Below are 230155 nucleotides of genomic sequence, written 5' to 3' on the forward strand. Positions count from 1 at the left end.
CAGGCGCCCTGGAGCAGGAAGGGCAGCGACTCCAGGGCGACGCGCAGGCTTTCCTGGTTCATTGGGTGACGTCAGCGCCGAACCACTTCTGGGACAGCTGAGCCAGGGTGCCGTCCTGGCGCAGCTTGGCCAGGGCGTCGTCGATGGCCTTGAGCAGTTCCGGCTCGCCCTTGCGCACGGCCACGCCGGCTTCCTGGCGAGAGAAGGCTTCGCCGGCCACGGCCAGGCGGTCGTTGGTCTTTTTCACGGTATCCAGGGCGGCGAGGCGGTCCACCAGGATGGCATCGATACGCTTGTTCATCAGGTCCTGGAACTTGGTAGGGTCGTCCTCGTAGGTGCGCACATCAGCCTGAGGTACGTTTTGCTTTACCCACTGTTCGTAGTTGGTACCCAGGCCGACGCCGACTTTCTTGCCCGCCAGGTCTGCCGGCTTGGTGATGGTCGCCGCATTGGCCTTCAGGGTCAGGGCCTGGATGCCGGATACGGTATAAGGCACGGAAAAGTCGTACTTTTTCTTGCGCTCGTCAGAAATGGTCACCTGGTTGATGACCACGTCCAGGCGCTTGGATTCCAGCGCCGCCAGGATGCCGTCCCACTTGGTCGGCTGCAGTTCGGCCTTCACACCCAGCGCCTTGGCCAGGGCCTGGGCCAGCTCTACCTCGAAGCCGGTCAGCTTGCCGCTGTCATCCACATAGCTGAAGGGTGGGTAGGTGCCTTCCAGGCCTACCTTCAGGACCTTGCTGTCCTGGATCTGTTGCAACTGCTGGCCCGCCTGGGCCTGGCTGCCCATGGCGGTGGCCAGGGCGATGGCGGTGAAGGCGAAGTAGCGACGCAGAGCGTTCAAGCGCATGGCAATATCCTTTGGGCTAAGGTCAGGCAGACCAGGCATCGGTATAGGCAAAGAGGGCAGGCGCCCCGCCGGTATGGAGAAACAGCAGGGGGCCATCGTCGAAGCGTTGGCGACCCACGCCGTCGAGCAGCGCCGCCATGGCCTTGGCGGTATAGACAGGGTCGAGCAGGATTCCTTCCTGGGCGGCCAGCAGTTTGATAGCCGCCAGGCCTCCAGCGTTCGGTTCACCGTAACGAGGACCGTAGTACTCGTCCCACAGATGAATGCGCAGGCTTTCAGGCAGCGGGACGGCCAGCAAGGCAGCCGTGGCCTCGGCCAGGTGTTGCACCTTGGGGCGCTGCTGGTCTTCGTCGCGGGAAACGGTTACCCCGATCACCGGCAGTTCCGGCAGCTGATGGCTCAAGCCAAGGGCCAGCCCGGCATGGGTGCCGGCGCTGCCGCTGGCCAGCACCACGGCGGCGAAATCCACGCCGCTGGCCTGGATCTGCTCAGCCAGCTCCAGGCCGGCTCGCACGTAGCCAAGCGCGCCTACAGGGCTGGAACCGCCGACAGGCACGATGTAAGGCCGTTTGCCCGCCGTGCGCAACCGCGCCGCCAGGGCTTCGAGGGCAGCCGGGGCGTTGTCCAGGTTCTCGACCAGCTCCACCCGGGCATCGAACAGGTCCAGCAACAGGCGATTGCCATTGCCCAGGTAATCCGGCGCCGTGGTGCCAATGGGGTTTTCCAGCAAGGCGAAGCAGGAAAGGCCAAGCCGTGCCGCCAGGGCGGCGGTTTGCCGTACGTGGTTGCTCTGGATGGCGCCCGCGGTGATCAGGGTATCGGCCCCTTGCGCCAGGGCGTCGGCAGCCAGGTATTCAAGCTTGCGCAGCTTGTTGCCTCCCAGCGCCAAGGGTGTCAGGTCGTCCCGCTTGATGTGGATGTCCCGCCCCAGCCACGCGGAGAGCCGCTCTAGCCTTTCCAGCGGCGTTGCGGTTTGCATCAGGTTCAGGCGAGGAAAGCGGGCAAGCTGGGTGGAGATCATGGGATGTCCAGTAGGCGGTCGACCAGCGACTATAGGCATGCGTCGCGGCCCAGGCAATACGCTTGTCGGGCAAGTATAAGCACGCCGATACATATTCCCTGACGCCTGGACGGTCGGGAAAATGGTTATTTTTTCAATACTCTGATTTCCCGTACAGTAGGCGCCGGAACGGCGCGCACGCCGTTGCCCCAACGCAGGAGAAGGTACCGTGAGCGAGACTGGGCAAAGCCGCAGCCATAACGGCGGCCACTGGCAACTGAAAGGCATCGTGGACGAACTACGGAGCGCGCGCGAACAATGGCGCCGCCAGAATGGCCGCAGTTGTGGTTCCACCGGCGGGCGTGACCTGCCTTCTCGGGAGGCGGTGGCCACGGTGCTGGAGCAACTGTGTGGCGCGCTCTTCCCGATGCGCCTGGGCCCGGTGGACCTGCGCGAGGAGAGCGAAGACTTCTACGTCGGCCATACACTGGATGCAGCCCTGAACGGGCTGTTGGCCCAGGCGCGCCTCGAACTGCGCTACGCCGGCCGCCACGGCCCATGCAACATCGAGGAGCTGGACGCCACCGCGCTTCGCCTGATCCAAGGGTTCGCCACCGCCTTGCCAGGCATCCGGCGCCTGCTCGATACCGATGTGCTAGCGGCCTACCAGGGCGACCCGGCCGCCCGCAGCGTGGACGAGGTCTTGCTTTGCTATCCAGGCGTACTGGCGATCATCCATCACCGGCTGGCCCATCATCTGTACCGCGCGGGTCTTCCCTTGCTGGCGCGCATCGCTGCGGAGCTGGCCCATTCCAGTACCGGCATCGATATCCACCCCGGCGCCCAGATCGGCCCCAGCTTCTTCATCGACCACGGCACGGGCGTGGTCATCGGGGAAACCTGCATCATCGGCGAGCGGGTGCGGATCTACCAGGCCGTTACCCTTGGGGCCAAGCGGTTCCCGGCCACTGAGGACGGCTCGCTGCAGAAAGGCCTGCCGCGTCATCCCATCGTGGAAGACGACGTGGTGATCTACGCCGGGGCGACCATCCTGGGTCGTATCACCATCGGCAAGGGCTCCACCATCGGCGGTAATGTCTGGCTCACCCGCAGCGTGTCGCCGGGCAGCAACCTGACCCAGGCGAACCTGCAGCAGGATGAAAGTGGCGTTCGATAGAGGCCGCGAGGCGATGCAAGCCCTGGTGGGAGGCAGCGCAGCTGCCGAATAGATGTTGCCAACGTCTGTTCCCCAGCTGGCGCTGGGTCCCACGGGACACAGACAACCCCATGAGGAAGACCTGTGGCGGTGAGCCGGTTTGGCCTCGGGCGGGAATCATGTTTTAATTGAACGCTCGTTCAATTAAAACATGTTCGCACGCTGCGTTCATCTGGAGGCCCGTCCTGCCCGTGACCAGTCATTCCGCACCTGTCCGCATGAACCCGCCGGTGTTTGCCTTCGCCGCTGGCGCCATCCTTCTCTTCTCCGCCGTTGTGCTGGCTTTCCCTAGCGCCGCGGGGGCCTGGCTGCTCAAGGCTCAGGCCTGGGCCTCCAATACCGTCGGCTGGTATTACCTGCTGGCCATGAGTCTTTACCTGGTTTTCGTAGTGGTCACGGCGCTTTCCGGCTACGGCCGTATCAAGCTGGGCGCGGACCATGACGAGCCTGAGTTCAGTTATCTCTCCTGGGCGGGAATGCTCTTTGCCGCGGGCATCAGCATCACGCTGTTCTTCTTCTGTGTATCGGAGCCGCTGACCCATTTCACTCATCCGCCCCAGGGCGAAGCTGGCAACGAGGCCGCTGCTCGCCAGGCCATGCAGTTGCTGTTCCTGCATTGGGGCCTGCATGGTTGGGGTGTCTTCGCATTCGTGGGCATGGCACTGGGTTATTTCGCCTACCGGCATAACCTGCCGCTGGCGTTGCGCTCGGCCCTTTACCCGCTGATCGGCAAGCGGATCAACGGCCCTATCGGCTATGCCGTGGATGGTTTCGGCATCATCGCCACGGTGTTCGGGCTAGGGGCTGACATGGGTTTCGGGGTGCTGCACCTCAACGCCGGGCTTGATCAACTGTTCGGGATGCCCCATAACCAATGGGTGCAGTTGGGGCTGATCGCCCTCATGATGGGTGCCGCCATCCTGGTGGCCGTCTCCGGCGTGGACAAGGGCGTGCGGGTCATGTCGGACCTGAACATGCTTCTGGCCTGCGCCCTGCTGCTGTTCGTGCTCTTCGCCGGGCCTACCCAGCACCTGCTCAATACCCTGGTACAGAATGTGGGCGATTACCTTTCGGTGCTGCCGGCCAAGAGCTTCGACCTCTATGCCTATGGCAAGGTCGGCGGCTGGCTAGGCGACTGGACCGTGTTCTACTGGGCCTGGTGGATTGCCTGGGCACCCTTCGTCGGGTTGTTCATCGCACGGATTTCCCGCGGGCGAACCATCCGCGAATTCGTGTTCGGCGTGCTGTTCATTCCCCTGGGGTTCACCCTGGCCTGGATGTCCATATTCGCCAACAGTGCGCTGGATCTCCAGCTTCACGGCGTACTTGACCTCGCCGCTTCGGCCATCGCCGATCCGTCCCGTACGCTGTACCTGATGCTGCAGCAGTACCCTTGGAGCCGCACGGTCATCGCGGTCACGGTGTTCGTCAGCTTCGTCTTCTTCGTCACCTCCGCGGACTCGGGTACCGTGGTGCTGTCCACCTTGTCTGCCAAGGGCGGCGGGCCGGACGAAGACGGCCCCAAGTGGCTGCGTGTGTTCTGGGGTACCGCCACGGCCCTGGTCACTGGCGGCCTGTTGTTCGCCGGCAGTATCGATTCGCTCAAGTCGGCGGTGGTGCTGACCTCCCTGCCGTTCTCCCTGATCCTCTTGCTGATGATGTGGGGCCTGCACAAGGCGTTCTACATGGAGTCTCAGCGGCAGATCGCCCAGCTTTATTCCTTGGCGCCCAGCACGTCTGCGCGCCGTGGCAAGGGGCGTGGCGGCTGGCGTCAACGCCTGAGCCAAGCCGTGCATTTCCCCTCGCGGGATGAGGTGTACCGCTTCATGGAAGGCTCCATTCGCCCAGCGATGCAGGAGGTATGTGCCGAGTTCGTGGGCAAGGGCCTCACTGCGCGGGTCGAGGAAAACACCGGCCACGACGCTGAAAGCCTGATCGTGACCCACGGCGAGGAACGGCCCTTCATTTATCAGGTGCGCATGCGTGGGTACTTCACGCCGTCGTTCGCTCGCGGCGGGATGGGCAACAAGGAGCTCAAGAACCGCCGCTACTATCGAGCCGAGGTTCATCTAGCAGAAGGCAGCCAGGACTATGACCTGGTTGGCTACAACAAGGAGCAGATCATCACCGACATCCTGGATCAGTACGAACGGCACATGCAGTTCCTGCACCTGGTTCGCTGACAGGAGGCAGCGGAAGCCGCCGCGCAAAGGCGGTAGTCCGCTGCCGGGGCCCCGCTAGACGATCCCGCCGTTGGCACGCAGCACCTGGCCGTTGATCCAGCCGCCTTCGGGCCCTACCAGGAAAGCCACTATGCCGGCGATATCCTCCGGCTCACCCAGGCGCTCCAGAGGCGGGCGCTTGGCCAGTTGCTGGATCAGTTCCTCGGTCTTGCCTTCGAAGAACAGCTCAGTGGCGACCGGGCCTGGGGCAACGGCATTGACCGTAATGTCCCGGCCACGCAGTTCCTGGGCCAATACCTTGGTCAATGACTCCACCGCCGCCTTGCTGGCGATATACAGGGAGTAATTGGGCAGGTTCATGCCCACCGTGCTGCTGGAAAGATTCACGATGCGGCCGCCGTCGTTCAAGCGCCGAGCCGCCTCGCGCAGTGTATTGAAGGTACCGCGGGTGTTGATGTTGAAGGTATGGTCGAACAGCTCGTCGCTGCTGTCTGCCAAAGGCACCATCTTCAGGATGCCGGCGTTGTTGACCAGCACGTCGATCTTGCCGAACGCAGCTTCGGCCTCATCGAACAGGCGGCGTACATCGCTGCTGTCGGCCACGTTCGCCCTGATCGCCACGGCGCGTCCGCCTTCTTCTTTGATGCGTGCAACCAGTTCATCAGCGTCCTTGGCGCTATGGGCATAGTTGATGACCACAGCGAAGCCATCGTCCACCAGGCGCAACGCCAGGGCGGCACCAATGCCACGAGAGGCGCCCGTGATCAGGGCTGTTTTCTGGGTAGCGATAACCATGAAGAGCTCCTCGGATGAAAGTTACAAAACCCTAGCCCAGATACGTGCCTGTTTTCGTGAAACTACTACTTTTTGAGCAATCCCAGAGTTTCTTTAGCCTGGTAAAGGGCTTTGGCGCCATGGCCCACGCCAGGGATTTCTCCATGTTCCCGCGTCAGGGGTACCTGCCAATCGCGGCTGAGCTGGCGTTCATAGGCCAGGTAGTTGCGTTGGCGCTGCAGCCGATTGTCGCCCTGGGCCAAGGCGGCGCAGCTGCGGTCCAGCAGGGGATGGCCGGGGTCGTTATCCCGGGCGCCTACCAGATAGGTAATGTCGCGCCTGGCATAGCGCTGGAACAATTGGCGGCTGTCCAACCCTGAACCCAGATAGGCTGGTAGCGCCTGCAAACCGTAGCGGTAACGGTCGACACCCGGGCAGTCACCTTCCACGGTCTGGGCGAAGCCACCCTCGACCGGTCGGCGAGCATCGAAATACAGATAACTCGACGGGCTCGAAATGACATAGCGCACCTTGATGCCACGGTTGGCCAAGGCGAGGTCGGCGTGGCCTAGCACTGCATAGCGTTGCAGCAGCTGGCCGCCGGCGGAATGACCCATCAGTATGATGTGCCGCAGGTGGGGATAATGCTGGTTATCGCCCAACCAGGTGAGCAGTTCGTCCAGGGCCTGTACCGGAGTGATGCCCGTACGGCCAGCCACCGATGGGCTGGCCTGCATCCAGGTCTTGCTCCACAACGGGAGGTCTCTGCGGCCCGGCAGGTCGTGTGCTGTGAAAAAGCCGGGGGCCAGCACCAGGGTATGACTCACTGGCCAGGAAAGGTCTGACGATAGTCGCTGGGCGATCCTGAAATAATCCGCTGGGTTACGGCGAACGCCATGAAGAACGACGACCACGCGTTCTACTTCGGGGTCGCCACCTGGCATGTTCAACGGCCTGCTAGCGAAGGCCGCCAGGCCGTGATCGACGGCGATCGGCACCCTTTGCAAGGGCCCGCCCTTGCAGATGCAGGCATAGAGCAGGATCAGCAGGCTGATCGCAAGCTTCTGCAACATGGAAGGGCTCCGCTCAGGGCATTGCCCGAAAGCTAGCGCCGATTCCGGTTTCATTCAACGTGGCGCATCTCCCAGGATGGTCGCGCGATGCATCACACGACGCGTGGGCCGGTAATCATCCACGGCGTAGTGCTGGGTTACGCGGTTGTCCCAGAAGGCCACATCGTTGACCCGCCATTGCCAACGCACGGTGAATTCCGGGCGAGTGGAATGGTTGAACAAAAAGGCGAGCAGGGTGGTGCTTTCCGCCTCGCTCAGCTCGTTGATGCGGGTAGTGAAACCGTCATTGACGAACAGCGCCTTGCGCCCGCTGCGCGGGTGGATGCGTATTACCGGATGGCTGACCGGAGGATGACGGCGCCGGGTTTCTTCCCAGCGGGCCAACGCCTCAGGGCTGGTGCCAAAGCGCTCCAGGGGAAAGGATTTGCTGAACTCATGGCGCGCCGTCAGGCCTTCGAGCAACCGCTGGATGGGCGCGGACAAACCCTCGAAGGCGGCAATGCCGCTAGCCCAGAGGGTATCGCCACCCTGGGCCGGCACCTGTTTGGCCGCCAGCACGGCACCCATGGCCGGTGCCGGCAGGAAGGTTACGTCGGTATGCCAGATGGCATTGTCGCGGACATCCGTTACTGCGGTATCAAGTACCAATACTTCAGGCTGTTCGGGCACGTTGGGGTAGATAGGGTGGATATGCAGGTCGCCGAAGGTCATGGCGAGCCGGGCCTGCTGCTGGGGCGTCAAAGGCTGCTCCCGGAAGAACAACACCTGATGGTCGAGCAGGGCCTGCTCGAGCGCGTCGCGGTCGGCCTCGCCCAGTGGGCGAGTGAGGTCCAGGCCATCGATACGCGCACCGATGGCAGGGTTCAGCGGGGTGATGTTCAGTGTCATGGGATTCGCTCGGTTGACCAATACGAAAAGAGGGCGCGATCAATGGCCACGGCCATGCCAGGGCACCAGTCGACGCTGCAGCGCCCGCAGCCCCAGTTCCAGGGCGAAGGCGACCACGGCGATGACCAGAATGCCAAGAATGACCACGTCGGTGATCAGGAACTGCGCGGCGGACTGGACCATGAAGCCCAGGCCGCTGGTGGCGGCGATTAGCTCGGCGGCAACCAGCGTCGACCAGCCTACGCCCAGCCCGATGCGTACGCCGGTGAGAATATCCGGCAGGGCGCTGGGCAGAATCACATGGCGTACCAGCTGTGTCCGCGTAGCGCCCAGGCATTGGGCGGCGCGCAGGCGAGCCGGGTCTACGGTGCGCACGCCGGTTGCCGTGGCGATGGCGATGGGCGCGAAGATGGCCAGGTAGATCAGCAAAACCTTGGAGAACTCACCGATGCCGCACCAGATGACGATCAGTGGCAGGTAGGCCAAGGGGGGGATCGGCCGGTAGAACTCGATTAGCGGGTCCAGCACCCCTCGGGCGATGCGGTTGCGGCCAATGGCGATACCGACCGGAATGGCCGTGAGGATGGCCAGGCCCAGGGCCAGGCCGATGCGCTGCAGGCTGGCGCCCAGGTGCTGCCAGAGGGTCGCATCCATGTAACCGGTGGTTGCCAGCAGCCAGCCCTTCTCCAGTACGGCCGAGGGCGCCGGCAGGAAGAGTGGGTCGACCCAGCCGAAGCGGGTGGCGGCCCACCAGGCCAGGATCAGCGTGGCGGCAGTAAGGGCACTCAGCGCGCGGGTGCTCAGAGCGCGGCTCGACACGGGCGCGCGACCGGGCGCGTGCCCGGCCACGGTCAACTCAGCATGGTTCATGGCGCCTCCTGGGCAGCAGCGTGGCGTTGCGAGAAGACCTGGGCCAATACCCGCTCGCGAGTCTCGATGAAGCGAGGGTCCGACTTGATCGCCCGCGCCGATTCGCCGGCAGCGTAGCGGCGGCCGAAGTCCAGGCTGAGTCTTTGAACGATCCTGCCTGGATTGGGCGCCAGAAGAATCAGGTCGGTGGCCAGGAACACGGCCTCTTCGATGTCATGGGTAATGAGGAACACAGGCTTGGCCGTGCGCTTCCATACCGACAGCAACAGCTCCTGCATCTGCTCCCGGGTGAAAGCGTCCAGGGCGCCGAAGGGTTCATCCATCAGCAATATCCGCGGCTCCGCCGCCAGGGCCCGGGCCAGGCCGACCCGCTGGCGTTGGCCGCCAGACAGTTCCCAGACGCGACGCTGGCCAAAGCCCGCCAACCCCACCAGAGCCAACAGTTGTTCGGCCTTGGCTTCTCGCCTGGGGCGATCGATGCCGGCGAGCTCCAGGCCGAAGGCTACGTTCTGTAGCACATTCTGCCAGGGCAAGAGCACATCGTCCTGGAACACCACGGCGCGGTCCGCGCCGGGGCCCTTCACGTGGATACCGTCAAGGCGCAGGCTACCAGCACTGGGGGGGACGAAACCGGCGATCAGATTAAGCAATGAGGTTTTGCCACTGCCGGAGGGGCCAAGGGCGACCATCAGCTGTTCAGGGCCCAGGCGCAAGGACAGGTTTTCCAGTACCGGGGCGCTGGCGCCTGGGTAATGGGCGCTGACGCAGTCGAGTTCTAGCTGTGCCATGGTGACCCTCCTCTGAATGACGACCCAGCGGCTACTGGACGTACTTGGCGCTGACGAAGTCGCTGTAGTCCGGCAGTACGCTCTCGACTTTGCCTTGCTCCTTCAGGAAGGCGGCGGTATCCGCGATGGCCTTGGCCGTTCCACCTTGCAGAAGCGCCGGCGAGGTCTGCACCTGGGCCTGGGGGAAGGCCGAGCCGGCCAGCAGTTCAGGCACGTCGGCCGCGTTGGAGCCGGTGAGCCGCGCGATGTCCTTCACTGGCGCCGAATCCGCCGTCCATTCGTTTCTGTGTGCCGCGTAGTCGGCATAGGCATCGAGGGTGACACGAGCGAACTTGGCGATCACGTCCGGATGTTTCTCGGCATAGTCCTTGCGCGCCACCCAGACTTCGAAGGTAGGCGCGCCCCATTGACCCACTTGGGCGGCATCGGTCAGCACCGTGCCGGTCTTGCGGATTTCGCCCAGGGCCGGCGACCACACGAAGGCGCCGTCGATGTCGCCGCGTTTCCAGGCTGCGGCGATCTCCAAGGGTTGCAGGTTCACTACCTTCACCTTGCTGGTGTCCAGCCCCCAATGCTTGAGCGCCCCCAAGAGGCTGTAGTGAGAGGTGGACACGAAGGGTGTCGCAATGGTTTTGCCAACAAGGTCTTCAGGCTTGCTGATGCCGCTGCCATTGCGTACCACCAGCTGCTCCGAGCTGTTGATCTGAGCAGACACAATGAACGCCACTATGGGCAGCTTGCGCGAAGCCGCCGCGGCCAGCGGGCTGGAGCCGAGGTTGCCAATCTGAACATTGCCCGAGGCCAGGGCGGTCACTACTTCCGAGCCGCTATTGAAACGGCGCCAGTCGATCTTTTCTCCGATCGCCTTCTCATAGGCACCAGAAGCCTGGGGTACCTTGCTTGGGTCGATGCCGGTCTGGTAGGCCACGGTAAGATCTGCAGCCTGGGCGGACACCGTAGCGGCAGCCAGGGCAAGAGCGGTGATCAATGAGTGGAAGCTGAGGGTGCGGGCCATGGGAATGCCTGGGAAGTGAATAATGCGACGATAATATTGTTATAAGAAATGTTAAATAAATACTTTTTGGTTATTAGCTTATGGCGAATGTCCGAGCCCGCAAGACAGGAAACACAGGTTCAGCTAAACCTGTCAGGGCTGCCTACGCAGTTAGTACGCCTGGAAGTAAGGTTATAAGCAGAGAATCATTTATTCCTTCTGGTCTTCTTCTAACTGATGCAGCATGACCTGACAGACCCAAGGAGCTACCTCATGAGCCTTAAGCTGGGCGATATCGCCCCTGATTTCGAACAGGATTCCAGCCTCGGCCGTATCCGCTTCCACGAATGGCTTGGCAACAGTTGGGGTGTGCTGTTTTCTCACCCTGCCGACTTCACTCCGGTGTGCACCACTGAGCTGGGCTTTACCGCCAAGCTCAAAGAAGAATTCGACAAGCGCGGCGTCAAGGCCATCGCACTCTCGGTAGACCCGGTCGAGTCCCACGTGAAATGGATCGACGATATCAACGAAACCCAAAGTACCCAGGTGAACTTCCCTATCCTGGCCGATGCGGACCGCAAGGTCTCCGACCTGTACGACCTGATCCACCCCAACGCCAATGACACGCTGACGGTGCGCTCGTTGTTCATCATCGATCCGAACAAAAAGGTGCGTCTGACCATCACCTATCCCGCCAGCACGGGGCGAAATTTCAACGAGATACTGCGGGTGATCGATTCGCTGCAGCTGACCGACAACCACAAGGTGGCTACCCCCGCCAACTGGCAGGACGGTGAAGACGTGGTGATCGTGCCTTCTCTGAAAGACGAAGGCGAGATTGCGCAGCGGTTCCCCAAGGGCTATCGCGCGGTCAAGCCCTACCTGCGCCTGACACCGCAGCCCAACCGCTGAAACCTATGCCTAGCAGGGCTTTGGGGGCCACGAGGGTGGTCCCCCTTTTTTTGTTGGGCACTGGCACCGAGCCGGATATGTATAGCGGTTGGAGCCAGCGAAGCTGGGAATTCGCGCAAGCTATCAGCGCTCGTTCCCTAGCTTCGCTAGGTCCCACACAACCTGCCTCGGTGCTCTGCCTGACATCATTCCCTTAGACAAACTGCCGGAACAGCCAGTACAACCCCGCCGAGAGCGCAATGGCGGCGGGGAGGGTGAGTACCCAGGCCATCAGCAGATTGCGTATGGTGCGCATCTGCAGGCCTGAGCCATTGGCCGCCATGGTGCCGGCCACGCCTGACGAGAGTACGTGGGTGGTCGATACCGGCAGGCCGTACATGTCGGCCGCGGCGATAGTCAGCATGGCGACGGTTTCGGCGCTAGCACCCTGGGCGTAGGTCAAGTGCGTCTTGCCGATGCGCTCGCCTACGGTGATCACGATACGACGCCAGCCCACCAGGGTGCCCAGGCTCAAGGCGATGGCTACCGCTACCTTCACCCACGGCGGGATGAAGCGTGTCGCCTCGTTGGTATAGGCCTGGAAGGCTTTGAGCTTGTCCTTGGTATCGGCGTTGAAGCTCCCCAACTTTTCTTTGTCCATCAGCCGAATCGTTTCCGACGCCAGATACATGTCGTTGCGTACGTTGGAGCTGGCTTGCGGCGGTACCCGATCCAGGGAGCCGTAGCCCTTGACCTGGTCGCCGATGCTGCCGATCAGGCTTGCCAGCGCCGGGACCAGCCCGGGGCTGGCTTTCTTGTCGATGAGAAATTGTTCCAGCTGCTGCCGTGGCGCCTCGCTCGGGGTACCGGGTTCTGCCTGTAGCAAAGCTTGCTGCGTAACCTGGGCCAGGGCGGCGAACCTTTGGGTCTCGGGTTCGGGAATGGCACGGTTCAGGGCATACGCCATGGGCAAGGTGCCGATCAGGATGAGCATGATAAGTCCCATGCCCTTTTGCCCATCGTTCGAGCCATGAGCGAAGGACACCCCGGTACAGGTCATGATCAACAGCCCACGAATCCAGAACGGCGGCGGCGTGTTGCCCTCCGGGGCCTGGTACAGCGCGCGGTTCTTCACTAGATGGCGCAGAAGCAGCATCAACCCGGCCGCGCAGGCGAAGCCGATCAAGGGCGACAGCAGCAGGGCATAGCCGACCTTGGCCGCCTGGCTCCAGTCCACCCCGGACGTACCATCGCGGCCGCTCATCCAGGCATTGGCTACCCCTACGCCGATGATCGAGCCGATCAGCGTATGGGAAGAAGACGCCGGCAGGCCGAGCCACCAGGTGCCCAGGTTCCACAGGATCGCGGCGATCAGCAGGGCGAAGATCATTGCGAAGCCGGCCGAGGAGCCCACCTGGAGGATCAGGTCCACGGGTAGCAGCGCAATGATGCCAAAGGCCACCGCTCCGCTGGAACTGAGCACCCCGATGAAGTTGAAGGCACCTGACCACATCACCGCCACCTGCGCGGGGAGCGAATGGGTATAGATCACAGTCGCCACGGCATTGGCGGTGTCATGGAAGCCGTTGACGAATTCGAAACCCAGGGCGATTACCAGGGCGACACCTAGCAGGATGTAGGGTGTCCAGGTGGTGGCATCGACGTTGGACGTATCCAGATCTCGGTTCAGGCTCCAGAACATATAGCCCAGGCCAGCGGCCAACACGGCGTAGAAGAGCGCCTTGACCAAGGGATGGGAACGGCGATCCAGCTCGGGGCCGTTTCGCTTCGCGACTCCGGCGAGTGTGGTGGTAGTCATCGGGCAGCTCCAGGCTGGAAAGAGGCAACCCTGATCCTGCTCGTCAAATGTTACAAAAAAGTTCTCAAGTTTTCCCTCCGTCAGCCGGCAGACCAGCGGCTATAAAAAATGGAATAAGCAAAGAAATAAATATGATTTATGGATATATGAAAGCAGGAGTAGGCTCAGCGCTCTGGTTTCAGGGTTGGCGAGGAGCGTCGGATGCTTGTGGTATCGATAGGGGGTAGCCCCAGCGTGCGGTCACGCTCCACCATCATGCTTGAGCGAGCACGACAGAGCCTGCAGCAGCGGGGCATCGAAGTGGTGAGTTACCAAGTGCGGGAGTTTCCCGCCGAAGATCTGCTGCACGCCCGCTTCGATAGCCCGCAGGTCCAGGCATTTCGGGATGTGGTCGAGCAGGCTGACGGCTTGATTGTCGCGACCCCGGTGTACAAGGCCTCGTTCAGCGGCGCCTTGAAAACCTTGCTTGACCTGTTGCCCGAGCGGGCCTTGGCCAGCAAGGTGGTCCTGCCTATCGCCACGGGCGGCAGCATCGCCCATATGCTGGCTGTGGACTACGCCCTCAAGCCGGTGCTGGCCGCCTTGAAAGCTCAGGAAATGCTCCAGGGCATCTTTGCCGAAGATTCCCAGATCGCTTATGGCGAAGGCGCGGCGTCAGCCAGCCTCAGCCCGGCTTTGGAACAGCGCCTGGAGGGCGCGCTGGAAGAATTTCATCAAGCGCTTGCCCGGCGGCCTCGTCCGCTGTTGCACGGGCAGCTCGGCCGTAGCCTGATCGAGGCGCGCTGGAGCATCTGAACCGTCTGAACCGTCTTATCGCCTTCTGACCCGACCACGGGAAGCAGGTGCCAGTACCCGACACTCAACAAGGAGAGCGCCATGCGCACAATCACCTTGCGTCGAGGGCTGGTCGCCCTGTTTACCGCGACCGTTGCCCTCGGAGCACTTAGCCAGGCACAGGCTGAAACCTTACGCATCGGCTATCAGAAGTACGGCACCCTTGTGCTGCTCAAGGCGAAGGGCACATTGGAGAAACGCCTGGCTGACCAGGGCATCAGGGTCCAGTGGACGGAGTTTCCCGGTGGGCCACAGTTGCTCGAAGGGTTGAATGTGGGGTCGATCGATTTCGGCGTCACCGGTGAAACGCCGCCAGTGTTCGCCCAGGCCGCCGGTGCCGATCTTGTCTACGTGGCTCACGAACCGCCCGCACCGACCAGCGAAGCGATCCTGGTGCCCAAGGAGTCGGCCATTGCCAGTGTCAAAGATCTGAAAGGCAAGAAGGTAGTGCTGAACAAGGGCTCAAACGTGCACTACCTGCTGGTGCGCGCCCTGGAAGACGCCGGGCTCAAATACACTGACATCCAGACCGTATTCCTGCCCCCGGCCGATGCCCGCGCCGCGTTCGAGCGAGGCAGCGTGGACGCCTGGGTCATCTGGGACCCCTACCAGGCTGCCGCTGAGCAACAGCTCGGCGCCCGTACCCTGCGTGACGGCAGTGGTCTGGTAGACAACAACCAGTTTTACCTGGCCACCCGGCCTTATGCCCAAGCCCACCCCGCCGTGGTGGCGGCCCTGGTCGAAGAAGTTCGCAAAACAGGGGAGTGGTCCCAGGCGAACCCGCAAGAGGTTGCCGAGCAGGTCGTACCCCTGTTGGGACTGCCTGCCCCTATCGTGCTGACAACAGTGAAGCGTCAGGGCTTCGGGGCCGGCTACATCACCCCGGAGGTGACTGCCGCCCAGCAGAAGATCGCCGATGCCTTCTACCAGCTCAAGCTGATACCCAAGCCTTTGAACGTCAAGGATGTGGTCTGGACACCTCCGGCAAGCCTGGCCGTGCAATGAATTCCCTGGCCGGTCTGGCCGACGCTTCCCTCTGGAGACAACTCCCATGAGTCTGAACATTTTCTGGTTTCTGCCTACCCACGGTGACGGACACTACCTGGGCACTGCCCAGGGCGCCCGCACCGTCGATCATGGGTACCTGCAGCAGATCGCCCAAGCGGCTGACCGTCTCGGCTACGGCGGGGTACTGATTCCCACCGGGCGCTCTTGCGAAGATTCCTGGCTAGTGGCCGCCTCGTTGATTCCGGTCACACAGCGCTTGAAATTCCTCGTGGCCCTGCGCCCGGGAATCATCTCGCCAACTGTGGCCGCGCGCCAGGCTGCGACCCTGGATCGCCTTTCAGGCGGCCGCGCGCTGTTCAACCTGGTGACCGGCGGCGACCCGGATGAACTGGCGGGTGATGGCCTGTTCCTCAGTCATGAAGAACGCTACGAAGCCTCCGTGGAATTCACCCGCATCTGGCGCCGCGTGCTGGAAGGCCAGACCGTCGACTATGACGGCAAGCACATCAAGGTCAGGGGTGCCAGATTGCTCTACCCCCCACTGCAGCAGCCCCGTCCGCCACTCTATTTCGGTGGTTCCTCCGAGGCCGCGCAAGACCTTGCCGCGGAGCAAGTGGAGCTGTACCTGACCTGGGGCGAGCCACCGGCGGCCGTGGCGGAGAAGATCGCCCAGGTGCGAGCCAAGGCAGCGACGCAAGGGCGCAGCGTGCGTTTCGGCATTCGCTTGCATGTGATCGTGCGCGAAACCAATGAGCAGGCCTGGGCCGCGGCGGATCGGCTGATCGCCGAGCTGGACGATGACACCATCGCCAAGGCCCAGTCGGCCTTCGCACGCTTCGACTCGGTCGGCCAGCAGCGCATGGCGGCCTTGCATGGAGGCCGTCGCGACAAGCTCGAAGTCAGCCCGAACCTCTGGGCCGGCGTCGGCCTCGTGCGCGGCGGCGCTGGCACAGCGCTGGTGGGCGATGGCACTACAGTAGCCGCGCGGGTGAAGGAATACGCCGACCTGGGCATCGACACCTTCATTTTCTCGGGTTACCCACACCTGGAAGAGTCCTATCGCGTCGCTGAGCTGCTGTTCCCGCACCTTGACGTGGAACGTCCACAAGCACAGTGCGGCCAGGGTTACATCAGCCCCTTCGGTGAAATGGTCGCCAATGACATCCTGCCCAAAGCCGTTGCGCAGAGTTGAGGAGGGGCCATGAGCATTGCGCGTAGAACCACCGAACGCCTGGCCCCCTGGGCCTTGCCCGTGGTGCTGCTGGCGACGTGGCAACTGGCGGTCAGCGCGGGCTGGCTGTCTACCCGCATCCTGCCCGCGCCCAGTGCCGTGCTGGAGGCGGGAGTGGCCCTGGTACAGTCGGGCGACCTTTGGAAACACTTGGCCATCAGCAGCTGGCGCGCCGCCGTGGGCTTTGCCATAGGCGGCAGCATCGGGCTGGGCCTCGGGTTCCTGACCGGGCTGTCCCGCTGGGGTGAACGCTTGCTGGACAGCTCCGTCCAGATGATCCGCAACGTGCCGCACCTGGCGTTGATACCCTTGGTGATCCTCTGGTTCGGCATCGACGAGTCGGCAAAGATCTTCCTGGTAGCCTTGGGCACTCTGTTCCCTATCTATCTCAACACCTATCACGGTATCCGTAATGTCGACCCGGCCTTGCTGGAGATGGCGCGCAGTTACGGCCTATCAGGCCTGGCGCTGTTCTGGCAGGTGATACTGCCCGGCGCGCTGCCATCGATCCTGGTGGGTGTGCGTTTTGCCCTGGGCTTCATGTGGCTCACGCTGATCGTGGCCGAGACCATTTCCGCCAGCTCCGGCATCGGCTACCTGGCGATGAATGCACGCGAATTCCTGCAAACCGACGTAGTGGTCCTGGCCATCGTGCTCTATGCCGTGCTGGGCAAGCTGGCCGATCTGGCCGCCCGTGGCCTGGAGAGGGCCTGGTTGCGCTGGCATCCGGCCTACCAGGGCGCCAAGGAGGCCAGGGCATGAGCATCCTGAACGAGACACCTCATTTCTTGCGTGGCATCAGCGTGGATGTGCGGGGCCTGACCCGTACCTTCGACCGGCGTCAGGTACTCAAGGGCATCGACCTTCACATTCCGCTGGGCCAGTTCGTGGCCGTGGTAGGCCGCAGCGGTTGCGGCAAGAGTACGTTGTTGCGCTTGCTGGCTGGCCTGGACAAGCCCAGCGGCGGCAGCCTGGGCAGCGACGAGGGCAGCCTGGAAAGCGTGCGTGACGGTACTCGCCTGATGTTCCAGGAGCCGCGCCTGCTGCCTTGGAAAACGGTGATCGAAAACGTTGGGCTGGGCCTGAAGGGCAACTGGAAAGCCCAGGCGTTGGACGCGCTCAAGGCCGTAGGCCTGGCCGAGCGGGCCGGGGAGTGGCCGGCAGCGCTTTCGGGTGGGCAAAAGCAGCGTGTTGCCCTGGCCCGGGCGCTGATCTACCAGCCACGGCTGTTATTACTGGATGAACCCCTGGGCGCGCTCGATGCCCTCACCCGCATCGAAATGCAGCAGCTGCTGGAGCGCCTGTGGCAGCAGCATCGTTTCACCGTGGTGCTGGTGACCCATGACGTCGCCGAGGCGGTAGCCGTGGCCGATCGCGTGATCCTGATCGAAGAAGGCCAGATTGGCCTGGACCTGGCGGTCGATCTGCCACGCCCACGGCAGCGGGGTTCACACGCCCTGGCCGAGCTGGAAAGTCGCATTCTGGAGCGGGTGCTGTCGTTGCCTGGCCAGGATGCGCCGCAGGAACCTGTTCAACCCTTGCCTACGCAGTTGCGCTGGGCTTATTGAAAGTCAATCGAGGAAAACACCATGACCATCAAAGCCATCAACGTCCGCAACCAGTTCAAAGGCACCGTCAAGGAAATCATCGAAGGCCCCGTGCTTTCGGAGATCGATGTGCAGACGGCTTCGGGTATCGTTACCTCCGTGATCACCACGCGCTCGGTAAAGGAGCTGGAACTGGCGGTAGGCAGTGAGGTGATCGCCTTCGTGAAATCCACCGAGGTGTCCATCGCCAAGCTGTGACTCCCCCGCGGGCCTGCTTCACTCCCCCGTGTCCTGGCCCCGGCGGGCCAGGTACGGGGGCAGATAAAGCCCAAGGTAAGCATCGAATACCCGCATGCCTTCTTCGGCCAGGCGCGGCGTGATCACGCCATGCATCTGCACCGAGCGCGCGTACACCCGGTCGCCCAGCTCCATGGCCAGGGTGAAGACGTCTACATCGTCTGGTAATTGCGGCAGCACGAAATGACGGGCGAAGAGAGCTTGCATCAATGCGCCCAGTTCAATGTCATGCTGGCGGTCGGCCTGAGTCACCTCGCTCAAGCCATGCTGCGCCAGGATCAACTGGCGAGCCGCGGCATCTTCGTTGTACAGCCCAAGCATGCGCTCTTCCACCAGCCGGGACAGGTCGCGCCAGGTCGTCAGGCTATGGCTGTCGATCGGTGTCTGAAGGCAGGCGCGGAAGGCGGCGTGGATGTCTGCCGTCAGCCCTTCCAGCAAGGCGGGCACGCTGGGGAAGAAATGGTAGACAGAGGAAGGGGGAATGCCCGCCAGTTCCGCCACGGCGTAGATGGAAAGGCCTGCCACGCCAGCCTCGGCCAGGATGGAGCGCGCCGCGGCAAGGATGGCATCGATACGCGCCTGGCTGCGTTGGCGGGGTTTACGGGGGGTAACAGTGCGCGGCATGACGGGCTCCTGGAGGCAGCCCGCATTCTAAAGGCACAGCAAGCCTTCTGGTACCGGTTGGCACCAGCGCCAATTGGCGAACAGGCTTGGAAACCTCGGTGGGAGCCAGCACCAGCTGGCGAACAGGCATCGAATGCAGCCAGATTCGCCTACTGGCGCTGGTTGAACCTCCATTCACACCGTATGCAGGTACCAGTTGTATTCCAGGTCCGAGATGGAGTGTTCGAACTCCTCCAGTTCGCTTTCCTTGCAAGCCACGAAGATATCGATGTACTTGGGGTCGATGTACTTGGCCATGATTTCGCTGTCATCCAGGGCTCGCAAGGCATCGCGCAGGTTGTTCGGCAGGCTTGGTTCAGTCTGCTCGTACGCGTTGCCTTCCAGGGGCTCTCCCGGATCGCACTGGTTGGTAAGGCCATGGTGAATGCCCGCCAGCACCGCCGCCATCAGCAGGTAAGGGTTGGCATCGGCGCCCGCGACCCGGTGTTCGATACGGACCGAATCGGGTGCGCCCGTGGGTACTCGCAGCGCCACGGTGCGGTTGTCCAGGCCCCAGGTCGGGGAGTTGGGCACGTAGAACTGAGCACCGAAACGGCGGTAGGAGTTGACGTTGGGGCAAAGGAAGGCCATGGAGGCCGGCAGGGTCTCGAGCACACCGCCGATTGCGTGGCGCAATGCGGCGTTCTGCTCGGGATCCTCGCTGGTGAAGATGTTCTTGCCGTCCTTGTCCAGGATCGAGATATGCACATGCAGACCGTTGCCCGCCTGGCCCGGATAGGGCTTGGCCATGAAGGTCGTGTCCATCTCGTGGTCATAGGCGATGTTCTTGATCAATCGCTTGAGCAGCACTGCATAGTCGCAAGCCCGTAGCGGGTCTGCCACATGGTGCAGGTTGACCTCGAACTGAGCTGGGGCGCTCTCCTTGACGATGGCGTCGGCGGGGATGCGTTGCTCCTTGGCACCTTCGAGAATGTCCTGCAGGCAATCCACATACTCGTCGAGGTCGTCGATCAGGTACACCTGGGTGGACTGTGGACGTTTACCCGAGATCGGCGAGCGAGGAGGTTGCGGTCGGCCATTCACGTTCTCCTGGTCGATCAGGTAGAACTCCAGCTCGAAGGCTGCGCAGATGGTCAGGCCCAACTCATCGAATTTCTGCACCACCTGGCGCAGCACTTCTCGGGGATCGGCGAAGAAAGGCTCGCCCTCGAGCTCGTGCATGGTCATCAGCAATTGCGCCGTAGGGCGCTTTTGCCAGGGCTCGTTGCTCAAGGTATTGGGGATGGGATAACAGATACGGTCTGCGTCACCGATGTCGAGGCCCAGGCCCGTGCTTTCTACCGTAGACCCGTTGATGTCCAATGCGAACAAGGACGCCGGAAGATTGATGCCTTTCTCATACACCTTATGCAGGCTGGTGCGCTCGATGCGCTTGCCACGCACTACACCATTCATATCTGCAATCAGAAGGTCGACGTACAGAACCTCAGGATGATCCTTGAGGAATGCGTTTGCTTCGTTCAGCTGAACGGCACGCGGGGGTACCGACATGATGCAACACCTTTGTTGTTAAAAATATCAATCATTGGCTTGGAACCAGTTCAGTCAATCCGAAAGCCAATCCGAAGTCAAGCTGGCCCAGCTGCGCCTCAAGAAGGGGCCTGTTAGGCCACTTCTGCCTAATTATGGTGCGATTAACGTCTGAATTTTTCATCATTTTTGACGCGTAAACCAAGACGTGGTGAATTCTTTACGGGGTGTTGTATAAAAAATTGAACAGCGCTAAGCTCGGTCGTATCCCATAACAGCAACAATAACGGGGAATATCATGGCACGCCTGCTATGTATGGGCGCAACTGCCTGGTTGGCATCGCCGCGCTTGCGACGCTGCGCGCCGTCACATCTTGCCTTATGCTGCAAAGGGCTTGCCGGCCCCAGAGTGTTCCCGGTCGCAACAGCGTTACCGGATGCTTGGTCAGGCACACCCTATCACTACAATGCCTTCAGCTCGACTGGAGCGCGTCACGAACCGGCACAGGTTCGTATTAACATACTGCCAGAAGTCGCTCTCGTGCACCCGTTCGCCTCATCGGCCCAGGGCAGCGGCGCATCCCTGCGCGCGCTCGGCCCCGTCGAGGCAGCCCTTGCATGTTTGCGGCACAGCGCCTGGCCCCTTGCGGAAGGCCAGGAACATCCGCGCCACCTGCTGACGCTGCCGCGTCGGTCACCTTCGGCCATAGAGGCCGGGGGCCTTGCCTCCTGAGGTATTTATGAGTACCAACCTCGACCAGCTCACGGATTGGTTGAAGAAGCACAAGATCACCGAAGTCGAATGCCTGATCAGTGACCTGACCGGCATCACTCGCGGCAAGATTTCGCCTACCAACAAGTTCATCGCCGAAAAGGGCATGCGCTTGCCGGAAAGCGTACTGCTGCAAACCGTTACCGGTGACTACGTCGAAGACGATATCTATTACGAGTTGCTCGACCCGGCCGATATCGACATGCTCTGCCGCCCGGATGAAAACGCCGTATTCCTGGTGCCTTGGGCCATCGAGCCCACCGCCCAGGTGATTCATGATACCTACGATAAGCAGGGCAACCCGATCGAGCTGTCTCCGCGCAACGTATTGAAAAAGGTGCTCAAGCTCTACGCTGATCGTGGCTGGCAGCCAATCGTGGCGCCGGAAATGGAGTTCTACCTGACCAAGCGCTGCGACGATCCGGACTTCCCTCTGCAGCCCCCGATCGGTCGCTCCGGGCGCCCGGAAACCGGTCGCCAGTCGTTCTCCATCGAGGCCGCGAACGAATTCGACCCCCTGTTCGAAGACGTGTATGACTGGTGCGAGCTGCAGAACCTGGACCTGGACACCCTGATCCACGAAGACGGCACCGCCCAGATGGAAATCAACTTCCGTCATGGCAGCGCTCTGTCCCTGGCCGATCAGATCGTAGTGTTCAAGCGCACCATGCGCGAGGCGGCGCTCAAGCACAACGTGGCCGCTACTTTCATGGCCAAGCCCATGACCGGCGAGCCTGGCAGCGCCATGCATCTGCACCAGAGCGTGGTGAGCGTGGAAACAGGCAAAAGCATCTTTTCAAACGAAGATGGCTCCATGAGCCAGTTGTTCCTGCACCATGTGGGCGGCTTGCAGAAGTTCATTCCCGAGTTGCTGCCACTGTTCGCGCCCAATGTGAACTCATTCCGCCGCTTCCTGCCCGATACCTCGGCGCCGGTCAACGTCGAATGGGGCGAGGAAAACCGTACCGTGGGCCTGCGCGTGCCAGACGCCACGCCACAGAATCGCCGGGTGGAAAACCGTCTGCCGGGCGCGGATGCCAACCCTTACCTGGCCATCGCGGCCAGCCTGCTGTGTGGCTTCATTGGCATGGTCGAGGGCATTCCGCCCAGCGCGCCGGTGCATGGCCGTGGCTATGAGCGCCGCAACCTGCGCCTGCCGCTGACCATCGAGGATGCGCTCGAGCGCATGGAAAATTGCCGAACGGTGGAGAAATACCTCGGTCGCAAGTTCGTGACCGGTTATGTAGCGGTCAAGCGTGCCGAGCATGAGAATTTCAAGCGCGTGATCAGTTCGTGGGAACGGGAGTTCCTGTTGTTCGCGGTCTGATCGATGCGGACCGCCGCCCATCCCGGGCCGGCCCAGGAGAGGAATGATGAGCACTAAGAGTCCACAAACCCTGCAATGGCAGGCCCTCAGCGGGGATCACCACCTGGCGCCCTTCAGCGACTATAGGCAACTGAAGGAAAAAGGTCCGCGGATCATCACCGAGGCCCAGGGCGTTCACCTTTGGGACAGCGAAGGGCACAAGATCCTGGATGGCATGGCGGGCCTGTGGTGCGTGGCGGTGGGTTACGGCCGAGAAGAGCTGGTACAGGCCGCGGCCGCGCAGATGCGTGAGCTGCCTTACTACAACCTGTTCTTCCAGACGGCCCACCCGCCTGCCCTGGAACTGGCCCAGGCAGTGGTGCAGGTGGCGCCTGACGGCATGAGCCACGTGTTCTTCACCGGCTCTGGCTCGGAGGGCAACGATACCGTCCTGCGCCTGGTTCGCCATTACTGGGCACTGCAAGGCAAGCCTGGCAAGAAAACCATTATCGGTCGGGTCAATGGCTACCACGGCTCCACCGTGGCCGGCGCCAGCCTCGGCGGGATGTCCGGAATGCACGAGCAGGGCGACCTGCCGATCCCGGGCATCGCTCACATCCCGCAGCCGTACTGGTTCGGTGAAGGCGGCGACATGAGCCCGGATGAATTCGGCCTGTGGGCGGCGAACCAGCTGGAAGAAAAGATCCTGGAGCTGGGCGAGGACCAGGTAGCGGCCTTCATCGCCGAGCCGATCCAGGGCGCCGGCGGGGTCATCATTCCACCGGACAGCTACTGGCCGCGCATCAAGGAAATCCTGGCCAAGTACGACATCCTCTTCGTTGCCGACGAGGTCATCTGCGGATTCGGCCGTACGGGCGAGTGGTTCGGTAGCGATTATTACCAGCTCAAACCGGACCTGATGACCATCGCCAAGGGCCTCACCTCGGGTTACGTGCCCATGGGTGGCGTGATCGTGCGCGATCGTATCGCCAAGGTAATCAGCGAAGGCGGTGATTTCAATCATGGCTTCACCTACTCCGGGCATCCGGTGGCGGCCGCTGTCGGCCTGGCCAACCTGCGCCTGCTCCATGAAGAAAAGATCATTGAACGGGTGAGAAGCGAAACGGCACCATATTTGCAAAAGCGCTTGCGGGAACTCGAAGACCACCCGCTGGTGGGCGAGGTCCGTGGGTTGGGCATGCTGGGCGCCATCGAGCTGGTAAAGGACAAAGCCACGCGCGAGCGTTATGAAGGCCGTGGTGTAGGCATGGTCTGCCGGCAGTTCTGCTTCGACAATGGCCTGATCATGCGCGCCGTGGGCGACACCATGATCATTGCGCCTCCGCTGGTGATGACCGAGGCGGACGTGGATGAACTGGTAAGCAAGGCGCGGTTGTGCCTGGACCTGACCCTTAATGCGATAAATGGCTAAATGCTAGTCTGTACCCAGGTGCGTTAGCCTAGGCGCCGGATCACCCGCTGGCCAGGCGCTGGCGGTGAGCGGGTGGTTACTCAAAAAATTTGGAGCATTACGCATGAAGAAATTTGGCAAGACGCTGCTCGCCATGTCCCTCGTGGCCGCCGCGGCCGGGGCAGCCCACGCGGATGACAAGGTCCTGCACGTCTACAACTGGTCCGACTATATCGCGCCCGACACCGTCGCCGACTTCGAGAAGGCGTCCGGAATCAAGGTGGTATACGACGTCTACGACAGCAACGAAACCCTGGAAGCCAAGATGCTCGCCGGTAAATCCGGGTATGACATCGTAGTGCCGTCCAACAACTTCCTTGCCAAGCAAAACAAGGCCGGCGTTTACGAAGAACTGGACAAGGCCAAGCTACCGAACTGGAAGAACCTGGACGAGTCTTTGCTCAAGGCCGTGGGCGATGCCAGCGACCCGGGCAACAAGCATGCCTTCCCCTATATGTGGGGCACCATCGGCATCGGTTACAACCCTGCCAAGGTCAAGGCCGCGCTGGGGGTGGACAAGATCGATTCCTGGGATGTGCTGCTCAAGCCTGAGAACATTGCCAAGCTGAAATCCTGCGGGGTCAGCTTCCTGGATTCGCCTACCGAGATGCTGCCGGTCGCCTTGCACTACCTTGGCCTGCCGACCAATACCACCAAGAAGGAAGACTTGAAGAAAGCCGAAGACCTCTTCCTGAGCATCCGCCCGAACATCACCTATTTCCACTCTTCCAAGTACATCTCTGACCTGGCTACCGGCAATATCTGCGTAGCGGTCGGCTATTCGGGTGACGTGCAGCAGGCCAAGTCTCGTGCCGAGGAAGCCGGCGGCAAGGTGACGGTCAGCTACGCCATTCCGAAGGAAGGCGCCGGCACCTTCTACGACATGGTCGCGATTCCCAAGGATGCGGAAAACAAGGAGGCTGCCTATGCCTTCATGAATTTCCTCCTTGAGCCCAAGAACATGGCCCAGATCACCAACGCCGTTCAGTTCCCGAACGGTAACAAGGCCGCCACTGAATTCGTGGACGATGCCATCAAGTCGGACCCGAGCATCTACCCGTCCGACGAGGTGAAAGCCAAGTTCTACGCGATCGCCGATCTGCCCCAGCCTACGCTGCGTGACATGACCCGTAGCTGGACCAAGATCAAGTCGGGCAAATAAGCGCCCGCTCCAGGGCTTGCCAGGCGGCTGTGCCTGGCAAGCCGGGGCGAATGTTTACGAATTAATTTTGCCCAGCGGGCGTATCGAAGGTAAGTTGCGCGCCGGTTTTAGATTCCGGTCGGTTGGTTGCCGTCTGAAAGAATATTTCGAGAGGATATTTCACTTGTCTGACTCCTTAACAAGCAAGGCGATAATGCTCACCCTCGGGCTTGCCTTCACGGCTGGCGCCCACGCGGCAGGGACGGTAAAGATCTACAACTGGTCGGACTACATCGGTGAAACGACCCTGGCGGAATTTGAAAAGGCTACGGGCGTCACGCCTTCCTATGACGTCTTCGATTCCAACGAAACCCTCGAGGGCAAACTGCTCGCAGGCCATACCGGCTATGACGTGGTGGTACCGTCGAACCATTTCCTGGGCAAGCAGATCAAGGCTGGCGTGTTCCAGAAGCTGGACCGCAGCCAATTGCCCAACTGGAAAAACCTCGATCCGACCCTGATGAAACGCCTGGAAGCCAATGATCCCGGCAACCAGTATGCCGTGCCCTACCTGTGGGGTACCAACGGCATCGGCTACAACGTGGCCAAGGTCAAGGCTGCCTTGGGCGTGGAAAAGATCGACTCTTGGGCAACGATCTTCGAGCCCGAGAACATGAAGAAACTACAGAAGTGTGGCGTGGCCTTCCTCGACTCGCCTGACGAAATGATGCCTGCCGTGCTGCAGTACCTGGGGCTGGACCCCAACAGCACCAACCCGGACGACTACAAGAAGGCTGAAGCCAAGCTGCTCGCGGTGCGCCCGTACGTGCGCTATTTCCATTCTTCCAAATACATCACGGACCTTTCCTCCGGAAACATCTGCGTGGCCGCCGGGTTCTCCGGAGACGTGTTCCAGGCGCGCAACCGCGCCAGTGAAGCCAAGAACGGTGTGAACGTTGCCTACGCCGTACCCAAGGAAGGAGGCAACCTGTGGTTCGACATGCTGGCCATTCCCGCCGATGCGCCGGATCCGAAGCAGGCCCATGCCTTCATCAACTACCTGTTGGAGCCCAAAGTGATCGCTCAGGTGAGCGACTATGTGGGCTATGCCAACCCGAATCCGGAGGCCAAGTCTGACATGGACGAAGCCGTGAGCCAGGATCCTGCGGTGTATCCGCCACAGGACGTGCTCGACAAGGCGTACGTCAGCCACGAGCTGCCGCCTAACATTCAACGCTTGATGACCCGTTCCTGGACGCGCATCAAGACGGGCAAATAATTAACCTTTACCCGCCTCGCGGCGGGCCTGTGAAACGTTGGGAGTTCGTTGATGGCCGTTGCCTCCAGTGCCTATAAGAAAGCCCTCGAAGGCGGGCAACACCCTAAAGAGGTGTTGGTCAAGATCGATCGGGTCACCAAGAAGTTCGACGAGACGATCGCCGTGGACGATGTGTCCCTGCAGATCCACAAGGGTGAGATCTTCGCCCTGCTGGGGGGATCGGGCTCGGGTAAATCCACGCTGTTGCGCATGCTCGCCGGCTTCGAACGGCCGACCGAAGGGCGAATCTTCCTCGACGGAGTGGACATCACCGATATGCCGCCCTACAAGCGGCCCATCAACATGATGTTCCAGTCCTACGCCTTGTTCCCGCACATGACGGTGGCCCAGAACATCGCGTTCGGCCTCAAGCAGGACAAGATGCCCGCCGCGGAAATCGACGCGCGGGTCGCCGAAATGCTCAAGCTGGTGCACATGACCCAGTATGCCAAGCGCAAGCCGCACCAGTTGTCTGGCGGCCAGCGCCAGCGGGTGGCGCTGGCGCGCTCCCTGGCCAAGCGTCCCAAGCTCTTGCTGCTGGACGAGCCCATGGGGGCGCTGGACAAGAAACTGCGTTCGGAGATGCAGCTGGAACTGGTGGAAATCATCGAGCGCGTGGGTGTGACCTGCGTGATGGTGACCCACGACCAGGAAGAAGCCATGACCATGGCCCAGCGTATCGCCATCATGCACTTGGGCTGGATCGCCCAGATCGGCAGCCCCATCGACGTGTACGAAACCCCTACCAGCCGGCTGGTGTGCGAGTTCATCGGTAACGTCAACCTGTTCGACGGCGAAGTGGTCGAGGACATGGAGGGCTATGCCCTGATCAGCTCTCCTGAACTGGAACGCAGCATCTACGTGGGCCACGGTGTGAGTACCGCGGCCGAAGACAAGAGCGTGACCTACGCCATTCGCCCGGAAAAGCTGCTGGTCACCACCGAACAGCCGCCGACCGAGCACAACTGGTCTCGCGGCAAGGTCCATGACATTGCCTACCTGGGTGGGCATTCGGTGTTCCACGTACAGTTGCCCAGCGGCAAGATCGTACAGTCGTTCGTGGCTAACGCCGAGCGTCGCGGCGCCCGGCCGACCTGGGACGATGAAGTGTTCGTATGGTGGGAAGACGACAGCGGCGTGGTGCTTCGCTCATGAACAAGAAACTTAAGCGTATCTATAACCGGTGGGTGCCTGGCGGCCGCCAGGTCGTGATCGGTATCCCGTTCCTGTGGCTGTTCCTGTTCTTCATGCTGCCGTTCTTCATCGTATTGAAGATCAGTTTTGCCGAGGCGGATGTGGCCATTCCGCCCTATACGGAAATCTGGCAGTACGCCGAAGGCAAGATCGACATCGCCCTCAACCTGGCGAACTACCTGCTGCTGGGTGACGACGAGCTTTACTTCTCGGCCTACCTTGGTTCGCTGAAGATGGCGTTCTTCAGCACGCTCTTGTGCCTGCTGATCGGCTACCCCATGGCATACGCCATGTCCGTGGCCAAGAAAGAAACCCAGACAGTGCTCTTGCTGCTGATCATGATGCCGACCTGGACGGCGATTCTGATCCGGGTGTACGCCTGGATGGGCCTGCTGAGCAACAATGGTCTTTTGAACGGCCTGTTGATGTACCTGGGCCTGATCGATCAGCCACTGCAGATCCTCAACACCAACCTGGCGGTGTATATCGGCGTGGTCTATTCCTATCTGCCGTTCATGATCCTGCCGCTGTTCGCCAACCTGGTCAAGCACGATCACAGCCTCCTCGAAGCCGCGTCAGACCTGGGCTCGAGCCGCTTCAACAACTTCTGGAAGATCACCGTGCCGCTGTCGAAGAACGGCATCGTGGCCGGCTGCATGCTGGTGTTCATCCCGGTGGTGGGTGAGTTCGTGATTCCGGAACTGCTGGGCGGGCCGGAAACCCTGATGATCGGCAAGGTATTGTGGCAGGAGTTCTTCAACAACCGTGACTGGCCGGTGGCATCGGCCCTGGCAGTAGTGATGCTGGCCCTGTTGATCGTCCCCATTCTGCTCTTCAACCGTAGCCAGGCCAAAGAGATGGAGGGCAAGGTATGACTTCGCGCTGGCGTTTTTCCACCTTCATGCTGTGGGCGGGCTTGCTGTTCATCTACGCGCCCATGGTCATCCTGGTGATCTTCTCCTTCAACGCTTCCCGGCTGGTGACGGTCTGGGGAGGCTGGTCGGTGAAGTGGTACGTGGGGCTGATGCACAACGATCAGCTGATGAGCGCCGTGTTCCGCTCGCTGGAGATCGCCACCTACACCGCCCTTTCATCGGTGTTCCTCGGCACGCTGGCGGCCTTCGTGCTGACCCGCGTGCCTCGCTTCAAAGGGCGTACCCTGTTCGGTGGCTTGGTCACGGCACCCCTGGTGATGCCGGAAGTGATCACCGGTCTCTCGCTGCTGTTGCTGTTCGTCGCCATGGCGCAGGTGGTGGGCTGGCCGCAGGAACGCGGCGTGCCGACCATCTGGATTGCCCATACTACCTTCTGCGCGGCCTATGTGGCGGTGGTGGTGTCGGCGCGGCTGCGTGAGCTGGACCTGTCCATCGAAGAGGCAGCCATGGACCTGGGCGCGAGGCCCTGGAAGGTCTTCATGCTGATCACCATCCCCATGATCGCGCCTTCCCTGGCAGCCGGCGGCATGATGTCGTTCGCCTTGTCCCTGGATGACCTGGTATTGGCCAGCTTCGTGGCCGGGCCCGGCTCCACCACCTTGCCGATGGAGGTCTTCTCCCAGGTGCGCCTGGGGGTCAAGCCGGAGATCAACGCCATCGCCAGCCTCATCCTGTTGGTGGTGTCGATCTTCACCTTCTTCGTCTGGTTCTTCAGCCGCCGAGCCGAAGAGCGTCGCCGTCGGGCCATCCAGCAAGCGATCGAAGAAGCCGCTCAAGCCAACTCGGCACAGCCGGACCCCCGTCGGGCCAAGGTCGAAGCTGTCTCCGCCTGAGCCCTTGTGTCCAGGGAAACGTGGCGGTAGGGTTACCCGCATAACCGGGTAACCCTTATGTCCGCTACCTTCCATCCAGACCAGCTGCGCGCCAGCCTCGCCCTTCTCGCCGATGCCCGGCCGCCTTGCGAGCACGGGGCAGCCTACCAGCGTTTCTACGGGCTCGACCTGCCGGGCTGCGGAGTCCGTTTCACCAGCCTGCTGGGGCGTTTCGAGGTTGAAGGCTTCGATGTGGTAGCCCAGGCCTGGCTCCCGCCGCAACCTCGCGGCACCTTGCTGCTATTGCATGGTTTCTATGACCACATGGGGCTGTTCCGGCACCTGATAGACTGGGCGCTGGACTGCGGCCTGGCGGTGTTGTCATGCGACCTGCCGGGCCATGGGTTGTCCAGCGGCACGCGGGCAAGCATCCAGGATTTCGCCCACTACCAGTCAGTACTGGACAGCCTGCTGATCCAGGCCGGTAGCCTGACGCTTCCTCGGCCCTGGCACGCGCTGGGGCAGAGTACAGGCGGTGCGATACTCATCGACCATGCATTGCACCAGGCTCAGCGCAGCCCCATCGACGGGCAGCTGATGTTGTTGGCGCCTTTGGTACGGCCCCGGGCATGGGGGTGGTCCAGGCTCAGTTACCATGCGCTGCGCCCGTTCGTGGACGGGATCGCCCGGCGCTTCAGCGAGAACAGTAACGATCCGGCTTTCCTGGCGTTTCTCCAGGCCGATCCGCTACAGCCGCTGCGCCTGCCCACGGCCTGGGTAGGCGCGCTGGTGCAGTGGGTCAAGCGCATCGAGGCCGCTCCCGGCTGTGAGCGCAGCCCCTTGATCGTTCAGGGGGAGCAGGACATGACCGTGGACTGGCGCTATAACCTCAAGGTCCTAGAGCGCAAATTCAGGCAGCCCGAAATCCTGCGCCTGCCTCAGGGCCGGCATCATCTGGCCAACGAGACGACGCGGATTCGCGAACATTACCTTTCGCATCTGCGCGAGCGCCTGTAGTGCAGGCGCGGGCCGGTGCCAAGTCCAGGCGCCCTCAGCGCGTACCTACCGCCAGCCCCGCGCGCACCGCTGCCAAGGCTGCCTGGTAGTAGGCCTGGCCGTCCGCCGATTCGGCGAAGGCTACGAATTCTTCCAGCTCGGGATCGCTCAGTTCGCGATAGACGTAGAGGAGGGTGTTATCCAGGTCCGCGCCTATCTGCTGCTCGAGACGTTCACGTTGGCCTTCCAGCAGGCCTTGCGGAGAACCGCCTCCGAGCAGGCCGGGAATCATCGAGCTCAGGCTGTCGGCCGCTACGCCTGCAATGGCCAGGCTCACTTCAGCACCGGCTTCGCGAGCAGGCAGGGCGCGGGCCAGGTGGCCGATAAGCAGCTGCCGGGTATCGCTGGCCTGCATCTTGGGCAACCCTTGGGCATTGCGGGCCAGCTGGTCGGCGCGGGTAGCCAGCAGTTCGGCGGCGACGATCTTGCGCCCCAGGGGCGACTGGAAGAAGGCCAGGGCCGGCTGCGGTCGTGCCAGCGCCTGGCGCAGGCTGGCTTCGGCCCGCTGATCCATGGCCTGGGGGGCGAAGCGCTGGTTGCTATTGTTCACCAGCGCTTGGAACACCGCCGGGGGCAAGCTGTTCTGGTAGCGCTGTTGCGCGGCCCGCAAGGCTTCGGTGAAGTGTCCCCGCTGCTCCGGCCAGCCCGCTGCCTTGTAGAGTTCGTCGTGCATGTCCGCCCAGGCCGGGAAGGCGCAGAGCAGCAACACAACGGAAATAAAACGACGCATGGAGGACTCCTGTCGGCAGGGCGCTATTGTCTGTGTGGGCGGCCGCGTTTGTCGAGAGAGGCGAGGCGGCGAGCGATGAAAGCGCCTTTGGCAACGTTGTGAAGCCGCGGCACTGGCCGCTACCATGAGCACATGACTATTTCACTCGACCATCCGCTATTCCTGCGCATCGCTTCGGACCTGGCCGACCATGGCTGGTCCCAGCAAACCATCTTCCTGCCCGACACCCTGACCCAGGCGTTGGCCCAGGAATGCCAGGCGCGTGCCCTGGCGGGCGCGTTGACCCCGGCGGCCACGGGCCGAGGCGCCAACGCCCAGGTGCGCGAAGGTATACGTGGCGATGCCATCCAGTGGCTGGAGCCAGGCCAGAGCGAGCCCACCGACCGCTACCTGGGCATCATGGACAGCTTGCGGCGAAGCCTGAACCAGGCGCTGTACCTGGGCCTGGAGGACTTTGAGAGCCATTACGCCTGTTACCCGCCCGGCGCTTGCTACAAGCGCCACCTGGATCGCTTCAACGATGACGACCGCCGCAGCGTTTCCACGGTGCTTTACCTGAACCAGGCGTGGTCTGCGGAAGATGGCGGTCAACTGCGGCTCTATCTTCCCCATGAACGCCAGCATGAGGTGGTTCCCACGGGCGGTGCCCTGGTGGTTTTTCTTTCCGACCAGATACCCCACGAAGTACTTCCTGCGCGTCGAGAGCGCTTGTCCTTGACCGGCTGGTTCCGACGCCGGGGCGCCTCGCCCTTATGACAGCCAAGGTGCTGGTCAGCCGTTGTCTGCTAGGCGAACCCGTGCGTTATGACGGACAGGCCAGCGGGTACTGGGCACTGCTGATGGCCTGGCAGGCCGAAGGGCGCGTCGTGCCACTGTGCCCGGAAGTCGCCGGCGGCTTGCCAACACCGCGACCTCCCGCGGAAATCGACGGCGGCCAAGGCCGCGCGGTGCTTGCCGGCCAGGCGCGCATCATCGCCAGCACGGGCGAGGACGTGACCGCATCGTTTCTTGCAGGGGCCGAGGCTGCGCTGGCGCTGGTTCGTGCCCATGACATCCGCGTGGCCGTCCTCAAGGCCAACAGCCCGTCATGCGGCAACGAGCAGACCTACGACGGCAGCTTCAGCGGACGGCGAGTGACAGGGGAAGGCGTGACCGCGGCCTTGCTGGCGCAGGCAGGGGTGAAGGTATTCAACGAAGGGCAGTTGGAGCAGGTAGAGGCGTTGTTGGAGCGCCTGGAACCTTGAAGGCTGCGGCCACTTCCCCTCGGAGAAGTGGCCGCGATCATCAGAACAGCACGCGGCAGCGGATGGTGCCCTTGATCTGCTGCAGCTTGGCCTGGGCCAGGTCGGAGTACTCGGCATCCACGTCGATCACCACATAGCCGACCTTTTCGTTGGTTTGCAGGAACTGGCCGGAAATGTTGATGCCGTTCTCGGCGAACACCTTGTTGATCTCGCTCAGCACGCCAGGAATGTTTTCATGGATGTGCAGCAAACGGTGCTTGCCCGGGTGAGCCGGCAGGGCCACCTCCGGGAAGTTGACCGAGGAAACCGAGGTGCCGTTGTCGCTGTACTTGACCAGCTTTTCCGCCACTTCCAGCCCGATGTTGGCCTGTGCTTCAGCGGTCGAGCCGCCGATGTGCGGGGTAAGGATGACATTGTCCAGGCCACGCAGGGGGCTCTCGAATATATCGTCGTTGCTGCGCGGTTCCACCGGGAACACATCGATGGCGGCGCCGATCAGGTGCTTGTCCTTGATGGCGTCGGCCAGGGCTTCCAGGCGCACCACGGTGCCACGTGCCGCATTGATCAGGATCCCGCCCTTTTTCATGGCGCGAATTTCTTCCTCGCCGATCATCCACTTGGTCGAGGGCAGCTCGGGTACGTGCAGCGAAACGATGTCCGCCAGGCCCAGCAACTCCTTGAGGGTCGGTACCTGGGTAGCGTTGCCCAGGGGCAGCTTGGTCAGGGGATCATAGAAGAACACCTGCATGCCCAGGCTTTCGGCAAGCACCGACAATTGGGTACCGATGGAACCATAGCCGACGATGCCCAGCTTCTTGCCACGGATCTCGAAGGAGTTCGCCGCGCTCTTGATCCAGCCGCCACGATGGCAGGAAGCGTTCTTCTCGGGAATCCCGCGCAACAGCAGGATGGCTTCGGCCAGTACCAGTTCGGCCACCGAACGGGTATTGGAATAGGGAGCGTTGAAGACAGCGATACCGCGCTCACGGGCGGCATTGAGGTCCACCTGGTTCGTGCCAATGCAGAAGCAGCCTACCGCCACGAGCTTCTTGGCGCTGTCGAACAGTTCTTCCGTCAGATGAGTCCGCGAGCGAATGCCGAGAAAATGAGCTTCCGCGATCTTTTCCTTCAGCTCTGCTTCCGGCAGGGAACTGGAGTGGTACTCGATGTTGGTGTAACCGGCCGCCTTGAGCGTGTCCACGGCAGTCTGGTGTACGCCTTCGAGAAGAAGGAACTTGATCTTGCTCTTGTCGAGAGAAGTCTTGCTCATCTGCTTAAACCTGGGTTCCGGAAAAAAGGGCAGGAAAGGGGAAAAACCCGCTGCGCTCGCGCTGGGCGCCGCGTCTGGCAGCGCCAGGGCGGGGGCGTATGCTAGCATGTCCGCCTTCCCTGGCGCCCGCCCTGAGACGTGAATATGGCTCAGGCGCCCCATGAGTGGTTCGCGGGTTCGCTTGCAGGTTCTGCCCTCCAGGAGTCGACGATGAGCTATCAGCACCAGTATGCCGACGGTACCCACATCCATTTCCCCTTGGGGAAGGTAGTCTGCATTGGCCGCAACTACGCCGAGCACGCCCACGAGCTGAACAACCCGGTGCCTACCGAGCCCTTGCTGTTCATCAAGCCGGGCAGCTGCGTGGTGCCAGCCGCGGGCGGCTTCAAGATCCCCAGCGGGCGCGGCTCGGTTCATTACGAAACGGAAATCGCGGTGCTGCTGGGCAAGGCGCTGTCCACCCAGCCGAGCGAAGAGGAAGTGCTCGATGCCATTTCCGGTTTCGCCCCGGCGCTGGACCTCACCCTGCGGGATGTGCAGGCCAGGCTCAAGGAAAAGGGCCTGCCCTGGGAGTTGGCCAAGTCATTCGACGGTGCCTGCGTGCTTACCCCCTTCGTTGCCGCGTCCACTTTCGAAGACCTGGCAGCGATTCCCCTGCGCCTGACACTCAACGGCCAGGTGCGCCAGGACGACACCAGCGCCAAGATGCTCAACCCGATCGTCAAGACCATCCAGTACATGGCCGGGCACTTCTCGCTGCTGGCCGGGGACGTCATCATGACCGGCACGCCGGCCGGCGTCGGAGCGCTCGAGCCGGGCGATGAGCTGATACTGGCGCTTCCAGGGGCCATCCAGGTAGAAACCCGGGTGCTTTGAGAGTGTCGGCAGTCCCGACCTTCGCGGTTTTTTCACACCGCATGCAGATAATGGCGGCACCTCTTGCCAGCCGCAGGTGACTCGATGTCCGACACAGCCGCTTTACCCTCCATATCGGCCTCAGGTAGAGCCTCGGGCCGCAGGCGGCTGTACAGCGCCGGAGCCGCGATCCTGTTCGTCGCTTACTTGGTTGCCGCTCTGCTGCATTGGGATGACCGCGCGTTGCTCTGGTTCAGGGAGGCCATGACTTCGCCAGCGGCCCAGGCCAAGGCGGTGTGGCTGCCCGATTACCAAGTGACCATCGACGCCCGGCCGCTGCCGGGCCTGGAAAACGCGGAGGTTTCGGACCTGACCTACGATCCGCTGACCCGCACCCTTTATTCGGTCATGGGCAAGGAGCCGCTGCTCGTTCAGCTCAGCCTGCAAGGCGATGTGCTACGTCGCATTCCCCTGGTGGGCTGGAGCAACCCTGAAGGTATAAGTCGCCTGGCCGATGGCCGTCTGGCGATCACGGACGAGCGTCAGCATACCCTCACGGTGGTAACGGTGAACGCTGATACCACGGCATTGAATTTCGCCGACTTTCCTTCAATCGACCTTGGCGCCAGCCCGGACGGGAACAAGGGCTATGAAGGTGTAGCCTGGGATGCTCGTCACCAGCGGTTGCTGGTGGGCCAGGAACGCCCCTCCTTGCTGTTGAGCCTCAAGGACAACGGCAGCGGCTTTGGCCCGCAAAAGACGCCGGTAGCCAGTGATGCGCTGGATATGCGCAACCTCTCGGCCATGACATTCGATCCACGCACCGGCCATCTTCTGTTGCTTTCCGCCGACTCGCATCTGCTCATCGAAGCCGACGAAAACGGCCAGCCCGTGAGCTTCATGACCCTGCTCGGCCATTTCAACGGCCTGGCCCATACGGTGCCACGGGCAGAAGGGGTGGCCATGGATGACCAGGGCACGCTCTATATAGTGAGCGAACCCAACCTCTTCTATGCCTTCGAGAAAAAATGAAACCTGGCGGCAGTCTTAAGCCCTGTTTCAGCGAACTGATCAATAAAACGCCTGAGTTGGAGCTTTCACTCGAAGGCCAGGTGCTGCGGCGCATTCTGCTCAAACGCTTTGAAGATCCTGAACGGTCGAGTATGTAGCGCCCGACACCTATGTGATCAGCGACGAGCGGCGACAGCGGCTGGTACAGGTGGTAATGGACGCTACCACCAGCGAAATCGACGCGTCCAAGGTGCTCCAGGCTGAAGGCATCGCCATGGACAAGGCGGGCCGCCTGTACCTGGTCAGCGAGCCGAACCTGTTCTACCGGTTCGACCCCCGGCCGACGCTCTGAACCCTAGCGGACGTAGCGCTTGACGCCTTCGGCGGTGCCCAGCAGCAGCAAGTCAGCGGGCCGCGCCGCGAACAACCCATTGGTCACTACCCCGACGATCTGGTTGATAGCGTTTTCCAAAGCCACCGGGTCAGTGATGTGCATGTTATGCACATCCAAGATGATATTGCCGTTGTCGGTCACAACGCCGTCGCGGTAGACCGGGTCTCCGCCGAGCTTGACCAGTTCGCGTGCGACCTGGCTGCGGGCCATGGGGATAACCTCCACCGGCAACGGGAACTGACCCAGCACCGGTACCAGCTTGCTGGCATCGGCGATGCAGATGAACTGGCGGGCCACGGCCGCGACTATCTTCTCTCGCGTCAGCGCGGCACCGCCGCCCTTGATCAGATGCAGGCGTTCGTCGCTTTCATCGGTGCCGTCTACATAGAACTCGAGCTCGCCCACGGTATTGAGGTCGTATACAGGAATGCCATGGCCCTTGAGGCGTGCCGCGGTCGCTTCCGAGCTGGCGACCGCGCCATCGAAAGCCCCCTTGTGGCGGGCGAGGGCATCGATGAACAGGTTGGCCGTGGACCCGGTACCCACGCCCACGATGCTCTTGTCATTCAAGCCGGGCAAGATATGGTCGACGGCAGCCTGGGCAACGGCCTGTTTGAGTTGATCCTGGTTCATGCTGGCGCTCCGCAAGCGGCTGGTGTCGAAAAAGGGGCAACATTATAGTCATAGAGGGCCGGGAAACCTTGCCCTCAATATGGTGTCGGCCGATGACGCTGGGGTAGACTCCAAGACCTTGTTCCGCCAGCAGTGACCGCGCGCCCATGCTCGAACAGTACGTCAAGAAGATCCTTACCTCCCGCGTCTATGACGTTGCGGTCGAAACGCCCTTGCAGGCAGCCGAACAGCTGTCGCGCCGGCTGCACAACCGCGTGCTGCTCAAGCGTGAAGACCTGCAGCCGGTGTTTTCCTTCAAGGTACGCGGCGCCTACAACAAGCTGTCACAGCTCAGCGACAGCGAGCGCAGCCGCGGCGTGGTCACCGCCTCGGCGGGCAATCACGCCCAGGGACTGGCCCTGGCGGCAAGGGAGATGGGCGTGCAAGCGACCATCGTCATGCCCAAGACCACCCCCGAGATCAAGGTCGAAGGCGTACGCTCACGGGGCGGCAAGGTCGTGCTGCATGGAGACTCCTTCCCGGAGGCCCTCGCCTGGTCCCTCAAGCTGGTCGAGGAAAAGGGCTACGTCTACATCCATCCCTATGACGACCCGGATACCATCGCCGGCCAGGGCACGGTAGCCATGGAAATCCTGCGACAGCATCGCGGGCCGCTGGATGCCATTTTCGTTCCGGTGGGCGGCGGCGGGCTCATCTCCGGCATCGCGGCCTATGTCAAATACTTGCACCCGGATGTACGCATCATCGGCGTGGAACCCGACGATTCCAACTGTCTGCAGGCCGCGTTGGCGGCCGGTGAGCGGGTAGTGCTGCCTCAGGTGGGGCTGTTCGCGGACGGCGTGGCGGTGGCGCAGATTGGCCAGCATACCTTTGAAATCTGCCGCCGCTACGTGGACGATGTGATCACGGTCAGCAGCGATGAAATCTGCGCGGCCATCAAGGACATCTATGACGATACCCGTTCCATCACCGAGCCGGCCGGCGCGCTCGGAGTCGCGGGCATCAAGAAGTACGTGGAATCCACCGGTGCCAACGGGCAGACCCTCATCGCCATCGAGTCAGGGGCGAACGTCAATTTCGATCGCCTGCGCCATGTGGCTGAGCGCGCGGAGTTGGGCGAAGGGCGTGAAGCGGTGATCGCCGTGACCATTCCTGAGCGCCCGGGCAGCTTCAAGGCGTTCTGCGAGGCAGTGGGCAAGCGGCAGATCACCGAGTTCAACTATCGCTATCACAGCGGCGATGAGGCGCATATCTTCGTAGGTGTGCAAACCCACCCGGAAAACGACCCGCGCGCGGCCCTGATCGCCAGCCTTATCGCCCAGGGCTTCCCGGTGCAGGACCTGACCGACAACGAACTGGCCAAGTTGCATATCAGACACATGGTCGGCGGGCACGCCGATAAAGTGAGCAACGAAATGGTGCTGCGCTTCGAGTTCCCCGAGCGCCCGGGCGCGCTGTTCAACTTCCTGAACAAGCTGGGCGGGCGCTGGAACATCTCCATGTTTCACTACCGCAACCACGGCGCCGCCGATGGACGGGTGGTGGCCGGCCTGCAAGTCGCGCAAAGCGAGCGGTCCCAGGTGTACGCTGCGCTGGAAGAGATCGGCTACCCCTATTGGGACGAAACCGATAACCCGGCCTACCAACTCTTCCTCGGCTGAACCGCTGTGGGACGCAGCGAAGCTGCCGAGCTGGGCCCTGCAGCCCTTCGCCAGCTACGCGATTTCCGACGGTCAGCGGAATCAATCGCGTAGCGAGATTACCTTCCAGCCCCGGCGCATGGCTTCGCCATGCAGGACCGGGTCCGGGTCCACGGCTACCGGGTGTGCCACGCGCTCGAGCAATGGCAGATCGTTCATCGAGTCGCTATAGAAATAGCTCCCTTCCAGGCTCGAACCGGTTTCGCTCAGCCAGCGCTCCAGTCGAGTGACCTTTCCATCGCGGAAGCACGGCACGTCCGTACTACGGCCCGTATAGCGATCACCGTCCATTTCGCATTCGGTTGCCAATAGTGTCTCTACCCCCAGCCGCTGCGCGATGGGGCCGGTGACGAAACGATTGGTCGCGGTAATGATGACCAGCTTGTCGCCTGCGTTGCGATGCTGTTCCAACAGGGCCAAGGCTTTCGGCAGGATGATGGGCTCGATGCAGTCGCGCATGAAAGCGGCATGCCACTCCTTGAGCTGGGCAGGCTCGGTACTGGCAAGGATCTCCAGGCTGAAGTTCAGGTAGGCCTGAAGGTCCAGCCTGCCGGCAAGGTAATCCTGGTAGAAGGCATCGTTGCGTGCCTTGTAGGTGACCGGGTCCAGGATGCCCTTGGCGCACAGGTAATCACCCCAGGCATGGTCGCTGTCGCCGCCAAGCAGCGTGTTGTCGAGGTCGAAGAGGGCCAGACGCATGGATGGGCTCGCATTGCCAGTGAAATGGCCCACAGAATACGGCCTTTTAGTCAGGCTGCACATAAGGCTCGCAGCCTCGTTGCTGCTCTGCCGGGCTTTGTGGAACAATGCCTGAACATGCGTTTGCGAGGTTGCCACCGTGATCGATCCTGATGGATTCCGCCCCAATGTCGGCATCATTCTTACCAATGATGCTGGCCAGGTGCTATGGGCGCGTCGGATCAATCAGGACGCCTGGCAATTCCCCCAAGGGGGGATCAACCCTGAAGAAACCCCTGAACAGGCCCTGTACCGTGAGCTCAACGAAGAAGTTGGGCTCGAGCGGCAGGATGTGGAAATCCTGGCCTGCACCCGAGGCTGGTTGCGCTACCGTCTTCCTCAGCGGCTGGTAAGAACCCATAGTCAGCCACTGTGCATCGGCCAGAAACAGAAGTGGTTCCTGCTGCGTCTGGTATCCAGCGAGCAGCGGGTTCGCATGGACCTGACCGGCAAACCGGAATTCGACGGCTGGCGTTGGGTCAGCTATTGGTATCCGCTAGGGCAAGTCGTCACTTTCAAGCGCGAGGTGTACCGCCGGGCCTTGAAAGAATTGGCGCCACGCCTGTTATCGCGCGACTGACGACGGAGTCCGACCCCGAGCCATGCTCAATACGCTGCGCAAGATCGTCCAGGAAGTCAACTCCGCCAAGGATCTCAAGACGGCGTTGGGGATCATCGTCATCCGCGTCCAGGAGGCCATGAGCAGCCAGGTCTGTTCGGTGTACCTGCTGGACCCTGAAACCAACCGCTTCGTCCTCATGGCTACCGAGGGGCTGAACAAGCGCTCCATCGGTCGGGTGAGCATGGCGCCCAACGAAGGCCTGGTGGGCCTGGTAGGCACCCGGGAAGAACCGCTGAACCTGGAAAACGCCGCGGACCACCCTCGTTACCGGTATTTCGCTGAAACCGGCGAAGAGCGTTACGCCTCCTTCCTGGGCGCGCCCATCATCCACCACCGCCGAGTCGTAGGCGTGCTGGTGATCCAGCAGCGGGAGCGGCGTCAGTTCGACGAAGGCGAAGAAGCCTTCCTGGTCACCATGAGCGCGCAATTGGCAGGGGTCATTGCCCATGCTGAAGCCACCGGTTCCATCCGTGGTCTTGGTAGACAGGGCAAGGGCACCCAGGAAGCCCGCTTCGTAGGGGTGCCTGGTTCTCCAGGCGCCGCCGTGGGTACCGCCCTGGTGATGCTTCCACCGGCGGACCTGGATGTGGTGCCGGATCGCACCGTGACCGACATCGATGCCGAGCTGCAGCTGTTCGAGGCCGCGTTGGAAGGTGTTCGCAATGACATGCGGACGCTCTCGGCGAAACTGGCGACGCAATTGCGTCCCGAAGAACGCGCGCTGTTCGATGTTTACCTGATGATGTTGGACGACGCGTCGCTCGGTAGCGAGGTGCGTAACGTCATCAAGACCGGCCAATGGGCCCAGGGCGCCTTGCGCCAGGTGGTCACCGAGCATGTCAACCGTTTCGAGCTGATGGACGACGCCTACCTGCGCGAGCGTGCCTCGGATGTAAAGGACCTTGGCCGGCGACTGCTGGCCTACCTGCAACAGGCGCGGCAGCAGTCATTGGTGTATCCGGACAACACCATCCTAGTCAGCGAGGAGTTGTCCCCGGCCATGCTGGGGGAGGTGCCCGAAGGCAAGCTGGTAGGGCTGGTATCGGTAATGGGGTCGGGCAACTCCCACGTGGCCATCCTCGCTCGGGCCATGGGTATCCCGACGGTCATGGGCCTGGTGGACCTGCCTTATTCGAAGGTCGACGGCATCCAGATGATCGTCGATGGTTATCACGGCGAAGTCTTCACCAACCCCAGCGAGATTCTCAGCAAGCAATACGCGGCGGTTGTCGAGGAAGAGCGGCAACTGACCAAGGGCCTGGACGCCCTGCGCGAGCTGCCGTGCGTCACCCTCGACGGCCATCGCATGCCTTTGTGGGTCAATACCGGCCTGCTCGCCGATGTGGCCCGGGCCCAGCAGCGCGGCGCTGAAGGGGTAGGGCTGTACCGTACCGAAGTCCCCTTCATGATCAACCAGCGCTTCCCTTCCGAGAAGGAGCAGCTGGCGATCTACCGGGAACAACTGGCCGCCTTCCACCCCTTGCCGGTCACCATGCGTAGCCTGGACATCGGCGGCGACAAGTCGTTGTCATACTTCCCCATCAAGGAAGAGAACCCCTTCCTCGGCTGGCGCGGTATTCGTGTCACCCTCGACCATCCGGAAATCTTCCTGGTGCAGGCCAGGGCCATGCTCAAGGCCAGCGAGGGCCTGAACAACCTGCGTATCCTGCTGCCGATGATCTCCGGCATCCATGAGCTGGAAGAAGCCTTGCACCTGCTGCACCGGGCCTGGGGGGAGGTACGCGATGAAGGCACTGATGTGCCGATGCCGCCGATTGGCGTGATGGTGGAGATTCCCGCGGCGGTCTACCAGACCCGCGAGCTGGCTCGTCAGGTGGATTTCCTCTCGGTCGGCTCCAACGACCTCACCCAGTACCTGTTGGCCGTGGACCGCAACAATCCGCGGGTAGCCGACCTGTACGACTATCTTCACCCTGCCGTGTTGCAGGCCTTGCAGCACGTGGTCACCGAGGCCCATGCCGAAGGCAAGCCGGTGAGCATCTGTGGCGAAATGGCAGGCGACCCCGCCGCCGCGGTGCTGCTCATGGCAATGGGCTTCGACAGCTTGTCCATGAACGCCACCAACCTCCCCAAGGTGAAATGGATGTTGCGCCAGGTGAGCCACGAAAAATCCCGTGAATTGCTGGCCCAGCTGATGAAGATGGACAACCCGCAACTTATCCACAGCTCCCTGCAGTTGGCCCTCAAGAACCAGGGGCTTGCGCGTATGATCAACCCGGCCGCGCCCAAGAGCCTCTGATTGCGGGATGCGAGATACCCGAACGGTGCTCGCGTCGACAGGTACAGGAAAGCGAATGCGGGTGCCGAGGCTTACGGAGAAGAGTCAGGCTCGGCAGCTTCGCTGCCTCCTACGGCTGAACGGAAGTCAGTCCGGAATCTCGAAACTTACTTCTCCAAGCCGGCCACCGCTGGGGCCGAAGCTGCGCTCGACCAGGGTGCGCCGACCATCGGCCCAGGCCACTAGTACCGTGCTCGCACGGGTGCCATAGGTCGGACTGGCGATGAACACGCTGGACAATAACCGCTCGGTTGCCAGCCCTACGCCTGTCTCGGGCAAATCCGCGTCCTTGGCCAAGGTAGGGTCACTCAGCAATGCCATCAACTGCTCCGGCGACGCCTCCAACAAGGCCGCGAAGCCTTCCCGGGCCTTGAGCAGCTTGGGCCAGGGCGTATCGAGCGCGGCGTTGGACAGCCCATATACACCAGCGGCCAGGGCCTCGGGCACTCTGCTGTGACTGTTGAGGTAATACAGGTTGCTTCCATCTCCCAAGAGCAAATTGAAGCCGCCATACGCCTGCGCACGGTCGCACACCTGGCGCGCATAGTCGTCCAGCTTGAGTTCACCAGCTAGGTAAGCCGCGCATAATTCGCCTCGGGAACGCGGGGCAGGCCGGCTCGCTACCGCGCGGATATTGGTGACCGCGGCGAAGCGGCCTCGCGGGCCTATGCCCAGCCAGGTCCCTCCAGCCTCCAGGTCGCGTCCCGCATAGACGCCTGGCGCGTCCTCCCATTCAGCCGCGGCGGCGGTCGGGCGGGCATAGAATTCGTCACGATTGGCGGCCACTATCAAGGGGCGGTCATGGTCAGGGCGCCAGGCGAAGGTAATCAGGCACATGGGCTGGAGTGTCTCCTTGGCAGCTCTTTCGCAGGGCTGCGGTCATCGGGTTCCATCAGGGCGACTGGAGCCGGCGGTACCCTATCCGTTACCATGCGCCCTCGCTTGGGGAGTCTGACATGGAATACGCGCTCTATCTGGCCTTGGGAGCTTGCGCCGGTGTGCTGGCAGGCCTGTTCGGAGTGGGCGGCGGGATCATCATCGTTCCGGTGCTGGTTTTCAGCTTCGGCTTGCAAGGCTTCTCTCCCGATGTGCTGACACACCTGGCGGTAGGCACTTCGTTGGCCACCATCGTGTTCACGTCGCTCAATGCCATTCGCGAACATCATAAGCGCGGCGCGGTGCGCTGGCACGTCTTTGCCTGGATGACCCTGGGCATCCTGCTGGGAAGCGCATTGGGCGCCAAGACCGCCTCGCTCATCCAGGGGCCGCATTTGCAGAAGATCATCGGCGTGTTCGCCTTGCTAGTGAGTGTGCAGATGTTCCTCGACTTCAAGCCCAAGGGCAGTCGGGACACTCCCGGCAAGGGCGGGCTTACCCTGGCCGGCGTGATCATCGGCTGGGCGTCGGCGATCTTCGGCATCGGCGGTGGCTCGTTGACCGTGCCTTACCTTTCCTGGCGACGTGTCCCCATGCAACAGGCGGTGGCCACGTCTTCAGCCTGCGGGCTGCCTATCGCCCTCTCAGGTGCCATAAGTTTCATCATCCTGGGCTGGCAGGATCCGCTGCTGCCAGCGCATAGTTCCGGGTTCGTTTACTGGCCGGCGCTGGTGGGCATTGCCATTACCAGCATGTTGTGCGCCCGCTTCGGCGCGCGTCTGGCCCATCGCTTGTCGCCGCGGCTGCTCAAGCGTCTGTTCGCCATGCTGCTGTTCAGCGTTGGCCTTGGTTTTTTGCTTTGATCGAGGAAAAGAAATGCTGCCTTACCCGCAGATAGACCCCGTGGCAGTGAGCATCGGGCCGTTGCAGATCCATTGGTATGGCCTGATGTACCTGCTGGGCATCGGCAGTGCCTGGCTGCTGGCACCGCGACGCCTGCCGCGGTTCGACCCTACCTGGAACCGGGAAAAACTCTCCGACCTGGTGTTCTGGGTCGCCATGGGGGTGATCCTGGGCGGGCGTCTGGGCTATGTCCTGTTCTACGATTTGCCAGCCTACATTGCCCATCCGGCACTGATCTTCGAAGTATGGAAAGGCGGCATGTCGTTCCACGGCGGTCTTATCGGCGTGATGCTGTCTACCTGGTGGTTCGGCAAGCGCAACGACAAGACGTTCTTCCAACTGATGGACTTCATCGCGCCCTTCGTGCCCCTGGGCCTGGGTGCGGGGCGCATTGGCAATTTCATCAACGCCGAGTTGTGGGGCAAACCCACCGACCTGCCATGGGCGATGGTGTTTCCGCCCTTCAGCGACCCTGCCCAGTTGCCGCGTCATCCTTCCCAGCTTTATCAGTTTGCCCTGGAAGGCGTGGCGCTGTTCGTCATTCTCTGGCTGTATTCCAGCAAGCCACGGCCTACCATGGCGGTGTCGGGGATGTTCGCGCTCTGCTATGGCATTTTCCGCTTCCTGGTGGAGTTCGTGCGCGTGCCGGATGCCCAGTTGGGGTACCTGGCCTTCGGTTGGCTGACCATGGGCCAGGTACTTTGCCTGCCGATGATCCTCGGCGGCGCCGCGCTTATCTGGCTGGCGTACCACCGTGATCCGGCCCGCCGGCAAACCGCTTAAATTTTCGGGCGGGGCCAAGGCTCCGCTCCTTCAGGACTGTCATGAAGCACTATCTCGATCTCGTCGCCCAGGTTATCCAGCACGGCACCCGCCAGGCCAACCGCACCGGAGTGAATACCATCAGCCTGCCGGGCGCCATGCTGAAGTTCGACCTGCAGGAAGGCTTCCCTGCCATCACCACCCGCAAGCTGGCATTCAAATCCGCCATCGGCGAAATGGTCGGTTTCTTGCGCGGCGCCAACAGCGCCGCGGATTTCCGTGCCCTGGGCTGCAAGGTCTGGGACCAGAACGCCAATGAAAACAGCCAGTGGCTGAACAACCCCTTCCGCCAGGGCACTGACGATCTCGGTGAAATCTACGGGGTGCAATGGCGCAAGTGGCCTGCCTATAAGCGCGTGCCGTCGAGCAACCCGGCCGCCATCCAGGCCAGTCTGGCCCAGGGTTACCGGCAGATTGCCGAAGACGAGGAAAACGGCGAGCGATTCGTCGTGTTGTACAAAGCCATCGATCAGGTTCGCCAATGCCTGGACACCATCGTCAATGACCCCGGCAGCCGACGCATTCTGTTCCATGGTTGGAATTGCGCCCAACTCGACGAAATGGCCCTACCGCCCTGCCATCTGCTGTACCAGTTCCATCCCAACGCACAGACGCGCGAGCTTTCACTGACGCTGTACATCCGCTCCAATGACCTGGGCCTTGGCACGCCTTTCAATATCACCGAAGGCGCCGCCATGCTCTCTCTGTTCGGGCGCCTGACCGGCTACACACCCCGTTGGCTCACCTATTTCGTGGGCGACGCCCATGTGTATGTGAATCACCTGGACATGCTCAACGAGCAGATGCGCCGGGAACCCTTGCCCGCGCCGCGGCTGGTGATTTCCGACCGCGTGCCTGACTACGCCAAGACCGGTGTCTACGCGCCGCAGTGGCTGGAAAAGATCGAGCCCAGCGATTTCAGCCTTGAAGGCTACGAGCACCACCCGCCGTTGACGGCGCCGATGGCGGTCTGACCGCTCGTGTGCCACTGACGCGCCCTCGCTGAAGTCCCTAGCGCCTAGTGCCCATGACTACGTCCCACATGGCTGGCTTCAGCGGTAGGTAGCGTCACCGCGCCGCTGACCTCCAGCCGCTCCAGAATGCCGCACCCGGCCGTGGTGTCGCCTGCCTGGCAGCGATCGCGCAGGCCGACCAGCTGGGCTTCGAGTTCCAGCAAACCCTGGATGCGGGCACGCACATGTTCGATATGCTCGTCCACCAAGGCATTGACCCGGGCGCAGGGCGCGCGGACGTTGTCGCGCAGGGCGAGCAGCGAACGTATCTCGTCCAGGGTCATGTCCAGGGTGCGGCAGTTGCGAATGAAGGTCAGCCGCTCCACATGGGCCTGGGTGTAGTGTCGGTAATTGCCTTCGGTGCGTGCCGGCTCCGGTAGTAGCCGCTCACGTTCGTAATAGCGGATGGTTTCTACCTGGCAGTCGGTGGCCTTGGCCAGTTCGCCGATTTTCATGACGCCGATCCTCGGTATGCGGGCCATGAACGAATGCGCCCTTGACCCTATAGTGGCTACAGGGTGTTGACTAAGCAACAGTCAGCCGTCGGAGCCATCCATGCACCGCCACTCTCAGCCCGATTCCAGATCCGTGCACGCTTGCGCGTCGTCCTGCCAGCACAACGATGGCGATGGACATGCGCGCCAGGCCCATGCGCATCACCCTGAGCGCCACGACCACGACCACGACCACGACCACGACCACGACCACGACCACGACCATGACCATGACCATGACCACGATGGTCGTCCCACTGGCGTGGCCTTCGACGATCAAGTCGGTGGTCACTTCAGCCGTTTCCGCATAGAAGCCATGGATTGCCCTACCGAACAGGCGCTGTTGGAGAAACGTCTTGGCCAGATGCCGGGCATCCATGGCCTGGAATTCAACCTCATCAACCGGGTTCTCGGTGTCCGCCATTCGCTGAAAGCGACCACCGCCATCGAAGCCGCCATCGCCGAAGTCGGGATGACCGCCGTTCCCCTGAGCGAGGCGCAAGCCGATGCCGCCCAGGCGCCCACGCCTGCCCGGCACGGCCGTTGGGCACTGGGCCTCGGGTTGGTAGCAGCGGCCGCGGCGGAGCTGCTGCACCTGTTCCAGCGAGGGCCCGAGGCGCTGGTGGTGATCCTTGCCCTGATCGCCATAGGCGTGACCGGGGTTGGTACCTACCGCAAGGGTTGGATCGCCATACGTCAGCGCAACCTGAACATCAATGCCTTGATGAGCCTGGCGGTGACCGGGGCGGTGCTGATCGGCCAATGGCCCGAGGCCGCCATGGTCATGGTGCTCTTTGCCTTGGCCGAGCGAATCGAGGCAGGTTCCCTGGAGCGCGCGCGTAATGCCATTGGCGCGCTGATGCAGCTGGCGCCTGAGCAAGCGTTGGCACAGGACGCTCAGGGCCAATGGCAAATGCGACCGGTAGGCGATATCGCAGTGGGCAGCCTTGTACGGGCGCGACCCGGCGAACGTATCGCCTTGGACGGTACGGTTACCACGGGACGCTCGACCGTTGACCAGGCCCCCATCACGGGTGAAAGCCTGCCTGTGGATAAAACGCCTGGCGACTTGTTGTTCGCCGGCACGGTGAACCAGACCGGCGAGCTGGAATATCGCACCACCGCGCTGGCCAACGATTCCACCCTAGGGCAGATCCAGCGCGTGGTCGCCCAGGCCCAGGGTAGCCGGGCGCCAACCCAGCGCTTTGTCGAACGCTTTTCCCGGGTCTACACACCGGCTGTAATGGCCCTGGCCACAGCCGTTGCCTTGCTGCCACCATTGTTCGGCCTGGGCACCTGGCTGGAATGGATCTATCGCGGCTTGGTGTTATTGGTCGTGGCTTGCCCTTGCGCGTTGGTCATCTCGACGCCGGTTACCCTGGTTAGCGGCCTGGCGGCGGCGGCGCGTCGTGGGATCCTGATCAAAGGCGGCGCTTACCTGGAAAGCGGCTATCGCTTGCGCTGGCTTGCGCTGGACAAGACCGGCACCCTGACTCAGGGCACGCCTGTGTTGACTGATGTCATAGACTTGACGGATCAGGCGCTGCCTCTGGAGACCTGGGCGAAAAGCCTGGCGAGCCGGTCGGACCACCCTGTATCCAAAGCCCTGGCTGGTGGCTTGCAGGCAGAGGTGCTACCCGTCACAGGCTTCGAGGCACTGCCAGGCCGTGGTAGTCGTGGCCTGATCCAGGGCCAGCACTATGCCCTGGGCAATCATCGATTGGTCGAAGAGCTGGGCCTGTGCGGGCCTGAGCTGGAAGCGGCCCTTGCCAAGCTGGAGGGCGCCGGCAAGACCGGCGTTGTGCTGTGCGATGAGCAGCGAGCCTTGGCGCTGTTCGCGGTCGCTGACGCGCTGCGTGAATCGAGCGGCGAGGCTGTAGCCCGGTTGCACCGCCTGGGGGTGGCGACCCTGATGCTCAGTGGTGACAATCAGGCAGCCGCGACAGCAATGGCGGCTCAGGTGGGAATCGACCAGGCTCGAGGTAATCTGCTACCCGAAGACAAGCTGGCCGCGATCGAAGCCCTGGTTCAGCGTGGCGAGCCGGTAGGTATGGTAGGGGACGGTATCAACGATGCGCCGGCCCTGGCCCGTGCTGATATCGGCTTCGCCATGGGCGCGGCAGGTACGCACGCCGCGATCGAAACCGCGGATGTGGCTTTGATGGACGACGATCTACGCAAATTGCCTGAATTCATCGAGCTGTCCAGGCGTACCCGGCGAGTGCTCATGCAAAACATCGCGCTGGCCTTGGGTATCAAGGCAGTCTTCCTGGGGCTCAGCCTGGTTGGCCTGGCTACCTTGTGGATGGCCGTCTTTGCCGATATGGGGGTGAGTCTGTTGGTGGTGTTCAACGGGTTGCGCTTGCTGCGCGGTCCGGTTCAAAGTTCGGCGGCCACCTCGGCCATCGCCTGAGCGCGCTCGTCTCGGCCAGGGAAACCGCGGCCACGGCGCCAGCCTGGATTAAGGCTGGACCACTCCGGGTGGGCGCGGGCCCGCTTGAGCGCGGACGGCAGCCGCCCCTCGCGCCATTGTCCGGGGTCCTGCTCGGGTAGCTGCACGCTATCCTGAGCCGCATGCCCGCGGCGCACCAGCGCCTGCATCAAGGCATTCTGCCGCAAGGCCAACAGCCGCAGTACCGCGTCGTCGACACTCAACAGCTGCTCTCCGCGCCATTTGCCCAACAAACGCCCGCCGTAGCCGCGAGCGGTCTGCAAGGCACCGCCAGCCACAGCGCCCGCCAGGGTGGCCAAGCCCAGTGTGAGGCCGCCGGCAAGCAGGTCTATCCCGGCCCCCGCCGCGGCGCCAGCCGCCAGGCCACCGCCTACTTTCACACCCAACTGCCGAAGGGTTTCCGGGTTGAACAGGTCATCACCCCAGCGGCCGTCGAGCAAGGGCAGGCTCGCCGCTTCGGCGTCCCCTGGCCTGAAACCGAAGAGCGCCAACAGCTCGCTGACGCAGGCCTGTTCGCGCTGACGAACCTGCGCGCGCAAAGCCTCGACCTCCACCGCTCGGGCATCCGGCGCCACCGCGCGGCGGCAGGCGGCGCAGTCGATGAGCAATTCGGCGATCAGTGCTCGTCCCGCTGCCAAGCGCTGTTGGCGCTGTTGCTCAAGGTCTTCGATCAGTCGTTCCAGGCCTGGGCGGGCGCGCTCGATCAGCAGGGCCAGACTTTCATACAGGCGGCGCTCCCCATCCTGAGGCGGGGCGACGGTGTCGAAGGCGACCAGGGCATGCAAGCCCAAGCGCGCCAGGGCCGCTTGCCAGGCCTCGCGGCGCGCTGCCGGAGCACTGACGAAATTGAGCACCGGTAACAGGGGTTTTCCGCAACTGGCCAGGATCTGCAGCTCGTCCCGGTATTTGGCCAGGATCGGCTCACGGGCGTCGATCACGTAAAGCCCGGCGTCCGAAGCGCTGAGCTGGCGCACCACCTTGGCTTCCTGCTCGAAGCGCTGGCGCGCCTCGGCCGAGCCCAGGAAAGCTTCTATGCGCGCTGGCCCGTCGAGGCGTACATGGCCGTTGCCGAGCCGGTCCAGGTATTCAAGCAGTGCCACGGCATCCTCCAGGCCGGGGGTGTCGTAAAGCTCCAGCAAGGCCTGGCCGTCCACCGATAAACGAGCACCCTCTACATGGCGGGTGGTGCCGGGGCGGTGCGACACCTCGCCGAACCCAGGGTCGCGGGTAAGGGTACGCAACAATGACGTCTTGCCGACATTGGTATGGCCGACCACGGCCAGCCGCAGCGTGTCAGCCATGGGCCTGCTCCAGCCAATGTTGAGGAAACCCCACTTCAGCCTTCAGAGCCAACTGTTCCAGCGCGCCGCGCCAGGCTTCCAGGCGTGCCGGATCATCGGCGACCCCGGATGGCAAGGGTAGCAGCCATACCCGGGTTTCCCGCGCATTGCGCGAAAGCTCCGCCAACAGTGCCTGGGTACCTCGGTCTGGTGAGCGACGAGGGTCGCAGGCCAGCAACAGGCGTTCGGCGGGGTGGCTGGCCAGGGCTTCGAGCAAGCGGTGCCGGGAGGCCCGGTCATCCAGGATGCCGGCGTCACGAATGTGCGGGCTGGTCATGGGCGGCCAGGGTTGATCACTGTCCAGCTCTATGGCGGCCATGACAGCGCCATGCCCCTGGCTACCCTGAGCTGAGGCGACCATTCCCCAGGCGGGCTCCGCCGGGAGATCCTTGGCGCCCAGCGGCTCGGCCGAAGGTATGAGGCGCTCGCGCAGCCGTTGAGCCTGGGGCGTATCCAGCGCGGGCCGCAGGCGCCTCAGGCCCAGGCGCCAGCGCAGCCAGCAGCCGAGGGCCAGCAGCGCTCGCGGCAACAGGCCGTAGCACGCGACCACCCCTACCAGCCAGCCTGCCCAGGCCTGGCGAGCGCCCTCCAGCGCCGCAGGGCCATTGCCGCTGGCCTGTACCAGGGCGGCATCGGGCACCGGAAAGCCAAGCCATGCGGGGAGGGTGCCAAGGTGAACCGTCAAGGCAATGAAGGCTTGGCTGTGGAGCAGGGTGGTTTCCCAGGCGAAATCGTAGCGGCGAGCGGCGAACATCAGCAGCAGCGTGAGCAGCGTGGCCAGCATGCAAAGGGTCCAGAAGGCATGGACCGCCGCGCCCATCAGCCAGCGATTGAGCCCATGTCGGTGCAAAAGCGTGACCAGCGACGCGCCCAGGTGAGCGGATTTGGCATCCCGCGCCAGACGCTGGCTCAGACCCAGCCACAGCCGGCCCAGCCAGGCGCCGTGGCCGCCGCCAAGCAGAAGGCCCAGGAACCAGAGCGCGAGCATGATCAGGTTCAGGCCCAGCAGACTGCCCACCGCCCAGAATACATTGATTGGCCGTGGCGCGTCGGCAAAGGCAGTGGCCGCCATGCCCGCGCCGCTTAACAGCGCCAGAATCGCCAGGGCGATCGCACCCAGGCGGGCGCCCTGTTTCCAGTGCGTCAACGCGGTTACCAAGCCATCTCGGCGCGCCAGCCATAATGCGCGGGCCTGCCAGCGTTGAGCGAAGTCGCCGCCTTCCTGCCGCGCTACCCTATTAGCCTCGTTGTCATCCAACGGGCCGGTATCACGCTCGCGCAGGCTGATCGCCTCCGTCAACCAAAGGGTATCCAGCTTGTTCACGCGCACTCCCGTGGAAAATCCAGTCGCCAGCATATCGCACCCCGGCTGCTGGCAGCGCGGCCCTCTGTTATCCTCGCAACCATGAACAAGTCCTTTACGTTAAGCCTGATTGCCGCCGCCGCTGAAAATGGCGTTATCGGTATCGACAACCGCATGCCCTGGCACCTGCCGGGCGATTTCCGTTATTTCAAGTCCACCACTTTGGGCAAGCCCATCATCATGGGGCGCAAGACCTGGGATTCTCTCGGTCGGCCCCTGCCTGGTCGGCTGAATCTGGTCGTCAGCCGCCAGCCGGACCTGATCCTGGAGGGCGCGGAGGTCTACCCGTCGCTCGAGGCAGCCACCGTCCGCGCCCAGGCCTGGGCGACGGATCAAGGGGTAGATGAGATCATGCTGATCGGCGGGGCGCAGCTCTATGCCCTTGGCCTGCCGGATGCCGACCGTCTGTACCTGACCCGTGTGCATGCCGCGCCAGAAGGGGACGCCTACTTCCCGAGCTTCGATTGCCAGGCATGGGAGAAGGTTTCCAGCGTTTCCAACCCGGTTGAGGGCACAGCGCCGGGCTACACCTTCGAGGTTTGGGAGCGGCGAACCGCTTGAGAGGCAAAGTGCCGAGGCTGGCGCAGGTAGGCCAGCCTCGGCATCGGCTCAACCGTCCAGCAGCGCCTTGTTGCGCACGGCGCCCTTGTCGGCGCTGGTCGCCAGCAGGGCGTAGGCCTTGAGCGCGGTGGTCACCTTGCGTGGGCGCGCTTCGGCGGGCTTCCAGCCTTTTTCTTCCTGATCGTGACGACGCGCCGCCAGCTCACCATCGTCGACCAGCAGGTTGATGGCGCGGTTGGGGATGTCGATCAATACCTTGTCACCATCCTGCGCCAGGGCGATGGTGCCGCCCGCGGCGGCTTCCGGAGAGGCATGGCCGATGGACAGACCCGAGGTACCACCGGAGAAACGGCCGTCGGTCAGCAGTGCGCAGGCCTTACCCAGACCCTTGGATTTCAGATACGAGGTGGGGTAGAGCATTTCCTGCATCCCCGGCCCGCCCTTGGGGCCTTCGTAGCGAATGATCACCACGTCGCCGGCCTTCACTTCGTCGTTGAGGATGCCACGCACGGCGCTGTCCTGGCTTTCGAAGATCTTGGCGGTGCCCTCGAAGCGGTGGATGGATTCGTCCACGCCCGCGGTTTTCACCACACAGCCGTCCACGGCCAGGTTGCCGTAGAGCACCGCCAGGCCGCCTTCCAGGGAATAGGCGTGGGCCAGGCTACGGATGCAGCCTTCGGCGCGGTCGTCGTCCAGGGTTTCCCAACGCGTGCTCTGGCTGAAGGCGACCTGAGTCGGGATGCCAGCGGGCCCGGCGCGATAGAACTCGCGCACGGCTTCGTCGGTGGTCTGGGTGATGTCCCACTGGGCGATGGCTGCGGCCATGCTCGGGCTGTGGACCGTGGGTACGTCCGTATGCAGCAGGCCGGCCCGGGCCAGCTCGCCGAGGATGCCGAAGATTCCGCCGGCCCGGTGCACGTCCTCCATATGATACTTGGGTGTGTTCGGCGCCACCTTGCACAGCTGCGGCACCTTGCGCGATAGCCGGTCGATGTCGCGCAGGTCGAAATGCAGCTCAGCCTCCTGGGCCGCCGCCAAAAGGTGCAGGATGGTATTGGTCGAACCACCCATGGCGATGTCCAGGGTCATGGCGTTCTCGAACGCCTTGAAGGACGCAATGTTGCGCGGCAGCACCGACTCGTCGTTATCGTGGTAGTAGCGCTTGGCGATCTCCACGATGGTGCGGCCGGCGCGCAGGAACAACTGCTCACGGTCGGCGTGAGTGGCCACGATCGAACCGTTGCCGGGCAACGCCAGGCCCAGGGCCTCGGTGAGGCAGTTCATGGAGTTGGCGGTGAACATGCCGGAACAGGAACCGCAGGTAGGGCAGGCGCTGCGTTCGTATTCGGCGACTTTCTCATCCGACGCGCTGCTGTCCGCGGCGATCACCATGGCGTCGACCAGGTCCAGGCCGTGGCTGGCCAGCTTGGTCTTGCCCGCTTCCATCGGGCCGCCGGAGACGAAGACCACCGGGATGTTCAGGCGCAGCGCGGCCATGAGCATGCCAGGGGTGATCTTGTCGCAGTTGGAGATGCATACGATGGCGTCAGCGCAGTGGGCGTTGACCATGTATTCGACCGAGTCGGCGATGATCTCCCGGCTGGGGAGGGAGTACAGCATGCCGTCGTGGCCCATGGCGATGCCGTCGTCCACGGCGATGGTGTTGAACTCCTTGGCTACGCCCCCGGCGCGCTCGATTTCACGTGCTACCAGTTGACCCAGGTCTTTGAGGTGCACGTGGCCCGGCACGAACTGAGTGAAGGAGTTGGCGATGGCGATGATCGGCTTCTTGAAGTCGTCGTCTTTCATGCCGGTGGCGCGCCACAGCGCGCGGGCACCGGCCATGTTGCGGCCATGGGTGGACGTTTTCGAACGGTAATCAGGCATGAGGCGCTCCGGGCGGCAATCAGGTTCCAGGAAATGTGAGCCTTGTTCTGTTCCGGCCGGGAGGCCGTTGGGCTGCCCTTGCGGAAGTGGCCGATAGCTGCGCGGGATCTCCGCAAGCCTGGGCCTGGCTCATAAACCCGCCGGGGGATGTTGGCGATGAATGAACCGATTCTACACCCCTGACGCCTTGAGGGAATGGGCCCGGACATCCGGACGTGGGAAAAGGCGCAGGCAGCGATCAACTGTAGGACTTTTCAGAGAAACGTTTCAGCAAGGCCTTGCAAGCTTGCCCCGCCTCGTTCGGCTTCCTAGTATCCCCTCGCCGTATTTGCGGTGTTTAGAGACCTTCTGAATGGACCTTCCCAGTTCATCGAATCAACCCTGTAGTACGCGCGCGTACGGCCCGTAGTCTCGGCGGCCATTGCCTGCCCTGTTCTTCGGCCCGTTCGAGTGCCGGAGAATGCCATGACCCATGTCCACAATGCTGTTTTCACCTTGGCTGCTCCCGCTGTTGCCAAAGCCTCACTGGCCGCCGACATCGCCCGTTATCTTGCCCTCATGCCAGTCGATTCGGCTCTTGAAAACCTGGAACAGGTGGAGCTGAAAGAGCGTGCTGAAGTGTTCGGCTACCTGCCACTGACGCGGCAAGTCGAGCTCACCGAAAACATGCCTCGCACCCAACTGGCCCGATTGGTCAGCGCCATGTCCGCCGATGAGCGGGTGGACCTTTTCCAACGCCTGGGTTCCAGCGTCCGCCAGCAGTTGCTGTCCGCCCTGGCCCAGGCGGAACGTGACGATCTGCTCCGACTCAGTGCCCATCAAGAGGGCACCGCAGGCGCGATCATGACCAGTGAATACTGCACCGTTGACAGTGCGATGACCGTCAGCGAGGCCATTGCCGCGTTGCGCGAGGGCGCGCCTCGGGCCGAAACCATCTACCAGGCCTATGTGGTGGACGAGCAGCGCCGTCTCACTGGCGTGTTGTCCCTGCGAGACCTGGTGTTGGCCGCGCCCGAGATGACGGTCGCCAGCCTGGCCTCGGCCCAGGTGATAAGCGCACCTGTGGACTGCCCCCAGGAACGGGTTGCCCGGCTTATCAACGATTACGATCTGCTCGCGCTGCCCATCCTGGACCCGCACGGACGGCTGGTGGGCATCGTCACCTGTGACGACGCCATGGATGTGGTGGTGGATGAGGCTACCGAAGACTTCCACAAGGGCGCGTCCATCGCTACCCACATTGGCAACCTGCGCGACGCCACCGTGGGGTTGCTCTACCGCAAGCGCGTCTTCTGGCTGGTGCTGCTGGTATTCGGCAATCTGTTCTCAGGCGCGGGCATCGCGGCCTTCGAAGACGTGATCGCCGCCAATATCGCCTTGGTCTTCTTCCTGCCGCTGCTGGTGGACAGCGGCGGAAACGCGGGCTCCCAGTCCGCCACCCTGATGGTTCGCGCCCTGGCCACGGGGGAGGTTGTGCTGCGCGACTGGGTTCGCCTGCTGGGGCGCGAATGCCTGGTCGCCCTGGCCCTGGGCGCGACCATGGCGGTGGCCGTGGCAGGTCTGGGCATACTGCGTGGCGGCCCGGCGATCGCCGCCATCGTGGCGAGCAGCATGGTGATCATCGTGATCCTGGGCAGCGTGATCGGCATGAGCCTGCCCTTCCTGCTCAGCCGCCTGCGCATGGACCCGGCCACCGCCAGCGGGCCGCTGATCACCTCCATCGCGGATGCGGCCGGGGTGCTGGTGTATTTCGCTATCGCTTCGCAGGTGCTGGACCTGTAAGCGGGGCTTCCACTGGTCGGCGTATCCTGGGGTGCAAGATCAAGCAGCACCCCAGGGTCCCTAGTGCCAGCCATACGCCTGGGAGCAACCACAGGCTGTGTTTTGCAAACAGCCCCAATAGAGCACTCAACGCGCCGCCGCCAATGAGTGTTAATGCATTGAGTATTGCCGCCGCCAGGCCAGCCCTGCCTGGCAGGCTGTTCATTGCGACCGTGGTGGCGGCGGGGCGTCCCAAAGTCACGCCCACGACCATCAGGCAACCACCGCTGAGCAGGCTGAACAACGTCATGCCGATCAGGCCATGAAGCAAAGTCATCAATGTGCCACCGGCCATGACCAAGGCAAGGGCGAAGCCCATTTGGGCGATCTCCGTGTACCGACTCGCCACGCGGCCGGCAATCACGCCGCCTGCCAGGTAGGCGCTTCCATAGGCAAGCATGGCGAAGCCATAGGCTGTACTGCTCCTATTGAGTTGCTCGAGGAAAATCAGGGGGGAAAGCACGATGAAACTGAAGTGAGCAGTGAACAACAGCATGGCCAGCAAGGCGGCGCAGGCGAAGTTGACCTTGTGTGTCAGGGCTTCGCATGCACCGAGGCGTTCCCCCCTGGTTTCAGACACGCCGCCTGGCAGGATCTTCGCCGCAAGCAGGGCCGCCAGGGCGCAGAGCCCGGCGAATACCCAGAAGCTCCCGCGCCAGCCCAACTGCCCTTCCAGTACCACGCCTGCAAGAGGCGAGAGCGAGATGAAGACGCCACTGGCAGTGTTTAGCCCTATACGTTGGCGGGTACGCTGGCGGGCGGGGTACAAGTCCTGTACCAGCGCGTGTACAAGGACCAAGCCTCCGCAGCCAAGGGCTTGCATGGCGCGCCAGAAAGTAAATCCAGTGAAGCTGCTGGCAAACGCACTGCCTAGCCCACCGACGGCGGCCATGCCCAGGCATGCCATTAGCAGCGACTTGCGGCCGTATCGATCCGAGACAGCGCCCACAATCAGTTGCGCGAGCGCTGCGAACATAGGAAACAGCGCCACATTGGCTACGAGTCGCTGGGTGCTGCTTTCAAAATGCAGCGCCATGGATGGAATCGAGGCGAGCATCACATCCATGGGAAATACACCAAGAAGCACAACCAGCAGGAGGAGAGGCATAACGGCCGGCATTGCAGACTCCCTACAAGAGGAAGCGGCAGCCTAAAAGCAAACCCCAGCGCAACGTGAGCTGAAAAGACCGTAGGAAAATTCTTGGAGTGTGTTTCCGCGCTGAGTGGTCGTGCTGAAGCGCAAAAAAAGAATCAGCCAGGAACCCACCCATCTGGATGATTCTTCAGTCAGGAAAAGTAGGCCCCAACGGCAAAATCACACACGCGCGTAGGGCGACGAATCGCCATGCCCCAAAGGCGGGGTGTGATCGGTCAAGGGGCAGCTGAATTCCTGCTCAATACAGCGAAGGCGCCATCCGCTTAACTATTAGGCAACAAGCGACACGTAATGCTCTTGATATAGCGCGTCTCCGGAATGGCCGGGTGTACGGGGTGGTCCGGGCCTTGCCCGCCGCGCTCCAGCAGCTGGATATTGCGGTCCAGGTGGCGGGCGCTGGTCAGCAGGATGTTCTGCAGGTCATCTTCAGGCAGGTGCATGGAGCAGGAGGCGCTGACCAGGATGCCATCCTTGCTCAGCAGCCGCATGGCCTGTTCATTCAGGCGGCGATAGGCGCCTTCACCGTTTTTCAGGTCTTTCTTGCGCTTGATGAAGGCGGGCGGGTCGGCCACGATCACATCGAAACGCTCTTCGGCGGCCTTGAGCTCTTTCAATGCTTCGAACACATCGCCTTCAACGCAGGTGACTTTTTCGGCGAAGCCATTGAGCGCCGCGTTGCGCTCCACGCCATCGAGGGCGAAGCCGGACGCATCCACGCAGAAGACCTCACTGGCGCCAAAGGCACCGGCTTGCACGCCCCAGCCGCCGATATAGCTGAACAGGTCCAGTACCCGCTTGCCTTTGACATAGGGCGCCAGGCGGGCACGGTTCATGCGGTGATCATAGAACCAACCGGTCTTCTGGCCTTCCATCACGGGCGCTTCGAACTTCACGCCGTTTTCTTCCAGGCCCACCCACTCCGGCACCACGCCGAACGGCGTTTCGACGTAGCGCTGCAAGCCCTCGGCATCACGCGCGGAGGAGTCGTTCTTGAACAGCACGCCGCTGGGCTTGAGCACTTGAATCAAGGCCGCCAGTACGTCGTCCTTATGGGCCTCCATGGTGGCCGAAGCCAGTTGCACGACCAGGATGTCACCGAAACGGTCCACCACCAGCCCTGGCAGCAAGTCCGAGTCACCGTAGACAAGGCGGTAGAAAGGCTTGTCGAACAGCCGTTCCCGCAAGGAGAGCGCCACGTTCAGGCGGTGCACCAGCAGCGACTTGTCGAGCACGATTCGCGCATCGCGCGATACCAGGCGGGCGCAGATCAGGTTGTTCGGGCTCACGGCCACCACGCCCAAAGGCTTGCCATTGGCCGCCTCCAGGATCGCCTGGCCGCCTGGCTGCAAGCTCTGCAGCGGCGTGGCGGCGACGTCCACCTCATTGCTGAAGACCCACAGATGGCCCGCGCGCAACCGACGGTCGGCGTTGGCTTTAAGACGTAGGCTTGGCAAGGACATGAGGGTGCTCCGGACAAAAAGAGCGTGATTATACCCGCAGCCGCGCCACACGGGCTTATTGCCGATGAAACCTGTGACAGGCTGTGCCCTGAGGAACTGAGCAGAAGGTAGAATCAGCGCATTGCGGAGTACCCTTCTTATGGCGCATGCGCTGACCCCTGAACAACTTGAGCAAACCCTGCAAGGCATCAGCGTGCCTGCCCAGCCCCAGATCCTGGTCGACCTGCAAATGGAGCTGTATATGCCCGACCCGGACCTGCCCGCTATCGGCCGACTGATCGCGCAGGACCCTGGCCTGGCCGGCGCGGTACTCAAGGTGACCAATAGCTTGACCGAAGGCGAGCGGCTTACTTGTATAAGGCAGGCCGTGGATACCCTGGGCGCGCCACTGGTGGCGGCCTTGATCGATGCGCAGTCCATCAAGGGCGAGATGAGCGATGAAACCATCGTTACCCTCAACCGGTTCTGGGACAACGCCCAGGATGTGGCCACCGCCAGTGCCGCACTGGCCCGGGAGTTCGAGGTGCCCGGCGAGGACGAGGCCTATGCGCTTGGCCTGCTCCACGACTGTGGCGTGCCGCTGATGCTCGGGCGTTTCCCGCAATACATGGCCCAGCTGGAAGCTGCCTATGCTGCCAGCATGGACGACCGTGTGGTGGATGCGGAAAACCGTGCCTACAACACCAACCATGCCGTGGTCGGGTACTACACAGCCCGGGCATGGCGGCTACCGGACAGATTGTGCGCGGCCATTGGCAATCATCACAATGCCTTGGCGGTTCTGGAGGCGAATCCTGGTCAGCACACCCCCTTGAAGAATCTGCTGGCGGTACTGAAGATGGCTGAGCATATAGGCCGCTCCCATCAGGTGATGGGCGCCCAGGTGGAGGATCACGAATGGAACCGCGTCGCAGACCTGGTGCTCGATTATGTAGGGTGCTCGGAATACGATTTCGATAACCTGCGCCAAACCTTGCGTGAAATGAGTGCCCGCTAACGTCAGCCCGCTGAGTTTCCAATGCCTGAACTACCTGAAGTCGAAACGACCCGTCGTGGCATAGCGCCCCATGTCCAGGGACAGCGCGTGTCTCGTGTCGTGGTCCGCGACGGTCGCTTGCGCTGGCCTGTCCCCGAAGACCTGGATGCGCGTCTTTCCGGGCAGCGTTTCGTATCGGTGGAGCGCAGGGCCAAGTACCTTTTGCTCAATGCCGAAGTGGGTACGCTTATCGCGCACCTTGGGATGTCGGGTAACCTGCGCCTGGTGCCGGTCGGCCAGCCGCCCTTGAAGCACGAGCACGTAGATATCGAACTGGAGTCAGGGCTGGCGCTTCGTTACACGGACCCTAGGCGCTTCGGTGCGATGCTCTGGAGCAGTGACCCTCACGCTCACGAACTGCTACGCGGCCTGGGGCCGGAGCCTCTGACCGATGCCTTCGACGGCCATCGCCTGTTCACGCTTTCACGCGGGCGAAGCGCGGCGATCAAGCCGTTCATCATGGATAACCAGGTGGTCGTGGGCGTCGGGAACATCTATGCCAGCGAAGCACTGTTCGCCGCGGGCATAGATCCACGCCGGGCCGCGGGGAATGTCTCCAAAGGGCGCTACCTGCGCCTGGCCGAAGAAATCAAGCGAATCCTGGCCTATGCCATTGAGCGCGGCGGCACTACCTTGCGCGACTTCATCGGCGGTGACGGCCAGCCAGGATACTTTCAGCAAGAGCTGTTCGTTTATGGCCGAGCTGGCGAGTACTGCAAAGTATGCGGTCGGATACTAAGAGAAATACGTCTTGGGCAGCGTGCCAGCGTATATTGTCCAGGTTGTCAGAAATGATGTCCCTAGCCTGACAGCCAGCGTTGCGCTGATATAGTTAACCAGACTTGCAGTCGCTTTCCCCCATTGGGGAAAAGGAAGCCTCATGACGCCGTTCCGTTCCCTAACGTCCGCCCTGGCGCTGGCCATGGCAATGACCAGTGTCTCGGTCGTGGCCGAGGTGTCCCAGAGCAATACCAGCGGTGATCCCGTCTACGACGTACAGGCACCACCCGCTTACGCGATGATTGGCGACCTGCTGGTAGCCCGGCCATTACTGATCGCAGCTACCGTCATTGGCACCGGCGTGTTCGTGGTGTCGCTGCCTTTCACCGCGCTTGGCGGCAACGTCAAGGCTGCTGGCAAGGCCCTGGTGGTCGATCCGGGCAGGGCCGCGTTCGTTCGCTGCCTGGGCTGCACTGAAAGCGGCTATCACCACGGGGATTGATCCATCAGGCCTGGCCGGTGATTCGGCGGTACTTGTCCATGAGCTGGTCGTGGGTCTCCGGATTGGCTTCATCCAGGGGGATGCAGTCCACCGGGCACACCTGTTGGCACTGGGGTTCGTCATAGTGCCCCACGCACTGGGTGCACAGGTTCGGGTCGATCACGTAGATCTCCTCCCCTTGAGAGATGGCGGCGTTCGGGCACTCGGGTTCGCAGACGTCGCAGTTGATGCAATCGTCGGTGATGATCAAAGACATGAAAACTCCGGCCCGGGCCGGCGCCAGGGCATGCTGAGACAATGCGCGCATTTTGCCCCAATCACCGGCGCCTTGCACGCCGGTGTGTCGGTTTCAGCCCTTGAAGCGCTGTTGCAGGGCATCCGCCACGGCCGGATGCACGAACTTGCTGATGTCACCGCCCAAAGCGGCGATTTCCCTGACCAATGTGGAGGAAATGAACGAATAGCGCTCGGAAGGGGTCAGGAACAGGCTTTCGATATCGGGAGCCAGCTGGCGGTTCATGTTCGCCAACTGGAATTCATATTCGAAATCGGAAACCGCCCGCAGGCCGCGTAGCAGTACGTTGGCGCCTTGCTCCTTGGCAAAGGCCGCCAGCAGTGTCGAAAAGCCAACCACCTCCACATTGGGCAGGTGACTGGTGACTTCCTTGGCCAGGGCCACTCGTTGATCCAGCGCGAACAACGGGTTCTTCTTGGGGCTGGCGGCCACTGCGATCACCACAGTGTCAAACAGGCGCGACGCCCGTTCGACCAGATCGCCATGGCCCTTGGTAATAGGGTCGAAGGTGCCTGGATACAACACTCGATTCATCGCCAGATCCTGAAAAGGAAGCCGTTAGGGACTCGGATGGTAGCGCAGCCGGGCGCACAGGCGCCAGCAGGTGAGTACGCAGGGGCTGACAAGCCTCAGTGAGCAGCGGCCAGCAGGCCGGCCGGCGTAGGGTTGGCGAGAAAGGAGCGCACGTCCATGCCCGTGCTGTAGCGCAGGCTCAGTTCGTACACGATACGCAATACCTGGATGGAGTCCCCGCCAAGCTCGAAGAAGTTGTCCTGATCGTTGACCACATCCACGTGCAGGTATTTCTTCCACAATCCGATGACATCGTCCCGCGATACATTCATCACTGCCTCATTCGCGTGAAAGTCCGAGCTGAACGCACGCTAGTGCTGGCATTGCGCCACGTCAAGATCTGTTTGGGCTTCTATTCGCAAATCGCAAAAACAGTCAGGCTTGCTCGCCTGTGTCACTATGCTCATACCTCGAATAGCCGCGCCGAGACATGCCATGAGGGCCAGTCAGAAAACCCGCCAACTCATCGCCTTCACCGGCCTTGCGTTATTCAATGAGCACGGTGAGCGCAGCGTGAGCACCAATCACATCGCCGCAGCGGCAGACATGTCGCCTGGTAATCTCTATTACCATTTTAGTAACAAGCAAGAGATCGTGGCGCTGCTGTTTTCTGACTATCAGGCACAGGTCAAGCGAGCACTGAAGCTTGATCCGCTTTCGGATCAGGGCATGCCTGGATTGCGAAATTGTGTTGAAGGGGTCATCGCGGCCATCTGGGACTACCGTTTCATCTACCGGGACCTTGAGCATCTGCTTCAGGCTGATCAAGAGCTGGCGCTCCAACATAGAGCGTTTTCAGCCGCTTGCCTGCGTGAGGGGCGCAAGCTTCTTGAAGCGCTCTGCAACTGCCAGATCCTCATCATGACCGGGCAGGAGCAGCAAACCGTGGCGATCAATGCATGGTTGATCCTTACGTCCTGGGTTCGTTACCTGCAAACGACCTTGCCCGGACCCGCGCGGTTGACGGTGCCGGCAGTACGGCGGGGTGCCTGGCAAGCCTTGAGTCTGCTCCAGGGGTTCGTGACTCCGACGGCCAGGCCGGCCTTTGCCGAGCTGATGCTGAGCTTTCGGGGTGTCGACCAACCCGAGCGCCCAGGCCCTCCAGTCGCCCTGGCCGCTGGAACTTAGGCCTGAACCACGGATCAATCGAGCATTTCCTGGGAAACCTGCCATGCCTATCGCGCAACTCATTACGCCTACCGCCCTGTACCAGCGGCTCGAGGAACCTGGATTGGTGATTCTCGATTGCCGGGCTTCACTCGAGGACCTGGACTATGGCCGACGCAGCTATGCCCAAGGTCATATTGAAGGCGCGCGCCTGGCTGACCTTGAACGAGACCTGAGTGGCAAGGTGGTCAAGAACGTCACCGGACGCCATCCGTTGCCCAGCCCTGGGTATCTGCTGGAGCGCTTTCAGGATTGGGGCATCGATGCCGATTCCGACGTTGTGCTCTATGACGACGGCCCAGGCATCTATGCCGCGCGGGCATGGTGGCTACTGGTCTGGCTCGGTAAGCGTAACGGCCTTTACCTGCTCGATGGGGGCCTCAAGGCATGGCACCGGGCCTGCGGCGCGCTAAGTCTGAACCCCCCTTCCACCAAGCGCGGGCATCTGAGCGGCAAACCTGACCCAGACCTGGTTGCGACCGCCCAGCAGGTCCATGATCAGCTCGGACAGGACCGGCTTGTACTACTCGATGCTCGGGCCCAGGCGCGCTTCGACGGCGAAGTCGAACCCATCGATCCTGTGGCGGGACACATACCCGGCGCCCATTGCCTGGATTTCAACCGGAATCTGGGCCCGGACGGTACCTTCCTGCCGGCCGAGGAACTGCGCAAACGTTTCGAGCCCTACCTGTCCTTGAAAGGGGATACCGCACAGCTGGTAGCCTATTGCGGCTCTGGTGTCACCGCCTGCCACAACCTGTTCGCCATGTGTCTGGCAGGGCTGCCCCTGGCGCGCCTGTACGCCGGCTCCTGGAGCGAGTGGATCACCGACCCGCAGCGCCCGGTGGAAGTCACGACGGGCGATGTCAGGCCGGGTTGAGGGCGCGCTCGCCCAGCCACTGGGGAATCCGGCGTTCAAGGTAATAACCGGGACGCCGCAGGCTTCCCTCCACGAAGCCAACGTGGCCACCACGGCGGTGCCGCTCGAAGGTAGTAGTCGGTGACAGTTCGCTGGCTTCGGGCAGGCTGTGACGAAACACGAACGGGTCGTCTTCGGCCTGGATGAGCAGGCAAGGGCGTTCGATACCTGACAGGAAGTAGCGACTGGACGCTCGGCGGTAATAATCCTGCGCGTCCTTGAAGCCGTGCAGCGGCGCGGTGATGCGGCCGTCGAAATCCCAGAAAGTGCGTATGCCTTGGAGTGGGCCCAAGGCAGCCAAGGCTTCCACGTGGTGCGCATGGCCCTGCTGCTCGAAGCGCTGGCGCTTGTGCTGAAGGTAACCAAGCATTTCCTTCATGAAATGCGCCTGATAGATGCGTGAAAAGCCTAGGCCGATACGGTCCGCGCATTGGTCGAGACGGAAGGGTACCGACACGGCCGCCCCAGCCTGCAATGGGCAGCCTGCCCCGGTCTCGCCCATGTATTTGAGCAGGATATTCCCACCCAGGGAGTAGCCGACCGCGTAGAGCGGCGCCAGGGGGCGGCGCGCCTTGAACTGGGCGATGACATCGGCCAGGTCCTCGCTGGCCCCCGAGTGGTAGCTTCGCGGCAGAAGGTTGGGCTCGCCCGAACAGCCCCGCCAGTTGAGAGCCGCACTGGCCCAGCCTTGGCGCGCCAGGGCCTGTTGCAGCCCGACGACATAGGGTGAATTCGATGAGCCTGTAAGGCCATGCAACACCATTACCAGCGGGGCTTGGGTGTCATGAGGGCCGTGCCAGTCGATATCAAGGAAGTCGCCATCGGGCAGCCATAACCGCTCGCGGGTTCGCTCCAGCGCAGGCGCGTTGCGCCAGAGCGGCCCCCACAGGGTTTGCAGGTGCGGGTTCGCCAGGCCCCGGGCGGGGCGGAAGGGCTCGCCTGGCGCCGTGTCGAGGTTCATCGCGCCGGGCTCACTCAGCCGTGGCCCAGAGCGCGTAATACACCTGGCCGGCCTGTTTTTCCCGATGCAGGCGCCAGCGAGCGGGCAGGCCCAAGGAAGACGGAGGCGTTTCGCTCTCGGTATAGACCCAGGCGCGCTCGGCCAGCCAGCCCTTGCCATCGAGCAGGGCGCATACCGGGGCCAGCAGGTTCTGGTGGAACGGCGGATCGAGGAAAACCAGGTCGAAGGGATGCGCGGGCTGGTTTTCCAGATAGCGCACCGCATCGGCCTGCAATAGCTGCCCTACGGGGCATTTGAGCAGGGCAAGGTTATCGCGAAGGCTGGCAATGGCAACGGCGTTGTTGTCCAGCGCCAAGCCCATGGCAGCACCCCTGGAAAGTGCTTCAAGATACAGCGCGCCGCTCCCGGCGAAGGGGTCGAGCACCCGTGCGCCAGCCACATAGGGGGCCAGCCAGTTGAACAGGGTTTCCCGTACCCGATCAGGCGTAGGCCGCAGCCCCGGGCCGTCGGGGAAGCTGACCTTGCGGCTGCGCCACTCGCCGCCGATGATGCGGAGTTGACCCTGGCCGCCACGGGGGCCGGATTTGGCAGGTTGAATGGCCATTAGTGCTCCGGAATGCCGAGCGCAGGCTCGGTCGGGTTATCGGTTGGAGGGGGCAGAGCATCTTGCGCCACGGTCGGCCCTACGGTCACCACCGTCATCTTGTCTGCATCGAGATGACGATTCATGGCGCTCTTGACCTGTTCCACGGTCAGCTTCTGAGACTGGGCCATGAAATCCTCCAGGTAGGAAGCTGGCAGGTCGTAGAAGCCCATGCTGCCCAGTTGCCCGGCGATGCTCTCGTTGCTGGCATTGGACAATGGGAAGCTTCCGGCAAGTTCCTTCTTGGCGGCGGCCAGCTCCGCTTCGGAGGGGCCATCGCGGAGGTAGTCATGAAGCACCCGACGAACCAGCTCCAGGGTGCCTTCGCTAACCGATGCCCGGGTTTGCAGGCTGATCAGGAAGGGGCCCTGAACCTGCATCGGCGAGAAACCGGAAGACACGCCATAGGCCAGGCCCCGCTTTTCGCGGACCTCGTTCATCAGGCGTGTGCCGAAGCCGCCACCGCCGAGGATCTGATTGCCCAGGGTGAGCGCGACATGGTCCGGATTCTTGCGTTCAACGCCCAACTGGCCAATTAGCAGGTGGGTCTGCTTGGAAGGGAATTCGATATGGGTAGCGCCGGGCGCCTGCGAAACGGCCGCAGGCAGCGCTGGCAAGGCAGAGCCGGCCGGCAGCGCCTGGGATACCTGCTCGGCCAAGGCTTCGGCCTGGGCGCGGTCGAGGTCGCCCACCAGGGCTATAACGGCGTTGCCGGCAGCATAGGCCTGCTTGTGGAAGGCTTTCATCTGCGCCACGGTGATGGCCTGCACCGACGCAGCCGTCCCTTGGGTGTCGTGAGCATAGGGATGGGGGCCGTAGAGCTTGCTCATGAACGCCAGGCTGGCCAGGCGGCCTGGGCTCTGTTTCTGGTATTCGAAGCTGGCCAGCAGTTGGTTCTTGATGCGGGTGACCGAGGCAGCCGGGAAGGTGGGCTGCCCGATCACCTGGGTGAACAGCGCCATGGCCGGCACGCGCCTGGCTTCATCGACCAGGCTGCGCAAGCTCACCACGGCCATGTCACGGTATGAGCCATTGCCGAAGTCGGCGCCCAAGCCTTCGAAACCACGAGCGATGGCGTCAACGTCCTTGCCTGGCACGCCTTCATTGAGCATGGCGTTGGTCATCAGCGCCAGCCCGGGATGCTGCCCGTCACGGGCGCTACCAGCGGCGAAAGTCACGCGCAGGTCGAACATGGGCAACTCGTGGGCTTCGACGAAAAGAACCCGTGACCCAGCGCGGGTGACCCAGCGCTGCACATTCAATTGGCGGTAGGTCGGGGTGGCGGCCTCGGCGCTGGCCAGGGTCTCCAGCCGGGGCGCTGAGGTAGCAGGCGCCGCCTCTGCATGAGCGACGCCGTGGCCGGCCATGAGCAGTGCCAGCAGCCATGGGGTAACGGGGCGCTTACTCATGATCAGCCTCCGGAAGAACGTGGGCGACGGTGAGTCGGTCGCGGCTGAAGTAGGTTTGCGCGGCCTGGCGGATATCGGCCGGCGTGACCTGGCCGAGGGCCTGGACCTCGCTGTCGAGCAGGGTCCAGGGCAGCCCGGCGGTTTCCAACTGACCGATGGCCGTGGCCTGGGAGGTGATCGAGTCTTGGTCGTAGACCAGCCCGGCGATGTATTGCACGCGGACCCGTTCCAGTTCCTCGGCCGACGGCGCGGTGCGCTTGAGTTCGTCGAGCAGCCCCCAGAGCGCCTTCTCGGCAGCGGCCACTGTCTTGCCTTTCTCGGTGTTGGGGGTGGCCGAGAGGATGAACAGGCTATCGCCACGATTGTAAGCGTCGTAGCTGGCCGAGGCTCCGGTCACTACTTCGGCGCCGCGTTCGAGTCGCGCGGCCATGCGGGCGCTGTAGCCGCCATCGAGCAAGGCCACCAGCAAGCGCAGCGCGGAGACCGAGCGAGGGTCGGTGGCTGTTGCCGCGCCCGGGACGTTGAACGCCATCAGCACGCTTGGCAGTTGTGTGCGTACCCGCAGCGTCAGCCGCCGTTCGCCAGGTTGGGCCAGTTCGACCGGACGCTTGGCCGCCGGTACTGGCCGTTGCGGGATGGGGCCGAAGAAACGCTCGGCCAAAGCCTTGACCTCCTCTGGCTGCACGTCGCCCACGACCACCAGGGTGGCGTTATTGGGGGCGTACCAGGTGCGATACCAGGCGCGCAGGTCATCGATGGTCATGCGCTGCAGGTCGACCATCCAGCCGATGGTCGGCGTGCGGTATCCCGACGACGGATAGGCGGCCGCCTTGAACAGCTCGAAGGCTTTCTGCGCGGGCTTGTCCTCGGTGCGCAGGCGGCGCTCTTCCTTGATCACCTCGATCTCCCGGGTGAACTCCGCCGGGGGCAGGGCAAGGGTAGCCATGCGATCGGCTTCCATTTCCAAGGCCACGGCCAGCCGATCCTTTGCAAGGACCTGGTAATAAGCCGTGTAATCGTCGCTGGTGAAAGCGTTCTCGTCCGCGCCCAGGTCGCGCAGTACCCGCGAGGCCTCGCCGGGGCCGAGCTTGCTGCTGCCCTTGAACATCATATGTTCCAGGGCATGGGACAGGCCCGTGTGGCCCGGCCCCTCGTAGCTCGAGCCCACCTTGTACCAGAGCTGCGAAACCACCACCGGCGCGCGGTGATCCTCGCGCACGATGATCTTCAGGCCGTTGGCGAGCTGGTATTCATGGGTGGGTTGAGCGGCCAGCGCAACGGTGGCCATGGAACAGCAGGCCAGGCTGGCCAGCCAGCTGGCGAAGCGGCGGGTGTGAGCGGTCATTTTCACTACGGAACCTGTACGGATGCCCCCTGGCCTTAGCGTCGGCGGGCGAGGAGGTGCTAGGATACTGATCCGCCCGGTGGACGGCCACGCCTGTGGCCATGCTTTGCCAAGCGTCTCGGCGCAAAATGTTGCACGAACGCGCCGGGCGAAAAAAGGTCTGTTCTGCGACCTCCAGTTTCCCCGAAGCGCCCCGGCTGGCGCTTCGCTACCTTGAGATAGCCGCCCTTCATGTTTGGTTCCAGTGACGATAAGAAGACCCCGGCCCAGGCCGGTGAGAAAAGAGGCCTGTTCGGCTGGCTGCGCAAGAAGCCGCAGGAGCCTGCTCCACAGCCTGTGGCCGAGCCTGCCCTGGCGAACGCTCCTGACGCCGCCGAAGTGGACGTCGAGCGTGCCGTGGAACTTGCCCCCGAGCCAACGCTGACCACCGAGGCGTCGGATTCAGTCCCGGCGCAAGTGGCGCCTGAAACCACGGCGCCCGAGCCACGGCTGGAGTTGCCGGTACCGGAAGAGCCGGTTGGCATCGCTCCAGAGCCGGAGCCCGCGCCGCTGCCGCCGCCCACGCCGGTGCAGGCCGCCCAGGCGGCCCAGGCCCTGATCCCCGCGGCGCCTGAACCTGCCATGCCTGCGTTCGAGCCGCAGATCGCGCCCCCAGCGCCCGTGGCTGGCGAGGCTACCAAGGTAGGCTTCTTCGCCCGGCTCAAGCAGGGGTTGAGCAAGACCAGCGCCAGTATCGGCGAAGGCATGGCCAGCCTCTTCCTTGGCCGGAAGGCCATCGACGATGACCTGCTCGACGAAATCGAAACCCGTCTGCTGACCGCCGACGTGGGCGTCGAGGCCACCTCGGTGATCATTCGCAATCTTACCCAGAAGGTGGCGCGCAAGCAGTTGACCGATGCCCAGGCGCTCTACACCTCCCTGCAGGGCGAACTAGCGGACATGCTGCGCCCCGTGGAGCAGCCCTTGGTCGTACAGGCGCAGAACAAGCCGTTCGTGATCCTGGTGGTGGGTGTCAATGGCGCCGGCAAGACCACCACTATCGGCAAATTGGCCGCGCGCTTCCAACGCGAGGGGAAGAAAGTCATGCTGGCCGCCGGCGATACTTTCCGCGCCGCCGCCGTAGAGCAGTTGCAGGTCTGGGGTGAGCGCAATAATGTGCCGGTGATCGCCCAGCATACAGGTGCCGACTCCGCCTCGGTCATCTTCGATGCGCTGCAAGCCGCCCGCTCCCGGGGTATCGATGTGCTGATCGCCGATACGGCCGGCCGCCTGCACACCAAGGACAATCTCATGGAGGAGCTGAAGAAAGTACGCCGGGTCATGGGCAAGCTGGATGAAGCCGCGCCCCATGAGGTGCTGCTGGTGCTCGACGCGGGCACTGGCCAGAACGCGATCAACCAGGCCAAGCACTTCAACCAGTCGGTGGCCCTCACGGGCCTGGCCCTGACCAAGCTGGACGGCACCGCCAAGGGTGGGGTTATCTTCGCCCTGGCCAAGCAGTTCGGCCTGCCGATTCGTTACATCGGGGTAGGCGAGGGGATCGACGACCTGCGCACCTTCGAGGCCGAGCCCTTCGTCAAGGCCCTGTTCGCCGAGCGGGAGGGTGCATGATCCGCTTCGAGCAGGTGGGCAAGCGCTACGCCAATGGCCACGTGGGCCTGCATGAGCTGAGCTTCCGCGTGCGTCGAGGTGAATTCCTTTTTGTAACCGGTCATTCGGGCGCGGGCAAAAGCACCCTGCTGCGCCTGTTGCTGGCCATGGAGCGTCCCACCAGCGGCAAGTTGCTGCTGGCCGGTCAGGACCTGGGGCAGATCAGCAACGCACAGATCCCGTTCCTGCGTCGGCAGATCGGCGTGGTGTTTCAGAACCACCAGTTGCTGTTCGATCGTACCGTGTTCAACAACGTGGCCTTGCCGCTGCAGATCCTGGGCCTGTCCAAGGCCGAGATCGCCAAGCGGGTAGACGCGGCCCTGGAGCGAGTATCCCTTGGCGACAAGGGCGAACTTTTTCCGGGCGACCTTTCCACTGGTCAGCAACAACGGGTGGGCATTGCCCGGGCCATCGTGCACAAGCCGGCCTTGCTGCTGGCCGATGAGCCCACTGGCAACCTGGACCCGCGCCTGGCCGCGGAAATCATGGGCGTATTCGAAGATATCAACCGGTTGGGCACCAGCGTGCTGATCGCCAGCCATGATCTGGCACTGATCGCACGCATGCGCCATCGCATGCTCACCTTGCAGCGAGGTCGCCTGATCGGCGATGGGGAGGCAGGCCAATGAGCGCCACACGTAGCCCTAAGGTATCGGACCGGGTCGCGCCCAAGCCCGCTGATCCGGCGCCGAAGAAACCGCGTCGCCAGGACGAAGACGAGGGTCCGGATTTTGGCACCCTGTTTCACGCCTGGCTGGAAAGTCACAGGGCCAGCCTGGCCGACAGCCTCAAGCGTCTCGGAAGGCAGCCCATCGGCAGCTTCTTCACCTGCATGGTGATGGCGGTCGCCTTGAGCCTGCCCATGGGGTTGTCGTTGCTGCTCAAGAATGTGGAGCGCCTTGGGGGTTCCTGGCAGCGGGCCGCGCAGATTTCCCTTTATATGCGCATGGACGCTGGAACACGGGAAGGCGAGTCCCTTGTAGGGCAGGTGAAGGGGCTGGCGGGCGTCGCGGACGCCGAATTCATCAGCCGCGACAAGGCTCTGGAAAGCTTCCAGCAGCAGTCCGGTCTGGGCGAGGCGCTGAAGGAACTGCCAGACAATCCCTTGCCGGGCGTCGTGGTGGTAACCCCCCTGGAGGTCGACAAGCCCGCTCTTGAAGCCCTGCGTGAACAACTGGCGCAACTGCCGAACGTGGAGCAGGCCCAGCTGGACCTGGTCTGGGTGGAACGCCTGGCGGCTATCCTGAAGCTGGGGGACCGTTTCGTCTTCGGTCTGGCGGTACTGCTGATCTCCGCCTTGCTGCTGGTGATCGGTAATACCATTCGGCTGCATATCGAGAACCGCCGCAACGAGATCGAGGTCATTAAATTGGTGGGCGGCACGGATGCCTATGTAAGACGGCCGTTCCTCTACATGGGCGCGCTTTATGGGGTCGGTGCCGGCTTGCTCGCCTGGGCAGTGCTTGCCTTCGGACTGGACTGGCTCAATGGCGCCGTGACCAACCTGGCCGGGCTGTACGGTAGCGATTTTGCCCTGGCCGGAGTTCCCGGGGCAGACGGGGTATCGCTCTTGCTAGGGGCGGTATTGTTAGGGTATATCGGTGCATGGATTGCAGTGGCGAGGCACCTTCGGGAGCTGGCGCCACGCTGATCGAATTTTTGGCGCCAGTGGATCGTGCACCGGAACTCGTCTCCGGCAGCGTGGTCTATTGGGTCGGCGCTCACAAGGCGCACATCGGTTTCTCGGAGGTTTTTGAATGACCACGTCTTTGCAACCTGCTTATACGCTAGTCCCGGGTGCGAACCTGGAGGCCTACGTGCATGCGGTGAACAGCATTGCCTTGCTGACACCCGAGCGGGAGCGCGAACTGGCCGAAAAGCTCTACTACGACCAGGACCTCGACGCCGCTCGGGAGATGGTCCTTGCCCACCTGCGTTTCGTGGTGCATATCGCCCGTAGCTATTCCGGATACGGCCTGGCCCAGGCTGACCTCATCCAGGAAGGTAACGTCGGCCTGATGAAAGCGGTCAAGCGCTTCAACCCGGAAATGGGCGTGCGCCTGGTGTCTTTCGCCGTACACTGGATCAAGGCCGAGATCCATGAATTCATCCTGCGCAACTGGCGGATCGTGAAGGTGGCCACCACCAAGGCTCAGCGCAAGCTGTTCTTCAACCTGCGCAGCCAGAAAAAACGTCTGGCCTGGCTGAACAACGAAGAAGTGCATCGCGTGGCCGAAAGCCTGGGCGTGGAGCCTCGCGAAGTGCGTGAAATGGAAAGCCGCCTCACAGGCCAGGACATGGCTTTCGACCCGGCCGCGGAGGCCGATGACGACAGCGCGTTCCAGTCTCCGGCTCATTACCTGGAAGACCATCGCTACGACCCGGCTCGTCAGCTGGAAGATGCAGACTGGACCGACAGCTCCACCAGCAACCTGCACGAGGCGCTGGAAGTGCTGGACGAACGCAGCCGCGATATTCTCTACCAGCGCTGGCTGGCCGAGGAAAAGGCCACGCTTCATGAACTGGCCGCCAAGTACAACGTGTCTGCCGAGCGCATCCGTCAGTTGGAAAAGAACGCGATGAACAAGCTCAAGGGCACCATCGCTGCTTGATACGCCTCAAGCCTGCCGGCCTCCTTAGTGGAGGCTGGGCAGCTGGCCAATATTGGCCTGGGGCACGGGCCTGAATCAAATGCTCAAGCTAATCGTTGGACAGCGGGTGGGAGCCAGCGAAGCTGGCGAATCGACGCTTGTGAATCCACGCTCGTGTGGGTGCCATTCGGTAGCTTCGCTACCTCCTACTGGGCCCAGGGCGCGGACCTGGGCCTGTCCAGGTTCCCCAGATAATCGCTTCCTCCCAAGTGGCCCATCTGCTGGCGTATCCAGGCAGCCCGGCGTAGCACATAGGGGCTAGGCCGGGCTGCGTTCCATTTCAAGGGTGAGGGAAGTACCGCGGCGAGCAGGCTGGCCTGCTGGCGGCTCAAATTGGCGGCGGACGTATTGAAGTGATGTCGGGCCGCCGCTTCGGCGCCAAACACGCCGCTGTCCCATTCGGCACTGTTCAGATATACCTCCAGGATGCGCTGCTTGGGCCATAGCACTTCGATCAATACCGTAAACCAGGCTTCCAGTGCCTTGCGCAGGTAGCTTCGACCCGACCACAGGAACAGATTCTTGGCCACTTGCTGGGTCAGAGTGCTGGCGCCGCGTAGCGCGCCACCGCGTTCGTTATGGCTGAAGGCGGCGCGGATGGCGGGGAGGTCGAACCCCCAGTGGAAGGGGAATTTCTGATCTTCACCGGCAATGACGGCCACTTTCAGGTCGTCGGGCAGGTTGTCCCAGCTTCGCCATGTCCGTTGCAGGTCGATAGGCTGGCCATCGACCCAGGATTGCACCTTGCGCTCGATCATCAAGGCGGTGCCCGGCGGCGGAACCCAGCGAAACACAAGCACCAGGGTTACGCTGCCGATGGCGAACCACATCAGAAAGCGACGAGTGTGCTGAAGGAGCGTCCCTAGCATGGTGTCCTTGGCCCTGGCGAAAGAGCGGGCCATTATACAGGCCTCGATGTCGTTGATCCGGAAGGACACTCCATGTTGCGCACTTTACTTATGCTGGCTGCTTTCTTCGGCTTCACCGGAGTGGCCTTGGGCGCTTTCGCGGCCCATGGTCTCAAGGGCCGACTCAGCCAGGAATGCCTGGCCATTTTCCAGACCGGGGTGCAGTACCAGCTCATCCATGCCTTGGCCCTGCTTGGAGTGGCGGTGTTGGCCAATGCCCTTCCCGGACGCTTGATGGCATGGAGCGGTGGGCTCTTCGCCCTAGGCATCCTGTTGTTTTCCGGAAGCCTGTATGCGCTTACCCTGGGTGGGATACCGCGCCTGGGTATCATCACGCCATTCGGCGGGCTGGCGTTCCTGGCCGGCTGGGCCTGCCTGGGCCTGGCCGCCTGGCGGCTCGGCGCTGCCTGAACAGGCTGTGCCTTGGTCGCTACCCTGGATTTTCGCTAGAATGCACGCCCTCACATAGCATTGGCGCCGCACATGCGCATTCAGTTGAACGGAGACACCTTCGAGCTGCCGACCGGCGAAACCGTTGCCGACCTGCTGGCTCGCATGGAGCTGGCCGGGCGCCGAGTCGCGGTCGAGCTGAACCTGGATATCGTGCCGCGCAGCGAGCACGCCACCACACTGCTTAACGAAGGTGACCAGGTGGAAGTCGTGCAGGCGATCGGCGGCGGCTAGGGGCTGCGCCGAACATCGGTGAACCTGCCCACTGTCGCGGATAGCCAGGCCGGCGTACCGCACCTCATTCCCTACGAGAAGACCATGAGCACAATGAACGCAGACAAGCCATTCGTCCTGGCGGGGCGTACCTATCAGTCACGGTTGTTGGTGGGGACCGGTAAATACCGCGACCTGGAAGAAACCCGTCTGGCCATCGAGGCTTCGGGTGCTGAAATCGTCACGGTGGCAGTGCGCCGTACCAATATCGGGCAGAACCCCGGCGAGCCGAATCTGCTGGACGTACTACCGCCTGATCGTTACACCATCCTGCCGAACACGGCGGGCTGCTACGATGCAAACGAGGCCGTGCGCACCTGTCGCCTGGCCCGCGAGCTGCTCGATGGCCACAAGCTGGTCAAGCTGGAAGTACTGGCAGACCAGAAAACCCTGTTCCCCAATGTGATCGAAACCCTCAAGGCCGCGCAAGTACTGGTCAAGGAAGGCTTCGATGTTATGGTCTACACCAGCGATGACCCCATCATCGCCCGACAGCTGGCCGAGATCGGCTGCATAGCCGTCATGCCCCTGGCGGGTCTGATCGGTACGGGCCTCGGTATCTGCAACCCGTACAACCTGCGGATCATCCTCGAGGAGGCCAAGGTACCGGTACTGGTGGACGCTGGCGTAGGCACGGCATCCGATGCGACCATCGCCATGGAGCTGGGCTGCGAAGCGGTGCTGATGAATTCGGCCATCGCCCATGCCCAGTCACCCGTGCTGATGGCCGAAGCCATGAAACATGCGATCGTTGCCGGCCGTTTGGCCTGGCTCGCCGGCCGCATGCCGAAAAAACTCTATGCCAGCGCCTCTTCGCCGCTGGATGGCCTGATCAAGTAAAGAGCTCCCATGACCGATTCACAGCCAAACCCGGCAGCCGCCGAGGACACGCCTTCCCACCGGCGCACCATCAAGAGTTTCGTAATGCGCGCCGGCCGCATGACCGAAGGGCAGCAACGCGGTCTCGACCAGGGGGGGCCGCTGTTCATCCTGCCGCTGGCCGACGCCGCGATGGATTTCGATGAGGTGTTTGGACGCTCGGCGCCCCGCACCTTCGAGATCGGCTTCGGCATGGGCCACTCGTTGCTGGAAATGGCCGCCGCCGCCCCGGAGCAGGATTTCATCGGGGTAGAGGTGCACCGTCCCGGTGTCGGCGCCTTGCTCAACGGCGTGCTGGGCCAAGGGCTGAAGAATGTGCGGGTATTCGATTGCGATGCCATCGAGGTGCTAAAGCGCTGTGTGGCCGACGCCAGCCTGGACCGCCTGCTGCTGTTTTTCCCGGATCCCTGGCACAAGAGCCGCCACCACAAGCGGCGGATCGTTCAGCCGGCCTTCGCCGAGCTGGTTCGCAGCAAGCTCAAGCCTGGCGGCATCCTGCACATGGCCACCGATTGGGAGCCCTACGCCGAGCATATGCTGGAAGTCATGAGCGTGGCGCCTGGCTATCGCAACCTTGCCAGCGACGGGCGCTGGGTCGAGCGGCCCAGCGAGCGGCCTGTGACCAAGTTCGAGCGTCGTGGCGAACGCCTCGGCCACGGCGTTTGGGACCTGAAGTTCGAACGCGTCGAATGATCCCAGGTGGGCAGCGGATCACTTGCGGTCCGCGACCACCCCAACCAATACCAGCACTACCACCAACACTGGCGCCAGGCTGTAGTTGTTGAATTGCTGCAGGCCCTTCAGTACCCAGGGCGTGGCGTGGATCAGCACAGCGCCACTGCCCACCGCGCAGGCCAGGGCCATCAAGGGCACCCGCAAGGCCCCGCCCAGCCCGCCGACCTTCTGCTCGGCCCATGCCTTGATCTGCGCGCCGAAGAGCACCAGGGCGCAGCCCACCAACGCCAGGGCAATTTCGGAAAGCTGTCCGCGGCACCAGCGGGACATCGTCGAAAGCACATCCAGAAGCATGTCCATGCGTGAATCCTTAGCTTAAGAACAATTGCAGAAGGTCATTGAGAAACAGCTGGCCTCGCTCCGTGGCAACCAGGCGCGCCGGTTCGACCTGCAGAAGCCCCTTTTGTTCGGCCGCGCGCCGCCCCTCGGCCAAGGCTGTCAAACTGAGGCCGGTGCGCTCGGCGAACAGTTGCGTCGGTACACCGTCCGTCAGGCGCAGGGCGTTCATCAGGAATTCGAAGGGCAGCTCTTGCGGCTCAAGGTATTTCTCGCCGGCCAGGTACGGTTTGGCCAGGTTGAGGTAATCCTTTGGCAGGCGGGTCTTCCAGGTCCGTCGGATACCCCCGTTGGCGTCAGTGAGCTTTCCGTGCGCCCCAGCGCCAATGCCGATGAAATCGCCAAACTGCCAATAGTTGAGGTTATGGCGGGCGGCTCGGCCAGGCCTGGCATAGGCAGAGACTTCGTACTGGGCGAAGCCGGCCTGGGCCAACAATGCCTGGCCGGCTTCCTGGATGTCCCAGAGGATATCGTCTTCGGGCAATTGCGGCGGCTGGTTCCAGAACACCGTATTGGGCTCGAGCGTAAGCTGGTACCAGGACAGATGAGTCGGGGCCAGGGCAATGGCCTGGCGCAGGTCATCGAGGGCTTCTTCCTGGGTTTGCCCTGGCAAACCGTGCATAAGGTCCAGGTTGAAGTTGTCGAAGCCGGCCCGGCGAGCCATTTCCGCCGCGCGCAAGGCTTCATCTCCACTATGGATGCGACCTAGCGCTTCGAGCTTGTCGGCCTGGAAGCTCTGGACGCCGATAGACAAACGATTGATGCCGAGCTTGCGGTAGGCGATGAATTTTTCCTGCTCGAAGGTGCCAGGATTCGCCTCCAGGGTGATCTCTGTTTCTTCCGGTATGGCAACGCGTGCGCGCAAGCCGTCCAAGAGTCGGCCCAGCGCCTCGGCACTGAACAGGCTGGGCGTGCCGCCGCCGAAGAAGATCGATGACAGGGGGCGCCCCTGCACGCCGCCCAGCTCTCGCTCGAAGTCATCGAGCAGGGCACTGACGTAGGCGTCTTCAGGCAGGTCCGATCCCGCGGCGTGGGAGTTGAAGTCGCAGTAGGGGCACTTGCGCACGCACCAGGGGATATGAATGTATAGCGCCAGCGGTGGCAAGCCGGGCACGGGGCTCACGCCAGCCCCAGGCGTTGGCGCAGCAGAGTCATGGCCCGGGCGCGGTGGCTGAGCTGATTCTTCTCATCAGGACTGAGTTCGGCACTGGAACAGCCCCGCTCCGGTACCCAGAACAAGGGGTCATAGCCGAAGCCATGGGCGCCGCGTGCCGCCGGCAGGATCCGCCCGTGCCAGAGTCCCTCGCAGAGAATGGGCAAGGGGTCGTCAGCATGCCGCACCAGGGCCAGGACACAAACGAATTGGGCTCCGCGCTCGGCTTGCGGTACGCCTTCCAGCGTGGCCAATAGCTTGGCGTTGTTGGCCGCGTCGCCTTGGCCATCGGCATAGCGAGCCGAATAAATGCCCGGCGCCCCGCCAAGATAATCCACAGCCAGGCCGGAATCATCGGCCAGGGCAGGCAAGCCGGACAGGCGCGCCGCATTGCGCGCCTTGAGAATGGCGTTTTCCACGAAAGAAAGGCCGGTTTCCTCCGGCTCCACCTGGCTGAACTCGCCCACGGAGCGCAGCTGTACGCTGCCGCCCAGCATGGCCTGGAGTTCCTTGAGCTTGCCGGTGTTATGGCTGGCTAATACCAATTGGGTAAAAGTGGTCATGGGTTTCGATAAGGCTCGATAAGCGGGCGGCGCCAAGGCGCCGGAATAGCGCAGAGCATGCCCCTGGCCAGAGCCTGGGGCAAGCGTGGCGGCCGGGCGGTCAGACCGCCATGTTTTCAGGGCGCAACTGGGGGCTGCTCAGGCGATAGATGCCGATTTCGCCGAGCAGGTTGGGCCAGGCGCGGCTTGCCCAGCCGTGACGATGGAGGCGGTCCACGGCCAGGCGATCGATGACCTGCGCGCGGCGTTCGCGACACAGGTTTTCGAAGTCTTCGAAGGTACAGAAGTGGATGTTGGGCGTGTTGTACCAGGTATATGGCAAGAACTCGGAGACTGGCATGCGCCCCTTGGTGGCCAGGTACCAACGGCAGCGCCAATGGCCGAAGTTGGGGAAGGTAATGATGCATTGCCTGCCCACGCGCAGCATTTCTTCCAGGATGCGGTCAGGGTATTCCACGGCCTGCAAGGCCTGGGTCATGACCACCACGTCGAAGCTATCGCTGGCGAAGTTGCCCAGGCCCTTGTCGACGTTCTGCTCCACCACGTTGACACCCTTGCGGATGCATTCGTTGATGTTGTCCGGGTCGATTTCCAGGCCATAGCCGGTAACGCCCTTATGGTCGCGCAGCCAGGCGAGGAGTTCACCGTTGCCGCAGCCCAGGTCCAGTACCCGGCTGCCGGCGGGAATCCATTCCTGGATGATTTCCAGATCGGCTCTCATGGGCACCTCAGATGACAATACGGTTCATGTAACTGGCGAAGGCCTGCAGGTAGCGCGGAATCGGCATGAGGAAAGCGTCGTGACCCTGGGGGGCATCGATTTCCAGATAGGACACGTTCTTGCGCGCCGCCATGAGGGCGTCGACGATTTCTCGTGAGCGGGCCGGGGAGAAGCGCCAGTCCGTGGTGAACGACATGATGCAAAAGTCCGCGCCGGCGCCGGCCAGGGTCTTGGCCAGGTCATCCCCATGAGCCGCCGCCGGGTCGAAGTAGTCCAGGGCCTTGGTCATCAACAGGTAGGTATTGGCATCGAACCGGCCGGAAAACTCCTCACCCTGGTACCTCAGGTAACTCTCCACCTGGAAAGCCACGCTGTGGAAATCGTAGGCCAGCTGGTCGCTCTTGAGTTCGCGGCCGAATTTCTCACCCATGGAATCATCCGACAGGTAAGTGATGTGGCCTACCATCCGGGCCAGCATCAGGCCGCGCTTGGGAATCACCCCTTCGGCCTGGAAGTCGCCACCGTGGAATTCCGGGTCGGAGAGAATCGCCTGACGCGCCACTTCGTTGAAGGCGATATTCTGTGCCGACAGCTTCGGTGCCGACGCGATGGCGACACAGTGACGCAGGCGCTCGGGATAGCTGATGGACCATTGCAGGGCCTGCATGCCACCGAGGCTGCCCCCCACCACCGCTGCCCATTGGCCAATGCCCAGGCGATCCGCCAGGCGGGCCTGGCTGTTGACCCAGTCTTCTACGGTGAGCACAGGAAAGTTGGCGCCGAACGGCTTGCCTGTGACCGGGTCAAGGCTGCCGGGGCCGGTGGAGCCATTGCAGCCGCCCAGGTTGTTCAGCGCCACCACGAAGAAACGGCGCGTGTCGATGGGCTTGCCGGGGCCGATGGCGCTATCCCACCAGCCAGGCTTGCGATCGTTGGGTGTGTGGTAACCCGCCGCATGATGATGGCCGGAAAGGGCATGGCAGATGAGCACGGCATTGCTGGCGTCGCTGTTGAGCTGCCCATAGGTTTCGTACATCAGCTCGTAGCTGGCCAGGGAGCGGCCACAGGCCAGGGGCAAGGGATCGTTGAATTGCGCGACTTGTGGCGTGACTAAACCGACCGAATCTTCGGGGAAGACTGTGGACATCGACCCTGCTCTCACGTGAATGAGGCGTAAGGATAAGGAGGGGGGGCATTAGGGGCAAGCAGCGTTGCCCCCTAGGCTCCGTGTGAAAAACCTTGATACTCGGTGATGCTGCGTTGAAAACAGCCTCGGAATGCTCATTTACAACTCGTAAACTCCGCTTCCTCGGCTGTTTTCGCCTTGCCTGCGCGGCCCGGCCTGACCTTCGTCTCAAGATTTTTCGCAGGGACCCTAGGCTCCGGGTGAAAAACCTTGATACTCGGTGATGCTGCGTTGAAAACAGCCTCGGAATGCTCATTTACAACCCGTAAACTCCGCTTCCTCGGCTGTTTTCGCTTGCCTGCGCGGCCCGGCCTGACCTTCGTCTCAAGCCTTTTTCAACAGCTCCTGATGCAGTGCTGTTGCCCGGTCAGATCAGCGTGCGCAGGATTGGCGGCATTCCGGTCATGGCGGCCAGGTTGTTGATCACCAGCATGTCCAGCAGCTTGAGCACCATGAAGGCCAGGATAGGTGAGATGTCCAGGCCGCCCAGGTTGGGCAGGATGCGCCGGAAGGGCGCCAGTACCGGCTCGCAGATCTGGTTGACCAACTCCGCGCCTGGGTTGTGGCTGGCCGGCGCTACCCACGACAGGATGACGCTGATGATCATGGCGAAGAAGAAGATATTGAGGAACAGCGCGGTGACGCCAATGATCGCCCAGATCAGCAGCTGGACCGGGTTGCCAGTGGTCCCGTAAGCCAGTAGCAGGGTCAGGGCCATGATCGCCATCTGGATGACGATTGCCAGTATCAGGGAGGACATGTCCAGCCCGAACAGGCTGGGAATGATCCGCCGCAGCGGGCGCAGCAGTGGCTGGGTCGCGCGTACGGCGAACTGGCTCAGAGGGTTGTAGAAGTCGGCGCGCACAACCTGGAGCACGAAGCGAAGCAAGACGATCAGTAGGTAAAGGCTGCCAAGGGTTTGCAGCACGTAGATCAACGCAGTGTTCAGTCCAATCATCGAAAAGGCTCCTTAGCGGCCGAGCTGTTCGGCCAGTTCAGCCGAGCGATGCGCTGCCGCATCCAAGGCCGTTTTTACCAATGCTTCGAAGCCGCCAGCCTGGAAGGTCTTTATGGCCGCTTCGGTGGTGCCGGCGGGGGAGGTCACCCGGCGACGCAGCTCGGCGGCATCAACGTCGCTACCCATGGCCATCTCGGCGGCGCCGAGGGCCGTCTGGAGAGTGAGCCTGGCGGCGGTTTCCCGGGACAGGCCCAAGGCTTCGCCAGCCTGGGTCATGGCTTCGATCAACAGGAAGAAATAAGCCGGGCCGCTGCCGGATACCGCGGTTACCGCGTCCAGTTGCGCTTCGCTGTCCAGCCAGAGCGCCATCCCTACCGCATTGAGCAGTTGCTCGGCGGCTGCCTTTTGCTCAGCGGTGACCAGGGGGTTGGCATACAGACCGCTGGCACCACGACGGACCAGGGCCGGGGTGTTGGGCATGCAGCGTACCACCGGCCGGTCGCCCAACCATGCCTGCAGGCTGCCGCAAGTGATGCCGGCAGCGATCGAAACGATCAGTTGGTCCTCCCGCAACGCAGGCCGCAGCTCTTCGCAGACGGCCTTCATCGCCTGGGGCTTGACCGCCAGGACCACCACCTGGGCTTGTGCGACTGCCGCGGCATTGTCTTCGAAGGTAACGATGCCGTGTTCGGCGCTGACGCGTTCGCGAGTGGCCGCCCCAGGGTCGCTCGCGCTGATCCGGTCGGCTTCGACACCTTGGGCGCGCAAGCCGCCAATCAGGCTGGCGGCCATGTTGCCGGCGCCGATAAAGGCAATTCGTGGTGTGCTCATGCAGGGTTCCTGTTCTGGCAGCTTAAAGGGGAGGCTTGCTGTAGTCGCGGGCGCCGAACAGCGCGGTACCGATGCGTACCCAGGTAGCGCCTTGGGCAACGGCGGCCTCCAGGTCGTCGCTCATGCCCATGGAGAGAGTGTCCAGGTCCAGGCCCAGGCTGTCGCGTAGTGTCTTGACCTGGGCGAAGACCGCCTGCTGGCGCTGCGGATCCGCGCAAGGCTCGGGAATAGCCATCAAGCCGCGCAAGCGAAGGTTCGGCAACGCTGCGACGGCGGTCGCCAGCGCGGGCAGTTCGGCCGGGTCGCAGCCGGCCTTGCTGGCTTCGCCGCTGATATTCACCTGCAGGCAGATATTGAGCGGCGGTAGCTCAGCGGGGCGCTGCTCGGCCAGGCGCTGAGCGATCTTGAGCCGGTCCACCGAATGAACCCAGGCGAAGTGCTCGGCAATGGCGCGGGTCTTGTTGGACTGGATGGGGCCAATGAAGTGCCAGGTCAGCTCCAGGCCCGTGAGTTCGATCTGCTTGGCCAATGCCTCTTGCAGATAGTTTTCGCCGAAATGCCGCTGCCCGGCGGCATGGGCTTCGCGGATGGCGTCGGCCGGCTTGGTCTTGCTCACGGCCAGCAGGTTGACAGCGTTTTCCGGCCGGCCCGCGGCCAGGGTGGCGCTACGAATTCGGGCGCTCACCGAAGAAAGGTTGTCTGCTATGGTGGACATTACTTGGCGCCAGCGGCTTTAGGGGTCTGCGGCATTCTACCTGCTTGTCTGTATTTGGGGAGTCTCATGGACATTACCGAGCTGCTGGCCTTCAGCGCGAAACAGGGCGCGTCGGACCTTCACCTGTCCGCAGGCCTGCCACCGATGATCCGGGTCGACGGGGACGTGCGACGCATCAATCTGCCGGCGCTGGACCACAAGGCGGTGCAATCGCTGATCTACGACATCATGAATGACAAGCAGCGGCAGGACTTCGAGGAGTTCATGGAAACGGACTTTTCCTTCGAAGTGCCTGGCGTGGCGCGTTTCCGGGTCAACGCCTTCAACCAGAACCGAGGCGCAGGGGCGGTGTTCCGCACCATTCCTTCGAAGGTGCTGAGCATGGAAGACTTGGGCATGGGGGATGTGTTTCGGCGTATTACCGACGTGCCGCGAGGTCTCGTTCTGGTCACCGGTCCGACCGGCTCGGGCAAGTCCACTACCCTGGCGGCGATGATCGACTACCTGAACAACCACAAGCATCATCACATCCTTACCATCGAGGATCCGATCGAGTTCGTGCATGAGTCGAAAAAGTGCCTGGTGAACCAGCGTGAGGTACACCGCGATACCCTGGGCTTCGCCAATGCGCTGCGTTCAGCCCTGCGGGAAGACCCGGACGTGATCCTGGTGGGGGAGATGCGCGACCTTGAAACCATCCGCCTGGCACTTACCGCGGCGGAAACCGGTCACCTGGTGTTCGGTACCTTGCACACTACTTCCGCGGCCAAGACCATCGACCGGGTCGTGGACGTTTTCCCTGCCGAAGAGAAAGCCATGGTGCGCTCGATGCTGTCGGAGTCGTTGCAGGCGGTGATTTCCCAGACCCTGCTGCGCAAGATCGGCGGAGGGCGAGTGGCGGCCCATGAAATCATGATCGGCACACCGGCCATCCGTAACCTGATACGTGAAGACAAGGTGGCCCAGATGTACTCGGCCATTCAGACAGGCGGGGCCCTGGGGATGCAGACCCTGGACGCTTGCCTCAAGGAACTGCTGGGCAAGGGGCTAATCGCCAAGGACGCGGCCAGGGAGAAAGCCAAGAACCCTGACGCCCTTTAAGCCAGCCCGCGTCTGGCGCGGGGCTGGCGCCCGGCTTTCAGCGCTGGCTCAAGCGAAGCGTGGTAGCGGGTGGCTGCTTGGGCAGTACGCGCTTGGCTACTACGTAATGCTGCGTCCAGTAAGGCTTGCTCAAGGTGTCGATGGACACCGCCTTGCCGCGGCGCGGCGCATGGATGAACTTGTCATCGCCCAGGTAGATGGCGACGTGGTTCACACGGCGGCCCTTGATGTTGAAGAACAGCAGGTCACCGGGCTTGAGGTCTTCGCGGTCAACCTTGACCCCGTGACCATCGGCCATGGCATTGGAGGTGCGGGGCAGGTCTACGGCCTTGACGTCATTGAAGGCATACTTGACCAGGCCACTGCAATCGAAGCCTTTGCTGGGGCTGCTGCCGCCCCATTTGTAAGGCGTGCCCAATACCTTCACCGCGCGGCTGAGCACGGCATTGCTTTGCCGAGCCGCCATCTGGGCGCTGGCGGCCTGGGCCGAGTGAACCGGCGTCTTGTGATTGATGCCGCGCTGCGGCGCACGCGGGGCTCGCTCGGAGTGGTCGGCTCCGGCGGTATAACCCGAGAAGCTGGAAGGAAGGGTTTGCTCACGGTTGGAGGCGTAAGCGGCCAGTGGACATAAAAGGCAAACAGTCAGCCATGTCTTGATAATTGGATGCATTAGGCAGGGCTCAGTGATGTGGCGCGCAACTTTATAACAGCTTTTTTGCCTGTTTTTTGCCCACTGGTCGATCCAAAACCCGGCTGCAGCGAACCCTGAGCAGTTCTTTATGTCTATGGAAGCCAGCCAAACCCCGTATTAGCAGGGTTAAACCGTTTCCTGTCCTTGCCGACCGCTTGTCGGGTCGAGCCTTAAAAGTCACACTTTCTTCCAGAAAATTTAATGATCGACAGGATGGTCCCTGCCTATGAATATCTATCGTGCCGAGCGGCGCCTTCACGATACCCATAGTCTCGTTCTTGGCTATGCCTTGTGGATCTTCGGGTTCACCGGGGCGCACCGCTTCTACTATGGAAAGCCAGTTACAGGCACGCTCTGGTTCTTTACCTTTGGGCTATTCGGCATCGGTTGGCTGATCGACATCTTTCTGATACCCGCCATGGATCGCCAGGCAGACCTGCGCTTCCACAGTGGGCCTTTCGACTACAACGTTTCCTGGCTCCTGCTGACCTTCCTCGGCGTGTTCGGGATACACCGGCTGTACCAGCACAAATGGATTACCGGCATCCTGTATTTCTTCACGTGCGGGTTCTTTCTCGTCGGCGTGCTCTACGACTTCTGGACGCTCAATGATCAACTGTCCCTGCGCAATCGCCAGGGTGGCCAGGCCTGACGTGGCCCTGGCCTGGGTCAAGAGCGGCTGCGATAATCCCGCTTCGCGCCAATGGCGAGCAATTGAGGGCCTGACCCGGTGAAAGCGTTTTTTCTGGGCTGGACGGCTCAATATGAGCATCGTTTTATCGCAGCCCTGGCTGGCCATCGTCCGGTGCGGCACTTGCAGCCAGCCAGGGTGCTTCAGCGCGCCCAGCGTAAGCTTCAATCCTTGAACAAGCGTCTCATGGGCGCCCCCCTGAGCGATGCCTGGCTTGGGCGGCTGGCGTGTCGCCTGAGCGGAGCGGGCCCGCAGGACTTGCTGGTGTGCAATGAAGGGCAGGTTCGTCGGCACATCAACCCGGCAGTGGTGCGGGCTTTCCCGGGGCGCAAGGTATTACTGGTACGCGATCTGGTGGACTCGGCTTTCGTGGCCCAGGTTCGGCCATGGTTCAACGCGATCTACAGCTTCGACCAGCAGCAGTGCGCGGCCCTGGGCATGCTGCCGCTGGATCAGTTCTTTGCGCTGGGTTACGAAGAGGCCAGGGCCAGGCGAGGCCAAGGCACGGCCAGGAGGCCGCGAACATGTTTCTTCCTGGGCCGTGACAAGCACCGCGCATCGACATTGCAGGCGCTTGCCGAGGGTTTGATAGCCAATGGCTGCGAGCCTGACTTCCATATTGTTCGTGATGACAGCACGGAAAAGGCTTGCGCCTATCACGTAGACGACCTGCTGGATTACGAGGAAAACCTGGCCCGGGCACAGCGTGCAGATGTGCTGGTGGAAATCAACCAGCCAGGACAGTCTGGAGCCACCTTGCGCACCCTTGAGGCTGCCTACTTTGGCAAAAAGCTCATCACCAATAACGCGGCTGTCGCTCAGCTTCCCTTGTACCACCCCAACAACGTGTTCATATGGAAAGAGGGCTCGCCGAAGGGCTTGCCGAATGGCTCGCCGGACGGCTTCGAGGATGGCGACCAGGGCGGGTTGGCGGGCCTCGGGGCGTTTCTGGACGCCCCTCTGGTGCCGTTGCCTGATGCGGTGTTGTACCGTTATTCCCCGGAGGCCATGCTTGATCGTCTGGTTGCCGATGCTCAGGGATTGCCATGTCCTGTCAAGGAGCCGTAGAGCGCGCGGCGCAAGGTACCCAGGTCAGCCCTCGGAATCACCGAAGCCGGTAGCCGACTGCGTGCCGACAGGTTGAAGACCTGCCGGCCTGCGCGGCGGAACGCGCGTTGGAGCACTTCGAAGCTGGGCACTATCCGAGTGTCGAAGTGATCGTTCAACCCGCACGGGGAGAGCGTCCTGGTTTCCCGGTCATAGAACCGCTGGGCTGTGCCGTCGAGGTCCACGCCCACCAGGAAGACCTTCTCGAAACCCAGGTGGTAGGCCAGTTGCGCACAGACATAGGCGACGGTCCGCGCATCGAAGAATCCATAGCTCATGTCCTGGCTGAAACCGATACTCCGGCATCGTTTGCTCAATACATTGCGCGAACGCACTGCCTGTTCACGTTCCTTCCCGAAAATATGTCGCCAGCAAGTAGCGGGGGCACGCCGTAACGCATACGCCTGGAGACGCCTGGAAGGTGCCAGGCGGGCGATCTCGTCAGGCCACAGGGCCAGGTGCCTGGCCCTGGCCACGGCGGCTTCATACAGCTCCGGTTGCTGGAGTGGAAAGCCGCGATCCGTACAGACATAGAACAGTGGCTCGATGCTTGTAGGCAACAACCGTGAGATGGCACCGTTCATGGTGATGATCGGGATCGAAGCGAACTCCTCCAGAGGGAAATCCTGGGTGGACGGGCCCGAAGCGAGGATGATCACCGGCCCTTGCCGGGTATCGCGGCATGCACTGAAGCATGGCTGAGCGGTTGCGAGTGAGGACATGAGGGGCGGACCACGCTGAAGGCGATGGAGCATTGCCCGCGCATGGCCGCCAGGAGGCCGCACGGTGACCTGGTTGCGAGGCTGCTCGATCGCCGTATTTAACGCCACCCATATAAGCTGAATGAGTCGTCATGGTCGCGTCCCTGATACATCCCTGCGGTTATGTATCGGGAACGGTAGGGATCCGCCCCGCCCAAAGGAGCGAGGCGATTGGCCCAGGTGTCAGGCCTGATGGGCGATGCGCCCGTCGACCCAGGTATAGCGAACGGCGCCGGGCAGGCAATGGCCCAGGAAGGGGCAGTTTTGCCCGCGCGAATACCACTGTTCACCCGCCAGGGTCGATGCGGCCGGGTCGAACAGCACCAGATCGGCGGCGGCGCCCGGCGTGAGCCGACCCACTGGCAGGCGAAGCGCCTGGGCAGGGCCATGGGTGAGCCGCGCCAGGAGCTCCGGCAGGCTCAGCACGCCTTCGTCCACCAGGGTCAGGGCCAGCGGCAACAAGAGCTCCACGCTGCTGATGCCTGGCTCGGTGGCCCCGAATGGCGCTTGCTTGGCATCCCGCTCATGAGGCTGATGATGACTGGAAATGGCCTGGATGACGCCAGCCTTGAGCGCTTCGCGCAAGCCGTCACGGTCCCTGGCGGTACGCAGGGGTGGCTGTACGTGATAGAGGCTAGAGAAGCCGGTCAGGGCCTCGTCGGTCAGTATCAGCTGGTAGAGCGCGACGTCGGCTGTCACAGGCAAGCCGCGGGCCTGCGCCTGGGCAATCATCTCAGCGCCACGGGCGGTGGTGAGCTGACTGAAGTGGGCTCGCACGCCGCTCTGCTCCACCAGCAGCAACTGACGAGACAGGGCCACGGTTTCCGCCGTTTCCGGTATGCCGCTCAAGCCGAGGAAGCTGGCCACCGGACCTTCGTGGGCGAGCCCGCCGGCGGCCAGGTCTGCATCCTGGGAATGGAACACTACCGTCAGGTCGAAGGTGGCTGCGTACTCCAGCGCCCGGCACAGGGTTCGCGTGTTGTTGAAACTCTTCAAGCCGTTGCCGAAGGCGACGCAGCCCGCATCACGCAGGGCCACGAGTTCGGCCAGTTGCTCGCCGTCCAGGCCCTTGCTCAGCGCGCCTACAGGGAACACCTTGCTGTTGCCCGCGTCCCGTGCGCGGTCCAGAACCAGTTCGGCCACGGCGGAGCTGTCCAGCACGGGACGAGTCAGCGGTGGGCAGCACAGTGAGGTGACCCCGCCCGCCACGGCCGCCCGGGTTTCGCTGGCGATATTGCCCTTGCGGCTATAACCCGGTTCGCGCAATGCCACATTGAGGTCTACCAGGCCCGGCGCGGCCACCAGGCCGGCGGCTTCGATCCGCTGCTCAGCCTTGTAGCCCTCCGGTGCCGCCCCGATGGCAAGAACCTTGCCGTCGCGCAGGTGAAGGTCGGTGACCTGGTCCAGGCCCGAGGCTGGGTCGATCACTCGCGCGCCGATGATGCTTGCACTCACTGAAGGTTCTCCTGCTCGATCTGCCGCTGCGTCGCCTGGCCGCTCATCGCCATGGACAGCACCGCCATCCGCACGGCGATGCCGTAGGTCACTTGGTTGAGAATCACCGACTGCTCACCGTCGGCCACGGCCGATTCGATTTCCACGCCCCGGTTGATCGGGCCCGGGTGCATCACGATGGCGTCGGGTTTGGCCAGGGCCAGGCGTTGGGTGGTCAGGCCGAACAGCCGATAGAACTCGCCCTCGCTGGGCAGCAGCCCACCCTGCATGCGCTCGCGCTGCAGGCGCAACATGATCACCACATCCACGTCCTTGAGGCCCTCGGCCAGGTCCGTGTACACCTTCACCCCGTATTGCTCCACACCAACGGGAAGCAGGGTTTTCGGGCCGACCACCCGAATGTCCGGGCAGCCGAGGGTCTTGAGCGCGATCATGTTGGAGCGCGCCACCCGCGAGTGCAGGATGTCCCCGACGATGGCTACCGAGAGATTTTCGAAGCCCCCCTTGTGCCGACGGATGGTGAGCATGTCCAGCATGCCCTGGGTAGGGTGGGCATGACGGCCGTCGCCGCCGTTGATCACCGCCACCTGCGGGCTGACATGTTCGGCAATGTAGTGGGCGGCGCCGGAGTCGGCGTGGCGCACCACGAACATGTCTGCCGCCATGGCTTCCAGGTTGCGCAGGGTATCGAAGAGGGTTTCACCCTTGCTTGTGGATGACGTCGACACGTTCAGGGTGATCACGTCCGCCGAAAGCCTTTGCGCCGCCAGCTCGAAGGTGGTGCGCGTGCGGGTGGAGTTCTCGAAGAATACGTTGCAGACCGTCTTGCCGCGCAGCAGCGGGACTTTCTTTACTGCCCGGGCGCCAACCTCCAGGAAGGAGTCGGCGGTATCCAGGATTTCGGTGAGCAATGTGCGGGGCAGGCCGTCCAGGGAAAGAAAATGCCGCAGCTGGCCTTGGTCGTTGAGCTGCAAGGGGCGCTTGGCGTGGTTCGACGTCATCGGGTGGACTCTTGGAAGCTGGACGCGGATTCAAGAACCTGCGGTTCCAGGGTGAGCGGGGAGGGGCCGAGCAATTTTATACGTTCGTTCGGCGCCAGGGACAGCCTGGCTCCCACCACGTCCGGCCGGATCGGCAATTCGGCGGCGTCCAGGTCCAGCAGGGTGACCAGGGTCACGCTGGCAGGGCGGCCATAGTCGAACAGCTCGTTCAGCGCGGCCCGCACCGTGCGCCCGCTCATGAGTACATCGTCCACCAGCACCAGGTGCTGGCCTTCGATCTCGAAAGGCAGCTCCGACGGCCTTACTTGCGGGTGCAAGCCGTTCTGGCTGAAGTCATCCCGGTAGAAGGACACGTCCAGGGTGCCGAGCGTGTCGCTCACGCCGAGCTCGGCCAGCAAGGCCTGGGCTACCCAGACGCCACCTGTGCGAATGCCAATGAAGCGGGGGGTTTCGATACGTCGGACGCCGAGTCGCGCGCGCAGGTCGCTGGCCATCTGGCGAATCAGGTCGGTGGGGTTGGGCAGGGTCATGCAGGCTCCAGTCCGGTCAGTCAGAGGAAAGTTGCGCGCCGTTGGCCTCCAGCCAGCCTTCGAGCAACAGCCGGGCGGCGATGGCGTCGACCGGGTTGTCACGGTAGCTGTGGGTGCGCTGGCCTCGCGACATGCGTTCGCCTTTGGCTTCGAAGGTCGTCAGGCGCTCGTCGTGGGTATGGGCCGGCAGGTTGAAACGACCGCTGAGCTGGCGGGCGAAGCGCTCGGCCCGGGCGCTCATGTCGCTGGGGGTACCGTCCATGTTCAGCGGAAGCCCCACCACCAGCGCATCGGGCTTCCATTCCGTGATCAACGCTTGCACCTTGAGCCAGTCGGGCACGCCGTTCTGAGCCTTGAGCACACAAAGCTCGCGAGCCTGGCCGGTGATGACCTGGCCCACGGCAACGCCGATCTGCTTGCTGCCGTAGTCGAAGCCCAGTAGCAAACGCACGCTCATCAGGCGTGGCCCGCCTGGCTGGTAAGCAGCCCCAGAGTGACCCCCAGCCGACTGGCGGCGGCCTCCAGCCGCTGCTCGCTGGGCACGTTGAACAGGATCTCGGCATCGAAGGGGCAGGTCAGCCAGGCGTTCTCGGCCATTTCGCTTTCCAGTTGCCCCGCTTCCCAGCCGGCATAGCCCAGGGCGATCAGGCTATGGGCCGGCCCGCTACCATCGGCGATGGCGAACAGCACATCCTGGGACGTGGAGAGGGACACGCCGCCCAGGTCCACGGTGGCATCGAACACTGGCCCGCTGGTATGCAGGACGAAGCCGCGGTCCATCTGCACGGGGCCGCCCCCGTAGACCGGCACCAGTTGCGCGGACAGGGGCGGGGTGGCCTCCGGGCGAAGCTGCTCGAGGATGTCGGCCAGGTTCAGTTCCTGGGGGCGATTGACCACCAGGCCCATGGCGCCACGATCAGTATGCTCCACGATATAGGTAAGCGTGTGGGCGAAGTTCGGATCGGCCATGTGCGGCATGGCGATCAGGAACTGATGCTTGAGGTAGCTGGTTTCGAGAGTCTTCATAAAGGTAGTGTGGCGCCGCCTTGGTGTGCTTACAAGCCAGGAATGGCCCAGCCGGGGCTTTGGTACGAAAACCGCCGGCAAATGCCTGTGCCGCGAAAACCTAGTTGCTCGACAGCCTGTCCCCTTTCGAGAACCGCCAGGTTCGAATGATTTCGAGCCGATCAATGTCGGAAAGGTCCCCGGTGAAAGGCGCAAAGGGGGCCGCGAGCCGAACGATGCGCTGGGCGGCTTCGTCCAGCAGCGGCTGCCCCGAGGATTCCAGTACCAGGACTTCGTACAGCGACCCATCCCGGTTGATCGATACCAACATCCGCAGGCTGCCGTAGATCTGCTGCCGGCGTGCTTCGTCCGGGTAGTTGAGGTTGCCTACGCGTTCGACCTTCTTGCGCCAGTCTTCCTTGTACCAGGCACCCTTGTCGCGCATGGTCGAGGCGGCGCTGAGCCGGTAGATGCGCGGGCGCTTGGCATAGGCTTGTTGTTCATTGGAAAGCTCGGCCTCGAGGCTGGCGATCTCGCTGGAAAGCTGGGCGCTGTCGAAGTCTGGAGTGGCGGCCTTGGGGCGTTCGTCCACGGGCTGCTTCTGTGGCCGGGCTTCGGTCTTGGTAGGTTGGCTCGCTGTGGTGGCGACTGCCTTGGTCTTCTGCGGTGCCTGCTCACGAACGGGCCGTGGCGCTGGCGGTGGCGTGACCTTGTTGATCTGCTCGCTCTGGAACGGAGCCACTTCGGTGGTTTTCGGTACCGCCTTGTGTTCCAGGGTGCCGCTGCCTTGCTGGTTGTCCTGGGCAAGGTAATCAGCCTGCTCCGGGGCCTTGTCGCTCTTGAAGGTCGACAGGGTCACTTCCAGGGTCTTGCTGATCTGCGCCGGTGGCTGCAGATCGAAGCTCACTCCCAGGATCACCGCCAGATGCACCAGCGCGGCCACGAACAAGGCAAACCCCAAGCGGTCCGCCGGGCGGGCGGCCTTGGTGGTGAGCTTGGCGGAGATGTCGGTAAAGCTGGTCATCGGGTTCCCGGCAGGCGTGCCCTTGCGGCCAATGGCGCGGCATCATACCGCAAAAGCCTGATGAGGACGGCGCAGCCGATTGGCGGCCCGCCCCCTCTTGTCAGCGCTGTTCGAGCTTGCGCGCGATGGCGTCCATCAGCAGCCCGCCGATGTCCGTACCGAAGGCAGCGTCGATTTCCCGGGCGCAGGTCGGGCTGGTGACGTTGATCTCGGTAAGGTAATCGCCAATTACATCCAGGCCTACGAACATCAGGCCCTTTTCCCGCAGGGTAGGGCCTACCTGGGCGGCAATCCAGCGGTCCCGCTCGGTGAGCGGCCGCGCCTCGCCACGGCCGCCAGCGGCCAGGTTGCCTCGCGTTTCCCCAGCGGCGGGAATACGCGCCAGGCAGTAATCCACAGGCTCGCCATCGATCATCAGGATGCGCTTGTCGCCTTCCTTGATCGCCGGGATGTAGGCCTGTGCCATGGTCTGGTGGGTGCCGTGCGCGGTAAGGGTTTCCAGGATCACCGACAGGTTCGGATCGCCTTCGCGATGACGGAAGATGGACGCCCCGCCCATTTCGTCCAGAGGCTTGAGAATGACATCGCCATGCTCCGCCACGAAGGCACGGATGATGTCCTGGCGGCGGCTGACCAGGGTCGGCGGGTTGCACTGCGGGAACTGGGTAGCGAACAGCTTCTCGTTGCAGTCGCGCAGGCTCTGGGGCTTGTTGACCACCAGCACGCCGGCGCGCTCGGCCTGCTCGAGGAAGTAGGTGGCGTAGACGAACTCGATGTTGAAGGGCGGGTCCTTGCGCATCAGGATCACGTCAAGCTCGGCCAGGGCGATGTCCTGGGCCGCTTCCAGCGCGTACCAATGCTGCGGGTCGGCGAACACTTTCAAGGGGCTGGCCTTGGCCCGAGGTTGCCCATTGGCCTGGTAGAGGTCGGGCAGCTCCATGTAGGTCAGCTCCCAGCCGCGGGCCTGGGCGGCCAGGAGCAGCGCCAGGGACGTATCCTTCTTGTAGGCGATACGGGAAATGGGGTCCATGACGATTCCGACGCGGATAGGCATGGTGGCGGGTCTCCAGGCAAAAAAAGGGCAGGCTTCGATGGCCGTCAGGGTGGCCCGCGCGCGAGGCGCGGTCAAGGGCGGCTACCCGGTTGGTCGTGGAAGCCGCAATGGGAGTATGCTAAAAAGCTCCCAGGTCCGCGCCCGTCCGGCAGGCGTGCCGGGCCAGCCGAGGCAGACCGAACGAGCGATCATGGAACAGCATTCGCAGGGCCTGAAAGTCATGGTGGTGGATGATTCCAAGACCATCCGCCACACGGCCGAAACGCTATTGGAGCAGGTTGGCTGCGAAGTGGTGACCGCGGTGGACGGTCTCGACGCGCTGGCGCGCCTGGCCGACCGACAGCCCCGGGTCGTATTCATCGATGTGATGATGCCGCGTCTCGATGGTTACCAGGCGTGCCAGCTGATCAAGCAGAACCCCCGATTCGCGAGCGTTCGTGTGGTCATGCTGTCGTCGCGCGATGGCCTGTTCGACCGGGCCCGGGCCCGGGCGGTGGGGGCCGACCAGTTCCTCACCAAGCCCTTCGACCGTGCCTCGCTGGTGCAGGCCATCCACGCCCAGGTGCCGGACTTCCAGCCGTCGCCGCCGTGAGCGCTCCGCCCCGCGCCTTGTCGCGCACCCTTTATCGAATCCTACGAGGAACAGCATGGCTCGAATCCTGATCATCGATGACTCGGCCACCGAGCTGCAGAAACTCACCGGCATGCTCGAACGCCAGGGCCACCAGGTACTCAAGGCCGCCAACGGCGCCGACGGCGTGGCCCTGGCCCGGCAGGAGCGGCCGGACGCCGTGTTGATGGACATCGTGATGCCGGGCATGAATGGTTTTCAGGCAACTCGCCAACTGACCAAGGACGAGTCCACCGCGCAGATCCCGATCATCATCATCACCAGCAAGGACCAGGAAACCGACAAGGTCTGGGGCGCGCGCCAGGGGGCACGGGCTTACCTGACCAAGCCCTTCGAGGAAAGCGAGCTCACCGCCGCCCTCGCCGGCGTACTGGCCCGCTGAGCAGCGATGAATGCCTCTTCGACGGCCTTCGAGCTGCTGTTGGCCATGGACCAGCGCTGCCGTGCGCGGGCCGCGAGCCTGCCGGTGGAGCAGGATGGCGAAGCGCCGTGGAGCGGTATCAGCTTTCGCCTGGGCAATGGCTGGTATGTGGCGCCCATGAGCGAAGTGGCCGAAGTACTGCCTGAGCCACGCATGACTCGCATTCCGGGCACCAAGCCCTGGGTATTGGGCGTGGCGAACCTGCGTGGGCGCCTGCTGCCGGTGATGAACCTGTCAGGCTATTTCGGCGCGGCCCTGTCCAGCCACAGACGGCAGCGGCGGGTGCTGGTGATCGACCACGACGACCTGTTCACCGGCCTGCTGGTGGATGAGGCGCCCGGCCTTCAGCATTTTCCCCGGACCGACCTGGCCATGGTCCCACCCGAAAACCTCGACGAGGCCTTGGCGCCCTTCGTTCGCGGTTACTTCTTTCATGAGCGCGAATGGGCGGTGTTCAGTCCTTTCGCGCTGGTCACGGCGACGGAGTTTCTCGATGTGGCGGCTTGATGCGCTCAAAGGCGTCGCGCGATGAACATGCCTGGCCTGACTCGCAGCCTGCAGGGCTCACGCAGTACCGCCCAGATCGCCGGGCTGTTCGTGGCGCTGGTGATTCTTATCATGCTGCTGTTCGCCAACTTCGCCTACCTCAATACCCAGGCCAACCACGACAAGCAGTACATTGGCCATGCCGGTGAGCTGCGGGTGGTGTCCCAGCGTATCGCCAAGAGCGCGACCGAAGCGGCCACGGGGGAAGCCGAGGCGTTCCGCGAGCTGACCGCGGCGCGCAACGAATTCGATCGACGCTGGCGCTACCTGCTCGATGGCGATGCCCATACCGGCCTTCCTCCGGCTCCCCATGCCGTGCATGAACAAATGCTCGCGGTGCAGCGGGATTGGGATCGGCTGCGACAAGGTGCCGATACCATTCTGGCCAGCGAGCAAACCGTACTTTCCCTGCATCAGGTAGCTGCCACCCTGGCCGAGACCGTGCCCCAGTTGCAGCTGGAGTCCGAGAAGGTCGTCGACAGTCTGCTACGTCGCGGGGCGCCGGCAGATCAAGTGGCCGTGGCCCAGCGCCAGTCGCTTCTGGCCGAGCGGATCCTTGGCTCGGTGAATACCGTATTGGCTGGCGACGAGAACGCGCCTCGGGCTGCCGAAGCGTTCGGCCGGGACGCCAATCGCTTCGGCGTCGTGCTCGACGGCATGCTCAATGGCAGCGCTAGCCAAGGCATTCGTCAGGTAGCCGATCCGCTCGCCCGCGCCCGACTGCAGGAAATCGCCGAACTTTTTGCCTTCGTCTCGGGGTCGGTCGGAGAAATCCTTGAAACATCCCCTGAACTGTTCAAGGTTCGCGCTGCTGCCATTGATATCTTCAAGCTTTCCCAGACGTTGCTCGACGAGGCGTCACGCCTGGCCAGTGGTTTCGAATCCCTCGCCGCTGGCCGCCGCATGGATGTCGCAGGCGGCTACGTACTGGGTCTGCTGGCCTTGGCATCGATCATTCTGATGGCGGTGGTGATGGTCCGGGAAACCAACCGGCGACTGCGGGAAACCGCGCAGAAAAACGAGCGCAACCAGCATGCGATCATGCGCCTGCTCGATGAGATCGAGGGCTTGGCCGCCGGTGACCTGACCGTGACCGCGTCGGTGACCGAAGACTTCACCGGTGCCATCGCCGATTCCATCAACCACTCCATCGACCAGTTGCGTGGCCTGGTAGCCACCATCAATCGCGCCGCCGAGCGAGTGGCCACCGCGGTACAGGATACCCAGGGCACGGCCAGCCAGCTGGCCAAGGCGTCCGAACACCAGGCGCAGCAGATCAGCGAAGCGTCCAGAGCCATCGGCGACATGGCCGAATCGATCGACCATGTGTCGTTCAACGCCTACGAGTCAGCCAAGGTGGCCGAGCGTTCGGTGAACATTGCCAACAAAGGCAGCGAGACGGTGCATAACACCATCCAGGGCATGGACGTGATCCGCTTCCAGATCCAGGACACGTCCAAGCGTATCAAGCGGCTCGGTGAGTCTTCCCAGGAAATCGGCGATATCGTGGGCTTGATCGATGACATCGCCGAGCAGACCAACATCCTGGCCCTGAACGCGGCGATCCAGGCGTCCATGGCCGGAGAAGCAGGTCGGGGCTTCGCGGTGGTCGCCGATGAAGTACAGCGGCTGGCGGAACGGTCATCGGCCGCCACCCGACAGATCGAGATGCTGGTGCGAGCGATCCAGGCCGATACCAACGAGGCGGTGATGTCCATGGAACAGACGACCTACGAAGTGGTGCGTGGCGCCCGCCTGGCCCAGGACGCCGGTGTGGCGCTGGAAGAGATCGAAAGCGTGTCCCAGGACCTCGCGGCATTGATCCAGCGGATCTCCAACGCGGCCCAGCAGCAGACGTCCTCCTCGGGGCAGATCTCCCATACCATGGCGGTGATCCAGGAAATCACTACCCAGACTTCCGCCGACTCCACCGCCGCGGCCGAAAGCATGGGCAACCTGGCGCAGATGGCCAGCGAGATGCGGCGGTCAGTGTCGGGCTTCACCTTGCCCGCCAACGATGGGAACTGAACCCATGGGCGCCGATGGCGGTACCCCGGGCCGCGCCTGGCCCCGCCGACCGAGGGCAAGGGCATGAACCTGGACAGGCACGGGCGCCCCGACATCGTAGGCCTGCAGTGGCTGCGGCCTGAACTTGCCACAACCCTGGCGCAGGCTCGCCAGGCCCTGGACGGCTCAGCCGACGAAACAGCACGCAGGCAGTGCGCCGAAGCGCTGCATGAGGTCGTCGCCGCGCTGGGATTCGTCAATTTCCCCGGCGCGGCGCGCCTGGCCAGTGACCTGGAACGGCTGGCCCGCCTGACCCAACCTTCGCCGACGGCGCTGACGCTGTTGCGGCAGTTGATCGACCGGCTCCCGGCCTATCTGGAGCGAGTGGTCGAGGCCCGGCAGGACCTGCCTTCGCTGCTGCACCCTTGGTTGAACGAGATCAGCGCCGCCTTTGGCGAGCCTGCCTTGCCTGCCGAGGCGCTGACCGCCCTGGTCGGCCCTCAGCATGCGCTGGAGCCGCTGGCGAGCATGCCTAGAGTAACCCCGGACAGGGCAGGGCTTGGCCCCTTGGTCGGTGCCCTTTGCGAAGAATTGTCCTTGAACAAGGCTCGCCTGGATCGTTACCTCAACGACCCCCACCGCGACCGCGATGGCCTGGGGGTGATCGCCCCTTCGCTGCGCCGAATCGCCGATGCCCTGGCGGTGCTGGGTTTCCAGCAACCACGGCGAGCGATCCTTGACCAGATGAGTACGGTGCAAGCGTTGGCCCAGGAGGAGTCGGACCTGGACGACGCCAGCGTTCTGGATGCCGCGGGTGCCTTGCTCTACGTCGAAGGGACCCTGGCCGGCATGGTCGGGCCGCAAGAGCGCGCCGCCGATGCCACGCAGGTCGCGCCTACGGAACTGGAGCGCATCCACCATCTGGCGATCGAAGAAGCTCTGACCGCCCTCGAGCGGATCGAGCAATCCATCAGTGAATGTCTGGAAGGCGGCTGGGCAGTCTCGCGCCTTGCGCAGGTGCCTACCCAATTGCTCGAATTGCGCAGCGCCCTGGCCATGGTGCGCCCGGAAGCCCTGTTGCAGTTGCTTGGTGCCCTGGAACGTTATGCTCATGAGCGCCTGCTGCCGGCGACCGAGCGGCCCGCGGCGCGGGTGCTGGAAACCCTGGCCGATGCTCTGTGCGCGATCGAATGGATGCTGCGTCGCTGGATGGTCGACCCACGGGAAGCGGAGGAAGCGTTGTTGGCCAGCGCCCGCCATGCCTTGGCCGGGTTGAGCAGTGATGCGACCGCCATGGCCGCTTCCAGCATCGCGCCCGCGCCAGCAGGGGTCTCGAATCCGCCCTTGGCCGAGCCGCTGGATGCGCAGCTGCTCGACATCTTCCACCACGAAGCCCGTACCTATGTGGAGATCCTGCGCGGCTTCTTGCGCAAGGCCATGGCGCCAGCGGCAGTGACCGACGCCTTGCAGCGCGCGTTGCACACCCTCAAGGGTAGCGCCTTCATGGCCGGCGTTCCGGCGTTGGGCGAGCTGGCGGCGTCCATCTACCGGCTTTGCAAGGAGCGGCGGGCCCGAGAGCAAGCCTTGGACGCCGCTGACCTGGCGCTGTTGGGCACAGCGCTGGACATGCTCGAACAGGGCCTGGCCCAGGTCGCTCGGCATGCGCCCGAGGCTATTGAAAGGGCGGACCTGGCCACGCGTGTCGATGCCTTGCTTGGCACCGTTACAGGCGGCCGGGCTTGCGCTCAGGAGCAGGGCACACGCGAGGCGCGCCGGATATTGCTGCGCGAGGGCATCGACGAGCTTGACCAGGCCCAGGAGTTGCTGACCTGCTGGCAGCGGACACCTGGCGGCTTCGCTGAGTTGACTGCGCTGCTGGAAGCCATCGAGCGTCTAGGGGAACAGGCGCACCTGGCTGAGCTTCCTGCCATGGATGCGCTCTGCGAGGCCTTGCTCGATCTGTACGGCGCGGTCGAGGAAGGCAGCCTCAGTGCCGATGAGGCATTGCTCAGCGATGCCCGGCAGGCACAGGAGGCACTGTACGACCAGTTCGACGAATTGGCGGCGGGGCAATCGCTGACGCCTGGAGACGAGGCGCTGAAGCGACTCCGGCATTGGCTGGGCCTGGCCCTTGCGCCGAATGAGCTGGGCATCGTCCGCCCAAGTGGCGCGATGCCCTTGCCCAACAGAACCTGGCCCGAGGTCGGTCCCACTGACCAACCCAGCCTGGCCTGCCTTTTCCGCGCTGAAGCCAGCGACCTGCTCGACAATGCCGACGATGCGCTGCGCTCATGGCTCCAAGGGGTCGAGCGTGAGGCGGCCTTGGCCGCCTTAAAGCGTGACCTGGATACCCTGGCAGGCGGCGCCCGGCTGGCTGGGTTCCTGCCGTTGGCTGATTTTGCGGCCAGCCTGCGCGACCTCTACCCACGCCTGGACCATTCCGAAGAAGAGCGGGCCCGTGCCCGTCAGGCCCACGAGCGCCTGCGCTACTGGCTTGATCAACTCGAAGCCACCGCAAGCGAGATACCCGTGGAGCACTGGCTGGCTGAGCTCCATGCACCCTTCGAGGGTGAAGCGTCGGAAGCCCTGGCCAGTGACGAGCAGGAGTTGCTGCACGTTTTCCTCGAGGAAGGCGCGGACCTTATCGAGGCCGCGGGCGCCGCCCTGGCTCGCTGGCAAGCGGAGCCGGCCAATGCTCTGGAGGTGGAAAACCTGCTACGTGACCTGCACACCCTCAAAGGTGGCGCGCGCATGGCTGAAGTAGGCCCGGTGGGCGACCTGGCCCATGAGCTGGAAACGCTCTACGAGCGGATCTCTACCGGAGAGCTTCCCATCGCCCCTGCGTTGTTCAAGCTGTTGCACAAGGGGCACGATCGCCTCGCGCTGATGCTTGACGCTGCACGCTCGGGTGAGCCGGCCCCGGTGGACGATGCCCTGCTGCAAAGCATCCAGGGTTACGGAAGCCGTCTGCTGCCCCCTGCGCGGGAGCCCGCGCGCACGGCGGTGGGCGATCTTGCCCCGGCATCCGAGCGCGGTACCAGTGACCAGGTGAAGGTCGCGGCACTGATGCTCGAGGACCTGGCCAACCTTGCCGGTGAAGCGTCCATCATCCGGGGGCGGGTCGAGCAACAGGTGAACGACGGGCAAACCGCGTTGCTGGAAATGGAAACGACCTTGGCGCGCATGCGCGACCATCTGGTACATCTGGATAGCGAGACCTTGCAGCCCCTGCCAGGGCGTGGCGCAAGCGCGCCCGAAGACGGCTTCGACCCGCTGGAGCTGGAACGCCAGACTCACCTGCGTGAGCTGAGCCGAGCGTTGCTCGAAGCTGTATCGGACCTTTCCGACCTGCGTGACACCCTGGCCACGCAGACCCAGGATGCCCAGCGCTTGCTGGCCCAGCAGGGGCGCATCTGTTCGGGGCTGCAGGAAGGCCTGATGCGCACTCGCATGGTCCCCTTTGCCAGGGTGCTGCCACGCTTGCAGCGTATCGTGCGGCAAGTCGCTGAAGAACTGGGCAAGGAGGTGGAATTCGAAACCAGCGATACCGAAGTCGAGATGGACCGCACCGTGCTCGAGCGGATGATCGCGCCTCTGGAGCACATGCTGCGTAACGCGATCGACCATGGCCTGGAATCGGCCGAGGGCCGCCGCGCCGCCGGCAAGCCCGAGCGCGGACTGGTGACGCTGCGGGTAGCCCATGAGGGCGGTGAGATCGTGATCGAAATGATCGACGACGGCGCGGGCATTCCGCTGGACGCCGTGCGGGCGAAAGCGACCAAGCGAGGGTTGCTGGACCCGGCTAGCGACTTGCCCGATCACGACGTGCTTCAGTTCATTCTTCAGCCGGGTTTTTCGACTGCCCAGAAGATCACCCAGATTTCCGGGCGTGGCCTGGGCATGGACGTCGTCCATGAAGAGGTCAAGCAACTGGGTGGAACCATGATCATCGACAGCCGGGTGGGAAGCGGCGCGCGTTTCGTGATCCGGTTGCCGTTCAGCGTGTCGGTCAACCGGGCCCTGATGGTGCAATGCGGCGAGGAGTTGTTCGCGGTGCCGCTGAACAGCATTGAAGGCATCGTGCGAGTGGATGCCCAGGAGCTGGAAGCTGCCTATGCTGCCCAGCCACCACGTTACCGTTTCTCTGGCTTGTCCTACGACCTGCGCTACCTGGGCGAGGTCCTGGATGCCTCGGCGCGGCCAGAGACGATCAACCGTGACCTGCCGCAGCCGCTGATGCTGATTCGCGCACCGGATCATCAGGTTGCCGTGCATGTGGATGCCCTGGCCGGGGCCAGGGAGATCGTGGTGAAAAGCCTGGGGCCACAGTTCGCCGCTTTGCCAGGGGTGAGCGGCGCCACTTTGCTGGGTGACGGGCGAGTGGTGCTGATCCTGGACCTGCTCGCCCAGATTCGGGCGGCACACGTGCGTCCGGCGCCCAGGCTGAGTCCTGAAGTGCGTTACGACACGCCAGCCACCAGGCCGCCCTTGGCCATGGTGGTCGATGATTCAGTGACGGTGCGCAAGGTCACGGGGCGCTTGTTGGAGCGTCATGGGGTGCGGGTGATCACCGCTCGGGATGGAGTCGAAGCCTTGCATGCTCTGGCCGAACACCAGCCAGACGTGCTGTTGGTGGATATCGAGATGCCGCGCATGGACGGCTTCGAATTGGTGAGCCAGCTCAAGTCCGAGCCCAGGTTGGCGGCAATCCCGGTGATCATGATCACGTCCCGTACTGGCGAGAAGCACCGCCAGCGGGCAATGGCCCTGGGCGTCAGCGAATTCCTGGGCAAGCCTTATCAGGAATCCCAGCTGTTGCACCTGGTTCGCTTCTGGAGCAGCCAACATGCCTGACCGGATATTTTCACGGCGGGAAGCCCTGAACGTGCTGCTATTGCCCCTGGCTGGCCGGCAATTGATGGTGCCGGACGTAGCGGTAGCCGAACTCATTGGCTACCGGCCCAGGGACGCCGCAGGCCGGGCCGCGCCTTGGGACCTGGGGGATATCCCCTGGCGGGGACGCCAATTGCCCCTGGTCAGTTTCGAGGCTGCCTGCGGACAGCCCTTGCCCCGCGGCGAGCGGGTGCGCGTGGCAGTAATGCATGGGGTAGGCGAACGGCTGCCGTTCTTTGCCCTATTGATGCAGGGCATTCCACGCACGCTGAAGGTCGACAGCCAGCTGAGCTACGTTGACGTGCCACTGGCGCCCCTGGAGCTGGCGGCCGTTCTGGTCGGCCAGGATGCAGTGCGGGTGCCAGACCTGGATGGCCTGGCTACCCTGGTCCTCAATGGCCGTCCTGGCTGAAGTCGCCCCACAGCTGCTGAGCCACGGCCAGGGCGACCACGGGCGCGGTTTCCGTCCGTAATACCCGAGGCCCCAGACGCGCGGGTTGAAAGCCGGCCTGGCGCGCTTGCTGGACTTCCTTTTCGCTCAAGCCGCCCTCCGGGCCGATCAGGAACGCCAGGGAGCCTGGGGCCGGGTGACGGGTCAGCGGCTCGGCAACCGGGTGCAGTACCAGCTTCAGCTCGGCTTCGCACTGATCGAGCCAGTCCGTCAAGGGCAGGGGTGGATGAATCAGCGGCACTCGGGAACGACCGCTTTGTTCGCAGGCGCTGATCGCCACCTGGCGCCAGTGGGCCAGGCGTTTGTCTGCGCGCTCGTCCTTCAGGCGCACTTCGCACCGTTGGGTGAGGATCGGCGTGAGCTCCGCCACGCCCAGTTCGGTTGCCTTCTGGATGGCCCAGTCCATCCGTTCGCCGCGGGACAACCCTTGACCCAGGTGAATCGTCAGCGAAGATTCCGGCAGGCCGGGTAACACCTCATCGACGCGAACGCTCAAGGCTTTCTTGCCCACGTGCAGCAGCGTGGCCAGGTACTCCTGGCCGAGGCCATCGAACAGCTGGACGCGATCGCCTTCGGCCAGGCGCAGCACGCGGCCGATGTAATGAGCCTGGGCCTCGGGAAGCAGGTGCTCGCCCAGGGACAGGGGAAGGTCGACATGGAAGCGGGAAAGTCTCATGAGCCTGGTCGCTGATTAAAGGAAAATGCCAAGGGCCTAGCCCGGATCACGGAAATTCGCCGGCCCAGCCGCCGGCACGCTGACCGACGCGCCCTGCCGGGTAGCCATGTCGATGCCTTCGCTGGCCACCTCGGCCAGGAAGTCGATCTGTTCCGGGGTAATCACATAAGGCGGCAGGAAATACACTACGCTACCCAGCGGGCGCAGCAGGGCGCCACGGGTCAAGGCATGCTCGAATACCCGCAACCCGCGTCGCTCCTGCCAAGGGTAGGGCTGGCGGCTGGCCTTGTCCTGTACCATCTCGATGGCCAGGACCATCCCGGTCTGGCGCACCTCCGCCACATGAGGGTGATCAGCCAGGTGCGCGGTTGCCGTAGCCATGCGCCGGGCCAGCGCCTGGTTGCGCTCGATGACCTGGTCCTGTTCGAAGATGTCCAGTGTGGCCAGCGCGGCGGCGCAGGCCAACGGGTTGCCCGTGTAGCTGTGCGAATGCAGGAAGGCACGCAGGGTGGAATAGTCGTCGTAGAACGCCTGATACACCTCGTCGGTGGTCAGGCAGGCGGCCAGGGGCAGGTACCCCCCTGTCAGCGCCTTGGAAAGGCAAAGGAAATCCGGGCGAATGCCGGCCTGCTCGCAGGCGAACAGGGTTCCAGTGCGGCCGAAGCCTACCGCGATTTCGTCATGGATCAGGTGCACGCCGTAGCGGTCGCAGGCCTCGCGCAGCAGTCGCAGGTACACCGGATGGTACATGCGCATGCCGCCGGCACCCTGGATCAGCGGCTCGATGATGACCGCGGCCACGCTTTCGTGGTGCTCGGCCAGGGTTTGTTCCATGGCCGCGAACAGCGTGCGCGAATGGTCTTCCCAGCTCGTGCCTTCAGGGCGCAGATAGCAATCCGGGCTCGGTACCTTGAGCGTATCGAGCAGCAAGGCCTTGTAGGTTTCCGTGAACAGCGGCACGTCACCTACGGACATGGCCGCGATGGTTTCGCCGTGATAGCTGTTGGTGAGGGTGACGAAGCGCCTTTTCTTCGACTGGCCGCGGTTGAGCCAGTAGTGGTAGCTCATCTTGAGCGCCACTTCGATGCACGAGGAGCCATTGTCTGCGTAGAACACCCGGTCCAGGCCGGCCGGAGTGATCTTGACCAGGCGCTCGGACAGCTCGATGACCGGGGCGTGGCTGAACCCTGCCAGGATGACATGTTCCAGCTGGTCGACCTGATCCTTGATGCGCTGGTTTATCCGCGGGTTGGCGTGGCCGAACACGTTGACCCACCAGGAGCTGACCGCATCCAGATAGCGCTTGCCATCGAAGTCTTCCAGCCACACGCCATCACCACGCTTGATCGGGATGACAGGCAGCCGTTCGTGGTCTTTCATCTGGGTGCAGGGGTGCCATAGCACGTCCAGGTCCCGGTCCATCCAGTGTTGATTGAGACTCAAGGTCAAGCTCCGTGGCGCCTATGGTACAGGGCCGCTGAAAAATAAAGACGCAAGCCTATGCAATGCCGCCGCGGCGAACAACCCATAAACTCAGGGAGTGACTTGCGTCATGGCGCCGCGCTGGCAGGCGGCGTATCACAACTCTTGCCTGGATTAACCTTGCCTTAACGGCAGTAGAGCATTATTCCTATCGTTACTCTCGATAGTTTGAAGCGAAATTTTCCGCTTTTTTTCGATAGGTAAGCCGCTACTCTTCCGCCATCGACTTCAAGGAACGCTGTCATGCAGCTTCGCAATTCTCCCTCACGCTATGGTGCCGTCAGCCTCTTCCTGCATTGGGGTGTGGCACTCGCGGTATTCGGCATGTTCGCCCTGGGCCTCTGGATGGTCGGACTCGGCTATTACGACCCCTGGCGCAAGGCCGCGCCAGACCTGCACAAAAGCATTGGCCTGGTGCTGTTCTTCTTCATGCTGCTGCGGGCAATCTGGCGGGTCGTCAGCCCGCCGCCGCCACCAACGCCCAACCAGGGCAAGCCCACTCGGGTAGCTGCCGTGGCGGTGCATATGTTCCTGTACCTAGACCTGTTCCTGGTCATGATTACCGGCTACCTGATCTCCACCGCCGATGGCGTAGGCATTTCAGTGTTCGGCTGGTTCCAGATTCCAGCGGCCTTCAGCGGCATCGAGAACCAGGCGGAGCGGGCAGGCGATATTCACCTCTACCTGGCCTGGGCACTGGTCGTTTTCTCCGTACTGCATGGCCTGGCCGCGCTCAAACACCATTTCGTCGACCGGGATGCCACCTTGGTGCGCATGCTGGGCCGCCGCGCTTGACTGCAATGACCTACTCACGAAAAGGAAACCCTCTCATGTTGAAGCACACACTGGCCGCGCTGGCCCTGACCACTGCCGCATTGACCGCCGGCCAGACCATGGCCGCTGATTACCACATCGACAAGGAAGGCCAGCACGCCTTCGTCGACTTCAAGATCAGCCACCTGGGCTACAGCTTCATTACCGGTACCTTCAAGGACTTCGACGGCAACTTCAGCTTCGATGCCACCAAGCCCGAAGACGCCAAGATCGACGTCACCCTGAAAACCGCCAGCGTTTTCACCAACCATGCCGAGCGTGACAAGCACATCAGCGGCAAGGACTTCCTCAACGTCGCCCAATATCCGGACGCTACCTTCAAGTCCACCAGCGTCAAACCCACCGGCAAGAACGCCGATGGCAAGCTGACCGCGGACGTGACCGGTGATCTGACCCTGCAGGGCGTCACCAAGCCTGTGGTCATCAAGGCCACCTTCCTCGGCGAAGGCAAGGACCCATGGGGCGGCTACCGCGCCGGCTTCGAAGGCACCACCAGTATCAACCGCAAAGACTTCGCACCCAAGGCCATGGACCTGGGCCCACAGTCCGATACGGTAGAGCTGTACTTCTCCTTTGAGGGTGTGCAGAAGAAGTAAAAGGGGAAGCGCGGCGTGCTCCAAGCGTCGCGCTTGTTTAGCTATTGATTGCTGGTCCACTGCAGACACTGCATTGGATCGGTAGCTAGCATATTGGCAGGTCAAAACTCCCAACGTCGTTGCTAAGCTAGTACATAGACGGAGGGAAAGTAGATGAAACGAAAATTTTTCAAGACGAGCAGTCAAGGAAGCGTGCTCGGATTTTTTTATTCTGGCAGTATGTCTCGTATTAATTACATGCCTTTTGGCTATCAACCTGAAAACCATAAGCGTCTGTCCTTTGTGGGACAGTTGTTTGAGGCCCACGATGTTTATATCCTCGGCAATGGGGTCCGTGGGTATTTTCCGAAAATTCAACGTTTCATGAGCCCGGATAGCCTGAGTCCGTTCACCAAGGGTGAGTTGAATAGCTACGCGTACTGTCTGGCGGACCCTGTAAACAGAGTAGACCCATCCGGAAGACTCTCTCTGCCGTCAATAGCGAAATTTGCTGTAAAGACACGTAGATGGTTGGCGAAGGTACGACCGGTAACGGTAGGTAAACGCTACGCGCATTTTATTGAAGATGGGCAGCGTGCCTTGCTCGCTGAAGCAACAGGTATGAGGGCGCTAAAAAGAGTGGATAACCGCTATTCGCTTCCCGATAAGTTATTAAAGCGTCGACTTGATGAAGTAAGGGATTCACTGGGCGTCAGGTATGAGCTTTCGTATCAACTAAGCTCTCCAAGGCGTATGCAAATTTTCAAAGAAATATTCCCTGATGCTAATTCAGCTAGACATTTCGAAAGAGTAGTCCTGGAAATGACTCTTTCGAGTCGATCCGCCAGGGGCTTGGAGATAGGTAATTGGATTGGGTGGCCACCAAAGCCGTAGATATGCGCTAGCGGCGCCTATAAAGGTTTGACATGGCAATGCTGCGGGCTGTGCTTGACTGTCAGGGTTCAAGGAAGAGCCATGTTTGGATGTAATTATTGACCCCAATGAAAAATGCCATACCTCTTTCGGGGCACGGCGTTTTTCTTTTCCGGGTTCGCCTTAGTTCTTGCGTGTCAGCAATGCTGGCTTTTCCCCGGTCTTGGCGCGGCTCTGCAAATCATCGAGCTGCTCGGCGGTCAGCGAACGGTCCAGCTTGGACTCTTTCATGATGATCACCGGCTTCGGCGCTTCACGGCGGGCTTCGCTCGGCAGGGAAGCACCCAGCTCGTCACGGGGGCGACGATTGCGTGGGTTGTCCCGGCGTGGCTGGCCACTGCCCTGCTTGGGGTTGCGCGGGCCGGAGCGCTTGGCGCCAGCTTCATTGGTCGGGCGCGGTGTGCCGTTTGGCTGGTTGCGGCGCGGTGCCTGGCCAGTGCTCTTGCCGGCGGCGGGTGCCTGTCCGGCTGCCGCGCCTGGACGACGGTTGCGCCCTTGCCCTTTCTGATTCTGGTACGGGCTGACGTAGTCAGCCCGATTGCCGAAGTTATCGACCTCGTCGTCCAGGAAGACTTCCGGGTCACGATTGCCCAGCTCGGCTAAAGGCACCGGCGCGGCCTGGGCCGAACGCTGAGGCTGACGACCGGACTGAGCGCGGCCCCTGGGCTGGCGCGCTTCGCCACGGGGAGCGCTGCCTTCGGGGGTTTTTTCCCGAGGCTTGTCCTTGCCCTTGTCCTTGCCTTTGTCCTTGCGGCCGCCAGCTGGCTTGTCACTACGAGGTTCGCGGCCGCGTCCCTTGTTGGCAGGCGGGCGCTCACGGGTTTCCGGCTTCTCCGCTTCGATGGTGCTGGGGTCGAAGCCCATGAGTTCGCCATCCGGGATCTTCTGACGAGTCATGCGCTCGATGCTCTTGAGCAGCTTTACCTCGTCGGGGGCGACCAGGGAAATGGCTTCACCGTTGCGGCCTGCCCGGCCGGTACGGCCGATCCGGTGAACGTAGTCTTCTTCAACGTTGGGCAGCTCGAAGTTGACGACGTGGGGCAGTTGGTCGATGTCCAGCCCGCGCGCGGCAATATCGGTAGCCACCAGTACGCGCACGGTGTTGGCCTTGAAGTCGGCCAGCGCCTTGGTACGCGCGTTCTGGCTCTTGTTGCCATGGATGGCGGCTGCGGTCAGGCCGTGCTTTTCCAGGTATTCGGCCAGGCGGTTGGCGCCGTGCTTTGTGCGGGTGAACACCAGGACCTGCTCCCAGGCACCCTGGGTGATCAGGTGGGCCAGCAGGGCACGCTTGTGGCTGGCGGCGACGTGGTATACCCGTTGTTCGATGCGCTCGACGGTAGTGTTGGGCGGGGTGACTTCGATGCGCTCGGGATTGTGCAGCAGCTTGCCGGCCAGGTCGGTGATGTCCTTGGAGAAGGTAGCCGAGAACAGCAGGTTCTGACGCTTCTCCGGCAGGCGTGCCAGCACCTTCTTGACATCGTGGATGAAGCCCATGTCCAGCATGCGGTCGGCTTCGTCCAGCACCAGTATTTCCACATGGGCGAGGTCTACACTGCCCTGGCCAGCCAGGTCCAGCAGGCGCCCCGGGCAAGCCACCAGTACGTCTACACCCTTGGCCAGCGCCTGCACCTGCGGGTTGATGCCCACGCCGCCAAAGACGCAGGCGCTGACGAACTTCAGGTCCCGCGCATAGAGGCGGAAGCTGTCGTGAACCTGGGCCGCCAGTTCACGGGTAGGCGTCAGGACCAGCACACGCGGCTGGCGTGGGCCATGACGCTGGGATTTGTCGGGATGGCCCGCCGGGAACAGAAGCTCCAGGATGGGCAGGGCGAAACCGCCCGTCTTGCCGGTACCCGTCTGGGCCGCCACCATGAGGTCACGGCCTTGCAACACGGCGGGAATGGCCCGCTGTTGCACGGGGGTTGGCTGCGTATAGCCAGCAGCCTCGATAGCACGGACGAGAGCCTCGGAGAGACCGAGGGAAGCAAAGGACATGGGCAATCCTGTTCGTTGTAGGGGCTTGGGCCCGAGAAACGTTTGCCTGGCGCGGGGCGGATATCGACGCAACCGCGTCCGGTACTGCTGGTGCTCGCGGAGGGTCGCAGCGGGCTGCCGAGGCATGAGCCTGGCGCGGGCATACGAATATGGGAAGCGAGGACCGGCGTCCGGGCGTAAGCCTGGCGGGAACGCCGGAGTATAACAGAGCCTTGCGGTGCCGCTGATATTTCGCAGCCCGAAGGTCATGTTTTTATACCGGACGCTTACATTCCATAACGTTCGAGCAGTCGCCTGTAGCCGGGCTCGCGCTTGAAGGCGCGAAGAGCGTCGGCAAACCGCTCGGCCATTGACGCGCCATCGCCCTCGCGCCGCAAGGCCAGATAGAGGACGTCCCGGTGCACCAGCCTGGGAATTTCCTCAACCCTGTCGGTCAGGCCCAGATGCTCGAGGGCGGCATGGCCTTGGCGTCGGTCGCTGATGACCAGGTCCACGCGTCCCAGGAGCAGTTTGCCGAAGTTGGCTTCCAGTGTAGGTGCCGGCTCCTGGATGGCCAGGCTGGCGCTGAATTCCGGCCCGTAGAGAAAGCCGGGCGCAATGCCCACGCGCACGCCTTGCAATGTGCCGAGCCGTGCCAGGGGCAGCGGTCGCGCCTGCGCCTGGAAAAATACGAAGTTGACTGTAGACAACGGCTCCAGCGCATAGACCAGCAGCGCTTCCCTGGCCGATGTCCGGAAGATATCCAGCGCGCCATCGGCCTGCCCTCGGTCGAGCATCATCAGGCAGCGCTTCCACGGCAGCAGCTCCCATTCAACTTCGATACCCAGGCGACGAAAGACTTCGCTTGCGATCTCATAGTCAATGCCCTTGAGCGTTGCACCGTCCCGGTACACGTAAGGTTCCCAGGGGTCGGTAACCAGATGCAGGGAGCGCGCGCCGGCCATGGCCAGCATGGGGCAGAGAAGCAAGGCAAGCAGGGAAATGGCTAGGGCGCGCATGGGCGCAGAGTAAGGGCCGAGTAGACGCCTGGCTAGTCAGGCTTTCCCTTAATGGCAATGTGACGGCTGTCGTCCGTTGGCGCCAGCCAAGCCGTGAACGCGGAACCCGGTAGGGGCCAGCGCCAGCTGGCGAATTCGGCATGCACCAGCTGGCGCCAGTTCCTACAAGCGGGCCGGGCTGCCGCGCCTGCAGGCTGAAACGGCTCAGGCAGCCCCGCCCAGGTTCTTCCAGATGGCCAGGCTCGCCTGGGCCTGGTTGAGGGTGTAGAAGTGCAACCCTGGGGCGCCGCCGACGAGCAGTTGCTCGCACATCCGGGAAATCACCTCTTCGCCGAAGGCCTGGATGCTTGCGCTGTCGTCGTTATAGGCCTCCAACTGCTTACGGATCCAGCGTGGAATCTCCGCGCCACAGGCTTCAGAGAAACGTGCCAGCTTGCTGTAGTTGGTGATGGGCATGATGCCGGGCACAATTGGAATCTCCACGCCGAGCTTGCGAATCCGTTCCACGAAGTAGAAGTAGCTGTCGGCGTTGAAGAAGTATTGGGTGATCGCGCTATCGGCGCCAGCCTTGGCCTTGCGGGCGAAATGGGCCAGGTCGTCTTCCAGATTGCGAGCCTGGGGGTGCATTTCCGGGTAAGCCGCTACCTCGATATGGAAATGGTCACCGGTTTCGGCGCGGATGAATTCAACCAGGTCATTGGCATGGCGCAACTCGCTCGCGGCCATGCCCATCCCGGATGGCAGGTCGCCACGCAAGGCCACGATGCGCTTGATGCCGGCATCGCGATACTGGGCCAGCAGCTGGCGCAGTTCGGCCTTGCTGTCGCCCACGCAGGAAAGGTGAGGCGCGGCGGGCACCTGTACTTCCCGCTCCAGTTGCATGACGGTATCGAAGGTGCGATCGCGGGTGGAACCACCGGCACCATAGGTGCAGGAGAAGAATTCCGGCTGGTAGGCGGCCAGCTGGCGCGCCACGGCCATCAGCTTCTCATGCCCGGCCTCGGTCTTGGTCGGGAAAAATTCGAAGCTGAAGCTTTTATCGGCAAAGGACATAGTCAAGACAGCTCTTCGAAGCACCGCGGCCGCAAGCGGCGAGAGGCAAGCCACGTTTCAGGCTTGTCCCTGCCACTTGCCGCCGACAGCTGGTTAGTAACGGTAGGTGTCTGGCTTGAACGGACCTTCGACGGTCACGCCAATGTAGTCGGCCTGCTTGGGCGTGAGCTGGGTCACTACGCCGCCAAAGCCGCGGACCATCTCCAGGGCTACTTCTTCGTCCAGCTTCTTGGGCAGTACTTCCACGGTCAGGCGCTCAGCCTTGGCAGCGGGCGCCAGGTCGGCGAACTTCTGGGCGAACAGGTGAATCTGTGCCAGCACCTGGTTGGCGAAGGAACCGTCCATGATCCGGCTGGGGTGGCCAGTGGCGTTGCCCAGGTTGACCAGGCGGCCTTCGGCCAGCAGGATCAGGTAGTCATCGTTCTGTGCATCGAAGCTGCCGGCACCGGTGCGGTGAACCTTGTGAACCTGAGGCTTGACCTCTTCCCACGCCCAGTTCTGACGCATGAAGGCGGTGTCGATTTCGTTGTCGAAGTGCCCGATGTTGCAGACCACGGCGCGTTTTTTCAGGGCTCGCAGCATATTGGCATCGCAGACGTTCACGTTGCCGGTGGTGGTGACGATAAGGTCGATGCGTCCCAGCAGTTCACGGTTGACCGAAGCTTCGGTGCCGTCATTGATGCCATTCTGGTAGGGCGAAACCACTTCGAAGCCGTCCATGCAGGCCTGCATGGCACAGATCGGGTCCACTTCGCTGACCTTGACGATCATGCCTTCCTGGCGAAGGGACTGGGCCGAGCCCTTGCCCACGTCACCGTAGCCGATCACCAGCGCCTGCTTGCCGGAGAGCAGGTGGTCGGTGCCACGCTTGATGGCGTCGTTGAGGCTGTGACGGCAGCCGTACTTGTTGTCGTTCTTGCTCTTGGTCACCGAGTCATTGACGTTGATCGCCGGCACCTTGAGGGTACCTTTGGCGAGCATGTCGAGCAGGCGGTGCACGCCCGTGGTGGTTTCCTCGGTGATGCCGTGGATGCGGTCAAGCATCGCCGGGTATTTCTTGTGCAGGATCTCGGTCAGGTCGCCGCCGTCGTCCAGCACCATATTGGCATCCCATGGCTGGCCATCCTTGAGGATGGTCTGCTCGATGCACCATTCGTATTCGGCTTCGGTTTCACCTTTCCAGGCGAAAACGGGCACGCCAGCGGCGGCGATGGCGGCGGCGGCCTGGTCCTGAGTGGAGAAAATGTTGCACGAAGACCAGCGTACCTCGGCGCCCAGGGCAACCAGGGTCTCGATCAGCACGGCGGTCTGGATGGTCATGTGGATGCAACCCAGGATCCTGGCGCCCTTGAGCGGTTGCTCACCGGCATACTTGCGGCGCAGCCCCATCAAGGCAGGCATTTCCGATTCGGCGATGATGATTTCACGACGGCCCCAGGGAGCCAGGGAAATGTCGGCGACCTTGTAGTCGGAAAAATCGGCAGGCGTCAGTACAGCACTCATTCGAGAGTCTCCATTCGTAATATGCGAATGGGCGCCGTTGTGCGTCCGGGCCAGTTGACCCGAGGCCGGTCAGTGCCGACCCTGCAAACGCCCCAACCGAGCCTGACAGGTATGACCTGCTGCAGCGCCCCTCGGTTGGGTGGCGGGAGTGCCTACATGAACGTAGGCGGTGAACGTCCGTCAGTATATAGGCTGCCTGGGCAGAGTGTCGAATCCGCCGGGCGACCGGTCGCTCGCGACGAAACAGCCGTAGAGGCGCGGCCCGGGCTCTGCCATGCTGGTGCCCGGACATGACATGAGGGATGCACATGAACTTTCATACCCGCAAATGGGTGAAGCCTGAAGACCTGAACCCCAACGGCACCCTGTTCGGTGGCAGCCTGCTGCGCTGGATCGACGAGGAGGCGGCCATCTACGCCATCGTGCAGCTTGGCAACCAGCGTGTCGTTACCAAGTACATCTCGGAAATCAACTTCGTCAGTGCCTCGCGTCAGGGCGACATCATCGAACTGGGTATCACCGCTACCGAATTCGGCCGCACCTCGATCACGCTGACGTGCGAGGTTCGTAACAAGATCACGCGCAAGAGCATCCTGACGGTGGACAAGCTGGTATTTGTGAACCTGGGCGAAGATGGCTTGCCCGCTCCCCATGGGCGTACCGAGATCCGCTACATCAAGGATCAGTTCGCCGAGGATGCCCTGAGCAACTGATCGGATAGCCGTGCCACCCTTGCATGAGGCATGTGGCATGGCCTGCCTGTCTGGCAGGGCGCAGTGGTGAGCGTTTGCCTACTGTTGGGGATACAGTACTTGAAGGAACCCATGGGATGTCTCGGCTACTGGCTTGCGCCTGGGTGGCGGCCAGCATCATGGTCATGAAGCTTCATTGAAAACGGGAAGGAGTAAAAGATGACGACTGCCTACTGGTGCGTACTGGTAGCTATCCTGTTGCCTTATGTGTGTACCGTGGTCGCCAAGGCGGTCGGCGGCCGCTACGCGGGCGGTGCCAACCGCGACCCCAGGGCGTATCTGGACAAGCTTCAGGGGTTGCCTCGCCGGGCCCATGCCGCGCAGCTCAACGGCTTCGAGATCACCCCGGCCTTTGCGGCGGCCGTGATCATCGCGCACCTGGCCGGAGGCGCCGAACAAAGTACCCTGAACGGGCTCGCGCTACTGTTCGTGGTCAGCCGCCTGGCCTATATCCTCTGCTACCTGGCAGACCAGGCCACGCTTCGCTCGTTGTGCTGGTTGATCGGCCTGGGCTCCATCGTTGCGTTGTTCTGCGTAGCGGCGTGATCGCGCGCTTTCGGGCGTTTACTTGTCGAGCTCGTCCACGGCTTCCTGCAGTTGCTTGCGAGCTTCGGCGAGCTTGTCCTTGCGCTTGTTGATCTTGTCCGGGTCGCCTTTCTTCATGGCCTTGTCGAGATCAGCCTGACGCTCGCTGACCTCCTTCTTTGCCTCCAGCACCTTGGTTTCACGCTCTTTCTGCAAGCGCTCATCGGTGCAATTGGCCTGCAGTTCGCCCAAGGCAATCTGCAGGCCTTCCAGTTCATGCGTGTTGCCATCCTTGCGGGCGCGGTCGATCTGCGCCTGCACGCGCTGCTCCTTGGCGGCGCAACCCTTCAGGTCGTCGGTCTCGTCGGGGGTGGCGGCAAGGGACGGTTGAGCTACCACACCGAAAAGAAGGGCCAAGGTAAGCAAGACTTTCATGAATTCTCCGGGTTCGTTGCGCTCTGGTCAGGGCCATTGGAACGGATGTCCGAAGGAAGTTCAAACCCTTCGGTGAACCCGTCGACGCCCAGCCGGCCGAGCGCGGCCGCCATTCGCAGGGCTGGCGGGTGCTGGAAGAATGCCGCCAGTTGCCCCGCCCGAAGGGGGCCGGTCCCGGTTTCATTGGTCCAGGCCTCGAGGCTGCGGCCGGCCAGGGTTGCCCAGGTGGCGCCTTCCTCCGGACGATGCATGGGCGGTATGCTCATCGCTTTCAGCCAAAGCCTGAAGGGTTTTTTCCGAGCAAGGGCGAAGCTGGCGGCAATTCGTTCAGCCTGGCGAGGGCCGATGCCGTCTACCTTGGCCAGGGTGTTTTCATCCAGGCTCAACCAGCTGTGAAGCTCAGGTAGCAGGCCCGCATCCAGCAAACGTTCCCAGGTTCCCTTGCCGACCCCGGGCAGGGCGAGGGTGTCGCGATGGCTCATCCAGCGCAGCCTGGCCAGGTACTGGCTGCGGCAACCTTCACTGGGCGTCCAGCAGGTCAAGGGGCCATGGCGGGACGGCTCCGGCGGGTTGACCGCTTCGCGCACCGGGCTGCGCCAAACCACCTCGCCCAGCCGAGGGATGGTAAGGCCCGCCAATTCGAGGGAAACATGATCCCCAGGCTGAACGTCCAGGGCTTTCCAGCGCGCCAATGAGCCGAGACTCACCCGCCGCACGGTGCGATCGTCCAAACGCACAGGTTGCAACTCCAGCACGGGCGTGACGCGCCCGGTACGGCCGACCTCGAAGGTTACCGCACGCACTTCGGTCAGCGCGCTTCGCCAAGGGTACTTCCAGGCCATCACCCAGTGCGCGGGCCTGGCTTGCCAACGACTGGCAGGAGGTCGACGGCTTTCACGCAGGATGATCCCATCGCTGGCGAAAGGCAGCGGGCTGTTGTACCAATGCTTTCGCCAGCGGCTCACGTCATCCAGGGTCATGACCGGATGGCTGTAGCGTTGCGGATCCGGAAAGCCCAGCTCAGTCAGGCGCGAAAGGCGCTCGTCAAGAGCGGCGGGACCCTCCGGCCAGGCCCATGGGAAGAAGCCAAGGCGGTTCGCTTCGATCTCAGGCAGGTCGCGACGCGCCATCAACCCGGCGACTTCGCCGCGGGCATTGCGGCTTCCCATTTCCGATTGCACATGAGCGTCCAGACGAAGGTAGATCTCGCCCTGCAGGTTCAGGTCCAGCGGCTCGGGCAACCGGTCGGGCAGGGCAGCAATTTTCCGGGCGTGGCGGGTCCAGTCATGCCCCCGCACGCCATCGCCCCGGCTGAGCATCAGGGCAAGCCGACCCTGGCGGTACTTCACGCTTACCGCTACGCCATCGACCTTGGGTTGTACCCATACCTGCTCGCGAGCTGACAGCCAGGCCTGGACCTCGGCCTGGCTCTTGAGCTTGCCGACACCGGTGTGGGGAATAGGGTGAGGCATCGGGCCGGCGGCACTGGCCAAGGGGGCTTGATCGGGCAATGAGATGTGCGGAAAGCATCGTTGCCAGCGCTGCAAGCGATCCAGGGCCTGGTCGTAGGCCTCATCGGCCACCTTCGCCTTGCCGTCTCGATGGTACGCGACCTGCCATTGACGTATTTGAACATCCAGGGCGCGCAGGCGCTGTTCGGCTTCATGGTCATCCCAGCCGGGGCAGGCCAGGGCGAGAGTGCTGACAAGGCAGCACAGGGCAAGTAGTAACAAGCGTTGCATGGTCGGGCATCCTTGCTCCGGTTGATGCGACAGCCTAGAACGAAAAAAGCCTTCCCGAGGGAAGGCTTTCTTACGACATATTGCGAGCGGCGGCAGGCCGCGCCGGCCGACGGAGCTTAGAGCCCAGCCGCCGCCCGCAGGGCCTCGGCGCGATCGGTGCGCTCCCAGGTGAAGGCGGTGAAGGTGTCTTCGCCCACGGTCATTTCATAGGGGTTGCGTCCGAAGTGGCCGTAGGCGGCGGTCGCCTGATACATCGGGTGCAGCAGGTCGAGCATGCGGGTAATGGCGTAAGGCCGCAGGTCGAAGTGCTCGCGCACCAGCTGGATGATCTTCTCGTCCGACAGCTTGCCGGTGCCGAAGGTGTTGAGCGAAATGGACGTGGGCTGGGCCACGCCGATGGCGTAGGACACCTGGATCTCGCAGCGATCAGCCAGGCCCGCGGCGACGATGTTCTTGGCTACGTAGCGGCCAGCGTAGGCGGCGGAGCGGTCTACCTTGGACGGGTCCTTGCCGGAGAAGGCGCCGCCGCCATGACGCGCCATGCCGCCGTAGGTGTCGACGATGATCTTGCGGCCGGTCAGGCCACAGTCACCTACCGGGCCACCGATGATGAAGTTGCCGGTGGGGTTGATGTGGAACTGGGTATCCTTGTGCAGCAGTTCGGCCGGCAGGCTGTGCTTGACGATCAGCTCCATCACCGCTTCGCGCAGGTCGTTGTACTTAACCTCCGGGTTGTGCTGGGTGGACAGCACAACGGCGTCGATGCCGGTGACGCGGCCGTTCTCATAGCGGCAGGTCACCTGGGATTTGGCATCCGGGCGCAGCCATGGCAGCAGGCCGGACTTGCGCGCTTCGGCCTGGCGCTCCACCAGCGCGTGGGAGAAGCGAATGGGCGCGGGCATCAGCACATCGGTTTCGTTGCTGGCATAGCCGAACATCAGGCCCTGGTCGCCGGCACCCTGGTCTTCCGGTTTGCTGCGGTCCACGCCTTGGGCGATGTCCACCGATTGCTTGCCGATGATGTTCATCACGGCGCAGGTGGCGCCATCGAAGCCCACTTCGGAGCTGTTATAGCCGATGTCGATGATGACCTTGCGCACGATCTCCTCGAGATCGACCCAGGCGGAGGTGGTCACCTCGCCGGCGATGATGGCCACACCGGTCTTGACCAGGGTTTCGCAGGCCACGCGGGCGTGCTTGTCTTCGGCGATGATGGCATCCAGCACCGCATCGGAAATCTGGTCGGCGATCTTGTCCGGATGCCCTTCGGACACGGACTCAGAGGTAAAAATGGAGTATTCGCTCATCTCGACGGCTTCCTGAAAAAAATTACCGATGGTGAGTGTTGCCAGCCGGCCGCCGGAAGTGGCGCACCTGGATCTGGAAACCGTTACGCAGGCCCACATAGAGCCCATCCCCGGGGCATAGCCCCGCAGCGGTGGCCCAGCGGGCCAGTTCTTCCTGTTCAAAGCCCAGCCAAAGATCTCCGCAGGCCGTCCTGGCCCAATCCTGGTCGTGGCTGCACAACTCGGTTACAAGCAGGCTGCCGCCTGGGTTCACCCGGGCGGCCAGTTGTTTCATGGCGTGGGCAGGGTCGCTGAAATGATGCAATACCATGTTCACGATTACGCAGTCAGCGCTTTTGCCCCCGCTGTTCAAGGCGTCGCCCAGCTCGACCTCGACGTTTCCCAGCCCTTGGCGTTCACAGAGCTGCCGGGCCAGGTCGAGCATTTCCGGGCTGTTGTCCACTGCGGTCACCCGGGTGAAACGTTGCGCCAGGTCAGGCAGGAAACCGCCGTCGCCGGGGCCGACCTCCAGCGCCGTGGCAGTCGAGCCCAAGGCGAGAGTGTCCAACAGTGCCAGCAGGCTGTCGCGGTATTGCGGCAGGCCGGCGATCAGGTCCTGCTGGGCGCGGAACCGCTCGGCCATGCGCGAGAAGAACACTTGGCTGGCCGCGGCACGCTGGCGTTGGACTTCGGCCATGCGCTGCTGGGCTGACGTCGGCAGTGCGAGGGTGTCGGCTTCCTGCAGCAAGGCGCCGTGCAGGCGGCCGCCAAGGCGTTGGTCCGCCGGCAGGGTACGGCGGTAGAAAATGGCATTGCCTTCCCGCCGCGTCGCCACCAGCCCGGCCTGGGCGAGCACTTTCAAATGGTGGCTCATGCCCGACTGGCCGATGTCGAAGATCTGCGCCAGCTCCAGCACGCCGAAGGAGTCCCACGCCAGGGCGCGCAGCACGTTCAGGCGCAGCGGATCACCGCCGGCCTTGCACAGGCTGGCCAGGTCATCGGCGGGTTCGTGGCGAAGAGTAGGTACGCGCAGGCTCATGGGGCGGGAGTCTAGTGCCGCCACCGGGTGCTCGCAAGGCTAATATCAAAAACTTTTGATATTGAAGGGTGAACCGTTTAAGGGCGAAAAAAGCGCCGCGCCCTTTATCTTCGATTGCGAGCACCCCGGCCATGGGCGAAAATGCCGCCTTTGTCGTTTCATCATTTCAATGGAGATCAGCGATGCCCAGCCGTCGTGAGCGTGCCAACGCCATTCGTGCCCTCAGCATGGATGCCGTGCAGAAAGCCAACAGCGGTCACCCCGGGGCCCCCATGGGAATGGCCGATATCGCCGAGGTCCTGTGGCGCGACTTTCTCAAGCACAACCCGGCCAACCCGGCGTTCGTTGACCGGGACCGCTTCGTCATGTCCAACGGCCACGGTTCCATGCTGGTCTATTCGCTGTTGCACCTGACCGGCTACGACCTGTCCATCGACGATCTGAAGAACTTCCGCCAGTTGCACAGCCGCACGCCAGGCCATCCGGAATACGGCTATACCCCTGGCGTTGAAACCACCACTGGCCCGCTTGGCCAGGGCCTCGCCAACGCCGTTGGCTTCGCCATCGCCGAGAAGGCCCTGGCGGCGCAGTTCAACCGCCCAGGTCATAACATCATCGATCACCACACCTATGTGTTCCTGGGTGATGGCTGCATGATGGAAGGCATTTCCCATGAAGTCTGCTCACTGGCCGGTACCCTGGGCCTGGGCAAGCTCATCGCCTTCTACGATGACAACGGCATTTCCATCGACGGCGAGGTCGAGGGCTGGTTCAGCGACGATACGCCCAAGCGCTTCGAAGCCTATGGCTGGCAGGTGATCCGCAACGTCGACGGCCATGACGCCGACGAGATCAAGACCGCCATCGAAACCGCGCGCAAGAGCGCCCAGCCTACCTTGATCTGCTGCAAGACCACCATCGGCTTCGGCTCCCCGAACAAGCAAGGCAAGGAAGAGTGCCATGGCGCTCCGCTGGGCGCCGACGAAATCGCCCTGACCCGCGCCAACCTGAAGTGGAGCCATGGTCCCTTCGAAATCCCGGACGACATCTATAAAGAGTGGAACGGCCGCGAGAAGGGCGCCGCTTTCGAGGCTGACTGGGACCAGCGCTTCGCTGCCTATTCCGCTGCCCACCCGGACCTGGCCAACGAGCTGATCCGCCGCATGAGTGGCGAGCTCCCAGCCGATTTCGCCGCGCAGGCCGATGCCATCATCGCCGAAGTGGCCGCCAAGGGCGAAACCATCGCCAGCCGCAAGGCCAGCCAGAACACCCTCAATGCCTTCGGCCCGCTGCTGCCTGAACTGCTTGGCGGTTCGGCGGACCTGGCCGGTTCCAACCTCACCTTGTGGAAGGGCTGCAAGGGCATCAGCGCCGAGGACGCGGCCGGCAACTACCTGTACTACGGCGTTCGCGAGTTCGGCATGAGCGCCATCATGAACGGCATCGCCTTGCATGGCGGCTTCGTGCCCTACGGCGCGACCTTCCTGATCTTCATGGAATACGCCCGCAACGCGGTGCGCATGTCCGCGCTGATGAAGAAGCGGGTGCTCTATGTGTTCACCCATGACTCCATCGGCCTGGGTGAAGACGGTCCTACCCACCAGCCGATCGAGCAGTTGGCCAGCCTGCGCGGCACGCCAAACCTCGACACCTGGCGCCCCGCGGATGCGGTGGAGTCGGCCATTGCTTGGAAGCACGCCCTGGAGCGCAAGGACGGCCCTTCGGCACTGATCTTCAGCCGGCAGAACCTGACCCATCAGGCCCGCGATGCCGAACAGCTGGCCAACGTCAGCAAGGGCGGCTACGTACTCAAGGACTGCGCCGGCGAGCCGGAGTTGATCCTGATCGCCACCGGTTCCGAAGTCGGCCTGGCCGTACAGGCCGCCGACGCCTTGACCGCCGAAGGTCGGAAGGTGCGCGTGGTTTCCATGCCAAGCACCAGCGTGTTCGATGCCCAGGACGCGGCCTACAAGCAGGCGGTCCTGCCGCTGGAAGTCAGCGCGCGGATCGCCATCGAAGCTGCCCATGCGGACTTCTGGTACAAGTATGTGGGCCTGGAAGGTCGCATCGTCGGCATGACCACCTTCGGTGAGTCCGCGCCGGCCCCGGCGCTGTTCGAGGAGTTCGGCTTCACGGTGGCGAACATCGTGGGTATCGCCAACGAGCTGCTGGAAGACTGACCCCACCGCGCCGCCCCGCTTTCCCGGGCAGGGAGGGCGGGGCGGCGCTGGTTTACCCGGAAAATGAGCCGCGCCATGTCCCTGTCTCGCCCCTATCGGGTTGCCCTCAACGGTTATGGCCGCATTGGCCGCTGCGTGTTGCGCGCGCTCCACGAGCGTCGTGGGCGCGGCGGCCTGGAAGTGGTGGCGCTCAATGATCTGGCGGACCTGGCCAGCCTGGAATACCTGACCCGCTTCGACTCCACCCATGGCCGCTTCCCGGGTCAGGTGCACCAGGTCGACGGCGGCCTGAGCATCGATGGCCGCTGTCTGACCGTCATGCGCAGTGCCACCCCCGAGGGCGTGGATTGGGCCTCCCTGGAGCTGGACCTGGTCATGGAGTGTTCCGGCGCATGGCATACCCGGGCTGACGGTGAGCGCTTCCTGGCCGCCGGCGCCCCACGCGTGCTGTTCTCCCAGCCCATGGCTAGCGAGTCGGATGTGGACGCGACCGTGGTCTACGGCATCAACCAGCATCATCTGAGCGGCAGCGAACGGCTGGTGTCCAATGCTTCCTGCACCACCAACTGTGCGGTGCCATTGCTGCGCCTGCTGGATGCCGCCTTCGGCATCGAGTACGCCTCCATCACCACCATTCATTCGGCGATGAACGACCAGCCGGTCATCGACGCCTATCACCATGAAGACCTGCGACGCACCCGTTCGGCCTTCCAGTCGGTGATTCCGGTATCTACCGGGCTTGCGCGCGGAATAGAACGACTGCTTCCGGAACTTGCGGGCCGAATTCAGGCCAAAGCAGTGCGCGTACCCACCGTCAATGTGTCTTGCCTGGATATCACCTTGCAAACAGCCCGGGACACGGATGCTCGGGAGGTCAACCGCGTATTGTGCGAAGCGGCAGCCGGCGGGCCTCTGCAGGGGTTGCTGGCCTATACGGAGTTGCCGCACGCCAGTTGTGATTTCAACCATGACCCTCATTCAGCCATCGTCGATGCCAGCCAGACCCGGGTATCCGGCCCCCGGCTGGTGAACCTGCTTGCCTGGTTCGATAACGAATGGGGCTTTGCCAATCGAATGCTCGATGTCGCGAACCACTTTCTCGGCATCGCCACCACCAAGAACGAACACGCCTAAGGACTGACACATGACCGTGTTGAAAATGAGCGAGCTGGACCTGCAAGGCAAGCGCGTGCTGATTCGCGAAGACCTGAACGTCCCGATCAAGGATGGCGCCGTGGCAAGCGACGCGCGCATCCTTGCTTCGTTGCCTACCTTGAAGCTCGCCCTGGAGAAGGGCGCGGCGGTGATGGTCTGCTCCCACCTGGGGCGTCCCACTGAAGGGGAGTTCTCCGCCGAGAACAGCCTGCAGCCGGTGGCGGCCTACCTGAGCAAGGCCCTTGGCCGCGAGGTGCCTCTGGTCAAGGATTACCTGGGCGGCGTAGCCGTCGAGCCGGGGCAGGTGGTGTTGTTCGAGAACGTGCGCTTCAACACTGGCGAAAAGAAGAACGCCGATGACCTGGCCCAGAAGTACGCGGCGCTCTGCGATGTCTTCGTCATGGACGCCTTCGGCACTGCTCACCGCGCCGAGGCCTCGACTCACGGTGTGGCCAAGTTCGCCAAGGTAGCGGCGGCCGGCCCCCTCCTTGCGGCGGAACTGGACGCCCTGGGCAAGGCCCTGAAGGCGCCCGCAAAGCCGATGGCGGCCATTGTCGCGGGCTCGAAGGTGTCCACCAAGCTCGATGTGCTCAACAGCCTGAGCGCGGTGTGCGACCAGCTGATCGTTGGAGGCGGCATCGCCAACACCTTCCTGGCCGCGGCTGGCCACAAGGTGGGCAAGTCGTTGTACGAGCCTGACCTGATCGACACGGCAAAGGCCATTGCCGCCAAGGTCAGCGTGCCGCTGCCGGTAGACGTGGTGGTCGCCAAAGAGTTTGCCGAGAGCGCCGCCGCCACGGTCAAGTCCATCGCTGACGTGGCCGATGACGACATGATCCTGGACATTGGTCCGAAAACGGCTGAACAGTTCGCCGAATTGCTCAAGAGCGCCAAGACCATCCTCTGGAACGGCCCGGTGGGCGTCTTCGAATTCGACCAGTTCGGCAACGGTACCAAGGTATTGGCCAAAGGCATCGCGCAAAGCGACGCATTTTCCATTGCAGGTGGTGGCGATACCCTTGCCGCTATCGATAAATACCAAGTGGCCGAGCAGATTTCCTACATCTCTACGGGCGGCGGTGCCTTCCTCGAGTTCGTCGAAGGCAAGGTTTTGCCGGCTGTCGATATGCTGGAACAGCGAGCCAAGGGCTGATCCGCATGAGGCGTGGTGCTTGCTTGCTGTTCACGGTCGGTCTGCTCGCCGGTTGCAGTCACGCTGCGGATCCGGGACGGACGACGGCTGGTTCCGCCGCGCCCGCGCCAGATTGCAGCCAGCCGAACTGGCGGCTGCGCTGGCAGGCCGAGACCGCGCCCGTGATCACCAAACGCCAAGGGCAGGAGGCCCTGGAAACCTTCGATGCCGAGGGCGATGGCCAAGCGCCTTGCCCCTGAGCAACGAACGGCCACCGGAGCGGTCTTTTGAAGACCGTCCCGGTACGAGAAAGGAGTCCATCATGAAGTCAGTAACGGCTTTGGCTTGCGCCATGCTTGTGTTGTCAGGTTGTTCGATGTTCGGTGGCCAAGGCAGCCCCTGCGAGGTATTCAGCCCCGCGCCCGTGGAACTGCCAAGCAACCAGAACGACCAGCGAGTACAGACCAACGCAACGGGAGATCCGACAGTGGCTGGAAACAGCCAGCAGAATTGCGAGTCGGATTGACCTTGCCGCCAGGTGACGCGCATGCCGAGCCTGGCCGGATTACCGGAGCGCCGCGGCGGTCCGTGAACATGCCCGGGCCCCTTTGAGGCCCGTAATTAGCCTGTAGCGCGGTTGCCCTAGGGTAGCCGCACATGCAACTTCACCGACCCTGGACCGGGAGAGAGACAAACCATGGCACTGATTAGCATGCGCCAGTTGCTGGACCACGCCGCCGAATTCGGCTACGGCGTGCCGGCGTTCAACGTGAACAACCTTGAGCAGATGCGCGCGATCATGGAAGCGGCCGACAAGACCGACTCGCCGGTGATCGTGCAGGCTTCGGCAGGCGCTCGCAAATATGCTGGCGCGCCTTTCCTGCGTCATCTGATCTTGGCGGCTGTCGAAGAATTCCCGCACATCCCGGTGGTCATGCACCAGGACCACGGCACCAGCCCGGATGTATGCCAGCGTTCCATCCAGCTGGGCTTCAGCTCGGTGATGATGGACGGCTCGCTCAAGGAAGATGGCAAGACCCCATCGGACTACGAGTACAACGTACGGGTGACCCAGCAAACCGTCGCCTTCGCCCACGCCTGCGGCGTATCGGTGGAAGGTGAGCTCGGTTGCCTGGGCTCCCTGGAAACCGGCCAGGCGGGCGAAGAAGATGGCGTCGGTGCCGAAGGCATCCTGGACCATAGCCAGATGCTGACCGACCCCGAAGAGGCCGCTGACTTCGTCAAGAAGACCCAGGTGGACGCGCTGGCCATCGCCATTGGTACCAGCCACGGCGCCTACAAATTCACTAAGCCGCCTACCGGTGATGTGCTGGCGATCGACCGCATCAAGGAAATCCACAAGCGCATTCCCAATACCCACCTGGTGATGCACGGTTCGTCCTCTGTGCCTCAGGACTGGTTGGCGATCATCAACGAGCACGGTGGCGACATCAAGGAAACCTACGGCGTGCCTGTGGAGGAAATCGTCGAGGGCATCAAGTACGGCGTGCGCAAGGTCAATATCGATACCGATCTGCGTCTGGCGTCCACGGGTGCCATCCGCCGCTTCATGGTGCAGCATCCAAGCGAATTCGACCCGCGCAAATACCTGGCCGAAACGGTCAAGGCCATGCGCGACGTCTGCATTGCCCGTTATGAAGCCTTCGGCACGGCTGGGCATGCGTCCAGGATCAAGCCTGTTTCCCTGGAAGTGATGTTCCAGCGTTACGCGAAAGGCGAACTGGCGGCGAAAGTAAACTAAATAGCCTTGAAAAAAACGGCGGATGAGACCAAGGCCTCACCCGCCGTTTTTTTATGCGGCTAGCTTATCAGGAGCCGGTTACATGGCTGATGGACAGTTTGTCGAACACTGCCTGGCCGCCTTCGGTGGAATAACCGGCGTTGTCCTGCACGTAGACGCCTGCCTTGAAGTACAGGTTCTTGGTTTTCCAGCCTGAGCTCAGTTTGGTGCTCCACTGGTAGTTGGCTGCGTTTACCGTCAGGTTACCTTGCTTGTCCAGATGGATGGTGTAATCGAACTTGGTGTTCAATTTCACTCCGGTACCGATCTGGATCACGGTCGGGTCGTCCTGGGAAGGGGACGAGCGCAGCTTGGCAACGATATTGCCGGTCTTGCTGCTGGTCTTGTATTGGTACTCAAGCTTGATCAGGGGCTCACTGCTGTCGTGCTGGTGGATCTGCCCGATCACGATTTTGCCGGTGGAAGGGACTTTGTTCACGGTGAGGCTAGCCCGCAGGTAGTTATCCGCGGCGGTGTATTTCCAGTTGCGCAACGAACCGTCGGCATTGGTTTCACGCAGCTCACTACGTGGGTACTTGGCGCTCTTGGTAGTGGTGCCGGTTACTGGAGCCCAGAAGAACAAAGTGCCACTATCGGCATGGAAGTACTGGTCCTTATATCCTTTTGCCAGTACTGGCGTATCGATGGTTTTGGCAGGGCTACCAACGGGAATGCTGAGGTTCCAAGTGGACAGGTCGATCATGATGCTTTCACCTACACTACTAATACTGAAGAAAAGTTAATGGCCGAATTAAATGATCAAAAAAACCCGATGCAATCGGGCGTATAACAAGGGCGGCCCCCCTCTGTATGTCTAAAAAGATACATTGAATAATCGGTGGCGCCATCCCTTTGGCGCCAACCGTTTGTCGGGGTTGCGTAACTCCTTGATTCATGCGGTTTCAGCAAGATGCCGTTCGTCAGGTACGTCACAAAATGGGACTTTTCCCGTTGCGTTATGCGACAAAACCGCAGCTAGAGTGTCTTTAACCCAAGCCAGCGAGCGCTGGCTTGTGGCCACCCTGTTGATGAGAAGTAGCATGGATCGCGCGCACGCCAAACCGACCGAAGACCGGTCCACCATCCTTGTGGTGGACGACTATCCAGAGAACCTGCTGAGCATGCGGGCGCTGCTGGAGCGCCAGGATTGGCAAGTGATGACCGCCCCGTCAGGGGTAGAAGCGCTGGGCCTGCTGCTGCAGCATGAAGTGGACCTGGTCCTGCTCGACGTGCAGATGCCCGGCATGGATGGCTTTGAAGTGGCCAGGTTGATGAAAGGCAGCCAGCGTACGCGCCTGACGCCGATCATTTTCCTGACTGCCAACGAGCAGTCCGAAGCGGCAGTACTCAAAGGGTACGCCAACGGGGCAGTGGACTACCTGTTCAAACCCATCGACCCGGAAATCCTCAAGCCCAAAGTCCAGGCCATTCTCGAGCAGCAGCGCAGCCGGCGCGAGCTGCAACGTCTGACGCGTGACCTGGAGGCGGCACGCGCCTTCAACGCCTCGGTGCTGGAGAATGCCGCCGAAGGCATCATGGTCATCGATGAAATCGGCAACATCCGCTTCGCCAACCCGGCGATTTCTCGCTTGCTCGGGGCTACGGTGGATGAGCTGCAAAGCGCCAGGCTGCTGGACTTCATCGAGAAGCCCAGCGTCGCCAGCTGGCATGAGTCGGAATTCTTCCGCGCCTATACCCTGCGTGATATCCACCGCGTGCACGACGCCATTCTGCGGACCTATTCCGGGCAGTCCTTGCCGGTGTCATTGTCTTGCGCGCCGTTGGCCAGCGAAAAGGCCATGGTGCTGACAGTGCAGGACATGTCAGTGGTGCGTAACCTGCACCAGCAATTGGAATTCCAGGCGGTTACGGACCCACTCACCGGCTTGCTGAACCGGCGCGGCTTCTACCAGACCGTGGAAAGCGCCCTGGTGCGCAATGAACGCCCGGAGAAAAGCCAGGCCTTGCTGTACCTGGACATGGACGGCTTCAAGCGCATCAATGATACCCATGGTCACGACGCCGGTGACCGGGTGTTGCGCTGGGTGGCCATGCAGCTCAAGGAGCTGCTGCGACCTTATGACATCATCGGGCGAATTGGCGGAGATGAGTTCACGGTACTGCTGGACACCCTGGACTACCCCGAGCAAGCCGCCAAGGTGGCGGAGAAGATCCTCGAGCGGATGCGTAGCTGCCGTGAAATCGACGGTCTCGAAGTGACCCTGGGTATAAGCATCGGTATCGCGACCTATCCCGAATGCGGTGTAAACCTTGAGCACCTGCTCCGGGCCGCGGATATCGCCATGTATGCCGCCAAACAGGCCGGCAAGCAGCAGTACCGCTATTACGATCAGGATCTGAACGTGCGGGCCCGCTCGCGGCTGTTGCTGGAAGAGAGTGTGTCGGCAGCCATCGAGCATAAAGAGTTCTCGCTGGTGTACCAGCCACAGGTTCGCCTGGCCGATGGGCGCCTGCGTGGTTTCGAGGCATTGTTGCGTTGGCAACACCCCAGCGTGGGAGACGTACCGCCGGGGTTGTTCATCCCCCTGCTGGAGGAAGCCCGGCTGATCAGCCGGCTGACCTCATGGATCTATCAGGAAGGCGCCAGCCAGCGTAAGCACTGGCGCGAGCGTTTCGATGAAGACCTGGTGCTGGCGGTGAGCTTGAGTAACGCTCAATTCAGCATGCCTAACCTGATCACCGAGTTGCAGCATGCCATTTCCACTCATGGCTTGATGCCCCAGCAGCTTGAAATCGAAGTAATAGAGCCTTCGTTGCTGCATAACCTGGAAGAGAGCCGGCGCCAGCTTTCCCTGCTCCGCGGCCTGGGCGTCCGAGTGGCCCTGGATGACTTCGGCTGGGACCACTGCTCGCTGAAGATCCTCCGAGACTTGCCTATCGATACCCTCAAGCTGGATCGGCAGTTGGTAGCACGGCTTCCGAACTCGGAGCGCGATGCGGGTATAGCCCGGACGATCCTGGATCTGTGTCGCCAGTTCTCTATCACAGTCATCGCCGAGGGCGTGGAAACGGCTGAACAGTCCCGCTGGCTGCGTGGCAACGGATGTGAGTACATCCAAGGCTTCGTCATCGCGCACCCGTTGACAGCGAGCGATGCGAGTCAGTTTCCGGCGCGCTACCAGTGGGATTTCGCTTAGAGCCGGCCCCGGTAAAGGGTGGCAAGGCGTGGTAGGCACCAGCGGGCCTGACAGTTCGGCCTGGCCAATTGGCACTTTGCTGGCATCCATCGCCGGCAGCGCTTAGAAGCCTGGAGCAAATCTTCATTGAAGCGATGACGAACAGGGGTAGACACCCATGTGGCGATGGTTTCAGTGCATTGGCCTGGTGGCGGTGCTTGCCCTACCAACGGTCGGCTGGAGCGATACCCTGCGCTTGGTCGGCGATCCGTGGCCGCCTTTCGTCGGCACCAGCCTGAAAGACGGCGGCCTGGCCACGGCCATCGTGCGCGCGGCGCTGGAGCGGGCTCATTACCAGGTCACCTTCGAAGAGGCGCCATGGGCTCGCGCGCTCAAGGGCATCGAGGAAGGCCGTTACGATGTACTGGTCGATGCCTGGTACAGCGACGAGCGCGCCCGGATCGGGCGTTTCTCGGCCCCCTTCCTTACGAACCGGCTGCGGTTCGTCGCGCTTCGGGGCAGCAATATTTCCGTTGCCCGAGGGTTGTCTGCCTTATACCCCTATTCCATTGCCGTAGTGCGCGGTTACGCCTATACCCCTGAATTCGACAATGACCCGCAACTGAAGAGGGTCCCGGTTCAAAGCTTCCAGGCGGCGCTCTCCATGCTGGCGGCGGGTCGCGTTCAACTGGCCCTGGAAGATGAATATGTTGCCGACTACCTGCTGGCGTTGCAGCCTGCGACGGTGCGGGACAACCTCAAGCTCCTCGACCCGCCATTGGCGGAAAACGGTTTGAGGATTTTGATAAGCCTGAAGCGCCCCGACTATGGCGCCATCGCGGAGGCCTTCAACCAAGCCATCGCCGCGATGCGCGCTGACGGCTCCCTGCAAGCCTTGTTCAAAGCCTATGGCGTCACAAGCCCGGTGCCGGTGCCCTGACCGGGGCAGGCTGCGCCAGATGGGCCGCCATGGTGCGTAGTGGCGCCAGTTGTCGCGCGATCAGCGCAAGTTGGCTCTGCACCAGCCGCTGGCTCTCGTCGAGCTCCTCGGGCATTTGCTCCAGGTGTTCAGCCATCGCCTGTTCCGTTTCGTTTTCCACGGCCACGCTGGTGCGCTCGGCCAGGCCTTGGGCTATTTCGTCCAGGCTCACGGCCAGGCGCTCGCCCACCTTGCCGATCAACTCATCACGTACGTCTTCCGGCAAGGTGGTGCCGCGATGGGCACCCAGGCCGGAGAGGTAGCTGAGCAAGGTATGGGACAACACCAGGAAACGGAACCCGGCATCGGCCTCCTTCCGGAAGTGACCTGGCTCCAGCAGCATGTTGGAGAGTGTTGTGGACAGCGCCGCATCGGCGTTATGGGCATTGCGTCGGGCCAGGCGGTAAGCCAGGTCGTCGCGCTTGCCCTCGGCATACTGGCGCAGGATCTGCCGTAGGTATTCGCTGTTGCAGCTCAGGGTATTGGCCAGCACCTTGTTCAGTCTTCGACCTTGCCAGTCCGGCAAGAACAGGAACACTGCCAGGCCGGCGATCAGGCTGCCTAATAGCGTATCGAGCAGGCGTGGCAGGAACAGGCCATAGCCATTGCCCGTCTGGTTGAAGCAGAACAGTACCATCAGGGTGATCGCTGCCGTTGCCAGGGTATACCGGGTAGTGCGGTTGACGAAGAACACCAGGCCGGCGGCCACCGCAAAGAAGGACTGGATGATCGGGCTGGGGAACAGATCGAACAGCGCCCAGCCCGCGGTCAGACCGATGGCCGTGCCGATGATCCGCTGGCCAAGCTTGCGGCGGGTAGCGCCATAGCTGGGCTGGCAGACGAACAGAGTGGTCAGGATGATCCAGTAGCCCTGGCTGGGGTGAATGAGGTGCACCATGCCATAGCCGATCGTCAGCGCCAGGGGCAGGCGCAAGGCGTGGCGAAACAGCAGGGAGGTGGGGGTCAGGTGTTGCCGGATCCGTTTCCACACGTCACCAAGCGTGCGGGGCGAACGGTCCAGCAGGCTGCTGTCGGTGGCTTCGGCCAGCAGGTCCGGATTGCTCGCATCGCTGAGCAGGCGATCCAGGGTGCCCAGGTTAGTCGCCAGTGCCCTGAGCGAGCGTAGCAAGCCCTTCCAGGCCGGATTGCTCTGGATGCGCAAATGCTCCAGCGAGGCGTGCAGGTCGCTCAGCGCTTCGGCGAAGGAATCGTCATACACGAATGGCTGGCGCAGTTGCAGGGTTTCCGAGAGGCGCTGGCAGGCACTGCCCTGTTGGCGCAGCAGCCGTTGGCAGCGGAACAGGACGTCGCTGTGGAAGAAGGCTTCGGCCAGGGCGTTATAAGGGTAGTGAGTGGAACTAGCGCGCTCGTGAATATCCTGGGCGAGAAAATACAGTTTCAGGTAGCGACTGACCTTGGAGCCAGGCCGGGAATTGCCTACTCGGTTGAAGATGATTTCCTTGGACGTATTCAGCGCAGCCACCACGCGGCCGTTCTGGCGAGCCAGCTCCAGGCGGCGACCCTCCACGTCCAGGCCGCGGATGGGTTCGAACAGGGAAGACTTGATCTTCAGATATTGGCCGAGTTCGAAGAATACCCGCGCCAGGCTCTGCTGCACCGGCTGGTTGGAAAACAGGGCCTGCCACAATACGGACAGCAGGCCGTACCAGGCCGCCCCTGCCACCAGCAAGGCAGGTTCGCGCCAATAGCTGGCCAGCTCGCCGCCGCGCTGGTCTACCCCGATCATGGTGTACACCGCCAGGATGAGCGTGGCATAGGCAATAGCGCCATAACGCTCCCCCAATGCGCCCAGCATCGTCAAGGCAAAGGCGGCGACCGCCATGGCAGGTACGAAAACCAGCGGGTAGGGAAACAGCAGCTCTACCGAAAACGCGGCAATGCTGAAACACACCAGGGTGACCAGCAAGGCGGTCAGGCGCCCTTGCCAGTTGTCGTCGGTTTCGGCAAGGGCGCTGGCGATGATGCCCAGGAAAAGAGGGATCAGCATGTGCAAGTCATGCTGCGACCAGCACAGGGCCATGCTGCCCGTGAGGGCAATGAACACTCGCACGCTGTAGCTGAACTTGTCTCGCGCCCAGAGGCGCCGAAGCGTATTGCCGAGGGATTTGGAAGCCATGGAAAAAAGCCGTGGACAGTATGAGGCGATGATACAGGATCAAGGCAAGCTTCACCTCAGCGGCTCTCCCGGCCTGGCCGCTGGCGCTAAGTGCCAATTTGAATTAGATTTTTACAAATAGAATATTATTTAAATATTAAGAAACATAGTTGAACAATGCGTGTAGGAAAGAGGGAAGTTTTGCCCTTCGAACTTGCCTTGCATAAAACCCGCTTCCCATAATCGCCCAAGTTTCAAAAGTGCAAGGAGCACTGGGTGCAATATGGAGTAGGGGCAAGTTGGCTACGCCTGAGTGAGTGGCTGGAAACAAAAGGCTGGCATCTGCCGGGAAGCGCCATTCGTAGTAACTTGCCATCAAGCGCCTTGATCAGAAGACGGGTGCTCGCTATCCAGAGCGCCAGTGAAGAAGGCCGACGGATCACCGCCATCAGGCTTCGCCAACGTCTTGAAGACCTCGATATCGATGACGTTCTAGACAGCTTGATGGGAGAGGCTGAAACCCTCGCCATGTACATGGCTGCCGCGGCCCTGGGTGGCGGTACTATCGGGGCGATCGGCGGCAGTTTCGCCGGTGGCATGGGCGCGGGGCCGGGGTTCGTCAGTGGTGCCACGCTGGGCCTGCGCACCGCGGGTGCCGCCATTGGCGTCTTTGGGCTCGCTGAGCTGGCCGGTGACCTTGCGGAGAAACTTCCCCGTATCGCCGGCCTGTATGCCCAGGCGTCCTGGCAGGCCTACAACAGCGTCACCGAAAACCGGGATCCGCTGGGCCGGCACTACGCTACAAGGCTCACCGGCAATGGCAGCCTGAAGTTCGGGCTAGCGCATGAAGAAGCGGTGATGCTGCTATTGAGCGCCGTGGTCGCTTACCTGCTGAGGGAGCGGGGCAACCTGAACGGGCTGGCCAGCAAACTGCAAACGACCCAGCGCGGCAAACGGATCGCTCAATGGGTGGCCAAGCACCAGGAGGCCTTGCTGGCCCACCCCGCGCTGCAGCCACGCAGGCCATTGTTCGCAATGGCCGAGGCGCCGCATACCCAGGTGACGCCACTAAGGCATGCGCCCGGCGCGCAGCCGAATGACAAACATGCCCCGCATGGCCGCCAATATCGCCGCGCACCGCGCCACCAGGTGCCTTGCTTCAAGGCCTACAGGTTGCCGAAGAAAAAGATTCCTGAATTCGACCGACAGCTCAAAGGCCAAGAAGGGGGACTGAATGATTTGACGGTTCAGGAGTATTTGGATGGGAGGGCTTTGTTTGGGGCAGGGAATGTGCAGCGAAATAGGCGAGCGGCAATGGATGCCCGTACCAAGTATGCGAAAGGTCTTTATATGGCCATTTCAGATGAACTAGCGCAGCAGGGGGTATCTTGGGATCAGGCAGATCGTATGGCTCAAAAAATGACTGATGAGAAAATGAGAAATTTAGCAGCCTTGCATAATCCCGATATGATTGCTGGTGGAATGGACAGAATCGCTGGGTTTGGTGATCGGCAAGTCAATGCTACTATTGGTCCGCAATGGCGAAGTCGCCTTGGCGAGCTTGATAAAATCGCAAATGAAGTACCCTCGAATCTCAGGCAGCAAACTAAATTGAACGCAGTACTCGTTAGGTGCATGTAGGAGGGCAGCATGGACGATGGCTTTGAATATTTTCTGAAGAAATTCGGTAATGGATTTGATCGGCGCGAAGTTTCTCAAGGTTCTATAGAGCATTACAAAGGAAGGCTTCCTGCCAAACTTATGGAATATTGGCAGGCCTATGGCTGGTGTGGCTATGCAGACGGCTTGTTCTGGACAGTAAACCCTCAGGACTACAAGCCGGTGGTGGACGCTTTTCTTGACGGAACGGAGTTTGCAACCTCTGACACCTACCACGTTATTGCCAAGAATGGATTTGGAGAATTGTATCTTTGGGGAGAAGAGACAGCGCAGTCTCTTACGATATCTTCCTATTTCAATAAATACTTTTACCATGCCTGGGCGCCGAAACGTCATGGAGATCCCCGGGCTGTAACTTCATTCTTTGCGTTCCAGTCACCGGAGTACAACGATCTGGACGGCCTATTTTCACCCGCTCTAAAGACCCTTGGACGTCTAAAATACGACGAAATCTACGGCTTCGTTCCGGCTCTCGCCTTCGGCGGCGAGCCTTCCCTCAAGCGCTTGAAAAAGGTCAAGGACGTGGAGCATATGCTGCTGCTCGCTCAGCTGGAGCCCTTGCAGCACTGGGAGTTTCCGGGTTGGAACTTGGCCGAAGACGTCGATAGCTAAAATTGATACTCGGTGATGCTGCGTTGAAAACTCCCTCGGAATGCTCATTTACAACCCGTAACTCCGCTTCCTCGGCTGTTTTGGTCTTGCCTGCGCGGCCCGGCCTGACCTTCGTCTCAAGACTGTCACACAGACCCTGAAGGCTTGTCTTTATCGAGGGCTTGCCGTGGTGCCGTAGGTTAGTGCGGCTATTCCGAGCCCTATCGCAAGCACTCTTGCTATCGCGATGTTCGACCGGTGCTAGGACGAACAACTGATCTCCAGATGCTTGCCCCAATCCGGTGGCCGCTGCGCATAGGCTTCCATGCCCGCCTCGGCTTCGAAGGGGCGGCACAGTACTTGGTGCAAGCGGCGCACCTCGCTGTAGTCGCCGGCTTCGGCGGCTTCGATTGCGTTTTGCGCCAGGTAGTTGCGCAGGATATACAGCGGGTTTACCGCGTTCATCCGTGCCTGCCGTGCCGGTTGGGCCTCCTCAGGCTGGCGGCCGAGGCGAGCCAGCAGGGCTTCGCTCCAGTTGTCGAACCCGGCCAGGTCGACGAAATCATCCCGCAACTGCCTGAGCGCGAGCGCGGCGGGCTGCTCACCGAGGCGGCGGAAGAACAGGCTGTAGTCCACGGCGCTGCCCTGCATGAGTTGCAACAGGCGTTCGACCAGCTCTTGGTCGTCATCTTCGGCGGTCAGCAAGCCGAGACGACGGCGCATCAGGTCCAGGTAGTGAGCCTGGTAAAGCGGCAGGAACAGGCCAAGGGCTTCCCGCAAGGCCTCGACCTCGATCAGCGGTGTCAACGCTTGGGCCAGGGCACTGAGGTTCCAGTGAGCGATGGGTACCTGGTTGCTGTAGGCATAGCGCCCTTCATGGTCGGAATGGTTGCAGATGAAACGGGCGTCGAAGTCATCCAGGAAGGCGAAGGGGCCGAAGTCGAAGGTGAGCCCCAGGATCGACATATTGTCCGTGTTCATGACGCCATGGCAGAAGCCATAGGCTTGCCATTTGGCGATGAGTTCGGCGTTGCGCTCCACCACGGTACGGAACATCGCCAGGTAGGGCTGCTGCGCCTCGGCGCATTCAGGAAAGTGCGCGGCCAGCACATGATCGGCCAGTTGCTTTTGCAGTTCCGGTTGGCGGGTGTAGTAGAAGTATTCGAAGTGGCCGAAGCGCACATGGCTGGGCGACAGGCGCAGCAAGGTCGCGGCCCGTTCTTGCCGTTCCCGCCATACTGGCGTGTCGGAACCGATTACGCAGAGCGCCCGGGTAGTAGGAATGCCCAAGGCGTGCAGTGCCTCGGAAGCAAGGAACTCACGAATGGACGAGCGCAACACGGCCCGACCGTCGCCCATGCGAGACCAAGGAGTCTGCCCCGCCCCCTTGAGGTGAAGGTCCCAATGTTGTCCTGCCTCGTTGACCACTTCGCCCAGCAACAGTCCGCGGCCGTCGCCGAGTTGCGGGTTGTAATGGCCGAACTGGTGACCCGAATACACCATGGCCCGTGGGTCGGCCGCTTCCCAGAGCTTATGCCCGCTGAATACCTGAGCGAACAGGCTGCCTTCGGCCTCTGCGGGCGCCAGGTCGAGCAGCGCCAGGGCTGCTTCGCTGGCCACCACCAGCCGCGGCGCCTGGATCGGCTCCGGCAGCACATGGGTGGAAAAGGCGTCGCCTAGGCGGGCGAAACGATTATCGAACTGCAGTTCATCCAAGGCTTTCATGGCCACTCACCGAAAAGAGCATAGAGGATGGACCGTTCTCAGGCCGGATCGGTGCGATCGGAACCTGGGTTGCGTACCGCCAGCTGTCGCTCGACGCCCTCGAGGTTCTTCAGGTGCACCTCCAGCTGGCGAAACGATATGTTCACGCCATGCTTCTTGAACTCGGTATTGATGAAGCGGTTGATCTCGTCAAGCGCCGGGTTGCGGTCTCCGAGGTCTCGCACATGCATGCGCAGTTCATGGTCAAGGCTGCTTTCGCCGAAGGCCAGGAAATAGACGAGGGGGGCAGGGTCCTTCAACACCCTGGGGTTTTCGTCCGCGGCTTGCAACAAGAGCTGGCGTACCACGTCCAGGTCCGAACCGTAGTCCACACCGATTTTCAATGTGACCCGGGTAATGGTATCGGTCAGCGACCAGTTGATCAGTTGCCCGGTGATGAAGGTCTTGTTGGGGACAATGATGTCCTTGCGGTCGAAGTCGGTAATGGTGGTGGCGCGAATGCGGATCTTGCTCACCGTGCCGGACAGGTTGCCGATGGTGATGGTGTCACCGATGCGCACTGGGCGTTCGAACAGGATCATGATGCCGGAAATGAAGTTGGCGAAGATCTCCTGCATGCCGAAGCCCAAGCCCACGGACAAGGCCGCCACCAGCCACTGCAATTTGTCCCAGCTCACTCCCAGGGTGGAGAGGGTGGAGACGAAACCGATGCCGGCGATGGTGTACGACAACAAGGTGGTGGTGGCATAGGCGCTGCCCTGGGCCAGATTGAGCTTGGACAGCACGAACACTTCCAGCAGGCCCGGCAGGTTGCCCGCGAGCACGAAGGTGATGCCGATGATCACCAGCGCGCCGAGGAAGTCGCCCAGGCTGATGGGCACCATGCTCATGCTCGCGCCCGTGCCGCTGGTGTATTCGTAGAGGGTGATGTTGTCCAGGTAGGCGAAGACACTGATCAGGTCGGCCCATACCCAGTAAAGCGCGCCAAGGAAGCTGCCCAGCAGCACCAGGCGGATCAGCCTCAGCGACTGCTGGTTCACCTGCTCGATGTCCAGGGTAGGCTCCTCGATCAGGGTCTCCGGGTCACCGCCGGTTTCCCGCGCCGCCTGACGCTTGCTCAGGGCCCGGTTATAGGCCAGGCGCCGGGCCGCTACGCTCAGGCCGCGCACGAAGGCCGCCTCGATCACCAGCCAGAGCATCATCAGGTAAAGGGTGTCGATCAGCCGATCAGTCAGCTTGAGCGCGGTGTAGTAGTAGCCGAAGCAGACCGCCAGGAACAGGCCCACGGGCAGCAAGGTGAAGGCGACGCCGATCAGCTTGCGGAACAGCGAGGCATTGCGATGGGTGGGGCTGGACAGCAGCAGGCGGCTGAGCAGCCAGGCCATGAGGGCGAAGCAGGCCAGCACCACCAGGATGCCGAGGGTATCGTCGGCCAGCCCGGACGGTTGCAGTTCCGCCACCGCCACCACCGCCACCAGGGCCATGACCACGATGCCCAGGCGCCGCACCCAGCCCTGAAGGAAGGTGACCTGGGCCTTTTCCCAACGGAAGTGAAGCTCGGCGACCCCGCCCGGTGCCAGCACCCGGTAGGCCGTGTAGAACACCAGCCAGGCCTGTGCCATTTGCAGCAGGGCCGAGCCCAGGCTCAGGTTCTGCCCGCGCGCGTCGATCTGCAGGGCGATACCGCACACCGCCAGGGCCAGGGCGACCGGCATGGCCAGCAGTACGTTCACCAGGATGGCCAGCGGCGTGTGCCATTGGCTATCGCGGCGGAAATGCCCGACGTTTCGGTGGACCTGGCCGAGCTTGTCGTACAGGTACTTGCGGCGCCACAGCAAGGCGCCAATGGCCAGCAGCAACGGAAGGAACAACAGCGGGCGTTGCGCCAGGCCGTCGGCAAGTTCCTTGACGCTCGATACCCAAGGCAGGGTGGTCACCTGCTTGGCCATGCGCCGCGGCAGGTTGCTCAGCCACTCGGTGTCCAGGGGTTTGTTGCTGGGAATCCAGAACATCTGTTCGTCCAGGGTCGCGCGCAGCCCCTGGGCGGTGTCCAGCAATTGCTTCTGGTTGAGTTGCAGTGTGATGGATTCATTGAGCAGGGCGCTGAGTTCCCGGTTCAGGCGCTCGAGCAGGTCCGCTCGGGTCACGGCCATGTCCAGCAGCGACTTGCGCAGCGCCGGGGTGGCCTGCTCCGCGGGCTGGCTGGCGAGCAGGTTATCCACGTAGGTCGCCGGGTTGCTCAGGGCCTCGCGTTGCTGATTGACGTCGAACTGATACAGGCGGATGTCGGCGATGCGATCTGCCAGGTTCCGGTCCACCTTGAGGGTGGGCAGCGCCTGCTTCTGGGTATAGAGGATCTTGGACAGCAGCAGGCTGCCCTTGAGGACGTTGATCTGCTCATCCAGGGCCTGGTCAGCCTGGGTCAGGGTGTCCAGTTGCTGTTTGGTGTGCAGGTTGCGCTGGGTCAGCTCGTTGAGCTCGTCCGTGCTGCGCAGCAGGTAGTCCGAGAGCTTCACGTTGGTCGCGCTTTCGGTGGCCAGCAAGCTGCTGTTGCCCGCTTTCTGCGCCTCCAGCGACTGCTGTGTCACGGTTTCCTGGGATTGCGCCAGGCGCTTCTGGTTGATCAGTGACTGCAGGTCCTGGATTTCCTGCGCCAAGCGACCGATTTTCTCTATCAGCAGGTCGTGCTGGCTGTTGCCCAGGTCTTGCAGCAGGCTGTTGCCGGCCAGTTCCTGGCGGCGCAGGTTGATCAGCGCATTGAGCGAAGCCTGCTCGGCCAGGTATTGATTGCGCAGGTCTGAACTGAGCGGTTTACCCGCGTCCTTGCCGTTTTTCAGGATGGCGTTGATCTGGCCGATCCGGGTTTGCGCGTCGGCGATCTCGGTCTGGGCCCGCTCCGGACGGGTTTGCGCGGTGATGGCCAGGGTATTGGCTTCCCCCAAGGCCTTTTGCAGCTCAGTCTGCTGGTTGCCGCGATCGGCCAGCAATTGCTCCAGCTGAGGCACGCTGGCATTGGCATAGCGCTGTGCCACGGGCAGTGTCCGGGTTGCTTTCAGGCGGTCCAGCTCGCGCTGGTTCTCGCTGGTTTGCCGCGGCGCCTCGGCGATCTGTTGCTTCACTTGCGCCAGTTGTTGTTCTCGCTCGGCCTTGGTGCCGAGCAGCGCCAGGGTTTGCTCCAGTACCTGCTCCAGGGCTTTCTGGTCGGCGTCCGGCAGCTTGCGTTCAGCGATATGGTCGAGGCTTTGCTGGACGCTGGCCGGGGTGGGCGCGTCCGCGGCAATCGCCATGGGAGTGAGCAACCCAAGTAGGGCTGCCCAGAGAAAAGCACGAAGAATAGGCATGGCTAAGAAAGGTCAACTGACGAAACCTGGAAGTTTACCGGCTCCGGCCTTTCCTGTGGCAGCGTTATGCGGCTGGGTCGTGCATCCCGGCGCGCATTTTCAAACCAGTAGTTAGAGGAACAGCCCGGGCCCAGGTTTGCTACCTTCGGGGAAACGTACCCCCACCTTGGCGATGCGGTTGGCATCCATGAGCGCTACGGTCCACAGCGTGCCGTTCCATTCAACCTGGTCACCCACCACGGGCGCGCCACCCACGCGGTGACTGATGAACCTGCCAAGGGAGGTTTGCGGGTCCTCGCCTTCAAGCTGCAGGCCATAGAGCGCGGCGACCGCGCCCAGTTCGGCGTCGCCCTCGAGCACGAAGTCGCCGAAAAAGCGCAGGTCCAGCCCGCGTTCCGGGGCCTGGCTGAACAATTTGCCCAAGGCCGGCAGGTCATGCTCATGGCCGATCACGCAGAGAATATCGTCCGCTTCCAGCACCGTACTGCCGGACGGGTGCAACAACTGCTCGTTGCGGAAAAGCGCGGCGATGCGCGTGCCTTCCGGCATTTTCAGTTCCCGCAGCGCGGCGCCGATGCACCATTTTTCGGCGCCCAGTCGATAGACGAACAGCTCCCACTCGCTGGTGTGGTGCACCTCCAGGGCGGAGCGGGAGATCGGCGCCGGATCCGGCGGTACCGTAACCTTGAGCAGGCGCGCCATCCACGGCAGGCTGGTGCCCTGCACGAGCAGCGAAACCAGCACGATGAAAAAGGCCAGGTTGAAGTACAGCTGGGCCTGGGGCAGCCCGGCCATCAGCGGAAACACCGCCAGGATGATGGGGACCGCGCCGCGCAGGCCTACCCAACTGATGAAGCCTTTCTCACGCCCATGGAAGGCCTTGAAAGGCGCCAGGCCTACCAGTACCGAGAGCGGCCGCGCAAAGAGAATCATCCACAAGGCCAGTGCCAGGGCGGGCAGCGCGATCGGCAGCAGGTCATGAGGTGTGACCAGCAAGCCCAGCACCAGGAACATGCCGATCTGGGCGAGCCAGGCCATGCCGTCGAGCATGTGCAGGATGCCATGGCGGCTGCGCACCGGCCTGTTGCCGATGACCAGACCACAAAGGTACACGGCCAGGAAGCCGCTGCCATGCAAGGCATTGGTCAGTGCGAATACCGCCAGGCCGCCACTGATGACCAGCAGCGGATACAGCCCGTTGGCCAGGTTGATGCGGTTCACGAGGGTAAGCATCAGCCAGCCGCCCGCCAGCCCGACCAGCCCGCCGATGCCGAATTCACGAACCAGATGCATCAGCAGGCCCAGATGGAAACCCGTTTCGCCGCTGGCAAGCATGTCGATGAGGGTAACGGTCAGGAATACCGCCATGGGGTCATTACTGCCGGACTCGATCTCAAGGGTGGCGGTGACCCGCTCGTTCAAGCCCTTGCCGCCCAGCAAGGAGAACACCGCCGCAGCATCCGTTGAGCCGACGATGGCGCCGATCAGCAGCCCTTGCATGAGGTTGAGGTCGAATAGCCAGGCCGCCACGACGCCGGTGAGCCCGGTGGTGATCATCACGCCCACGGTGGCCATTGACAGCGCCGGCCACAAGGCTACCCGGAAGCTGGCGACCCGGGTGCGCAAGCCGCCGTCCAGCAAGATCACCGCCAGGGCGAGGTTGCCGACCAGATAGGCCGTAGGATAGTTGTCGAAGACGATGCCGGCACCATCCACGCCTGCGACCATGCCAACCGCCAGGATGATGACGAGAATCGGAATGCCGAGGCGAGACGAGAGCGAGCTCACCAGAATGCTCGCACCGACCAGCAACGCGCCGATGAGGAACAGGCTGTTGATGGTTGCGGCATCCAAGGGCAGTACTCCATTCAAATCAAGGGCAAGGCACGTGCAGAGAACGTGCCAACCGATTCTAACCCGTAGCTTTGGCATTCTGTCAAAGCACGTCTGATTCTGATGCCAAGGGTAGGCCGCGGAAATGAAACGGCCCGGCTATCAGCCGGGCCGCAGGGTGTCGCAACCAGGGTCAGCCGATGGTCATCAGGCTGGCGTTCCCTCCCGCGGCGGCCGTGTTGACGCTGACGGCCCGCTCGATGACCAGGCGTTCCAGGGCGATGCCGGTTTCACCATGGGACAGCCCCTGCACGCCGATGATCGCGCCGGCGCGGGCCGCGATGGCTTCGCACAGGCCACGCAACTGATCGGAATCACCGTGGTGGATGACCGCGTCGAAGTGCGCCTCGTCGCGCTTCCAGTCCGCGATGAGCTGGATTCGACCCTGTACTTCCTTGGGCAGACGGTTGACCAGGCCGCGAGCCGGCTCGCCATCGGCGAAGACAGCCCGACTGCCCACCGCCAGCACTGCGGCCAGTTGGGTCAGCAGGTCGGCTTCGTTATCGGCCAGGCAAAGCACTTGCTCGCGCGGCAGAATGGTATAGCTGTTGCGTTCGCCCGTCGGGCCTGGCAGCAGGCGAGTCACACCGCTCTGAGATTGTGCGGTGTACTGGTTGCAGGCCTCCACCAGGCTTGCTTCCTGCTTGCTTTCGCCCCAGGCCTTGAGCGCCTGCAGCGGCTTGAGCAGGGCCTCGCGGGCGCGGCTGTCCGGGGTGGCCAGGTCGCTGCGCTCGAAGGTACGGAGCACTGCATCGGCCGGCCGGGTAGACAGCAGACGGTACAGGTACAGCGGGCCGCCCGCCTTGGGCCCCGTCCCGGAAAGGCCTTCGCCACCGAAGGGCTGGACACCCACCACGGCGCCGACGATATTGCGGTTCACATACAGGTTGCCGGCGTTGACGTTCTCTACCACCTTGGCGATGGTTTCGTCGATCCGGGTGTGGACCCCAAGGGTCAGGCCATAACCAGAAGCGTTGATCTGGCCGATCAAGGCGTCCAGGTCCTTGCGCTTGTAGCGCACCACGTGGAGCACAGGGCCGAAGATTTCCCGCTTGAGCTCATCGAAGCTTTCCAGCTCGATCAGGGTCGGCATCACGAAGGTGCCCCGGCGGCATTCGGTGCTGTCGGCGATCGCCACCTGATAAATCGTGCGGCCTTTTTCGCGCATGCCCTGGATATGCTGCTCGATACCGGCCTTGGCTTCGGCATCGATCACTGGCCCGATATCCACCGCCAGACGCTCCGGATTACCCAGGCGAGCCTGGGCCATGGCGCCCTTGAGCATTTCGATCACGCGGTCGGCGCTGTCTTCCTGCAGGCACAGCACCCGCAGGGCGGAGCAACGCTGGCCAGCACTGTCGAACGCCGAGGACACCACGTCGATCACTACCTGTTCGGTGAGGGCGGAAGAATCCACGATCATTGCGTTCTGGCCGCCGGTTTCAGCGATCAGCGGAATCGGCCGGCCCTGGGCATCCAGGCGTCCGGCGATGTTGCGCTGGAGCAGCCGGGCCACCTCGGTGGAGCCGGTGAACATCACACCCTTGACGCGTTCGTCGCCTACCAGGCGAGCGCCCACGGTTTCACCGCGGCCTGGCAGCAATTGCACCACACCCTCGGGAATGCCGGCTTCCAGCAGGATTCGCACAGCCTGTGCCGCGACCAGAGGCGTCTGCTCGGCGGGCTTGGCCAGTACAGGGTTGCCCGCGGCCAGGGCGGCGGCGACCTGGCCGGTGAAGATGGCCAGAGGGAAGTTCCACGGGCTGATACACACCACCGGCCCGAGCGGGCGATGAGCTTCGTTGGTGAAATCGTGGCGAGCCTGCACGGCGTAATAGCGCAGGAAGTCCACGGCTTCGCGCACTTCAGCGATGGCGTTGGCGAAGGTCTTGCCAGCCTCGCGCACCAGCAGGCCCATCAAGGGCTGGATCTGCGCTTCCATGAGGTCCGCGGCGCGCTCGAGGATGGAGGCACGCTCCACTGGCGGGGTCGCTTGCCAGATAGGGCCGTTGATCAGGGCGCACTGGATGGCGGCGTCCACGTCGCTGATGTCCGCTTCCTGTACCTGGCCAACCACATCGCGGCGGTCCGCCGGGTTCAGCACCGGCTGCGCCTGGCCCTGTGAGGCTTCGCAACCGAGCAGCGGGCCGGCCGTCCAGTCGTTATGAGCGGTGGCCAGCAGGGCGCTGCTCAGGGAAGCCAGGCGGTGTTCGTTGGCCAGGTCGATGCCTGCCGAGTTCTGGCGGTCGCTGCCATAGAGGTCCCGCGGCAGCGGGATACGCGGATGCGGCAGGCCGAACGCGCCTTCCTGGGCGCCCAGGCGCTCGATGGTGGCCACCGGGTCGGCCACCAGTTCCTGGATGGAAATGGAGTGGTCGGCGATGCGGTTGACGAAGGACGTGTTCGCACCGTTTTCCAACAAGCGGCGCACCAGGTAGGCCAGCAGCGTTTCATGGGTACCCACGGGCGCGTACACACGGCAGGGGCGATTGAGCTTGCCATCGGCGATCTTGCCCACCACTTGCTCGTACAGCGGTTCGCCCATGCCGTGCAGGCACTGGAACTCGTACTGGCCGGGGTAGTAGTTCTGGCCGGCGATCTGGTAGATGGCCGCCAGGGTATGGGCGTTATGAGTGGCGAATTGGGGATAGATGGCTTCCGGTGCTGCCAGCAGCTTGCGGGCACAAGCGATGTAGGACACGTCCGTGTACACCTTGCGGGTATAGACCGGGTAGCCTTCCAGCCCTTCCATCTGGGCGCGCTTGATCTCGCTGTCCCAATAGGCACCTTTCACCAGGCGAATCATCAGGCGATGCCGGCTGCGCCGGGCCAGGTCGATCACGTAGTCGATCACGTAAGGGCAGCGCTTCTGGTAGGCCTGGATCACGAAGCCGATGCCGTTCCAGCCAGCCAGTTGCGGCTCGAAGCACAGGCGCTCGAGCAGGTCCAGGGACAGCTCGAGGCGGTCCGCTTCCTCGGCATCGATGTTCAAGCCGATATCGTATTGCTTGGCCAGCAGCGTCAGCGAGAGCAGACGAGGGTAGAGTTCGTCCATCACGCGCTCGTACTGGGCGCGGCTGTAGCGCGGGTGCAGCGCGGACAGCTTGATGGAGATGCCGGGGCCTTCGTAGATGCCACGGCCATGGGAGGCCTTGCCGATGGAATGAATGGCCTGCTCGTAGGACGCCAGGTACTTCTGGGCGTCGTGCTCGGTCAATGCCGCTTCGCCCAGCATGTCGTAGGAATAGCGGAAACCCTTGCTCTCGAACTTGCTGGCATTGGCCAGGGCTTCGGCAATGGTTTCACCTGTCACGAACTGTTCGCCCATCAGGCGCATGGCCATGTCCACGCCCTTGCGGATCATGGGCTCGCCGCTCTTGCCGATGATCCGGCTCAGGGAGGAGGTAAGACCGGCTTCATTGTGAGTGGACACTAGCTTCCCGGTGAGCAGAAGGCCCCAGGTGGCTGCATTGACGAACAGCGATGGGCTGTTGCCCAAGTGCGGTTGCCAGTTGCCATTGCTGATCTTGTCCCGGATGAGCGCGTCCCGGGTGCCCTTGTCGGGAATGCGCAGCAGGGCCTCGGCCAGGCACATCAGCGCAACGCCTTCCTGGGACGACAGCGAAAATTCCTGTAGCAGCCCTTGAACCAGGCCCGCCCGGCCCGTGGCGTTCTTCTGGTTGCGCAGTTTCTCGGCGATGCCGGCGGCCAGCTTGTTCGCAGCCTCGCCCATGGCGGCAGGCAGTCGCGCCTGCTCCAGCAGCATGGGAACCATTTCCTGTTCGGGCCGGCGATAGGCGCCAGTGATCGCTGCCCGTAAAACCGATTGCGGCAGGATGCTTTCAGCGAATTCCAGGAAGCATTGGTGCATGCCTTCCGCAGGTACTTCACCTGCATCCTCACCAAGGGTGGCGACGCTGCCGTTGAGTTCGGTCAGGGAGGCCCCACCCTCGAGCTTCTCCAGATAGTTGAAGATCGCTTGCTTGATGAGCCAGTGCGGCGTGCGGTCGATGGACTGAGCCGCCGCCTTCAAGCGCTCGCGGGTCGGGTCGTCAAGTTTGACCCCAAGGGTGGTCGTCGCCATTTTTGATTGTCCTCATCGGGTTGCCACTGTCGCGTGGCTTGTGCGTGGCGGAAGATTATCTGGGGGCTTGACGGGGTGCAACCGGGTGCAACCCAAAAAGGGGAACTATTTGTCCGGACGGCTGACTGGCCGAATATGATCAGAGGTTTCGCCCTAAAAAGGTGCGTTAGCCCGGAGTGAGGGTGTACTTAGGGACCTGTCTGATACTCCTGTAGGACTCTTCCTAAACTGCCCGTTCGCCCTTGTATCGATGTCGCTCGCCTCCCTAGGATGCCGCTCTCGGTGCAACCCTGGTGCACCTAATAAAAAGGGCAGGAGTACCCATGAGCCTGAGCAATCCGACACTGGTCGCTTTCACCATCTACATCGGTCTGATGCTGCTGATAGGCCTGCTGGCCTGGCGCGCCACCCGTAACCTCTCGGACTATATCCTTGGTGGTCGCCGCCTCGGGAGCTTCGTTACCGCCCTGTCTGCCGGGGCATCGGACATGAGCGGCTGGCTGCTGATGGGCCTGCCGGGGGCCATTTTCGTCAGTGGCCTGTCCGAGGTCTGGATCGCCATCGGCCTGGTCATCGGCGCCTACCTGAACTGGCGGCTGGTGGCGGGCCGCCTCCGGGTGCATACCGAGCATAATGGGGATGCCCTGACGCTGCCCGATTACTTCGCCGCTCGCTTCGAAGACCGGCACGGCCTGCTACGGGTGCTCTCGGCGGTTGTCATCCTGGTGTTCTTCACCATCTATTGTGCTTCCGGCATCGTGGCGGGGGCTCGCCTGTTCGAGAGCACCTTCGACCTTCCCTATGAAACCGCTCTGTGGGCAGGCGCGGCGGCCACCATCGCCTATACCTTCCTCGGTGGTTTCCTGGCGGTAAGCTGGACCGATACCGTGCAGGCTTCGCTCATGCTGTTCGCGCTCATTCTTACGCCCATTGTGGTAGTCCTGGCCAGTGGCGGCGTGGATACGGCGCTCTGGCACATCGAGGCCGCCAGGCCGGCCAGCTTCGATCTGTTCACCGGCACCACCTGGCTGGGCATCGCCTCGCTGCTGGCCTGGGGCCTGGGCTATTTCGGCCAGCCGCATATCCTGGCTCGCTTCATGGCCGCCGGCTCGGTGAAGGCGATCCATCATGCGCGGCGCATTTCCATGGCCTGGATGGTGCTGTGCCTGGCAGGCACCAGCGCGGTGGGCTTCTTCGGCATCGCCTATTTCGAGGCTTATCCTGATGCCGCGGTGGTGCTGAAGGACAACCCCGAGCGCATCTTCATCGAGATCACCCAGTTGCTGTTCAATCCGTGGATCGCAGGCGTACTGCTTTCCGCCATCCTGGCGGCGGTCATGAGCACTCTGAGCTGCCAATTGCTGGTGTGCTCCAGCTCCCTGACCGAGGACTTCTACCGGCATTTCCTGCGCAAGGACGCTTCCCAGCGTGAGCTGGTCTGGGTAGGGCGTGCCATGGTGCTGCTCGTGGCACTGGTCGCTATCTACCTGGCCGCGGACCCGGACAGCCGTGTACTTGACCTGGTCAGCTACGCCTGGGCTGGCTTCGGTGCCGCCTTCGGCCCGGTGGTCATCATTTCGGTGCTCTGGAAAGGCATGACGCGTAATGGCGCCCTGGCGGGCATCGTGACCGGGGCGGTTACCGTGGTGGCATGGAAACAGCTGATGAGCGGGACCGGCGTCTATGAAATCATCCCTGGGTTTGTCCTGGCCTGCCTGGCGATCATGGCAGTCAGTGCCGCTGGCCAGGCCGGTGATTCCGTAGCCAAGCGTTTCGAAGCCGCCAACCAGGCCTGGCGCGCCGCGCGTCGATAGGCGCCATCGGGCCCCTTGGCCTTTGGCTGGGGGGCCGCTGCGGGGTAAACTTGCCGCCCCTGCAGGAGTAACCATGAATTACCGCCACGCCTTCCATGCCGGCAACCATGCCGATGTCTTCAAGCACCTGGTGCTCAGCCGTCTTATCGCGCTGATGTCGCGCAAGGAGCAACCCTTCGCCTATCTCGACACCCATGCCGGGGTAGGCCTGTACGACCTGCATGGAGATCAGGCCAGCCGGACGGGCGAGTACCTGGAGGGTGTGTCGCGCCTGTGGGGCGCGCAAGAGGTGCCGGAGTTGGCGGCAGACTACCTGCGTATCCTGCGCAAGCTCAATCCCGACGGCACACTGCGTTACTACCCTGGCTCCCCTGAGCTGGCGCGCCGCCTGGCTCGCCAGCAGGACAGCCTGCAATTCAACGAAAAGCACCCCGACGACGGCCTGGCGCTCAAGGAAAACATGAAGCGTGACCCTCGCGTGGCGGTCCATCGCGGCGAAGGCTGGCACGTGCCCAGGGCCTTGCTTCCCACTCCGGAAAAGCGGGCGATCATCCTGGTGGACCCGCCTTTCGAGCAGCCTGATGAGCTTCAGCGTTGCGCCAAGGCCATGAAGGAAGCCATCGCTCGCATGCGTCAGGCGGTGGTAGTGCTCTGGTATCCGATCAAGGACGAAAGGGCGATGCGGCGTTTCTACCAGGAACTCACCAGCACAGGCGCGCCCAAGTTGCTCAAGGCGGAGCTTTTCGTCCATCCGGCAGACACCGACACTCGGCTCAATGGTTCCGGCCTGGCGATCAGCAATCCGCCGTGGGGGTTGGAAGAGGAGCTCCATGGCCTGCTGCCCTGGCTGGCGCAACTGCTAGGCCAGAGCCAGGGTAGCTGGCGGATGGACTGGCCCATTCCCGAATAACCCGCTACAGGGCCGGCCCCAACCCTGCTTATACGCGAAAGGCTGGCGCGCCGGCCGGCATGATCAGGCCGGCAGGCACACCCCGGTACCGCCAATGCCGCAATAGCCGCCTGGGTTCTTGGCCAGGTATTGCTGATGGTAAGCCTCCGCGTAATAGAACGCCGGGGCGTTCTGGATCTCGGTGGTGATTTCCGGGTGCCCGGCCTTGCGCAGTTCGCCCTGGAAGGCCTCCCGGCTGGCCAGCGCGGCGTGAAGCTGCGCTTCGCTGTTGACGAAAATCACCGAGCGGTACTGGGTGCCAATGTCATTGCCCTGGCGCATGCCCTGGGTAGGATTGTGGGACTCCCAGAATACTTTCAGCAGGGCTTCGTAGGAGGTTTCCTTCGGGTCGAAGACTACCATCACCACTTCGCTGTGCCCGGTCAGGCCCGAGCAGACTTCTTCATAGGTAGGATTGGGGGTATACCCGCCGGCATAGCCCACGGCTGTGGTATAGACGCCCGGCTGTTGCCACAAGCGGCGCTCAGCGCCCCAGAAGCAGCCCAGCCCGAAATAGGCCACTTCCAATCCGGCAGGGAAGGGCGCTTGCAGGGTGCGGCCGTTGACGAAATGTTCTTCAGGCACAGCCATGGGGGTTTCCCGCCCGGGCAGCGCTTGCTGCTGGGTCGGCAATTCGTTTTTGTTCACGAGGATCTCAGAGCGCAAGACCATGGCTTTCTCCGCAAAGGTTGGCGACAGACCCACAGTGTGCCCGAGCCGGGCGCGGCTGTCAGGCCATCGGGCCGCGGGGGTAGCGTTTCAAGGCGTCCACCAGTCGCGCCGAGGGGATAGGACGGTCGAACAAGTACCCCTGGCCCACGTCACAACGATGACGGCGCAGGAAGTTGAGCTGTTCGGCCGTCTCGATGCCCTCGGCCACGACCTTGAGCTTGAGGTTGTGCGCCATGGCGATCACGGCCGAGGTGATTTCCATATCGTCCTGGCTGGTGGGGATATCGTTGATGAAGCTGCGGTCGATCTTGATGATGTCGATCGGAAACTTCTTCAGATAACTGAGGGACGAATAACCCGTGCCGAAGTCGTCCATGGCCAGCGACAGCCCCAGGCCTTTGAGCTGCCCTAGCAGTTGGCGGGTATCTTCGGTCGCCTCCAGCAACAGGCCCTCGGTAAGCTCCAGCTCCAGCAGGCTTGGAGGCAGTCGCTCCTCGGTCAGGATCTGACTGATGGAAGCGACCAGGTCCGGGTCGGAGAACTGCTTGGGCGAGAGGTTGATCGCCACGTGCAGTGGACCATGGCCGGCGGCCGTCAACTGGCGGCTCATGCGACAGGCCTGGCGGACTACCCACTTGCCGATGGGAATGATCAGCCCGGTTTCCTCGGCCACACTGATGAACTGATCAGGGCGAATCATGCCTTTTTCAGGATGATTCCAGCGCAACAGGGCTTCCATGCCCAGCAGGCGGCCGGTGCGCAGGCAAAGCTTGGGCTGGTAGAACACTTCCAGCTCGTTCTGGGTCAGGGCCCGGCGCAGATTGTTTTCCACGAACAGCTTGTAGTTGGCCTCGGCATTGAGCACTTCGGTGAACACCTGCACCTGATGCTTGCCATTGGCCTTGGCCTTGTGCAGCGCCAGCCCTGCATTCTTCATCAGGGTCTGCGGGTCTCGCCCGTGCAGTGGCGCGCAGGCCAGCCCTACCGAGGCCGTGACGTTGATCAGCTGGTTATCCACGAACATGGGCTTGTCGAGGGTCTTGAGCACCTGCAGTGCCAGCTGCTGAGCGGCTTCGGGCACGGTGTCGTCCAGCAGTACCGCGAACTCGTTGCTGGCGAAACGCGCCAGGGTGCCGGACGGACTCAGGCTGTTGCGCAGGCGGCGGGCCAGGCTGATAAGCAGTTTGTCGCCAGTCTGATGACCAAGGCTGTCATTGATGCGCTTGAAGTTGTCGATGTCCACCAGCATCAGTGCCAGGGGCGTTTCTGCGTCGGAGGCGAAGCGCTCATCCAGAGAACGGATGAAGGCCGGTCGGTTGCCCAGATTGGTCAGATTGTCTGTATAGGCCAGGCGCTCGATGCGCTGCTGGGCCAGCTTGGTCTGGGTGATGTCCTCGTAAATGCCGATGTAATGGGTCAGTTCACGATGGTCATTGAAAACCTTGGATATGGAGAGCTGCCCCCAGTAGGGCTCAAGGTTCTTGCGTCGGCTTTTGAATTCGCCCTGCCAACTGTTGCTCTTGGCCAGGCTGGACGGTGCATCGAACAACAGTTCGCTTAGGTTCTCCAGCGCGGGAAGCTCGGACAGGCGGTGGCCATGGACCTCGTCCGACGTATATTGGGTGATTGCTGTAAAGCTTGGGTTTACGTACTCCACCACGCCGTCGCGGTTCACCAGCAGAAAGGCGTTGGCGCTTTGCTCGACCGCTCGCTGGAACAGGTGCAGGGCGCTGGTCGCCGCCCGGCGATCGTGATTGGAGATCACCTGGGCAAGCTGGTCGGCCAATTCATGCATGAAGGCGATATCGCTCGCCTGCCAGGCCCGTTTGCTCATGTGCTCCAGGCACAGCACGCCGACAGCCTGGCCATCCACGCGAATGCAGGCATCCAACACACTGGCCAGGCCACCTGGCAAGGCCTGCAAGGCAAGCTCGCTGGTAGCGGTTGGGCTTCCTGCCGGGCTGCGCCGCAGGCTTTGCAGGTAGGCTGAATAGCGTCCGGGTTCGACCTGCGTGGGCACATGGTGAGCCTGGGTCGCCGCGCGCCAGGCCATGACCGGGAGCAGCTTCTGCCCCTCTATCCGCCAGAGGCTGACGCTGTCGCTTTCACAGACTTCGCACGCGCCACGAGTAATAAGCTCTGCGGCTTCTCGCAAGGGATCATCGGTGGCATAGCGCAAGCGAGCCAGGCGCAGCATGAGGTCTTGCTGGGCCCGCATCCGTTCCAGCTGCCGGACAGGATCGGCTTGTAGCGCCAGTGCCGATTCCAGGTGCATATCCAGGCCTGCCAGGAGCGCCTGGGCGTCGGGCTTTCCCATGGCGAAGCTGTCCGCCACCGGTTCGTCGACCGCGAGCAGGTACCCGCGCAGCAATTGCCGGTTGTGCTGTTTGAAAGGTTCGCCCACCTCAAGAACATGGCGAGGACCATCGACGGCATGCAAGACGTAGCGGACCAGATAGTAGGCGCGCATGGCCAGCTGCGCCTGGATAGCATCGTGCAATCGATAGCGCGCCTCGGGCTCCATCAGGCTGGCATAAGGTGAGCCGATCAGTGCGCAAAGCTCAGAAGCCGGTAGGCCGAAGTCCTTCTCACAGGCTGGGTCCAGGTATAGGAGGGCCCAGTTCGCCTCGTTGAGCCGTTCGAAACGAAGCATACCCAGGCGCGACGGCACCGGAAGCTGCGTGACGACCTCGGCCGCCATGCGAGAGGCGGCATCCGGTTGGCTTTTCATCGAGAACTCGCTTGAGAAATACGGGTTACACAGATCCGTCTGATGATAATTGTCGCGTTCGGCAAGGTTGCATCATGCCGCTTCGGCTGACAAGCACAACAGTGGCTTAATGCCTTCATTGGTCGGCATTCACGTCAGTTATTTGCCACTTCAGTGTTCATCTATCGGCCAGGCGCAGTAAAACTGGAATTGCCGATATATTGGCGTCAACTCAGACAAGCCAGGACTGTCACTGGCAGGCTCAAAAAAAACCCCGCCAAGGCGGGGTCGAGGTTTCGAGCATAGCGGCTCAAGACAGATGCCATGCCCGCCTGGGCATGGCAGGGGCATTACAACAGCATCGCGCGGATATCGCCCAGCACGTCGCTCAAGCACTTGGTGAAGCGCGCGGCGGCGGCACCATTGATCACGCGGTGATCATACGACAGCGACAGCGGCAGCATCAGGCGTGGCTGGAAGGCCTTGCCATCCCATACCGGTTGCATGGCGGCCTTGGATACACCCAGGATGGCCACTTCAGGCGCATTGACGATCGGGGTGAAGCCAGTACCGCCGATATGCCCGAGGCTGGAGATGGTGAAGCAGGCGCCCTGCATGTCATCCGACGCAAGCTTCTTGGTGCGCGCCTTCTCCGCCAGGGCGGCGGCTTCGGCGGCCAGCTGAAGCAGGCTCTTCTGGTCCACGTTCTTGATCACGGGCACCAGCAGGCCATCTGGTGTGTCCACGGCGAAGCCGATGTGCACGTACTTCTTGCGGATGATCGCCTTGCCGCTCGGGGCCAGGGAGCTGTTGAAGTCCGGCAGCTCCTTGAGGAGGAAGGCGCAGGCCTTGAGCAGCAGCGGCAGCACAGTCAGCTTGACCCCGGCTTTCTCGGCCACCGCCTTCTGGGCCACCCGGAAGGCTTCCAGCTCGGTGATGTCGGCCTGGTCGAACTGGGTTACGTGAGGCACGTTGAGCCAGCTGCGGTGCAGGTTGGCGGCGCCGACCTGCATCAGGCGGGTCATCGGCACCTCTTCCACTTCGCCGAAGCGGCTGAAGTCCACGGTGGGGATAGGCGGAATACCCGCGCCCCCCGTAGTCGCGGCGGCGGCTGGCGCCTCCTTGGCCTTGGCCATCATGGTCTTGACGTACGCCTGCACGTCTTCTTTCAGGATACGACCATGTGGGCCGGTGGCACCTACCTGGGCCAGATCCACGCCAAACTCACGGGCCAACAGGCGTACCGCGGGACCTGCATGAACCTTGCCGCTGGGCGCGGTCACCGGAGCGGCAGCGGGGGCGCTGGCAGGCTTGGCGGCCGCCGGGGTCGTGGCCGCGGCCACCGGAGCCTGGGCCGCCTCTTTCGGCGTGGACGCCGCAGGCGCGGCGGCACCCGCGACTTTCAGCTTCAGGATAAGGTCGCCGGTACCGACTTCGCTTTCCAGCTGCGCGATCACGCTTTCCACCACGCCCGCTTCGGGGCAGGGGATTTCCATGCTCGCCTTGTCCGACTCAAGGGTAATCAGCGACTGGTCCTTCTCGACCTTGTCACCGGCCTTGACTAGCACTTCGATGACCTTGGCCTTGCCCGACGAGCCGATATCCGGCACGTGGATATCCTTGACGGTATCGCCGGCCGGCGCGCTGGCAGGTGCCGCCGCGGGTGCCGCCGCGGGTGCCGGAGCCGAAGCCGCTGGCGCGCTGGCCGCCGGCGCCGGGGTGGCAGCCGAAGCGCTGCCAGCGCCCTTGAGCACCAGGATAAGGTCACCGGTGCCGACTTCGTCGTTCAGCTTCACGCTGATGCTTTCGACCACGCCGGCAGCGGGAGAAGGGATCTCCATGCTGGCCTTGTCGGATTCCAGGGTGATCAAGGACTGATCAGCCTCGACGGTATCGCCGACCTTCACCTGGATCTCGATCACCTGGGCCTTGCCCGAAGAGCCGATGTCCGGTACGTGTACGTCCTGGCTGGCGCCACCGCCATTGGTGGCAGGAGCAGGCGCGGACGGCCGGGTTTCCTCGGCTTCGTCCGGAGCGCTGGCAGGCGCCGCCGCGGGGGCGGCCTGTTCGGCGGGCGCCGAGGCGCCCTCGACGTCCAGTTCCAGCAGTTCGTCGCCCTCCTTCAGGCGATCGCCCAGCTTGACCTTGATGGCCTTGACCACGCCGGCCTTGGGCGCGGGCACTTCCATGCTGGCCTTGTCCGACTCGAGGGTCACCAGGCTCTGTTCGGCTTCGATACGGTCGCCGACCTTGACCTGGATCTCGATTACTTCCCCTTCACCGCTGCCGATGTCAGGTACGCGAATAAGCTCGCTCACGAATGTTCTCCTCAGCAGTCCAGGGGGTTGCGCTTGTCAGGGTCGATGCCAAACCGGGCGATGGCTTCGGCCACGACCTTCGGTTCGATGTCGCCACGATCTGACAAGGCTTCCAGGGCGGCCAGCACGATGAAGTGACGATCCACTTCGAAGAAGTGGCGCAGCTTCTTGCGGCTGTCGCTGCGGCCGAAGCCGTCGGTGCCCAGGACCTTGAATTCCTTGCTTGGAACCCACTGGCGGATCTGCTCGGCGAACAGCTTCATGTAGTCGGTCGATGCGATGACCGGCCCCTTGCGGCCGCCCAGGCACTGCTCGACGTAGCTTTGCGCCGGTTTCTCGCCCGGGTGCAGGCGGTTGCTGCGCTCGACGGCCAGGCCGTCGCGGCGCAGCTCGTTGAAGCTGGTGACGCTCCATACATCGGCGCCCACGTTGAACTCTTCGCGCAGGATTTTCGCCGCCTCGCGCACTTCGCGCAGGATGGTGCCCGAGCCCAGCAGCTGCACATGGTGCGCCGCTTCGCGGGTATCGTTCTCCAGCAGGTACATACCCTTGATGATGCCTTCCTCGGCGCCGGCCGGCAGGGCAGGCTGGGCATAGGCTTCGTTCATCACGGTGATGTAGTAGAAGATGTCCTGCTGCTCTTCCATCATCTGGCGCATGCCTTCGCGGATGATCACCGCCAGTTCATAGCCATAGGTGGGGTCGTAGCTGCGGCAGTTCGGAATGGTCGCCGCCATCAGGTGGCTGTGGCCGTCTTCGTGCTGCAGGCCTTCACCGTTGAGGGTGGTACGTCCGGCGGTGCCGCCGATCAGGAAGCCCCGGGTGCGGCTGTCGCCAGCGGCCCAGGCCAGGTCGCCGATACGCTGGAAACCGAACATCGAATAGAAGATGTAGAACGGCAGCATCGGCTGGTTGTGGCAGCTGTAGGCGGTGCCGGCAGCGATGAAGGACGACATGGCGCCGGCCTCGTTGATGCCTTCCTCGAGGATCTGGCCCTTCTTGTCCTCGCGGTAGAACATCACCTGGTCTTTATCCACGGGTTCGTAGAGCTGGCCTACGGACGAGTAGATACCCAGCTGGCGGAACATGCCTTCCATGCCGAAGGTACGGGCTTCGTCCGGGATGATCGGAACGATGCGGTGACCCAGTTCCTTGTCCTTCACCAGTTGGGTCAGGATGCGCACGAATGCCATGGTGGTGGAGATTTCGCGATCACCGGAGCCATCGAGGATAGCCTTGAGGGTGTCGAGCGGCGGTACCGGAACATTGAAGCTCTTGCTGCGGCGCTGAGGCACGAAGCCGCCCAGGGCATTGCGGCGCTCGCTCAGGTACTTGGCCTCGGCGCTGCCAGGCTCGGGCTTGTAGAACGGCAGTTTTTCCAGGTCTTCGTCGCGTACCGGGATGTCGAAGCGGTCGCGGAATTTGCGCAGGCTGTCCACATCCACCTTCTTGGTGTTGTGGGCCGTGTTCTTGGCTTCGCCGGCACCGGTGCCATAACCCTTGATGGTCTTGGCCAATACAACGGTCGGCTGACCATTGTGGTTGTTCACGGCGTCATGGTAAGCCGCGTACACCTTGTACGGGTCGTGGCCGCCGCGGTTGAGCTTCCAGATCTCGTCGTCGGACAGGTCGGCGACCATCGCCTTAAGTTCCGGGGTGTTGAAGAAGTGCTCGCGGACGAACGCGCCGTCCTTGGCCTTGTAGTTCTGGTATTCGCCGTCGACGACTTCGTCCATGCGGCGTTGCAGGATGCCGTCGGTGTCCTTGGCCAGCAACGGGTCCCAGAAGCGACCCCAGACTACCTTGTTGACATTCCAGCCGCCGCCACGGAACACGCCTTCGAGTTCCTGGATGATCTTGCCGTTGCCGCGAACCGGGCCGTCGAGGCGCTGCAGGTTGCAGTTGATGACGAAGATCAGGTTGTCCAGCTTCTCGCGGCCGGCCAGGGCGATGGCGCCCAGGGATTCCGGCTCGTCGCATTCGCCGTCGCCCATGAAGCACCAGACCTTCTGCTTGCCGGCGGGAATGTAGCCGCGGGCTTCAAGGTACTTCATGAAGCGGGCCTGGTAGATCGCCTGGATCGGGCCCAGGCCCATGGAAACGGTGGGGAACTGCCAGAAATCAGGCATCAGCCAGGGGTGAGGGTAGGACGACAGGCCCTTGCCATCGACTTCCTGGCGGAAGTTGTCCATCTGCTCTTCACTGATGCGACCTTCCATGAAGGCGCGGGCATAGACGCCCGGCGAAGCGTGGCCCTGGAAGAAGATCAGGTCGCCGCCGTGCTCTTCGGTGGGTGCCTGGAAGAAGTAGTTGAAACCGATATCGTACAGCGTCGCGCTCGAGGCGAAGCTGGAGATGTGTCCGCCCAGGTCCGAGTCCCTGAGGTTGGTGCGAACGACCATGGCCAGCGCGTTCCAGCGAACCAGCGAGCGGATGCGGCGTTCCATGAACAGGTCGCCAGGCATGCGCGCTTCGTGGGTCACGGGAATGGTATTGCGGTATGGCGTGGTGATTGCGTAGGGGAGTTGCGAACCACTGCGGGTGGCCAACTCGCCCATGCGAGTCATCAGGTAGTGAGCGCGGTCTTCGCCTTCTTTGTCGAGAACCGACTCCAGGGCGTCCAGCCATTCCTGGGTTTCGACGGGATCGAGGTCTTGCATGGCTTGCTCCAGGGCGGAAAGGCCACCAGAATCGATGACCTGAGTTTGCGACTGGCCTTGTGGGCAGACGACATGAATTCTTGGATCACCGGTTGGTTGGCCCGGTGTCCTGTAGTTTTACTACAAATCCTTGTTCATTTCATGCACCGCAGCGACAGGGGGAAGAGGAATACCTCACATGCCGGGGTGTGTCTTGGGCATCCCTCGGTCGGCTAAAACCATCCGTGCATGTCGAAAATCGCCCGCGGAGGGATGCTTTTGAGGACTGCCACCAAAAATTATCCGTTTTCGGCTATTTTCAGCTTTTGTTGGACAGTCCGGCCAGCCGCTCGCTTCGCGGTTTCCCCCAGCCCCCTCGCCTGTAGGCGCCTTGAAGGATAGACCATGAGCCGTCCGCCCCTGATCCCATTACCCGACGTATTGCAGGCCCTGGCGGCCGATCGCCTGGCGCGCCTGGCGGAAGCCGGGGCCGTTCTCCAGGCTCAGGCGGATACAGAACCGTCGGGGCTACGCGAAGCCCTTGGACGCGTGTGTGCCTTGAGCGACTTCGTGTTCGAGCAGCTGCTGCGTGATCCTGGGCTCTGGCGGGAACTGGCCGACAGCGGTCAGCTGGCTCGGACCCTGGGCGAAGGGGAGTTGCGTGGGCAGGTGCGGGCTGCCCTGGCACGCTGCCAGGATGAAGACGCCCTCGGGATGGCCCTGCGTCGCCAGCGCAACCGTGAGCAGGTGCGCATCATCTGGCGCGACCTGCTTCGCGAGGCCGACCTGCAGGAAACCTGCAGAGACCTGTCCGAGCTGGCCGACACCTGCATCGATGAAGCCTACCAGTGGCTATACCCCCGCCATTGCCAGCAATTCGGCACGCCTATCGGACGGCGCTCCGGCCAGCCCCAGCACATGATCGTGCTGGGCATGGGCAAGCTGGGCGCGGGGGAGCTGAACCTCTCATCGGATATCGACCTGATCTTCGCCTACCCGGAGGGCGGCGAAACCGAAGGAGTCAAACGTGCGCAGGACAACCAGGCGTTTTTCATCCGCCTCGGTCAGCGGCTGATCAAGGCGCTGGACCCGGTGACCGCCGATGGTTTCGTGTTCCGAGTAGACATGCGCCTGCGCCCCTACGGGTCGGTCGGAGCCCTGGTACTCAGCTTCAACGCTCTGGAGCAGTACTACCAGGACCAGGGGCGGGACTGGGAGCGCTACGCCATGATCAAGGCCCGTGTAGTGGCTGGCGACCAAGCTGCTGGAGCCCAGTTGCTGCAGATGCTGCGTCCCTTCGTCTACCGTCGCTACCTGGACTTTTCCGCCATCGAAGCGTTGCGCACCATGAAGCAGTTGATCCAGCAGGAAGTGCGGCGCAAGGGCATGGCTGACAACATCAAGCTGGGCGCCGGTGGCATTCGCGAAGTGGAGTTCATTGCCCAGGCGTTCCAGCTGATTCATGGGGGCCGGGACCTGAGCCTGCAGCAGCGATCGCTCTTGAACGTGCTCGGCACTCTTGAGCGCCAGGGCTATCTGCCCGCGGAGGTAGTGACCGAGCTGCGCCAGGGCTACGAATTCCTGCGCTATACCGAGCATGCCCTGCAGGCCATCGCTGATCGCCAGACTCAAATGCTGCCTGACACCGAGCGGGATCAAATGCGCGTCGCCGCCATGCTGGGTTTTCGCGACTGGGCCGGTTTCCATGCCCAGCTCATGGCCTGGCGTGGACGCGTCGACTGGCATTTCAAAGGCGTGATCGCCGACCCGGACGAAGACGAAGGGCATGGCGAAGTGGTGGTCGGGGGCGAGTGGCTGCCCTTGTGGGAAGAACGACAAGACGACGAAGCGGCGATCAGGCAACTGGCCGAGAGCGGTTTCGCCGCCCCCGCCAAGGCCCTGGAGCGCCTGGCCAGCCTGCGCGCCAGCGGTCAGCTTCGGGCGATGCAGCGGATGGGCCGCGAGCGCCTGGATGCCTTCATTCCTCGCCTGCTGGCTCAGGCCAGCGAGCATGCCGAGCCTGATCTTGTGCTCGAACGCGTGCTGCCCTTGGTCGAGGCAGTGGCGCGAAGGTCGGCCTACCTGGTACTGCTGACCGAAAACCCCGGCGCGTTGCGCCAACTGCTCACCCTGTGCGCCGCCAGCCCCTGGATTGCCGAACAGATTACCCGCTTCCCGCTCTTGCTCGATGAGCTGCTCAACGAAGCGCGGCTGTTCCACCCACCCCAGGCCCCGGAGCTGGCGGCCGAATTGCGGGAGCGGCTGGCGCGGATCCCCGAAGACGACCTCGAGCAGCAAATGGAGGCCTTGCGGCACTTCAAGCTGGCCCATAGCCTGCGCGTGGCGGCTTCCGAGATCGCGGGCACCCTGCCGCTGATGAAAGTCAGCGATTACCTGACCTGGCTGGCCGAGGCCATCCTGGCCCAGGTGCTGGCCCTGGCCTGGCGCCAGACGGTCGCCCGCCACGGCACGCCGCGGCGCCCGGATGGCAGCCCCTGTGATCCGGGCTTCATCATCGTCGGCTACGGCAAGATGGGCGGGCTGGAGCTGGGGCACGGCTCGGACCTGGACCTGGTCTTCATCCATGACGCCGATAGCGTGGCGGAAACCGACGGGCCGCGAGCGATCGACGGCGCACAGTTCTTCACGCGGCTGGGCCAGCGCATCATTCACTTGCTCACAGCGCAGACCAACTCCGGGCAACTGTATGAGGTCGACATGCGCCTGCGGCCTTCGGGCGCGGCGGGGCTGCTGGTCAGCTCCCTGGGCGCCTTCGAGCGTTACCAGCAGCACGAAGCCTGGACCTGGGAGCATCAGGCGCTGGTGCGAGCGCGGGTACTAGTGGGGGGGCAGGATGTCGCCGTCGCGTTCGAAACCATCCGCGCGGCGGTGCTGGGTCGCGAGCGTGACCCCAAGGCTCTGGCCATCGAGGTGAGCGAGATGCGCGCCAAGATGCGCGACAACCTTGGCACGCGCCCGACGGCGGCCGGCCGAGCCGACAATGCCTTCGATGCTCACGCGGCCTTCGATATCAAGCAGGACGCCGGAGGTATCGTCGATATTGAATTTATGGTGCAATACGCGGCCCTGGCCTGGTCGCGCGAGCATCCCGCACTGCTGCGCTACACCGACAACATCCGTATCCTCGAGGGGCTCGAGCAGGCCGGGCTGCTGCCGGGAGGCGATGCCAGTCTCCTGCGCGAGGCGTACAAGGCCTACCGCGCCGTGGCGCATCGGAGGGCGCTGCAGAAGCAGGTCGCCGTGATCGCCGGCAACCAGTTCGTTGCCGAGCGTCGCGCGGTGATGCGGATCTGGGCCGAGCTGGGGCTAGGCTGATTGTGAGAATCCACCGGGGAGGCCGCCGCCTCCCTGATCGTTTGCGGAAAATCCATGAGAATTCTGATCATCGGGCCCAGCTGGGTCGGCGACATGGTGATGGCACAGACCCTGTTCCAGTGCTTGAAAAGCCGCCACCCCGACTGCCAGATCGACGTGCTCGCGCCCGAATGGAGCCGGCCGATACTCGAGCGCATGCCCCAGGTACGGCAGGCCTTGAGCTTTCCGCTCGGCCACGGGGCGCTCGAACTGGCCACGCGGCGCCGCATCGGCCGCTCGTTCCGGGGCCAGTATGACCAGGCCATCGTGCTGCCAAATTCGCTGAAGTCTGCCCTGGTGCCTTTCTTTGCGAGCATCGCGCGACGCACGGGCTGGAAAGGCGAGCTGCGCTACGGCCTGCTCAACGACCTGCGGGTGCTCGACAAGGCCCGTTACCCGCTCATGATCGAACGCTTCATGGCCTTGGCCTACGCGCCGGAAGAAGCCCTTCCCACGCCTTATCCCCAGCCTCGTCTGCGCATCGACCCGGCGAGCCGGAGCGCGGCGCTGGAGCGGTTCGGCCTGGAACTGGATCGCCCGGTGCTTGCCCTTTGCCCAGGCGCGGAATTCGGCGAATCCAAGCGCTGGCCCGCCGAACACTACGCCGAAGTGGCCGAGGCGCGAATCCGCCAGGGCTGGCAAGTATGGCTGTTCGGCTCCAAGAAGGACCAGCCCGTGGCCGAGGCGATACGCGAGCGGCTGATTCCCGGGTTGCGTGAGGAAGCTGTGAACCTGTGCGGCGACACCTCGCTGGCCGAGGCCATCGACCTGATGTCCTGCGCCGGGGCGGTAGTGTCCAACGACTCGGGTTTGATGCACGTGGCCGCGGCGCTCAACCGTCCTTTGGTGGCGGTGTATGGTTCCACCTCGCCAGGCTTTACGCCCCCGCTGGCTGACCAGGTGGAAGTGGTGCGCCTGGGGGTGGACTGCTCGCCCTGTTTCCAGCGCACCTGCCCGCTGGGCCATTACAATTGCTTGCGCCTGTTGGACTCACAGCGGGTGGTGGATGCGCTGGAGCGCATGGGTACCCCCGAGGCCCAGCAGATGGCGGAGGCTGACTAGTGCGGGTTCTGCTGATCAAGACGTCTTCCCTGGGGGACGTGATCCACGCCTTGCCCGCGTTGACCGACGCGGCCCGCGCCATCCCGGGCATTCGCTTCGACTGGGTGGTGGAGGAGGGCTTCCGTGAGATCCCCACCTGGCACCCGGCGGTGGACAAGGTGATTCCGGTCGCCATCCGGCGCTGGCGCAAGGCGCCCTGGGCGACGGTCAAGAGTGGGGAATGGCGGCGCTTCAAGGCGCAGTTGCGCGAGCGTACCTATGACCTGGTGATCGACGCCCAGGGCCTGCTCAAAAGCGCCTGGTTGACGCGCTACGTGAAGGCGCCGGTGGCGGGGTTGGACAAGCGCTCGGCCCGGGAGCCCCTGGCCAGCCGCTTCTATGATCGCAAGCTTGGCGTCGCCCGAGGCCAGCATGCGGTGGAGCGGGTTCGCCAGCTGTTCGCCCTGGCGTTGGGTTACGACCTGCCTGATACCCTGGGCCAGTACGGACTCAGCCGCTCGCGGCAATTGGCGGTGCCCCACCCGGTGCCCTTCGTGGTGTTCCTGCACGGTACCACCTGGGACAGCAAGCACTGGCCCGAGGCTTATTGGCGCGAAATGGCCGAGCGCCTGGGGCTGGCCAACATCGGTGTGCGCCTGCCATGGGGCAACGAGGCTGAGTTTCGCCGCGCTCACCGGATCGCGGCTGGCCTGCACAATGTCGCCGTGCTGCCGAAGTTGAACCTGGCGGGGGTGGCCGAGGTGATGATCCAGTCCCGGGCCTGCGTCGCCGTGGACACCGGGCTGGGGCACCTGGCCGCCGCGCTGGATGTGCCCACCGTGTCGATCTACGGGCCTACCAATCCCGGCCTGACCGGCGCCTATGGCCGGGCCCAGGTCCATCTGGGCAGTGACTGGCCGTGCGCGCCCTGCCTGCAGAAAACCTGCACCTACAAGCCGACGCCAGAAGACCTGCGTCGGCACGATATCAAGCGCGAGTGGCCGCTGTGCTTCACTCGCGTCAATCCCGAACGAGTGGCAGGACGCCTGAGCGCGCTGTTGTTGGCTGAGGACCTGCGTTGATGCATTTGGCTTTCGTGTTGTACAAATATTTTCCCTTCGGCGGCCTGCAGCGCGATTTCATGCGTATCGCTCTTGAATGCCAGGCCCGGGGCCATCAGATCAGGGTGTACACCCTGATCTGGGAGGGGGACGTGCCGCCAGGGTTCGAAGTGCTGGTCGCCCCGGTGAAAGCGCTGTTCAATCACCGCCGCAACGAAAAGCTCAGCGCCTGGATGGCTGCCGACCTGGCCCGGCGCCCGGTGGACCGGCTCATCGGCTTCAACAAGATGCCAGGGCTGGACCTGTACTACGCCGCTGACGGCTGTTTCGAGGACAAGGCGCAAACCCTGCGCAACGGGTTGTATCGCCGCTGGGGTCGCTACCGCCACTTCGCCGAGTATGAGCGCGCGGTCTTCGCGCCTGAAGCACGCACTGAAATCCTGATGATTTCCCAGGTTCAGCAGCCGCTGTTCGTGAAGCATTACGGCACGCCCGCGCAGCGCTTCCACTTGTTGCCGCCGGGTATCTCCCAGGATCGCCGCGCACCGGCCAACGCCGCGCAGGTCCGGGCCGCCTTCCGCGAGGAGTTCGGCCTGGGCGAAGACGAGCTGCTGCTGGTGCAGATCGGTTCAGGCTTCAAGACCAAAGGGGTGGATCGTTCCCTCAAGGCCTTGGCGGCGCTGCCAGCCGCCCTGCGCCAGCGCACGCGGCTGTTCGTGATAGGTCAGGACGACCCCAAGGTGTTCCAGCTGCAAAGCACTGCCCTGGGCCTGAATGATCAGGTCAGTTTCATGAAAGGGCGCAGCGATATACCGCGCTTCCTGCTCGGCGCTGATGTGCTGATCCACCCCGCTTACAACGAAAACACAGGCACCGTGCTGCTCGAAGCGGTGGTGGCCGGCCTGCCAGTGCTGGTGACCGAAGTGTGTGGCTATGCCCATTACATTGGCGAAGCCCAGGCTGGCATCGTGATACCCGAGCCGTTCGACCAGGCAGACCTCAACCGCCAGTTGCAGCGGATGCTCGAAGACAAGGCCGCGCGCGCTCAGTGGGGGCGCAATGGCCTGGCCTTTGCCGACAGCGCGGATTTGTACAGCATGCCCCAGCACGCCGCCGACCTGATCCTGGCGGAGCGCCCCCAATGAAGGTGATGCTGCAGCCGCCGTTCGAGGCCCTCTGGGCCGGGGCCGACCCCTTCGTCGCGGTCGAGGCCTTGCAAGGCCAGGTCTACCGTGAGCTGGAGGGGCGTCGCACCCTGCGCACGGAAGTGGACGGCCGCGGCTATTTCGTCAAGATTCACCGCGGCATCGGCTGGGGGGAGATCTTCAAGAACCTGTTCAGCGCCAAGCTGCCGGTGCTGGGTGCGGGCCAGGAGTGGGCGGCCATCGAGCGCCTGCACCAGGCAGGGGTGCCTACCATGACCGCCGTGGCCTACGGCGAGCGCGGCGCCAATCCTGCTGCCCAGCATTCGTTCATCGTCACCGAGGAACTGGCCCCCACCATCAGCCTCGAGGACTACAGCCTCGATTGGCGTGCCCAGCCGCCAGCACCGGCGGTGAAATGGGCGCTGATCCAGCGGGTGGCCGAGATGACGGGCGGCATGCATCGCGCTGGCGTCAATCACCGGGATTGTTACATCTGCCACTTCCTGCTGCACACGGACCGCCCCTTCGACCCGGCTAGCTTCAAGCTGTCGGTGATCGACCTGCACCGGGCCCAGACCCGCTCCCGGATCAGCCGCCGTTGGCGAGATAAGGACCTGGCCGCCCTCTATTTTTCCGCCTTGGACATCGGTCTGACGTCACGGGACAAGCTGCGCTTTCTTCGCGCGTACTTCCGGCGGCCGCTGCGCCAGGTGCTGGGTGACGAGGCGGCGTTGCTCGTCTGGCTGGAAGGCAAGGCGGCCAAGCTCTATGCGCGCAAGCAACGCTACGGAGACGCGCTCTGATGGCCGGCTGGAACCTGGACCCGGCCTTCGCGGGGCTGGATGGGATATTCGGCAGCCTGGACGCGGTTTTCGCCGCCCAGGGTGAACGCCTGACCCAGGACGCGCTGTCCGAATTGATCAAGGTCGACCATCAGGGCGCGGCCTATTACGTCAAGCGCTATACCAGCGCCGGCAGGGGTTTGCGCCGCTACCTGGGCAAGCCCAGGGTCAAGGCCGAATGGCAGAACCTCAAGCGCTTCGCCAAGTGGGGCATCCCCACCGCCGAAGTGGTGGGCTTCGGCCTCGAGCGCGACGGGGGCTCCTTCGAGCGAGGCGCGATGATCACCCTGGGGCTGCCCGCCAGCGAAGATCTGCTCGCCCTGGTCAGGCAGCACGACCCACGGCTACGAGACCGGGCCTGGGTGAATCATGTGAGCCATCAACTGGCGCGGCATACGCGTACCCTGCATGACCATCATTTCACCCACAACGACCTCAAGTGGCGCAACCTGCTGGTGGACGACGCCGGAACGCTTTACCTGATCGATTGCCCCAACGGTGCGTTCTGGTGGGGATTCATGCTGCGCTATCGGATCACCAAGGACCTGGCCTGCCTGGACAAGGTTGCCAAATACCAGCTCTCGGCCACCCAGAGGCTGCGCTTCTACCTCCAGTACCGGCGTCGCGACCGGCTCAATGCGGCGGACAAGAAGCGTATCCGCCATATCCTGAGTTTCTTCGAGGGGCGAGAATGAAGCCTTTTATCGCGGCAGATGCCCAGTCGCTCCTGGCCGCCCATGGCCTGGCCGACTTCGACACACTCTGGGCTCTGCCTTTGACCGCGGTGGACGAAGCCAACACCGGGCGCGGCGGATGGAGCCAGGTATTTCGCCTGGACCTGGCCGGGCATGGTTTTTACCTCAAGCGCCAGGCCAACTACCTGACCCGCAGCCTGCGCCATCCCCTGGGTGAACCTACCGTGACCCGGGAGTTTCGCAATATTCGCCTCTACCAGCAGCTGGGCATCCCCGCGCTGCAGGCCAGTTATTTCGCCGAACGGCGACAGGGCGGAGAATGGCAAGGGATGCTGTTGACCCGAGGCCTGGATGACTGGAGCGAGCTTGGCGCCTGGTTGGCGCAATGGCCAGTGCTGACGCCTCCGCGTCGCGGCGCGCTGGTCGCGGCTTGTGGCCAGCTCGCGCGTCGCTTGCATGACGCGGGCCTGGTCCACGGCTGCTTCTATCCCAAGCATATCTTCTTGCGGGCCGCTGGCGAGGGCTTCGAAGCCTGCCTGATCGACCTGGAGAAAACCCGCCGCGCCTGGTTTGGCCAGCGGGACCGCGTGCGTGATCTGGAGCCTCTGCTGCGCCGGGCCGCTGCCTGGGGCGAGGCGGATATCCGGGGCTTCCTGACAGCCTACCTAGGCGTGCCGGGTACCGACGCCCGGGTCACGACCTGGATGGAGCGATTGGTGGCGCGTCGGCGCCATAAGGAAACCCGCTGATGGATTTGCAAAACCTGGCGCGCGCCGGTCGCGCCCCGACGCTGCCGATGAGCATTGAACTGGAAGACGCCGCCGGCCCGGCGCAGCTGCAATTGCTCAGCCTGCTGCGGGTCTTGCCCGGGCAGCGCTATGTGGGCGCCGGAGTGTGGCGCGGCCGTGCCGTGCTTGCCAAATTGTTGGTAGGTCCTCGTGCCCCCCGTCAGTTCCAGCGTGAACGCGAGGGCGCCCGCTTGTTGGCGGCCCAGGGGCTGGCCACGCCGACCCTGCTGGCTGATGGCCTACGGCCAGGTCAGGGTGGCTGGTTGCTGTTCGAATTTCTCGAGCAAGGGCAAAGCCTGGCTGATGCCTGGGCGCAAGTGGAAAGCCTGCCGCCCTTGGCCGATGCCCAGACAGAAGTGATCGCCGAGGCGTTGCAGGCCATCGCCGGCATGCATGCCAAAGGGTTGTGGCAGGAGGATCTGCACCTGGACAACCTGCTGCGCAGCGGCGGTAGGGTCTATGTGGTCGATGGTGGCGGCGTGCGCGCCGAGCAGCCAGGCCAGCCCCTCTCGCGTCAACGCGTGCTGGAAAACCTGGGGGTGTTTTTCGCCCAGCTTCCCCAGGCGCTGGCGCCTTGCCTGGAAGAGCTGCTGGTGTACTACCTCTTGGCCAACAGCGAGCATGCGCTGCCCCTGGAGGCGTTGCAAAAGCAGATCGACAAGGTGCGAGCCTGGCGGCTACGAGACCTGCTGGCCAAGGCCGGTCGGGATTGCACCCTGTTCAGCGTGAAGCAAGGCCCGTCGTTGCTGCAAGCGACGCCCCGCGATCAGGAAGCGGCCATGGCGCCCGTGCTGGCCGACCCTGACCGGCTCATCGACCAGGGCCACCTCTACAAGACCGGCGGCGCTGCCACGGTCGCCCGGGTCAATGCCAATGGTCGAGTATTGCTCATCAAGCGCTACAACATCAAAGGGGTCGCCCACTGGTTCAAGCGCTTCTGGCGCCCCAGTCGGGCCTGGCATTCCTGGATCGAGGCGCAACGGCTGATGTTTCTGGGATTCGCCACGCCGCGCCCCCTGGCTGTGCAGGAGCGTCGTACCCTTGGGCTGCGGGGCAAGGCTTACCTGGTGACGGAGCACTTGCAAGGGCCCGACCTGATGCACTGCTTCAGTGGCCATGTGCAAGACGGGCAGGTGCCCGAAGCGCAACTGGCAGCCTTGGACGAACTGTTCGCCGGGCTGATCCGTGAGCGCATCAGCCATGGCGACCTTAAGGCCCATAACCTGTTCTGGGAGAACGGCCGCTGGGCCCTGATCGACCTGGACGCCATGCAGCAGCATGGCACTGCTGGCAGCTTCGCGCAGGCCTATGCCCGTGACCGAGCCCGTTTCCTGCGCAACTGGCCGGCAACCAGCGCACTGCACCGGGTGCTGGACGAGCGCTTGCCACGCTTGGGCTGAGTCGCCAAGGGGGCGGATGAAAGGGCGGCAAAGCCGGATCGCTATCACCTGCCCACCGATGCTCAGGTAGCGCTGGCCGCTGACTTCCCTAGCTGTCCATAGGTATTGGCCCGGCGGCGGTTGGGTTATACTCCCGCGTTTTCGATCAACAGCAATACCTGCGCCTTGCTGGGCGCGTATTGAGTACACAGAGGCTCTGACCCTTGGCATTGACGATTCTCGGGCTGTCCGGCGCCCTCAGCCACGACCCCTCCGCTGCGTTGTATATCGACGGCAAGCTGATCGCGGCCGCCGAAGAAGAGCGCTTCGTGCGAGACAAGCATGCCAAGAACCGCATGCCCTACGAGTCGGCAAAGTTCTGCCTGGAGCAGGCCGGCATCACTCCGGCCGACGTCGATGTGGTCGCCATTCCGTTCGCGCCCATCAGCCTGTTCGGCGAGGCCCGCTGGCATTATGCGAAACGCTACTGGTACGCGCCGGACCGGGCCCTGGACGCGTTGCTCATGGGCAACCGTCGCTACAAGCGCTACCGCAGGAAGATCGTCTGGTGCCTGGAGCAGCTTGGCTTCGACCCGAAGAAGGTCAAGATCGAGCCGGTCGAGCACCACCTCGCCCACGCCTCAAGCGCCTATCATTGCTCCGGCTTCACCGAGAAAACCGCCATTCTCGGGATCGACGGCAAGGGTGAGTACGCCACCACCTTCTTCGGCTATGGCGAGAACGGGAAGATCCACAAGCTCAAGGAATTCTACGACCCGGACTCCCTGGGCGGCCTCTATGGCGCGATCACCGAATTCCTCGGTTTCGAGATGCTCGACGGTGAGTTCAAGGTCATGGGCATGGCGCCCTTTGGTGACGCCAGCAAGTATGACTTCTCCCGCCTGGCCAGCTTCGAGAACGGCGAGCTGGTGATCAACACCGAATACGCCAACGTGATCGGCCTGCGGCGCTACAAGGAGAAAGGCAAGGGCTTCTACTTCTCGCCCAAGCTGATCGAGTGGCTGGGGCCCAAGCGCGAAGGTGACATCGCCGACGAGCCGTACATCCACTACGCCGCCAGCATGCAGGCGCTGTTCGAAAAGCTTGCCCTGCAGATGATCGACCACTACCTGGGCGACATCCTCAAGGAAACCGGCAAGCTGGCGTTCGCGGGCGGTTGCGCCCTGAACGTGAAGCTGAACCAGAAGATCATCGCCCGGCCAGACGTGAAGGAGCTGTTCGTGCAGCCGGCCTCCGGCGACGCCGGAACCGCCGTGGGCGCAGCCGCCTACGTGTCCCATGCGCGTGGCGTGCCGGTGGAGAAGATGGAGCACGTCTACCTCGGCCCTTCCTATTCCAACGAAGACGTGATCGCCGCCTGTGCTCGTCATCCGAGCAAGCCGGCCTGGCGCCAGATCGACGACATGCCCCAGCGCATCGCCAGGATCATGGTCGACGGCAACCCTGTAGCCTGGTTCCAAGGGCGAATGGAGTTCGGCCCGCGGGCCCTTGGCGGCCGCTCGATCATCGGTTGCCCGAGCGTGCCGGGCGTGGCCGACCGCATCAACGAGCAGATCAAGTTCCGCGAGCGCTGGCGCCCCTTCTGTCCATCGATGCTGGACACGGTGGCCCCGCAGATGATCAAGGTGGATCATCCGGCGCCCTTCATGACCTTCACCTTCGAAGTGGCCGAGGAGTGGAAAACCCGCGTACCGGAAGTCGTGCACGAAGACGGCACCTCCCGCGCCCAGGTGCTCAAGCGCGAATACAACCCACGCTACTACGACATGATGAAAGCCCTGGAAGAGCTGACAGGTAACGGCGTGTCGCTGAATACGTCGCTCAATCGCCGTGGCGAGCCGATGATCTGTTCGCCTACGGATGCCCTGAACATGTTCTTTGGCTCCGACCTGCAATACCTGATCATGGAAGACATTCTGGTGGTGAAGGAAGGCGCGAACGCCTATGACACAGGCGCCTGAGCGGCGGGTACTGCAGTTCTGCCACGGCTATGACGGCCCGTTCCTGGACTGTGCCCGGCAGTACGCGAGCCTTTTCACTGGAAGCGGCCATGCGGTCACCACGGTGTTTCTGACCGGCCGTGCCAGCGATGAGGTGGCCGCGGCCTGCGCGTCGGCCGAGGTGCTGTTCCTCGAGCTGTCCTCCAAGGATGTGCGTGGCCTGAAGCTGGGCGCCATCGCCCGGCTTCGCCGCATCGTCGCCGAGCGCGATTTCGCGTTCTGCATCGCTCACCGTTTCAAGCCCATCTACGTCGCCCTGCTGGCGACCCAACTGCCGGTGCTGGGCGTGCATCACGCTTTCGGCGATTACCAGCGCCGTGGGCGGCGGCTGTTTGCGAACCTGTTCCGGCGGCGACTGAGCCTGCTGGGCGTATCCGATGCGGTACGCGACGACATTCGTCGATGCCTGTCCGACTGGCCGGCCGAGCGTATCCAGACCCTCTACAACCGGGTGGACGTGACTGCCCGGCAGCAGGCTCTGTTGAGCCCAGCGCAGGCGCGAGAGGCCTTGGGGCTGCCGGCCGATGCCTGGGTGGTAGGCAACGTAGGGCGGCTTCATCCCGACAAGGACCAGGCCACCCTGCTGCGGGGCTTCGCCCAGGCCTTGCCTGGCCTGCCCCAAGGAGCCTGTCTGGTGATCATGGGCGAAGGTCGGCTCGAGGGTGCGCTCAAGCGTCTGGCTGAAGAGCTGGGCATCATGGCCCAGGTTCGCTTCACCGGGCAGGTGCCGAGCGCTACCCGCTATTTCCGCGCCTTCGATGTATTTGCCTTGAGTTCAGACCACGAGCCCTTCGGCATGGTATTGCTTGAGGCCATGGTCGCTGGCGTGCCTATTCTTGCCACCGCTTGTGGTGGCGCCCGGGAAGTAGTCGAAGGCGCCGGCCTGCTATTTCCCCTGGGCGACGCCACCGCCTTGGCGCAAGCGCTGCTGGAAGTGGCCAACTACGGGCCGGGTTGCCGTGACGCCTTGGCGGCCAGCATGGCCGAGCGACTGCAGGCACGCTTCAGCGATCAGGCGGTCCGTGAAGCCTTCTGGCGCCTGCCGGCGCTGGCAGGGCTGGACGCGACCGTATGATCCTCAACCGCTTTCGATTCTGGCGCGAGCGTGGCTGGACCCCCATAGACGCGGCCAGCTATGCCGAGCTCTGGTCCCGCCACGGCGGCAGCGTGGCGACCCATCCTCAGGTCGTCGAGCGTCTGGCGGGCCTGGCACGACTGCCGGTGCGCTACCTGGGCTGGGAGCAGGAAGGCCGCTTGCGCGCCGCCATCCCGGTATGGGGGCGGCATCTGGCACTGTCCAAGGACGTGCTCAAACGGGCTGGCAAGAAGGGCCTGTTCGACCTGGGCAATGCCGAGATCATCCTTCCGGGCGAGGCCGATGCGCAGGCCCCGCTACGCCATCTGGGCCGGTACCTGGGCGAGCCGAACATTGGGCGCTTTTCCGGCCTGGCTACCCAGGCGGAAGCCCTGGCGCTGGCCCGCGCGCCCGAGGACCTTTCCAAGAAGTTTCGCTATAACCAGCGCCGTGAATTGCGCCTGCTGGAGGAAGCCGGCGGCCAAGTGCGGCCGGTAAGCGACTTTTCCAGCGCCGAGTTCGCGGCCCTGTACTGCGATCTGTTCCAGCGCCGGTGGAATTTTCCCGCCACTGGGGCGGCGCATATGGCCGAGGTGCTCGAGCTGCTGCGCGAGTTCATGGTCGGTTCGGTGCTCTTGCTCAACGGCGCGGCGATCGCGATCCAGCTGTTGTATCGGGTGGAGGCGCCTGGCTGGGTGAGCGTCGAGTATGTCAACGGTGGTGTCGACCCGCTTACCCGGGATTTCAGCCCGGGCAGCGTGCTCAGCTACCTCAATACCCAGGCGGCCTGGGAGGATGCGCGCGAGCGAGGCAAGGCGCTGCGCTTTTCCTTTGGCCGAGCGGACCGTGAATACAAGGCCCGCTGGTGCAACCCCGCCCAGGTGTTCAAGGTATGAGCCGCAAGCAGGCGCTGTTGCGGCGTCATCGACGCAACAAAAGGCTCGCCTTGCTGGGCGCTGGCGTACTGTTGCTGCTGGCTGGGGTGCTGCTGGCCTGGTGGTTGCCACTACTGCTGGCCGTTTTGGCCTGGGCGGCCCACGAAGCCTGGTTTGCCGACCACCTCTTCTATTCCCCCAGGCAGGACTATCGCTACCGTTTCGGTGAAGGAGGCCGGCTGTTGGCCAGCCGCTGGGACGGGCGCCGCCTGGTGCTTGAAGAGCCTCTGCCCAATGACCAGGCGTATACCCTGGTCGCACAGGTGCGACTGACATCCACCTGGCTGGGGCATCTGTTAGACCCTGCTGTGCTCATCGGCGAGGGCAAGGACCAGGACGCCCAGGCCTTCGAGCGGGGCTGCAGCGGGCTGCGTTACCTCAACCTGTCTGGCCAGGAAAGCATTCTGCCCTCGGGGTTGGACTTGATCGGGCGTCACTGCCGCCTGCGCGAAGCACCCCAGGTATATGCGTTCGCTCAGCCTGATTACCGGCAGCGGCGGGTAATGGTGATCGCGCCCCACGCTGACGACGCGGAGCTGGCGGCGTACGGCCTATACAGCCAGGCTGCCGAAAGCTGGGTCGTTACCCTCACCGCCGGGGAAATCGAGGCCGAGCACTACCGCGCCATGGGGCTGGAGGCACAGGCCGCCGCTCGCCTCAAAGGCCGGCTCCGCGCCTGGGACAGCCTCGCCGTGCCGCGCTGGGCTGGAGTACCTGAGGAGCGCTGCGTCCAGCTGGGGTATTTCTGCCTGCAACTGGACGCCATGCATCAGGCGCCCAGCGAACCGGTTTCCTCGCGTGAAGCCGGCCTGCAGGATACCCGGCTGTTTCGCCAGTACAATCGCCTGGCCCTGCCCGGCGATGATGGCCTGCCGACCTGGAACAACCTGATCGCGGACCTGCGTGCGCTGCTTACCCTGGCCAGGCCAGAGGTGATCGTGCTGCCGGATCCGGCGCTCGATCCTCATCCGGATCATATCCAGGCCCACCTGGCCGTGCGCGAAGCGCTGGAGGGGTTGGCCTGGCAGCCATCGTACCTGCTCGGCTACGCCAATCATCTTCATGACAACGACCGCTGGCCCATGGGCAATGCCCACCAGGGTGTCGCCTTGCCGCCCCGGTTCGACCCGTCCGGTGCCTGCTGGCCAGTGAGCCTGCCACTGACCGCTCAGGCACGGCTGGACAAAGCCATGGCCCTGGGCATGATGCACGACCTGCAACCTCCGTTGCCCTTCAAACGTCGGCTGCGCCGTGGGCTGCAACGCCTGCTCGCTGGGCGTCGCTGGCCCGTGGAAGGGGAAAACGAATTCTTCCGCAAGGCGGTACGGCGCCACGAACTGCTATGGCGCCTGGACCCTTGATTCGCCCCGCCAGCGGCCTTGAGAGATATCGATGAAAGTTCTGTTCCTGGTGCAGAAAGACCAGCGCGCCATTCTCGATGAGTTGTATCGAGGCGTGGCGGCACATTGCGAGTGTGACCTGCGCTGGCTGGACAGCGATGATCAGCGGCATCTGCGCCGCTATTTCAAGCGTGAGGTAGATGCCTCCCGCTACGATCGCATCCTCTTCTTTTTGCGTTTCAAGCAAGAGATCCGGCAGGTGGGCTTTATCCGCAGCTTGCCTAACCTAGTGATCCTCGAGCACGATGCATACCAGAACTACATTCCCTGCAAATACACCGGCAAGTTCAGCCGGCATTACCGGCAACTTCCGTGGGCCCGGGTCATCAGTTCCGGCGCCCAGGTGGCGCGGCGCTTGCGCGAGGAAGGCGTGGACGCTCACTTCGTGCCCAAAGGCTATGACCAGACCCTGGTTGGCGAACTGGGGCTGCAACGGGACATCGAGCTAGGGTTTGTCGGCAGTCTCAAGAGCGTGGCCTATGCCCAGCGCAAGGCATTTCTGGAAGCGCTGGCGCAAGAGGAAAACCTGCTGATCACCCGGACCGAGTCCGGTGCCGACTACAATCGCATGCTCAACCGTATCCGGTTCTTCGTCAGCGCGGACGTGGGAATGGGGGAGTACATGATCAAGAACTTCGAGGCCATGGCCGCCGGATGCGTACTTCTGGCCTACGACCAGGGAGAAGAAGAAAATCGCGCCCTGGGCTTCGAGGACGGCGTCAACCTGGTGCTGTACCGGGACCTTGCCGAGCTCCGCCGCAAGCTGGCGCAACTGCGCGAACAGCCGGCGCTGGCCGCTGGCATCGCCGCCCGCGGGCAAGCCCTGGTGCACGAGCGTTACGGTTTCCATAGCATAGGGAGCCAGATCGTGAATTGCCTGCGCGCACCCTTGCGGCCATCGCCAGCGCCCGGTTGGGTCGCCCGCCTGCGCAATCGCCTGGGAGTCTGAGCACAGCTTCATGGCGGCCAGTCGTTTGAAAATGGTATTCACCACATCCTGCACAAACTCCTTTTCGTAAACAGCCCAAGAGGTCGTTTTGGCAAGCCAGTCCGTTTCCCGTTATTTCACCACGCTGCTGGTGGCGTTCATCATCAGCTTCCTCGTGCAGGGCTCGGCGAAGTGGACCAACAATCTGTACTACGCCTTGATTGCATTGCCGGGGCTGGTAGCGCTGGTTCGCTATAGAGGTGCTGGGCTGACGCGCGAACCCTTGGCCCTGGGCTGGCTCTTGCTGTTGTTATGGTGTCTGGTGCCAGCAGCGCGAGAGGAGGGCACGCAGTTCTATAAGCACATCGTTTACACCGGCTTGTTCGTGGCCATAGTGGCAAGCCTCACCGAGCATCGTTTTTTTCACCTCGGCCGCACGGCCAGGGCGCTGTTCTGGATCATCAGCCTGTATATCTATGCCTGTTCGGCCTATATGTACCTGACAGGCCGGATACCCTTCGGCGCGCGGGTAGACATACTCCCGGCGCGCATGGAAAACGTCATCTACACCAGCATCTGGCTGGTCTGCGCCATGGCCTTGGCATTGCCAGCGTGGGCGCGCGAACGGCGCTACGTCGAAATGGCGCTGGGCGTCGTGCTGGCGTTCGTGGCAGTGGCTTTCGTACTGCAAACCCGTACCGGCATTGTAGGTGGCGTGTTCGTGATGGCCGCCTGGGGCCTTTGCAACGTCTACCGTCACCCTCGCGTAGCGGCGCCCATAGCCGCGGCGATCCTGGTCGGGCTTGGCCTGATCCTTTGGTGTGTCTGGCATGAAAGCTGGCTGGTATCGCTGATAGGCCGTGGCGACTCCTACCGCACCGACCTGTTCCGTATCATGACCGGCGAGTGGTTCAACTGTGGCTGGGCGCTGGGTTGCGGCGTGAACTTCCATACCAGCCAGACCCTGCCAGGCGGCATCCCGATCCCGCATCCTCATAACATCTTCGTGGCGTTTGGCCTTTACACCGGCGGCATCTCGCTGTTGATCTTCGTGCCGCTGATGGCGGCTACCTTGTGGCAAGCCTGGCGGGCACGAGACCCGTGGGGTCTCTACCTGGTCGCGGCCTTGCTGATGCTCAACTTCGACGGCAGCAAGCTGGTGGGCAACCCGGATGAGCTCTGGATGCTTGTGCTGTTGCCAGCGGCGGTGATCCTGGGTGGCGCCGTTGCCCGTAGGCGCGTATCCATCGGCGAGGCTCGGGGTTAAAGCGCGGCAAGTGCCTGACTGACAGCCTCGGCGGGGCAGCGCGTCTGGCTGGCCATGTAGCCCTGGATGAACGCATCGGTATCTTCGGTGAGCCAGTGGCGATCCGTGGCGTAGCGCAGCATATGGCGGAAGTTGCGCAAGCGCAGGGAGCGGCTGAGCGGCCTGCGGTACAGGCGCAGGTCGGCGATATCGATCAGGCCGAGCCTGTACTCGGGCGTGAGCACCACATTGCCCAGGTGTACGGAGCGGAAGTACACCCCGCTTTCATGCAGGCGCCCGAGGAAGGCGCCGAGGTCTGTGCGCAGTTGGGCTGTGGCATTGCCGCTGGCAATGAGCTGGCGCAGGGTGTCACCTGGCAAGGGGGCGTAGTGCACGGCATCACGCTCGATTTCAGCGATGCGGTAGACGGCCATGACCCCGGGGCAGGGGATGGACCGGCCCTGCAGGTGACGGCAATTGTCCGCAAAGCGCCTGGCATAGGGATACCAGGCCGCAGACGTGAACAGCCGCTTGCGTCGGAAGAGCTTGAACATGCTCCCATCGGCCAGGCGCAATACCTTGTCGCCGGAGCCGTCCGCCTCCAGTACCTGGGCGCCTTCCCTCAAGGCCAGGTAGTCGCGGTGGTCGAGCGGTTGCATGCCTTCTCTCATATAAAAACGCTATCTCGGGTGGTGTCGGCGAATGCCTGCAGGGCGCTAGCACCAGCTAGCGAAGGGTTGCGCCTATGGTAGCGCACCGGACAGCGTGATGGCTCCCTGTGCTACAATGCCGGGCTATTTCAATACGATGATCGCTCATGAGCCACCCCGATTCCTCCGCGCCTTCGAGCCTGAAGATCTACCTCCGGCTGCTGTCTTACATGCGCCCCTACATCGGGCTGTTCAGCCTCAGCATCGTAGGCTTCGTGGTATTCGCGTCCACCCAGCCGATGCTCGCCGGCATCCTCAAGTATTTCGTCGACGGCCTCAACAATCCCGAGGCGGTACTGTTTCCGACGGTGCCTTACCTGCGTGACCTGAAACTGCTGCAGGCGGTGCCCCTGTTGATCGTGCTCATCGCCGCCTGGCAGGGGGTGGGCTCGTACCTGGGCAACTATTTCCTGGCCAAGGTCTCCCTGGGGTTGATCCACGATCTGCGCCTGGCGCTGTTCGACAAACTGCTGGTGTTGCCGAACCGTTATTACGATACGCACAACTCGGGCCATCTGATCTCTCGCATCACCTTCAACGTGACCATGGTCACCGGGGCCGCGACGGACGCGATCAAGGTGGTGATCCGCGAAGGCCTGACCGTGGTCTTCCTGTTCGGCTACCTGCTGGTGATGAACTGGCGCCTGACCCTTGTCATGCTGGCCATCCTGCCGCTGATCGCGATCATGGTCAGCAGCACCAGCAAGAAATTCCGCAAGCAGAGCAAGAAGATCCAGGTCGCCATGGGCGACGTGACCCATGTGGCATCGGAAACCATCCAGGGCTATCGGGTGGTGCGCAGTTTCGGCGGCGAAAGCTACGAGGCCGAGCGCTTCCGCAAGGCCAGCCAGAGCAATACCGACAAGCAGTTGCGCATGACCAAGACCGGGGCGGTCTATACCCCGATGCTGCAACTGGTCATCTATACCGCCATGGCGGTGCTGATGTTCCTGGTACTCTGGTTGCGCGGCGATGCCAGTGCCGGAGACCTGGTGGCCTATATCACCGCGGCTGGCCTGCTGCCCAAGCCGATTCGCCAGCTGTCCGAAGTGAGCTCCACCATCCAGCGCGGCGTCGCCGGCGCGGAAAGCATCTTCGAGCAACTGGATGTCACGCCGGAACAGGACACCGGCACTGTGGAACGAGACCAGGTCAGCGGCCGCCTCGAGGTTCACCACCTGAATTTCGTCTATCCCGGTACCGACCGCCCAGTGCTCAAGGACATCAGCTTCACGGCGGAGCCGGGACAGATGATCGCCCTCGTGGGGCGGTCAGGCAGTGGCAAGTCCACCCTGGCCAACCTGATCCCGCGTTTCTATCAACACAGCGAAGGTGAAATCCTCCTCGATGGCGTGGAGGTGCAGGATTACAGGCTGCGTAACCTGCGTCGGCACATTGCTCAGGTGAACCAGCAGGTGACGCTGTTCAACGACACCGTGGCCAACAACATCGCCTACGGTGACCTGGCGGGCGCGCCGCGGGAGCAGATAGAGGCGGCCGCTCGCGATGCCTTCGCCAAGGACTTCATCGATCAACTGCCGCAGGGCTTCGACACTGATGTGGGCGAGAACGGCGTGCTGCTTTCCGGCGGCCAGCGCCAGCGCCTGGCCATCGCCCGGGCACTGTTGAAAAATGCTCCGCTGCTCATTCTCGACGAGGCCACTTCTGCTCTGGATACCGAGTCTGAGCGGCATATCCAGGCGGCCCTGGATCATGTCATGCAGGGCCGTACCACCTTGGTGATCGCGCACCGCTTGTCCACCATCGAAAAGGCGGACCTGATCCTGGTGATGGACCAGGGCGAAATCGTGGAGCGAGGTACCCACCAGCACCTGCTGAGCCTCAATGGCTTCTATGCGCGCCTCCATGCGATGGGTCTCGAAGAGCCTGGGCACCTGGACATGGCGTAACCCACCCGGACTGCGCATGAAGGCGCGCCTCCCTGGGAGCGCCTTTGTTTTTGTAGCCGGATGGTTACCTGATCGGACGAAACGATGATGTAGCGTCGCTGGCGATTTGCTACTGTCGAGATGGCCGCAGGGTCGGCTCGGGAGGGGATACAGTCCAGCGTCAACGTGAAGCCATTATCGTCTTCGACTATCCAGGGGCGTCTCGCTCGGCAAGGTGGCGCTCCGGCCGCCTTCATGCGTGGTCCGCAGCGCTTTCCCGATGCATTCCGTGCTCACCGCTGTCTGTTCGTCAACGTGCCAGGATGCGAGAGCGAGGCCGTGTATACGGCGCTTTTCGGCGCCAATAGCCCTGGGCCCGTTCCCCTGCGCTGGTACGAAGAACGCTTCGCTCCGGAATTCGCCACCAGCTTCAAGTTCGCTTTCGTGCGCGACCCCCTGGAGCGTGCCTATGTGGCCTGGGCTCGCTGGCGTGAAGCGCGGCTGTTCCAGGCCGCGGAAAGCAGCGCCAGCCTGGACGAGGAAGAAGACTTCGATGCCTTCGTTGAAGGCCTCGCACCGCCGGACTTGCAGGACCGCCTGGACTTCCGACCGCAAACCGACTTCCTCGAGGACAGCCAAGGGCGGGTGCGCCTGGATTTCATCGGCCATTACGAAAGCCTGATGCGCGACTTCCAATCCATGGCCGATTTCCTGTGCCTTCCCGCCGTGCTGCCCTGGTCGGCGCCAGCTTATGAACGCACGCCCCGTAGCTCGCGCTATGCCGTCGGGCCATTGGCGCGCAAGCGGCTGCGGCAGTTGTACCAGCGCGATTATGAGGTGCTGGGCTACGCCTAGGCTAAGGGCCGTCGCCCCGCGGGCATGGCATGCCGGACCTTGTGGTACTATCGCCGCCTTTGTTCATAGGTAGATGGGTTGGGCCATGAAGTTGTCGATGCCACGTTTCGATCAAGCACCTGTCCTGGTGGTCGGTGATGTGATGCTCGACCGCTATTGGCACGGCGGCACCTCGCGGATTTCACCCGAGGCGCCGGTGCCGGTGGTGCGGGTGGACCAGATCGAGGACCGTCCCGGTGGGGCTGCCAACGTGGCGCTGAATATCGCCGCCCTGGGCGCGCCTGCCTCCCTGGTAGGTGTGACCGGCGAAGACGAAGCCGCCGAAAGCCTGGCCGCCAGCCTGAATGCCGCTGGAGTGAAGGCGCATTTCCAGCGCATTGCGCACCAGCCCACCATTGTCAAACTGCGGGTGATGAGCCGTCACCAGCAATTGCTGCGCATCGATTTCGAAGAGCCCTTCGCCACGGACGCAGTGCGTTTGGGCAGCGACGTGGAGGCCCTGCTGACGGGGGTGAAGGTGCTGGTCTTGTCGGACTACGGCAAAGGCGCGCTGCAGAACCACCAAGCGCTGATCCAGGCCGCGCGGGCCCGTGGCATTCCCGTACTGGCGGACCCCAAGGGCAAGGATTTCACCCGCTATCGCGGCGCCAGCCTGATTACGCCCAACCTTAGTGAGTTCGAAGCCATTGTCGGCGGCTGCGTCGACGAAGCGGACCTGGTCGCCAAGGGCGCGGCCCTGATGGCTGACCTTGAGCTGGGTGCGCTGCTGGTGACTCGCGGCGAACATGGCATGACCCTGTTGCGTCCGGAGCAACCGGCCCTGCACCTGCCCGCCCGCGCGCGGGAAGTGTTCGACGTGACCGGCGCCGGCGACACGGTGATTTCTACCCTGGCAGCCGCCATCGCGGCGGGCGAAGAACTGCCCCACGCCGTCGCCCTGGCCAACCTGGCCGCGGGAATCGTCGTGGGCAAGCTAGGCACCGCAGCCATCAGCGCGCCGGAATTGCGTCGGGCCATCTCCCGTGAGCAGGGTTCGGAGCGCGGTGTGCTGAGCCTCGAACAACTGCTGCTGGCGGTAGACGATGCCCGCGCCCACCAGGAGAAGATCGTCTTTACCAACGGCTGCTTCGACATTCTGCATGCCGGTCACGTGACCTACCTGGAGCAGGCCCGCGCCCAAGGGGACCGCCTGGTCGTAGCGATCAACGACGACGCCTCGGTGGCCAACCTGAAAGGCCCGGGGCGTCCGATCAACAGCGTGGACCGTCGCATGGCCGTGCTCGCCGGCCTGGGCGCCGTGGACTGGGTAGTCAGCTTCGCTGAAAGCACGCCGGAAAACCTGCTGCGCGAGGTCAAGCCAGACGTGCTGGTCAAAGGCGGCGACTACAGCGTGGACCAAGTGGTAGGTGCGGACATCGTCAAAGCCTATGGCGGCATGGTGAAGGTGCTGGGGCTGGTGGAAAACAGCTCTACCACGGCGATCGTGGATAAGATCCGCAACCGCTAGGCGCAGAACGTCATGCCTGGGGACGCTTCCGGGCTTAGCCTTTCCCCTTTCGCCCTTGCCGTGCCAGGCGTATCAACGCCTTGGCCCGGGTAGTGATGCGGCCGAGCCGAGACTTGCGCTTCACCGGTGCGTTCACGCCCTGCCGGGCCAGCCATTCCCGCCAGCGCACCCGCTCTTCGCGCACCACCCAGCCTTCCTGGCGGCCAAAGTTTTCCGCCAGGTACAGCCCACGCGTGGACGCGGGAAACAGCTTTCCCTTGCGCAGGGTATACAACTGCGCAAGGGGCACCCCGTTCTTCAATGGAATCAGATACAGGTCAGGCCGGCCGCGGCTGAGCTGTGTGACCAGCTCCCCTTTGTCCAGTCGCTCGTCCACATGATAGAGGCTCAGCTCGCGGGCTTCCTTGGGCGCCTCCAGGCGCATGTCATAGACCAGCTGCAAAGAGGCCGTGGGTAAATGCACATAGGCACGAGGGCGCTCGATCAGCGTCAGGCTGCCGCTACGCACTGGGGGGGCGTCTCCGGTCACCGGGCGCAGTGCAAAGGGCGTGTTGTCCGTATAGCGCAGGGCTGCGCTGTAGGGGGCCGGTAGCCAAGTCTCCTTGAAGCGACCGTTGAGCCAGCCGTCGGCGGTTTCGAGCAGGCATTCCTCGGCGATTTCCTGCACGGCGGTATGCAACGGCAGGTTGAGTTCATGGGCCGGTACATAGCCGGAAATCATCTTGAGCACCACATCGCGCCGGTCCAGGCGGTGTTGTCGTACCAGCACCCAATACTCGTTGCCTTCCCAGGCCAGCGTCAGTCGTACCGACACGCCAAGGTTGGCCAGTTCCAGCTCGAACGCATGCGGGTCTTCAACCTCCATGAGGCGGCGTTTATCCAGCATCTGGCTGAAGTTGATGGGCATGCCGGTGCCCTGGTAGGCGAGGCCGTCCGCGGAGGCCTGGACCGAGATGCGCAGGGTCTTGAAGTTGGCCGGATTGCTTCGGCGAAGGATGCGCGGCATAAGGTTTCCTTTTCAGCGACCGCCGCGCCTTCCCCTCAAGGGGCTCGCAGAACCGCGGCGGCGGTGGCCACGTTGTGGGCCAGGTGAACAGGGTTGATGGTGCCGACGATGGCCGCGGTCACGCCCGGCTGACCGAACAGGGCCTCGAAACTGGCCCGTACCGGGTCTATGCCTGGCTGCAAGCAGACATGGCCGCTGGCCAAGGCCTTTTTTATCAGGATGCCTTTGCCATGTGACGCTGCGTATTCAATGACCGGGCGTTCCGCCTGTTCGTTCAGATTGTAAGTGACCATCGCGCAGTCGCCATGCTCCAGCGCCTTGAGCCCCCCGGCAACGGTTTTACCGGAAAAACCGTAGGCAAGGATTTTGCCCTCCTGTTTCAGCCGGGCCAGGGTAGGGTACACGTCGGTTCGCTCGAGTATGTCCAGGTCGTTGCCATCCGAATGGACCAGAACCAGATCGAGGCGATCGGTCTCCAGCCTTTTCAGGCTGCGCTCCACTGAAAACCGGGTGTGCTCGGCACTGAAGTCGAAACGGGACTGGTTGTTCTCGAACTCCTCGCCCACCTTGCTCACGATCACCCACTGGTCGCGCTGGCCGCGCAACAAAGGCCCCAGGCGGGTTTCGCTGTGGCCATAGGCCGGCGCGGTGTCCAGCAGGTTGATGCCCAGGGCTTGGGCCTGGCGCAATAGCGCCGCGGCCTGCTGGTCGTCAGGAATGGTGAAACCGTTGGGGTATTTCACCCCCTGGTCGCGCCCGAGCTTCACCGTGCCGAGGCCCAGGGGTGATACCTTCGCGCCCGTGGCGCCCAGCTGGCGCCACAGGCCGTGCAGGCTAGGCAGGCTCATGGCAGCGCCGCCCAGGCAGGCACGCCCAGGGGCGGTGCCGGTAACGCTGGCAATGGCTCGGCGGGCCCAGGGCGAACGCCGTCGCGCTCCAGTGCGGCGATTACCCGGTCGGTGAAATCCGGTGCCAGGGCCAGTTTGGTGGGCCAGCCCACCAGCAGGGGGGCATCGGTGGCCAGGAAGGCATTATCCGGGCGAACCAGGCCTGACTGGGCAGGCTCGGCGCGATCCACCCGCAAGGTGGACCAGTGCAGGCCGCGCTGGTCCAGCCAGGGCAGCAATTGGCCAAGCTCACGTTGGGCCGCTTCGATCTGCTGGGCTTCACTGCGGGCTACGCCGTCCGCCTCGGCCAGTTCACCGCCCAGGTACCAGACCCACTGGCCATCGCTGCCAGGGTGGGTGGTCACTGTAAGCCGCGGCTTGGGACCGCCGCCCAGGCAGTGGGCATACAAAGGCTTGAGCGCCGCGCCCTTGACCAGCACCATGTGCAGGGGACGCCGCTGCATGGCCGGCTGCGCTACCCCGAGTTCGCTGAGCAGCGCTTCGTTGCCCGCGCCGGCGCTGAGCACGATGCGTTGCGCCCGGATGTCGCGACCGTCGACGCGCAGGCCCACCAAGCGGCCGTCTTCACGCAGAGGCTGCAGGCACTCACCGGCCAGCAGGCTGCCAGCAGCCAGTTCGGCCAGACGAGCCACCAGGCTCGGTACGTCCACCACCAACTCGGCCAGGCGGTAGACCTTGCCCCTGAAGGCCGGGTTTTGCAGCGCTGGCGGAAGCTGGTCACCCTTGACCGTATCCACCCGGCCACGAACGGCCTTGCTGGCGAAAAAGCTGGTCAGGTTGCCCGCCAGGGTGCCGGGTGACCACAGGTAATGAGCGTCGGATAGCAAACGTACGCCGCGCAGGTCCAGCTCACCCGTGCCTGCCAAGGCCTCGCGCCAGCGCCTGGGCATGTCGGCAATGGCTTCGGAAGCGCCGGTAAGCGCGCCATGCAGGGCGTATTTCGCCCCCCCGTGAATGATCCCCTGGGCCTTGAGGGTCTGGCCGCCCCCCAAGGGGCCTCGCTCGACCAGCAGGGTAGACCAGCCAGCCCGGCGCAAGCGCGCGTTCAGCCACAGGCCAGCGACGCCTGCGCCGACGATGAGCACATCAGTGGAAATGGGGGTGGGCATGAGCGACCTCGTGTACAAACCGGCCCGCAGTATACCTTTACTCGGCAAGCTCGGCGTCGCTCTGCCTGGCTCAGTGGCCCGCGGTTTTCGAGAACAGCTGTATCACCACTACCCCGGCCACGATCAACCCCATGCCCGCCATGGCCGGCACATCCAGGCGCTGCCCATAAACAAAGAGCGCGGCGATGCTCACCATCACAATGCCCATCCCCGCCCAGATCGCATAGGCAATGCCTACCGGGATGCTGCGCACCACCAGAGTGAGCATGAAGAAGGCGATGCCGTACCCCAGGATGACCAGCGCCAGGGGCAAAGGCGTGCTCAGGCCCTTCACCGCCTTCATGGAAACGGTAGCGATCACTTCGGCGCAGATGGCAATGGCGAGGTAGTAGTAGGCAGTCATTGAAGCGGTCCGTCGGCTGTTTTCGGTCATTCTAGGGAAGCGGAGGGGGAGGCGACAGCGGCGCGGGAATATTAGATTTGAATGTCAGGCAGGGCGGGGCTTTATTAATCTGGCAACGCCTATCCATTCGAATGTATCAATCTCTATATAACGCGCAATGTGTTTGCGGATGTTATTGAGATTGATTACCATCCGGGCGGCCCGGGTGAAGGGTGTTCCTTGCACCCGAATGACGCGGTGGCAAGTACAGCCTGTTTCCTCGCGCTTGCGCCGCTTCAATAACATTCGCTGACCGGCTTATAGACGGGGGCGCTGTATCGCAGCCCACAAGCCCGCAAGGCCGGCCTGCTTACCGCAACGTGGCATACAAAGGACATAAGATGAACGTTCACCGGGGAATCACGCAGCTGTTTACAAGCCGTCGCGCCCAGCGCTCATTGCTGGCAGGGGTTTCAGCCAGCCTTCTGGCGCCGTTTCCGCTCAGCGCGCTGGCCGAGACGGTCGCCTTGCAGGAGCCGGCCGTGGAGCTGGACACTCTGACTGTCGAGGGCAATCGGCTGTACGACATGCCACCCTCCGAGCAGACCGGTGGCTATACCGTCGACTCGGCCACGGTAGGCAGCAAGACCCCGGCCGCCCTGCGTGACATTCCCCAGTCCACCACCAGCTACACCAACGAGTACATCCGCGACCGCCAGTTCGTGCACCTCGATGACCTGGCCAAGTACACCGCTGGCCTGCGTACCCTGAGCAACGACAGCGGCCGCTCGTCCATCTATGCCCGCGGCTATGAGTACGACGAATTCAACATCGACGGCCTGCCCGCGCCCATGGCCAGTATCTTCGGCACCGTGCCGTCGCTGGTTGCCTTCGACCGGGTGGAAGTGATGCGCGGCCCGTCCGGGCTGTTCAACAGCACCAGCGAGCTGGGCGGCGTGGTGAACATGGTGCGCAAGCGCCCGACCTCCGAGTTCCAGGGCCATGTGGAAGGCCGCTACGGCACCTGGGACCAGAATTACCAGGAAGTGGACGTCTCCGGCCCGCTGGATGAAGCCGGCCGCGTGCGTGGGCGTTTCATCGCCTCCCGCGCCGACAGCAATGGCGAGGCGGACTACAACGACAACACCAGCAACACCTACTACGGCGCGCTGGACGTCGACCTGAACGACAGCACGCAGCTGTCCTTCGGTCTGCTGCACGAAGTCAAGAACCTGAGCCCCAACAATGGCTATCCCACTGACAGCAAGGGCAACCTGCTGAACTTCAGCCACTCGAAGTTCTTCGGCGCGGACTGGAACTCCTTCGACGGCAAGACCACCGACCTTACCGCCGAGCTGACCCACCGCTTCGAAAACGGCGGCTATGGCCGTATCGCCCTGCGCGGCTCCCAGCGCGACACCCAGTACATGTATGCCTTCACCGGCGGCGCGGTCCAGGCCAATGGCAATACCACCCTGCGTGCCACGGCTCGTGACTTCGAGCAAGACACCTTCTCGATGGACGCCAGCTACAGCCAGCCCTTCGCGGCCCTGGGCCAGGTGAGCGAGTTCGTGGTGGGGACCGACTACAAGCACTACAACACCAGCTACAAAGATGGCAGCAAGTCCCTGGGCACTATCAACATCTACAGCTACGACCCGACGGATATCGCCAAGCCGGCCAAGTTCTATACCAGCCAGGTGGATACCGACGAACAGGAGCTGGGCCTGTATTCGAAGGTCACCTTCCGCCCGGTCGAGCGGTTGGCGCTGATCGGCGGCGCGCGCTTGAGCAGTTACCGTGGCGAGGGCTACACCACTACGCTGTCCAGCGGCGCCAAGACCGGCAGCGACCGCGACGTCAACGGCCATGTGACCCCATACGGTGGCGTGGTCTTCGACCTGGACGAGCATCACTCGCTCTACGCCAGCTACTCCCAGGTGTTCAAGCCGCAATCCCAGGTTGGCCAGGACGGCAAGCTGATCAAGCCTCATGAAGGCGAGCAGTTCGAGGTAGGCATCAAGGGCAGCTACCTGGACGGCAACCTCAACGCCCGGGTGTCGGCCTTCCAGCTGAACGACAAGAACCGGGCGGTCAACCCGGTAGATGCCAATGGCAACAGCATCACCAGCTACTACGTGGCCCAGGGCAAATCGCGCATTCGCGGCGCCGAGTTCGAAGTCAGCGGTAACCTCACTCCCAACTGGGACGTGATTGCCGGGTACACCTATATGAAAACCGAAACCCTGGAAGGCGCGGCCAACACTACCTTCATGACCATGCCACGCCACCAGGCTTCGGTATGGAGCAAGTACACCCTCGACGGCGGTCTGCTGTCCGGCCTCAGTGTGGGCGCTGGTATCACCGGCATGAGCGACTTCTACATGGAAAGCAACAACATCAAGGTCAGCGCGCCGGGCTATGCCACCGTGGATGCCAAACTGGCCTACCCGGTCACCAAGCAGCTGACCGCCACCCTGGACGTGAACAACCTGTTCGACCGCGACTACTACTCCCGCGTCGGCTCGGTGTCCACCTTCAACATGTACGGTCCATCGCGTAGCCTCACCGTGGGCGCGCGCTACGACTTCTGACCCTCAAGCGTCGCGGCCGGCTCACCCCGGCCCGTGGCCGCACCTGGAACGCGCTGATGCCTGACACCGCCCGCAGCGCCTGGCTGCAGCGTAGCGACATCGCTACCGAACACTGGTGGCAGGCAGTGGCCGTCGAAGGCACGCCGCTGATCGAAGCGGCGGGGCCTGGCCACTGCCTGCTGACTTTCCTATGGCGAGACCCTCAAGGGCACGCCGAACACTCCGATACCCAGCGGGTATGGATCAACATCACCGGCGTCACTGATCACCATCAACCTGGCGGGCCTCGTAGCCTGACGCGCTGGGGTGATACGGACCTGTGGTACTTCCAGCTCGAACTGCCCGCTACCTGGCGAGGCACCTACAGCCTGATTCCCAGCGAGCAAGCGGCAGGGCCGGAAGGCGGCCGCGAGGCGCTGCGAGCCTGGTGGCGTGCGCGCTTCCAGGCCGCGCGCCCGGACCCGCTCAATCGCGCACGGGGATGGACGGGGCAACGTGGCATCCAGGTTTCCACGGCGCAGCTGCCCGAGGCCCCGGCACAAGCCGCCTGGGCAGGTTTCGATCGCGGTGAGCCCTGGCCCGCCCCAGGCTTTCCCCGCTGGCAGGCCTTGGAGTGGGACAGCCCGACGCTGGGCAACAAGCGCCGGGTGTGGCTGGGCGTCACGGGCGAAGGCAGCGACGAGCGGCGTCCCCTGGCCTTGTTGCTCGATGGCAGGTTCTGGGCCGAAACCGTACCGGTAGGCCCGGCCATCACCCAGTTGACGGCGGCAGGCGTACTGCCCGGCGCCGTCTACCTGCTGATCGACAATATCGACAGCCAGCATCGCGCTCGCGAACTTACCTGTAATCCTGATTTCTGGCACGCCGTGCAACAGGAGCTGCTGCCCTTGGCGCGCCACCATGCCCGCTTCAGCGAGGCCGCCGCTACCACCGTAGTGGCCGGGCAAAGCTTCGGCGGCCTCTCGGCGCTCTATGCCGGCTTGCATTGGCCAGAGCGTTTCGGCTGCGTACTGAGCCAATCCGGCTCCTATTGGTGGCCCAGGCGCGAAGCGACGGACGCGGCCAGCGATGGCTGGCTGATTCAGCAGCTCGAACAGGGACTGGGGCAGGGGACTGACCTGAAGCTCTATCTGGAAGCGGGGCAGCGCGAACCGCTGATCGATCGGGCCAACCTGCGCCTGGTTGACCTGCTGACCGAGCGAGGTTGGGCTTTCGATTGGCGCCGCGTGGACGGCGGCCACGATGCTCTCTGTTGGCGCGGCGGCCTGCTCGATGGCCTGGCCTCGCTCTGGGCGGATGTCGCCCGTTAGCCGTTTTTCGTTTTTGGATTGAAAAGGATACGCCCGTGGAACAGCTCAACCCCTTCGATGATCCCGATCAACTGTGCTACGTCCTGGCCAATGGGCAAGGCCAGCATAGCCTGTGGCCTGCCTTCGCGGTCATTCCGGCTGGCTGGCGTCAGGTCCATGGCCCCGCCAGCCGGGAGGCATGTGGCCAGTGGGTGGAGCTAGCCTGGACGAGCCTGACCGCGGCCGAGGGGAGCGAACAATGACCGAACTCAACGCAAGCGTGGCAGCCGAGCGCGAGCTGCCGCTGGTAGCGGCGCAACCAGGCATCTGGGTGGCAGACCAACTCACCCCTCACTCCAACGCTTACGCCGTTGCCCATTATGTAGAGCTGGACGGTGAGCTGAACCTGGGTGTCCTGCGCCAGGCCATCGCTGAGGGGCTGTCGGAGGTGGATACTCTGCGCATGGTGTTCGAGGAACGCGACGGCGTGCCCACCCAGCGCTTCGACCCGCGGGCGCCTTTGCCTGAAGCGGTGGTTCTGGACATGCGCGGCCAGCCAGACCCGCATGCTGCCGCCCTGGCCTGGATGCAGGCGGATTTGCGCCAGGACCTGCGCGCCACGGCCAAGGGTTTGCAGTGGAGCAATGTGCTGCTGCGCACAGGCGAACAGCGTTGGTGCTGGTACCAGCGTTACCACCACCTGGCGCTGGACGGCTACAGCTTCGCTGGCCTTACCCGACGTATCGCTCAACGCTACAGTGCCGCGATGCGCGGCGAAGCGCCCGGGCCGTCGCCCTGGACGCCTTTCGAGCGAGTGGTGGCGGAATACCAGGCCTACGAGGCATCGGACAAATACCAGCAGGACCGCGCCTTCTGGCAGGAAAAAGCCAGCCGGCTGCCTCCGGCGGTCAGCCTCTCCCCCGCCCCGCTTGGCGGACAGGTACCTACGACCCAACTGCTGCGCGAACGCTGCGTCGTCGCGCCTGATACGCTGCGTCCCCTGATCGCTGCCGCCGAGGCACAGCGCCTGAGCGCGGCGGACGTGGCCGTGGCGCTGGTTGGGCTTTGGCTGTCGCGCCTGGGTGGGCTGGACGATTTCACCGCGGGCTTCATTTTCATGCGCCGCCTGGGCTCGGCAGCTGCCACCGCGGCGGGCGCGGTCATCAACGTATTGCCGATGCAAGTGCATGTCGGGGCCGAAGACCGCCTCATGGACCTGGCGGCGACCGTGGCCAAGGAACTCAGGACGCTGCGCCGCCGCCAGCGTTATGAAGCTGAGCAGATTCAGCGGGACCTGGGCCGCGTCGGTGATGCCCAGCCGTTGTATGGCGCGGTGATCAACCTCAAGCTGTTCGACTTCCAGCTGGACCTGGCGGGTGTGCCAGGTACCACCCACGCCTTGGCTGCGGGGCCGGTGCGTGACCTGGAAATCACACTTTATCTGGATCAGGCCCAGCAGTTGACCCTCGAGGTACTGGCCAACGCCGAGCGCTATGAACCCCAGGCCTTGGCGCGGCATGTCCAGCGCTTCGGCTGGCTGGCCCGGCAGTTCGCCGCGGACCCACAACAGCCTTGCCAGGCGGTCGACGTGCTGGACGCCACGGACCATGCGCTGCTGACCAAAGTGAACGACACGGCACGCTTGCTGAGTGAAGACACGCTGGCCAGCCTGCTGCGCCGGCAGGCCGAACTCACTCCAGGGGCGCCAGCGCTGTCCGACGCGGACCATCAGCTGGATTATCGGCAGGTGCGCGAACAGGTAGTGGCTTTGGCTCAGCGCCTGGTTCAGCAGGGTGTGCGCCCTGGCGATACCGTTGCCGTCGCGATGCCGCGCTCGGTGTTCCTGTCGTTGGCCCTGATGGCCATTCTGGAAGTAGGGGCGGCCTATCTGCCGCTGGACAGCGGCTATCCGGATGAGCGTCTGGCGCTGATGCTGGAGGACGCCAGCCCGCGCCTGGTGCTGGCCTCGGCGGACCAGGCCGAGCGCCTGGGCAACGCCTGCGCCAGCCCGATGTTGCGCTATGACGCCCTGCTACAGGCCGACCCGGCACTGCCCCGCGGCTTCCGTGGCCCAAGCCCTGCCAGCGCGGCCTATATCATCTATACGTCCGGCTCCACCGGTCGCCCAAAGGGGGTTGTGGTAGGGCACCAGGCCATCGTCAACCGCTTGCAGTGGATGCAGCACCAATACCCCATCGGCCTGGCCGACGTGGTGTTGCAGAAAACCCCGAGCAGCTTCGACGTTTCGGTATGGGAGTTCTTCTGGCCCTTGATGGTAGGCGCGCGGCTGCATATGGCCCCGCCGGAGGCGCACCGGGATCCGGAAGCCTTGCAGCGGCTGATCGAGCAGGAGCGCGTCACCACCATGCACTTCGTGCCGTCGATGCTGGCTGCCTTCGTCGCGACCCTTGACGACCCCGAAGCGGTGGTGCGTTGCAGGCCGCTTCGCCAGGTGTTCTGCAGCGGCGAAGCCCTGCCCACCGAACTGTGCCGCCGCTGGGAGCGGCGTACCGGCGTGGCTCTGCATAACCTCTACGGTCCGACCGAGGCGGCGGTGGATGTCAGCTGGTACCCGGCCCATGGCCCGGTCCTGGCCGAGGTCAGCGGCGCCAGCGTGCCCATCGGCTTCCCGGTCTGGAACACCGGCCTGCGCATTCTCGACCGTCGCCTGCGTCAGGTGCCGCCTGGCGTAGCGGGCGACCTGTACCTGACAGGCGTCCAACTGGCCCACGGTTACCTGGGGCGAGCGGAACTGACGGCCAGCCGGTTCGTGGCCGACCCCTACGCGGACGGCCAGCGTATGTACCGTACCGGTGATGTGGCCCGCTGGCTGGACAACGGCGCAGTGGAGTACCTGGGCCGCAGCGATGACCAGTTGAAGATTCGAGGGCAGCGCATCGAGCTCAGCGAGATCGACCATGCCTTGCTGGCGCTTCCAGGTGTGGCTCAGGCAGTCACCCATGCCCGTGTGCTGAGCGACACTGCCCCGGCAGACGGTGGCGATGCCCGGCAACTGGTGGGCTATGTAATTGCCCAGCCAGGCGTCGAGCTGGACCTGGAGGCCTTGCGCGGCACCCTTGCGGACCGCCTGCCGGCTCATATGGTGCCGGTGGCCTTGGTGCCCCTGGACGCCTTCCCCCTGGGCGCCACCGGCAAGCTGGACCGCAAGGCCTTGCCGCTGCCGAAAGTGCAGGACAAGGCCGCCGGCCGCGCCCCGGCGCCTGGCCTGGAACAGCGCATTGCCGAAGCCTTCGGGCAGATCCTGGGCCGCGATGACGTTCACGCCGAAGACGACTTCTTCGCGTTGGGCGGGCATTCGTTGCTGGCCATGACCCTGGCCGCGACCTTGCGCCGAACCCTGGAGCGACCAGTGGCCGTAGGCCAGGTGATGATCGCGTCCTCGGTCGAACGCCTGGCGCGCTTGCTCGAAACCCAGCGCAGCGAAGCCGAGGCCCAGGCCGCCGGTACCGACGCGTTGCTGCCGTTGCGCCCGGGCAAGGGGCCGACCCTGTTCTGCTTCCATCCTGCCTCCGGCTTCGCCTGGCAGTTCAGTGTATTGCAGCGCTATATCGACCCGCACTGGGCGCTGGTGGGCATCCAGTCGCCGCGCGGCCAGGATTCCTCGTCGCCAGGCCCCTTGCAGCGTGGCCAGCACCTGGACGACGTCTGCGAAGCTCACCTGGCCCTGGTTCGCAGCGTGCAGCCTCACGGGCCCTATCACTTCCTGGGGTATTCCCTGGGCGGCACCCTGGCCCACGGTATTGCCGCGCGCCTGCGCGACGCTGGGGAGGAAGTGGCTTTCCTGGGCCTGCTCGATACCTATCCGCCGGAAACCCAGAACTGGGACGAACGCGCCGGCCAGCACCAGTTGGACCCGGAAGTGCTGGCGGAAGTGAACCGGGAGCGGGAACAGTTCCTGGCGGCTCAGCGCGGCGTGCTGGGCGAAGCGGGGGGCGAAGGCGGAACCCGGTTGTTCGAGCAGATCGAGGCCAACTACGGCGACGCCGTGCGCCTGCTGGCGACCGCACGCAGTGTTCACTTCGCGGGTACTGCCACCTTGTACGTGGCGGAGAAGACCCTGCCCCTGGGTATGGACGTGAACCAGACCTGGGGCCGCTTCGTCGACAAGCTGGCCGTGCAACGCCTGGATTGCGCCCACGTGGACATTATCTCGCCAGCGATGCTGGCCCAGGTGGGGCCGATGATCAACCGTGCCTTGAAGGCGTTGTAAAAGCGGGGCGCGTACCCTGTGGGAACCAGCACTAGCTGGTGAATGGGTGACACGGCTATGCACCCATTCGCCGGCTAGCGCTGGCGCCTACAGGGTTCGCTGGATCAGGCGCGTCGGCCAGGGCGGCTACCCAACGGAATGATCAGCGGGGTATGGGCAACCGGATCTTCGATGATGGTGCAGGGCAGATCGTACACCTGCTGGATCAGCTCCACCGTGACGATGTCCTTGGGACGCCCGCCGGCGACGATCTTGCCGTCGCGCATGGCGATCAGGTGGGTGGCGTAGCGGCAGGCCTGGTTGAGGTCGTGCAAGACCACCGCCAGGGTATGGCCGTGGTCCTGGTTCAGGTGTTCGAGCAGCTCGAGCAGTTCGATCTGATGGGTGATGTCCAGCCAGGTGGTGGGTTCGTCCATCAATACCAGTGGGGTTTGCTGGGCCAGTACCATGGCGATCCATACCCGCTGACGCTGGCCGCCAGACAAGGTATCCACAGGCTCGGCCCAGAGGCCGTCGACGCCGGTGGCCGCCATGGCCTTTTGCACGGCGCGTTCGTCCTCGGCCCGCCAGCGGCTGAGCAGGCCTTGATGAGGATAGCGGCCCCGGGCGACCAGGTCCTTGACGGTAATATCCCCTGGGGCGCTGGCGCTTTGCGGTAGCAGGCTCAGGCGCCGCGCCACTTCCTTGGTGGGGTAGGCATGAATCGCCTGACCGTCTAGCCACACCTGCCCGCCCGCCGGCTGCAGCAGACGGCTAAGGCTGCGCAGCAGGGTCGACTTGCCACAGGCGTTCGGGCCGATGATCACGGTCAGCTCGCCTTCCGGGATAGCCACCGAAAGGTCACGCACCACCACCTTGCCATCGTAGGCGAGGGTCAGGTCCGTGGCGCTGAGCCGACTGGCAACAGGGGGGCGTAGGGTCATCGACGAGCCTCGCGAATCAGCAGAGCGATCAGGTACAGCCCGCCCACACTCACAGTGATCAGGCCAACAGGCACTTGATAGGGGCTGAGCAGGTGTTGTGCGGTGAAGTCCGCGCTTAGCAGCAGAAACGCTCCGCTCAGCGCGGCCATGGGCAACGCCAGGGCTTGGCCGCCGCTAAGGCGACGGGCGATCTGAGGCGCGGCCAGGGCCACGAAGGCAATGGGCCCTGCCACCGCGGTCGCCGCCGCGGCCAAGGCGATACCTGCCAGCAACAGCCACAGCCGCGAGCGCTCCACGGGTACGCCCAGGGCACAGGCCAGGTCATCGCCCATTTCGAGCAGGCGCATGCGCCGGCTCAACAGCAAGGCGGCGATCAGCGCCAGCCCGATGATCGCCAGCGCTGGCGCGGCCTTGGCCCAGGTCACTCCATTGAGCGAGCCGGCATTCCACAAGCCCGCCGAGACTGCCGTGTCCAGGGTGGTATTGGTGACCAGCCAGTTGTTCACGGCCAGCAGAAACGCACGTACTCCCAGGCCGATGACGATCAGGCGCAACGCGCTCAGGCTGCCGTTCCAGGCCAGGCGGTAGACCAGCCCGGCGGTAAGCAGGCCGCCGAGCATGGCGGCGCCGGTGCTGGCCAGTACGCTGCCTTTGAAAAGCACCACCAGCACCAGTACGCCGGTATAGGCTCCGAGGTTGAAGCCAAGAATGTCCGGGCTCCCCAGCGGGTTGCGCAGCAATGATTGGAAAATGGCCCCGCTTACCCCCAGGGCCGCGCCCAGGCACAGGGCTGCCACGACCCGAGGCAGGCGCCACTCCATCACGACCAGGCGCATGGCGTTCGGCCCACGTCCGAGCAGGGCATCGAGAAGCTGCTCGGGCGCGAGCGCCAGGGTGCCTTTGCCCAAGGCATGGAACCCCAGACAAACGCAGGCCACGGCCAGGCCCAGGGCGCAGCCCAGGACGCGTGGGCGCAGCCCGCTGCCGCTGGCAACGCCGCTCATAGCGCTACCAGGCGGCTGCGCCGCGCCAGCAGCACCAGCATGGGGGCCCCCAGCAAGGCGGTGACAATGGATACCCGCAACTCCGTGGCGGTGAGCACTCGGCCAAGGGTGTCCGCCAGCAGGAGCAACAAGGGTGTGATCAGCAACACGGCCGGCAGCGCACGGCCATGAGCCGGGCCGGCGACGCGCCGCGCCATGTGCGGCACCATCAGCCCAACGAAGGCGACCGGCCCCACCAGCGCCGTGGTAGCGCCACATAGCACGGTGATGCAGAGCAACCCCAGTACCTGTGTACGCAGCACACCGGTTCCGAGGGCCGCGGCCAGGTCATCGCCCAGTCCCAGGCTGTCCAGCGAGCGAGCCAGGCCCAGGGCAAGCAGCACGCCGCCGATGATGGCGGGCGCCGCCCAGTGCAGCAGGGCGAAGTCACGAATATCCAGGGAGCCTGCCTGCCAGTAGCGAACGTGGTCGTACACCAGCGGGTGCAGCAGTGAAATACCGGAGCCGAGGCCTTCCAGCGCGGCGCCCAGGGCTACCCCGACCAACAGCAGGCGTACCGGGCTGAAGCGGCGCCCACTGACCATGCCCGTGAGCGTAACCAGCAGCGCGGCGGCCAAGGCCCCGGCACAGGCCCAGGCCAGATAGGCAAAGGGACTCTGGGCGGAGAAGAAGGCGATGCCGACAGTGATGGCGAAGCTGGCGCCGGCATTGACCCCGAGCACCCCAGGATCAGCCAGCGGGTTGCGCGTCAGGGTTTGCATCAGCACTCCAGCGGTGCCCAGGGCGATGCCTGCCACCAGGCCGGCCAGGGTTCGCGGCAGGCGTGCATCGGTGACCAGGGTGCAGACAGGGGTGGCGCACTGGCCGGCCAGGGCATGGGCGACCTCGGCCAAGGGAACGTAGCTGGCGCCGACCTGAAGGCTGAGCGCAATGGCCAACGACAAGGCAAGGCCCAGCCCAAGGAGGGTAAAGGCAAAACGCATGGGGAGCGGTTACTCGAGCGGCTGCATGTATCTGCGGTAATACGAAGCATTGTCCAATGCCACTGAGTATCGGATGCTACCATGCCCGGCGACTCCGATGTAGAAACCTTTCCCGCCGTGGTGAGCATGAGTAAACCTTCATTGTTGATCGACCTGAGCCTGCTCAGAACCCATCCCGCCTTTCGTGCCGTATTCATTGCCCGGCTGATTTCCATCCTTTCCCTGGGCCTGCTGGCCATGGCCGTGGCGGTACAGGTGCAGGCCATGACCGGCTCGCCCGCTCAGGTAGGCCTATGCGTAACCCTTACCGGCATAGGGATGTTCGTTGGGCTGGTATTCGGCGGGGTGCTGGCTGACCGCTTCGAGCGGCGGCGGCTGATTCTGCTGGCACGCTCGACCTGCGGGCTCGGTTTCCTCGGCCTGGCGCTCAATGCAGCGCTACCCACGCCCTCGCTCTTGGCCATCTACGTGCTGGGCTGCTGGGATGGCTTTTTCGGTGCCATTGGCGTGACCGCCTTGCTGGCGGCTACGCCGGCATTGGTCGGGCGGGAAAACATGGTGCGCGCCGGGGCGATCAGCCAGCTCACCGTACGCCTGGGCACTGTAGCCTCGCCCTTGCTAGGTGGCCTGTTGATCGCGCAAGGCGGCGTGCTCTGGAATTACCTGGCGACGGCTTTCGGGACGCTGCTGACTGTGCTCTTGCTGCTGCGGCTGCCGGCCTTGCCGGCGCCCCAGGCGCAACGGGAACATCCGCTGCGCGCGCTGGCCACAGGCTTCAGATTTCTGTTCACCAACAAGGTGGTGGGCGCGGTGGCCCTGGTCGGGGCCTTGGTGACCATGGCCAGCGCCGTGCGTGTGCTGTATCCGGCGCTGGCCTCTGATTGGCATCTGCAAGGGGGCCAGCTTGGCCTGCTCTTCGCCGCGACCCCTTTCGGCGCGGCGCTTGGCACCCTGACCAGCGGACGGGTGGGCGCGCACGCCAAGCCGGGGCAACTGATGCTGTTCACGGCCATGGGCGCCTTCGCCTGCATTCTGCTGTTCGGCCTGGCGCCCGGGTTCAGCCTGGCCTGGCTCTGCCTGGCCGCGTTCGGCTACCTCAGCGCGATCAACGCCCTGTTGCAATACGCGATCATCCAGGCGCAGACACCGGATGCCTTGCTCGGGCGAGTCAATGGCCTATGGACCGCCCAGAACATCTGTGGCGACGCCGTGGGCGCGGCCTTGCTAGGTGGGCTTGGCGCCTGGGTCAGCCCCGCCGCCGCGGCTACCGGCTTCGGCATTGCCGCCGTCCTGGCGGGGTTGATGATTGCGTTGGGCCTGACCGGGCTGCGGCGGCTTGGGCCGGCGACAGCCCCTTGAGACGGGCCGGAAGTCGCTCAGTGGACAAAGGCCGCTTCGAGGCGATCCAGCAAATGCCCCGCGCTGTAGTAGTCCAGCCGGAAGGTATCGTTACCAAGGGCGTACAGCTGCTGTGACTTCACCGCTGGCAGGTGGGCCAGCAAGGTATTGCCCTTGAGCGCGTCCGCGTCGCTGGCTTCGGCGGCGAACATCAGCCAGCTCTGCCCGTTCAGCCCCGCCGCCAGGTGCTCGCCGCCCACCTGCACGATGTCCTTGCGTTTGCCCTGACTGACGAAGGTGGGAAGGTCCGACGGCGGCGTTGCGAGTTCGAAGCCCAGGGAAGTCAGCAAGCGGCCCTGGGCGGACTCGCCAGTCCACAGGTTGGCCTGGCGAGCGGAGGCGTTGTACACGAATGCGGTTATAGGCTGCGGAGGCAGTTGCAACCGCCCCTTGAGCGCAGTGACCCGCTGGGAAAATTCATCGATGCGCGCCTCGGCTTGAGCTTCATGGCCCGAAGCGCGGCCCAGCAGGCGCATCACGTCTTGCCAGCTCTGGTCGTCGTAGTCCACCACCAGCGTAGGGGCAATGGACGAGAACTGGCTGTACAGGGCGGCGGCGGAGTCGGCGCCCGAAGCGCTGACAATGATCAGGTCTGGCGCTTCGGCCGCCACGGCTTCGGCGTTGGCCTCTCCAATGTATAGCCGTTTTACCTGACGCTGCGCGGCCACCTCGCCCCATTGCCGGAAGAACCCTTGGCCATCGGCGAAGCGGTTGTTCGGTGCCGTGGCGCCACTGGCGATGACTGGCGCGTCCAAGGCCAGCAGCGAACCGGTAAGGGTAACGCTGGTGGAAACGATGCGCTGCGGCGGCTTATCCAAAGTCACTTCGCCCATGCGGCTAGGCAGGGTACGTGGCCAGCCTTCATCGGCCTGGGCCACTAGGGCAAGGCCCAGGGTGAATGCTAGTGCCAGGCATTGGGCGAGGCGGTGAAAGCCGAGCAGGGGGCGAGACGACATAAGTGACTCCGAGGGAGACGAGAAAGACTCGCATTTTCGGCGGCCTACAGTGAGTTCGCAACCCGGACGTTTTTTCAGGCTTTTAAGCCTTCGTATTCAGACGGTTACCTATTGATAAAAACACTGGCAGGGGGATGCCAGCATTGACATAGGATAGTCGGCTACCTACCCTGAAATAGTTTGATAACAATTCTCGTTACGCTTTTGGTGAAAAAATATGACCGCAGCTTCTGTGACTAGCCTTGCGCTGGACAGCGGGTCCGGGATGGCCGTCCCTACAGCCGATACCGCCGAATTTCTTTTCCGCTCAGGTACCCGGTGCCTTCGAGGGGAGGGGGTTTTCAGTTCCATCACCACGCCGGCGGCCACATCCGAGGGTCAAGCCCTGATGGCCGCGGTAGAGCAGGCCTTCGAAAGGGCGCGAGCCGCCGGCATCGAGCAGCCCGTGCTGATGGGGGCCATCCCCTTCGACACCACCGAGCCATCCTGTTTGTACGTGCCTGCCAGATACCGTTGGGTGGAAGGCGAACCTGCTCGCCCGCAGCCAGGCGCGGCGGGCTCGGCGCCCACCGTACTGAGCCAGCGCAGCGTGCCGGACGAAGCGGGCTTCAAGGCGGCTGTCAGCCAGGCGATCGCCAACTTCCGTAGCAGTACCATTCGCAAGGCAGTGCTCTCACGCATGCTTGAGGTTCAGCTGGACGGGCCCGTGCAGGTGGAAAATATCCTGGCGCGCCTGGCGCAACAGAATGCCCAGGGTTACCACTTCCGCATTCCCTTGCCTGGAGAGGGCGAGTTGATCGGGGTGAGCCCGGAGCTGCTGGTGCGCAAGCGCGGCAACCGCCTGTACAGCAATCCCTTGGCCGGTTCGGCTAAACGCCGCGTCGATGCCCAGGAAGACCGGAGCGTGGCCGACGCCTTGCTGAACTCGGAGAAGGACCACTACGAGCACCGCCTGGTAGTCGAGGATATTCGCCGTGTCCTGACCCCCCATTGCACACAGTTGCATATCCCGGAGCAGCCTTCGCTGCTGAGTACCGCGGCCATGTGGCACCTGTCCACTGCGCTGGAAGGCGAGCTGCGCGACCCTCGGCATTCCTCCTTGCAATTGGCCTGCAAGCTGCACCCCACCCCGGCGGTTTGCGGCGCTCCAACGGATTTGGCGCGCAAGCTGATCAATCTGGTCGAGCCCTTCGAGCGCGGGCTGTTCACCGGCATGGTGGGCTGGTGCGACGCGGCGGGCAATGGCGAATGGGTGGTGACCATCCGCTGCGGCACCGTGGTTGGGGATCGGCTGCGTCTGTTCGCGGGGGCAGGTATCGTCGAGGCGTCCGACCCGGCGGCGGAATGGGCCGAAACTCAGGCCAAACTGGGTACCATGCTGGCGGCCTGCGGGTTGGCGGAGGGCCAGGTATGAGCATCGCTTTCAGCGCCTGGCCGGCCGAGCTGGCCGCGCGTTATCGGGCCAAGGGTTACTGGCTCGACCTGCCCATGACCCATATTCTGCAAGAGCAGATGCGTCAGCGGCCCGAGGCACCGGCCATTCTGTGCGGGGAGCGCAGCTTCAGCTACGCCCAGCTCGATACCCTGTCAGACAGTCTGGCCGCGGCCCTTCATCAGCAGGGGCTGCGTACCCATGACACCGCCCTGGTGCAACTGCCGAACCAGGCCGAGTTCTTCATCACCTACCTGGCGTTGCTCAAGCTGGGTGTCGCCCCGGTCAACGCCCTGTTCAGCCATCAACGTCTGGAACTGCTTGCCTATGCCAGGCAAATCCAGCCGCGGCTGGTCATTGGCTCGACCCAGCACTCGCTGTTCGCCAACGGCGACTTCCTCAACGAGCTCCGGGACGTGGCGCCGAGCCTGCATGCCGTTATGCTGGAAGCCAGCGAAGGCGCGCAGCTGCCGGCCAGTTGCCTGCGTCTGGCCGATTGCCTCGCCGCGCCCGCTGAAGGCTATACGCCAACGCCAACCTCGGCGGACCAGGTAGCGTTCTTCCAGCTATCAGGCGGTAGCACGGGTACACCCAAGCTGATTCCACGCACGCACAACGACTATTACTACAGCGTCCGCCGTAGCGTAGAGATCTGCCAGCTGAGCCCGGAAACCCGCTTCCTCTGCGCGCTGCCAGCGGGACACAACTACACCATGAGTTCGCCTGGGGTGCTGGGCGTGTTCGTGGCCGGCGGTACCGTGATCATGGCCCGGGACCCTGAGCCTCTGAACTGTTTCGCCCTGATCGAGCGGCATCAGGTCAACTGGGTGCCCCTGGTACCGCCCGCGGTTGCCCTGTGGCTCAAGGAAGCCCCCAGTCATCGCGCGCGCCTGTCTTCGCTCAAAGTGATACAGGTGGGCGGGGCCAACTTCGCCGAGGCCTTGGCCCGCCGGGTTCCCGCTGAGTTGGGCTGCCAGTTGCAGCAAGTGTTCGGCATGGCCGAGGGTCTGGTGAACTACACCCGCCTGGACGACGAGCCGGAGCGCATCTTCACCACCCAGGGCTGCCCGATGAGCCCGGACGATGAGATCCGTGTAATGGATGTAGACGGCCAGCCTGTGCCCCAGGGACAGCCCGGCATGTTGGCGACGCGAGGCCCCTACACCTTCAGGGGTTATTACCAGAGCCCGGAGCACAATGCCCAGGTATTCGACGCCGAAGGCTTTTATTACTCCGGAGACCTGGTCGAGCAAGACGCCCAAGGCTACCTGCGCGTGGTTGGTCGCGTGAAAGACCAGATCAACCGGGGCGGAGAGAAGATCGCCGCGGCCGAGGTGGAAAACCTGCTGCTTCAGCATCCCGGCATCACCCATGCGGCGGTGGTCGCCATGCCGGATGAGCTCATGGGCGAGAAGAGCTGCGCCTGTGTGGTGGCCAGCGACAGCGCCCTCAAGCCGGCGGCCTTGCGTAAATACCTGCGCGCCCAGGGCGTGGCCGAATTCAAGCTGCCGGATCGCTTCCAGTTCCTGGAGCAGCTTCCCCTCACCGCGGTCGGCAAGATCGACAAGCAGCGCCTGCGCAATGCCCTGCAGGCGTCTTCAAGCGAACAGCGATAAGGCTTTCAGACATGGCTATTCCAAGACTTCCCTCCTATGCACTGCCCACACCTGACAGCTTCCCGGCCAACAAGGTGAGCTGGACGCTGGACCCGTCACGGGCGGTGTTGCTCATTCACGACATGCAGGCGTACTTCACTGCCTTCTGGGGTGACGATAGCCCGCTGGTGGAGGCGCTGGTGGCGCGCATCGCCAAGGTGCGCCAGTGGTGCGATGCCCAAGGCATTCCGGTGGTCTACACCGCCCAGCCCACCGAACAGAGCCCGGAAGACCGCGCTCTGCTCAACGATATGTGGGGGCCGGGCCTGACCACGGCCGACCCTGCCCTGCAGGCCGTGGTGGCTCCGCTGGCGCCGGCCAGCCATGACACCGTATTGACCAAATGGCGCTACAGCGCCTTCCTGCGCTCCCCGTTGCAGGACCTGATGAAAGAGTGGCGCCGTGATCAGTTGCTGATCTGCGGCGTCTACGCCCACATCGGCTGCATGGTTACCGCTACCGATGCCTTCATGCGCGACATCCAGCCATTCTTCATTGGCGATGCAGTGGGTGACTTCTCCGAAGAAGAACACCGCATGGCCCTGCGCTACGTGGCTACCCGCTGCGGCAGCGTGATTGGCTACGAGGCGCTGACCGGCCAGGCCGCGCCACGCTTCGACCAGGCCTGGTTGTTGGCCGAGCTGGCGCCTTACCTGGATCAGGACGACGACCTGCCCGAAGGCTCGGACAACCTGATGGACTATGGGCTGGATTCCGTGCAAGTGATGACCCTGGTGTCCGCCTGGCAGCGCCTTGGGCTTGAAGTCAGCTTCGCCGAGCTGGCCGCGCAACCTACCCTGGATGGCTGGCTGAAGATCATTCGCAGCAAGGCGCCGTCCGCGGCCTGATTTCCACTTTCATGGGCCGACCGACGGTCGGCTCTCGGAGCCTTTTCATGAATACGTTGGACTTCACCGGCAAACGCGTCTGGGTCACTGGCGCGGGTCAAGGCATCGGCCTGCACACGGCCATGCGCTTCCAGGCCGCCGGAGCGGAGGTTGTGGGCCTGGACAAGGCGTTCGCCGAATCCGATTACCCGTTCCGCACGGTCACGCTGGATGTGACCAACCCCCAGCAAGTGGAGCAAGTGTGTCAGCAACTGCTCAACGAGCGCCGTCGCGTGGACGTGCTGGTCAACGGTGCCGGCATCCTGCGCCTGGGCAACAGCGACAGCTTGAGCCTGGAAGACTGGAACGCCTGCATGGCGGTGAACGTAACCGGGCCATTCTTGCTATTCCGCCAGCTGGTGCCCGTATTCAAGGCCCAGCGCAGCGGCGCGATCGTCAGCATCGCCTCCAATGCTGCTCATGTGCCCCGCCTGAACATGGCCGGCTACTGCGCTTCCAAGGCCGCCCTGGTCGCGCTCAACCATTGCGCCGGGCTGGAACTGGCAGCTCATGGCGTGCGCTGCAACCTGGTTTCGCCGGGCTCGACCGATACGCCCATGCTGCGTGACATGGTCGGCGACGAGGCGGGACTGCAACGCTTGGTGGACGGCCTGCCCGAGCAGTACAAGCTGAGCATCCCCCTGGGCAAGATCGCCCGCCCGGACGAAATCGCCAACACGGTATTGTTCCTGGCATCGGACCTGGCCAGCCATATCACCTTGCAGGACATCGTCGTCGACGGCGGAGCTACCCTGGCGGCGTGAAGCGATGCCAGGGGACGGCCCTTGGGGTACACTGCGCCGCCATGAACAGACCCCTCTATACCGCCCTGTTTCACCTGGCCCTGCCGTTGATTGCCCTGCGCCTGTGGTGGCGCGCGCGCCGGGCGCCGGCCTACGCCGAGCGCCTCGGTGAGCGCTTCGCTCGCGGCTTGCCACCCATGGCCCAGGGCGGGCTTTGGGTGCATGCCGTTTCGGTAGGTGAAAGCATCGCCGCGGCGCCCTTGGTCAAGGCCTTGCTGGCGCGTTATCCGCAGCTGCCGGTCACCCTGACCTGCATGACCCCCACGGGTTCAGAACGAATCAAGGCCTTGTTCGGCCATGAGCCGCGGGTCCAACACTGCTACCTCCCTTATGACCTGTCTTGGGCCATGGGGCGTTTTCTCGACCATGTGCGCCCGTGCCTAGCCATTGTCATGGAAACCGAACTCTGGCCCAACCTGGTGGATCAGTGCGCCCGCCGCAAGGTGCCAGTTGCCTTGGCCAATGGCCGGCTCTCGGCCCGATCGGCCCGGGGCTACGCTCGCTTTGCCGGCCTCACCGCGCCCATGCTGGCGCGGATGAACCTGCTGGCGGTGCAGACTGAAACCGAAGCCCAGCGTTTCCGCGAACTCGGGGCCCGGCCCGAGCGTGTGGTAGTGACCGGCTCGATCAAATACGACCTGCGCCCCGACCCGGCCTTGCCCGAGCGGGCAACGGCGCTGCGGCAATCCTGGGACGCGAGCCGGCGGCCGGTATGGATAGCCGCAAGCACCCATCAGGGCGAGGATGAAATCATCCTGGCCGCCCACCGCGAGCTGCTGCGGCATCATGCTGATGCCCTGCTCATCCTGGTGCCGCGTCATCCGGAGCGCTTCGGTCGGGTGGCTACCCTTATCACCGATGCCGGCATGACGCTGTCGCGCCGCTCCACCGGCGAGGCCGTCGGCGCTGATACTCAGGTGATGCTCGGCGACACCATGGGGGAGCTGCTTTTCCTGTACGCGCTGGCCGACATTGCCTTCGTTGGCGGCAGTCTGGTACCCAACGGCGGTCACAACCTGCTGGAGCCGGCGGCGTTGAGCAAGCCAGTACTGAGCGGCCCTCATCTGTTCAACTTCCAGGATATTGCCGAACGGATGGCCCAGGCTGAGGCCTTGCAGGTGGTCGAGGATGCCAGCGGGCTGGCCGATGCGGTGCGCCACCTGGTGGAGCTGCCCCAGGCCGCCCGGCGCCAGGGCGAAGCGGGCCTGACCGTGATGCGCGCCAACCAGGGCGCCTTGGAGCGGTTGCTGAAGGCTGTGGCCCTTCTCATACCTGGTGGGCGGTAGCGCAGCTGACCGTGGTGGAACCCAGCGCCAGCTGGGGTGGGTTCTTGGGCATATCTCGCCTTTGGTGGCTTCGCTACGTTCAACAGCTGGCACGAAGGGCCAGGAAGCCATGCCCAATTCGCCAGCTTCGCTGGCTCCTACCCTTCATCGATTCGGCTTCAACAGGGCCTTGGCCTGAGCTTGCAGGTCCGGCGGAAGGAAATCCTTGTCGGGGTTGTAATCGGGCTTGAGGTAGCGACCGAGGTCTTGCAGGTCCTGCGGGCTGAGGGTGCCCGCGGCCTGTTTCAGGCGCAGGTTGTCGAGGATGTAGTCGTATCGGCTGTTGTTGTAGTCCCTCACGGACGCATACAGCTGGCGCTGCGCGTCGAGCACGTCCACCACATTGCGTGTGCCCACCTGATAGCCGATCTCGGTGGCCTCTACCGCGCTCTGGTTGGAAATGATCGATTGCTTGCGCGCCTGCACCAGTTCCACGTCGGTATTCACCGCCCGGTGCAGGTTGCGGGTGTTTTCCACTACCTGGCGGCGCAGCCCCTCGCGGCGGTATTCACTCTGACTGAAGCGCTGGTAGGCCTCGCGTACCTGGGAGCTGGTCAGGCCGCCGCTGTACAAGGGGATCTCCAGACGCAGGCCCACCGTGCGACGTTCCACATCGCTGCCGTACACCAGCCCATCCCGGGCCGAAGGGTTGCTTAGCTCGAAGTTGTCGTTGTCGCCCTTTTCGTATTGAGCCACCGCATCCAGGGTAGGAGCATGGCCGGCCTTGCGCTGGCGCAGGGTCTGCTCGGCTGCGTCCACGGCGAAGTTGCTGGCCAGCAGTTGCAGGTTCTGCTGCGTGGCCGTGTCTACCCAGGCCCGCGCGTCGTTGGGCAGGGGCGGCAATACCGGCAGGGTATGCACCACGCCTTGCAGCGCGTTGTAATCGCGGTTGGTGAGGGTGACCAAGGCCTGGAAGGCATCGGCCACCTGGCGTTCGGCCGTGCTGCGGTTGGCCCGGGCGGTATCGTAGCTGGCCTGAGACTGAAGCATGTCGGTCTTGTCTGTCAGGCCAACGTTGAAACGTTCCTTGGACTGGTCCAGCTGGCGCAGGAAAGCATTTTCCTCGGCCCGCGCCGTGGCCAGGCTGTCCTGGGCGCGCAATACCGCGAAGTAGCGTTCGGCGGTTTGCAGGATCAGGTTCTGCTCCGTGGCGGAGAGCTCTAGCCCAGCCTGTTCATCGCTGGCCTGCGCGGCCTTGAGCTGGAACCAACGATCGGCCCTGAAAATCGGTTGGCTCAAGGTCGCCCGGTAGGAGGTGCCACTGCGGTTGGCGGTCATGGCCGGCTTGTCCAGGGCCTGGCGGGTATCGTTGACGTCGGCGCCAGCCGACAGGTTGGGTAGCAGGCCGGCCCGCGCCTGGGGCACGGCTTCCTGGCGGGCGGCAAAATCGGCGCGGGAAGCGGCCAGGTCAGCATTGTTCTCCACGGCCTGCTGGTAAACGCTCATCAGGTCGGTCTGGCTGGCCAGCGGAGTGGTGGCGGCCTGTGCCAGTCCGCCGAGCAAACTCATCATGCCTACCGCCAGCGGTATCGCGCGAAACATAGTCAGTCCTTGTCATGAAATCAGCCGCTGCGTGGTCGGTCAGACCGCCCGTGGGCAAGTATTATCCAGGGAAGTTGGCGTTACCACTGCTATGTGGCTAGACTCTGCTCCGTTCTTGTCGGGGTGCCCCACGCGAGGGGCTGAGATCGGATATGTCCGGATCCCGTTGAACCTGATCAGGTTGATGCCTGCGTAGGGAACAAGATTTCTCGCTTTCCCGGCGAGTCCTCTTGTGCTCGGTCCGGGATGTCGTGTTCATGCACGCGCTCCGCTCCAGCACAACTCCACGGGCCCAATCCGGCCACAGGTTCGCTCCGACGCCCCCTAGCCTGGCTGGAGAACCTGTATGAGCGAACAACAACACAGCGCCACCCACCTCAGCGAATCGGCCCGGGTCGACCAGCAATCGGTGCAACCCTTCCCGCGCTCGCGGAAAATCTATGTAGAGGGCTCGCGCCCGGACATCCGCGTACCCATGCGGGAGATCAGCCTGGATGTGACACCGACGGATTTCGGTGGGGAGATCAACCCGCCGGTGCTGGTGTATGACACTTCCGGCCCCTATACCGACCCGGACGCACGGATCGACGTCCGCCAGGGCCTGGGTGATGTGCGCTCAGGCTGGATCGACGCCCGCGGCGATACCGAGCGCTTGCCAGGCCTCAGTTCCCGCTTCGGTCAGGAGCGGCTGGCCGACCCGGCCCTGGCCCGGCTGCGCTTCGCCCATGTGCGCAATCCGCGCCGGGCCAAGGCCGGGGCCAACGTGAGCCAGATGCATTACGCCCGCCAAGGCATCATCACCGCAGAAATGGAATATGTGGCCATTCGCGAGAACATGAAGCTGCAGGAGGCCCGGGCGGCGGGCCTGCTGACCCAGCAGCATGGCGGGCACAGCTTCGGCGCCAGTATTCCCAAGGAAATCACGCCGGAATTCGTGCGCCAGGAAATTGCCCGGGGCCGGGCGATCATTCCTGCCAACATCAACCACCCTGAGCTGGAGCCCATGATCATCGGGCGTAACTTCCTGGTGAAAATCAACGGCAACATTGGCAACAGTGCCCTGGGTTCCTCCATCGAGGAGGAAGTGGCCAAGCTGACCTGGGGCATCCGCTGGGGCTCGGACACGGTGATGGACCTGTCCACCGGCAAGCATATCCATGAAACCCGCGAGTGGATCATCCGTAACTCGCCCGTGCCCATCGGCACGGTGCCTATCTACCAAGCCCTGGAAAAGGTCGGCGGTATCGCCGAGGACCTGACCTGGGCGCTGTTCCGCGACACCCTGATCGAGCAGGCCGAGCAGGGGGTGGACTACTTCACCATCCATGCCGGTGTGCTGCTGCGCTATGTGCCGCTCACCGCCAAGCGAGTGACCGGCATCGTCAGCCGCGGCGGCTCCATCATGGCCAAGTGGTGCCTGGCTCATCACCAGGAGAACTTCCTGTACACCCATTTCGAAGACATCTGCGAAATCATGAAGGCCTACGACGTGAGCTTCTCCCTCGGAGATGGCTTGCGCCCGGGCTCGATCGCCGACGCCAACGACCAGGCCCAGTTCGGCGAACTGGAAACCCTGGGCGAGCTGACCAAGATCGCCTGGAAGCATGACGTGCAGTGCATGATCGAAGGGCCCGGCCATGTGCCCATGCAGCTGATCAAGGAGAACATGGACAAGCAGCTCGAGTGCTGCGACGAAGCCCCGTTCTACACCCTCGGCCCGCTTACCACGGACATCGCCCCCGGTTACGACCACATCACCTCGGGTATAGGCGCGGCCATGATCGGCTGGTTCGGCTGCGCCATGCTCTGCTATGTCACACCCAAGGAACACCTTGGCTTGCCCAACAAGGATGATGTAAAGACCGGGATCATCACCTACAAGATCGCGGCACACGCCGCGGACCTTGCCAAGGGCCATCCGGGGGCGCAGATCCGGGACAACGCGCTGTCCAAGGCGCGTTTCGAGTTCCGCTGGGAAGACCAGTTCAACCTTGGCCTCGACCCGGATACCGCCCGTGCCTATCACGACGAAACCCTGCCAAAGGAGTCGGCCAAGGTGGCGCACTTCTGTTCCATGTGCGGGCCGAAGTTCTGCTCCATGAAGATCACCCAGGAAGTGCGCGAATACGCGGCCAGCCAGATTCCCAGCGTGGACCTGGACGCGGAAACCGGAATGAAGGCGCAGGCCGAGCGCTTCCGCGCCGAAGGCAGTCAGCTGTACCAGAAAGTGTGATCGTCACGCGCCTGGCCCCGCCGGGCGCGTCTTTCTTTTCATTCGAGATTCGACCCTTGACCCAGTATTCCCCTGACCTTCCCGTGAGCGCGGACCGCCGTGTATTCGGCGCCCGGGACCTTTTCACCCTATGGTTCTCCCTTGGCGTGGGGCTGATGGTGCTGCAAACGGGCGCTCTGCTGGCGCCCGGGCTTGGCTTGGCCCAAGGCGTCCTGGCCATTGCACTCGGCACTTTGGTGGGTGTGCTACTGCTGGCCGCGGCCGCGGTGATCGGCAGCGACACCGGGCTCTCGGCCATGGCTTCCCTGAAAACCAGCCTGGGCCGCCGAGGCGCTGCGCTCCCGGCAGTGTTGAATCTCTGCCAGTTGGTCGGTTGGGGGGCTTTCGAACTGATCGTCATGCGCGATGCCGCCAGTCTGCTGGCCGCCAACCGCTGGGGGGAGGGCAGTGCCTGGGCCAACCCCTTGTCCTGGACCCTGGCCTTCGGCGCGCTGGCCACGGCCCTGGCTGCTACCGGGCCCTTGACCTTCGTGCGGCGGGTGCTGCGCAAGTGGGGGATCTGGCTACTGCTGGGTGCCTGCGTCTGGCTGACCTGGAACCTGCTCAGCGAGGCGGACTTGGCCGCGCTCTGGGTACGTGCCGGAGATGGCAGTCTGGCGTTCGCCGCCGGCTTCGATATCGCCATCGCCATGCCGCTCTCCTGGCTGCCCCTGATCGCCGACTATTCCCGCTTTGGCCGGGCCGCGCGCCCGGTATTCACCGGCACGGCCCTGGGCTTCATGTTGGGCAACCTGTGGCTGATGAGCCTGGGCGTGGCCTATACCCTGGCATTTGCGCCCAGTGGGGAAGCCAATGCGCTACTGCTCGCGTTGGCGGGCGCCGGCATGGGCGTTCCCTTGCTGCTGATCCTGCTGGATGAATCCGAAAACGCCTTCGCCGATATCCACTCGGCCGCTGTGTCCAGCGGGCTATTGGTTCGCTTGAAGGTGGAGCACCTGGCCGTTGCGGTGGGCGTCGTTTGCACCCTGATCGCCGCCTTTGCGCCCCTGGCCCAGTACCAGAACTTCCTGTTGCTGATCGGTTCGGTATTCGCGCCGCTGTTCGGTGTGGTACTGGTGGATCACTATCTGCTGCGCCAGCGCCGAACCCTTGATGAGGGAGCGGCCTGGCGTGGCGGCGCATTGCTGGCTTGGGTGGCCGGCATTGCGCTGTACCAGGCCTTGGCGCGCTATTGCCCCGACCTGGGCGCCACCTTGCCGTCGTTGATCGCCGCCGGCGCGCTTCACCTGGGGCTTTCGCGGGTGCTCAGCGGCCCGGGCGCAGCTCTGGCCGAATCACCCCGTTGAGCCGGGCATACGGAATCTTCAGCTCGATATGCCCCATGGCGTACGGCGCGATGCTATAAACATTGTATTTGAGCACCACCGCGTCGGACGCCAGGGCGATGTTTTCCGTGCGCTGGAAAGGCCACTGCTTCACGAACTCCGGGTCCTTGTACAGGTTGGAGGCGATCATCCAGCCCCGGTGGGCTTCCTGGGCCGCCATCCAGAAAGCTGTTTCCTGGCCTGGCGCGAGCATGTCGGCCAGGGCCAGCGCCTTGTGCTGCTGTCGTGACCAGGTGATGAACCCCCGACCCGGCATGCCGTGGGCGCCGCCGGTGTCCAGGTAACTGGAAAGCTCCACGATCACCAGCCCGTCATGCTGCTCTCTTACCTTGGCTTGCAGGTAGGTGGAGTTGCCCGATTCGGCCGTGCTGAAGAATTGCTGTTCATAAGCGGGCAGGGAGGTCGCCTGGGGTATGTCCGGGTTGTTGTCCGTCATGCGCAACAGGCGCTGCTGGGTCAGGGTATCCAACGCCGGTTCGTCGGGAAAGTGCACGGTATCGAGGTTGACCAGCGGGCATTCTGCGGTGGCGCAGCCGGGCTTGATATGCTCCCAGGCCTCGCGTTCGGTTTTCAGCGGTTTGTCGTAATCCGGTTGAAAAAGGCTTTGGCAGGCACCAAGACTCAAGACTGCAAGCGCCAGCGCCGACATTTTCAAGGGTGACATGGTATTCCTTCGCGGGTATAGGATCGTGCTTGGACTATAAACGCAGCGATCGGTTCTCCATAGGGCCGAACACTCAAGATCAGGCACAAGGGTTGCAACGATGCGGCCCTGACGATGGAAAAAGAGGATTCGTATGACAGACGCTAACCATTCAGTGCCAACGAAGGTCGAGATCACCAAGCGGGAAAATTGCTTCAAGGGCTTCTACAAGGTCGACAAGCTATTCCTGCGCCATGAACTGTTCGCCGGTGGCCTGGGCAAGGAAATCAGCCGTGAGCTGTTCGTGCGCCACGACGCGGTGTGCGTGCTGCCCTACGACCCGCAACGTGACGAAGTGGTGCTGATCGAGCAGTTCCGTGTCGGTGCCATGGGCAAGGTCGCCAACCCCTGGCTGATCGAGATGGTTGCCGGGCTGATCGACAAGGACGAAACCCCCGAAGCGGTTGCGCATCGGGAAGCGGAAGAGGAAGCTGGGCTGAAGTTTCAGGCCCTGTGGCCGATCACCAAGTATTTCCCTTCGCCGGGCGGTAGTGATGAATACGTTCATCTCTACCTGGGGCGCTGCAACAGCGAAGGGGCCGGTGGCCTGCATGGCCTGGAGGAAGAGGGGGAGGACATTCGCGTGCGGGTCTGGGCATTCGAGGATGCGCTGCAGGCTGTACGCGATGGCCGGATCATTAACGCGGCCGCGCTGATCGCCATTCAATGGCTGGCGCTGAACCGCGATGAAGTCAGGGGGTTGTGGAAGTGAATCTGTTGCGCGAGCGCTATCGGGTCGACCTGGCCGCGTTGCAAGCGGCCTGCGAGGCCAACTACGCACGCCTGATGCGGCTATTGCCGGGCATGCGTGGCGAGCAGCGCTTTCGCCAGATCGGCATGACTCAGGGCGACCAGGCCCTTGGCGTGTTGAGCCTGGAGGTGATCCAGGCCAGCCCCTATACCACCACCCTGAGCGTGAGCCAGAAGCACAGCCTGCCCTGGCTGCCGGTACCACGCATGGAGGTGCAGGTGTACCACGACGCGCGCATGGCCGAGGTTATCGGCGCCCAGCATGCTCGCCGCTTCCAAGGCATCTACCCCTATCCCAACGCGGCCATGCACCAGCCGGATGAAAAGGCGCAGTTGAACCTTTTCCTCGGGGAATGGCTCAGCCATTGCCTGGCGTGTGGGCATGAGTATGAGTATGTGAGGTAGAAGGGCCACGGCACCGGAAAGCTCTAACGGGCCCATCCTTGCCTTGCATTTCGGCGTCCCATTGCGCGATACTGTGCGCAACAACTAACCCTCACGACCGGCGTGGCTTGACCATCTGGTTTGAGGGGGAAAAAGCCGGCGCTAGCCGGTTTTTTCGTTTCTGGAGTAAGGAAATGTCCAGGAAGCTTGAACTAGAGCATCTGCGCACTCGCATCTACATTGACGGGTATAATTTCTATTACGGCTGTTTGCGAGGCACCCCGCATAAGTGGCTCGACCTTCTTCCTTTGTTTGAGAGGTACATCCTGCCGTCCGCAATGCTCAGGGACGCCGATGGCCATATTCGCCAGTCGACTCTGTTGCCATCGCCTTCGATCAAGTTTTTCACTGCCAAGATCATCGAATCCGTAGCCAAGGCTGTCGATTCTGTGTCATCCCAGGCACGCTACCATACTGCGTTGCGTAAGCTTCATGATGGACGAATCGAGTTGATCGAAGGCTATTACGCTGTCAACAAGATGAAGGTGAAGATCGTTGACGCGGAGAATCCCGGTAAGCCTCCCCGTGAATGTCAAGAAATCCAGGCGTGGAAGGTCGAAGAAAAACAAAGCGACGTAAACCTGGCCCTGCAGGCTTACCATGACGCGATTACCGGTCAGATCGATCACGCTGTGATCGTGACAAACGATACGGACATCGCGCCAGCGCTAAAGATGATCAGAGCGCACACTCAGGTATTGATTGGCGTGGTAGTGCCGACTATCGACCATACCCGAATGCCCAACGCCGACCTGGTAAAGCTGGCCCACTGGAAGCGAGCGCACATTCATGCCAGCGAACTTGCAGCCTGCCAGCTGCCTCGGGTGATCCCAGGGCGTAAGCCGACAACCAAACCCGAGTCTTGGTACGGTCAGCCTGAATTGCTACGGGAAATTCTAGAGTTGGCTATCCCGGTGCGTCGCAGTAAGGCAGCTGCATACAAATGGTTGGAGCAGCCGAACCCGCATTTTGGAGGGGCGCGCCCGATCGAACTCGCCGAGACTGTTGATGGCGCTCGCCGCGTCTTGGCGTACATTCGGAGCTGGATCATAGAACACGCACAAATACCTGCCTCCGAGGATTAGGCCGGAGGCAGGCCGATGGCGTTTATCGAATCAGAACGACCGCATAAGCACGACCACCGGGGCGGCCTTTACCCTCCATCTAGGCGCAACCGCCGAAACTGCACCATAATGCTCGACGTGTCTTCCCAGGAGCCGGGCCTTGCCGAACCATCATATCTCGCGAGAATCCTCGGTCTTGCTGTTGCAGATCACCGACAGCCATCTGTTCGCCGAACAAGAGGGCACGCTGCTGGGCATGAATACCGCGGCAAGCCTGGCCCAGGTGATGGAGCGGGTGATGGCCGAGCAGCCGCATGTGGATCTGATGCTGGCCACTGGAGATCTGTCCCAGGATGGCACGCTGGAGTCCTACCAGCGCTTCCAGGCCATGACCGCTGCCATCGAGGCCCCCCACCGTTGGCTGGCTGGGAATCATGATGAGGCGGCGGTAATGGCCGAGCATTTCGGCCATACGGATGTGATGCAGCCAGTGATCGATATCGGCAACTGGCGCATCGTGCTGCTGGATTCCTCGGTCAGCGGCTCGGTGCCGGGCTGGTTGGCCGATAGCCAGCTGGAACTGCTGGAGCGGGCGCTGAACGAAGCGCCGGATCGTCATGCCCTGGTGTGTCTGCACCATCACCCGATTTCCATCGACTGCAAATGGATGGAGCCCATCGGCCTGCGCAATGCCGACGCCTTCCTGGAGATCATCGACCGTTACCCACAGGTACGAGTATTGCTCTGGGGGCACATCCACCAACATCTGGACCGTGAACGCAACGGAGTGCGCCTGTTGGCCACCCCGTCTACCTGCGTACAGTTCGAGCCACTGAGCGAAGACTTTTCCCTGGACCGTGTCGCGCCTGGGTATCGATGGCTGCGCTTGCATCCGGACGGTAGCCTGGACACAGGGGTATCGCGTGTAGCAGGGTTCGAGTTCGCGGCGGACTTTGGCGGCAGCGGTTATTGATTACGCCGGGGGTGGGATACACTCGGCTGTCTTGACCGTACCCAGGAGGCTTCGTGGCCCCTTCGCTGTTGTATATCCATGGGCTCAATAGCTCGCCCGCCTCGCGCAAGGCACAGCAATTGATCAAGGCGGCGCGCCAGCTTGGCCTGGCCGAGCGGGTAAGTGTGCCCGCGTTGCATCATCACCCGCGCCAGGCACTGGCTCAATTGGAAGAGGCGATTGTAACCCTGGGTAAACCCCTGCTGGTCGGTAGCTCCCTTGGGGGCTACTATGCCACCTACTTGGCGCAGCGGCACGGCCTGACGGCCGTATTGATCAACCCGGCGGTGAACCCGCATCGGCTGTTCGATGGCTACCTGGGCGTGCAGCGGAACCTGTACACCGGAGAAGAATGGCAACTGACAGAGGACCATGTGCAGGCACTGGCCGAGCTGGAGGTGCCGCCGCCCCAGGCCGGTGAACGGTTCCAGGTATGGCTGCAAACCGCGGACGAAACCCTGGACTACCGCCATGCCGAAGCCTTCTACCAAGGCTGCGCCCTCGATGTGCGACAGGGCGGGGACCACAGCTACCAGGGCTTCGCCGACCGCCTGCCTGAACTGCTGCGCCTGGCCGGCGTGCCGCCTGAGCGCTGCGCGGCCCTGGACCTTGCCACCTTGTGACCCTAATTTACGATTGACGAAGAGACCCCATGGCCACTCCCAGCGCTAGCTCTTATAACGCCGACGCCATCGAAGTCCTCTCGGGCCTCGACCCGGTGCGCAAACGCCCGGGCATGTACACCGACACCCAGCGGCCCAACCACCTGGCCCAGGAAGTCATCGACAACAGCGTGGACGAAGCCCTGGCGGGGCATGCCACCGCTATCCAGGTCATCCTGCATGCCGACCACTCCCTGGAAGTGATCGACAACGGTCGCGGCATGCCGGTGGACATCCACCCGGAAGAAGGCGTGCCGGGCGTGGAGCTTATCCTGACCAAGCTGCATGCCGGCGGCAAGTTCTCCAACAAGAACTACCAGTTTTCCGGTGGCCTCCATGGCGTCGGCATTTCCGTGGTCAACGCGCTCTCCACCCTGGTGCGGGTACGGGTCAAGCGCGACGGCCAGGAATACGAAATGACCTTCGCCGACGGCTTCAAGGCCAGCGACCTGCAGGTCATAGGTACGGTGGGCAAGCGCAATACCGGCACCAGCGTGTATTTCGCGCCGGACCCGAAATACTTCGATTCGCCCAGGTTTTCCATCAGCCGTCTCAAGCACGTGCTCAAGGCCAAGGCGGTTCTGTGCCCTGGCCTGTCGGTCACCTTCGAAGACAAGGCCAGCGGCGAGAAAACTGAGTGGCACTATGAAGATGGCTTGCGCTCGTATCTGGCCGACGCCGTCAGCGAGTTCGCCCGGCTGCCGACCGAGCCCTTCTGCGGCAGCCTGGCCGGCAACAAGGAAGCCGTTGACTGGGCTCTGCTCTGGCTGCCGGAGGGCGGGGACGCGGTGCAGGAAAGCTACGTCAACCTGATCCCCACGGCCCAGGGGGGTACTCACGTCAATGGCCTGCGCCAGGGCCTGCTCGACGCCATGCGCGAGTTCTGCGAGTTCCGCAACCTGCTGCCCCGTGGCCTGAAGCTGGCACCGGAGGACGTCTGGGAGCGCATCGCCTTCGTGCTGTCCATGAAGATGCAGGACGCCCAGTTCTCCGGCCAGACGAAAGAGCGCCTGTCGTCCCGCGAGGCGGCCGCATTCGTGTCCGGCGTGGTCAAGGATGCCTTCAGCCTGTGGCTAAATGCCCATCCTGAACTGGGTCTGCAACTGGCGGAGCTGGCCATCAGCAATGCCGGCCGGCGCCTGAAGGCCAGCAAGAAGGTCGAGCGCAAGCGCATCACCCAAGGGCCCGCGCTGCCAGGCAAACTGGCCGACTGCGCCGGCCAGGACCCGGCCCGGGCCGAGCTGTTCCTGGTCGAGGGAGACTCGGCCGGTGGCTCCGCCAAGCAGGCCCGGGACAAGGAATATCAGGCCATCCTGCCGCTGCGCGGGAAGATCCTCAATACCTGGGAAGTGGACGGCAACGAAGTGCTGGCCAGCCAGGAAGTGCACAATATCGCGGTGGCCATCGGGGTAGATCCTGGTGCCACGGACATGAGCCAGCTGCGCTACGGCAAGATCTGCATCCTGGCCGACGCCGACTCGGACGGCCTGCACATCGCGACCCTGCTGTGCGCACTCTTCGTCCAGCATTTCCGCCCGTTGGTGGATGCCGGCCACGTCTATGTCGCCATGCCGCCGCTGTACCGCATCGACCTGGGCAAGGAAATCTACTACGCCCTGGACGAAGCCGAGCGCGATGGCATCCTCGACCGGCTGGTGGCGGAAAAGAAACGCGGCAAGCCTCAGGTCACGCGCTTCAAGGGCCTGGGTGAGATGAACCCGCCGCAATTGCGCGAAACCACCATGGACCCAAACACTCGTCGCCTGGTGCAACTGACCCTGGAAGACGTGGACGGCACTCGCGAGGTCATGGACATGCTGCTGGCCAAGAAGCGCGCGGGGGACCGCAAGTCCTGGCTGGAGGCCAAGGGTAACCTGGCCGAGGTGCTCAGTTGATCAGGGCCGCGTTCGCGGCTTGGCTATTGATGGCATCCCTGGGTTCGGCCCAGGCCGCCGATGAAGTGCCGGAGTTGAGCCTGCTTGGCGAATACCCCGTCGAAGGCATGCGGGGCGGCAACCTTTCGGGCCTGACGTCCTGCGATGGCGAGTTGTGGACGGTGTCGGACCGCGACGACGACCAGGTGTATCGCCTGGATCGTGCCAATGCAGTATGGGAGGGCGAGCCACTGACTTTCACCGCGCCAGCGGCGCCGGACATGGGGCTGCCCTGGAGTATCGCCGCGCGGGCGACGGCGGCCGGATTGATCCGAGGCGGAAGCCTGGATTTCGAAGGCATCGCCTGTGATGCCCGGCACCAGCTTTATCTGGTGAGCGAAGCCAAGGCCGCTGTGCTGCGCCTGAGCCGCGGCGGTAAGGCCCGATGGCTGCCCTTGCCCGGTGGCCTGGTGGCCGAAGCCCGGCAGCAGGGCCTGTTGCACCACTTCAACGCCATCTTCGAAGGCCTTGCCATTGACTCGAGCGGCCAGCGGCTGTGGCTGGCCGCAGAGCGGGAGCGGCGCGGCCTGCTGGGCCTGCGCCTGGAGGCCGAAGGCTGGCATTGCGGCCCGCCCTGCGTGCTGCTCAGCGAAGGCGGCTCTGAAGAAGTGCCGCCAGTCATGCGCATCGGGCTCAGCTACGCCAAGGATTTTTCGGACCTGGCCTATTTCAAGGGCAAGCTGTTCACCCTGGAGCGCAACGCCTACAAGGTCTGTCGGCGCGACCCCGATACCGCTGCGGTGGAGCGCTGCTGGTCGTTCGCCGAGACCGGCCTGACACCCTCGCGGCGCTATGACAAGCCCTATGGACTGACCGAAGCGCTTGCCCTGGACGATACTGGGGCCTGGATAGGCACTGACAATAACGACTGGGTACGCGCCGACGGCGAGGGCCGCCCGGTCGTATGGCGGTTCGCCGCGCCTGCTGGCGGCTGGGAGGCACCATGAGCGCGGTACCTGGACGCTCGGCCGGTCGCTGGCTGCTGGTCCTGGCCTGGGTTGCCGGACTCTACCTGGCCTCGCGGTTCTTTGGCGATTGGGAGCAGAAACAGGAGAACCCCAATCGTGCGCCAGTTGCCAGTCACGGCGCGGGTTTCGTCGAGGTTGCCCTGCGCGCCAACCGGCAAGGGCATTTCGTGGCCGACGGCCGGATCAACGAGCAGGTCGTGACCTTCATGGTCGACACGGGTGCCACCGAGGTCGCGATTCCCGCCGAACTGGCGAGCCGGCTCGGCCTGGAGAAGGGCGCACCGGTCATGCTGCATACCGCCAACGGCAACACCGCGGGCTATCGCACCCGTCTGGATGCTCTAACACTGAGCGAGATCCGGCTGCCCCAGGTCAGCGCCGTCGTGGTGCCCGGGCTGCCAGGCGAGCAAGTACTGCTCGGCATGAGCGCCCTGAAACGTCTTGAATTCACCTTGCGTGACGGCACCATGCTGTTACGCCAGAACACCCATCGATGAGGCTTGCATGAGCGAATCAACCGATCTCAGCCTGGATGGCGTGGAGCGCCGGTCCCTGGCTGACTTCACCGAACAGGCCTACCTCAATTACTCCATGTACGTGATCATGGACCGTGCGCTGCCGCATATTGGCGACGGTCTCAAGCCGGTACAGCGGCGTATCGTCTACGCCATGAGCGAGCTGGGCCTGGACGCCGACGCCAAGCACAAGAAATCCGCGCGTACCGTGGGCGATGTGCTGGGCAAGTTCCACCCCCATGGCGACTCGGCCTGCTATGAGGCCATGGTACTGATGGCCCAGCCCTTCAGCTATCGCTACACCTTGATCGACGGGCAGGGCAACTGGGGCGCCCCGGACGATCCGAAGTCCTTCGCCGCCATGCGTTATACCGAGGCGCGCCTGTCCCGTTATTCCGAGGTGCTGCTCAGCGAGCTAGGTCAGGGCACGGCGGATTGGGTACCCAACTTCGACGGCACGCTGGACGAGCCCGCGGTGTTGCCCGCACGGCTGCCCAATATCCTGCTCAACGGCACCACCGGCATTGCGGTGGGCATGGCAACCGATGTGCCGCCGCACAACCTGCGTGAAGTCGCTACCGCATGCGTGCGTCTGCTCGATGAGCCGAGCGCCAGCGTGGAGCAGCTTTGCGAGCATCTGCCGGGCCCGGACTACCCGACCGAAGCGGAAATCGTCACGCCGCGTCACGAATTGCTGAAGATGTACGAGAACGGTCGCGGCTCGGTTCGGATGCGCGCGGTATACCGGGTTGAAGACGGAGATGTGGTGGTGACCGCGTTGCCGCACCAGGTTTCCGGAGCCAAGGTGCTGGAGCAGATCGCCGCCCAGATGCAGGCCAAGAAGCTCCCCATGGTGGCGGACCTGCGCGACGAGTCGGACCACGAGAACCCCTGCCGGATCGTCATCATCCCTCGCTCCAACCGCGTGGACGCGGCCGAGCTGATGCAGCACCTGTTTGCCACCACCGACCTGGAAACCACCTACCGGGTCAATATGAACATCATCGGCCTGGATGGCCGTCCGCAGTTGAAAAACCTGCGGGCATTGCTGCAGGAGTGGCTGGAGTTCCGGGTGCGGACGGTTCGCCGACGCCTGCAGTTCCGGCTGGACAAGGTCGAGCGCCGCCTCCACCTGCTCGAAGGCCTGCTGGTGGCCTTCCTCAACCTCGATGAAGTCATCCATATCATCCGCACCGAGGACCATCCGAAGGCGCGACTGATCGAGCGCTTCGGCCTGTCCGAAACCCAGGCCGACTACATTCTCGACACGCGCCTGCGTCAGCTCGCGCGCCTGGAAGAAATGAAGATTCGCGACGAACAGGAAGCCTTGGCCAAGGAGCGGGAAAAGTTGCTGGCATTACTGGCCAGCGAAGCGAAGCTGAAAAAGCTGGTACGCAGCGAGCTGCTGGCCGATGCCAAGACCTATGGCGACGACCGCCGCTCGCCCATCGTGGAGCGTGCCGAAGCCAGGGCCCTGTCGGAAAACGAACTGATGCCCACCGAGCCGGTGACAGTAGTGTTGTCGGAAAAGGGCTGGGTACGCTGCGCCAAGGGTCATGACATCGACGCAACGGCGCTTTCCTACAAGGCGGGGGATGGCTTCAAGGCCGCCGCGCCAGGTCGCTCCAACCAGTACGCGGTATTCATCGATTCCACCGGCCGCAGTTATTCGCTGCCGGCCCACAGCCTGCCTTCGGCCCGTGGCCAGGGCGAGCCATTGACCGGCCGCCTGGCCCCGCCCCCAGGCGCGCAGTTCGAATGCCTGTTGCTGCCCGATGATGACGCGCTCTATGTGGTCGCCTCCGATGCCGGTTACGGCTTCGTGGTCAAGGGCGAAGACCTGCAAGTCAAGAACAAGGCCGGCAAGGCGTTGATCAGCCTGCCCACCGGAGCCAAGGTCATGGCGCCGCGGCCGCTCAAGGATCGCGAGCACGAGTGGGTGGCGGCAGTGACTACCGAAGGGCGGCTACTGGTATTCAAGGTGGCGGACCTGCCACAGCTGGGCAAGGGTAAGGGCAACAAGATCATCGGCGTACCGGGGGAGCGGGTCGCCAGCCGAGATGAATACGTCACCGACCTGGCCGTCCTTGGCGATGGCGCGACCCTGGTATTGCAAGCGGGCAAGCGTACGCTGTCGCTCAAGGCCGATGACCTGGAACACTACAAGGGCGAACGCGGCCGGCGGGGTAACAAGCTGCCGCGAGGTTTCCAGCGCGTCGATGCCTTGGTGGTAGAACCGGGCGCATAAGCTGGCGTCGACCGGCTGTCGGATTCCGGTAGCCGGTCACTAGACGCTGGAGTCCGGCGCAGTATTCACGGATGATATGGGCCCTGTGGCGCGGACCTTATGGCGCCCATTGGCATCGGTATCACTGTGGCCCGGTCGAAGCGGGCCGCCTGGACGGAATCATGAATTTTCTGCGCCTTCCTTTCGCTGTATTGCTTACCGGTATGCTCGGCCTGGCCGGTTGCAGCATGCATCAACCCGTGGCCTTGTATCAGCTCGATAGCGGCCACCCCGGCCAGCCCAAGCAGGGCAGCGGCATGTCCGTTTTGCTGGGGCCAGTCTCCATCGCCGACTACCTGCAGCGTGAAACGCTGCTACAACGGCAGAAGGACGGTAGCCTCACCGCCGCCACCGATGGGCGCTGGGCAGGCAGCCTGAGCGCGGACATCGACCAGCTGTTGTTGCGGCAAATGGCCTGGCGTCTGGATACCCAACGGGTGGTCCTGGCACCGACCACGGCCAACTTCAATCCAGACGCCCAAGTGCTGTTGTCCATCACTCGCCTGGACTCCGGCCATGCTCAACCCGCGGTGCTGGACGCTCAATGGCGCGTGCTGGACCGCCGTGGGCAGGTTCGTGACAGCAAGCTGGTCCACCTGGAAGAGAAGCATAACGGGAGTACCACGGCTCAGGTCCAGGCCCAGGGCATGCTGCTGCAACGGCTGGCCGCGCAGATCAGCGCAGCGGTCAAGCCCCTGGCCAACCAGCCTGCCCTGGCCGACGAATCGCGCAAGCCCAGCGCCAGCCAAGTGAAGAAGGACGAGCCGGAAAAGCCGAAGATCCCTCTGGCTACGCCGGTGCGCAACAACACGGAAGTATTTCGGTTCTGACGGTTGGCCGCATTTCAGGGGATAGGGCGAGCTCGTAGACCGGCTTGCCGTCTGCTACGGCAAATACCGGATACACCCCTCGTAGCAGCCCGGCTTGCCGGCGACCGGGCATAGCGCGGTGTCAGGCCTAGTCGCGGCCAAGGCCGGCTGCTACGGCAAATACCGGATACACCCCTCGTAGCAGCCCGGCTTGCCGGCGACTGGGCATAGCGCGGTGCCCGACCTGATCGCGGCCAAGGCCGGCTGCTACGAGATGCTCCTGGAAACCCCGTTCGTTTTTCTTTTAACGGGGGCGCCGATCGGCAATGCGTGCCAGCTGCTTCTCCAGAAGCGACGGGTAGGGCTCCAGCAGGCGTTCCACACAAGAGGCGCCTTCCGGGCTGGCGATGGAGCGGATGCGTGCCCGTTGGCGGATCAGCGGGTCTTCATTGACCTTGCGCTCCACCAGCAGCAGGTTGCGGCTGTGCTGGGACAGGGCCACGGCGGCGCGGGCGGCGTCAGTGGCCACCAGGGCGGTTTGATCCAGACCTTGCAGTGAGTCGGCCAGGGCCAGGCCCAGTTGCAGCTGCAGAGTGATGCCACTGTCGGCGACTTCGATCTGCAACTCGTGACCCAACGCCCGCAGCAGTTCGCCACAGCAGATGGCGTTGGTGAGGTAATCGTCACCCCCGTCGAGGGTGTGGAACAGCACCAGGCTGCTACCGTCGACCAAGTGGTTCACATGCCCTTGGTAGAGGGACGCTGCCTGGGCCAGGAAGCCGCGATAACGGTCGAACAGTTCCTGCAAGCGCGCGCGCGGCAGGCGCTTGAGTTGTTCCTGTGAGCCGAGCTGCACTGCCAGGACCACGCTGTACTGGGGCTCGGCTGGGGCTTGCGGGGCTGCCGACATGGCCGAGGGGCCTGGCACGCTGAGGTCGCCAAGGTCGGCGAAGGCGGCGTCGTCTTCCTCGTCTTCCTCGGCCAGTACGCGACGTGGCGCGGGCTTGGGCGCGGCCCCGGTGAAGGGCGCGAAAGCAGGGGCGGCGGGCGCTTCTTCCTCGGCTTCCGGCTCTGGCTCCGGCTCTGGAGGTGGCTCGGGGGCGTACTTGGCGTGAAGGTCCCGGGCCACGTCGCCGATCTCATCCTGACGGTCGATGGCGGGCGTGTAGGGGTCGACATGGCGCAGCCACACCCGCAGTTGCAGCAGGGGGGTGGTCAGGTTGCGGCCGATGCGCAGGCTCAGGGCCAAGGCCAGGGCCAGCAGGATGGCGCTCAGAATGCCCATGCTCTGCAGGCTGATGGTCATCGGCTGCTGGAACTGGTCCATGTTCAGGCTTACCCGCAGCGTACCGGTGTTCACATCCTGGAAGGAAAGCCGCGTTTCATAGACCCCGCCGGACATGGTCATCAAGCCCGGCTTGGGCTTCTGCCCGGCTTCGGCGATCACGCGGTTGTCTCCGCTGAAGATAGCGGCATGGGCCACCAGCGGGTTCTTCACCAGATTGTTGAGCAGCACGTTCAAGCTGAGGATGTCGTTGGAAACGAGCAGCTCGGTGGCGGACACCGCTGTCTGGGTGGTCAGGCTCTGGCCCACCGCGTCGGCCTGGTCATGCATGGCCTGCTTGAATTGCAGGCCCATCACGCAGGCGTAGATCAGCAGCGCCACCGCGACCAGAATCACGTTGTGGGTAGCAATGCGCAGTGCTATCGGTACGCGGCGGTGACGCAGGGCACGGAAGATCAGCAGGAAGAAATTATCGTTTTTGACTGGCGTGGGCCGGTTCACTGCGCTCGGCTCTTGAGGCTGTAAGGTGCTGCGCAGTATAGCGAGCGACCCCTGGGGTTCAAAGCGCCCGTGGGCACCGAAACTGGGTAGAATGCGCTTTTTTTGCCAATATCGAGGTGGGCTTTGCGCGAATTCGTCCTCATCACCGTCAGTGGCCAGGATCGGCCGGGGCTGAGCGCCGAGCTCACCGGCGTGCTTGCCGACGCGGATCTCAAGCTGCTGGATGTCGCCCAGGCGGTACTGCATGGCAACCTGAGCCTGGCGGTCATGGCGCAAGCCAGTAGCGCACCGGCCCTGGAAGCACTGGTCGACCGTTTGCGTGGCCTCGGCACCGATTCGGCCCTGAGCGTACAGGCCCAACGGCTGGACCTGGCCGGCTACGAGCACTGGGCCCAGGCACAGGACCGGCCGCGCTACGTGTTGAGCCTGCTCAGCCATGGCCTGAACGCCGCCCAGCTACGTCAGGTAAGCGACATCATCGAGCGGCATGGCCTGGCCATCGAGCGTATCGACCGTCTTTCCCGCCCCTTGGCGGTGTCTTCGCAAACGCCTGCCATTGGCCACGGCTGTATCGAGCTACGCCTGCAGGGCACCCCCCTGGACGCCGAGGCCCTGCGTGCCGAGCTATTGAGCGCTGCCCAGGACCTGGACGTGGACCTGGGCCTGCAGCTGGATGACCTCAATCGCCGCCATCGCCGCCTGGCTGTGTTCGACATGGACTCTACCTTGATCCAGGCCGAAGTGATCGACGAGCTGGCCAAGGCTGCCGGTGTCGGTGATCGGGTAGCGGCCATCACCGAGCGCGCGATGCGTGGTGAAATCGATTTCCGCGCCAGCTTCACCGAGCGCATGGCCCTGCTCAAGGGGCTGGACGTCTGCGTATTGGACGAGATCGGTGCCTCCCTGCGCCTGACCGATGGCGCCGAGGCGCTGTTCGCCGGGCTCAAGCGCCTGGGCTACAAGACAGCGATTCTGTCGGGCGGCTTTACCTACTTTGCCCAGCAGGTACAAGCCCGGCTTGGCATCGACTACGTCTACGCCAACGAGCTGCAGGTCGAGGACGGCAAATGTACCGGGGTGGCGGTGGAGCCTATCGTCGATGCCCAGCGCAAGGCCGAACTGCTGCGCGAGCTGGCCGCCCGGGAAGGCCTGACCCTGGAACAAACCATCGCCGTGGGCGATGGCGCCAATGACTTGCCCATGCTGGGCCTGGCCGGGTTGGGCGTGGCCTTTCGCGCCAAGCCGCTGGTCAAGGCTTCGGCCAGGCAGGCCATCTCTACCCTGGGGCTTGAGGGTGTACTGTACCTGCTGGGGGTGGAAGAGCGCTTGCTGCAAGGTTGAACCCCGAGGCAACGAAGCTGGCGAATCGAGTAGGCTTTCCCAGCCCTATTCGCCAGCTCGCATTGACTCTACGGGCTTCAGGCCGTTGCGGTTTCGGCGACCGGCCGCATCGGCGCTTCGCGTACCGGCGCATCCCCGGCCACGTAGTAACTGGCGGTGCTACGTGCCAAGGGCTGGCGGCCACGGATGCGGTCGGCAATCTTCTCGGCGATCATGATGGTCGGCGCGTTCAGGTTGCCGGTGGTGATGATCGGCATGATCGAAGCATCAACCACGCGCAGGCCCTGCAGGCCGTGAACGCGGCCCTGGTCGTCCACCACCGCCATGTCGTCCGTGCCCATCTTGCAAGAACAGGAGGGGTGGAAGGCGGTCTCGGCATGTTCACGCACGAACGCATCCAGCTCCTCATCGCTCTGCACATCGATACCTGGGGATATCTCGCGACCACGGTACGGGTCCAGCGCCGGCTGCGCCATGATCTCGCGGGTAATGCGGATCGCGTCGCGAAACTCCTGCCAGTCCTGCTCGGTGGACATGTAGTTGAACAGGATGCTCGGGTGTTTGCGTGGGTCGCGGGAGGTAATGCGCACGCGGCCCCGGCTAGGGGAGCGCATGGAGCCGACATGGGCCTGGAAGCCATGCTCCTTCACCCCATTGCTGCCGTTGTAGTTAATGGCGACCGGCAGGAAGTGATACTGGATGTTAGGCCAGGCGAACTCCGGCCGGCTGCGAATGAATCCCCCGGCCTCGAACTGGTTGCTGGCACCGATGCCGGTGCCGTTGAACATCCATTCGGCACCGATGGCCGGCTGGTTCCACCATAGCAGCGAAGGGTAGAGCGAGACCGGTTGCTTGCAGGCGTACTGCAAGTACATTTCCAGATGGTCCTGCAGGTTCTCGCCCACGCCCGGCAGATCATGCACCAGGGGAACGCCTTGCTCCTTGAGCAACGGTGCCGCGCCTACCCCGGAGCGCTGAAGAATCTGCGGCGAGGCGATGGCGCCCGCGCACAAAAGCACTTCGCGACGTGCCCGTACCTCGGTGGGGCTGGTGGCGTCGCCCTCGAGGTAGGCTACGCCCACGGCGCGCTTGCCCTCGAACAGGATGCGATCGGTCAGGGCGTGGGTGACGATGGTCAGGCTGTCACGGCGCTTGGCCTGATCCAGGTAGCCACGGGCCGTGCTGGCGCGACGGCCCTTGGGGGTCACGGTGCGGTCCATGGGGCCGAAGCCTTCCTGCTGGTAGCCATTGAGGTCATCGGTGCGCGGATAGCCCGCTTGCACCCCAGCCTCGACCATGGCGGCGAACAATGGGTTGTTGCCGGGTTTGGGTGTGGTCACGCTAACGGGGCCGTCTCCACCGTGATAATCGTTGGGGCCGATATCCCGGGTTTCCGCCTTGCGGAAATAGGGCAGGCAATCCAGGTACGTCCAGTTGTCCAGACCCGGTAGCGCCGCCCAGCCGTCATAGTCCAGGGCATTGCCGCGGATATAGCACATGCCGTTGATCAGCGATGAGCCGCCCAGCCCCTTGCCCCGTCCACACTCCATTCGACGGTTGTTCATATGGGGCTCAGGGTCGGTTTCATAGGCCCAGTTGTAGCGGCGGCCCTGCAATGGGAAGGCGAGGGCGGCCGGCATCTGGGTACGGAAGTCCATGCGGTAGTCCGGGCCACCGGCTTCGAGCAGTAGCACGCTTACCCCAGGATCTTCGGTCAGCCGCGTGGCCAGAACGTTACCGGCCGAGCCGGCACCGATGATGATGTAGTCGTATTCTTTGGTCATAGGGCACCTTTTGGATGCAGGCGGCCTGCTCGGCAGGCCGCGGACAAATAGCGGCCTCAGAACACCGAGGCGTAGTCACCCAGTTCCACTTGCACGGACTTGACGCGCGTGTACTGGGCCAGGGCAGCGATGCCGTTCTCGCGGCCGACACCGGACTGCTTGTAGCCACCGACCGGCATCTGCGCTGGCGATTCACCCCAGGCGTTGATCCAGCAGATGCCGGCTTCGAGCTGGTGGATCAGGCGATGGGCGCGGTTGAGGTCCGGCGTGACCACGCCAGCGGCCAGGCCGAAGTCCGTATCATTGGCGCGGCGAACCACTTCGTCTTCACTGTCGTAGGCCAGGATGCTCATCACCGGCCCGAAGATCTCCTCGCGAACGATGGTCATCTGGTCCGTGCAGTCGGTGAACACCGTGGGCGCCACGTATGCGCCCCGGGCCAGCGGGCCTTCGCTCAGGCGCTCGCCGCCGCAGAGCAGACGTGCCCCTTCAGCCTTGCCCTTGGCGATATAGCCCAGCACGCTCTCCATGTGCTGGAAGCTCACCAGCGGGCCGAAGTTGGTGGTTTCAGCCTGCGGGTCGCCTACCCGGATACGCCGCACCCGCTCGAGCACCTTGGCCTCGAAGGCCGCTTTCAGCGAAGTGGGGATGAACACCCGGGTACCGTTGGTGCACACCTGGCCCGAGCTGTAGAAGTTGGCCATCATGGCGATGTCGGCAGCCTTGTCCAGGTCGGCATCGGCGCAGATGATCAGCGGCGATTTCCCGCCCAGCTCCATGGTCACTTCCTTGAGCGAAGAGCTCGAAGCGCTGGCCATGACCTTCTTGCCGGTGTCGGTGCCGCCGGTGAACGACACTTTCTCGATGCGCGGGTGCTCGGTCAGCCAAGTGCCCACTTCGCGGCCGCTGCCGGTCAGTACGTTGAACACGCCAGCGGGCAGGCCGGCTTCGGTGTAGATCTCCGCGAGCTTGAGCGTGGTCAGGGAGGTGACTTCACTGGGTTTGAAGATCATGGCGTTACCCGCCGCCAATGCCGGCGCGGATTTCCACAATGCGATCTGGATGGGGTAGTTCCACGCTCCGATGCCAGCAGTAACGCCCAGGGGTTCGCGGCGGGTGTAGACGAAGGAAGTCTCGCGCAGGGGAATCTGCTCGCCCTCGATGGCGGGTACCAGGCCGGCGTAGTATTCCAGCACGTCGGCGCCAGTGACGATGTCCACATAGCGGGTTTCCGAATAGGCTTTGCCAGTGTCCAGGGTTTCCAGCATCGCCAGCTCATCGTTACGCTCGCGTAGCAGGTCGACCGCACGGCGCAGGATGCGCGAGCGCTCCATGGCGGTCATCCCCGCCCAGATCTTCTGGCCTTTCTCCGCACTGGCCACGGCTTTCTCGACATCGGCGGCGGTAGCGCGCTGTACCTGTGCCAGCACTTCACCGGTGGCCGGGTTGATGGCATCGAAGACGCGATCGTCGCTGGCGTCCACGTAGCCGCCATCGATATAGAGTTTTTGCAATCCGAAACGGGCCATGTCGTTCCTCGCTTGAGTTCTGGGGCGCCAGCAGACGTCGGCGCCGGTTAAAGGCGATAGGCCACCGGTTCAGGCGGTGGGCGCTTGCTTCGCCAGTTGCAGGTCCAGGTATTCGTAGGCGATGCGCAGTGCCTGGTCGGTGTCGAAGGCATCGCCGGACAGCGCGCCACGCAGCCAGAGGCCATCGATCAGGGCCGCCAACCCGCGGGCGGCCGCGCGGGCCTGGTCCACTGGAAGTACCCGCCGGAATTGGCAGCACAGGTTGGAATACAGGCGGTGGTCATTGATGCGCTGCAGACGATGCAGCGAAGGCTGGTGCATGCTCGCTGCCCAGAACGCCAGCCAGGTCTTCATGGCGGCGCCGTTGACCTGGCTGGCGTCGAAGTTGCCCTCGATGATCACCCTCAGGTGAGCCCGAGGTCTCTCTTCCCGCAACGCCTGGCGCCGGGCGGCCACGCTGGTGGCCAGGGCACGCATCAGGTAACCCATGGTGGCCTCTATCAGGCCGTTCTTGTCCTGGAAATAATGGCTGATGATGCCGTTGGAGACGCCAGCGGTCTTGGCGATCACTCCGATGCTGGCGTCGGCCATGCCTACCTGGTCGACGGCCTGCAGCGTGGCCTCGATCAACTGCTGGCGACGTATGGGCTGCATTCCGACCTTGGGCACGGGCTGATCTCCTGGCTGGACACTTCAATGGCATCGACCAGGGCAGTCTATTTTATTTTGATTGATCGTTCAAATAAGAATAGATGGCTGCTTTTCATCAGCGGCGGCCGCCCAGTCTGTCTGGCGACCGTCTCGGTTTCAGTTGGCTTTGCGCAAGGGAACGACCGCATCGTTGCGCGCAGCGGGTTGCGCCGGCTGGCCCAGGCTTTTGCCAAGCAGCGCGTGGTACAGCTCGGTATCGCCAAGAATGCCGATGATCTGGTTATGTTCATGCAACACCAGCTTGTTGCCGGTGTGATAGCGGATCTCCAGCGCTTCGCGCATGCCGATGTCCGAACTGACTAGCGTGGGATGCCGCCCCAGGTTCTCCACCGGTTGCCCGGGATGCCAGCTCTGTACGTTCAAGGGCAGGTCACCCATGCGGGCGCTCTTGAGGGCGTTCTGTTCGCCAAGGCTCAGCCAGATATTGCTGCCTGGGTCCAGGCACACGTCATTGTCCAGGTGCTTGCAGGCTGCCAGGGGCCGCATCAGGCTGCGGCCACAGAGCACATTCAATGGGTTGGTATGGGCCACGAAGGTACGCACGTAGTCGTCGGCCGGGTTGAGCACGATTTCTTCCGGGCGTGAATACTGGATGATCTTGCCGTCTTTCATGATGGCGATACGGCTACCCAGCTTGAGAGCCTCGTCCAGGTCGTGGCTCACGAACACGATGGTTTTCTGCAACTTGCGCTGCAGGTCCAGTAGTTCATCCTGCAAGCCCTGGCGAATGAGCGGGTCGAGGGCGGAGAAGGGTTCGTCCATCAACAGGATGTCCGCGTCCATGGCCAGCGCGCGTGCGAGGCCCACCCGCTGTTGCATGCCACCCGAGAGCTCGTCGGGCTTTTTGTTGCGCCATTGGGTCAGGCCCACCAGCTCCAGTTTCTCGTCCACCAGGCGGCGACGCTCCTCTGCGGGCCGGCCCTGCATCTCCAGGCCGAAGCTGATGTTTTCCCGCACGGTCAGCCACGGCATGAGCGCGAATTTCTGGAACACCATGGCGATACGCTTGGTGCGCATCATTTTCAGTTCCGCGGCGGTACAGGAGGCAATATCGATCTGAGTGCCTTCGTGCTCGACGAACAGTTTGCCACGGCTGACTCTGTTCAACCCGTTGATGCAGCGCAGCAGGCTGGACTTGCCTGAGCCGGACAGCCCCATCAGCACACAGATCTCGCCCTTGTTCACTTCCAGGTTGGCTTTTTCCACACCCACCACATGCCCGGTGCGCTTGAGAATTTCCGGCCGGCTAAGGCCTTCGTCCAGCAACTTGAGGGCCTCCTTGGGGTGCTTGCTGAATACGACGTCCACGTCTTCGAAGCGAATGATGCTCATGCGTCACCTCCGATCTTTACATCGGGCTGTTTGCAGATCCGGTCGAGCATGATGGCCAGTAGCACAATGGCCAGGCCCGCTTCGAACCCCAGGGCGATATCGGCGGTATTGAGTGCGTTGACTACCGGCTTGCCCAGGCCATCGGCGCCCACCAGGGCAGCGATCACCACCATGGACAGCGACAGCATGATGCATTGGGTTACCCCGGCGGCGATGCTGGGCATGGCATGGGGTAATTCGATCCGCGTGAGCAGTTGGCGGCGCGAACAACCGAAGGCTTTGCCAGCGTCCATGAGCTCATGAGGCACGTCGCAGATACCCAGGTAAGTCAGGCGAATAGGCGCGGCAATGGCGAATACCACCGTGGAGATGAGCCCGGGCACCACGCCCAGGCCGAACAGTGTCAGGGTCGGGATCAGGTATACGAAGGTGGGCACGGTTTGCATCAGGTCCAGCACCGGCCGCATGAGGGTGTAGAACAACGGATGGTGGGCCGCGACTATGCCCAGCGGCACGCCGATGGCCACGCACACCACAGTGGCGAAGGTCACCTGGGCGAGGGTTTCCATGGTCTCCTGCCAGTAGCCCAGGTTGAGAATCAGCAGGAACGACAAGGCCACGAACACGGCCAGACTGATCTTGCGCTGGATCAGATAAGCCAGCCCGGCGAAGATCGCCACCAGGGCCAGTGGGGGGAACCAGGTAAGCATTGCCGTAAGGCCGTGGATCATGGCTTCGAGGCTGGAGGCGATCCAGTCGAACACACTGGCGCCGTGTTGGGTCAGCCAGTCGACGAAGGCGGCTATATGCTCGCCAAGCGGGAGTTTATGGTCTGTCAGCATGGTATGAGCACCTACCTGCGCAGTGATGGGAAGATCCGGCAGGTTGGCCTGCCGGGTATCGGCAGTTACTGGGTCAATCTGGCCCGGGCGGCTTCCAGGCCCGGCTGGCCATCTCGCGTGGTCACGCCGGCCAGCCAGGTATCGAGCACCTCCGGGTTTTTCTTCAGCCAGGCCTTGGCGGCGGCGTCCGGCTTCATCTTGTCATCCAGCACGTTGCCCATCAGCCCGCTTTCCATGCTCAGGCTGAACGACAGGTTCTTCAGCAACTGGCCCACGTTGGGGCATTCCTGCACGTAGCCCTTGCGGGTATTGGTATAGATGGTGGCCTGGCCGAAGTTCGGGCCGAAGAAGTCATCCCCACCGGTAAGGTATTTGATCTTGAAGCGCGTGTTCATGGGGTGGGGTTCCCAGCCCAGGAAGACGATGCCGCCGTGGCGCTTCTGGGCGCGGTCCACCTGGGCGAGCATGCCGGCCTCGCTGGACTCTACCAGCTTGAAGCCTGCGTCCTTGAGGCCGAAGGCATTCTTGTCGATCATCGACTCAATCAAGCGGTTGCCATCGTTGCCTGGCTCGATGCCGTAGATCTTGCCATCGAGCTGGTCCTTGAACTTGGGCAGATCGGCAAAATCCTTGAGCCCCTGGCTCCACAGCTCTTCGGGCACGGCCAGGGTATACTTGGCGTTCTCCAGGTTGGCGCGCACGGTTTCCACCGTACCGGCTTCACGGTAGGGCTTGATGTCGTTTTCCATGGTGGGCATCCAGTTGCCCAGGAAAACGTCCATGTTCTTGCCATCGGCCAGCGATTTGTAGGTCACCGGCACCGAGATCATCGTGGTTCTGGTCTTGTAGCCCAGCGATTGCAACACCGCGCTGGTGACGGCCGTGGTCACGGTGATGTCGGTCCAGCCTACGTCCGAGAAATTGACGGTGCCGCATTGCTCCGGCTCGGCGGCCTGGGCCGCCAACGGCAAACACAACGCGGCGGCCAGCAATAGCGATGGTACGGATCTCATCGGGTGGACTCCTTGGTGTTTTCTATGCGGCTGACGCCGTTCTCGTGTGCGTTGCAAGCGCCAGGGTGGCGCGGCCAGGCAGAGGTTCTGCCATCAGGCCAGGCTCGCGGCACGGGCGGGGCGCTTTCGATCATCCAACAGCGCCGGGCAAACGCCTACTGGGTGAGTCGTATCCAGTACAGGCAGAGTCGTATCCAGTGCCGATGAGGTCGTATCCGGTGCGCCAGGGCATGCCCCAGCCTTTTGAGCGGCTATGGCCTGATAAAAACGACCTTTCTCGGCCAGGGCGTTGTTGGGCAAGGCTGGGTCGGTTGCAGACGCCCTGGGGCTCGGCAAAAGCCCAATGATGCCGCCAACGCGCGGCGGTCGAGCCTTTAACCGTCGTCTTCACCGGGCCTTCGCGCCCATGCAGGAGGTTCGCCGGTCATGGCTATCAGCGTGTTCGACCTGTTCAAGATTGGCATTGGGCCGTCCAGTTCCCACACGGTGGGGCCCATGCGGGCCGCGGCGTTGTTCACCCAGGCGTTGCGCGAGCGCAAGGTGCTGGCCCGGGTCCGGCGGGTAGAAGCGAGGCTGTACGGGTCGCTTTCCGCCACAGGGGTGGGGCACGGCACCGATAACGCCGTGATCATGGGGCTCAATGGCGCCTGGCCCGACAGCGTGGACCCGCGCGCCATCCTGCCAACCGTGAACCAGGTGAAGAACGCTGGGCAACTGATGCTGGATGGCCGCTACCCAGTGGCTTTCGACTGGATGCGAGACATGCGGCTGCTGGAGGAGAGCCTGCCGTACCATCCGAACGCGATGACCTTGCTGGCCGAAGGTGAAAACCAAGTGTTGCTGGAAGAAACCTATTACTCGGTAGGTGGCGGTTTCGTGGTCGATGCAGCTCAGGCCGCGGCGGGTGGCTCAGGCAGCGATACCACGGAACTGCCCTATGACTTTCATAGCGCCGCCGAGTTGTTGCGCCTTTGCCAGCTCCATGGGTTGAGCGTATCGGCCCTGATGCTGGAAAACGAAAAGGTGTGGCGCAGCGAGGCGGATATCCGCGCAGGGTTGCTGCGGCTGTGGCAGGCCATGCAAGACTGCGTTCACCAAGGACTGGCCGAGGAGGGCATATTGCCCGGCGGGCTGGCGGTACGCCGGCGGGCAGCGCGCCTGCATCGCAGCCTCCAGGACCTGGGCAAGCCGAACGTGATCGGCTCGACCCTGACCGCCATGGAATGGGTGAACCTGTTCGCTTTGGCGGTGAACGAAGAAAATGCCGCTGGTGGCCGCATGGTTACCGCACCCACCAACGGGGCGGCGGGCATCATTCCCGCTGTGCTGCATTACTACATGAAGTTCAGCGAGCAGCCCAGCGAGGACGATATCGTCAGGTTCTTCCTGGCCGCTGCCGCGGTGGGCATCCTGTGCAAGAAGAATGCGTCCATCTCTGGCGCCGAAGTGGGCTGCCAAGGCGAAGTGGGCTCTGCCTGCGCCATGGCCGCCGCCGGCCTGGCCGAAGTGCTGGGGGCAACCCCGGAACAACTTGAGAACGCCGCCGAGATTGGCCTGGAGCACAATCTTGGCCTGACCTGCGACCCGGTAGGCGGCCTGGTGCAGGTACCCTGTATCGAGCGCAATGCCATTGCCGCGGTGAAGGCCATCAACGCCGCGCAGATGGCCCTGCGCGGCGATGGCAATCATTTCATTTCCCTGGATCGGGTAATCCGCACCATGCGCGACACCGGGGCCGACATGCATGACAAGTACAAGGAAACGTCTCGCGGCGGCCTGGCCGTCAGTACCGTGGAGTGCTAGCCGACGCCCTGCGCATCGCTGGCCCTTTCCATCAGCGCCTCGGATGCATCGCTTGGTGACACCCGCTGCGCTATCAGCCCCGTTTTAGCGCGCTTGCTGCTACGGAATTGCCCATAGCGGCAATGGCACTTTGAGGTCAACGCGTCCAGGGCCTGGCCTCCCTCTCCTTGCCAGACTGTTTGCGACGTCGTTTTCAGGCGTCGTTGAACGGCTGTTCAAAGTTCGGCATGGCAATTGCTCCATGCCAAAGGAAGAAAACAAGAGCCAGTGCTTCTGGCCACCTTTGCCTGAACGAGAGGAGATACCGCGATGACGTTGTCCAACGCCGGGGCTCAACCCCAGAACCGCGCGCCCCAGTCCATCGGCTTCCTGCTACTGGATAACTTCACGCTCATCTCCCTCGCTTCGGCCGTCGAGCCTTTGCGCATGGCTAACCAGCTTTCAGGGCGCGAGCTGTATCGTTGGACGACCTTGAGCGTGGATGGTGGCCAGGTCTGGGCCAGCGATGGCTTGCAGATCACCCCCGACGCGGCCATGCACCAGGCGCCGGCCATCGACACGGTGATCGTCTGTGGCGGGGTGGGGATTCAACGCGCGGTCAAGCGCGAGCATGTCACTTGGCTGCAGAGCCAGGCGCGACAATCGCGCCGCCTGGGTGCCGTTTGCACCGGCAGCTGGGCTCTGGCCTGTGCCGGCTTGCTCGACGGCTTCGATTGCAGCGTGCATTGGGAGTGCCTGGCAGCGATGCAGGAGGCGTTCCCCAAGGCAAACGTGAGCACCCGGTTGTTCACCCTGGACCGTAACCGTTTCACCAGTTCCGGCGGCACCGCGCCCCTCGACATGATGCTGCACCTGATCAGCCGCGACCATGGTCGAGAACTCTCCGCCGCCATTTCCGAGATGTTCGTCTACGAGCGTATCCGCAATGAACAGGATCATCAGCGCATCCCGCTCAAGCATATGCTGGGTACCAACCAGCCCAAGCTGCAGGAGATCGTGGCCCTGATGGAGGCCAACCTGGAGGAGCCCATCGATCTGGACGAACTGGCGGTATACGTCTCGGTGTCGCGGCGCCAGTTGGAGCGGTTGTTCCAGAAGTACCTGCATTGCTCGCCGTCACGCTATTACCTGAAGCTGCGATTGATCCGGGCGCGGCAGTTGCTCAAGCAAACGCCCATGTCGATCATCGAGGTGGCCTCGGTATGCGGGTTCGTGTCTACCCCACACTTCTCCAAATGCTATCGGGAATACTTCGGCATTCCACCGCGCGACGAGCGGGTCGGTTCCAACACCAGCCAGCCCGTGGCCCTATTGCCCATTCCCCAGGCCGCGGTGCTGGCGCCGCTGTCCGGCCCGTTGGCCGCCCTCAGCCAGGCGCGAAACGAGTCGACCTTCGCCAGCGTTCGTTTATGACCGCCCGCAATGATTTTCGTAACCGAGCTAGCCACCCTGGCTTGCCCGCGACAGGGTTCAACGGGGATGGGGCCCGGTATCGGCGGTAGCGGCCGAACTTGCTCGCGACAGGGTTTGACCTTCATTACCCCGGGTCGCCGCCAAGGCGGGCTGCTACAGGGAGGGGGCGCCGGCCTTGGCAGCAGCAGGCCTGCCCCCCACCATATCCAGCCAACGCAGCTAATGTGTTATCGGGCGAAAGAAGCCAGCGCCGGCAGCAGGTTGCGGTCAATGGCCTGGCGTACCGCGGGCAGCAAGGTCGCGCGGCCGCCGAGCAGTTGCTCCACCATACCGCGTAGCGCCTTGGCGCGGTGGGCATCCAGGCCACGTACCGCACACTCGCAGGCTTGCTCGGCAGTGGCTCCGGCCGGCATCTCGAAACCCAGGGCGCGCAACTGCCCCAGCAGGTCTTCCTGGTCTATCAAGTCGGTGTGCATCATGGCTCGGCTTCCTTCGTCGAGTGGATTGGCCGATTGTGTTCAGGCCCAGGCCGCCGGGCAATAGGCGTTCGCTGTGAATGGCAGCCGTGGGCACGAAGGAGTCGTTTTCAGCCAAGCCCCACGCGTTCCGGCAACGTGATGACTCGGCCGACCCAGGCTGGGCGATGTATCGGTAACGGCCACTGGGCCAGCCGCGCCAGGATGTGGTCCGAGAAGGGCGTGGCCTTGGGGCCCGCCAGGCTGACATGGAGCAACATCTGCTCGCTGGCCGCCAAGGCA

198 protein-coding genes, 2 pseudogenes and 2 riboswitches (2 of these 202 only partly in view) are annotated in these 230155 nt (G+C 63.2%); of the genes and pseudogenes, 112 read left to right on the forward strand and 88 right to left on the reverse strand.

Features of this window, described 5'->3' with window-relative positions:
- The 3 genes in view from tcyL to BN1188_RS01690 are tightly spaced (at most 22 nt apart) and all read right to left on the reverse strand, a layout consistent with a single transcriptional unit that may run on beyond the window.
- Positions 1-62: the 5' portion of a cystine ABC transporter permease gene (gene tcyL / locus BN1188_RS01680; RefSeq protein ID WP_040259455.1), read on the reverse strand. The gene continues 607 nt to the left of window position 1, outside the view; the window shows 62 of its 669 coding nt (coding positions 1-62); its start codon is at positions 60-62; its stop codon lies off the left edge, out of view.
- Entirely contained in the window at positions 59-850 is a 792-nt protein-coding gene (gene tcyJ, locus BN1188_RS01685; protein ID WP_040259457.1) for a cystine ABC transporter substrate-binding protein, read from the reverse strand. Before tcyJ ends, tcyL begins: the two co-directional genes overlap by 4 nt.
- A gap of 22 nt (positions 851-872) precedes the next feature.
- A complete protein-coding gene (locus BN1188_RS01690; RefSeq protein ID WP_040259458.1) occupies positions 873-1871 on the reverse strand; it encodes a D-cysteine desulfhydrase in 999 nt (332 codons plus the stop codon).
- Between the two features lie 208 nt (positions 1872-2079).
- Here BN1188_RS01690 and epsC point away from each other — a divergent pair, with 208 nt between their 5' ends.
- Positions 2080-3027: a serine O-acetyltransferase EpsC gene (gene epsC, locus BN1188_RS01695; RefSeq protein ID WP_052469112.1), complete on the forward strand. Its 948-nt coding sequence runs from the start codon at positions 2080-2082 to the stop codon at positions 3025-3027.
- A gap of 257 nt (positions 3028-3284) precedes the next feature.
- The gene (betT, locus tag BN1188_RS01700; protein ID WP_052469139.1) at positions 3285-5249 is read left to right on the forward strand and encodes a choline transporter BetT; all 1965 of its coding nucleotides are present in this window, start codon (positions 3285-3287) and stop codon (positions 5247-5249) included.
- A 54-nt stretch (positions 5250-5303) separates the two neighbouring features.
- Here betT and BN1188_RS01705 read toward each other — a convergent pair whose 3' ends face one another.
- The 6 genes from BN1188_RS01705 to tauA all read right to left on the reverse strand — a co-directional run bounded on the left by BN1188_RS01705 (position 5304) and on the right by tauA (position 10657).
- Positions 5304-6044 carry an SDR family oxidoreductase gene (locus tag BN1188_RS01705; RefSeq protein WP_040259462.1) on the reverse strand — a complete coding sequence of 247 codons (741 nt, stop codon included), beginning with the start codon at positions 6042-6044 and terminating at the stop codon, positions 5304-5306.
- A gap of 65 nt (positions 6045-6109) precedes the next feature.
- Positions 6110-7096, reverse strand: a complete 987-nt coding sequence (locus BN1188_RS01710) for an alpha/beta fold hydrolase (RefSeq protein ID WP_052469113.1) — start codon at positions 7094-7096, stop codon at positions 6110-6112.
- Between the two features lie 54 nt (positions 7097-7150).
- Positions 7151-7984 (reverse strand): taurine dioxygenase, encoded by an 834-nt coding sequence (tauD, locus tag BN1188_RS01715; RefSeq protein ID WP_040259463.1) that lies wholly within the window; start codon positions 7982-7984, stop codon positions 7151-7153.
- Positions 7985-8023: 39 nt separating this feature from the next.
- Positions 8024-8854, reverse strand: a complete 831-nt coding sequence (tauC, locus tag BN1188_RS01720; RefSeq protein ID WP_040259465.1) for a taurine ABC transporter permease TauC — start codon at positions 8852-8854, stop codon at positions 8024-8026.
- Positions 8851-9642: a taurine ABC transporter ATP-binding subunit gene (gene tauB / locus BN1188_RS01725; protein WP_040259467.1), complete on the reverse strand. Its 792-nt coding sequence runs from the start codon at positions 9640-9642 to the stop codon at positions 8851-8853. Before tauB ends, tauC begins: the two co-directional genes overlap by 4 nt.
- 31 nt (positions 9643-9673) lie before the next feature.
- Positions 9674-10657, reverse strand: a complete 984-nt coding sequence (gene tauA / locus BN1188_RS01730) for a taurine ABC transporter substrate-binding protein (RefSeq protein ID WP_040259468.1) — start codon at positions 10655-10657, stop codon at positions 9674-9676.
- Positions 10658-10909: 252 nt separating this feature from the next.
- On the opposite strand from tauA, the gene BN1188_RS01735 reads away from it, so the two are divergent.
- Positions 10910-11548 carry a peroxiredoxin gene (locus BN1188_RS01735; RefSeq protein ID WP_040259470.1) on the forward strand — a complete coding sequence of 213 codons (639 nt, stop codon included), beginning with the start codon at positions 10910-10912 and terminating at the stop codon, positions 11546-11548.
- Between the two features lie 193 nt (positions 11549-11741).
- Here the strand turns inward: BN1188_RS01735 and BN1188_RS01740 are convergent, their stop codons facing one another.
- Positions 11742-13346 (reverse strand): inorganic phosphate transporter, encoded by a 1605-nt coding sequence (locus tag BN1188_RS01740; RefSeq protein ID WP_040259471.1) that lies wholly within the window; start codon positions 13344-13346, stop codon positions 11742-11744.
- A 201-nt stretch (positions 13347-13547) separates the two neighbouring features.
- Here BN1188_RS01740 and ssuE point away from each other — a divergent pair, with 201 nt between their 5' ends.
- The 6 genes from ssuE (at position 13548) to BN1188_RS01770 (ending at position 18224) form a co-directional block, all read left to right on the forward strand.
- Positions 13548-14141 (forward strand): NADPH-dependent FMN reductase, encoded by a 594-nt coding sequence (ssuE, locus tag BN1188_RS01745; protein ID WP_040259472.1) that lies wholly within the window; start codon positions 13548-13550, stop codon positions 14139-14141.
- Between the two features lie 81 nt (positions 14142-14222).
- A complete protein-coding gene (locus BN1188_RS01750; protein WP_040259474.1) occupies positions 14223-15185 on the forward strand; it encodes a sulfonate ABC transporter substrate-binding protein in 963 nt (320 codons plus the stop codon).
- A 46-nt stretch (positions 15186-15231) separates the two neighbouring features.
- Positions 15232-16380 carry an FMNH2-dependent alkanesulfonate monooxygenase gene (ssuD, locus tag BN1188_RS01755; RefSeq protein ID WP_040259475.1) on the forward strand — a complete coding sequence of 383 codons (1149 nt, stop codon included), beginning with the start codon at positions 15232-15234 and terminating at the stop codon, positions 16378-16380.
- Between the two features lie 9 nt (positions 16381-16389).
- Positions 16390-17181, forward strand: coding sequence for an aliphatic sulfonate ABC transporter permease SsuC (ssuC, locus tag BN1188_RS01760; protein WP_040259476.1), 792 nt, complete (start codon positions 16390-16392; stop codon positions 17179-17181).
- Positions 17178-17987 (forward strand): aliphatic sulfonates ABC transporter ATP-binding protein, encoded by an 810-nt coding sequence (ssuB, locus tag BN1188_RS01765; protein WP_040259478.1) that lies wholly within the window; start codon positions 17178-17180, stop codon positions 17985-17987. The genes ssuC and ssuB overlap by 4 nt, the downstream gene beginning before the upstream one ends.
- 21 nt (positions 17988-18008) lie before the next feature.
- Positions 18009-18224, forward strand: a complete 216-nt coding sequence (locus BN1188_RS01770) for a TOBE domain-containing protein (protein WP_040259480.1) — start codon at positions 18009-18011, stop codon at positions 18222-18224.
- Between the two features lie 18 nt (positions 18225-18242).
- On the opposite strand, the gene BN1188_RS01775 is transcribed toward BN1188_RS01770, so the two are convergent.
- Complete coding sequence (locus tag BN1188_RS01775; RefSeq protein WP_040259482.1) at positions 18243-18887, reverse strand: TetR/AcrR family transcriptional regulator; 645 nt, start codon at positions 18885-18887, stop codon at positions 18243-18245.
- Between the two features lie 174 nt (positions 18888-19061).
- Positions 19062-20438 (reverse strand): glutamine synthetase family protein, encoded by a 1377-nt coding sequence (locus BN1188_RS01780; RefSeq protein WP_040259484.1) that lies wholly within the window; start codon positions 20436-20438, stop codon positions 19062-19064.
- A 719-nt stretch (positions 20439-21157) separates the two neighbouring features.
- Between BN1188_RS01780 and BN1188_RS01785 the strand changes: the two genes are divergently transcribed.
- From BN1188_RS01785 to BN1188_RS01820, 8 genes are all read left to right on the forward strand, one after another.
- A complete protein-coding gene (locus tag BN1188_RS01785; RefSeq protein ID WP_040259485.1) occupies positions 21158-22516 on the forward strand; it encodes a glutamine synthetase family protein in 1359 nt (452 codons plus the stop codon).
- Between the two features lie 46 nt (positions 22517-22562).
- Positions 22563-23927 (forward strand): aspartate aminotransferase family protein, encoded by a 1365-nt coding sequence (locus BN1188_RS01790; RefSeq protein ID WP_040259486.1) that lies wholly within the window; start codon positions 22563-22565, stop codon positions 23925-23927.
- A gap of 103 nt (positions 23928-24030) precedes the next feature.
- Positions 24031-25128, forward strand: a complete 1098-nt coding sequence (locus BN1188_RS01795; protein WP_040259488.1) for a polyamine ABC transporter substrate-binding protein — start codon at positions 24031-24033, stop codon at positions 25126-25128.
- Between the two features lie 193 nt (positions 25129-25321).
- Entirely contained in the window at positions 25322-26386 is a 1065-nt protein-coding gene (locus BN1188_RS01800) for a polyamine ABC transporter substrate-binding protein (protein WP_088776178.1), read from the forward strand.
- Between the two features lie 51 nt (positions 26387-26437).
- On the forward strand, positions 26438-27580 hold the full coding sequence (gene potA / locus BN1188_RS01805; protein ID WP_040259490.1) for a polyamine ABC transporter ATP-binding protein: 1143 nt from the start codon (positions 26438-26440) through the stop codon (positions 27578-27580).
- 32 nt (positions 27581-27612) lie between these two features.
- A complete protein-coding gene (locus tag BN1188_RS01810) occupies positions 27613-28494 on the forward strand; it encodes an ABC transporter permease subunit (RefSeq protein ID WP_187375306.1) in 882 nt (293 codons plus the stop codon).
- Entirely contained in the window at positions 28491-29387 is an 897-nt protein-coding gene (locus BN1188_RS01815) for an ABC transporter permease subunit (RefSeq protein WP_040259493.1), read from the forward strand. The genes BN1188_RS01810 and BN1188_RS01815 overlap by 4 nt, the downstream gene beginning before the upstream one ends.
- A gap of 57 nt (positions 29388-29444) precedes the next feature.
- Positions 29445-30383, forward strand: a complete 939-nt coding sequence (locus tag BN1188_RS01820) for a phospholipase BipL (RefSeq protein WP_040259495.1) — start codon at positions 29445-29447, stop codon at positions 30381-30383.
- Positions 30384-30417: 34 nt separating this feature from the next.
- On the opposite strand, the gene BN1188_RS01825 is transcribed toward BN1188_RS01820, so the two are convergent.
- On the reverse strand, positions 30418-31152 hold the full coding sequence (locus tag BN1188_RS01825; RefSeq protein WP_040259496.1) for a DUF2059 domain-containing protein: 735 nt from the start codon (positions 31150-31152) through the stop codon (positions 30418-30420).
- A 132-nt stretch (positions 31153-31284) separates the two neighbouring features.
- On the opposite strand from BN1188_RS01825, the gene BN1188_RS01830 reads away from it, so the two are divergent.
- Together BN1188_RS01830 and BN1188_RS01835 are read left to right on the forward strand one after the other, a co-directional pair.
- A complete protein-coding gene (locus BN1188_RS01830) occupies positions 31285-31908 on the forward strand; it encodes a 2OG-Fe(II) oxygenase (RefSeq protein WP_040259498.1) in 624 nt (207 codons plus the stop codon).
- The gene (locus BN1188_RS01835) at positions 31905-32396 is read left to right on the forward strand and encodes a 2-thiouracil desulfurase family protein (protein ID WP_040259499.1); all 492 of its coding nucleotides are present in this window, start codon (positions 31905-31907) and stop codon (positions 32394-32396) included. The genes BN1188_RS01830 and BN1188_RS01835 overlap by 4 nt, the downstream gene beginning before the upstream one ends.
- 40 nt (positions 32397-32436) lie before the next feature.
- Here the strand turns inward: BN1188_RS01835 and serA are convergent, their stop codons facing one another.
- On the reverse strand, positions 32437-33666 hold the full coding sequence (gene serA, locus BN1188_RS01840; RefSeq protein WP_040259500.1) for a phosphoglycerate dehydrogenase: 1230 nt from the start codon (positions 33664-33666) through the stop codon (positions 32437-32439).
- A gap of 210 nt (positions 33667-33876) precedes the next feature.
- Between serA and BN1188_RS01845 the strand changes: the two genes are divergently transcribed.
- The 3 genes from BN1188_RS01845 (at position 33877) to BN1188_RS21845 (ending at position 35884) form a co-directional block, all read left to right on the forward strand.
- Complete coding sequence (locus BN1188_RS01845; protein WP_040259501.1) at positions 33877-34542, forward strand: fumarylacetoacetate hydrolase family protein; 666 nt, start codon at positions 33877-33879, stop codon at positions 34540-34542.
- Between the two features lie 84 nt (positions 34543-34626).
- A complete protein-coding gene (locus tag BN1188_RS01850; RefSeq protein ID WP_040259503.1) occupies positions 34627-35553 on the forward strand; it encodes an SdiA-regulated domain-containing protein in 927 nt (308 codons plus the stop codon).
- A 151-nt stretch (positions 35554-35704) separates the two neighbouring features.
- A complete protein-coding gene (locus BN1188_RS21845; RefSeq protein WP_040259504.1) occupies positions 35705-35884 on the forward strand; it encodes an SdiA-regulated domain-containing protein in 180 nt (59 codons plus the stop codon).
- A gap of 3 nt (positions 35885-35887) precedes the next feature.
- On the opposite strand, the gene rpiA is transcribed toward BN1188_RS21845, so the two are convergent.
- Positions 35888-36559: a ribose-5-phosphate isomerase RpiA gene (gene rpiA, locus BN1188_RS01860; protein WP_040259505.1), complete on the reverse strand. Its 672-nt coding sequence runs from the start codon at positions 36557-36559 to the stop codon at positions 35888-35890.
- Between the two features lie 146 nt (positions 36560-36705).
- Between rpiA and ilvA the strand changes: the two genes are divergently transcribed.
- On the forward strand, positions 36706-38220 hold the full coding sequence (ilvA, locus tag BN1188_RS01865) for a threonine ammonia-lyase, biosynthetic (protein ID WP_040259507.1): 1515 nt from the start codon (positions 36706-36708) through the stop codon (positions 38218-38220).
- 81 nt (positions 38221-38301) lie between these two features.
- Here the strand turns inward: ilvA and BN1188_RS01870 are convergent, their stop codons facing one another.
- A complete protein-coding gene (locus tag BN1188_RS01870; RefSeq protein ID WP_040259508.1) occupies positions 38302-38958 on the reverse strand; it encodes a histidinol-phosphatase in 657 nt (218 codons plus the stop codon).
- Between the two features lie 139 nt (positions 38959-39097).
- Between BN1188_RS01870 and BN1188_RS01875 the strand changes: the two genes are divergently transcribed.
- Both BN1188_RS01875 and ptsP read left to right on the forward strand, forming a co-directional pair.
- Positions 39098-39577, forward strand: coding sequence for an RNA pyrophosphohydrolase (locus tag BN1188_RS01875; RefSeq protein ID WP_040259509.1), 480 nt, complete (start codon positions 39098-39100; stop codon positions 39575-39577).
- Between the two features lie 22 nt (positions 39578-39599).
- The gene (gene ptsP / locus BN1188_RS01880; RefSeq protein ID WP_040259510.1) at positions 39600-41879 is read left to right on the forward strand and encodes a phosphoenolpyruvate--protein phosphotransferase; all 2280 of its coding nucleotides are present in this window, start codon (positions 39600-39602) and stop codon (positions 41877-41879) included.
- A gap of 126 nt (positions 41880-42005) precedes the next feature.
- Here the strand turns inward: ptsP and BN1188_RS01885 are convergent, their stop codons facing one another.
- Complete coding sequence (locus tag BN1188_RS01885) at positions 42006-42755, reverse strand: NRDE family protein (RefSeq protein WP_040259511.1); 750 nt, start codon at positions 42753-42755, stop codon at positions 42006-42008.
- A 119-nt stretch (positions 42756-42874) separates the two neighbouring features.
- Here BN1188_RS01885 and BN1188_RS01890 point away from each other — a divergent pair, with 119 nt between their 5' ends.
- From BN1188_RS01890 to BN1188_RS01900, 3 genes are read left to right on the forward strand one after another with little or no spacing between them, the layout of a single operon-like run.
- On the forward strand, positions 42875-43657 hold the full coding sequence (locus tag BN1188_RS01890; protein WP_040259512.1) for a sulfite exporter TauE/SafE family protein: 783 nt from the start codon (positions 42875-42877) through the stop codon (positions 43655-43657).
- A 13-nt stretch (positions 43658-43670) separates the two neighbouring features.
- The gene (gene lgt / locus BN1188_RS01895) at positions 43671-44480 is read left to right on the forward strand and encodes a prolipoprotein diacylglyceryl transferase (RefSeq protein WP_040259513.1); all 810 of its coding nucleotides are present in this window, start codon (positions 43671-43673) and stop codon (positions 44478-44480) included.
- A gap of 41 nt (positions 44481-44521) precedes the next feature.
- Positions 44522-45493, forward strand: a complete 972-nt coding sequence (locus tag BN1188_RS01900) for a thymidylate synthase (RefSeq protein ID WP_040259514.1) — start codon at positions 44522-44524, stop codon at positions 45491-45493.
- A gap of 44 nt (positions 45494-45537) precedes the next feature.
- Here BN1188_RS01900 and cadR read toward each other — a convergent pair whose 3' ends face one another.
- The gene (cadR, locus tag BN1188_RS01905) at positions 45538-45987 is read right to left on the reverse strand and encodes a Cd(II)/Pb(II)-responsive transcriptional regulator (protein WP_040259515.1); all 450 of its coding nucleotides are present in this window, start codon (positions 45985-45987) and stop codon (positions 45538-45540) included.
- Between the two features lie 100 nt (positions 45988-46087).
- Between cadR and BN1188_RS01910 the strand changes: the two genes are divergently transcribed.
- Positions 46088-48439, forward strand: a complete 2352-nt coding sequence (locus tag BN1188_RS01910) for a heavy metal translocating P-type ATPase (protein ID WP_084596127.1) — start codon at positions 46088-46090, stop codon at positions 48437-48439.
- On the opposite strand, the gene BN1188_RS01915 is transcribed toward BN1188_RS01910, so the two are convergent.
- On the reverse strand, positions 48406-49779 hold the full coding sequence (locus BN1188_RS01915) for a DUF3482 domain-containing protein (RefSeq protein WP_040259516.1): 1374 nt from the start codon (positions 49777-49779) through the stop codon (positions 48406-48408). The genes BN1188_RS01910 and BN1188_RS01915 overlap by 34 nt on opposite strands.
- Complete coding sequence (locus BN1188_RS01920; protein ID WP_052469116.1) at positions 49772-51175, reverse strand: DUF2868 domain-containing protein; 1404 nt, start codon at positions 51173-51175, stop codon at positions 49772-49774. The genes BN1188_RS01915 and BN1188_RS01920 overlap by 8 nt, the downstream gene beginning before the upstream one ends.
- Before the next feature lie 48 nt (positions 51176-51223).
- Here BN1188_RS01920 and BN1188_RS01925 point away from each other — a divergent pair, with 48 nt between their 5' ends.
- Positions 51224-51742 carry a dihydrofolate reductase gene (locus tag BN1188_RS01925; RefSeq protein WP_040259518.1) on the forward strand — a complete coding sequence of 173 codons (519 nt, stop codon included), beginning with the start codon at positions 51224-51226 and terminating at the stop codon, positions 51740-51742.
- 48 nt (positions 51743-51790) lie between these two features.
- Here BN1188_RS01925 and ilvD read toward each other — a convergent pair whose 3' ends face one another.
- The gene (ilvD, locus tag BN1188_RS01930; protein WP_040259519.1) at positions 51791-53629 is read right to left on the reverse strand and encodes a dihydroxy-acid dehydratase; all 1839 of its coding nucleotides are present in this window, start codon (positions 53627-53629) and stop codon (positions 51791-51793) included.
- A 465-nt stretch (positions 53630-54094) separates the two neighbouring features.
- Here ilvD and mgtE point away from each other — a divergent pair, with 465 nt between their 5' ends.
- Complete coding sequence (gene mgtE / locus BN1188_RS01935) at positions 54095-55411, forward strand: magnesium transporter (protein WP_084596128.1); 1317 nt, start codon at positions 54095-54097, stop codon at positions 55409-55411.
- Here mgtE and BN1188_RS01940 read toward each other — a convergent pair.
- Positions 55383-56570 carry an MFS transporter gene (locus BN1188_RS01940; RefSeq protein ID WP_052469117.1) on the reverse strand — a complete coding sequence of 396 codons (1188 nt, stop codon included), beginning with the start codon at positions 56568-56570 and terminating at the stop codon, positions 55383-55385. The two genes, mgtE and BN1188_RS01940, sit on opposite strands and share 29 nt — an antisense overlap.
- A 299-nt stretch (positions 56571-56869) precedes the next feature.
- A complete protein-coding gene (locus BN1188_RS01945; protein ID WP_040259520.1) occupies positions 56870-58066 on the reverse strand; it encodes a class I SAM-dependent rRNA methyltransferase in 1197 nt (398 codons plus the stop codon).
- Between the two features lie 139 nt (positions 58067-58205).
- Between BN1188_RS01945 and BN1188_RS01950 the strand changes: the two genes are divergently transcribed.
- The 3 genes from BN1188_RS01950 to BN1188_RS01960 all read left to right on the forward strand — a co-directional run bounded on the left by BN1188_RS01950 (position 58206) and on the right by BN1188_RS01960 (position 60324).
- On the forward strand, positions 58206-59063 hold the full coding sequence (locus BN1188_RS01950; protein WP_040259522.1) for an HDOD domain-containing protein: 858 nt from the start codon (positions 58206-58208) through the stop codon (positions 59061-59063).
- Positions 59064-59084: 21 nt separating this feature from the next.
- A complete protein-coding gene (gene mutM, locus BN1188_RS01955) occupies positions 59085-59897 on the forward strand; it encodes a bifunctional DNA-formamidopyrimidine glycosylase/DNA-(apurinic or apyrimidinic site) lyase (RefSeq protein WP_040259523.1) in 813 nt (270 codons plus the stop codon).
- Between the two features lie 85 nt (positions 59898-59982).
- A complete protein-coding gene (locus tag BN1188_RS01960; protein ID WP_040259524.1) occupies positions 59983-60324 on the forward strand; it encodes a hypothetical protein in 342 nt (113 codons plus the stop codon).
- Between the two features lie 4 nt (positions 60325-60328).
- On the opposite strand, the gene BN1188_RS01965 is transcribed toward BN1188_RS01960, so the two are convergent.
- The 3 genes from BN1188_RS01965 to BN1188_RS01975 form a co-directional block, all read right to left on the reverse strand.
- Positions 60329-60580 (reverse strand): YfhL family 4Fe-4S dicluster ferredoxin, encoded by a 252-nt coding sequence (locus BN1188_RS01965; protein WP_040259525.1) that lies wholly within the window; start codon positions 60578-60580, stop codon positions 60329-60331.
- A gap of 93 nt (positions 60581-60673) precedes the next feature.
- The gene (gene coaD, locus BN1188_RS01970; protein ID WP_040259526.1) at positions 60674-61153 is read right to left on the reverse strand and encodes a pantetheine-phosphate adenylyltransferase; all 480 of its coding nucleotides are present in this window, start codon (positions 61151-61153) and stop codon (positions 60674-60676) included.
- Positions 61154-61248: 95 nt separating this feature from the next.
- Positions 61249-61464, reverse strand: a complete 216-nt coding sequence (locus tag BN1188_RS01975; protein ID WP_040259528.1) for an acyl carrier protein — start codon at positions 61462-61464, stop codon at positions 61249-61251.
- Positions 61465-61627: 163 nt separating this feature from the next.
- Between BN1188_RS01975 and BN1188_RS01980 the strand changes: the two genes are divergently transcribed.
- Both BN1188_RS01980 and BN1188_RS01985 read left to right on the forward strand, forming a co-directional pair.
- Positions 61628-62320, forward strand: a complete 693-nt coding sequence (locus tag BN1188_RS01980) for a TetR/AcrR family transcriptional regulator (RefSeq protein ID WP_084596129.1) — start codon at positions 61628-61630, stop codon at positions 62318-62320.
- Between the two features lie 43 nt (positions 62321-62363).
- Positions 62364-63239, forward strand: coding sequence for a sulfurtransferase (locus BN1188_RS01985; RefSeq protein WP_040259529.1), 876 nt, complete (start codon positions 62364-62366; stop codon positions 63237-63239).
- Here BN1188_RS01985 and BN1188_RS01990 read toward each other — a convergent pair.
- From BN1188_RS01990 to BN1188_RS02005, 4 genes are read right to left on the reverse strand one after another with little or no spacing between them, the layout of a single operon-like run.
- Complete coding sequence (locus tag BN1188_RS01990) at positions 63226-64239, reverse strand: hydrolase (RefSeq protein ID WP_040259530.1); 1014 nt, start codon at positions 64237-64239, stop codon at positions 63226-63228. The two genes, BN1188_RS01985 and BN1188_RS01990, sit on opposite strands and share 14 nt — an antisense overlap.
- Positions 64240-64249: 10 nt before the next feature.
- Positions 64250-64843, reverse strand: a complete 594-nt coding sequence (gene rsmD / locus BN1188_RS01995; protein ID WP_040259531.1) for a 16S rRNA (guanine(966)-N(2))-methyltransferase RsmD — start codon at positions 64841-64843, stop codon at positions 64250-64252.
- A complete protein-coding gene (locus BN1188_RS02000; protein ID WP_040259532.1) occupies positions 64843-66291 on the reverse strand; it encodes a M16 family metallopeptidase in 1449 nt (482 codons plus the stop codon). Before BN1188_RS02000 ends, rsmD begins: the two co-directional genes overlap by 1 nt.
- Positions 66284-67636, reverse strand: coding sequence for a M16 family metallopeptidase (locus tag BN1188_RS02005; protein WP_040259534.1), 1353 nt, complete (start codon positions 67634-67636; stop codon positions 66284-66286). Before BN1188_RS02005 ends, BN1188_RS02000 begins: the two co-directional genes overlap by 8 nt.
- Before the next feature lie 231 nt (positions 67637-67867).
- On the opposite strand from BN1188_RS02005, the gene ftsY reads away from it, so the two are divergent.
- The 4 genes from ftsY (at position 67868) to rpoH (ending at position 71898) form a co-directional block, all read left to right on the forward strand.
- Positions 67868-69247 (forward strand): signal recognition particle-docking protein FtsY, encoded by a 1380-nt coding sequence (gene ftsY, locus BN1188_RS02010; RefSeq protein ID WP_040259536.1) that lies wholly within the window; start codon positions 67868-67870, stop codon positions 69245-69247.
- Entirely contained in the window at positions 69244-69915 is a 672-nt protein-coding gene (gene ftsE, locus BN1188_RS02015; protein ID WP_040259538.1) for a cell division ATP-binding protein FtsE, read from the forward strand. The genes ftsY and ftsE overlap by 4 nt, the downstream gene beginning before the upstream one ends.
- Positions 69912-70937, forward strand: a complete 1026-nt coding sequence (gene ftsX / locus BN1188_RS02020) for a permease-like cell division protein FtsX (RefSeq protein ID WP_040259539.1) — start codon at positions 69912-69914, stop codon at positions 70935-70937. The genes ftsE and ftsX overlap by 4 nt, the downstream gene beginning before the upstream one ends.
- A gap of 106 nt (positions 70938-71043) precedes the next feature.
- Complete coding sequence (gene rpoH / locus BN1188_RS02025; protein ID WP_040259541.1) at positions 71044-71898, forward strand: RNA polymerase sigma factor RpoH; 855 nt, start codon at positions 71044-71046, stop codon at positions 71896-71898.
- Between the two features lie 185 nt (positions 71899-72083).
- Here the strand turns inward: rpoH and mtgA are convergent, their stop codons facing one another.
- Positions 72084-72839: a monofunctional biosynthetic peptidoglycan transglycosylase gene (gene mtgA, locus BN1188_RS02030; protein ID WP_040259542.1), complete on the reverse strand. Its 756-nt coding sequence runs from the start codon at positions 72837-72839 to the stop codon at positions 72084-72086.
- A 39-nt stretch (positions 72840-72878) separates the two neighbouring features.
- On the opposite strand from mtgA, the gene BN1188_RS02035 reads away from it, so the two are divergent.
- The 4 genes from BN1188_RS02035 (at position 72879) to trmB (ending at position 75140) form a co-directional block, all read left to right on the forward strand.
- Positions 72879-73256, forward strand: coding sequence for a DUF423 domain-containing protein (locus BN1188_RS02035; RefSeq protein WP_040259544.1), 378 nt, complete (start codon positions 72879-72881; stop codon positions 73254-73256).
- Positions 73257-73328: 72 nt separating this feature from the next.
- Complete coding sequence (gene thiS / locus BN1188_RS02040; RefSeq protein WP_040259545.1) at positions 73329-73529, forward strand: sulfur carrier protein ThiS; 201 nt, start codon at positions 73329-73331, stop codon at positions 73527-73529.
- Positions 73530-73613: 84 nt separating this feature from the next.
- Positions 73614-74408 carry a thiazole synthase gene (locus tag BN1188_RS02045; protein ID WP_040259851.1) on the forward strand — a complete coding sequence of 265 codons (795 nt, stop codon included), beginning with the start codon at positions 73614-73616 and terminating at the stop codon, positions 74406-74408.
- A gap of 9 nt (positions 74409-74417) precedes the next feature.
- The gene (trmB, locus tag BN1188_RS02050) at positions 74418-75140 is read left to right on the forward strand and encodes a tRNA (guanosine(46)-N7)-methyltransferase TrmB (protein ID WP_040259546.1); all 723 of its coding nucleotides are present in this window, start codon (positions 74418-74420) and stop codon (positions 75138-75140) included.
- Positions 75141-75158: 18 nt separating this feature from the next.
- On the opposite strand, the gene BN1188_RS02055 is transcribed toward trmB, so the two are convergent.
- The 8 genes from BN1188_RS02055 to BN1188_RS02090 form a co-directional block, all read right to left on the reverse strand.
- Positions 75159-75482, reverse strand: coding sequence for a DUF3392 family protein (locus BN1188_RS02055; RefSeq protein ID WP_040259547.1), 324 nt, complete (start codon positions 75480-75482; stop codon positions 75159-75161).
- Positions 75483-75492: 10 nt separating this feature from the next.
- Positions 75493-76641, reverse strand: a complete 1149-nt coding sequence (gene hemW / locus BN1188_RS02060) for a radical SAM family heme chaperone HemW (protein ID WP_040259548.1) — start codon at positions 76639-76641, stop codon at positions 75493-75495.
- The gene (gene rdgB, locus BN1188_RS02065; RefSeq protein WP_040259549.1) at positions 76638-77234 is read right to left on the reverse strand and encodes an RdgB/HAM1 family non-canonical purine NTP pyrophosphatase; all 597 of its coding nucleotides are present in this window, start codon (positions 77232-77234) and stop codon (positions 76638-76640) included. Before rdgB ends, hemW begins: the two co-directional genes overlap by 4 nt.
- Before the next feature lie 100 nt (positions 77235-77334).
- The gene (gene metW, locus BN1188_RS02070) at positions 77335-77955 is read right to left on the reverse strand and encodes a methionine biosynthesis protein MetW (RefSeq protein WP_040259551.1); all 621 of its coding nucleotides are present in this window, start codon (positions 77953-77955) and stop codon (positions 77335-77337) included.
- 7 nt (positions 77956-77962) lie between these two features.
- The gene (gene metX / locus BN1188_RS02075; protein WP_040259552.1) at positions 77963-79102 is read right to left on the reverse strand and encodes a homoserine O-succinyltransferase MetX; all 1140 of its coding nucleotides are present in this window, start codon (positions 79100-79102) and stop codon (positions 77963-77965) included.
- A 406-nt stretch (positions 79103-79508) separates the two neighbouring features.
- A complete protein-coding gene (locus BN1188_RS02080) occupies positions 79509-80099 on the reverse strand; it encodes a YggT family protein (RefSeq protein WP_040259553.1) in 591 nt (196 codons plus the stop codon).
- Positions 80100-80111: 12 nt separating this feature from the next.
- Positions 80112-80930 (reverse strand): pyrroline-5-carboxylate reductase, encoded by an 819-nt coding sequence (gene proC / locus BN1188_RS02085; protein WP_040259554.1) that lies wholly within the window; start codon positions 80928-80930, stop codon positions 80112-80114.
- Between the two features lie 22 nt (positions 80931-80952).
- On the reverse strand, positions 80953-81645 hold the full coding sequence (locus BN1188_RS02090; protein ID WP_040259555.1) for a YggS family pyridoxal phosphate-dependent enzyme: 693 nt from the start codon (positions 81643-81645) through the stop codon (positions 80953-80955).
- Positions 81646-81711: 66 nt separating this feature from the next.
- Here BN1188_RS02090 and BN1188_RS02095 point away from each other — a divergent pair, with 66 nt between their 5' ends.
- On the forward strand, positions 81712-82746 hold the full coding sequence (locus BN1188_RS02095; RefSeq protein WP_040259557.1) for a type IV pilus twitching motility protein PilT: 1035 nt from the start codon (positions 81712-81714) through the stop codon (positions 82744-82746).
- Positions 82747-82783: 37 nt separating this feature from the next.
- On the opposite strand, the gene BN1188_RS02100 is transcribed toward BN1188_RS02095, so the two are convergent.
- Complete coding sequence (locus BN1188_RS02100) at positions 82784-83416, reverse strand: C40 family peptidase (RefSeq protein WP_040259558.1); 633 nt, start codon at positions 83414-83416, stop codon at positions 82784-82786.
- 247 nt (positions 83417-83663) lie between these two features.
- Here BN1188_RS02100 and BN1188_RS02105 point away from each other — a divergent pair, with 247 nt between their 5' ends.
- The gene (locus BN1188_RS02105) at positions 83664-84089 is read left to right on the forward strand and encodes an NINE protein (protein WP_040259559.1); all 426 of its coding nucleotides are present in this window, start codon (positions 83664-83666) and stop codon (positions 84087-84089) included.
- 78 nt (positions 84090-84167) lie between these two features.
- Positions 84168-85196 (forward strand): WaaS/CpsH family glycosyltransferase, encoded by a 1029-nt coding sequence (locus tag BN1188_RS02110; RefSeq protein WP_040259560.1) that lies wholly within the window; start codon positions 84168-84170, stop codon positions 85194-85196.
- Here BN1188_RS02110 and BN1188_RS02115 read toward each other — a convergent pair.
- The 8 genes from BN1188_RS02115 to gshB form a co-directional block, all read right to left on the reverse strand.
- The gene (locus BN1188_RS02115; protein ID WP_040259852.1) at positions 85163-85957 is read right to left on the reverse strand and encodes an LPS biosynthesis protein; all 795 of its coding nucleotides are present in this window, start codon (positions 85955-85957) and stop codon (positions 85163-85165) included. The two genes, BN1188_RS02110 and BN1188_RS02115, sit on opposite strands and share 34 nt — an antisense overlap.
- Before the next feature lie 222 nt (positions 85958-86179).
- Positions 86180-87451, reverse strand: a complete 1272-nt coding sequence (locus BN1188_RS02120; protein ID WP_040259561.1) for a dihydroorotase — start codon at positions 87449-87451, stop codon at positions 86180-86182.
- A complete protein-coding gene (locus BN1188_RS02125; RefSeq protein WP_040259562.1) occupies positions 87448-88452 on the reverse strand; it encodes an aspartate carbamoyltransferase catalytic subunit in 1005 nt (334 codons plus the stop codon). Before BN1188_RS02125 ends, BN1188_RS02120 begins: the two co-directional genes overlap by 4 nt.
- Complete coding sequence (gene pyrR, locus BN1188_RS02130) at positions 88449-88982, reverse strand: bifunctional pyr operon transcriptional regulator/uracil phosphoribosyltransferase PyrR (RefSeq protein WP_040259563.1); 534 nt, start codon at positions 88980-88982, stop codon at positions 88449-88451. The genes BN1188_RS02125 and pyrR overlap by 4 nt, the downstream gene beginning before the upstream one ends.
- A 16-nt stretch (positions 88983-88998) precedes the next feature.
- Positions 88999-89439 (reverse strand): Holliday junction resolvase RuvX, encoded by a 441-nt coding sequence (gene ruvX, locus BN1188_RS02135; RefSeq protein WP_040259564.1) that lies wholly within the window; start codon positions 89437-89439, stop codon positions 88999-89001.
- The gene (locus BN1188_RS02140) at positions 89439-90008 is read right to left on the reverse strand and encodes a YqgE/AlgH family protein (protein WP_040259566.1); all 570 of its coding nucleotides are present in this window, start codon (positions 90006-90008) and stop codon (positions 89439-89441) included. Before BN1188_RS02140 ends, ruvX begins: the two co-directional genes overlap by 1 nt.
- Before the next feature lie 100 nt (positions 90009-90108).
- Positions 90109-91011 carry an energy transducer TonB gene (locus BN1188_RS02145; RefSeq protein ID WP_040259567.1) on the reverse strand — a complete coding sequence of 301 codons (903 nt, stop codon included), beginning with the start codon at positions 91009-91011 and terminating at the stop codon, positions 90109-90111.
- A 100-nt stretch (positions 91012-91111) separates the two neighbouring features.
- Complete coding sequence (gene gshB, locus BN1188_RS02150) at positions 91112-92065, reverse strand: glutathione synthase (RefSeq protein WP_040259568.1); 954 nt, start codon at positions 92063-92065, stop codon at positions 91112-91114.
- A gap of 190 nt (positions 92066-92255) precedes the next feature.
- Here gshB and BN1188_RS02155 point away from each other — a divergent pair, with 190 nt between their 5' ends.
- From BN1188_RS02155 to BN1188_RS02180, 6 genes are all read left to right on the forward strand, one after another.
- A complete protein-coding gene (locus tag BN1188_RS02155) occupies positions 92256-92657 on the forward strand; it encodes a response regulator (protein ID WP_040259569.1) in 402 nt (133 codons plus the stop codon).
- A 55-nt stretch (positions 92658-92712) separates the two neighbouring features.
- Positions 92713-93078, forward strand: coding sequence for a twitching motility response regulator PilH (gene pilH, locus BN1188_RS02160; protein WP_040259571.1), 366 nt, complete (start codon positions 92713-92715; stop codon positions 93076-93078).
- Between the two features lie 6 nt (positions 93079-93084).
- Positions 93085-93624 carry a chemotaxis protein CheW gene (locus BN1188_RS02165; protein ID WP_040259572.1) on the forward strand — a complete coding sequence of 180 codons (540 nt, stop codon included), beginning with the start codon at positions 93085-93087 and terminating at the stop codon, positions 93622-93624.
- Between the two features lie 21 nt (positions 93625-93645).
- The gene (locus BN1188_RS02170; RefSeq protein ID WP_040259573.1) at positions 93646-95691 is read left to right on the forward strand and encodes a methyl-accepting chemotaxis protein; all 2046 of its coding nucleotides are present in this window, start codon (positions 93646-93648) and stop codon (positions 95689-95691) included.
- A 63-nt stretch (positions 95692-95754) separates the two neighbouring features.
- Positions 95755-100524 carry an Hpt domain-containing protein gene (locus tag BN1188_RS02175; protein ID WP_040259574.1) on the forward strand — a complete coding sequence of 1590 codons (4770 nt, stop codon included), beginning with the start codon at positions 95755-95757 and terminating at the stop codon, positions 100522-100524.
- Complete coding sequence (locus tag BN1188_RS02180) at positions 100517-100975, forward strand: chemotaxis protein CheW (protein WP_052469118.1); 459 nt, start codon at positions 100517-100519, stop codon at positions 100973-100975. Before BN1188_RS02175 ends, BN1188_RS02180 begins: the two co-directional genes overlap by 8 nt.
- On the opposite strand, the gene BN1188_RS02185 is transcribed toward BN1188_RS02180, so the two are convergent.
- Together BN1188_RS02185 and BN1188_RS02190 are read right to left on the reverse strand one after the other, a co-directional pair.
- Positions 100956-101690, reverse strand: a complete 735-nt coding sequence (locus BN1188_RS02185; protein WP_040259575.1) for a 16S rRNA (uracil(1498)-N(3))-methyltransferase — start codon at positions 101688-101690, stop codon at positions 100956-100958. The two genes, BN1188_RS02180 and BN1188_RS02185, sit on opposite strands and share 20 nt — an antisense overlap.
- A 36-nt stretch (positions 101691-101726) precedes the next feature.
- Positions 101727-103133, reverse strand: coding sequence for an adenosylmethionine--8-amino-7-oxononanoate transaminase (locus BN1188_RS02190; RefSeq protein ID WP_040259577.1), 1407 nt, complete (start codon positions 103131-103133; stop codon positions 101727-101729).
- A 282-nt stretch (positions 103134-103415) separates the two neighbouring features.
- On the opposite strand from BN1188_RS02190, the gene BN1188_RS02195 reads away from it, so the two are divergent.
- The 3 genes from BN1188_RS02195 (at position 103416) to BN1188_RS02205 (ending at position 105475) form a co-directional block, all read left to right on the forward strand.
- Entirely contained in the window at positions 103416-103967 is a 552-nt protein-coding gene (locus BN1188_RS02195; RefSeq protein ID WP_040259578.1) for a cytochrome b, read from the forward strand.
- A 35-nt stretch (positions 103968-104002) separates the two neighbouring features.
- On the forward strand, positions 104003-104602 hold the full coding sequence (locus BN1188_RS02200; protein ID WP_040259579.1) for a YceI family protein: 600 nt from the start codon (positions 104003-104005) through the stop codon (positions 104600-104602).
- Positions 104603-104755: 153 nt separating this feature from the next.
- Positions 104756-105475, forward strand: a complete 720-nt coding sequence (locus BN1188_RS02205) for an RHS repeat-associated core domain-containing protein (protein WP_084596130.1) — start codon at positions 104756-104758, stop codon at positions 105473-105475.
- A 162-nt stretch (positions 105476-105637) separates the two neighbouring features.
- On the opposite strand, the gene BN1188_RS02210 is transcribed toward BN1188_RS02205, so the two are convergent.
- From BN1188_RS02210 to ahcY, 4 genes are all read right to left on the reverse strand, one after another.
- The gene (locus tag BN1188_RS02210) at positions 105638-107509 is read right to left on the reverse strand and encodes an RNA helicase RhlE2 (RefSeq protein WP_040259580.1); all 1872 of its coding nucleotides are present in this window, start codon (positions 107507-107509) and stop codon (positions 105638-105640) included.
- Positions 107510-107775: 266 nt separating this feature from the next.
- Positions 107776-108507: a substrate-binding periplasmic protein gene (locus tag BN1188_RS02215; protein WP_052469119.1), complete on the reverse strand. Its 732-nt coding sequence runs from the start codon at positions 108505-108507 to the stop codon at positions 107776-107778.
- 204 nt (positions 108508-108711) lie between these two features.
- Positions 108712-109560, reverse strand: a complete 849-nt coding sequence (metF, locus tag BN1188_RS02220; protein WP_040259581.1) for a methylenetetrahydrofolate reductase [NAD(P)H] — start codon at positions 109558-109560, stop codon at positions 108712-108714.
- Positions 109561-109653: 93 nt separating this feature from the next.
- Positions 109654-111063: an adenosylhomocysteinase gene (gene ahcY / locus BN1188_RS02225; RefSeq protein ID WP_040259582.1), complete on the reverse strand. Its 1410-nt coding sequence runs from the start codon at positions 111061-111063 to the stop codon at positions 109654-109656.
- Positions 111064-111085: 22 nt separating this feature from the next.
- A riboswitch (S-adenosyl-L-homocysteine riboswitch) is annotated at positions 111086-111202 on the reverse strand.
- Positions 111203-111371: 169 nt separating this feature from the next.
- On the opposite strand from ahcY, the gene BN1188_RS02230 reads away from it, so the two are divergent.
- Both BN1188_RS02230 and BN1188_RS02235 read left to right on the forward strand, forming a co-directional pair.
- Positions 111372-111776 carry an acyl-CoA thioesterase gene (locus BN1188_RS02230; protein WP_040259583.1) on the forward strand — a complete coding sequence of 135 codons (405 nt, stop codon included), beginning with the start codon at positions 111372-111374 and terminating at the stop codon, positions 111774-111776.
- 198 nt (positions 111777-111974) lie between these two features.
- On the forward strand, positions 111975-112361 hold the full coding sequence (locus tag BN1188_RS02235; protein WP_040259585.1) for an MAPEG family protein: 387 nt from the start codon (positions 111975-111977) through the stop codon (positions 112359-112361).
- Positions 112362-112379: 18 nt separating this feature from the next.
- Here the strand turns inward: BN1188_RS02235 and BN1188_RS02240 are convergent, their stop codons facing one another.
- The 4 genes from BN1188_RS02240 to BN1188_RS02255 all read right to left on the reverse strand — a co-directional run bounded on the left by BN1188_RS02240 (position 112380) and on the right by BN1188_RS02255 (position 116842).
- Entirely contained in the window at positions 112380-112775 is a 396-nt protein-coding gene (locus BN1188_RS02240; protein ID WP_040259586.1) for a DUF1090 domain-containing protein, read from the reverse strand.
- The gene (gene ligB, locus BN1188_RS02245) at positions 112772-114517 is read right to left on the reverse strand and encodes an NAD-dependent DNA ligase LigB (protein ID WP_084596131.1); all 1746 of its coding nucleotides are present in this window, start codon (positions 114515-114517) and stop codon (positions 112772-112774) included. The genes BN1188_RS02240 and ligB overlap by 4 nt, the downstream gene beginning before the upstream one ends.
- A gap of 116 nt (positions 114518-114633) precedes the next feature.
- Entirely contained in the window at positions 114634-115824 is a 1191-nt protein-coding gene (gene metK, locus BN1188_RS02250; protein WP_040259587.1) for a methionine adenosyltransferase, read from the reverse strand.
- 22 nt (positions 115825-115846) lie between these two features.
- Positions 115847-116842 (reverse strand): ArsR/SmtB family transcription factor, encoded by a 996-nt coding sequence (locus BN1188_RS02255; protein ID WP_040259589.1) that lies wholly within the window; start codon positions 116840-116842, stop codon positions 115847-115849.
- A gap of 182 nt (positions 116843-117024) precedes the next feature.
- Between BN1188_RS02255 and tkt the strand changes: the two genes are divergently transcribed.
- The 6 genes and pseudogenes from tkt (at position 117025) to fba (ending at position 123071) form a co-directional block, all read left to right on the forward strand.
- Entirely contained in the window at positions 117025-119022 is a 1998-nt protein-coding gene (tkt, locus tag BN1188_RS02260; RefSeq protein WP_040259590.1) for a transketolase, read from the forward strand.
- 75 nt (positions 119023-119097) lie between these two features.
- Positions 119098-120163, forward strand: a pseudogene (gene epd / locus BN1188_RS02265) (erythrose-4-phosphate dehydrogenase).
- A gap of 3 nt (positions 120164-120166) precedes the next feature.
- Positions 120167-121330, forward strand: coding sequence for a phosphoglycerate kinase (locus BN1188_RS02270; RefSeq protein WP_040259593.1), 1164 nt, complete (start codon positions 120167-120169; stop codon positions 121328-121330).
- A gap of 5 nt (positions 121331-121335) precedes the next feature.
- On the forward strand, positions 121336-121569 hold the full coding sequence (locus tag BN1188_RS02275; RefSeq protein ID WP_040259595.1) for a hypothetical protein: 234 nt from the start codon (positions 121336-121338) through the stop codon (positions 121567-121569).
- A 62-nt stretch (positions 121570-121631) separates the two neighbouring features.
- Positions 121632-121835, forward strand: a complete 204-nt coding sequence (locus BN1188_RS02280) for a hypothetical protein (protein ID WP_040259596.1) — start codon at positions 121632-121634, stop codon at positions 121833-121835.
- 171 nt (positions 121836-122006) lie between these two features.
- On the forward strand, positions 122007-123071 hold the full coding sequence (fba, locus tag BN1188_RS02285; protein WP_040259598.1) for a class II fructose-bisphosphate aldolase: 1065 nt from the start codon (positions 122007-122009) through the stop codon (positions 123069-123071).
- Between the two features lie 67 nt (positions 123072-123138).
- Here the strand turns inward: fba and BN1188_RS02290 are convergent, their stop codons facing one another.
- Entirely contained in the window at positions 123139-123813 is a 675-nt protein-coding gene (locus BN1188_RS02290) for a polysaccharide lyase family 7 protein (protein WP_040259600.1), read from the reverse strand.
- Positions 123814-124150: 337 nt separating this feature from the next.
- Here BN1188_RS02290 and BN1188_RS02295 point away from each other — a divergent pair, with 337 nt between their 5' ends.
- A complete protein-coding gene (locus BN1188_RS02295; RefSeq protein ID WP_040259601.1) occupies positions 124151-126268 on the forward strand; it encodes a putative bifunctional diguanylate cyclase/phosphodiesterase in 2118 nt (705 codons plus the stop codon).
- A 157-nt stretch (positions 126269-126425) separates the two neighbouring features.
- Complete coding sequence (locus BN1188_RS02300; protein ID WP_040259602.1) at positions 126426-127187, forward strand: substrate-binding periplasmic protein; 762 nt, start codon at positions 126426-126428, stop codon at positions 127185-127187.
- On the opposite strand, the gene yccS is transcribed toward BN1188_RS02300, so the two are convergent.
- A complete protein-coding gene (yccS, locus tag BN1188_RS02305; RefSeq protein ID WP_040259604.1) occupies positions 127162-129363 on the reverse strand; it encodes a YccS family putative transporter in 2202 nt (733 codons plus the stop codon). The genes BN1188_RS02300 and yccS overlap by 26 nt on opposite strands.
- A 255-nt stretch (positions 129364-129618) precedes the next feature.
- Between yccS and BN1188_RS02310 the strand changes: the two genes are divergently transcribed.
- Entirely contained in the window at positions 129619-130983 is a 1365-nt protein-coding gene (locus BN1188_RS02310; RefSeq protein WP_148485236.1) for a DUF6861 domain-containing protein, read from the forward strand.
- A gap of 9 nt (positions 130984-130992) precedes the next feature.
- Positions 130993-131634: a GAD-like domain-containing protein gene (locus BN1188_RS02315; protein WP_040259606.1), complete on the forward strand. Its 642-nt coding sequence runs from the start codon at positions 130993-130995 to the stop codon at positions 131632-131634.
- Between the two features lie 240 nt (positions 131635-131874).
- On the opposite strand, the gene selO is transcribed toward BN1188_RS02315, so the two are convergent.
- From selO to putA, 4 genes are all read right to left on the reverse strand, one after another.
- Positions 131875-133338: a protein adenylyltransferase SelO gene (gene selO, locus BN1188_RS02320; protein ID WP_040259608.1), complete on the reverse strand. Its 1464-nt coding sequence runs from the start codon at positions 133336-133338 to the stop codon at positions 131875-131877.
- 38 nt (positions 133339-133376) lie between these two features.
- On the reverse strand, positions 133377-136679 hold the full coding sequence (gene mscK, locus BN1188_RS02325; protein ID WP_052469121.1) for a mechanosensitive channel MscK: 3303 nt from the start codon (positions 136677-136679) through the stop codon (positions 133377-133379).
- 111 nt (positions 136680-136790) lie between these two features.
- A complete protein-coding gene (locus BN1188_RS02330; RefSeq protein WP_040259609.1) occupies positions 136791-138533 on the reverse strand; it encodes a potassium/proton antiporter in 1743 nt (580 codons plus the stop codon).
- A 172-nt stretch (positions 138534-138705) separates the two neighbouring features.
- A complete protein-coding gene (gene putA / locus BN1188_RS02335) occupies positions 138706-142656 on the reverse strand; it encodes a trifunctional transcriptional regulator/proline dehydrogenase/L-glutamate gamma-semialdehyde dehydrogenase (RefSeq protein ID WP_040259610.1) in 3951 nt (1316 codons plus the stop codon).
- A 323-nt stretch (positions 142657-142979) separates the two neighbouring features.
- On the opposite strand from putA, the gene putP reads away from it, so the two are divergent.
- Together putP and BN1188_RS02345 are read left to right on the forward strand one after the other, a co-directional pair.
- Positions 142980-144470 carry a sodium/proline symporter PutP gene (gene putP / locus BN1188_RS02340; RefSeq protein ID WP_040259612.1) on the forward strand — a complete coding sequence of 497 codons (1491 nt, stop codon included), beginning with the start codon at positions 142980-142982 and terminating at the stop codon, positions 144468-144470.
- Between the two features lie 73 nt (positions 144471-144543).
- On the forward strand, positions 144544-145380 hold the full coding sequence (locus BN1188_RS02345; RefSeq protein WP_040259613.1) for a 23S rRNA (adenine(2030)-N(6))-methyltransferase RlmJ: 837 nt from the start codon (positions 144544-144546) through the stop codon (positions 145378-145380).
- A 63-nt stretch (positions 145381-145443) separates the two neighbouring features.
- On the opposite strand, the gene msrA is transcribed toward BN1188_RS02345, so the two are convergent.
- The 4 genes from msrA to aceE all read right to left on the reverse strand — a co-directional run bounded on the left by msrA (position 145444) and on the right by aceE (position 153779).
- A complete protein-coding gene (gene msrA / locus BN1188_RS02350) occupies positions 145444-146091 on the reverse strand; it encodes a peptide-methionine (S)-S-oxide reductase MsrA (protein ID WP_040259615.1) in 648 nt (215 codons plus the stop codon).
- A 58-nt stretch (positions 146092-146149) separates the two neighbouring features.
- Positions 146150-148822: a putative bifunctional diguanylate cyclase/phosphodiesterase gene (locus BN1188_RS02355; protein WP_040259617.1), complete on the reverse strand. Its 2673-nt coding sequence runs from the start codon at positions 148820-148822 to the stop codon at positions 146150-146152.
- Positions 148823-149151: 329 nt separating this feature from the next.
- Positions 149152-151119 carry a dihydrolipoyllysine-residue acetyltransferase gene (gene aceF, locus BN1188_RS02360; RefSeq protein WP_040259618.1) on the reverse strand — a complete coding sequence of 656 codons (1968 nt, stop codon included), beginning with the start codon at positions 151117-151119 and terminating at the stop codon, positions 149152-149154.
- Positions 151120-151130: 11 nt separating this feature from the next.
- On the reverse strand, positions 151131-153779 hold the full coding sequence (gene aceE / locus BN1188_RS02365; RefSeq protein ID WP_040259619.1) for a pyruvate dehydrogenase (acetyl-transferring), homodimeric type: 2649 nt from the start codon (positions 153777-153779) through the stop codon (positions 151131-151133).
- A gap of 504 nt (positions 153780-154283) precedes the next feature.
- On the opposite strand from aceE, the pseudogene glnE reads away from it, so the two are divergent.
- The 14 genes and pseudogenes from glnE to BN1188_RS02440 form a co-directional block, all read left to right on the forward strand.
- Positions 154284-157094, forward strand: a pseudogene (gene glnE, locus BN1188_RS02375) (bifunctional [glutamate--ammonia ligase]-adenylyl-L-tyrosine phosphorylase/[glutamate--ammonia-ligase] adenylyltransferase); the annotation flags it as partial.
- 54 nt (positions 157095-157148) lie between these two features.
- A complete protein-coding gene (gene waaF / locus BN1188_RS02380; RefSeq protein ID WP_040259623.1) occupies positions 157149-158195 on the forward strand; it encodes a lipopolysaccharide heptosyltransferase II in 1047 nt (348 codons plus the stop codon).
- On the forward strand, positions 158195-159256 hold the full coding sequence (waaC, locus tag BN1188_RS02385) for a lipopolysaccharide heptosyltransferase I (protein ID WP_040259624.1): 1062 nt from the start codon (positions 158195-158197) through the stop codon (positions 159254-159256). The genes waaF and waaC overlap by 1 nt, the downstream gene beginning before the upstream one ends.
- Positions 159256-160380, forward strand: coding sequence for a glycosyltransferase family 4 protein (locus BN1188_RS02390; RefSeq protein ID WP_040259626.1), 1125 nt, complete (start codon positions 159256-159258; stop codon positions 160378-160380). The genes waaC and BN1188_RS02390 overlap by 1 nt, the downstream gene beginning before the upstream one ends.
- Entirely contained in the window at positions 160377-161183 is an 807-nt protein-coding gene (gene rfaP, locus BN1188_RS02395; protein WP_040259627.1) for a lipopolysaccharide core heptose(I) kinase RfaP, read from the forward strand. Before BN1188_RS02390 ends, rfaP begins: the two co-directional genes overlap by 4 nt.
- On the forward strand, positions 161183-161917 hold the full coding sequence (locus BN1188_RS02400) for a lipopolysaccharide kinase InaA family protein (protein ID WP_040259628.1): 735 nt from the start codon (positions 161183-161185) through the stop codon (positions 161915-161917). Before rfaP ends, BN1188_RS02400 begins: the two co-directional genes overlap by 1 nt.
- Entirely contained in the window at positions 161914-162666 is a 753-nt protein-coding gene (locus tag BN1188_RS02405; protein WP_040259631.1) for a lipopolysaccharide kinase InaA family protein, read from the forward strand. The genes BN1188_RS02400 and BN1188_RS02405 overlap by 4 nt, the downstream gene beginning before the upstream one ends.
- Positions 162666-164105 (forward strand): lipopolysaccharide kinase InaA family protein, encoded by a 1440-nt coding sequence (locus BN1188_RS02410; protein ID WP_040259632.1) that lies wholly within the window; start codon positions 162666-162668, stop codon positions 164103-164105. The genes BN1188_RS02405 and BN1188_RS02410 overlap by 1 nt, the downstream gene beginning before the upstream one ends.
- Before the next feature lie 203 nt (positions 164106-164308).
- The gene (locus tag BN1188_RS02415) at positions 164309-166066 is read left to right on the forward strand and encodes a carbamoyltransferase family protein (RefSeq protein ID WP_040259633.1); all 1758 of its coding nucleotides are present in this window, start codon (positions 164309-164311) and stop codon (positions 166064-166066) included.
- The gene (locus BN1188_RS02420) at positions 166050-167180 is read left to right on the forward strand and encodes a glycosyltransferase (protein WP_040259635.1); all 1131 of its coding nucleotides are present in this window, start codon (positions 166050-166052) and stop codon (positions 167178-167180) included. Before BN1188_RS02415 ends, BN1188_RS02420 begins: the two co-directional genes overlap by 17 nt.
- Positions 167180-168076, forward strand: coding sequence for a GNAT family N-acetyltransferase (locus BN1188_RS02425; RefSeq protein ID WP_040259859.1), 897 nt, complete (start codon positions 167180-167182; stop codon positions 168074-168076). The genes BN1188_RS02420 and BN1188_RS02425 overlap by 1 nt, the downstream gene beginning before the upstream one ends.
- Entirely contained in the window at positions 168073-169476 is a 1404-nt protein-coding gene (locus BN1188_RS02430) for a PIG-L deacetylase family protein (protein ID WP_040259636.1), read from the forward strand. The genes BN1188_RS02425 and BN1188_RS02430 overlap by 4 nt, the downstream gene beginning before the upstream one ends.
- A gap of 31 nt (positions 169477-169507) precedes the next feature.
- On the forward strand, positions 169508-170464 hold the full coding sequence (locus BN1188_RS02435; RefSeq protein ID WP_040259638.1) for a glycosyltransferase family protein: 957 nt from the start codon (positions 169508-169510) through the stop codon (positions 170462-170464).
- Between the two features lie 88 nt (positions 170465-170552).
- The gene (locus BN1188_RS02440) at positions 170553-171710 is read left to right on the forward strand and encodes a hypothetical protein (protein ID WP_040259639.1); all 1158 of its coding nucleotides are present in this window, start codon (positions 170553-170555) and stop codon (positions 171708-171710) included.
- Here the strand turns inward: BN1188_RS02440 and BN1188_RS02445 are convergent.
- Positions 171707-172348 (reverse strand): phosphotransferase, encoded by a 642-nt coding sequence (locus BN1188_RS02445; RefSeq protein ID WP_040259640.1) that lies wholly within the window; start codon positions 172346-172348, stop codon positions 171707-171709. The genes BN1188_RS02440 and BN1188_RS02445 overlap by 4 nt on opposite strands.
- A 158-nt stretch (positions 172349-172506) precedes the next feature.
- Between BN1188_RS02445 and msbA the strand changes: the two genes are divergently transcribed.
- From msbA to hldE, 3 genes are all read left to right on the forward strand, one after another.
- A complete protein-coding gene (gene msbA, locus BN1188_RS02450; RefSeq protein WP_040259641.1) occupies positions 172507-174309 on the forward strand; it encodes a lipid A export permease/ATP-binding protein MsbA in 1803 nt (600 codons plus the stop codon).
- Positions 174310-174543: 234 nt separating this feature from the next.
- A complete protein-coding gene (locus tag BN1188_RS02455) occupies positions 174544-175143 on the forward strand; it encodes a sulfotransferase family 2 domain-containing protein (RefSeq protein WP_052469122.1) in 600 nt (199 codons plus the stop codon).
- Between the two features lie 85 nt (positions 175144-175228).
- Entirely contained in the window at positions 175229-176650 is a 1422-nt protein-coding gene (hldE, locus tag BN1188_RS02460; protein WP_040259643.1) for a bifunctional D-glycero-beta-D-manno-heptose-7-phosphate kinase/D-glycero-beta-D-manno-heptose 1-phosphate adenylyltransferase HldE, read from the forward strand.
- Positions 176651-176684: 34 nt separating this feature from the next.
- Here the strand turns inward: hldE and BN1188_RS02465 are convergent, their stop codons facing one another.
- The 4 genes from BN1188_RS02465 to BN1188_RS02480 all read right to left on the reverse strand — a co-directional run bounded on the left by BN1188_RS02465 (position 176685) and on the right by BN1188_RS02480 (position 180076).
- The gene (locus tag BN1188_RS02465; protein ID WP_040259644.1) at positions 176685-177656 is read right to left on the reverse strand and encodes a hypothetical protein; all 972 of its coding nucleotides are present in this window, start codon (positions 177654-177656) and stop codon (positions 176685-176687) included.
- 35 nt (positions 177657-177691) lie between these two features.
- On the reverse strand, positions 177692-178504 hold the full coding sequence (locus BN1188_RS02470) for an aldo/keto reductase (protein WP_040259645.1): 813 nt from the start codon (positions 178502-178504) through the stop codon (positions 177692-177694).
- Positions 178501-179673, reverse strand: coding sequence for an NAD(P)/FAD-dependent oxidoreductase (locus BN1188_RS02475; RefSeq protein ID WP_040259646.1), 1173 nt, complete (start codon positions 179671-179673; stop codon positions 178501-178503). The genes BN1188_RS02470 and BN1188_RS02475 overlap by 4 nt, the downstream gene beginning before the upstream one ends.
- Positions 179674-179743: 70 nt before the next feature.
- Positions 179744-180076, reverse strand: coding sequence for a DMT family transporter (locus tag BN1188_RS02480; protein ID WP_040259647.1), 333 nt, complete (start codon positions 180074-180076; stop codon positions 179744-179746).
- A 380-nt stretch (positions 180077-180456) separates the two neighbouring features.
- Here BN1188_RS02480 and BN1188_RS02485 point away from each other — a divergent pair, with 380 nt between their 5' ends.
- The 4 genes from BN1188_RS02485 to BN1188_RS02500 are packed head-to-tail and all read left to right on the forward strand — an operon-like array spanning position 180457 to position 188169.
- Positions 180457-182649 (forward strand): TonB-dependent siderophore receptor, encoded by a 2193-nt coding sequence (locus tag BN1188_RS02485; protein ID WP_040259648.1) that lies wholly within the window; start codon positions 180457-180459, stop codon positions 182647-182649.
- A gap of 56 nt (positions 182650-182705) precedes the next feature.
- The gene (fes, locus tag BN1188_RS02490) at positions 182706-183959 is read left to right on the forward strand and encodes an enterochelin esterase (protein ID WP_084596134.1); all 1254 of its coding nucleotides are present in this window, start codon (positions 182706-182708) and stop codon (positions 183957-183959) included.
- Between the two features lie 35 nt (positions 183960-183994).
- The gene (locus BN1188_RS02495) at positions 183995-184201 is read left to right on the forward strand and encodes an MbtH family protein (RefSeq protein ID WP_040259649.1); all 207 of its coding nucleotides are present in this window, start codon (positions 183995-183997) and stop codon (positions 184199-184201) included.
- On the forward strand, positions 184198-188169 hold the full coding sequence (locus BN1188_RS02500) for an enterobactin synthase subunit F (protein ID WP_052469123.1): 3972 nt from the start codon (positions 184198-184200) through the stop codon (positions 188167-188169). Before BN1188_RS02495 ends, BN1188_RS02500 begins: the two co-directional genes overlap by 4 nt.
- 104 nt (positions 188170-188273) lie before the next feature.
- On the opposite strand, the gene BN1188_RS02505 is transcribed toward BN1188_RS02500, so the two are convergent.
- Genes BN1188_RS02505 through BN1188_RS02515 form a run of 3 tightly spaced genes read right to left on the reverse strand, consistent with a single transcriptional unit; the run spans position 188274 to position 191079 of the window.
- Complete coding sequence (locus tag BN1188_RS02505; RefSeq protein ID WP_040259651.1) at positions 188274-189092, reverse strand: ATP-binding cassette domain-containing protein; 819 nt, start codon at positions 189090-189092, stop codon at positions 188274-188276.
- A complete protein-coding gene (gene fepG, locus BN1188_RS02510; protein WP_052469124.1) occupies positions 189089-190096 on the reverse strand; it encodes an iron-enterobactin ABC transporter permease in 1008 nt (335 codons plus the stop codon). Before fepG ends, BN1188_RS02505 begins: the two co-directional genes overlap by 4 nt.
- A complete protein-coding gene (locus BN1188_RS02515) occupies positions 190093-191079 on the reverse strand; it encodes an iron chelate uptake ABC transporter family permease subunit (RefSeq protein WP_040259652.1) in 987 nt (328 codons plus the stop codon). The genes fepG and BN1188_RS02515 overlap by 4 nt, the downstream gene beginning before the upstream one ends.
- Positions 191080-191160: 81 nt before the next feature.
- On the opposite strand from BN1188_RS02515, the gene entS reads away from it, so the two are divergent.
- Positions 191161-192438, forward strand: a complete 1278-nt coding sequence (entS, locus tag BN1188_RS02520; protein ID WP_232430888.1) for an enterobactin transporter EntS — start codon at positions 191161-191163, stop codon at positions 192436-192438.
- 17 nt (positions 192439-192455) lie between these two features.
- On the opposite strand, the gene fepB is transcribed toward entS, so the two are convergent.
- A complete protein-coding gene (gene fepB, locus BN1188_RS02525; RefSeq protein ID WP_084596135.1) occupies positions 192456-193433 on the reverse strand; it encodes a Fe2+-enterobactin ABC transporter substrate-binding protein in 978 nt (325 codons plus the stop codon).
- Positions 193434-193650: 217 nt separating this feature from the next.
- Here fepB and BN1188_RS02530 point away from each other — a divergent pair, with 217 nt between their 5' ends.
- From BN1188_RS02530 to waaA, 5 genes are read left to right on the forward strand one after another with little or no spacing between them, the layout of a single operon-like run.
- Positions 193651-194847 carry an isochorismate synthase gene (locus tag BN1188_RS02530; RefSeq protein WP_052469125.1) on the forward strand — a complete coding sequence of 399 codons (1197 nt, stop codon included), beginning with the start codon at positions 193651-193653 and terminating at the stop codon, positions 194845-194847.
- A complete protein-coding gene (locus BN1188_RS02535) occupies positions 194844-196481 on the forward strand; it encodes a (2,3-dihydroxybenzoyl)adenylate synthase (RefSeq protein ID WP_040259656.1) in 1638 nt (545 codons plus the stop codon). Before BN1188_RS02530 ends, BN1188_RS02535 begins: the two co-directional genes overlap by 4 nt.
- 11 nt (positions 196482-196492) lie before the next feature.
- Positions 196493-197368 carry an isochorismatase family protein gene (locus BN1188_RS02540; RefSeq protein WP_040259657.1) on the forward strand — a complete coding sequence of 292 codons (876 nt, stop codon included), beginning with the start codon at positions 196493-196495 and terminating at the stop codon, positions 197366-197368.
- A 47-nt stretch (positions 197369-197415) separates the two neighbouring features.
- Complete coding sequence (dhbA, locus tag BN1188_RS02545) at positions 197416-198171, forward strand: 2,3-dihydro-2,3-dihydroxybenzoate dehydrogenase (protein WP_040259658.1); 756 nt, start codon at positions 197416-197418, stop codon at positions 198169-198171.
- 41 nt (positions 198172-198212) lie between these two features.
- The gene (gene waaA / locus BN1188_RS02550) at positions 198213-199496 is read left to right on the forward strand and encodes a lipid IV(A) 3-deoxy-D-manno-octulosonic acid transferase (RefSeq protein ID WP_040259659.1); all 1284 of its coding nucleotides are present in this window, start codon (positions 198213-198215) and stop codon (positions 199494-199496) included.
- Between the two features lie 144 nt (positions 199497-199640).
- On the opposite strand, the gene BN1188_RS02555 is transcribed toward waaA, so the two are convergent.
- Positions 199641-201077: a TolC family outer membrane protein gene (locus BN1188_RS02555; RefSeq protein ID WP_040259661.1), complete on the reverse strand. Its 1437-nt coding sequence runs from the start codon at positions 201075-201077 to the stop codon at positions 199641-199643.
- 109 nt (positions 201078-201186) lie between these two features.
- A riboswitch (TPP riboswitch) is annotated at positions 201187-201293 on the forward strand.
- Positions 201294-201423: 130 nt separating this feature from the next.
- Between BN1188_RS02555 and thiC the strand changes: the two genes are divergently transcribed.
- Together thiC and cytX are read left to right on the forward strand one after the other, a co-directional pair.
- The gene (thiC, locus tag BN1188_RS02560; RefSeq protein WP_040259662.1) at positions 201424-203310 is read left to right on the forward strand and encodes a phosphomethylpyrimidine synthase ThiC; all 1887 of its coding nucleotides are present in this window, start codon (positions 201424-201426) and stop codon (positions 203308-203310) included.
- 47 nt (positions 203311-203357) lie between these two features.
- Complete coding sequence (gene cytX / locus BN1188_RS02565; RefSeq protein ID WP_040259871.1) at positions 203358-204656, forward strand: putative hydroxymethylpyrimidine transporter CytX; 1299 nt, start codon at positions 203358-203360, stop codon at positions 204654-204656.
- On the opposite strand, the gene BN1188_RS02570 is transcribed toward cytX, so the two are convergent.
- Entirely contained in the window at positions 204616-205359 is a 744-nt protein-coding gene (locus BN1188_RS02570; RefSeq protein WP_040259663.1) for an RsiV family protein, read from the reverse strand. The two genes, cytX and BN1188_RS02570, sit on opposite strands and share 41 nt — an antisense overlap.
- A 133-nt stretch (positions 205360-205492) precedes the next feature.
- Here BN1188_RS02570 and BN1188_RS02575 point away from each other — a divergent pair, with 133 nt between their 5' ends.
- From BN1188_RS02575 to BN1188_RS02620, 10 genes are all read left to right on the forward strand, one after another.
- A complete protein-coding gene (locus BN1188_RS02575; protein WP_040259664.1) occupies positions 205493-206110 on the forward strand; it encodes an NUDIX domain-containing protein in 618 nt (205 codons plus the stop codon).
- Positions 206101-206553: a DUF1249 domain-containing protein gene (locus BN1188_RS02580; protein WP_040259666.1), complete on the forward strand. Its 453-nt coding sequence runs from the start codon at positions 206101-206103 to the stop codon at positions 206551-206553. The genes BN1188_RS02575 and BN1188_RS02580 overlap by 10 nt, the downstream gene beginning before the upstream one ends.
- 173 nt (positions 206554-206726) lie before the next feature.
- On the forward strand, positions 206727-207677 hold the full coding sequence (locus BN1188_RS02585) for an antitoxin Xre/MbcA/ParS toxin-binding domain-containing protein (RefSeq protein ID WP_040259667.1): 951 nt from the start codon (positions 206727-206729) through the stop codon (positions 207675-207677).
- Positions 207678-207816: 139 nt separating this feature from the next.
- Positions 207817-208629, forward strand: coding sequence for a 3',5'-cyclic-AMP phosphodiesterase (gene cpdA / locus BN1188_RS02590; protein ID WP_040259668.1), 813 nt, complete (start codon positions 207817-207819; stop codon positions 208627-208629).
- 53 nt (positions 208630-208682) lie between these two features.
- Complete coding sequence (locus tag BN1188_RS02595) at positions 208683-209291, forward strand: YqiA/YcfP family alpha/beta fold hydrolase (RefSeq protein ID WP_040259669.1); 609 nt, start codon at positions 208683-208685, stop codon at positions 209289-209291.
- A 29-nt stretch (positions 209292-209320) separates the two neighbouring features.
- The gene (gene parE / locus BN1188_RS02600) at positions 209321-211225 is read left to right on the forward strand and encodes a DNA topoisomerase IV subunit B (RefSeq protein WP_040259670.1); all 1905 of its coding nucleotides are present in this window, start codon (positions 209321-209323) and stop codon (positions 211223-211225) included.
- Positions 211222-212211, forward strand: a complete 990-nt coding sequence (locus tag BN1188_RS02605; protein WP_040259672.1) for an esterase-like activity of phytase family protein — start codon at positions 211222-211224, stop codon at positions 212209-212211. The genes parE and BN1188_RS02605 overlap by 4 nt, the downstream gene beginning before the upstream one ends.
- Positions 212208-212729, forward strand: coding sequence for a retropepsin-like aspartic protease family protein (locus BN1188_RS02610; protein ID WP_040259872.1), 522 nt, complete (start codon positions 212208-212210; stop codon positions 212727-212729). Before BN1188_RS02605 ends, BN1188_RS02610 begins: the two co-directional genes overlap by 4 nt.
- A gap of 7 nt (positions 212730-212736) precedes the next feature.
- Entirely contained in the window at positions 212737-214995 is a 2259-nt protein-coding gene (gene parC, locus BN1188_RS02615; RefSeq protein ID WP_040259674.1) for a DNA topoisomerase IV subunit A, read from the forward strand.
- Between the two features lie 161 nt (positions 214996-215156).
- Entirely contained in the window at positions 215157-215864 is a 708-nt protein-coding gene (locus tag BN1188_RS02620) for a PqiC family protein (RefSeq protein WP_040259874.1), read from the forward strand.
- 283 nt (positions 215865-216147) lie between these two features.
- On the opposite strand, the gene BN1188_RS02625 is transcribed toward BN1188_RS02620, so the two are convergent.
- Entirely contained in the window at positions 216148-217629 is a 1482-nt protein-coding gene (locus tag BN1188_RS02625; RefSeq protein WP_040259675.1) for a HAMP domain-containing protein, read from the reverse strand.
- A 123-nt stretch (positions 217630-217752) separates the two neighbouring features.
- On the opposite strand from BN1188_RS02625, the gene serB reads away from it, so the two are divergent.
- Complete coding sequence (gene serB / locus BN1188_RS02630) at positions 217753-218970, forward strand: phosphoserine phosphatase SerB (RefSeq protein ID WP_040259676.1); 1218 nt, start codon at positions 217753-217755, stop codon at positions 218968-218970.
- Between the two features lie 77 nt (positions 218971-219047).
- Here the strand turns inward: serB and betA are convergent, their stop codons facing one another.
- From betA to BN1188_RS02660, 6 genes are all read right to left on the reverse strand, one after another.
- Positions 219048-220754, reverse strand: a complete 1707-nt coding sequence (gene betA, locus BN1188_RS02635) for a choline dehydrogenase (RefSeq protein WP_040259677.1) — start codon at positions 220752-220754, stop codon at positions 219048-219050.
- Positions 220755-220810: 56 nt separating this feature from the next.
- A complete protein-coding gene (betB, locus tag BN1188_RS02640) occupies positions 220811-222283 on the reverse strand; it encodes a betaine-aldehyde dehydrogenase (RefSeq protein WP_040259679.1) in 1473 nt (490 codons plus the stop codon).
- Between the two features lie 69 nt (positions 222284-222352).
- The gene (betI, locus tag BN1188_RS02645) at positions 222353-222952 is read right to left on the reverse strand and encodes a transcriptional regulator BetI (RefSeq protein ID WP_040259680.1); all 600 of its coding nucleotides are present in this window, start codon (positions 222950-222952) and stop codon (positions 222353-222355) included.
- Positions 222953-223090: 138 nt separating this feature from the next.
- On the reverse strand, positions 223091-224326 hold the full coding sequence (gene choV, locus BN1188_RS02650; protein ID WP_040259681.1) for a choline ABC transporter ATP-binding protein: 1236 nt from the start codon (positions 224324-224326) through the stop codon (positions 223091-223093).
- Positions 224323-225168: a choline ABC transporter permease subunit gene (gene choW / locus BN1188_RS02655; RefSeq protein WP_040259682.1), complete on the reverse strand. Its 846-nt coding sequence runs from the start codon at positions 225166-225168 to the stop codon at positions 224323-224325. Before choW ends, choV begins: the two co-directional genes overlap by 4 nt.
- A gap of 65 nt (positions 225169-225233) precedes the next feature.
- Entirely contained in the window at positions 225234-226181 is a 948-nt protein-coding gene (locus tag BN1188_RS02660; RefSeq protein WP_040259683.1) for a choline ABC transporter substrate-binding protein, read from the reverse strand.
- A gap of 426 nt (positions 226182-226607) precedes the next feature.
- Here BN1188_RS02660 and BN1188_RS02665 point away from each other — a divergent pair, with 426 nt between their 5' ends.
- Together BN1188_RS02665 and gbdR are read left to right on the forward strand one after the other, a co-directional pair.
- The gene (locus BN1188_RS02665) at positions 226608-227984 is read left to right on the forward strand and encodes an L-serine ammonia-lyase (RefSeq protein ID WP_040259684.1); all 1377 of its coding nucleotides are present in this window, start codon (positions 226608-226610) and stop codon (positions 227982-227984) included.
- Positions 227985-228293: 309 nt separating this feature from the next.
- Entirely contained in the window at positions 228294-229397 is a 1104-nt protein-coding gene (gene gbdR / locus BN1188_RS02670; RefSeq protein WP_040259685.1) for a choline metabolism transcriptional regulator GbdR, read from the forward strand.
- 227 nt (positions 229398-229624) lie between these two features.
- Here the strand turns inward: gbdR and BN1188_RS02675 are convergent, their stop codons facing one another.
- Together BN1188_RS02675 and BN1188_RS02680 are read right to left on the reverse strand one after the other, a co-directional pair.
- Positions 229625-229876 carry a hypothetical protein gene (locus BN1188_RS02675; protein WP_040259686.1) on the reverse strand — a complete coding sequence of 84 codons (252 nt, stop codon included), beginning with the start codon at positions 229874-229876 and terminating at the stop codon, positions 229625-229627.
- Positions 229877-229983: 107 nt separating this feature from the next.
- A protein-coding gene (locus tag BN1188_RS02680) for a thioesterase family protein (protein ID WP_040259687.1) crosses the window boundary here: on the reverse strand, positions 229984-230155 show its final stretch. The gene runs 308 nt beyond the window's last position; only the last 172 of its 480 coding nucleotides appear in the window; its start codon lies beyond the right edge, outside the window; it ends in the stop codon at positions 229984-229986.

This window comes from Pseudomonas massiliensis (genome assembly GCF_000826105.1).
Classification (GTDB): Bacteria; Pseudomonadota; Gammaproteobacteria; order Pseudomonadales; family Pseudomonadaceae; genus Aquipseudomonas; species Aquipseudomonas massiliensis.

Excerpts from the sequence above, each read along its gene's own strand:
- tcyJ (WP_040259457.1), bottom strand. The coding sequence starts at position 850 with ATGCGCTTGAACGCTCTGCGTCGCTACTTCGCCTTCACCGCCATCGCC.
- BN1188_RS01690 (WP_040259458.1), bottom strand. The coding sequence starts at position 1,871 with ATGATCTCCACCCAGCTTGCCCGCTTTCCTCGCCTGAACCTGATGCAA.
- betT (WP_052469139.1), top strand. The coding sequence starts at position 3,285 with ATGAACCCGCCGGTGTTTGCCTTCGCCGCTGGCGCCATCCTTCTCTTC.
- BN1188_RS01705 (WP_040259462.1), bottom strand. The coding sequence starts at position 6,044 with ATGGTTATCGCTACCCAGAAAACAGCCCTGATCACGGGCGCCTCTCGT.
- BN1188_RS01710 (WP_052469113.1), bottom strand. The coding sequence starts at position 7,096 with ATGTTGCAGAAGCTTGCGATCAGCCTGCTGATCCTGCTCTATGCCTGC.
- tauD (WP_040259463.1), bottom strand. The coding sequence starts at position 7,984 with ATGACACTGAACATCACCCCGCTGAACCCTGCCATCGGTGCGCGTATC.
- tauC (WP_040259465.1), bottom strand. The coding sequence starts at position 8,854 with ATGAACCATGCTGAGTTGACCGTGGCCGGGCACGCGCCCGGTCGCGCG.
- tauB (WP_040259467.1), bottom strand. The coding sequence starts at position 9,642 with ATGGCACAGCTAGAACTCGACTGCGTCAGCGCCCATTACCCAGGCGCC.
- tauA (WP_040259468.1), bottom strand. The coding sequence starts at position 10,657 with ATGGCCCGCACCCTCAGCTTCCACTCATTGATCACCGCTCTTGCCCTG.
- BN1188_RS01735 (WP_040259470.1), top strand. The coding sequence starts at position 10,910 with ATGAGCCTTAAGCTGGGCGATATCGCCCCTGATTTCGAACAGGATTCC.
- BN1188_RS01740 (WP_040259471.1), bottom strand. The coding sequence starts at position 13,346 with ATGACTACCACCACACTCGCCGGAGTCGCGAAGCGAAACGGCCCCGAG.
- ssuE (WP_040259472.1), top strand. The coding sequence starts at position 13,548 with ATGCTTGTGGTATCGATAGGGGGTAGCCCCAGCGTGCGGTCACGCTCC.
- BN1188_RS01750 (WP_040259474.1), top strand. The coding sequence starts at position 14,223 with ATGCGCACAATCACCTTGCGTCGAGGGCTGGTCGCCCTGTTTACCGCG.
- ssuD (WP_040259475.1), top strand. The coding sequence starts at position 15,232 with ATGAGTCTGAACATTTTCTGGTTTCTGCCTACCCACGGTGACGGACAC.
- ssuC (WP_040259476.1), top strand. The coding sequence starts at position 16,390 with ATGAGCATTGCGCGTAGAACCACCGAACGCCTGGCCCCCTGGGCCTTG.
- ssuB (WP_040259478.1), top strand. The coding sequence starts at position 17,178 with ATGAGCATCCTGAACGAGACACCTCATTTCTTGCGTGGCATCAGCGTG.
- BN1188_RS01770 (WP_040259480.1), top strand. The coding sequence starts at position 18,009 with ATGACCATCAAAGCCATCAACGTCCGCAACCAGTTCAAAGGCACCGTC.
- BN1188_RS01775 (WP_040259482.1), bottom strand. The coding sequence starts at position 18,887 with ATGCCGCGCACTGTTACCCCCCGTAAACCCCGCCAACGCAGCCAGGCG.
- BN1188_RS01780 (WP_040259484.1), bottom strand. The coding sequence starts at position 20,438 with ATGTCGGTACCCCCGCGTGCCGTTCAGCTGAACGAAGCAAACGCATTC.
- BN1188_RS01785 (WP_040259485.1), top strand. The coding sequence starts at position 21,158 with ATGAGTACCAACCTCGACCAGCTCACGGATTGGTTGAAGAAGCACAAG.
- BN1188_RS01790 (WP_040259486.1), top strand. The coding sequence starts at position 22,563 with ATGAGCACTAAGAGTCCACAAACCCTGCAATGGCAGGCCCTCAGCGGG.
- BN1188_RS01795 (WP_040259488.1), top strand. The coding sequence starts at position 24,031 with ATGAAGAAATTTGGCAAGACGCTGCTCGCCATGTCCCTCGTGGCCGCC.
- BN1188_RS01800 (WP_088776178.1), top strand. The coding sequence starts at position 25,322 with ATGCTCACCCTCGGGCTTGCCTTCACGGCTGGCGCCCACGCGGCAGGG.
- potA (WP_040259490.1), top strand. The coding sequence starts at position 26,438 with ATGGCCGTTGCCTCCAGTGCCTATAAGAAAGCCCTCGAAGGCGGGCAA.
- BN1188_RS01815 (WP_040259493.1), top strand. The coding sequence starts at position 28,491 with ATGACTTCGCGCTGGCGTTTTTCCACCTTCATGCTGTGGGCGGGCTTG.
- BN1188_RS01820 (WP_040259495.1), top strand. The coding sequence starts at position 29,445 with ATGTCCGCTACCTTCCATCCAGACCAGCTGCGCGCCAGCCTCGCCCTT.
- BN1188_RS01825 (WP_040259496.1), bottom strand. The coding sequence starts at position 31,152 with ATGCGTCGTTTTATTTCCGTTGTGTTGCTGCTCTGCGCCTTCCCGGCC.
- BN1188_RS01830 (WP_040259498.1), top strand. The coding sequence starts at position 31,285 with ATGACTATTTCACTCGACCATCCGCTATTCCTGCGCATCGCTTCGGAC.
- BN1188_RS01835 (WP_040259499.1), top strand. The coding sequence starts at position 31,905 with ATGACAGCCAAGGTGCTGGTCAGCCGTTGTCTGCTAGGCGAACCCGTG.
- serA (WP_040259500.1), bottom strand. The coding sequence starts at position 33,666 with ATGAGCAAGACTTCTCTCGACAAGAGCAAGATCAAGTTCCTTCTTCTC.
- BN1188_RS01845 (WP_040259501.1), top strand. The coding sequence starts at position 33,877 with ATGAGCTATCAGCACCAGTATGCCGACGGTACCCACATCCATTTCCCC.
- BN1188_RS01850 (WP_040259503.1), top strand. The coding sequence starts at position 34,627 with ATGTCCGACACAGCCGCTTTACCCTCCATATCGGCCTCAGGTAGAGCC.
- rpiA (WP_040259505.1), bottom strand. The coding sequence starts at position 36,559 with ATGAACCAGGATCAACTCAAACAGGCCGTTGCCCAGGCTGCCGTCGAC.
- ilvA (WP_040259507.1), top strand. The coding sequence starts at position 36,706 with ATGCTCGAACAGTACGTCAAGAAGATCCTTACCTCCCGCGTCTATGAC.
- BN1188_RS01870 (WP_040259508.1), bottom strand. The coding sequence starts at position 38,958 with ATGCGTCTGGCCCTCTTCGACCTCGACAACACGCTGCTTGGCGGCGAC.
- ptsP (WP_040259510.1), top strand. The coding sequence starts at position 39,600 with ATGCTCAATACGCTGCGCAAGATCGTCCAGGAAGTCAACTCCGCCAAG.
- BN1188_RS01885 (WP_040259511.1), bottom strand. The coding sequence starts at position 42,755 with ATGTGCCTGATTACCTTCGCCTGGCGCCCTGACCATGACCGCCCCTTG.
- BN1188_RS01890 (WP_040259512.1), top strand. The coding sequence starts at position 42,875 with ATGGAATACGCGCTCTATCTGGCCTTGGGAGCTTGCGCCGGTGTGCTG.
- lgt (WP_040259513.1), top strand. The coding sequence starts at position 43,671 with ATGCTGCCTTACCCGCAGATAGACCCCGTGGCAGTGAGCATCGGGCCG.
- BN1188_RS01900 (WP_040259514.1), top strand. The coding sequence starts at position 44,522 with ATGAAGCACTATCTCGATCTCGTCGCCCAGGTTATCCAGCACGGCACC.
- cadR (WP_040259515.1), bottom strand. The coding sequence starts at position 45,987 with ATGAAAATCGGCGAACTGGCCAAGGCCACCGACTGCCAGGTAGAAACC.
- BN1188_RS01910 (WP_084596127.1), top strand. The coding sequence starts at position 46,088 with ATGCACCGCCACTCTCAGCCCGATTCCAGATCCGTGCACGCTTGCGCG.
- BN1188_RS01915 (WP_040259516.1), bottom strand. The coding sequence starts at position 49,779 with ATGGCTGACACGCTGCGGCTGGCCGTGGTCGGCCATACCAATGTCGGC.
- BN1188_RS01920 (WP_052469116.1), bottom strand. The coding sequence starts at position 51,175 with ATGCTGGCGACTGGATTTTCCACGGGAGTGCGCGTGAACAAGCTGGAT.
- BN1188_RS01925 (WP_040259518.1), top strand. The coding sequence starts at position 51,224 with ATGAACAAGTCCTTTACGTTAAGCCTGATTGCCGCCGCCGCTGAAAAT.
- ilvD (WP_040259519.1), bottom strand. The coding sequence starts at position 53,629 with ATGCCTGATTACCGTTCGAAAACGTCCACCCATGGCCGCAACATGGCC.
- mgtE (WP_084596128.1), top strand. The coding sequence starts at position 54,095 with ATGACCCATGTCCACAATGCTGTTTTCACCTTGGCTGCTCCCGCTGTT.
- BN1188_RS01940 (WP_052469117.1), bottom strand. The coding sequence starts at position 56,570 with ATGCCGGCCGTTATGCCTCTCCTCCTGCTGGTTGTGCTTCTTGGTGTA.
- BN1188_RS01945 (WP_040259520.1), bottom strand. The coding sequence starts at position 58,066 with ATGTCCTTGCCAAGCCTACGTCTTAAAGCCAACGCCGACCGTCGGTTG.
- BN1188_RS01950 (WP_040259522.1), top strand. The coding sequence starts at position 58,206 with ATGGCGCATGCGCTGACCCCTGAACAACTTGAGCAAACCCTGCAAGGC.
- mutM (WP_040259523.1), top strand. The coding sequence starts at position 59,085 with ATGCCTGAACTACCTGAAGTCGAAACGACCCGTCGTGGCATAGCGCCC.
- BN1188_RS01960 (WP_040259524.1), top strand. The coding sequence starts at position 59,983 with ATGACGCCGTTCCGTTCCCTAACGTCCGCCCTGGCGCTGGCCATGGCA.
- BN1188_RS01965 (WP_040259525.1), bottom strand. The coding sequence starts at position 60,580 with ATGTCTTTGATCATCACCGACGATTGCATCAACTGCGACGTCTGCGAA.
- coaD (WP_040259526.1), bottom strand. The coding sequence starts at position 61,153 with ATGAATCGAGTGTTGTATCCAGGCACCTTCGACCCTATTACCAAGGGC.
- BN1188_RS01975 (WP_040259528.1), bottom strand. The coding sequence starts at position 61,464 with ATGAATGTATCGCGGGACGATGTCATCGGATTGTGGAAGAAATACCTG.
- BN1188_RS01980 (WP_084596129.1), top strand. The coding sequence starts at position 61,628 with ATGAGGGCCAGTCAGAAAACCCGCCAACTCATCGCCTTCACCGGCCTT.
- BN1188_RS01985 (WP_040259529.1), top strand. The coding sequence starts at position 62,364 with ATGCCTATCGCGCAACTCATTACGCCTACCGCCCTGTACCAGCGGCTC.
- BN1188_RS01990 (WP_040259530.1), bottom strand. The coding sequence starts at position 64,239 with ATGAACCTCGACACGGCGCCAGGCGAGCCCTTCCGCCCCGCCCGGGGC.
- rsmD (WP_040259531.1), bottom strand. The coding sequence starts at position 64,843 with ATGGCCATTCAACCTGCCAAATCCGGCCCCCGTGGCGGCCAGGGTCAA.
- BN1188_RS02000 (WP_040259532.1), bottom strand. The coding sequence starts at position 66,291 with ATGAGTAAGCGCCCCGTTACCCCATGGCTGCTGGCACTGCTCATGGCC.
- BN1188_RS02005 (WP_040259534.1), bottom strand. The coding sequence starts at position 67,636 with ATGACCGCTCACACCCGCCGCTTCGCCAGCTGGCTGGCCAGCCTGGCC.
- ftsY (WP_040259536.1), top strand. The coding sequence starts at position 67,868 with ATGTTTGGTTCCAGTGACGATAAGAAGACCCCGGCCCAGGCCGGTGAG.
- ftsE (WP_040259538.1), top strand. The coding sequence starts at position 69,244 with ATGATCCGCTTCGAGCAGGTGGGCAAGCGCTACGCCAATGGCCACGTG.
- ftsX (WP_040259539.1), top strand. The coding sequence starts at position 69,912 with ATGAGCGCCACACGTAGCCCTAAGGTATCGGACCGGGTCGCGCCCAAG.
- rpoH (WP_040259541.1), top strand. The coding sequence starts at position 71,044 with ATGACCACGTCTTTGCAACCTGCTTATACGCTAGTCCCGGGTGCGAAC.
- mtgA (WP_040259542.1), bottom strand. The coding sequence starts at position 72,839 with ATGGCCCGCTCTTTCGCCAGGGCCAAGGACACCATGCTAGGGACGCTC.
- BN1188_RS02035 (WP_040259544.1), top strand. The coding sequence starts at position 72,879 with ATGTTGCGCACTTTACTTATGCTGGCTGCTTTCTTCGGCTTCACCGGA.
- thiS (WP_040259545.1), top strand. The coding sequence starts at position 73,329 with ATGCGCATTCAGTTGAACGGAGACACCTTCGAGCTGCCGACCGGCGAA.
- BN1188_RS02045 (WP_040259851.1), top strand. The coding sequence starts at position 73,614 with ATGAGCACAATGAACGCAGACAAGCCATTCGTCCTGGCGGGGCGTACC.
- trmB (WP_040259546.1), top strand. The coding sequence starts at position 74,418 with ATGACCGATTCACAGCCAAACCCGGCAGCCGCCGAGGACACGCCTTCC.
- BN1188_RS02055 (WP_040259547.1), bottom strand. The coding sequence starts at position 75,482 with ATGGACATGCTTCTGGATGTGCTTTCGACGATGTCCCGCTGGTGCCGC.
- rdgB (WP_040259549.1), bottom strand. The coding sequence starts at position 77,234 with ATGACCACTTTTACCCAATTGGTATTAGCCAGCCATAACACCGGCAAG.
- metW (WP_040259551.1), bottom strand. The coding sequence starts at position 77,955 with ATGAGAGCCGATCTGGAAATCATCCAGGAATGGATTCCCGCCGGCAGC.
- metX (WP_040259552.1), bottom strand. The coding sequence starts at position 79,102 with ATGTCCACAGTCTTCCCCGAAGATTCGGTCGGTTTAGTCACGCCACAA.
- BN1188_RS02080 (WP_040259553.1), bottom strand. The coding sequence starts at position 80,099 with ATGATTGGACTGAACACTGCGTTGATCTACGTGCTGCAAACCCTTGGC.
- proC (WP_040259554.1), bottom strand. The coding sequence starts at position 80,930 with ATGAGCACACCACGAATTGCCTTTATCGGCGCCGGCAACATGGCCGCC.
- BN1188_RS02090 (WP_040259555.1), bottom strand. The coding sequence starts at position 81,645 with ATGTCCACCATAGCAGACAACCTTTCTTCGGTGAGCGCCCGAATTCGT.
- BN1188_RS02095 (WP_040259557.1), top strand. The coding sequence starts at position 81,712 with ATGGACATTACCGAGCTGCTGGCCTTCAGCGCGAAACAGGGCGCGTCG.
- BN1188_RS02100 (WP_040259558.1), bottom strand. The coding sequence starts at position 83,416 with ATGCATCCAATTATCAAGACATGGCTGACTGTTTGCCTTTTATGTCCA.
- BN1188_RS02105 (WP_040259559.1), top strand. The coding sequence starts at position 83,664 with ATGAATATCTATCGTGCCGAGCGGCGCCTTCACGATACCCATAGTCTC.
- BN1188_RS02115 (WP_040259852.1), bottom strand. The coding sequence starts at position 85,957 with ATGTCCTCACTCGCAACCGCTCAGCCATGCTTCAGTGCATGCCGCGAT.
- BN1188_RS02125 (WP_040259562.1), bottom strand. The coding sequence starts at position 88,452 with ATGACGTCGAACCACGCCAAGCGCCCCTTGCAGCTCAACGACCAAGGC.
- pyrR (WP_040259563.1), bottom strand. The coding sequence starts at position 88,982 with ATGACCCTGCCCAACCCCACCGACCTGATTCGCCAGATGGCCAGCGAC.
- ruvX (WP_040259564.1), bottom strand. The coding sequence starts at position 89,439 with ATGAGCGTGCGTTTGCTACTGGGCTTCGACTACGGCAGCAAGCAGATC.
- BN1188_RS02140 (WP_040259566.1), bottom strand. The coding sequence starts at position 90,008 with ATGAAGACTCTCGAAACCAGCTACCTCAAGCATCAGTTCCTGATCGCC.
- BN1188_RS02145 (WP_040259567.1), bottom strand. The coding sequence starts at position 91,011 with ATGACCAGCTTTACCGACATCTCCGCCAAGCTCACCACCAAGGCCGCC.
- gshB (WP_040259568.1), bottom strand. The coding sequence starts at position 92,065 with ATGCCTATCCGCGTCGGAATCGTCATGGACCCCATTTCCCGTATCGCC.
- BN1188_RS02155 (WP_040259569.1), top strand. The coding sequence starts at position 92,256 with ATGGAACAGCATTCGCAGGGCCTGAAAGTCATGGTGGTGGATGATTCC.
- pilH (WP_040259571.1), top strand. The coding sequence starts at position 92,713 with ATGGCTCGAATCCTGATCATCGATGACTCGGCCACCGAGCTGCAGAAA.
- BN1188_RS02165 (WP_040259572.1), top strand. The coding sequence starts at position 93,085 with ATGAATGCCTCTTCGACGGCCTTCGAGCTGCTGTTGGCCATGGACCAG.
- BN1188_RS02170 (WP_040259573.1), top strand. The coding sequence starts at position 93,646 with ATGAACATGCCTGGCCTGACTCGCAGCCTGCAGGGCTCACGCAGTACC.
- BN1188_RS02175 (WP_040259574.1), top strand. The coding sequence starts at position 95,755 with ATGAACCTGGACAGGCACGGGCGCCCCGACATCGTAGGCCTGCAGTGG.
- BN1188_RS02180 (WP_052469118.1), top strand. The coding sequence starts at position 100,517 with ATGCCTGACCGGATATTTTCACGGCGGGAAGCCCTGAACGTGCTGCTA.
- BN1188_RS02185 (WP_040259575.1), bottom strand. The coding sequence starts at position 101,690 with ATGAGACTTTCCCGCTTCCATGTCGACCTTCCCCTGTCCCTGGGCGAG.
- BN1188_RS02195 (WP_040259578.1), top strand. The coding sequence starts at position 103,416 with ATGCAGCTTCGCAATTCTCCCTCACGCTATGGTGCCGTCAGCCTCTTC.
- BN1188_RS02200 (WP_040259579.1), top strand. The coding sequence starts at position 104,003 with ATGTTGAAGCACACACTGGCCGCGCTGGCCCTGACCACTGCCGCATTG.
- BN1188_RS02205 (WP_084596130.1), top strand. The coding sequence starts at position 104,756 with ATGAAACGAAAATTTTTCAAGACGAGCAGTCAAGGAAGCGTGCTCGGA.
- BN1188_RS02210 (WP_040259580.1), bottom strand. The coding sequence starts at position 107,509 with ATGTCCTTTGCTTCCCTCGGTCTCTCCGAGGCTCTCGTCCGTGCTATC.
- BN1188_RS02215 (WP_052469119.1), bottom strand. The coding sequence starts at position 108,507 with ATGCGCGCCCTAGCCATTTCCCTGCTTGCCTTGCTTCTCTGCCCCATG.
- metF (WP_040259581.1), bottom strand. The coding sequence starts at position 109,560 with ATGTCCTTTGCCGATAAAAGCTTCAGCTTCGAATTTTTCCCGACCAAG.
- ahcY (WP_040259582.1), bottom strand. The coding sequence starts at position 111,063 with ATGAGTGCTGTACTGACGCCTGCCGATTTTTCCGACTACAAGGTCGCC.
- BN1188_RS02230 (WP_040259583.1), top strand. The coding sequence starts at position 111,372 with ATGAACTTTCATACCCGCAAATGGGTGAAGCCTGAAGACCTGAACCCC.
- BN1188_RS02235 (WP_040259585.1), top strand. The coding sequence starts at position 111,975 with ATGACGACTGCCTACTGGTGCGTACTGGTAGCTATCCTGTTGCCTTAT.
- BN1188_RS02240 (WP_040259586.1), bottom strand. The coding sequence starts at position 112,775 with ATGAAAGTCTTGCTTACCTTGGCCCTTCTTTTCGGTGTGGTAGCTCAA.
- ligB (WP_084596131.1), bottom strand. The coding sequence starts at position 114,517 with ATGCAACGCTTGTTACTACTTGCCCTGTGCTGCCTTGTCAGCACTCTC.
- metK (WP_040259587.1), bottom strand. The coding sequence starts at position 115,824 with ATGAGCGAATACTCCATTTTTACCTCTGAGTCCGTGTCCGAAGGGCAT.
- BN1188_RS02255 (WP_040259589.1), bottom strand. The coding sequence starts at position 116,842 with ATGAGCCTGCGCGTACCTACTCTTCGCCACGAACCCGCCGATGACCTG.
- tkt (WP_040259590.1), top strand. The coding sequence starts at position 117,025 with ATGCCCAGCCGTCGTGAGCGTGCCAACGCCATTCGTGCCCTCAGCATG.
- BN1188_RS02270 (WP_040259593.1), top strand. The coding sequence starts at position 120,167 with ATGACCGTGTTGAAAATGAGCGAGCTGGACCTGCAAGGCAAGCGCGTG.
- BN1188_RS02275 (WP_040259595.1), top strand. The coding sequence starts at position 121,336 with ATGAGGCGTGGTGCTTGCTTGCTGTTCACGGTCGGTCTGCTCGCCGGT.
- BN1188_RS02280 (WP_040259596.1), top strand. The coding sequence starts at position 121,632 with ATGAAGTCAGTAACGGCTTTGGCTTGCGCCATGCTTGTGTTGTCAGGT.
- fba (WP_040259598.1), top strand. The coding sequence starts at position 122,007 with ATGGCACTGATTAGCATGCGCCAGTTGCTGGACCACGCCGCCGAATTC.
- BN1188_RS02290 (WP_040259600.1), bottom strand. The coding sequence starts at position 123,813 with ATGATCGACCTGTCCACTTGGAACCTCAGCATTCCCGTTGGTAGCCCT.
- BN1188_RS02295 (WP_040259601.1), top strand. The coding sequence starts at position 124,151 with ATGGATCGCGCGCACGCCAAACCGACCGAAGACCGGTCCACCATCCTT.
- BN1188_RS02300 (WP_040259602.1), top strand. The coding sequence starts at position 126,426 with ATGTGGCGATGGTTTCAGTGCATTGGCCTGGTGGCGGTGCTTGCCCTA.
- yccS (WP_040259604.1), bottom strand. The coding sequence starts at position 129,363 with ATGGCTTCCAAATCCCTCGGCAATACGCTTCGGCGCCTCTGGGCGCGA.
- BN1188_RS02315 (WP_040259606.1), top strand. The coding sequence starts at position 130,993 with ATGGACGATGGCTTTGAATATTTTCTGAAGAAATTCGGTAATGGATTT.
- selO (WP_040259608.1), bottom strand. The coding sequence starts at position 133,338 with ATGAAAGCCTTGGATGAACTGCAGTTCGATAATCGTTTCGCCCGCCTA.
- mscK (WP_052469121.1), bottom strand. The coding sequence starts at position 136,679 with ATGCCTATTCTTCGTGCTTTTCTCTGGGCAGCCCTACTTGGGTTGCTC.
- putA (WP_040259610.1), bottom strand. The coding sequence starts at position 142,656 with ATGGCGACGACCACCCTTGGGGTCAAACTTGACGACCCGACCCGCGAG.
- putP (WP_040259612.1), top strand. The coding sequence starts at position 142,980 with ATGAGCCTGAGCAATCCGACACTGGTCGCTTTCACCATCTACATCGGT.
- BN1188_RS02345 (WP_040259613.1), top strand. The coding sequence starts at position 144,544 with ATGAATTACCGCCACGCCTTCCATGCCGGCAACCATGCCGATGTCTTC.
- msrA (WP_040259615.1), bottom strand. The coding sequence starts at position 146,091 with ATGGTCTTGCGCTCTGAGATCCTCGTGAACAAAAACGAATTGCCGACC.
- BN1188_RS02355 (WP_040259617.1), bottom strand. The coding sequence starts at position 148,822 with ATGAAAAGCCAACCGGATGCCGCCTCTCGCATGGCGGCCGAGGTCGTC.
- aceE (WP_040259619.1), bottom strand. The coding sequence starts at position 153,779 with ATGCAAGACCTCGATCCCGTCGAAACCCAGGAATGGCTGGACGCCCTG.
- waaF (WP_040259623.1), top strand. The coding sequence starts at position 157,149 with ATGAGAATTCTGATCATCGGGCCCAGCTGGGTCGGCGACATGGTGATG.
- BN1188_RS02390 (WP_040259626.1), top strand. The coding sequence starts at position 159,256 with ATGCATTTGGCTTTCGTGTTGTACAAATATTTTCCCTTCGGCGGCCTG.
- rfaP (WP_040259627.1), top strand. The coding sequence starts at position 160,377 with ATGAAGGTGATGCTGCAGCCGCCGTTCGAGGCCCTCTGGGCCGGGGCC.
- BN1188_RS02400 (WP_040259628.1), top strand. The coding sequence starts at position 161,183 with ATGGCCGGCTGGAACCTGGACCCGGCCTTCGCGGGGCTGGATGGGATA.
- BN1188_RS02405 (WP_040259631.1), top strand. The coding sequence starts at position 161,914 with ATGAAGCCTTTTATCGCGGCAGATGCCCAGTCGCTCCTGGCCGCCCAT.
- BN1188_RS02410 (WP_040259632.1), top strand. The coding sequence starts at position 162,666 with ATGGATTTGCAAAACCTGGCGCGCGCCGGTCGCGCCCCGACGCTGCCG.
- BN1188_RS02420 (WP_040259635.1), top strand. The coding sequence starts at position 166,050 with ATGACACAGGCGCCTGAGCGGCGGGTACTGCAGTTCTGCCACGGCTAT.
- BN1188_RS02430 (WP_040259636.1), top strand. The coding sequence starts at position 168,073 with ATGAGCCGCAAGCAGGCGCTGTTGCGGCGTCATCGACGCAACAAAAGG.
- BN1188_RS02435 (WP_040259638.1), top strand. The coding sequence starts at position 169,508 with ATGAAAGTTCTGTTCCTGGTGCAGAAAGACCAGCGCGCCATTCTCGAT.
- BN1188_RS02445 (WP_040259640.1), bottom strand. The coding sequence starts at position 172,348 with ATGCAACCGCTCGACCACCGCGACTACCTGGCCTTGAGGGAAGGCGCC.
- msbA (WP_040259641.1), top strand. The coding sequence starts at position 172,507 with ATGAGCCACCCCGATTCCTCCGCGCCTTCGAGCCTGAAGATCTACCTC.
- BN1188_RS02455 (WP_052469122.1), top strand. The coding sequence starts at position 174,544 with ATGCGTGGTCCGCAGCGCTTTCCCGATGCATTCCGTGCTCACCGCTGT.
- hldE (WP_040259643.1), top strand. The coding sequence starts at position 175,229 with ATGAAGTTGTCGATGCCACGTTTCGATCAAGCACCTGTCCTGGTGGTC.
- BN1188_RS02465 (WP_040259644.1), bottom strand. The coding sequence starts at position 177,656 with ATGCCGCGCATCCTTCGCCGAAGCAATCCGGCCAACTTCAAGACCCTG.
- BN1188_RS02470 (WP_040259645.1), bottom strand. The coding sequence starts at position 178,504 with ATGAGCCTGCCTAGCCTGCACGGCCTGTGGCGCCAGCTGGGCGCCACG.
- BN1188_RS02475 (WP_040259646.1), bottom strand. The coding sequence starts at position 179,673 with ATGCCCACCCCCATTTCCACTGATGTGCTCATCGTCGGCGCAGGCGTC.
- BN1188_RS02480 (WP_040259647.1), bottom strand. The coding sequence starts at position 180,076 with ATGACTGCCTACTACTACCTCGCCATTGCCATCTGCGCCGAAGTGATC.
- BN1188_RS02485 (WP_040259648.1), top strand. The coding sequence starts at position 180,457 with ATGAACGTTCACCGGGGAATCACGCAGCTGTTTACAAGCCGTCGCGCC.
- fes (WP_084596134.1), top strand. The coding sequence starts at position 182,706 with ATGCCTGACACCGCCCGCAGCGCCTGGCTGCAGCGTAGCGACATCGCT.
- BN1188_RS02500 (WP_052469123.1), top strand. The coding sequence starts at position 184,198 with ATGACCGAACTCAACGCAAGCGTGGCAGCCGAGCGCGAGCTGCCGCTG.
- BN1188_RS02505 (WP_040259651.1), bottom strand. The coding sequence starts at position 189,092 with ATGACCCTACGCCCCCCTGTTGCCAGTCGGCTCAGCGCCACGGACCTG.
- fepG (WP_052469124.1), bottom strand. The coding sequence starts at position 190,096 with ATGAGCGGCGTTGCCAGCGGCAGCGGGCTGCGCCCACGCGTCCTGGGC.
- BN1188_RS02515 (WP_040259652.1), bottom strand. The coding sequence starts at position 191,079 with ATGCGTTTTGCCTTTACCCTCCTTGGGCTGGGCCTTGCCTTGTCGTTG.
- entS (WP_232430888.1), top strand. The coding sequence starts at position 191,161 with ATGCCCGGCGACTCCGATGTAGAAACCTTTCCCGCCGTGGTGAGCATG.
- fepB (WP_084596135.1), bottom strand. The coding sequence starts at position 193,433 with ATGTCGTCTCGCCCCCTGCTCGGCTTTCACCGCCTCGCCCAATGCCTG.
- BN1188_RS02530 (WP_052469125.1), top strand. The coding sequence starts at position 193,651 with ATGACCGCAGCTTCTGTGACTAGCCTTGCGCTGGACAGCGGGTCCGGG.
- BN1188_RS02535 (WP_040259656.1), top strand. The coding sequence starts at position 194,844 with ATGAGCATCGCTTTCAGCGCCTGGCCGGCCGAGCTGGCCGCGCGTTAT.
- BN1188_RS02540 (WP_040259657.1), top strand. The coding sequence starts at position 196,493 with ATGGCTATTCCAAGACTTCCCTCCTATGCACTGCCCACACCTGACAGC.
- dhbA (WP_040259658.1), top strand. The coding sequence starts at position 197,416 with ATGAATACGTTGGACTTCACCGGCAAACGCGTCTGGGTCACTGGCGCG.
- waaA (WP_040259659.1), top strand. The coding sequence starts at position 198,213 with ATGAACAGACCCCTCTATACCGCCCTGTTTCACCTGGCCCTGCCGTTG.
- BN1188_RS02555 (WP_040259661.1), bottom strand. The coding sequence starts at position 201,077 with ATGTTTCGCGCGATACCGCTGGCGGTAGGCATGATGAGTTTGCTCGGC.
- thiC (WP_040259662.1), top strand. The coding sequence starts at position 201,424 with ATGAGCGAACAACAACACAGCGCCACCCACCTCAGCGAATCGGCCCGG.
- BN1188_RS02570 (WP_040259663.1), bottom strand. The coding sequence starts at position 205,359 with ATGTCACCCTTGAAAATGTCGGCGCTGGCGCTTGCAGTCTTGAGTCTT.
- BN1188_RS02575 (WP_040259664.1), top strand. The coding sequence starts at position 205,493 with ATGACAGACGCTAACCATTCAGTGCCAACGAAGGTCGAGATCACCAAG.
- BN1188_RS02585 (WP_040259667.1), top strand. The coding sequence starts at position 206,727 with ATGTCCAGGAAGCTTGAACTAGAGCATCTGCGCACTCGCATCTACATT.
- parE (WP_040259670.1), top strand. The coding sequence starts at position 209,321 with ATGGCCACTCCCAGCGCTAGCTCTTATAACGCCGACGCCATCGAAGTC.
- BN1188_RS02610 (WP_040259872.1), top strand. The coding sequence starts at position 212,208 with ATGAGCGCGGTACCTGGACGCTCGGCCGGTCGCTGGCTGCTGGTCCTG.
- parC (WP_040259674.1), top strand. The coding sequence starts at position 212,737 with ATGAGCGAATCAACCGATCTCAGCCTGGATGGCGTGGAGCGCCGGTCC.
- BN1188_RS02620 (WP_040259874.1), top strand. The coding sequence starts at position 215,157 with ATGAATTTTCTGCGCCTTCCTTTCGCTGTATTGCTTACCGGTATGCTC.
- betA (WP_040259677.1), bottom strand. The coding sequence starts at position 220,754 with ATGACCAAAGAATACGACTACATCATCATCGGTGCCGGCTCGGCCGGT.
- betB (WP_040259679.1), bottom strand. The coding sequence starts at position 222,283 with ATGGCCCGTTTCGGATTGCAAAAACTCTATATCGATGGCGGCTACGTG.
- choV (WP_040259681.1), bottom strand. The coding sequence starts at position 224,326 with ATGAGCATCATTCGCTTCGAAGACGTGGACGTCGTATTCAGCAAGCAC.
- choW (WP_040259682.1), bottom strand. The coding sequence starts at position 225,168 with ATGCTGACAGACCATAAACTCCCGCTTGGCGAGCATATAGCCGCCTTC.
- BN1188_RS02660 (WP_040259683.1), bottom strand. The coding sequence starts at position 226,181 with ATGAGATCCGTACCATCGCTATTGCTGGCCGCCGCGTTGTGTTTGCCG.
- BN1188_RS02665 (WP_040259684.1), top strand. The coding sequence starts at position 226,608 with ATGGCTATCAGCGTGTTCGACCTGTTCAAGATTGGCATTGGGCCGTCC.
- gbdR (WP_040259685.1), top strand. The coding sequence starts at position 228,294 with ATGACGTTGTCCAACGCCGGGGCTCAACCCCAGAACCGCGCGCCCCAG.
- BN1188_RS02675 (WP_040259686.1), bottom strand. The coding sequence starts at position 229,876 with ATGATGCACACCGACTTGATAGACCAGGAAGACCTGCTGGGGCAGTTG.